General features: G+C 64.9%; 208 protein-coding genes, 4 tRNA genes, 6 pseudogenes and 1 riboswitch (2 of these 219 only partly in view). Of the genes and pseudogenes, 105 read left to right on the top strand and 113 right to left on the bottom strand.

Going from position 1 to position 225,069, the window contains the following annotated elements:
• The 4 genes and pseudogenes from mnmG to ABIG06_RS12490 all read left to right on the top strand — a co-directional run.
• Positions 1-1,717, top strand: a pseudogene (gene mnmG / locus ABIG06_RS12475) (tRNA uridine-5-carboxymethylaminomethyl(34) synthesis enzyme MnmG) (it extends 165 nt beyond the left edge of the window).
• A gap of 138 nt (positions 1,718-1,855) precedes the next feature.
• A complete protein-coding gene (rsmG, locus tag ABIG06_RS12480; protein ID WP_370140831.1) occupies positions 1,856-2,497 on the top strand; it encodes a 16S rRNA (guanine(527)-N(7))-methyltransferase RsmG in 642 nt (213 codons plus the stop codon).
• A gap of 28 nt (positions 2,498-2,525) precedes the next feature.
• Positions 2,526-3,401, top strand: a complete 876-nt coding sequence (locus ABIG06_RS12485) for a ParA family protein (protein ID WP_370136825.1) — start codon at positions 2,526-2,528, stop codon at positions 3,399-3,401.
• A gap of 173 nt (positions 3,402-3,574) precedes the next feature.
• Positions 3,575-4,459: a ParB/RepB/Spo0J family partition protein gene (locus ABIG06_RS12490; protein WP_370136826.1), complete on the top strand. Its 885-nt coding sequence runs from the start codon at positions 3,575-3,577 to the stop codon at positions 4,457-4,459.
• A 272-nt stretch (positions 4,460-4,731) separates the two neighbouring features.
• Here ABIG06_RS12490 and holA read toward each other — a convergent pair whose 3' ends face one another.
• From holA to leuS, 3 genes are all read right to left on the bottom strand, one after another.
• Positions 4,732-5,760, bottom strand: coding sequence for a DNA polymerase III subunit delta (gene holA, locus ABIG06_RS12495; protein WP_370140832.1), 1,029 nt, complete (start codon positions 5,758-5,760; stop codon positions 4,732-4,734).
• A gap of 122 nt (positions 5,761-5,882) precedes the next feature.
• Positions 5,883-6,434 (bottom strand): LPS assembly lipoprotein LptE, encoded by a 552-nt coding sequence (gene lptE / locus ABIG06_RS12500; protein ID WP_370136828.1) that lies wholly within the window; start codon positions 6,432-6,434, stop codon positions 5,883-5,885.
• Positions 6,421-9,057, bottom strand: a complete 2,637-nt coding sequence (gene leuS, locus ABIG06_RS12505; RefSeq protein WP_370136829.1) for a leucine--tRNA ligase — start codon at positions 9,055-9,057, stop codon at positions 6,421-6,423. The genes lptE and leuS overlap by 14 nt, the downstream gene beginning before the upstream one ends.
• Positions 9,058-9,249: 192 nt before the next feature.
• Between leuS and ABIG06_RS12510 the strand changes: the two genes are divergently transcribed.
• The gene (locus tag ABIG06_RS12510) at positions 9,250-10,296 is read left to right on the top strand and encodes a GGDEF domain-containing protein (protein WP_199751966.1); all 1,047 of its coding nucleotides are present in this window, start codon (positions 9,250-9,252) and stop codon (positions 10,294-10,296) included.
• Here the strand turns inward: ABIG06_RS12510 and ABIG06_RS12515 are convergent.
• Entirely contained in the window at positions 10,293-11,993 is a 1,701-nt protein-coding gene (locus ABIG06_RS12515) for a diguanylate cyclase domain-containing protein (RefSeq protein WP_424578286.1), read from the bottom strand. The genes ABIG06_RS12510 and ABIG06_RS12515 overlap by 4 nt on opposite strands.
• A gap of 109 nt (positions 11,994-12,102) precedes the next feature.
• Here ABIG06_RS12515 and ABIG06_RS12520 point away from each other — a divergent pair, with 109 nt between their 5' ends.
• Positions 12,103-12,792 carry a YggS family pyridoxal phosphate-dependent enzyme gene (locus tag ABIG06_RS12520; RefSeq protein WP_370136831.1) on the top strand — a complete coding sequence of 230 codons (690 nt, stop codon included), beginning with the start codon at positions 12,103-12,105 and terminating at the stop codon, positions 12,790-12,792.
• A 207-nt stretch (positions 12,793-12,999) separates the two neighbouring features.
• Here the strand turns inward: ABIG06_RS12520 and ABIG06_RS12525 are convergent, their stop codons facing one another.
• Positions 13,000-13,569, bottom strand: a complete 570-nt coding sequence (locus tag ABIG06_RS12525; RefSeq protein ID WP_370140833.1) for a L,D-transpeptidase family protein — start codon at positions 13,567-13,569, stop codon at positions 13,000-13,002.
• A 202-nt stretch (positions 13,570-13,771) separates the two neighbouring features.
• Between ABIG06_RS12525 and ABIG06_RS12530 the strand changes: the two genes are divergently transcribed.
• Entirely contained in the window at positions 13,772-14,458 is a 687-nt protein-coding gene (locus tag ABIG06_RS12530; RefSeq protein ID WP_024338712.1) for a response regulator transcription factor, read from the top strand.
• A 60-nt stretch (positions 14,459-14,518) separates the two neighbouring features.
• Positions 14,519-14,962 (top strand): Crp/Fnr family transcriptional regulator, encoded by a 444-nt coding sequence (locus ABIG06_RS12535; RefSeq protein ID WP_124161988.1) that lies wholly within the window; start codon positions 14,519-14,521, stop codon positions 14,960-14,962.
• Positions 14,963-15,085: 123 nt separating this feature from the next.
• Here ABIG06_RS12535 and ABIG06_RS12540 read toward each other — a convergent pair whose 3' ends face one another.
• The 8 genes from ABIG06_RS12540 to ABIG06_RS12575 form a co-directional block, all read right to left on the bottom strand.
• A complete protein-coding gene (locus ABIG06_RS12540; RefSeq protein WP_124161987.1) occupies positions 15,086-15,901 on the bottom strand; it encodes an exodeoxyribonuclease III in 816 nt (271 codons plus the stop codon).
• A 118-nt stretch (positions 15,902-16,019) separates the two neighbouring features.
• On the bottom strand, positions 16,020-16,772 hold the full coding sequence (locus tag ABIG06_RS12545) for an outer membrane lipoprotein carrier protein LolA (protein WP_124162059.1): 753 nt from the start codon (positions 16,770-16,772) through the stop codon (positions 16,020-16,022).
• Positions 16,773-16,924: 152 nt separating this feature from the next.
• Positions 16,925-19,402, bottom strand: a complete 2,478-nt coding sequence (locus ABIG06_RS12550) for a DNA translocase FtsK (RefSeq protein WP_424578287.1) — start codon at positions 19,400-19,402, stop codon at positions 16,925-16,927.
• A 9-nt stretch (positions 19,403-19,411) separates the two neighbouring features.
• Positions 19,412-20,626, bottom strand: a complete 1,215-nt coding sequence (locus ABIG06_RS12555; protein WP_124161985.1) for an aminotransferase class I/II-fold pyridoxal phosphate-dependent enzyme — start codon at positions 20,624-20,626, stop codon at positions 19,412-19,414.
• A gap of 312 nt (positions 20,627-20,938) precedes the next feature.
• Complete coding sequence (locus ABIG06_RS12560; protein ID WP_124161984.1) at positions 20,939-22,387, bottom strand: ammonium transporter; 1,449 nt, start codon at positions 22,385-22,387, stop codon at positions 20,939-20,941.
• Positions 22,388-22,424: 37 nt separating this feature from the next.
• On the bottom strand, positions 22,425-22,763 hold the full coding sequence (locus tag ABIG06_RS12565) for a P-II family nitrogen regulator (RefSeq protein ID WP_008142813.1): 339 nt from the start codon (positions 22,761-22,763) through the stop codon (positions 22,425-22,427).
• Between the two features lie 310 nt (positions 22,764-23,073).
• The gene (locus ABIG06_RS12570; RefSeq protein ID WP_370136835.1) at positions 23,074-24,375 is read right to left on the bottom strand and encodes an ammonium transporter; all 1,302 of its coding nucleotides are present in this window, start codon (positions 24,373-24,375) and stop codon (positions 23,074-23,076) included.
• Between the two features lie 128 nt (positions 24,376-24,503).
• Positions 24,504-24,842, bottom strand: a complete 339-nt coding sequence (locus tag ABIG06_RS12575; protein ID WP_124161982.1) for a P-II family nitrogen regulator — start codon at positions 24,840-24,842, stop codon at positions 24,504-24,506.
• A 236-nt stretch (positions 24,843-25,078) separates the two neighbouring features.
• On the opposite strand from ABIG06_RS12575, the gene ABIG06_RS12580 reads away from it, so the two are divergent.
• Positions 25,079-25,969 (top strand): GYF domain-containing protein, encoded by an 891-nt coding sequence (locus ABIG06_RS12580; RefSeq protein ID WP_370136837.1) that lies wholly within the window; start codon positions 25,079-25,081, stop codon positions 25,967-25,969.
• A 39-nt stretch (positions 25,970-26,008) separates the two neighbouring features.
• On the opposite strand, the gene tesB is transcribed toward ABIG06_RS12580, so the two are convergent.
• Complete coding sequence (tesB, locus tag ABIG06_RS12585; RefSeq protein ID WP_124161980.1) at positions 26,009-26,872, bottom strand: acyl-CoA thioesterase II; 864 nt, start codon at positions 26,870-26,872, stop codon at positions 26,009-26,011.
• A gap of 205 nt (positions 26,873-27,077) precedes the next feature.
• Here tesB and ABIG06_RS12590 point away from each other — a divergent pair, with 205 nt between their 5' ends.
• Positions 27,078-28,298, top strand: a complete 1,221-nt coding sequence (locus ABIG06_RS12590) for a ubiquinone biosynthesis hydroxylase (RefSeq protein WP_424578288.1) — start codon at positions 27,078-27,080, stop codon at positions 28,296-28,298.
• 67 nt (positions 28,299-28,365) lie between these two features.
• On the opposite strand, the gene ABIG06_RS12595 is transcribed toward ABIG06_RS12590, so the two are convergent.
• Positions 28,366-28,563: a Trm112 family protein gene (locus ABIG06_RS12595; RefSeq protein WP_370136838.1), complete on the bottom strand. Its 198-nt coding sequence runs from the start codon at positions 28,561-28,563 to the stop codon at positions 28,366-28,368.
• Positions 28,564-28,622: 59 nt separating this feature from the next.
• Entirely contained in the window at positions 28,623-29,153 is a 531-nt protein-coding gene (locus tag ABIG06_RS12600; RefSeq protein ID WP_370136840.1) for a TetR/AcrR family transcriptional regulator, read from the bottom strand.
• A gap of 95 nt (positions 29,154-29,248) precedes the next feature.
• Between ABIG06_RS12600 and ABIG06_RS12605 the strand changes: the two genes are divergently transcribed.
• The 3 genes from ABIG06_RS12605 to ABIG06_RS12615 all read left to right on the top strand — a co-directional run bounded on the left by ABIG06_RS12605 (position 29,249) and on the right by ABIG06_RS12615 (position 30,623).
• A complete protein-coding gene (locus ABIG06_RS12605) occupies positions 29,249-29,599 on the top strand; it encodes a hypothetical protein (protein ID WP_124161977.1) in 351 nt (116 codons plus the stop codon).
• 124 nt (positions 29,600-29,723) lie between these two features.
• Positions 29,724-30,002 carry a PepSY domain-containing protein gene (locus ABIG06_RS12610; protein WP_424578289.1) on the top strand — a complete coding sequence of 93 codons (279 nt, stop codon included), beginning with the start codon at positions 29,724-29,726 and terminating at the stop codon, positions 30,000-30,002.
• A 33-nt stretch (positions 30,003-30,035) separates the two neighbouring features.
• Entirely contained in the window at positions 30,036-30,623 is a 588-nt protein-coding gene (locus ABIG06_RS12615; protein WP_199751922.1) for a cytochrome b/b6 domain-containing protein, read from the top strand.
• 129 nt (positions 30,624-30,752) lie between these two features.
• Here ABIG06_RS12615 and ABIG06_RS12620 read toward each other — a convergent pair whose 3' ends face one another.
• Together ABIG06_RS12620 and trxA are read right to left on the bottom strand one after the other, a co-directional pair.
• Positions 30,753-31,430, bottom strand: coding sequence for an LON peptidase substrate-binding domain-containing protein (locus tag ABIG06_RS12620; protein ID WP_124161975.1), 678 nt, complete (start codon positions 31,428-31,430; stop codon positions 30,753-30,755).
• Between the two features lie 32 nt (positions 31,431-31,462).
• Complete coding sequence (gene trxA, locus ABIG06_RS12625) at positions 31,463-32,386, bottom strand: thioredoxin (RefSeq protein ID WP_028177007.1); 924 nt, start codon at positions 32,384-32,386, stop codon at positions 31,463-31,465.
• 272 nt (positions 32,387-32,658) lie between these two features.
• Between trxA and ABIG06_RS12630 the strand changes: the two genes are divergently transcribed.
• From ABIG06_RS12630 to ABIG06_RS12645, 4 genes are all read left to right on the top strand, one after another.
• Positions 32,659-32,733 (top strand) — tRNA-Gly (locus tag ABIG06_RS12630).
• 78 nt (positions 32,734-32,811) lie between these two features.
• Positions 32,812-33,798 carry an NAD-dependent epimerase/dehydratase family protein gene (locus tag ABIG06_RS12635; protein WP_370136842.1) on the top strand — a complete coding sequence of 329 codons (987 nt, stop codon included), beginning with the start codon at positions 32,812-32,814 and terminating at the stop codon, positions 33,796-33,798.
• 386 nt (positions 33,799-34,184) lie between these two features.
• A complete protein-coding gene (locus ABIG06_RS12640) occupies positions 34,185-35,465 on the top strand; it encodes a PQQ-dependent sugar dehydrogenase (RefSeq protein ID WP_370136844.1) in 1,281 nt (426 codons plus the stop codon).
• Between the two features lie 186 nt (positions 35,466-35,651).
• Entirely contained in the window at positions 35,652-36,230 is a 579-nt protein-coding gene (locus ABIG06_RS12645; protein ID WP_370136846.1) for a c-type cytochrome, read from the top strand.
• A gap of 85 nt (positions 36,231-36,315) precedes the next feature.
• Here the strand turns inward: ABIG06_RS12645 and panE are convergent, their stop codons facing one another.
• From panE to ABIG06_RS12665, 4 genes are all read right to left on the bottom strand, one after another.
• Entirely contained in the window at positions 36,316-37,239 is a 924-nt protein-coding gene (gene panE / locus ABIG06_RS12650; RefSeq protein WP_370136849.1) for a 2-dehydropantoate 2-reductase, read from the bottom strand.
• A 123-nt stretch (positions 37,240-37,362) separates the two neighbouring features.
• On the bottom strand, positions 37,363-37,977 hold the full coding sequence (locus tag ABIG06_RS12655; protein ID WP_370136850.1) for a 2-hydroxychromene-2-carboxylate isomerase: 615 nt from the start codon (positions 37,975-37,977) through the stop codon (positions 37,363-37,365).
• 102 nt (positions 37,978-38,079) lie between these two features.
• Positions 38,080-39,429 (bottom strand): MATE family efflux transporter, encoded by a 1,350-nt coding sequence (locus ABIG06_RS12660; protein ID WP_370136852.1) that lies wholly within the window; start codon positions 39,427-39,429, stop codon positions 38,080-38,082.
• Positions 39,430-39,517: 88 nt separating this feature from the next.
• Complete coding sequence (locus ABIG06_RS12665; protein ID WP_370136854.1) at positions 39,518-40,114, bottom strand: DUF2239 family protein; 597 nt, start codon at positions 40,112-40,114, stop codon at positions 39,518-39,520.
• A 150-nt stretch (positions 40,115-40,264) separates the two neighbouring features.
• On the opposite strand from ABIG06_RS12665, the gene ABIG06_RS12670 reads away from it, so the two are divergent.
• Positions 40,265-40,930, top strand: coding sequence for a glutathione S-transferase family protein (locus ABIG06_RS12670; protein WP_370136856.1), 666 nt, complete (start codon positions 40,265-40,267; stop codon positions 40,928-40,930).
• Between the two features lie 111 nt (positions 40,931-41,041).
• Here ABIG06_RS12670 and ABIG06_RS12675 read toward each other — a convergent pair whose 3' ends face one another.
• Together ABIG06_RS12675 and ggt are read right to left on the bottom strand one after the other, a co-directional pair.
• On the bottom strand, positions 41,042-42,337 hold the full coding sequence (locus tag ABIG06_RS12675; RefSeq protein WP_370136857.1) for an MFS transporter: 1,296 nt from the start codon (positions 42,335-42,337) through the stop codon (positions 41,042-41,044).
• Between the two features lie 96 nt (positions 42,338-42,433).
• The gene (gene ggt / locus ABIG06_RS12680; RefSeq protein WP_370136858.1) at positions 42,434-44,185 is read right to left on the bottom strand and encodes a gamma-glutamyltransferase; all 1,752 of its coding nucleotides are present in this window, start codon (positions 44,183-44,185) and stop codon (positions 42,434-42,436) included.
• Positions 44,186-44,286: 101 nt separating this feature from the next.
• Here ggt and ABIG06_RS12685 point away from each other — a divergent pair, with 101 nt between their 5' ends.
• Positions 44,287-45,672 (top strand): MFS transporter, encoded by a 1,386-nt coding sequence (locus tag ABIG06_RS12685; RefSeq protein WP_370136860.1) that lies wholly within the window; start codon positions 44,287-44,289, stop codon positions 45,670-45,672.
• Between the two features lie 56 nt (positions 45,673-45,728).
• Here the strand turns inward: ABIG06_RS12685 and purH are convergent, their stop codons facing one another.
• The 3 genes from purH to ABIG06_RS12700 all read right to left on the bottom strand — a co-directional run bounded on the left by purH (position 45,729) and on the right by ABIG06_RS12700 (position 50,707).
• On the bottom strand, positions 45,729-47,321 hold the full coding sequence (gene purH, locus ABIG06_RS12690; protein ID WP_370136861.1) for a bifunctional phosphoribosylaminoimidazolecarboxamide formyltransferase/IMP cyclohydrolase: 1,593 nt from the start codon (positions 47,319-47,321) through the stop codon (positions 45,729-45,731).
• Between the two features lie 24 nt (positions 47,322-47,345).
• A riboswitch (ZMP/ZTP riboswitch) is annotated at positions 47,346-47,427 on the bottom strand.
• Between the two features lie 57 nt (positions 47,428-47,484).
• Complete coding sequence (locus ABIG06_RS12695; RefSeq protein ID WP_370136863.1) at positions 47,485-49,203, bottom strand: heparinase II/III family protein; 1,719 nt, start codon at positions 49,201-49,203, stop codon at positions 47,485-47,487.
• Positions 49,204-49,360: 157 nt separating this feature from the next.
• Positions 49,361-50,707 carry an RsmB/NOP family class I SAM-dependent RNA methyltransferase gene (locus ABIG06_RS12700; RefSeq protein ID WP_370136864.1) on the bottom strand — a complete coding sequence of 449 codons (1,347 nt, stop codon included), beginning with the start codon at positions 50,705-50,707 and terminating at the stop codon, positions 49,361-49,363.
• A 188-nt stretch (positions 50,708-50,895) separates the two neighbouring features.
• On the opposite strand from ABIG06_RS12700, the gene ABIG06_RS12705 reads away from it, so the two are divergent.
• Positions 50,896-51,096, top strand: a complete 201-nt coding sequence (locus ABIG06_RS12705) for a DUF1674 domain-containing protein (RefSeq protein ID WP_124161960.1) — start codon at positions 50,896-50,898, stop codon at positions 51,094-51,096.
• A gap of 70 nt (positions 51,097-51,166) precedes the next feature.
• Entirely contained in the window at positions 51,167-51,757 is a 591-nt protein-coding gene (locus tag ABIG06_RS12710; protein ID WP_370136867.1) for a thermonuclease family protein, read from the top strand.
• Between the two features lie 51 nt (positions 51,758-51,808).
• Here ABIG06_RS12710 and ABIG06_RS12715 read toward each other — a convergent pair whose 3' ends face one another.
• Positions 51,809-52,324 (bottom strand): L,D-transpeptidase, encoded by a 516-nt coding sequence (locus ABIG06_RS12715; protein WP_370136868.1) that lies wholly within the window; start codon positions 52,322-52,324, stop codon positions 51,809-51,811.
• A gap of 438 nt (positions 52,325-52,762) precedes the next feature.
• Complete coding sequence (acs, locus tag ABIG06_RS12720; RefSeq protein WP_370136870.1) at positions 52,763-54,709, bottom strand: acetate--CoA ligase; 1,947 nt, start codon at positions 54,707-54,709, stop codon at positions 52,763-52,765.
• A 382-nt stretch (positions 54,710-55,091) separates the two neighbouring features.
• On the opposite strand from acs, the gene ABIG06_RS12725 reads away from it, so the two are divergent.
• Entirely contained in the window at positions 55,092-56,258 is a 1,167-nt protein-coding gene (locus ABIG06_RS12725) for a DNA topoisomerase IB (RefSeq protein WP_124161957.1), read from the top strand.
• Positions 56,259-56,269: 11 nt separating this feature from the next.
• Here ABIG06_RS12725 and ABIG06_RS12730 read toward each other — a convergent pair whose 3' ends face one another.
• Complete coding sequence (locus tag ABIG06_RS12730) at positions 56,270-56,725, bottom strand: SRPBCC family protein (RefSeq protein WP_370136872.1); 456 nt, start codon at positions 56,723-56,725, stop codon at positions 56,270-56,272.
• A gap of 101 nt (positions 56,726-56,826) precedes the next feature.
• On the opposite strand from ABIG06_RS12730, the pseudogene ABIG06_RS12735 reads away from it, so the two are divergent.
• A pseudogene (locus tag ABIG06_RS12735) lies at positions 56,827-57,931 on the top strand (adenylate/guanylate cyclase domain-containing protein).
• A 3-nt stretch (positions 57,932-57,934) separates the two neighbouring features.
• Here the strand turns inward: ABIG06_RS12735 and ABIG06_RS12740 are convergent.
• From ABIG06_RS12740 to tsaD, 3 genes are all read right to left on the bottom strand, one after another.
• Positions 57,935-58,348 carry an EVE domain-containing protein gene (locus ABIG06_RS12740; protein ID WP_124161954.1) on the bottom strand — a complete coding sequence of 138 codons (414 nt, stop codon included), beginning with the start codon at positions 58,346-58,348 and terminating at the stop codon, positions 57,935-57,937.
• Positions 58,349-58,466: 118 nt separating this feature from the next.
• A complete protein-coding gene (locus ABIG06_RS12745) occupies positions 58,467-59,447 on the bottom strand; it encodes an NAD(P)H-dependent glycerol-3-phosphate dehydrogenase (RefSeq protein ID WP_124161953.1) in 981 nt (326 codons plus the stop codon).
• Between the two features lie 2 nt (positions 59,448-59,449).
• Entirely contained in the window at positions 59,450-60,523 is a 1,074-nt protein-coding gene (tsaD, locus tag ABIG06_RS12750; protein ID WP_370140834.1) for a tRNA (adenosine(37)-N6)-threonylcarbamoyltransferase complex transferase subunit TsaD, read from the bottom strand.
• A gap of 152 nt (positions 60,524-60,675) precedes the next feature.
• Here tsaD and ABIG06_RS12755 point away from each other — a divergent pair, with 152 nt between their 5' ends.
• The 5 genes from ABIG06_RS12755 to ABIG06_RS12775 all read left to right on the top strand — a co-directional run bounded on the left by ABIG06_RS12755 (position 60,676) and on the right by ABIG06_RS12775 (position 65,253).
• Positions 60,676-61,422, top strand: a complete 747-nt coding sequence (locus ABIG06_RS12755) for a uroporphyrinogen-III synthase (RefSeq protein ID WP_370136874.1) — start codon at positions 60,676-60,678, stop codon at positions 61,420-61,422.
• A gap of 65 nt (positions 61,423-61,487) precedes the next feature.
• Positions 61,488-62,726, top strand: a complete 1,239-nt coding sequence (locus ABIG06_RS12760) for a COG4223 family protein (protein ID WP_370136877.1) — start codon at positions 61,488-61,490, stop codon at positions 62,724-62,726.
• Positions 62,727-62,776: 50 nt separating this feature from the next.
• Entirely contained in the window at positions 62,777-64,537 is a 1,761-nt protein-coding gene (locus ABIG06_RS12765) for a heme biosynthesis HemY N-terminal domain-containing protein (protein WP_370136879.1), read from the top strand.
• A gap of 99 nt (positions 64,538-64,636) precedes the next feature.
• A tRNA-Thr gene (locus ABIG06_RS12770) sits at positions 64,637-64,712 on the top strand.
• Between the two features lie 148 nt (positions 64,713-64,860).
• The gene (locus ABIG06_RS12775) at positions 64,861-65,253 is read left to right on the top strand and encodes a hypothetical protein (protein WP_370136881.1); all 393 of its coding nucleotides are present in this window, start codon (positions 64,861-64,863) and stop codon (positions 65,251-65,253) included.
• A 68-nt stretch (positions 65,254-65,321) separates the two neighbouring features.
• Here ABIG06_RS12775 and ABIG06_RS12780 read toward each other — a convergent pair whose 3' ends face one another.
• Positions 65,322-66,377 (bottom strand): polysaccharide deacetylase family protein, encoded by a 1,056-nt coding sequence (locus tag ABIG06_RS12780; protein ID WP_124161947.1) that lies wholly within the window; start codon positions 66,375-66,377, stop codon positions 65,322-65,324.
• Between the two features lie 253 nt (positions 66,378-66,630).
• On the opposite strand from ABIG06_RS12780, the gene ABIG06_RS12785 reads away from it, so the two are divergent.
• Positions 66,631-66,939: a hypothetical protein gene (locus ABIG06_RS12785; RefSeq protein ID WP_370136882.1), complete on the top strand. Its 309-nt coding sequence runs from the start codon at positions 66,631-66,633 to the stop codon at positions 66,937-66,939.
• Positions 66,940-67,111: 172 nt separating this feature from the next.
• The gene (locus tag ABIG06_RS12790) at positions 67,112-67,324 is read left to right on the top strand and encodes a cysteine rich repeat-containing protein (RefSeq protein WP_370136884.1); all 213 of its coding nucleotides are present in this window, start codon (positions 67,112-67,114) and stop codon (positions 67,322-67,324) included.
• A gap of 48 nt (positions 67,325-67,372) precedes the next feature.
• Here ABIG06_RS12790 and ABIG06_RS12795 read toward each other — a convergent pair whose 3' ends face one another.
• The gene (locus ABIG06_RS12795; RefSeq protein ID WP_370136886.1) at positions 67,373-69,061 is read right to left on the bottom strand and encodes an MFS transporter; all 1,689 of its coding nucleotides are present in this window, start codon (positions 69,059-69,061) and stop codon (positions 67,373-67,375) included.
• A gap of 138 nt (positions 69,062-69,199) precedes the next feature.
• Between ABIG06_RS12795 and ABIG06_RS12800 the strand changes: the two genes are divergently transcribed.
• The 7 genes from ABIG06_RS12800 (at position 69,200) to ABIG06_RS12830 (ending at position 76,946) form a co-directional block, all read left to right on the top strand.
• On the top strand, positions 69,200-70,573 hold the full coding sequence (locus tag ABIG06_RS12800) for a hydrolase (RefSeq protein ID WP_370136887.1): 1,374 nt from the start codon (positions 69,200-69,202) through the stop codon (positions 70,571-70,573).
• 35 nt (positions 70,574-70,608) lie between these two features.
• Positions 70,609-71,979: a cytochrome P450 gene (locus tag ABIG06_RS12805; protein WP_370136889.1), complete on the top strand. Its 1,371-nt coding sequence runs from the start codon at positions 70,609-70,611 to the stop codon at positions 71,977-71,979.
• A gap of 50 nt (positions 71,980-72,029) precedes the next feature.
• The gene (locus ABIG06_RS12810; RefSeq protein ID WP_124161942.1) at positions 72,030-73,439 is read left to right on the top strand and encodes an adenylate/guanylate cyclase domain-containing protein; all 1,410 of its coding nucleotides are present in this window, start codon (positions 72,030-72,032) and stop codon (positions 73,437-73,439) included.
• Between the two features lie 180 nt (positions 73,440-73,619).
• Complete coding sequence (locus ABIG06_RS12815) at positions 73,620-74,108, top strand: TerB family tellurite resistance protein (RefSeq protein ID WP_370136891.1); 489 nt, start codon at positions 73,620-73,622, stop codon at positions 74,106-74,108.
• 222 nt (positions 74,109-74,330) lie between these two features.
• Positions 74,331-75,110 (top strand): SDR family NAD(P)-dependent oxidoreductase, encoded by a 780-nt coding sequence (locus ABIG06_RS12820; protein ID WP_370136893.1) that lies wholly within the window; start codon positions 74,331-74,333, stop codon positions 75,108-75,110.
• Between the two features lie 130 nt (positions 75,111-75,240).
• Positions 75,241-76,035, top strand: coding sequence for a glutamine amidotransferase (locus ABIG06_RS12825; protein ID WP_124161939.1), 795 nt, complete (start codon positions 75,241-75,243; stop codon positions 76,033-76,035).
• A 98-nt stretch (positions 76,036-76,133) separates the two neighbouring features.
• Positions 76,134-76,946 carry an enoyl-CoA hydratase gene (locus ABIG06_RS12830; protein ID WP_370136894.1) on the top strand — a complete coding sequence of 271 codons (813 nt, stop codon included), beginning with the start codon at positions 76,134-76,136 and terminating at the stop codon, positions 76,944-76,946.
• Positions 76,947-77,019: 73 nt separating this feature from the next.
• Here ABIG06_RS12830 and ABIG06_RS12835 read toward each other — a convergent pair.
• Positions 77,020-77,095: transfer RNA gene (locus ABIG06_RS12835), tRNA-Ala, on the bottom strand.
• A 206-nt stretch (positions 77,096-77,301) separates the two neighbouring features.
• Between ABIG06_RS12835 and ABIG06_RS12840 the strand changes: the two genes are divergently transcribed.
• Genes ABIG06_RS12840 through folD form a run of 3 tightly spaced genes read left to right on the top strand, consistent with a single transcriptional unit; the run spans position 77,302 to position 78,847 of the window.
• Positions 77,302-77,592: a YggT family protein gene (locus ABIG06_RS12840; protein WP_018645113.1), complete on the top strand. Its 291-nt coding sequence runs from the start codon at positions 77,302-77,304 to the stop codon at positions 77,590-77,592.
• Between the two features lie 15 nt (positions 77,593-77,607).
• A complete protein-coding gene (locus ABIG06_RS12845) occupies positions 77,608-77,952 on the top strand; it encodes a DUF167 domain-containing protein (RefSeq protein WP_370136896.1) in 345 nt (114 codons plus the stop codon).
• Positions 77,953-77,962: 10 nt separating this feature from the next.
• Positions 77,963-78,847, top strand: coding sequence for a bifunctional methylenetetrahydrofolate dehydrogenase/methenyltetrahydrofolate cyclohydrolase FolD (gene folD / locus ABIG06_RS12850; RefSeq protein ID WP_370136897.1), 885 nt, complete (start codon positions 77,963-77,965; stop codon positions 78,845-78,847).
• Positions 78,848-78,981: 134 nt separating this feature from the next.
• On the opposite strand, the gene ppa is transcribed toward folD, so the two are convergent.
• Together ppa and ABIG06_RS12860 are read right to left on the bottom strand one after the other, a co-directional pair.
• A complete protein-coding gene (gene ppa, locus ABIG06_RS12855; protein ID WP_370136899.1) occupies positions 78,982-79,518 on the bottom strand; it encodes an inorganic diphosphatase in 537 nt (178 codons plus the stop codon).
• 178 nt (positions 79,519-79,696) lie between these two features.
• Positions 79,697-80,206 (bottom strand): GNAT family N-acetyltransferase, encoded by a 510-nt coding sequence (locus ABIG06_RS12860; RefSeq protein ID WP_024338772.1) that lies wholly within the window; start codon positions 80,204-80,206, stop codon positions 79,697-79,699.
• Positions 80,207-80,473: 267 nt separating this feature from the next.
• Here ABIG06_RS12860 and ABIG06_RS12865 point away from each other — a divergent pair, with 267 nt between their 5' ends.
• Together ABIG06_RS12865 and ABIG06_RS12870 are read left to right on the top strand one after the other, a co-directional pair.
• On the top strand, positions 80,474-81,379 hold the full coding sequence (locus ABIG06_RS12865; protein WP_424578290.1) for an alpha/beta hydrolase family protein: 906 nt from the start codon (positions 80,474-80,476) through the stop codon (positions 81,377-81,379).
• Positions 81,379-81,786, top strand: coding sequence for a thiol-disulfide oxidoreductase DCC family protein (locus ABIG06_RS12870; RefSeq protein ID WP_370136904.1), 408 nt, complete (start codon positions 81,379-81,381; stop codon positions 81,784-81,786). Before ABIG06_RS12865 ends, ABIG06_RS12870 begins: the two co-directional genes overlap by 1 nt.
• Before the next feature lie 92 nt (positions 81,787-81,878).
• Here ABIG06_RS12870 and ABIG06_RS12875 read toward each other — a convergent pair whose 3' ends face one another.
• Positions 81,879-83,126, bottom strand: coding sequence for a flavin monoamine oxidase family protein (locus ABIG06_RS12875; RefSeq protein ID WP_370136905.1), 1,248 nt, complete (start codon positions 83,124-83,126; stop codon positions 81,879-81,881).
• A gap of 108 nt (positions 83,127-83,234) precedes the next feature.
• On the opposite strand from ABIG06_RS12875, the gene ABIG06_RS12880 reads away from it, so the two are divergent.
• Together ABIG06_RS12880 and ABIG06_RS12885 are read left to right on the top strand one after the other, a co-directional pair.
• Positions 83,235-84,374, top strand: a complete 1,140-nt coding sequence (locus ABIG06_RS12880) for a hypothetical protein (protein WP_424578291.1) — start codon at positions 83,235-83,237, stop codon at positions 84,372-84,374.
• Positions 84,349-85,203, top strand: coding sequence for a hypothetical protein (locus ABIG06_RS12885; protein ID WP_424578292.1), 855 nt, complete (start codon positions 84,349-84,351; stop codon positions 85,201-85,203). Before ABIG06_RS12880 ends, ABIG06_RS12885 begins: the two co-directional genes overlap by 26 nt.
• Before the next feature lie 3 nt (positions 85,204-85,206).
• On the opposite strand, the gene typA is transcribed toward ABIG06_RS12885, so the two are convergent.
• The 5 genes and pseudogenes from typA to ABIG06_RS12910 all read right to left on the bottom strand — a co-directional run bounded on the left by typA (position 85,207) and on the right by ABIG06_RS12910 (position 90,567).
• On the bottom strand, positions 85,207-87,033 hold the full coding sequence (typA, locus tag ABIG06_RS12890; RefSeq protein WP_124161930.1) for a translational GTPase TypA: 1,827 nt from the start codon (positions 87,031-87,033) through the stop codon (positions 85,207-85,209).
• Between the two features lie 250 nt (positions 87,034-87,283).
• Positions 87,284-87,544: pseudogene (locus ABIG06_RS12895) on the bottom strand (hypothetical protein); the annotation flags it as partial.
• Complete coding sequence (locus tag ABIG06_RS12900; RefSeq protein ID WP_370136909.1) at positions 87,541-88,971, bottom strand: radical SAM protein; 1,431 nt, start codon at positions 88,969-88,971, stop codon at positions 87,541-87,543. The pseudogene ABIG06_RS12895 and the gene ABIG06_RS12900, both read right to left, overlap by 4 nt.
• A complete protein-coding gene (locus tag ABIG06_RS12905) occupies positions 88,952-89,668 on the bottom strand; it encodes a prolipoprotein diacylglyceryl transferase family protein (RefSeq protein ID WP_370136910.1) in 717 nt (238 codons plus the stop codon). Before ABIG06_RS12905 ends, ABIG06_RS12900 begins: the two co-directional genes overlap by 20 nt.
• A gap of 134 nt (positions 89,669-89,802) precedes the next feature.
• A complete protein-coding gene (locus ABIG06_RS12910) occupies positions 89,803-90,567 on the bottom strand; it encodes a Crp/Fnr family transcriptional regulator (protein ID WP_124161926.1) in 765 nt (254 codons plus the stop codon).
• Between the two features lie 179 nt (positions 90,568-90,746).
• On the opposite strand from ABIG06_RS12910, the gene ABIG06_RS12915 reads away from it, so the two are divergent.
• Positions 90,747-91,130 (top strand): response regulator, encoded by a 384-nt coding sequence (locus tag ABIG06_RS12915; RefSeq protein ID WP_124161925.1) that lies wholly within the window; start codon positions 90,747-90,749, stop codon positions 91,128-91,130.
• 8 nt (positions 91,131-91,138) lie between these two features.
• On the opposite strand, the gene ABIG06_RS12920 is transcribed toward ABIG06_RS12915, so the two are convergent.
• Both ABIG06_RS12920 and ABIG06_RS12925 read right to left on the bottom strand, forming a co-directional pair.
• Positions 91,139-92,680 carry an alkaline phosphatase D family protein gene (locus ABIG06_RS12920; protein ID WP_370136912.1) on the bottom strand — a complete coding sequence of 514 codons (1,542 nt, stop codon included), beginning with the start codon at positions 92,678-92,680 and terminating at the stop codon, positions 91,139-91,141.
• A gap of 186 nt (positions 92,681-92,866) precedes the next feature.
• Complete coding sequence (locus tag ABIG06_RS12925; protein WP_370136914.1) at positions 92,867-94,312, bottom strand: TAXI family TRAP transporter solute-binding subunit; 1,446 nt, start codon at positions 94,310-94,312, stop codon at positions 92,867-92,869.
• Between the two features lie 152 nt (positions 94,313-94,464).
• Between ABIG06_RS12925 and ABIG06_RS12930 the strand changes: the two are divergent.
• Positions 94,465-94,758, top strand: a pseudogene (locus tag ABIG06_RS12930) (4a-hydroxytetrahydrobiopterin dehydratase); the annotation flags it as partial.
• A gap of 98 nt (positions 94,759-94,856) precedes the next feature.
• Entirely contained in the window at positions 94,857-95,243 is a 387-nt protein-coding gene (locus ABIG06_RS12935; RefSeq protein WP_370136915.1) for a YkvA family protein, read from the top strand.
• A gap of 141 nt (positions 95,244-95,384) precedes the next feature.
• Here ABIG06_RS12935 and ABIG06_RS12940 read toward each other — a convergent pair whose 3' ends face one another.
• Positions 95,385-96,359, bottom strand: coding sequence for an NADPH:quinone oxidoreductase family protein (locus tag ABIG06_RS12940; RefSeq protein WP_370136917.1), 975 nt, complete (start codon positions 96,357-96,359; stop codon positions 95,385-95,387).
• 258 nt (positions 96,360-96,617) lie between these two features.
• On the opposite strand from ABIG06_RS12940, the gene ABIG06_RS12945 reads away from it, so the two are divergent.
• The 7 genes from ABIG06_RS12945 (at position 96,618) to ABIG06_RS12975 (ending at position 104,471) form a co-directional block, all read left to right on the top strand.
• Complete coding sequence (locus ABIG06_RS12945; protein ID WP_424578293.1) at positions 96,618-97,457, top strand: SDR family oxidoreductase; 840 nt, start codon at positions 96,618-96,620, stop codon at positions 97,455-97,457.
• A 117-nt stretch (positions 97,458-97,574) separates the two neighbouring features.
• Complete coding sequence (locus tag ABIG06_RS12950; RefSeq protein ID WP_370136920.1) at positions 97,575-98,252, top strand: invasion associated locus B family protein; 678 nt, start codon at positions 97,575-97,577, stop codon at positions 98,250-98,252.
• A gap of 182 nt (positions 98,253-98,434) precedes the next feature.
• Complete coding sequence (rlmN, locus tag ABIG06_RS12955; protein WP_370136922.1) at positions 98,435-99,637, top strand: 23S rRNA (adenine(2503)-C(2))-methyltransferase RlmN; 1,203 nt, start codon at positions 98,435-98,437, stop codon at positions 99,635-99,637.
• Between the two features lie 161 nt (positions 99,638-99,798).
• Complete coding sequence (locus ABIG06_RS12960) at positions 99,799-100,293, top strand: hypothetical protein (protein ID WP_370136923.1); 495 nt, start codon at positions 99,799-99,801, stop codon at positions 100,291-100,293.
• 95 nt (positions 100,294-100,388) lie between these two features.
• Positions 100,389-101,165: a phosphatase PAP2 family protein gene (locus ABIG06_RS12965; protein WP_124161915.1), complete on the top strand. Its 777-nt coding sequence runs from the start codon at positions 100,389-100,391 to the stop codon at positions 101,163-101,165.
• Positions 101,166-101,257: 92 nt separating this feature from the next.
• Complete coding sequence (gene argG / locus ABIG06_RS12970) at positions 101,258-102,595, top strand: argininosuccinate synthase (protein ID WP_061880131.1); 1,338 nt, start codon at positions 101,258-101,260, stop codon at positions 102,593-102,595.
• A gap of 118 nt (positions 102,596-102,713) precedes the next feature.
• The gene (locus ABIG06_RS12975) at positions 102,714-104,471 is read left to right on the top strand and encodes an alkaline phosphatase (RefSeq protein ID WP_370136925.1); all 1,758 of its coding nucleotides are present in this window, start codon (positions 102,714-102,716) and stop codon (positions 104,469-104,471) included.
• Positions 104,472-104,480: 9 nt separating this feature from the next.
• On the opposite strand, the gene ABIG06_RS12980 is transcribed toward ABIG06_RS12975, so the two are convergent.
• Positions 104,481-105,101 (bottom strand): TetR/AcrR family transcriptional regulator, encoded by a 621-nt coding sequence (locus tag ABIG06_RS12980; protein ID WP_370136926.1) that lies wholly within the window; start codon positions 105,099-105,101, stop codon positions 104,481-104,483.
• 228 nt (positions 105,102-105,329) lie between these two features.
• Between ABIG06_RS12980 and ABIG06_RS12985 the strand changes: the two genes are divergently transcribed.
• Positions 105,330-106,286, top strand: a complete 957-nt coding sequence (locus tag ABIG06_RS12985) for a homocysteine S-methyltransferase family protein (protein ID WP_370136928.1) — start codon at positions 105,330-105,332, stop codon at positions 106,284-106,286.
• Positions 106,287-106,340: 54 nt separating this feature from the next.
• On the opposite strand, the gene ABIG06_RS12990 is transcribed toward ABIG06_RS12985, so the two are convergent.
• From ABIG06_RS12990 to ABIG06_RS13020, 7 genes are all read right to left on the bottom strand, one after another.
• On the bottom strand, positions 106,341-108,515 hold the full coding sequence (locus tag ABIG06_RS12990) for an OmpA family protein (RefSeq protein WP_370136929.1): 2,175 nt from the start codon (positions 108,513-108,515) through the stop codon (positions 106,341-106,343).
• 186 nt (positions 108,516-108,701) lie between these two features.
• Complete coding sequence (locus tag ABIG06_RS12995; protein ID WP_124163799.1) at positions 108,702-108,941, bottom strand: hypothetical protein; 240 nt, start codon at positions 108,939-108,941, stop codon at positions 108,702-108,704.
• A complete protein-coding gene (locus ABIG06_RS13000) occupies positions 108,941-109,426 on the bottom strand; it encodes a pyridoxamine 5'-phosphate oxidase family protein (protein ID WP_124163798.1) in 486 nt (161 codons plus the stop codon). Before ABIG06_RS13000 ends, ABIG06_RS12995 begins: the two co-directional genes overlap by 1 nt.
• A gap of 65 nt (positions 109,427-109,491) precedes the next feature.
• A complete protein-coding gene (locus ABIG06_RS13005) occupies positions 109,492-109,878 on the bottom strand; it encodes a VOC family protein (RefSeq protein WP_370136931.1) in 387 nt (128 codons plus the stop codon).
• Positions 109,879-110,083: 205 nt separating this feature from the next.
• Positions 110,084-112,042, bottom strand: a complete 1,959-nt coding sequence (locus tag ABIG06_RS13010; protein ID WP_370136934.1) for an ABC transporter ATP-binding protein/permease — start codon at positions 112,040-112,042, stop codon at positions 110,084-110,086.
• A gap of 22 nt (positions 112,043-112,064) precedes the next feature.
• The gene (locus ABIG06_RS13015; RefSeq protein ID WP_370136936.1) at positions 112,065-114,251 is read right to left on the bottom strand and encodes a hybrid sensor histidine kinase/response regulator; all 2,187 of its coding nucleotides are present in this window, start codon (positions 114,249-114,251) and stop codon (positions 112,065-112,067) included.
• A gap of 201 nt (positions 114,252-114,452) precedes the next feature.
• The gene (locus ABIG06_RS13020; RefSeq protein WP_370136938.1) at positions 114,453-116,066 is read right to left on the bottom strand and encodes a GMC family oxidoreductase; all 1,614 of its coding nucleotides are present in this window, start codon (positions 116,064-116,066) and stop codon (positions 114,453-114,455) included.
• Positions 116,067-116,489: 423 nt separating this feature from the next.
• Here ABIG06_RS13020 and ABIG06_RS13025 point away from each other — a divergent pair, with 423 nt between their 5' ends.
• On the top strand, positions 116,490-117,653 hold the full coding sequence (locus ABIG06_RS13025; protein WP_370136939.1) for a GAF domain-containing protein: 1,164 nt from the start codon (positions 116,490-116,492) through the stop codon (positions 117,651-117,653).
• Between the two features lie 137 nt (positions 117,654-117,790).
• Here the strand turns inward: ABIG06_RS13025 and ABIG06_RS13030 are convergent, their stop codons facing one another.
• The 5 genes from ABIG06_RS13030 to ABIG06_RS13050 all read right to left on the bottom strand — a co-directional run bounded on the left by ABIG06_RS13030 (position 117,791) and on the right by ABIG06_RS13050 (position 123,020).
• The gene (locus ABIG06_RS13030; RefSeq protein WP_124163794.1) at positions 117,791-118,573 is read right to left on the bottom strand and encodes a succinate dehydrogenase iron-sulfur subunit; all 783 of its coding nucleotides are present in this window, start codon (positions 118,571-118,573) and stop codon (positions 117,791-117,793) included.
• A 137-nt stretch (positions 118,574-118,710) separates the two neighbouring features.
• Positions 118,711-120,561 (bottom strand): succinate dehydrogenase flavoprotein subunit, encoded by a 1,851-nt coding sequence (gene sdhA, locus ABIG06_RS13035; protein WP_124163793.1) that lies wholly within the window; start codon positions 120,559-120,561, stop codon positions 118,711-118,713.
• 3 nt (positions 120,562-120,564) lie between these two features.
• Entirely contained in the window at positions 120,565-120,939 is a 375-nt protein-coding gene (gene sdhD, locus ABIG06_RS13040) for a succinate dehydrogenase, hydrophobic membrane anchor protein (protein WP_199752446.1), read from the bottom strand.
• A gap of 38 nt (positions 120,940-120,977) precedes the next feature.
• Positions 120,978-121,376, bottom strand: coding sequence for a succinate dehydrogenase, cytochrome b556 subunit (sdhC, locus tag ABIG06_RS13045; protein ID WP_124163791.1), 399 nt, complete (start codon positions 121,374-121,376; stop codon positions 120,978-120,980).
• A gap of 405 nt (positions 121,377-121,781) precedes the next feature.
• Positions 121,782-123,020 (bottom strand): LysR family transcriptional regulator, encoded by a 1,239-nt coding sequence (locus tag ABIG06_RS13050; protein WP_424578294.1) that lies wholly within the window; start codon positions 123,018-123,020, stop codon positions 121,782-121,784.
• A 29-nt stretch (positions 123,021-123,049) separates the two neighbouring features.
• Here ABIG06_RS13050 and ABIG06_RS13055 point away from each other — a divergent pair, with 29 nt between their 5' ends.
• Positions 123,050-123,907, top strand: coding sequence for a sulfite exporter TauE/SafE family protein (locus tag ABIG06_RS13055; protein WP_370136944.1), 858 nt, complete (start codon positions 123,050-123,052; stop codon positions 123,905-123,907).
• Between the two features lie 152 nt (positions 123,908-124,059).
• Here ABIG06_RS13055 and ABIG06_RS13060 read toward each other — a convergent pair whose 3' ends face one another.
• On the bottom strand, positions 124,060-125,589 hold the full coding sequence (locus tag ABIG06_RS13060; protein ID WP_370136946.1) for a malonate--CoA ligase: 1,530 nt from the start codon (positions 125,587-125,589) through the stop codon (positions 124,060-124,062).
• A gap of 86 nt (positions 125,590-125,675) precedes the next feature.
• On the opposite strand from ABIG06_RS13060, the gene ABIG06_RS13065 reads away from it, so the two are divergent.
• From ABIG06_RS13065 to ABIG06_RS13080, 4 genes are all read left to right on the top strand, one after another.
• Positions 125,676-126,437 carry an SDR family oxidoreductase gene (locus ABIG06_RS13065; protein ID WP_370136947.1) on the top strand — a complete coding sequence of 254 codons (762 nt, stop codon included), beginning with the start codon at positions 125,676-125,678 and terminating at the stop codon, positions 126,435-126,437.
• A gap of 394 nt (positions 126,438-126,831) precedes the next feature.
• On the top strand, positions 126,832-127,386 hold the full coding sequence (locus ABIG06_RS13070; RefSeq protein ID WP_124163786.1) for a fasciclin domain-containing protein: 555 nt from the start codon (positions 126,832-126,834) through the stop codon (positions 127,384-127,386).
• A gap of 183 nt (positions 127,387-127,569) precedes the next feature.
• Complete coding sequence (locus ABIG06_RS13075) at positions 127,570-128,199, top strand: cytochrome b/b6 domain-containing protein (RefSeq protein ID WP_124163785.1); 630 nt, start codon at positions 127,570-127,572, stop codon at positions 128,197-128,199.
• Positions 128,200-128,209: 10 nt separating this feature from the next.
• Entirely contained in the window at positions 128,210-128,992 is a 783-nt protein-coding gene (locus ABIG06_RS13080; protein WP_124163784.1) for a molybdopterin-binding protein, read from the top strand.
• A gap of 47 nt (positions 128,993-129,039) precedes the next feature.
• Here the strand turns inward: ABIG06_RS13080 and ABIG06_RS13085 are convergent, their stop codons facing one another.
• Positions 129,040-130,239 carry a YbfB/YjiJ family MFS transporter gene (locus ABIG06_RS13085; protein ID WP_370136950.1) on the bottom strand — a complete coding sequence of 400 codons (1,200 nt, stop codon included), beginning with the start codon at positions 130,237-130,239 and terminating at the stop codon, positions 129,040-129,042.
• 218 nt (positions 130,240-130,457) lie between these two features.
• On the opposite strand from ABIG06_RS13085, the gene leuB reads away from it, so the two are divergent.
• A complete protein-coding gene (gene leuB, locus ABIG06_RS13090) occupies positions 130,458-131,570 on the top strand; it encodes a 3-isopropylmalate dehydrogenase (RefSeq protein ID WP_124163782.1) in 1,113 nt (370 codons plus the stop codon).
• A 112-nt stretch (positions 131,571-131,682) separates the two neighbouring features.
• Here the strand turns inward: leuB and ABIG06_RS13095 are convergent, their stop codons facing one another.
• Both ABIG06_RS13095 and ABIG06_RS13100 read right to left on the bottom strand, forming a co-directional pair.
• A complete protein-coding gene (locus ABIG06_RS13095) occupies positions 131,683-132,069 on the bottom strand; it encodes a hypothetical protein (RefSeq protein WP_370136952.1) in 387 nt (128 codons plus the stop codon).
• 156 nt (positions 132,070-132,225) lie between these two features.
• On the bottom strand, positions 132,226-133,020 hold the full coding sequence (locus ABIG06_RS13100; RefSeq protein ID WP_370136954.1) for a hypothetical protein: 795 nt from the start codon (positions 133,018-133,020) through the stop codon (positions 132,226-132,228).
• 116 nt (positions 133,021-133,136) lie between these two features.
• Here ABIG06_RS13100 and ABIG06_RS13105 point away from each other — a divergent pair, with 116 nt between their 5' ends.
• Positions 133,137-134,171 carry an aspartate-semialdehyde dehydrogenase gene (locus tag ABIG06_RS13105; RefSeq protein WP_370136956.1) on the top strand — a complete coding sequence of 345 codons (1,035 nt, stop codon included), beginning with the start codon at positions 133,137-133,139 and terminating at the stop codon, positions 134,169-134,171.
• Between the two features lie 62 nt (positions 134,172-134,233).
• On the opposite strand, the gene ABIG06_RS13110 is transcribed toward ABIG06_RS13105, so the two are convergent.
• Complete coding sequence (locus ABIG06_RS13110) at positions 134,234-134,875, bottom strand: carbonic anhydrase (RefSeq protein WP_124163778.1); 642 nt, start codon at positions 134,873-134,875, stop codon at positions 134,234-134,236.
• A gap of 103 nt (positions 134,876-134,978) precedes the next feature.
• On the opposite strand from ABIG06_RS13110, the pseudogene ABIG06_RS13115 reads away from it, so the two are divergent.
• A pseudogene (locus ABIG06_RS13115) lies at positions 134,979-135,859 on the top strand (HpcH/HpaI aldolase/citrate lyase family protein).
• A 179-nt stretch (positions 135,860-136,038) separates the two neighbouring features.
• Positions 136,039-137,520, top strand: coding sequence for a tetratricopeptide repeat protein (locus ABIG06_RS13120; protein WP_370136959.1), 1,482 nt, complete (start codon positions 136,039-136,041; stop codon positions 137,518-137,520).
• An 18-nt stretch (positions 137,521-137,538) separates the two neighbouring features.
• Here ABIG06_RS13120 and ABIG06_RS13125 read toward each other — a convergent pair whose 3' ends face one another.
• The 4 genes from ABIG06_RS13125 to ABIG06_RS13140 form a co-directional block, all read right to left on the bottom strand.
• Complete coding sequence (locus ABIG06_RS13125) at positions 137,539-137,958, bottom strand: DUF6455 family protein (RefSeq protein WP_370136961.1); 420 nt, start codon at positions 137,956-137,958, stop codon at positions 137,539-137,541.
• A 254-nt stretch (positions 137,959-138,212) separates the two neighbouring features.
• A complete protein-coding gene (locus ABIG06_RS13130) occupies positions 138,213-138,998 on the bottom strand; it encodes a hypothetical protein (protein WP_424578295.1) in 786 nt (261 codons plus the stop codon).
• A 141-nt stretch (positions 138,999-139,139) separates the two neighbouring features.
• Positions 139,140-139,745, bottom strand: a complete 606-nt coding sequence (gene leuD / locus ABIG06_RS13135) for a 3-isopropylmalate dehydratase small subunit (protein WP_061880161.1) — start codon at positions 139,743-139,745, stop codon at positions 139,140-139,142.
• A 75-nt stretch (positions 139,746-139,820) separates the two neighbouring features.
• Positions 139,821-140,219, bottom strand: a complete 399-nt coding sequence (locus ABIG06_RS13140) for a metallopeptidase family protein (protein WP_370136964.1) — start codon at positions 140,217-140,219, stop codon at positions 139,821-139,823.
• A gap of 253 nt (positions 140,220-140,472) precedes the next feature.
• On the opposite strand from ABIG06_RS13140, the gene ABIG06_RS13145 reads away from it, so the two are divergent.
• Together ABIG06_RS13145 and ABIG06_RS13150 are read left to right on the top strand one after the other, a co-directional pair.
• A complete protein-coding gene (locus tag ABIG06_RS13145) occupies positions 140,473-140,754 on the top strand; it encodes a hypothetical protein (protein WP_370140835.1) in 282 nt (93 codons plus the stop codon).
• 47 nt (positions 140,755-140,801) lie between these two features.
• Positions 140,802-141,062 (top strand): hypothetical protein, encoded by a 261-nt coding sequence (locus ABIG06_RS13150; RefSeq protein WP_370136965.1) that lies wholly within the window; start codon positions 140,802-140,804, stop codon positions 141,060-141,062.
• A gap of 4 nt (positions 141,063-141,066) precedes the next feature.
• Here ABIG06_RS13150 and ABIG06_RS13155 read toward each other — a convergent pair whose 3' ends face one another.
• Positions 141,067-141,366: a DUF1330 domain-containing protein gene (locus tag ABIG06_RS13155; RefSeq protein WP_370136966.1), complete on the bottom strand. Its 300-nt coding sequence runs from the start codon at positions 141,364-141,366 to the stop codon at positions 141,067-141,069.
• Positions 141,367-141,543: 177 nt separating this feature from the next.
• Here ABIG06_RS13155 and ABIG06_RS13160 point away from each other — a divergent pair, with 177 nt between their 5' ends.
• Both ABIG06_RS13160 and ABIG06_RS13165 read left to right on the top strand, forming a co-directional pair.
• Complete coding sequence (locus tag ABIG06_RS13160) at positions 141,544-142,110, top strand: hypothetical protein (RefSeq protein ID WP_370136968.1); 567 nt, start codon at positions 141,544-141,546, stop codon at positions 142,108-142,110.
• Positions 142,111-142,211: 101 nt separating this feature from the next.
• A protein-coding gene (locus ABIG06_RS13165) for an IS630 family transposase (protein WP_370134972.1) occupies positions 142,212-143,173 on the top strand; the annotation gives its coding sequence in 2 pieces (ribosomal slippage) (positions 142,212-142,548 and positions 142,548-143,173; 963 coding nt in all).
• Positions 143,174-143,278: 105 nt separating this feature from the next.
• On the opposite strand, the gene ABIG06_RS13170 is transcribed toward ABIG06_RS13165, so the two are convergent.
• From ABIG06_RS13170 to ffh, 7 genes are all read right to left on the bottom strand, one after another.
• Positions 143,279-143,488: a hypothetical protein gene (locus tag ABIG06_RS13170; RefSeq protein WP_124163768.1), complete on the bottom strand. Its 210-nt coding sequence runs from the start codon at positions 143,486-143,488 to the stop codon at positions 143,279-143,281.
• Between the two features lie 91 nt (positions 143,489-143,579).
• Entirely contained in the window at positions 143,580-144,986 is a 1,407-nt protein-coding gene (leuC, locus tag ABIG06_RS13175; RefSeq protein ID WP_370136969.1) for a 3-isopropylmalate dehydratase large subunit, read from the bottom strand.
• A gap of 325 nt (positions 144,987-145,311) precedes the next feature.
• Positions 145,312-145,692 carry a 50S ribosomal protein L19 gene (rplS, locus tag ABIG06_RS13180; protein ID WP_011083318.1) on the bottom strand — a complete coding sequence of 127 codons (381 nt, stop codon included), beginning with the start codon at positions 145,690-145,692 and terminating at the stop codon, positions 145,312-145,314.
• Between the two features lie 110 nt (positions 145,693-145,802).
• Positions 145,803-146,558, bottom strand: coding sequence for a tRNA (guanosine(37)-N1)-methyltransferase TrmD (gene trmD, locus ABIG06_RS13185; RefSeq protein ID WP_370136971.1), 756 nt, complete (start codon positions 146,556-146,558; stop codon positions 145,803-145,805).
• A 34-nt stretch (positions 146,559-146,592) separates the two neighbouring features.
• Complete coding sequence (rimM, locus tag ABIG06_RS13190; protein WP_370136973.1) at positions 146,593-147,153, bottom strand: ribosome maturation factor RimM; 561 nt, start codon at positions 147,151-147,153, stop codon at positions 146,593-146,595.
• Between the two features lie 9 nt (positions 147,154-147,162).
• Positions 147,163-147,495 (bottom strand): 30S ribosomal protein S16, encoded by a 333-nt coding sequence (gene rpsP / locus ABIG06_RS13195; RefSeq protein ID WP_035702960.1) that lies wholly within the window; start codon positions 147,493-147,495, stop codon positions 147,163-147,165.
• 86 nt (positions 147,496-147,581) lie between these two features.
• A complete protein-coding gene (ffh, locus tag ABIG06_RS13200; protein WP_370136975.1) occupies positions 147,582-149,129 on the bottom strand; it encodes a signal recognition particle protein in 1,548 nt (515 codons plus the stop codon).
• A 357-nt stretch (positions 149,130-149,486) separates the two neighbouring features.
• On the opposite strand from ffh, the gene ABIG06_RS13205 reads away from it, so the two are divergent.
• Positions 149,487-150,467 (top strand): MBL fold metallo-hydrolase, encoded by a 981-nt coding sequence (locus ABIG06_RS13205; RefSeq protein WP_370136977.1) that lies wholly within the window; start codon positions 149,487-149,489, stop codon positions 150,465-150,467.
• Between the two features lie 156 nt (positions 150,468-150,623).
• On the opposite strand, the gene ABIG06_RS13210 is transcribed toward ABIG06_RS13205, so the two are convergent.
• Both ABIG06_RS13210 and ABIG06_RS13215 read right to left on the bottom strand, forming a co-directional pair.
• The gene (locus ABIG06_RS13210) at positions 150,624-151,328 is read right to left on the bottom strand and encodes an SIMPL domain-containing protein (protein ID WP_199752436.1); all 705 of its coding nucleotides are present in this window, start codon (positions 151,326-151,328) and stop codon (positions 150,624-150,626) included.
• A gap of 5 nt (positions 151,329-151,333) precedes the next feature.
• Positions 151,334-152,065: a GyrI-like domain-containing protein gene (locus ABIG06_RS13215; RefSeq protein ID WP_370136978.1), complete on the bottom strand. Its 732-nt coding sequence runs from the start codon at positions 152,063-152,065 to the stop codon at positions 151,334-151,336.
• Between the two features lie 246 nt (positions 152,066-152,311).
• On the opposite strand from ABIG06_RS13215, the gene dapF reads away from it, so the two are divergent.
• Positions 152,312-153,187 carry a diaminopimelate epimerase gene (dapF, locus tag ABIG06_RS13220; protein ID WP_370136980.1) on the top strand — a complete coding sequence of 292 codons (876 nt, stop codon included), beginning with the start codon at positions 152,312-152,314 and terminating at the stop codon, positions 153,185-153,187.
• A complete protein-coding gene (gene mtaB, locus ABIG06_RS13225; RefSeq protein ID WP_370136982.1) occupies positions 153,187-154,440 on the top strand; it encodes a tRNA (N(6)-L-threonylcarbamoyladenosine(37)-C(2))-methylthiotransferase MtaB in 1,254 nt (417 codons plus the stop codon). The genes dapF and mtaB overlap by 1 nt, the downstream gene beginning before the upstream one ends.
• A 101-nt stretch (positions 154,441-154,541) precedes the next feature.
• On the opposite strand, the gene ABIG06_RS13230 is transcribed toward mtaB, so the two are convergent.
• Both ABIG06_RS13230 and ABIG06_RS13235 read right to left on the bottom strand, forming a co-directional pair.
• Positions 154,542-155,651, bottom strand: a complete 1,110-nt coding sequence (locus tag ABIG06_RS13230; RefSeq protein WP_370136984.1) for a DUF2336 domain-containing protein — start codon at positions 155,649-155,651, stop codon at positions 154,542-154,544.
• Positions 155,652-155,892: 241 nt separating this feature from the next.
• Entirely contained in the window at positions 155,893-156,594 is a 702-nt protein-coding gene (locus ABIG06_RS13235; RefSeq protein WP_199752349.1) for an RluA family pseudouridine synthase, read from the bottom strand.
• 58 nt (positions 156,595-156,652) lie between these two features.
• On the opposite strand from ABIG06_RS13235, the gene ftsY reads away from it, so the two are divergent.
• Both ftsY and ABIG06_RS13245 read left to right on the top strand, forming a co-directional pair.
• Positions 156,653-157,597, top strand: coding sequence for a signal recognition particle-docking protein FtsY (gene ftsY, locus ABIG06_RS13240; protein WP_124163522.1), 945 nt, complete (start codon positions 156,653-156,655; stop codon positions 157,595-157,597).
• A gap of 120 nt (positions 157,598-157,717) precedes the next feature.
• Positions 157,718-158,320, top strand: coding sequence for a septation protein A (locus tag ABIG06_RS13245; RefSeq protein ID WP_370136986.1), 603 nt, complete (start codon positions 157,718-157,720; stop codon positions 158,318-158,320).
• Between the two features lie 141 nt (positions 158,321-158,461).
• On the opposite strand, the gene ABIG06_RS13250 is transcribed toward ABIG06_RS13245, so the two are convergent.
• The 5 genes from ABIG06_RS13250 to ccmA form a co-directional block, all read right to left on the bottom strand.
• Entirely contained in the window at positions 158,462-159,055 is a 594-nt protein-coding gene (locus tag ABIG06_RS13250) for a DsbE family thiol:disulfide interchange protein (RefSeq protein ID WP_424578296.1), read from the bottom strand.
• On the bottom strand, positions 159,052-159,237 hold the full coding sequence (gene ccmD, locus ABIG06_RS13255; RefSeq protein ID WP_370136989.1) for a heme exporter protein CcmD: 186 nt from the start codon (positions 159,235-159,237) through the stop codon (positions 159,052-159,054). The genes ABIG06_RS13250 and ccmD overlap by 4 nt, the downstream gene beginning before the upstream one ends.
• Complete coding sequence (locus ABIG06_RS13260) at positions 159,234-160,025, bottom strand: heme ABC transporter permease (RefSeq protein ID WP_370136990.1); 792 nt, start codon at positions 160,023-160,025, stop codon at positions 159,234-159,236. The genes ccmD and ABIG06_RS13260 overlap by 4 nt, the downstream gene beginning before the upstream one ends.
• Positions 160,026-160,116: 91 nt before the next feature.
• The gene (gene ccmB, locus ABIG06_RS13265) at positions 160,117-160,785 is read right to left on the bottom strand and encodes a heme exporter protein CcmB (protein ID WP_028133288.1); all 669 of its coding nucleotides are present in this window, start codon (positions 160,783-160,785) and stop codon (positions 160,117-160,119) included.
• Positions 160,786-161,065: 280 nt separating this feature from the next.
• Positions 161,066-161,668: a heme ABC exporter ATP-binding protein CcmA gene (ccmA, locus tag ABIG06_RS13270; protein WP_370136992.1), complete on the bottom strand. Its 603-nt coding sequence runs from the start codon at positions 161,666-161,668 to the stop codon at positions 161,066-161,068.
• 241 nt (positions 161,669-161,909) lie between these two features.
• On the opposite strand from ccmA, the gene acnA reads away from it, so the two are divergent.
• The 3 genes from acnA to ABIG06_RS13285 all read left to right on the top strand — a co-directional run bounded on the left by acnA (position 161,910) and on the right by ABIG06_RS13285 (position 166,554).
• Positions 161,910-164,630, top strand: a complete 2,721-nt coding sequence (acnA, locus tag ABIG06_RS13275; protein WP_124163528.1) for an aconitate hydratase AcnA — start codon at positions 161,910-161,912, stop codon at positions 164,628-164,630.
• 233 nt (positions 164,631-164,863) lie between these two features.
• Positions 164,864-165,640 (top strand): DUF1223 domain-containing protein, encoded by a 777-nt coding sequence (locus tag ABIG06_RS13280; RefSeq protein ID WP_124163529.1) that lies wholly within the window; start codon positions 164,864-164,866, stop codon positions 165,638-165,640.
• Between the two features lie 542 nt (positions 165,641-166,182).
• On the top strand, positions 166,183-166,554 hold the full coding sequence (locus ABIG06_RS13285; protein ID WP_028177741.1) for a DUF2794 domain-containing protein: 372 nt from the start codon (positions 166,183-166,185) through the stop codon (positions 166,552-166,554).
• A 9-nt stretch (positions 166,555-166,563) separates the two neighbouring features.
• On the opposite strand, the gene ABIG06_RS13290 is transcribed toward ABIG06_RS13285, so the two are convergent.
• From ABIG06_RS13290 to ABIG06_RS13305, 4 genes are all read right to left on the bottom strand, one after another.
• Positions 166,564-167,094, bottom strand: a complete 531-nt coding sequence (locus ABIG06_RS13290) for a GNAT family N-acetyltransferase (RefSeq protein WP_370136995.1) — start codon at positions 167,092-167,094, stop codon at positions 166,564-166,566.
• A 215-nt stretch (positions 167,095-167,309) separates the two neighbouring features.
• Complete coding sequence (locus ABIG06_RS13295; protein WP_199752351.1) at positions 167,310-168,101, bottom strand: Bax inhibitor-1/YccA family protein; 792 nt, start codon at positions 168,099-168,101, stop codon at positions 167,310-167,312.
• A gap of 269 nt (positions 168,102-168,370) precedes the next feature.
• A complete protein-coding gene (locus ABIG06_RS13300; RefSeq protein ID WP_370136997.1) occupies positions 168,371-170,941 on the bottom strand; it encodes an ABC transporter permease in 2,571 nt (856 codons plus the stop codon).
• Positions 170,938-171,660: an ABC transporter ATP-binding protein gene (locus ABIG06_RS13305; protein WP_124163533.1), complete on the bottom strand. Its 723-nt coding sequence runs from the start codon at positions 171,658-171,660 to the stop codon at positions 170,938-170,940. The genes ABIG06_RS13300 and ABIG06_RS13305 overlap by 4 nt, the downstream gene beginning before the upstream one ends.
• 55 nt (positions 171,661-171,715) lie before the next feature.
• On the opposite strand from ABIG06_RS13305, the gene ABIG06_RS13310 reads away from it, so the two are divergent.
• The 12 genes from ABIG06_RS13310 to ABIG06_RS13365 all read left to right on the top strand — a co-directional run bounded on the left by ABIG06_RS13310 (position 171,716) and on the right by ABIG06_RS13365 (position 185,827).
• Entirely contained in the window at positions 171,716-172,351 is a 636-nt protein-coding gene (locus ABIG06_RS13310) for an arylesterase (RefSeq protein WP_370136999.1), read from the top strand.
• Positions 172,352-172,525: 174 nt separating this feature from the next.
• Positions 172,526-173,062: an RNA 2',3'-cyclic phosphodiesterase gene (gene thpR, locus ABIG06_RS13315; protein WP_370137001.1), complete on the top strand. Its 537-nt coding sequence runs from the start codon at positions 172,526-172,528 to the stop codon at positions 173,060-173,062.
• A gap of 179 nt (positions 173,063-173,241) precedes the next feature.
• Positions 173,242-174,429: a cell division protein ZapE gene (zapE, locus tag ABIG06_RS13320; RefSeq protein WP_370137003.1), complete on the top strand. Its 1,188-nt coding sequence runs from the start codon at positions 173,242-173,244 to the stop codon at positions 174,427-174,429.
• Positions 174,430-174,670: 241 nt separating this feature from the next.
• Complete coding sequence (gene mdh / locus ABIG06_RS13325; RefSeq protein WP_028177733.1) at positions 174,671-175,639, top strand: malate dehydrogenase; 969 nt, start codon at positions 174,671-174,673, stop codon at positions 175,637-175,639.
• Between the two features lie 219 nt (positions 175,640-175,858).
• A complete protein-coding gene (gene sucC / locus ABIG06_RS13330; RefSeq protein ID WP_124163537.1) occupies positions 175,859-177,055 on the top strand; it encodes an ADP-forming succinate--CoA ligase subunit beta in 1,197 nt (398 codons plus the stop codon).
• Between the two features lie 4 nt (positions 177,056-177,059).
• A complete protein-coding gene (locus ABIG06_RS13335; RefSeq protein WP_370137004.1) occupies positions 177,060-177,539 on the top strand; it encodes a DUF1579 family protein in 480 nt (159 codons plus the stop codon).
• Positions 177,540-177,573: 34 nt separating this feature from the next.
• The gene (gene sucD, locus ABIG06_RS13340) at positions 177,574-178,458 is read left to right on the top strand and encodes a succinate--CoA ligase subunit alpha (protein ID WP_370137006.1); all 885 of its coding nucleotides are present in this window, start codon (positions 177,574-177,576) and stop codon (positions 178,456-178,458) included.
• A gap of 137 nt (positions 178,459-178,595) precedes the next feature.
• Positions 178,596-181,565 carry a 2-oxoglutarate dehydrogenase E1 component gene (locus tag ABIG06_RS13345; RefSeq protein ID WP_124163539.1) on the top strand — a complete coding sequence of 990 codons (2,970 nt, stop codon included), beginning with the start codon at positions 178,596-178,598 and terminating at the stop codon, positions 181,563-181,565.
• Between the two features lie 177 nt (positions 181,566-181,742).
• Complete coding sequence (odhB, locus tag ABIG06_RS13350; protein WP_124163540.1) at positions 181,743-182,987, top strand: 2-oxoglutarate dehydrogenase complex dihydrolipoyllysine-residue succinyltransferase; 1,245 nt, start codon at positions 181,743-181,745, stop codon at positions 182,985-182,987.
• Positions 182,988-183,041: 54 nt separating this feature from the next.
• Positions 183,042-183,803, top strand: coding sequence for an SDR family oxidoreductase (locus ABIG06_RS13355; protein ID WP_370137008.1), 762 nt, complete (start codon positions 183,042-183,044; stop codon positions 183,801-183,803).
• Between the two features lie 58 nt (positions 183,804-183,861).
• Positions 183,862-185,262: a dihydrolipoyl dehydrogenase gene (gene lpdA / locus ABIG06_RS13360; protein WP_124163542.1), complete on the top strand. Its 1,401-nt coding sequence runs from the start codon at positions 183,862-183,864 to the stop codon at positions 185,260-185,262.
• Positions 185,263-185,296: 34 nt separating this feature from the next.
• Positions 185,297-185,827, top strand: a complete 531-nt coding sequence (locus tag ABIG06_RS13365; protein WP_370137010.1) for a hypothetical protein — start codon at positions 185,297-185,299, stop codon at positions 185,825-185,827.
• An 18-nt stretch (positions 185,828-185,845) separates the two neighbouring features.
• Here the strand turns inward: ABIG06_RS13365 and ABIG06_RS13370 are convergent, their stop codons facing one another.
• Together ABIG06_RS13370 and ABIG06_RS13375 are read right to left on the bottom strand one after the other, a co-directional pair.
• Positions 185,846-186,436 carry a DUF4337 domain-containing protein gene (locus ABIG06_RS13370; RefSeq protein ID WP_124163544.1) on the bottom strand — a complete coding sequence of 197 codons (591 nt, stop codon included), beginning with the start codon at positions 186,434-186,436 and terminating at the stop codon, positions 185,846-185,848.
• 85 nt (positions 186,437-186,521) lie between these two features.
• Entirely contained in the window at positions 186,522-187,487 is a 966-nt protein-coding gene (locus tag ABIG06_RS13375; RefSeq protein WP_370137012.1) for a tyrosine recombinase XerC, read from the bottom strand.
• A 111-nt stretch (positions 187,488-187,598) separates the two neighbouring features.
• Here ABIG06_RS13375 and ABIG06_RS13380 point away from each other — a divergent pair, with 111 nt between their 5' ends.
• Entirely contained in the window at positions 187,599-189,809 is a 2,211-nt protein-coding gene (locus tag ABIG06_RS13380) for a primosomal protein N' (protein WP_370137014.1), read from the top strand.
• A 220-nt stretch (positions 189,810-190,029) separates the two neighbouring features.
• Here ABIG06_RS13380 and ABIG06_RS13385 read toward each other — a convergent pair whose 3' ends face one another.
• Positions 190,030-190,530: a septal ring lytic transglycosylase RlpA family protein gene (locus tag ABIG06_RS13385; protein ID WP_370137015.1), complete on the bottom strand. Its 501-nt coding sequence runs from the start codon at positions 190,528-190,530 to the stop codon at positions 190,030-190,032.
• 662 nt (positions 190,531-191,192) lie between these two features.
• Here ABIG06_RS13385 and ABIG06_RS13390 point away from each other — a divergent pair.
• The 5 genes from ABIG06_RS13390 to ABIG06_RS13410 all read left to right on the top strand — a co-directional run bounded on the left by ABIG06_RS13390 (position 191,193) and on the right by ABIG06_RS13410 (position 196,340).
• Positions 191,193-191,753 (top strand): F0F1 ATP synthase subunit delta, encoded by a 561-nt coding sequence (locus tag ABIG06_RS13390; protein ID WP_124163549.1) that lies wholly within the window; start codon positions 191,193-191,195, stop codon positions 191,751-191,753.
• Complete coding sequence (gene atpA, locus ABIG06_RS13395; RefSeq protein WP_124163550.1) at positions 191,753-193,282, top strand: F0F1 ATP synthase subunit alpha; 1,530 nt, start codon at positions 191,753-191,755, stop codon at positions 193,280-193,282. Before ABIG06_RS13390 ends, atpA begins: the two co-directional genes overlap by 1 nt.
• A 149-nt stretch (positions 193,283-193,431) precedes the next feature.
• Complete coding sequence (locus ABIG06_RS13400; RefSeq protein ID WP_370137018.1) at positions 193,432-194,304, top strand: F0F1 ATP synthase subunit gamma; 873 nt, start codon at positions 193,432-193,434, stop codon at positions 194,302-194,304.
• 79 nt (positions 194,305-194,383) lie between these two features.
• Positions 194,384-195,817 (top strand): F0F1 ATP synthase subunit beta, encoded by a 1,434-nt coding sequence (atpD, locus tag ABIG06_RS13405; protein WP_124163552.1) that lies wholly within the window; start codon positions 194,384-194,386, stop codon positions 195,815-195,817.
• Positions 195,818-195,932: 115 nt separating this feature from the next.
• On the top strand, positions 195,933-196,340 hold the full coding sequence (locus tag ABIG06_RS13410; RefSeq protein WP_124163553.1) for a F0F1 ATP synthase subunit epsilon: 408 nt from the start codon (positions 195,933-195,935) through the stop codon (positions 196,338-196,340).
• A 172-nt stretch (positions 196,341-196,512) separates the two neighbouring features.
• On the opposite strand, the gene ABIG06_RS13415 is transcribed toward ABIG06_RS13410, so the two are convergent.
• From ABIG06_RS13415 to proB, 10 genes are all read right to left on the bottom strand, one after another.
• Positions 196,513-197,013: an RNA pyrophosphohydrolase gene (locus tag ABIG06_RS13415; RefSeq protein WP_124163554.1), complete on the bottom strand. Its 501-nt coding sequence runs from the start codon at positions 197,011-197,013 to the stop codon at positions 196,513-196,515.
• A gap of 124 nt (positions 197,014-197,137) precedes the next feature.
• A complete protein-coding gene (locus tag ABIG06_RS13420; RefSeq protein ID WP_124163555.1) occupies positions 197,138-197,644 on the bottom strand; it encodes an RNA pyrophosphohydrolase in 507 nt (168 codons plus the stop codon).
• Positions 197,645-197,720: 76 nt separating this feature from the next.
• Positions 197,721-198,941 (bottom strand): divergent polysaccharide deacetylase family protein, encoded by a 1,221-nt coding sequence (locus tag ABIG06_RS13425; RefSeq protein ID WP_370137021.1) that lies wholly within the window; start codon positions 198,939-198,941, stop codon positions 197,721-197,723.
• 145 nt (positions 198,942-199,086) lie between these two features.
• Positions 199,087-200,448 (bottom strand): S41 family peptidase, encoded by a 1,362-nt coding sequence (locus tag ABIG06_RS13430; RefSeq protein WP_370137022.1) that lies wholly within the window; start codon positions 200,446-200,448, stop codon positions 199,087-199,089.
• A complete protein-coding gene (locus ABIG06_RS13435; RefSeq protein ID WP_370137024.1) occupies positions 200,445-201,782 on the bottom strand; it encodes a murein hydrolase activator EnvC family protein in 1,338 nt (445 codons plus the stop codon). The genes ABIG06_RS13430 and ABIG06_RS13435 overlap by 4 nt, the downstream gene beginning before the upstream one ends.
• Positions 201,783-201,816: 34 nt before the next feature.
• Entirely contained in the window at positions 201,817-202,299 is a 483-nt protein-coding gene (gene rlmH / locus ABIG06_RS13440; RefSeq protein WP_370137025.1) for a 23S rRNA (pseudouridine(1915)-N(3))-methyltransferase RlmH, read from the bottom strand.
• A gap of 111 nt (positions 202,300-202,410) precedes the next feature.
• Positions 202,411-202,767 carry a ribosome silencing factor gene (gene rsfS / locus ABIG06_RS13445; protein ID WP_024338888.1) on the bottom strand — a complete coding sequence of 119 codons (357 nt, stop codon included), beginning with the start codon at positions 202,765-202,767 and terminating at the stop codon, positions 202,411-202,413.
• 226 nt (positions 202,768-202,993) lie between these two features.
• Positions 202,994-203,638 carry a nicotinate-nucleotide adenylyltransferase gene (locus ABIG06_RS13450; RefSeq protein ID WP_199752353.1) on the bottom strand — a complete coding sequence of 215 codons (645 nt, stop codon included), beginning with the start codon at positions 203,636-203,638 and terminating at the stop codon, positions 202,994-202,996.
• 23 nt (positions 203,639-203,661) lie between these two features.
• Positions 203,662-204,969: a glutamate-5-semialdehyde dehydrogenase gene (locus tag ABIG06_RS13455; protein WP_370137026.1), complete on the bottom strand. Its 1,308-nt coding sequence runs from the start codon at positions 204,967-204,969 to the stop codon at positions 203,662-203,664.
• A gap of 128 nt (positions 204,970-205,097) precedes the next feature.
• Positions 205,098-206,219 (bottom strand): glutamate 5-kinase, encoded by a 1,122-nt coding sequence (gene proB / locus ABIG06_RS13460; protein ID WP_124163561.1) that lies wholly within the window; start codon positions 206,217-206,219, stop codon positions 205,098-205,100.
• Positions 206,220-206,424: 205 nt separating this feature from the next.
• On the opposite strand from proB, the gene ABIG06_RS13465 reads away from it, so the two are divergent.
• Positions 206,425-207,390 (top strand): Bug family tripartite tricarboxylate transporter substrate binding protein, encoded by a 966-nt coding sequence (locus ABIG06_RS13465; RefSeq protein WP_370137028.1) that lies wholly within the window; start codon positions 206,425-206,427, stop codon positions 207,388-207,390.
• A gap of 143 nt (positions 207,391-207,533) precedes the next feature.
• Here ABIG06_RS13465 and ABIG06_RS13470 read toward each other — a convergent pair whose 3' ends face one another.
• From ABIG06_RS13470 to ABIG06_RS13480, 3 genes are all read right to left on the bottom strand, one after another.
• Positions 207,534-209,168 carry an alkaline phosphatase family protein gene (locus ABIG06_RS13470; protein WP_370137030.1) on the bottom strand — a complete coding sequence of 545 codons (1,635 nt, stop codon included), beginning with the start codon at positions 209,166-209,168 and terminating at the stop codon, positions 207,534-207,536.
• 235 nt (positions 209,169-209,403) lie between these two features.
• Positions 209,404-210,444 carry a GTPase ObgE gene (obgE, locus tag ABIG06_RS13475; RefSeq protein ID WP_194390835.1) on the bottom strand — a complete coding sequence of 347 codons (1,041 nt, stop codon included), beginning with the start codon at positions 210,442-210,444 and terminating at the stop codon, positions 209,404-209,406.
• An 84-nt stretch (positions 210,445-210,528) separates the two neighbouring features.
• Positions 210,529-211,011 carry a MaoC family dehydratase gene (locus tag ABIG06_RS13480; protein ID WP_124163566.1) on the bottom strand — a complete coding sequence of 161 codons (483 nt, stop codon included), beginning with the start codon at positions 211,009-211,011 and terminating at the stop codon, positions 210,529-210,531.
• 276 nt (positions 211,012-211,287) lie between these two features.
• Between ABIG06_RS13480 and ABIG06_RS13485 the strand changes: the two genes are divergently transcribed.
• Entirely contained in the window at positions 211,288-212,202 is a 915-nt protein-coding gene (locus ABIG06_RS13485; protein ID WP_370137032.1) for a DMT family transporter, read from the top strand.
• 202 nt (positions 212,203-212,404) lie between these two features.
• Here the strand turns inward: ABIG06_RS13485 and ABIG06_RS13490 are convergent, their stop codons facing one another.
• From ABIG06_RS13490 to rplU, 3 genes are all read right to left on the bottom strand, one after another.
• Positions 212,405-212,998: a GNAT family N-acetyltransferase gene (locus ABIG06_RS13490; protein WP_370137034.1), complete on the bottom strand. Its 594-nt coding sequence runs from the start codon at positions 212,996-212,998 to the stop codon at positions 212,405-212,407.
• A gap of 149 nt (positions 212,999-213,147) precedes the next feature.
• Entirely contained in the window at positions 213,148-213,417 is a 270-nt protein-coding gene (gene rpmA / locus ABIG06_RS13495; RefSeq protein WP_370137036.1) for a 50S ribosomal protein L27, read from the bottom strand.
• A 102-nt stretch (positions 213,418-213,519) separates the two neighbouring features.
• Positions 213,520-213,906, bottom strand: coding sequence for a 50S ribosomal protein L21 (gene rplU, locus ABIG06_RS13500; RefSeq protein ID WP_124163569.1), 387 nt, complete (start codon positions 213,904-213,906; stop codon positions 213,520-213,522).
• A 330-nt stretch (positions 213,907-214,236) separates the two neighbouring features.
• On the opposite strand from rplU, the gene ABIG06_RS13505 reads away from it, so the two are divergent.
• Positions 214,237-215,370, top strand: a complete 1,134-nt coding sequence (locus ABIG06_RS13505) for an ROK family protein (RefSeq protein ID WP_370137038.1) — start codon at positions 214,237-214,239, stop codon at positions 215,368-215,370.
• A gap of 299 nt (positions 215,371-215,669) precedes the next feature.
• Here the strand turns inward: ABIG06_RS13505 and ABIG06_RS13510 are convergent, their stop codons facing one another.
• Positions 215,670-216,533: an alpha/beta fold hydrolase gene (locus ABIG06_RS13510; RefSeq protein ID WP_124163571.1), complete on the bottom strand. Its 864-nt coding sequence runs from the start codon at positions 216,531-216,533 to the stop codon at positions 215,670-215,672.
• Positions 216,534-216,764: 231 nt separating this feature from the next.
• Here ABIG06_RS13510 and ABIG06_RS13515 point away from each other — a divergent pair.
• From ABIG06_RS13515 to ABIG06_RS13525, 3 genes and pseudogenes are all read left to right on the top strand, one after another.
• Positions 216,765-216,854: transfer RNA gene (locus ABIG06_RS13515), tRNA-Ser, on the top strand.
• Between the two features lie 18 nt (positions 216,855-216,872).
• Entirely contained in the window at positions 216,873-217,097 is a 225-nt protein-coding gene (locus ABIG06_RS13520; RefSeq protein ID WP_199752357.1) for a hypothetical protein, read from the top strand.
• 18 nt (positions 217,098-217,115) lie between these two features.
• Positions 217,116-217,358: pseudogene (locus ABIG06_RS13525) on the top strand (nuclear transport factor 2 family protein); the annotation flags it as partial.
• A 150-nt stretch (positions 217,359-217,508) separates the two neighbouring features.
• On the opposite strand, the gene ABIG06_RS13530 reads toward ABIG06_RS13525, so the two are convergent.
• On the bottom strand, positions 217,509-218,411 hold the full coding sequence (locus ABIG06_RS13530) for a LysR family transcriptional regulator (RefSeq protein ID WP_124163572.1): 903 nt from the start codon (positions 218,409-218,411) through the stop codon (positions 217,509-217,511).
• 92 nt (positions 218,412-218,503) lie between these two features.
• Here ABIG06_RS13530 and ABIG06_RS13535 point away from each other — a divergent pair, with 92 nt between their 5' ends.
• The 4 genes from ABIG06_RS13535 (at position 218,504) to ABIG06_RS13550 (ending at position 222,125) form a co-directional block, all read left to right on the top strand.
• Entirely contained in the window at positions 218,504-219,565 is a 1,062-nt protein-coding gene (locus ABIG06_RS13535) for an aldo/keto reductase (RefSeq protein WP_370137040.1), read from the top strand.
• A 69-nt stretch (positions 219,566-219,634) separates the two neighbouring features.
• The gene (locus ABIG06_RS13540; RefSeq protein WP_370137042.1) at positions 219,635-220,150 is read left to right on the top strand and encodes a nuclear transport factor 2 family protein; all 516 of its coding nucleotides are present in this window, start codon (positions 219,635-219,637) and stop codon (positions 220,148-220,150) included.
• 92 nt (positions 220,151-220,242) lie between these two features.
• Positions 220,243-221,514 (top strand): DUF2157 domain-containing protein, encoded by a 1,272-nt coding sequence (locus ABIG06_RS13545; RefSeq protein ID WP_370137043.1) that lies wholly within the window; start codon positions 220,243-220,245, stop codon positions 221,512-221,514.
• Positions 221,511-222,125 (top strand): GDYXXLXY domain-containing protein, encoded by a 615-nt coding sequence (locus tag ABIG06_RS13550; RefSeq protein WP_370137044.1) that lies wholly within the window; start codon positions 221,511-221,513, stop codon positions 222,123-222,125. The genes ABIG06_RS13545 and ABIG06_RS13550 overlap by 4 nt, the downstream gene beginning before the upstream one ends.
• A 264-nt stretch (positions 222,126-222,389) precedes the next feature.
• Here ABIG06_RS13550 and ABIG06_RS13555 read toward each other — a convergent pair whose 3' ends face one another.
• Both ABIG06_RS13555 and ABIG06_RS13560 read right to left on the bottom strand, forming a co-directional pair.
• Positions 222,390-223,358, bottom strand: a complete 969-nt coding sequence (locus ABIG06_RS13555; RefSeq protein WP_370137046.1) for a hypothetical protein — start codon at positions 223,356-223,358, stop codon at positions 222,390-222,392.
• On the bottom strand, positions 223,348-225,069 hold the 3' portion of the coding sequence (locus ABIG06_RS13560) for a hypothetical protein (protein WP_370137048.1). It continues 144 nt past the right edge of the window; only the last 1,722 of its 1,866 coding nucleotides appear in the window; its start codon lies beyond the right edge, outside the window — the gene reads right to left on this strand; the stop codon is at positions 223,348-223,350. Before ABIG06_RS13560 ends, ABIG06_RS13555 begins: the two co-directional genes overlap by 11 nt.

Here is a 225,069-nt window from a genome sequence, read left to right on the forward strand (position 1 = left end):
GGCAAGGGTCATCTCGTCCGAGAGATCGATGCCCTGGATGGCCTGATGGGTCGCGTGGGCGACGCCGGTGGCATCCAGTTTCGTGTTCTCAATCGGCGGAAGGGCCCCGCTGTTCGTGGCCCGCGAGCCCAGGCTGACCGGAAGCTTTATGCGGCTGCCATGCAGACCGCGATCCGGGAGACCGGGGGCCTTTCGGTCATCGAAGGCGAGGCTGACGAGCTGATCGTGGCCGAAGGGCGGGTCACAGGTCTTCGCCTGGCTGATGGCCGGGAGCTGCGCGCAGGTGCGGTTGTGGTTACCACCGGTACATTCCTCCGCGGTCTGATCCATCTCGGTGAGAAGAGTTGGCCCGCCGGCCGTGTCGGCGAGGCTCCTGCGATGGGCCTTTCAAGCTCCTTCGAGCGTGCCGGCCTCACCCTCGGGCGCCTCAAGACCGGCACGCCGCCCCGTCTGGATGGCACCACGATCGACTGGTCCGCCGTCGAGATGCAGCCCGGAGACGAGCCGCCGGAGCCGTTCTCGGTCCTGACCGAGCGGATCACGACCCCGCAGATCCAGTGCGGGATCACCAGGACCACGGCCGCCACCCATGAGGTGATCCGCGCCAATGTCCATCGCTCTCCGATGTACTCCGGCCAGATCAAGAGCTCCGGGCCGCGTTATTGCCCTTCGATCGAGGACAAGATCGTCCGCTTCGGCGACCGCGACGGTCATCAGATCTTTCTGGAGCCGGAAGGGCTCGACGATACGACGGTCTATCCCAATGGCATCTCGACCTCGCTGCCGGAGGAGGTCCAGCTTGCGATCCTCGCCAGCATCCCAGGCCTGGAGCGGGTGAAGATGGTGCGGCCGGGCTACGCGATCGAATACGACCACGTGGATCCTCGTGAGCTCGATCCGACCCTCCAGACCAAGCGCCTGCGCGGGCTGTTCCTGGCCGGGCAGATCAACGGCACCACCGGATACGAAGAAGCCGCAGGGCAGGGCGTCGTGGCCGGGCTGAATGCGGCAGTGTCCGCCAGTGGGGCTGCGCTGACGGTGTTCGATCGGGCGCACGGCTATCTTGGCGTCATGATCGACGACCTCGTCACTCGTGGAATTAGCGAGCCCTATCGGATGTTCACCCTCCAGGGCCGAGTATCGTTTGACGCTGCGGGCCGACAACGCGGACCAGCGCCTGACCGAAAAGGGTATCGCCCTGGGATGTGTCGGCAGTGCCCGTATCAGGCATCACCGCGCCAAGATGGAGGCTCTCAACGCGGCCCGGACACTGTCGAAGTCTCTGACCGTCACTCCGAACGAGGCGAGCAAGCACGGACTGTCCCTGAACCGCGATGGCCAGCGCCGGTCGGCCTTCGAACTAATGGCGTATCCAGAGATTGCCTGGAGCCAGGTTCGTGCGATCTGGCCCGAACTGGCGGCGATCGATCCTGTCATCGTCACCCATCTCGAGATCGACGCGAAGTACGACGTCTATCTGGAGCGCCAAACCGCCGACGTCGAAGCCTTCCGGCGCGACGAGGGGATGGTGCTGTCGGAGGTCAACTACCAGCTGGTCCCCGGTCTCTCCAATGAAGTCCGCGCAAAGCTTGAGAAGGCCCGGCCGTTCACGGTCGGTCAGGCCGGCCGCATCGATGGTATGACGCCGGCAGCACTTGGCATCCTTGCGGCCTATCTCCGCCGCGAGGCGCGGAAGACCTCGAAGGCGATCGCATAGGCGTTTCACGTGAAACAAACCGGGCCGGGCGGCCGCAGATCGTCATCGGGGAAGAGCGCGGAGGGTGAGGGCGCTAGGCGTCGAACCGAACCGCCGGCCAAACCGAGAATCGACAAGTCCAGCGCCAACGACCAGGCGCTGGACGCCATTATCGCAGCTGACAAGATCGCGGCGCTCAGGCTCGCTCCCGTTTCACGTGAAACCGAAGCTCAGCTCGATCGCTACATCGCGCTGCTGCGCGCGTGGCAGGCGAAGACCAATCTGGTCGCACCATCGACTTTGCCGCATCTCTGGACGCGGCACATCGCCGATTCGCTCCAGCTGGTCGATCTCGCGCCGACCGCAAAACGCTGGGCCGACCTCGGCAGCGGCGGCGGCTTCCCCGGTGTCGTCCTGGCCTGCGCCATGGCGGGGACGTCCGGCGCGAGCGTCCACCTTATCGAGCGAATCGCCAAGAAGGCGGCTTTCCTGCGAGAAGCTATTCGCGTCACCGCATCTCCGGGGGTCGTACATCTCGCTGAGATCGGGGATAATGTGGATAGAATCACCGGCCCCGTCGATTGCGTCACCGCGCGCGCATTGGCTCCGCTACATCAACTCATCGGCTTTGCGGAGCCGCTGATGCGCCAGGGCGCAAAGGCGCTGTTTCTGAAGGGTCAAGATGTAGAGGCTGAATTGACCGAAGCCGCTAAATATTGGAATATTCAACCTCAGCTCCACCAAAGCCGCACGGGTGACGGCTGGATCGTGGAGCTGACGTCCGTCGAACGACGCGGGTGAGGCGTTCAGGGGTGAGTGGGGAATTGCGATGAGCGTGATTGACGAACCGCAGCAAGAACAGGCGGCCCAAGGGTCCCCAGGGACCAGTGAGGTCCCGCATGGTCACCCGCGCATTCTGGCGCTGGCGAATCAGAAGGGCGGTGTCGGGAAGACAACCACAGCGATCAATCTCGGAACAGCACTCGCGGCGATCGGCGAGCGCGTTCTGATCGTCGATCTCGATCCCCAGGGCAACGCCTCGACCGGCCTTGGCATCGATCGCCGCAACCGCTCCTGCTCGATCTACGACGTGCTGGTCGGCGAAGCCGCCTTGCGCGAGGCGGTGGTCTCGACCGCGGTGCCGCGGCTGCACATCGCGCCCTCGACCATGGATCTCTCCGGCCTCGAGCTCGAGCTCGGCACCACGCCCGGCCGCGCCTTCAAGCTGCGCGACGCCATCGGCGCGCTCAACAACAACGTCTCCCCGGATGCCGACTACACCTATGTGCTGATCGACTGCCCACCTTCGCTCAACCTGCTCACGGTGAACGCGATGGCGGCCTCCGATGCGATCCTGGTGCCGCTGCAATGCGAGTTCTTCGCGCTCGAAGGTCTGTCGCAATTGCTGCAGACGGTGGAGCAGGTGCGCTCGACGCTCAATCCCAACCTGTCGATCCACGGCATCGTGCTGACCATGTTCGATTCCCGCAACAACCTCTCGAACCAGGTCGTCGCCGACGTCCGCCAGTTCATGGGCGAGAAGGTCTACAAGACCATGATCCCGCGCAACGTGCGCATCTCGGAAGCGCCGTCCTACGGCAAGCCGGTGCTGGTCTACGATCTCAAATGCGTCGGCAGCGAAGCTTACTTGCGCCTCGCCACCGAAGTGATCCAGCGCGAGCGCGAGCTGCGCACGACGCATTGAATCCGATTGAATCCGGGTGAGTCATTCCGGACAATTCGCAGCAGCCGAATTGATCCGGAATCCCGAGATCTGAAATGAACAATGTCGAGATTCTGGGTTCGCGCTTCGCGCGCCCCGGAATGACGGGGACCAAAAGTGCAGGAGCGTTCGAGTTGAATCCAAGGGAGCTGGCGATGGCCGACGAAGCGCGTTCGCGACTGGGCCGAGGTCTTGCGAGTCTGATCGGTGACGTCGGCGGCGAGGCTCAGCATGTCGATCGTCCGCGCGCGCAGCGCAAGGTGCCGATCGAATTCATCAAGGCCAATCCGCGCAATCCGCGCCGCACCTTTTCGGACGCGGAGCTGAGGGAGCTCTCCGACTCCATCAAGCAGCATGGCGTGATCCAGCCGATCGTGGTGCGTCCGGTCAAGGGCGCGCAGGATCGCTACGAGATCATTGCCGGCGAACGGCGCTGGCGCGCCTCGCAAATGGCCGGCCTGCACGAAGTACCGATCGTCCCGGTCGACATCAGCGACAGCGATGCGCTGGAGTTCGCGATCGTCGAGAACGTGCAGCGCGAGGACCTCAACCCGATGGAGGAGGCGCAAGGCTATCACGCGCTCGCCAACGAGTTCAAACGTAGCCAGGAGGACATCGCGAAAGTCGTCGGAAAGAGTCGCAGCCACGTCGCCAACATGATGCGGCTGACGAAGCTGCCGGCCGAGGTGCAGGCTTTCATCGCGACCGGTGAGTTGACGGCCGGCCACGCCCGCGCGCTGATCGGCGTTCCCGATCCGCTCGCCGCCGCCAAGCGCATCGTCGAGGAGGGCCTCAACGTCCGCCAGGCCGAGGCGCTGGCGCACGAGGAAGGCGTGCCGGAGCGCAAGCCGCAGAAGGCGCGCGCCGGCGCGAAGGAAAAGGATCCTGATACGATCGACCTCGAAAAGCGCGTCAGCGACGCGCTGGGTCTCAAGGTGACCGTCAATCATCGCGATCCCGGTGGCTCCGTGCAGATCAACTACCGCAACCTCGATCAGCTCGACGAGGTGATGAAGCGGCTGGCGAAGGGCGCGCTGTAGACAGCCCCTGTCATTCCGGGGCGCGCGTAGCGCGAACCCGGAATTCAGAGAGTGTGGCGCGAGATTTTCAGGCGCGATTACGCGCCGTAGTTCGGCTCTTCGAGCGCCCCGGATGACCCAGGTATTTGGCGCTCACTGACATCCTCCACGTCGTTGCGAGCGCAGCGAAGCAATCCAGAATCTTTCCGCGGAGAGACTCTGGATTGCTTCGTCGCTCACGCTCCTCGCAATGACGTGGAGAGAGTTGCGGCTGCGTGACGTTGGAGCGGAGCCTATCCCCGCCGCTTTGCATTGGCTGCGATCGCCATCAGCGTGCGCTGGGCGATGGCGGCGGCGAGCGTCGATTGCTTGCGGGTGTCGAGCGCGGCGGTTGCGAGCTGCTCGATGATGGCGGCAAGCCGTGCCGGGCTGAAATTGCGCAGCGCGGTTTCGACCGCGGGCTTTCGCGAAAAATGCAGGCGTGGAAAGCCGCCGTCGAGCACGGCGGAGGCCGGCGTACCGTCGGCGATGGCGAGCGCGGATTTGTGCAGCCATGCGGCCTGCCGCTGCGCGGCGGAGAGGATCACGCCGGGATAAGTGCCGGCGATCATGGCCTTTGCGAACTCGGTCTCGACAATGTCGGGCCGTCCGGCAAAGGCCCCGTCGACGATCGGGTCGAGCTTCAGCTCCGATGCATCGGCGACCACGGCCATGACGTCATCCAGCGTCACCTCGCCCTTGCCGTGGGCGTAGAGCGTCAGCTTGCGCAGCTCGTTGCGCGAGGCCTGGCGGTCACCGCCGAGAAATGACATCAGCGCGGCGCGGGCATCCTGCGCGATCCGCAAATTCGCGATGCGGAGCTCGTCCTCCATCAGCCTGGCTAGATCGCGCTCGGTGTCGGGATAGCAGCCGATCGCCACGGCCGTCTTGGCCTTCTCGCAAGCCTTGCGCAGCGGCGATTCCGGGCGTAGCTCGCCAGCCTCGATCACGATGCGGCAATCCTTCACGCTCATCTCGGCGAGCGTGTCGATGCCGCTGGCAAAGCTGCGCGAGCCGGCGCGAACGCGGATGGCGCGGCGGCCGCCGAACAGCGGCACCGTCATGGCTTCGTCGACGAGGCGCGAAGGCTCGGCGGAAAGCTCGTCGCCGTCGAGCTTGACCAGCGAGAACGGATCGTTGGGATCGTCGACGCTGGACGCGATCAGCGCATCGGCGCGCTCGCGCACGAGGCCGGCATCGGGACCGTAGAGCAGGATGATCGGACGGCCCGCATCAGGGCGGGCGAGGAAAGCGTCGATCTCTTTTCCGCGCAGCGCGACCATGGTCCAGATTGTCATTCCGGGGCGCGCGCAGCGCGAACCCGGAGGTTTGGGATCGAGATTCTCAGGTGCGCAATTGCGCACCGCAGTTCGCCCTTTGGGCGCCCCGGAATGACGGGAGCGAACTACGTCCCCGCGGTGAAGAACGAGGCGAGCCGGGTGGAGATGTTCTGGGCGATCTCGTTGGCGGCGCGATCCTCGGCATCGCGCACGGCGCGGGTGCGCGAGAAGCGCTGGTAGGAGCCGGGCATGTCGTAGGACACGCGCGAGAAGGTCGAGCCGGTCATGACCGACTTGCCGGTCGCGACATCGATCAGATTGTACTGGGCGTCGATGCCGAGATTTTCGTTCGTCGGCAGTCCCGTCGTGGGGCTGACGATCAGCGAGGAGCGGCTGGTCGTGAAGCGGATATCCAGCCGGTGGGTCGGCGGCATGCCCGTCGCGGTGCCGTACAGCTTGAAAGCCAGCGCGTTGCGGATTTCGACGCCGACGCGGGCCTCGCGGGACGCATTGGGTTTGTCGATCGGGGGCAGCTCGACGCCCATCAGCTTTTCGCGCAGGCCGGGGGTGCCGTCGGTGCGCTCGGCATACATCGGCTGGAAGCAGCCGGCCGTCAGCGCCGCCAATGCAGCGACTGCCAGCAAGCGGGCTGCGATACGGATCCTAGCCGACAACATTCACGATCCTCTTGGGAACGATGATCACCTTGCGGACGGGCTTGCCGTCCAGGGCCAGCTTTACCGCATCGAGGGCCAAAACGGCAGCCTCGATTTCCGGATTCTGGGCCGCTGTTGCAACTGTGACCTCACCCCGCTTCTTGCCGTTGACCTGGACCACCAGGGTCACGCTGTCTTCGACCAGCAAATCGCGTTCGATTTTGGGCCAATTGGCTTCCGAAACCAGCCCCTTCTGGCCCAGAACCCGCCAGCACTCCTCGGCCAGATGCGGCATCATCGGCGAGAACAGCTGCACGAGGATCTCGCTGGCCTCCCGGATCGCCCAAGCCAGATCTGGCGCCAGGTCGGCTGCGGGCTGGCCGGGGCGCTGGAGCACCTCCGAGAACGTATTGGTGAATTCGCGGATATGGGCGAGGCAGACATTGAAGTGCAGCCGCTCGATACCGGTGGTGACCTTGTCCAGCGCGCCGTGGGCGGCCTTGCGCAAGGTCGTCGCGTCCGGGCCGAAGCTGGCCGGCCGGGCCGCCGGTGCGGCGTTGCCGAGTTCGACGGAATCGTTCACCAGCCGCCACAGCCGCTGCACGAAGCGCGAGGCGCCCTGGACGCGCTCGTCGCTCCAGATCACGTCGCGGTCGGGCGGGGAGTCCGACAGCATGAACCAGCGGGCGACATCGGCGCCGTAGGTCTCGATGATGTCGTCGGGGTCGACCGTGTTTTTCTTCGACTTCGACATCTTCTCGATCGGGCCGATCTGGATGTCCTCGCCGGTGGCGAGCAACGTTGCGCGGCGCCCGTTGCCGCCGACCTCGATCTTCACCTCGGCCGGCTGCACATAGGTGCCGTCGGCCTTCTGATAGGTCTCGTGCACCACCATGCCCTGCGTGAACATGCCGGCGAACGGCTCGTCCAGCGCAACGTGCCCGGTCGCCTTCATCGCGCGGGTGAAGAAGCGGCTGTAGAGCAGATGCAGGATCGCGTGCTCGACGCCACCGATATACTGGTCTACCGGCAGCATCCGGTTGGCGACCGCAGGCGTCGTCGGCGCGTTCTCGTTCCAGGGATCGGTGAAGCGCGCAAAGTACCAGGACGAATCCACGAACGTATCCATGGTGTCGGTTTCGCGGCTAGCCTTGCCCCCGCATTTGGGGCAGGTGACGTGCTTCCAGGTCGGATGATGATCGAGCGCGTTGCCGGGCTTGTCGAATGTGGCGTCGTCCGGCAGCTTCACCGGCAGGTCGGCATCCGGTACCGGCACCACATCGCATTTCGGGCAATGGATGACGGGGATCGGGCAGCCCCAATAGCGCTGGCGCGAAATGCCCCAGTCGCGCAGGCGGAAATTGACCTGACGCTCGCCAACCGGTGCGTTGCCGCGCAGCTCCGTCTCGAGACGCTTCGCCACGTCTTCCTTGGCCTGCTCGATGGTCATGCCATCGAGGAAGCGCGAATTGATCATGCGGCCGTCACCGTCATAGGCGGTGTCGGTGATCACGAAGGTCTTGGGATCCTGGCCTTCCGGGCACACGACGGGCGTGTTGCCGAGATTGTACTTGTTGACGAAGTCGAGGTCGCGCTGATCGTGCGCCGGGCAGCCGAAGATAGCGCCGGTGCCATATTCCATCAGCACGAAGTTCGCGACATAGACCGGCAGCTTCCAGGACGGATCGAACGGGTGCACCGCGCGGATGCCGGTGTCGAAGCCCTGCTTCTCCGCGGTGTCGATGATCTCCTGCGCAGTGCCGATCTTCTTGATCTCCGCGATGAACTCCGCAAGCCTGGGGTTCTTCGCAGCTGCCGCCTGCGCCAGCGGATGATCCGCCGAGATCGCCATGAATTTCGCGCCGAACAGCGTGTCCGGGCGCGTCGTGAAGATCTTCAGCTCGCTCTCGCCGGCCGGCGTCGTCGCCGGATCGAGCGCGAAGCGGATCAAGAGGCCCTCCGAGCGGCCGATCCAGTTGCGCTGCATCAGCCGCACCTTGTCGGGCCAGCGGTCCAGCCCGTCCAGCGCGCTCAAGAGCTCCTGCGAGTACTTCGTGATCTTGAAGACCCACTGGTTCATTTCTCGCTGTTCGACCACAGCGCCCGAGCGCCAGCCGCGGCCGTCGATGACCTGCTCGTTGGCGAGCACGGTCATGTCGACGGGGTCCCAGTTCACCTTGCGCTTCTCGCGCTCGGCGAGACCTTCCCGCAGGAAGTCCAGAAACATCTTCTGCTGGTGCTTGTAATAGGAGGGATCGCAGGTTGCGATCTCGCGGCTCCAGTCCAGCGACAGCCCGATCGAGCGAAGCTGCTTCTTCATCGCGGCGATGTTGTCGTAGGTCCAGGCCTTCGGGGCGACCTTGCGCTCGATCGCGGCGTTCTCGGCCGGCAGGCCGAAGGCATCCCAGCCCATCGGATGCAGCACGTTGAAGCCCTTGGCGCGCATGAAGCGGGCCAGCACGTCGCCCAGTGTGTAATTCCGGACATGCCCGATATGGATGCGCCCGGAAGGGTAGGGGAACATCTCGAGCACGTAATATTTCGGCCGCGGATCGTCGTTCCTGGAGACGAAGATCGCCTGCTCGTCCCAGTGGCGTTGCCAGCGCGGTTCGGCGTCGCGGGCGTTGTAGCGTTCGGAGGTCATGGAATCGTTGGGTTTTCGTGGGTTCGGCCGTCTCAAGACGGCGGACTAGGCCATAGAAGACCTCAGGGGGTCAATGGGTTGCCGCGTTCTGGAACTTTGACTGAGCCTCCGCATAACTACGAGGGCCCGCGTTGGGGTGTGATTAAGGGGTCGATGCCAATTTGCGAGCCGACAAGACCCCCATGGCCCGCGATGGATTCCAGCTTCGACGATCCCGATTACGACTATGCCGCGTCCATCGCCGGACGGGCGATGCGGAGCATGGCCGAACAGCGGATTGCGCCGATGCCGGCCAATTTTGCGGTCTGGTTCCAGTATTTCGCAGGCAGCCATGACGATCTGCGCAACGCGATCGATCTGCTCATCGACCACAATCGTCCCTTCGATGCGCGAACCAATCAGGATCTGTTCGAGACCTACGTCGCGCCCCAGGTGAGTACCGTCGTGGTCGACACCTCCGAGCGGCTCCAGGCGGTCATGGGGGCCGCGAAGGAGTTTCTGGCGACTGCGATCGCCGACAATCATTCGCAGATGCAGGTCATCAGCCAGGTGGCCGACCAGGGCAGGGCCGGCGTCGATCCAAAATTGCTGGTCGCCCAGCTCATGAACGAGCTTGCGCGGGCCGCCACAAGGGCGACGCGGCTGGAGGCAGGCTTTGCGGAAAAGACCCGCGAGCTCGACGTGATCCGCGATTCGCTGTCGAGGTCCGAGCAGCGCGCCCGGACCGATACGCTGACCGGGCTGGCGAACCGCAGGGCGCTCGACGAATTCCTGCGCAAGGCGCAGGCGACTGCGGAATGGGGCGAGCCGCTCAGCGTGCTCTTGCTCGACATCGACCACTTCAAGGCCTTCAACGACAATTTTGGCCATGGCGTCGGCGACCAGGTGCTGCGCCTGATGGCGAAGGTGCTGCGCGAAAAGGTTCGCGAGCAGGATCTGCCGGCCCGCTATGGCGGCGAGGAGCTGATCGCGGTGCTGCCGGACGCGGATCTGGCCGCTTGCGCCGAGATCGCCGAGCGTATCAGGCGCGCGATCGCCGATTGCACGATCACGCGCCGCTCGACCGGCGAGACCCTGCCCGGCATCAGCGTGTCGATCGGTGTGGCGCAATACCGGGTCGGCGAGGCGATCACCGATCTGATCGAGCGCTGCGACCGCGCGCTCTATCTCGCCAAGAGCGGCGGCCGCAATCGCGTGGTCACGGAGTTCGAGCTCGAGCGGTCCGGGGCCGCGGGCTAGGCGCTTGCTACCATCATCATATCCGCGCCGGTCTCGATCGCCTGCACGCCATGCTCGACGACATTGTTGCGGCCGCGGTGCTTGGCGGCGTAGAGCGCGGCGTCGGCGGCTTCGATCAGGTCGCCGGGACGCAAGGACTCGTTCGGCTTTGTCGCGGCGACTCCGATCGAGACCGTAACGATCATGTGGTTCGAGGTGATGTGCGGCAGGCAGAGTTTCAGCACGGCCGCGCGCACCTGTTCGCCGATTTCGGCGGCGCGCATCACGTCGGTATTCGGCAGCAGGAGACAGAATTCCTCGCCGCCATAGCGTGCCGCAAAGCCCATCGTGTCGGCGGCGATGCCGGACAGCGACTCGCCGAGCCGGGTCAGGCAGGTGTCGCCTTCGAGATGGCCATAGGTGTCGTTGAACAGCTTGAAATGGTCGACGTCGATCATCAGAAGCGCGAGGTCGCTGCCATATTGCTGCGCGCGCATCCATTCGAAGTCGAGCCGGCTCTGGAAGCCGCGGCGGTTGGCGAGCCCCGACAGCATGTCGATCGAGGCCATCACCGTCAGCCGGTCGTTGCTCGCAATCAGCTCGCGTTCGCGCTGGCTCAGCTGCGCAGCCATCGCATTGAAGGCGCGGGCCAGCGGAACGAACTCGGCCGGCAGCCGATTGCGCGCCGCGCGGGCCGACAGGTCGCCCTCGCCGAGACGCTTGGCCATGTCGACGAGCATCTCGATCGGCTTGATGACGAGTTTTTCGGCGGCAATCAGCGCGCCGAACAGGACGAACACGACGACGAAAGCGAGCTGGAGATATGCGGTGCGGATATCACGGTTGACCGCCGCGGACACCTTGTCTTCGTCGATGCTGGCGATCAGGCGAGCATTGGTGCCGGCGATGCGGATGTAGCTGACCGCGCGGCGGGAGCCGTCGGCGGCGAGGAAAGACAGTGAACCCTCATCCTGGTCGGAACGCAGCGCCTTGTCGGCGATCGCGGACATCAGCGGCATGTTGTCGAGGGGCCGGCCGACTGCACTGTGCTGATCGGCCGGGGCCGCCAGCACGGTGCCCGCGCTGTCGACCAGCACCGCGGTAATGCCGGCGCGGCCGCCCAGATTGCTCATGACCTTCGACATCCAGTCGAGATTGACGGTGGCGAGCACGACGGCATCGGGTACGCCGCTGAAGGCGGAGACCGGATAAACCGCCATCACCGTCGGCGACAGTACCGGCCGCGACAGGATGAAATCGCTGAGAACGAAGCGGCCGGTTTCCTGCGCCTGCTGGAAGTAGGGCCGGTCACTGAGATCGAGGCCGACATACATGTTGTTGGTGGCGCATTGGATGCGTCCGTCCTGGCCGGCGATCAGCAGCGTGCGGATCCAGGGAAGGCTCGACGGCAGGCTTGCGCGCAGCACGTCGCAGCTCTTGCTGATTCCGCCGGCGGAGGCGCGGATGAAGGCTTCCGATTTCAGGATGGTCTCGACCGACGAGATCACCTCGCGCTGCGCATCGGCACTGTGCCTTGCCACCGTGGTGAACTCGGCCGCAGCCTGCGCGATCTGCCGCACACGCGTGTCTTCGAGCGAGCGGATCCGCTCGAGCATCAACGGCGTCACAAGAATGACCGCAAGCAACGCAAGCCGCGCCCGGATTCCCAGAACCTGCTTGAGTTTCGCTCGTTTGCGGTTGAGACTGACGCTTGCCATCTTCGCTACCCACCCCGTGGAGCAAGGTAAAGCGAAGGGTTCAAAAACTGTTTCTTGAACTCGGTAAAATTGGATTTAACCCGGGCTACGATCGCAGCCAAGAGACGTCATGACAGAAGCCAATGCCGCGCCGGTAACCGGCCATTCACCAAACGCGCTCGCCGCGGTCGAAGCCGAAATCGCCCGCGCCTGCAAGGACGCGCGGCGCGACCGCGCCTCGGTGACGCTGATCGCGGTGTCCAAGACTTTCGCCGCCGATGCAATTATCCCGGTCATCGCCGCCGGACAGCGCGTATTCGGCGAGAATCGGGTGCAGGAGGCCAAAAGCAAGTGGCCGGCATTAACGTCTGTTTACCCCGATATCGCGCTGCATCTGATCGGGCCGCTGCAATCCAACAAGGCGAAAGACGCGGTCGCGCTGTTCGACGCCATCCATTCGGTCGACCGCCCGAGCATTTGCCAAGCGTTAGCCAAGGAAATCGAATCCCAGAACAAGCACCCGCAACTCTTCGTCCAGATCAACACCGGCGAGGAGCCGCAGAAGGCCGGCATCGCGCCCGACGAGGCCGATGCCTTCCTCGCGAGCTGTCGCGACACCTATGGGCTCGCGATCTCCGGACTGATGTGCATCCCGCCGGTCGACGAACCGCCGGCGGCGCACTTTGCTCTCACCGCCAAGATCGCGGCGCGTAATGGGTTGAGGAATCTCTCGATGGGCATGAGCGCTGATTTCGCGACCGCGATCATGCTGGGCGCCACCCATGTGCGCGTGGGAAGTGCGATTTTCGGGCACCGGTAAGAGCCGCTTGCGGGATACGCGCTCAGCAAACCGCCATCGATTTCGTTGTTGCGAGCCAACGGGTCCGCGCAGAGCGCGGCCCGATGACAGGCTCCGCGAAGCAATCCAGAATCTTTCCGCGGAGGGACCCTGGATTGCTTCGTCGCAAGGGCTCCTTGCAAGGATGGCGGCGACTTAAACGATTCGGTCGTTGTCGAGCATGCACACTCATCCGATGATGATTCGTGTTCGCGGGCCCAGGCGCCGCAGCAATTGCAGCATCGCAGATTTCGTCATGGAGACGCAGCCCGCGGTCGGGCCGAAATTGTCGCGGGCGAGGTGCAGGAACACCGCGCTGCCGCGGCCGGCGATGCGTGGTCTGGTGTTGTGGTCGATCTCGATAATGAAGTCATAGAGGTGGTCGGCCCGCTTGAGCCGGTCACCGCCCTGCCCCTCTCCGAGCCGGATGCCCTGATTGTATCGGCGGTCCCGTGGATCCTCGCACCAGGCGTCTGCGCCGGTGATCATCCGGGTCGGCAACAACGTCGGGGGGCGGCTGTGCCGGTCGCCCCGCCACCACAGCCGTCTGGGACGGAAGCTGCCCCTGGGCGTGCCGCCATCGCCCTCGCGCTTGTTGGCCAGAATGCCGCCCCGCCCCAATGCAACCGGGATGGTCAGCGTCCCGGCCGTCAGCCAGCCCCGGCGCGGGTTTCCGGCCGCAGCCTTAACGCGGATCGCAGACAGCGGCCCCGCGCTTCGATTCCTGGCGTAACCAACTGAAGTTGCTTTATTTTTCATGTGAACGTGCAATGTCGAATTCATTACAGGACATTCATCAAATCGTCCTGCTATTCTGAGCTAGAGTGCTTTTGGCTTGTGAATCGGTAACAGCCCACTACTTCAACACGAACAACAAAAACAACGGCGACCCTAAACTTCCCCTCGCGGCTGGGTGCGGCATGGATGCGCGCCGAGCCGGACCCTAAAAGGATGACCTCCCATGCCCAACGCCCGCAAGATCCTCATCGTGGATGACGATACCGATCTGCGCGACACGCTGGTGGAGCAATTATCGCTGCACGAAGAATTCGAAGCCTCCGCCGTGGATACCGGCGCCAAGGGCGCGAGCGCCGCCAAGGCAAATTCTCCCGATCTCGTCCTGATGGATGTCGGCCTGCCCGATACTGACGGCCGCGAAGTTGTCCGTTCGTTGCGCAAGGGCGGATTCAAGGCCCCGATCATCATGTTGACCGGGCACGACACCGATTCCGATACGATCCTGGGGCTGGAATCCGGCGCCAACGACTATGTCGCAAAACCCTTCCGCTTCGCCGTTCTGCTCGCCCGCATCCGCGCCCAGCTCCGCCAGCACGAAGCCAGCGAGGACGCGGTGTTCTCGGTCGGCCCCTACTCCTTCCGTCCCGGCTCGAAGATGCTGACGGCGGCCAATGCGCGCAAGGTCCGCCTGACCGAGAAGGAAACGGCGATTCTCCGCTTCCTCTACCGGGCCGGCCAGATGCCGGTGTCGCGCGAGACCCTGCTCCAGGAGGTCTGGGGCTATAATTCCGGCGTCACCACCCACACGCTGGAAACCCACATCTATCGGCTTCGCCAGAAGATCGAGAAGGACGCCGCCAACCCCGAGATCCTGGTCACCGAAGCCGGTGGCTACAAGCTGGTGCCGTGATACGTTCCGGAAACGCGCGATTCGTCGTAAATTGGCGCGTTCCTCGAGCCACGGACCGGAATGTCAATCGACGACGACGTAGCGCTTCTCGAGCGTGTCCCGACACTGCGCCTGTTGGGAGACGCCTCGTTGCGCATGGTGGCGATCGGTTCCGAGCAGCGTGACTTCGTCCGCGGTGACGTCCTGTTCAATCTCGGCGACGACGCCGATGCCGGCTTCGTGGTCCAGCGCGGCGCCTTCAGGGTCGAGGACGGCGCCGGCGCCGAAATGATCGCCGGCCCCGGCGCGCTGATCGGCGAGCTCGCACTGGTGGTGCCGATGAAGCGGCCATCGCGCGCGATCGCGCTGGAGCATTCTTCCGTCATCCGCGTTGCACGCAGCCTGTTCCAGCGTGTGCTCGAAAGCGACCCCGCCGCCGCCGTTCGCCTCCGCGACGAATTCGCGGTGCGCTCCAGCCAGATCGCCAGCGATATCCTGATGGCCGGGGCGAAGCTGACGTCGTGAACCTCTCCGTCGTCATTCCGGGGCGCGACGAATTCGCGAGCCCGGAATCCATCGAGCCGCAGCGTTAACGGATGAATGGATTCCGGGCTCGCGCTGCGCGCGCCCCGGAATGATGGCAGGGGCTCACACCTCGATCGTCACCGTCACCGGCACGTGGTCCGACGGCCGCTCCCAGCTCCGCGCATCGCGCAGGATCTTGAAGTCGCTGACCGCGTCCTTCAGCGCACGCGAGACCCAGATGTGATCGAGCCTGCGGCCGCGGTCGCCGACGGTCCAGTCGGCGGAACGATAGCTCCACCACGTATAGACCTTCTCCGACATCGGGATGCGCTCGCGCGCGACGTCGATCCATTCGCCGGCGGCGAGTGCCGCCTTCAGCTTCTCGGTTTCGACAGGTGTGTGCGAGACAACTTTCAGAAGCTGCCTGTGCGACCACACGTCGTTCTCGTGCGGGGCGACGTTGAGATCGCCGACCAGGATGTGGCGGTCCTCACCGCGCGGATGCAGCGGCTCGCACGCCTTCATCTCGTCGAGGAAGCGAAGCTTGTGGTCGAACTTCTCGTTCAGCGCGGGATCGGGAATGTCGCCGCCGGCGGGCACGTAGAAATTATGCAGCACCAGCGGCTTTGCGATGCCCGCCTTGGTTCCGAAGGACACGGATATGTGGCGCGAATCCACCTTGTCGCAGAAGGTACGGATGTCCTTGGACTCGAAGGGAATCTTCGAGACGATGGCGACGCCGTGATAGCCCTTCTGCCCGTTCAGCGCGACGTGCTCGTAGCCGAGCCGCTTGAAGCGCTTCAGCGGAAAGGCATCGTCGATGCATTTGGTCTCCTGCAGGCACAGCACCTCCGGCCGCGCGCTCTTCAGGAATTTTGCGACCAGGTCGATGCGCAGCCGCACCGAATTGATGTTCCAGGTTGTCAGGGAAAGACGCATGGGGAATGCGTCTTAGCAAGCTCTCGTCGGGTGGGCAAAGGCGCAAAGCGCCGGTGCCCACTGTCTTTTGCCTATGAATGGCGGGTAAACTCTCTCGTTCCCCGGACACGAGACCGACCTATCCGGGCGACGGACCGTAATTGGTGAAGTCGATCTTGAACATGCCGGGGTCGAGCTTCTTGCTCGAATCCAGATTGTAGACCGCGATCGTGGTATCGTAGCCCTGCGGATCGGTGACGGTCCACTGCTTGAGCTGGCCGTCCTTGGCGCCGAACATCAGGAGCAGCCGGCTGGTGCCGACCAGCGCCTGCTTCTCCTCGATGGTGACGCTGACATAGACGTCGTCGGCCGAGACGCTGACGACGTTGGTGTCCTTCATCAGGTCGATGCGGTCGGACAGCAGGAAGCGCAGCGGTGTCTGCGACAGCGGATAGACGTCCTGGGTCGCGAGCTTGCGGTCGCGCACCACCAGCGAGGATCCGTCGGCGACGATGTCGATCGGGCTCGGCGCGTCATATTCGAAGCGCACCTTGCCCGGCTTCTGGATGTAGAAATCGCCCTGCGTCTTGCTGCCGTCGGGGCCGACCTGGACGAAATTCCCGACCAATGTCTGAAGCGACGACAGATAGGCGCTGACCTTGGCCGCCTGCGCCTTCTGGTTGGCATCGAAGGTCTGGAAGATGCTGCTCGGCACGTTGCGCCGCGGATCCGGGATGACCGGATTGGGCGGCGTCTGCGTCGCGCCGGTGACAGCGGGCCCGCCGGCAGGCGCGCCATCGCGGCCCTTCGGTGCAGGCTTCGGCACGGGCACGGTCTGCGCGAACGACGCCGTGGTCACCATCGCGGCGGTGACGAGAAGCACGCCGGCCACGCGCGCGCTTCGCGCGGCGATGGTGGCAGCGTATCGGATGTCCGGATGTCTGATCAACGCGTCGTCCTGTATGGCTGGGCGCCTTTCTAGCGTGATTTCGGGCAAAAGCAGATATCGATTTTGCGTGAAATGATGCCTCGATGCGGCTCGCCTCACATATGGCTGTCTTCTTCCTCGACCAGAATCTCGCGCTTGCCGGCGTGGTTGGCGGGACCGACGATGCCCTCCAGTTCCATGCGCTCCATCAGTGATGCGGCGCGGTTATAGCCGATTTGCAGGCGGCGCTGGATATAGCTGGTCGAGGCCTTGCGATCACGTTTGACGATGGCAACCGCCTGCTGGAATAGATCGCCGCCGCCATCCCCGCCCATGCCGGTCGCGTCGAACACGGCGCCGTCCTCGTCCTCGGTCGGCTCTTCGGCGGTGACCGCTTCGAGATATTCCGGCTGTCCCTGCGTCTTGAGGTGACGCACCACCTTCTCGACTTCCTCGTCCGAGGCGAAAGGTCCGTGCACGCGGCTGATGCGGCCGCCGCCGGCCATGTAGAGCATGTCGCCCTGGCCGAGCAGCTGCTCGGCGCCCATCTCGCCGAGGATGGTGCGGCTGTCGATCTTGGACGTGACCTGGAAGGCGATGCGGGTCGGGAAGTTCGCCTTGATGGTGCCGGTGATGACGTCGACCGACGGACGCTGCGTGGCAAGGATCACGTGCAGGCCTGCGGCGCGCGCCATCTGCGCGAGACGCTGCACCGCGCCTTCGATGTCCTTGCCGGCGACCATCATCAGGTCGGCCATTTCGTCGACGATGATGACGATATATGGCAGCGGGTCGAGCGAGAGCTTCTCTTCCTCGTAGATCGCCTTGCCGGTTTCTTTGTCGAAGCCGGTGTGCACCGTGCGCGTCGGCTCCTCACCCTTGGCCTTCAATTCGAGCAGGCGCGTATTGTAGCCGTCGATATTGCGCACACCGAGCTTGGCCATGTTCTTGTAGCGCTCTTCCATTTCGCGCACGGCCCATTTCAGCGCGACCACCGCCTTCTTCGGATCGGTCACGACGGGCGTGAGCAGATGGGGAATGCCGTCATAGACGGAGAGCTCGAGCATCTTCGGGTCGACCATGATCAGCCGGCACTGGTCCGGGCGCAGCCGGTAGACCAGGCTGAGAATCATGGTGTTGATCGCGACCGACTTGCCCGAGCCGGTGGTACCGGCGATCAGCATGTGCGGCGTGCGGGCGAGATCGATGATGACAGGTTCGCCGCCGATGGTCTTGCCGAGGCACAACGGCAGCTTTGCCACCGACTCGGTCGCTTCCTTCGCCACCAGCAATTCGCGCAAATAGACTTTCTCGCGATGGGCGTTCGGCAGCTCGATGCCGATCGCGTTGCGGCCGGGCACGACGGCGACGCGCGCCGACAGCGCGCTCATCGAGCGGGCGATGTCGTCAGCGAGCCCGATCACGCGCGAGGACTTGATGCCGGGCGCCGGCTCCAGCTCGTACAGCGTGACGACGGGACCCGGATTGGCCTTCACGATCTCGCCGCGCACGCCGAAATCCTGCAGCACGCCTTCGAGCGAACGGGAATTGGTCTCCAGCTCGGCCTTGCTGAGCGGCTGGCGATCGCCGGCCTTCGGGGCGGCCAGCATGGAGACGGACGGAAGGTCGAACTTCTCGGAGGACTTCTTCGCCGCGGCCTTCGGTGCAGCCTTCTTGCGTGGGGCGCGCGCGGCGGGCTGCTCCTCTTCCTCCTCCTCCTCGTCTTCCTCTTCTTCGTGCTCGTCCTCATGGTCCTCGTCTTCGGACTGCGGCGAGATCGAAGGCGCGGCGCGACCGCCGCCCAGATTCGGCTCCTGGCGGCTGAATGCAACCGCCTTGGTCTTCGGTCCACTCGAGACCAGCGAGCGGTACGCGGCGCCAAGCAGCCAGATCAGCCGCGCCTTGGTGCTCATCAGCGCGTGGAACAGCCAGCCCAGCGATACCGAGCCGCGATCGCTCTCCTCGTCTTCCTCGAGCGGCTTGTCGTCATCCTCGATCTCCGCGAACTCGTCCTGCTCGCGCGCGCCAAGGCCGCAGGCGATCAGGAAGGTCGCGGTCATCGCGGCGAACAGGATCGTGCCCAGCACGATGCGGTAGATCGTGCCGGCCGGCCCGAAAATCACCGCCGGCGCGCGCACCAGCGCGTCGCCGACCACGCCGCCGAGGCCGGTCGGCAGCGGCCATGCGCCGCCATGCGGCCAGCAGCTGACGAAGCCCGCCGCGATCACCGTGCAGAGAATCCAGGAGCCGAGCCGCAGCGCTTCGCGGTCGAACGGGCGATGCGTCATCATGCGCCAGCCCCACACCGCAACCGTCAGGACCAGCATGATGGCGCCGAGCCCGAGAATCTGCATCGCGAGGTCGGCGCCGATGGCGCCGGCATAGCCGAGAATGTTGCGGATCGGCCGCGAGGTGGCGTGGCTGAGGCTGGGGTCCTGCACCGACCACGTCATCAGCGCCGCCGAGGCGACGCCCGCCAGCGCGATCAGGCCGACGCCGGTGAGCTCGCGCATGCGCCGCGCCAGACCCTCGCGGATCGATGGCGGCAGATGGCCGACCAGCGGAATGACACGTTCGATTGCCGACATGCTCATGGGCCCCGCCTAACCCAGAGTCTCGACCAGGCGGTGCAGCGCCTGCGCCGTGGTCTCTCCATCCTGCACCAGTGCGAGCCGAATGTAGCCTGCACCGGGATTGAAGCCGTCGGGCTGGAGCCGGGCCAGATAGCTGCCGGGCACCACGCGCACGCCTGCCTCCTTGAAGAGTCTCAGCGTCACCGACACGTCGTCGCCGAGCGCGGACGTGTCGAGCCAGACGCAGAAGCCGGCATCGGGCCGGCGATAGCCGTAACGATTGCCGATGATCTGGTCGGCGAGGTCGAACTTGATCCGGTAGAGCCTGCGGTTCTCCTCGACATGCGCTTCGTCGCCATAGGCGACGGTCGCGACGTGCTGGAGCGGCACCGGCACCTGCGGCGCCGCAACGTTGCGCAGCTCCAGGAACATGCCGATGAACTTCTTGTCGCCGGCGGCGAAGCCGACGCGCATGCCCGGCAGGTTGGATCGCTTCGACAGCGACTGGAACGCAACCACGCGGGTGAAGTCGGGGCCGGCGCATTCCAGCGCGCTGCCCGGAGCCTGGCGGGTGTAGATCTCGGAATAGCACTCGTCGCTGAGGATCACGAAGCCGTAGCGGTCGGCGAGCTGCTTCAATCGCCTGAAATAATCGGGCGAGGCGACGGAGCCCTGCGGATTGGCCGGCGAAGCAAGATAGAACGCCACCGTGCGCGCCAGCGTAGCCTCGTCGATGGCATCGAGATCGGGCAGGAAGCCGTTCTCGACCGTGGTCGGCAGATAGACCGGCTCGCAGGCCGCGGCACGGGCGCCGGCGCCATAGACCGGATAGAACGGGTTCGGCATCAGGATCGCTGGCTTGCCGGGACGCGGCCCGACATAGCGCGCCGCGGTGATCGCAGCGAAGAACAGCCCTTCGCGACTGCCATTGAGGACGAGAATCTCGCTCTCGGGATCGAGCGGCCGCGGCAGCTTGAACCGCGACGACAGCCAGGCGCCGGCGGCTTTGCGGAACGGCTCGATACCCTTGCCGAGCGGGTAGCGGCCGAAATCGGCGATGTGCTTCGCCAGCACCGGGCCGACGAAGTCGGGCACGGGATGCTGGGGCTCGCCCACTGCAAGCGTGATCAAGGGCTTACCCGGCTGATGCGGCGCCAGCAGCTCGTTCAGCCGGATGAAGGGCGAGCGGTCGCTGTCGGGGCTTCCACCGGCCTGCGGCGCACGGGATGAAGCGATCATAGCCATTCTGGGCGCCAGCACTCTTGGAACAGCCGGTCGCGCGAAGGCACCGGCGGGAAGCGGTTCAGTTCACCATAGATAGGGCGAGGTTAAGACGCGATTAACCATCGGCCGCCGCCTGCGTCCAGAGCGGGAATATCGAGGCCGGATCACAATATGTTCGGGACGCTTCTGCCCTGACCTGCAAGCGGAACCGACCAAAAGAAAGGGGCTCCAGCTTGCGCTGGAGCCCCTCAACGGTCAGGGCATTGCCGGGTATGTGCCCGAACCGTAGTTGTGGACGCGGTCTTCCAGAGGGGACCGCGCCCGGGAGGAGACTTACATGTTGTAGGCGCGCTCGGTGTGCTCGGTGATGTCGAGGCCTTCACGCTCGCTCTCGACATTGGCGCGGAGGCCGACGATCACGTCGACGACCTTGTAGAGGATCGCCGAACCGACGCCCGACCACACCAGCGTGGTGCAGACGGCCTTGATCTGGGCGAGGATCTGCGTGGCGAAGTCGTAATCGGCAACCTTCGGCGGGATGGCCGTGTAGTCGACGATGCCGGCGCCGCCGAGAGCGGGGTTGACCAGGATGCCGGTGCCGATGGCACCGACGATGCCGCCGATGCAGTGCACGCCGAACACGTCCAGCGAGTCATCGTAGCCGAGCGCGTTCTTCACGACGGTGCAGAAGAACAGGCAGACCACGCCGACCACGAGGCCGAGGACGATCGCGCCCATCACACCGGAGAAGCCGGCTGCAGGCGTGACGGCCACGAGACCCGCGACGGCACCGGAAATGACGCCGAGCACCGAGGGGTGACCCTTGATGATCCATTCCGCGAACATCCATGACAGCGCGGCGGCCGCGGTGGCCACGAAGGAGTTGGTCATGGCGAGCGCAGCGCCGCCGCTGGCCTCGAGGTTGGAGCCGGCGTTGAAGCCGAACCAGCCGACCCAGAGCAGCGAGGCGCCGATCATCGACATGGTCAGCGAGTGTGGAGCCATCAGCTCCTTGCCATAGCCGACGCGCTTGCCGATCAGGAGAGCGCCGACGAGACCTGCGATGCCGGCGTTGATGTGCACCACGGTGCCGCCAGCGAAGTCGATCGCGCCCATCTTGAAGATCCAGCCGGCGTCGGCGTTGATCTCGTCGAGCTTGGCCTGTGCCGCGGTCTTCGCCGCCGCATCACCCGCCGCAGCCAGAGCCTTGGCCGCGTCCTGGATCAGGTCCGGACCGGGCCAGTACCAGACCATGTGCGCGATCGGGAAATAGATCAGCGTGACCCAGAGCGGAACGAACAGAGCGAGCGCCGAGAACTTCATGCGCTCGGCAAAGGCGCCGACGATGAGGGCGGGCGTGATCGCCGCGAAGGTCATCTGGAAGCACATATAGATGAGCTCCGAGATGTTGGCGTCGACCGAGAAGGTCGCGGCCTTCGAGTCGGTGGTGACGCCCATCATGAAGGCCTTGGAGAAGCCGCCGATGAAGTCGGAGCCGCCGGTGAAGGTGAGGCTGTAGCCGTACACGGCATAGATCACGGTGACGACGCAGACGGTGTAGAACACCTGCATCAGGACGGAGAGCATGTTCTTGGAACGGACGAGACCGCCGTAGAACAGCGCGAGGCCGGGGATCGTCATCAACAGCACCAGCACTGTCGATGTCATCATCCAGGCGTTGTCTCCCTTGTTGACCGTTGGCTCGGCGTAGGCTGCGGTCGCAGCGAACAGGCCGACTGCGAGAGCCGCCAGTCCCGCGCCATAGGGACGCTTGAACGTCATATTATTCACTCCTGATTGGATATGGTTGAGCGCGAAATCAGAGGGCCGCGGCATCGGCCTCGCCGGTGCGGATGCGCACGGCATGGTCGAGGTTGATGACGAAGATCTTGCCGTCGCCGATCTGTCCGGTTTTCGCCGCCGACGTGATGGCGTCGATGGTCTTGTCGACCTGGTCGGAAGCGACAGCGACCTCGATCTTGATCTTGGGCAGGAAGCTCACGGCATATTCGGCGCCGCGATAGATTTCCGTATGGCCCTTCTGGCGGCCATACCCCTTGACTTCCGTCACCGTGAGACCGTGAACGCCGATGGCGGTCAGGGCGTCACGGACTTCTTCCAGCTTGAATGGCTTGATAATCGCCATAACAATTTTCATGGGTCCTATCCCCGCTTGGGCCCGGTCCGGACGTGGCCGGGCGTTTCTCGACTGGTTCGCCACGAGGGAGAAGATTCACTACGCGGGCACAGCCGGACCCCTAGAATCAAATGCCGTGCCAGATCGGGCGTGTTGCCTAACGGACTATGAAAACGGGTGTTTTCGCGTTCGGCGGGTATCGTGGTGCGGTGCGCTATTACGTCGCGCTTAAAACGTGGTCATGCCTGCTCAAATCGACGGCATGACAGGCTGTCGACACAATGTTGCTCACGCGTCGGGCAGCAGGAAGGTAATTTCGTAGCGCAGTCGCCTATTGCAGGGCTTCACCGTGCTGCGAAATATCCAGCCCCTCGAGCTCCTGCTCACGGGATACGCGCAAGGGCACGAACAGGCCGACCAGCTTGAGCAGGATGAAGCTCACGCCCGCCGACCAGACGAAGGTGACGGCGACCCCGAAGAGCTGGATCAGGAGCTGCCGAGGATGGCCCTCCAGCAGGCCGGCGGTGCCGCCGATGGCGCTGGTTGCGAACACGCCGCCAAGCAGGGTGCCGGTCAGCCCGCCGATGCCATGGACGCCGAACACGTCGAGCGAATCGTCATAGTTGAAACGGTGCTTCAGCCAGGTACAGGCCCAGTAGCAGACCGCCCCGGCGACGATACCGATGACGATACCGTGCCAGGGGGCGACGAAGCCCGAGGCCGGCGTGATGGTGCCGAGCCCGGCCACCGCGCCGGAGATCATGCCGAGCACGGAGGGCTTGCGCCGCGTCGACCATTCGATGGCGCCCCATGTCAGCGCGCCGGCACAGGCGGCAAGATGGGTCGCGATGATCGCCATCACCGCGCGAGAGTTCGCCGCCAGCGCCGAGCCGCCGTTGAAGCCGAACCAGCCGACCCACAACAGGCCGGTGCCCATCACCGCGAGCGACAGATCGAACGGCGAGAGATTCTCGGTGCCGTAGCCGTGACGGCGCCCCATCACCTTGGCCGCAACGAGGCCGCCGGTGCCCGCCGACAGGTGCACCACGAGGCCGCCGGCGAAATCCAGCACGCCCATGCCGGCGAGGAAGCCGCCGCCCCACACCCAATGCGCCAGCGGAATGTAGACGAAGATGAACCAGGCGACCGAGAACAGGAGATAGGCGGAGAACCGCATGCGGTCGGCGACCGAGCCAGCGACCAGCGCCACCGTGATGATGGCGAACGTCATCTGGTACAGCATGAACAGCGATTCCGGGATGGTCTTGGCCGCAGGGTTGACGCTGTCCGTGGTCATGCCGGCAAGAAACCAGCGGTCGAGCGTGCCGATCCACGGCCCATCGCCGACGAAGCAGAGCGAATAGCCGAATGCCACCCAGAGAATGGAGATCAGTGTCACCGCGGCGAGGCTCTGCGCCATGGTGGCGAGCACGTTCTTCTTGCGCACCATGCCGGAATAGAACAGCGCGAGCCCCGGGATCGTCATCATCAGCACCAGCGCGGTGGCGACGATCATCCAGGCCGTGTCGGCGGCGTTGATCTCGGAGCCGGCGGCATGTGCCGGCAAAGCCATGATGGACACAAGCCCGATCGGCGCAGCCATACACGCTGCGCGGCGCAACCATCCCGCCATGTCGTTCCCCCCAGCATCAATTGGCGTCGCACGCTGTGGCGTCGTTGCCCGGTGCGATCGAAGATTTATCGAAGCGTTTTTGCGACGCGGATAGCGGTTCGCGTCGACAGAACGCGTCAAGCCGAAATCTAGAGCGCGTCGCTGTCGGTTTCGCCGGTGCGGATGCGCAGCGCATGGTCGATCGGCGTGACGAAGATCTTGCCGTCGCCGATCTGCCCGGTGCGCGCGGTCGCGGTGATCACGCTGACCGCCTTGTCGGCAACGTCGGAGGGGACCGCGATCTCGATGCGCAGCTTGGGCAGGAAGTTCACGACATATTCGGCGCCGCGATAGATCTCGGTGTGGCCCTTCTGCCGGCCGTAGCCCTTCACTTCGGTCACGGTCATGCCGTGGACGCCGATCGCGGTCAGGGCCTGACGGACCTCATCGAGCTTGAAGGGTTTGATGATGGCGACGACGAGTTTCATGGTCAGGCCTATTCCCCGGGATGCACCGCGCCGTATGTCCCCGACGCAGCGTCAATCTGGCATCTTTCCGGGCAAATGGCATAAAAAAGTTGCAGATTGAAGCGGAAAAACGTCTGACCGTGTGAACGGCCGCCTCTGTACAGGGCAACCGTTCATCTTTCACAATGCATCTTTGGCATGGATGCGGTGAACCCGCGGCGGTCGAGCGGTACAAAAGAGTTTTGGGGGGACGCTTCATGGCGAGTTGGTTCTACGCATCCGAGGGCAAGCAGCAGGGGCCCTTTCCGGAGGGGCAATTCCGCGATCTGATCGCCCAGGGCATCGTGCGCCCGGATACGCTGGTATGGACCGAGGGCATGGCCGGCTGGCAGAAGGCCGCCGAAATCCCCGGCCTGATCGGAGGTGGCGCCGCGCCGCCGATGATGCCGGCCGGCGGTCCGCCGATGATGGGTTCCGGCGGCTATGCCGGCGCGGGCAGCGGCGGCTCTCTGGCGGTCGATTTCGGCATCCTGGAATTCACCTGGCGCAGCATCGTCCTGCTGATCGGAATGATCCTCGTCATCCCGGCGCCGTGGGTGTTCGTCTGGTACACGAAATGGATCGTGTCCTGCGTCAAGGTCCCGGGCCGACCCAACCTCAGCTTCACCGGCGATGCGATGACGCTGGTGCCGTGGTATTTCGGCTTCATCGTTCTGGCGATCGCAATCGGCTACATCGGCAGCCAGTTGCTGAGCAACCTGCTGTTCATCGTTCAGCTCGTTCTCTACTGGCTCCTCATCAAATGGATAGTCGCCAACCTCGCCTCCAACGGGCAGCCGCTGGGCTTGAGCTTCACCGGCTCGATCTGGGCCTATATCGGCTGGAATCTGCTGTTTGCGATTTCCATCATCACCATCATCGGCTGGGCCTGGGTCGCCGCGGCCCAGATGCGCTGGTTCTGCCGCAGCGTCGAAGGCACGCGGCGCGAGGTCGTGTTCAGGGGGAGCGGTCTTGACATCCTCTGGCGCGGCATCGTCGCTGCGATCCTGTGCAGCCTGATCATCCCGATTCCGTGGGTCTATCGCTGGATCATGAACTGGTTCGCCTCGCAGACCGAGCTCGTTCCGCGCGGTTCGCTCGCAGCATGACCCGGACAGCCACCGGCGCGATTCATCGCGCCCGTGGCGCTATGCCTTCCGCTCGCGCACGGAGCCTTCCTGCGCGACGGAGGCGACCAGCGTGCCATCGGGCTTGAAGATCGAGCCGCGGGTCAGGCCGCGCCCGCCGCGCGCGCTCGGCGAATCCTGCGCGTAAAGCAGCCATTCGTCGGCGCGGAACGGGCGGTGAAACCACATCGCGTGGTCGAGGCTCGCCGGCATCATGCGCTTGTCGAACAGCGTGCGGCCATAGCGCGCCATGATCGCATCGAGCAGCGAGAAATCCGAAGCATAGGCGAGCGCGCACATATGCAGCGCCGGATCGTCGGCCAGCTTCGCGGCGGTCCTGATCCAAACGTGAATGCGGCCGTCGTCGATCTTCTGGCCGAAATAACGGCCGAGCTCGACCGGGCGCAGCTCGATCGGGCGATCGGATTCATAGTAGCGGCGGATGAAGTCCGGCATCTCCTTGAACATCGGTTGCTTCGCGACCTCCTCCGCCGTGAGCTTCTCCGGCGGCGGCACGTCGGGCATCTTGTCCTGATGGTCGAACGCGCTCTCCTCCTCGGCGTGGAACGACACCATGATCGAGAAGATCGCGTTGCCGTGCTGGATCGCGGTGACGCGGCGGGTCGAATAGCTCTTGCCGTCGCGCAGGCGCTCGACCTGGTAGATGATCGGGATCTGCGGATCGCCCGGCAGGATGAAATAGCAATGCAGGGAGTGCGGCAGCCGTCCCTCGACGGTGCGGCACGCGGCAACCATCGCCTGCCCGATCACCTGGCCGCCGAACACCCGCTGCCAGCTCGTCTTCGGGCTGTTGCCACGGAACAGGTTCACCTCGAGCTGCTCGAGGTCGAGGATCGAAATGAGGTCGATCAGGCTTTTGGACATGATGATGCTTTCGAAGATCTCGTCATTCCGGGGCGTCGCGATGGCGATGAACCGGGAATCCCGAGCTGACAACCTCTGGATTCCGGGTTCGCGCATTTGCGCGCCCCGGAATGACACATAGGGGCCATTCGGCCCTTGTTTCACTGCACTGTTTCGCCCAGCTCAAGTCTGCTAGCAAGACCGAGAATTGACCGGGAAACTTGGTATGTCGGTACAGGGTAGCATTGTCATCGGTGGCGGCGCGTTTGCAGGGCTTGCACTCGCCCTGGCGCTGCGCCAGGGGCTCGGGCCCGAGATCCCCGTCATCGTCGCCGATCCCGCGCTCGGCACGCGGCCGAGCCGCGATCCCCGCGCCACCGCGATCGTGGCCGCCTGCCGCCGCCTGTTCGAGACGATCGGCGCCTGGGACGCCGTCAGGAGCGAGGCGCAGCCGATCCTCGACATGGTCGTCACCGATTCGAAGCTCGAGGACGCCACCCGTCCGGTGTTCCTCAACTTTGCCGGCGATGTCGCCCCGGGCGAGCCCTTTGCGCATATGGTCGAGAACCGCCGCCTGATCGATGCGCTGGTGGTGCGTGCGGAAGCCGAGGGCATCGATCTGCGCGCCACTCCGGTTGCATCCTACGATGCGCGTTCCGACGGCATCGAGGTGACACTCGGCGACGGCAGCGTGATCGCGGCGAGCCTCTTGGTCGCCGCCGATGGCGCGCGGTCGAAATTGCGCGAGCGCGCCGGCATTGCCACCCATGGCTGGGAGTACGACCAGTCCGGCATCGTCGTCACCGTCGGCCACGAGCGCGATCATGGGGGCCGCGCCGAAGAGCATTTCCTGCCCGCAGGTCCGTTCGCGATCCTGCCGCTGTCGGGCAAGCGCTCGTCGCTGGTATGGACCGAGCGCCGCGCCGAGGCCGCGCGCATCATTGCGCTCAGTGACGAGGAATTTCACGGCGAGCTCGAGCGGCGCTTCGGTCTGCATCTCGGTGAGGTGAAGGCACTCGACAAGCCGCGCGCGTTTCCGTTGTCCTATTTCGTTGCGCGTTCCTTCATCGCCGAGCGCCTCGCGCTGGTCGGCGATGCCGCCCACGTCATCCACCCGATCGCGGGCCAGGGCCTCAACATGGGCCTGAAGGATGTCGCCGCGCTGGCGGAAGTGGTCGTCGATGCCGCGCGGCTCGGCATGGATATCGGCGGTGCCGATGTACTCGAACGCTATCAGCGCTGGCGCCGCTTCGACACCATGGCGATGGGCGTTGCCACCAACTCGCTGAACTTCCTGTTCTCCAACCAGTCGACGCTGTTGCGCACGGTGCGAGACATCGGCCTCGGCCTCGTCGACCGCGCCCCGCCGCTGAAGAACCTGTTCATCCGCCAGGCCGCGGGGCTCACGGGCGAGGTGCCGCGGCTGTTGAAGGGCGAGGCGTTGTAGCGGCGATGGTGAGTAGCGAATAGCGAGTGGTGTCCATTCGCTATTCGCCAGTCCCAACTCGCTAAGCTCAATCGATCTTGCGCGCCTCTTCCGGCAGCATAATCGGGATGCCGTCGCGGATCGGATAAGCCAGCTTGGCGCTGCGCGAGATCAGCTCCTGCTTTGCGGCATTGAACTCGAGGGGCCCCTTGGTCAGCGGGCAGACCAGAATCTCCAGCAATTTGGGATCGACGCTGGCTTCGGGACGTTCGGTGGGCGCGTTCATTGGGGTCTCCGGCAGTTGGTAGACTTTAGCACAGAAATTCGCGCCCGCCCATCGGAGGCCTAAGCCGAGACCATCGCCAGGAGCTCATCGAGCAGGGCCTGAAGCCGCGCGGCCGGCACCGGCGGGCCGGACAGGGCGAAACCGAGAAATGTCCAGTACAGGATCTGTGCGCGGGCCTGCGCCGTCGCCGGGGCAAGTCCCCGCTTGTCCAGCAGCTCTTCGATATAGTCGAGCCTGCGGCGGTCGATCGCGCGCACCGCCCCTTGCGCCGCCGCATCGAACGCCGCCCAGTTGCGCACCGCGCGTTCGAGGTCGAGCCGCGCCCCGAACGATCTCCGCAGCAGCGTCTTGAGCGGCTCGTCACTGGCGGCCTCGACATCGGCGATGATCTGCTCGGCCGCGATCTCGCGCCAGCGCTTCAGCACGGCGGCGTGGAACGCGGCCAGGTCGGCGAAATGCCAATAGAAGCTGCCGCGCGAGACGCCCATCTCCTTGGCGAGCGGATCGGCCTTCAGCGCCGTGAAGCCGCTCTTGGCGAGCACCTTCAGGCCCTCCTTGGTCCAGTCGTCGGCGGAAAGCTGTTCGGTCATGCCCGGCTCCAGATGGCGTCCATACACTAATGTATTGACAGCTTCCAGCAAACGGGTGCATATCCATACAGGACTGTACGGATGGAGCATGCCCCATGCGCGACCTTCTCCTGCAATGTTCCGGCCTCGCCGCGATCGTGCTGGCGCTCATCCACGGCGTGCTCGGCGAAACCAAGGTCTTCGCCCGCGCCAGCATCGAGCCGGCGCGCCTGCGCACGCTGATTCGACTGGTGTGGCAGGCCGGCACGGTGGCGTGGATCGGCGGCGGCGTGCTGCTGCTGGTTGCACCCCGGCTGGAATCGAGCCTCGCCCGGCACTGGATCGTCGCCACGCTCGCCATCGTGTTCGGCGCTGCGGCCCTCGCCAACGCCTACGCCATGCGCGGCCGCCATTTCGGCTGGGTCGGCATGGGTGCAGTGGTCGCGCTCGCGGTTGCCGGCTACTAGCCCGCGCCACGTTAGAACTTATCTAAAGCGAACCAGGCCCCTGCCCGATTGACTTCATCTCCTCCTTTGCTTCCTTCGCTGGGCCCCGCGGCTCTGCGGGCGCCCACGAGAGGAGGAAAGCTTCGTGAAGGTCATTCGTGTTGTTGCCATTGCACTGACGATCGGGATTGGCGCGGGATCGGCGGCCATGGCCGACGGTTTCAAGGATTGCACCAAGCTCGCCAAGGCGTCGTGGAAGCCGGCCAGCGAAGCCGAAGCCAAGGCCAAGGCGGCGGGCTATGAGGTGCGCCGCTCCAAGGTCGAGGGCTCGTGCTACGAGGTCTATGGCGTCAAGGAAGGCAAGCTGTACGAGCTGTTCTACAGCCCCGAAGATCTCAGCCTGAAGCACACCATCGCCAAGTAGATCGCACCTGAGCCCCGAAGCGAATTGGGCTTGATGAAACAAGTGCCGGAAGAGCGCGGGGTGTCCGACGGGACACCCGCGAATCGACTCGTCTCGCGGACGGTCGCGGTCTGGGACCTCCCGCTGCGCCTCTGGCACTGGGTTCTCGCGATCTCGGTCGTGATCGCGTGGTTCACGCCGACCGTGCATGACGGCGTTCACCGCATCGTCGGCTATGCGGTCATCGGCCTGATCGCTTTCCGCCTGCTCTGGGGCTTCGCGGGGAGCCGCTATTCGCGCTTCCGGATGCTCGGCGTCAGGCTTCGCGCGTCGCCTCGCTATCTCTGGAATCTGCGGCGCGGCATGACCGGCCGCTATATCGGGCTCAATCCCGCCGGAAGTTTGATGCTGGTCGCGCTGCTGGCTTCGCTCGCCGTCTCGACGATCACGGGCGCGATGTCGGTGACCGTCACCTTCTTCGGCGTCTGGTGGGTCGAAGACACCCACCACTATTCGTCGGACGCGGTCATCGTTCTGGTCGTGCTGCACGTGTTGGGCGTGCTGGTGATGGGAATTCTGCAGCGCGAGAACCTGATCCGCGCGATGGTCACCGGACGCAAGCGCATCCGGCATCATTCGTAGAATTTTGAAGGTTACACTTCCTTCTCGTCATGGCCGGGCTTGTCCCGGCCATCCACGTTCTTCTGTGTGGCAAAGACTTGGATGCCCGGGTCAAGCCCGGGCATGACGGCGCTTGTAGTACCTACCGTCTCACTGCAGCGGCGGATCGCCGCTGGTGCGCTTCTTGGCGAGGTCCATCTCAGTGACGGCGATCAGGATCTCGGCGCGGGTCTTCAGGTCGGGCGCCTCCAGCATCGCCTGCTTCTCCGCGGGGCCATAGGGCGACATCATCGCCAGCGCATTGACGAGCGCCTCGTTGGGCGCGCTCTCGACGCCTTCCCAGTCGACCTTGAGATTGTTGGCCTTCAGGAAGTCGGCCAGCACGGCCAGCAGCGCTTCCCGATCGACCTCCTCCTCGCCCATGCGCGCGGTGAAGTCGTCGACGAAGGCGAAGAAGTCCACCTTGCACTGCCGGTAGGCGGTCAGCACCTCGAGCTCCTCGACAACCTTGAAGCGCGCGACGCCGGTGAGCTCGAGGATGTAGCGGCCGTCGCCGGATTCGGCGAGCTGGGTGATGCGACCGACGCAGCCGACGCGGAACAGCGCCGGCTTGTCGGAATTCTTCGGCGAATGCGCCACGTCGGGCTGGATCATGCCGATCAGGCGATGCCCGTCGCGGAAGGAATCGTCAACCATCGCAAGGTAGCGCGGCTCGAAGATGTTGAGCGGCATCTGGCCGCGGGGTAGCAGCAGCGCGCCGGGCAGCGGAAACACCGGAATGATCTCCGGAAGGTCGGCGGGCCCGCGATATTCGATGTTGATCGGCATCTGCCCGGTCCCCTGGCGTCGCCAGCACGTCCCTATGAAAACAGGATCGTCGACAAACGTTTCCGCCCCTCGACGGTTGCATCATCCGTGCCGCCCCAGGCCTCGAAGAACTGCACCAGCTGCTTGCGGGCGCCGTCATCGTTCCACTTGCGGTCGCGCTTGATGATCTCGAGCAGCTGCTCGGTCGCCGCCGCGCGATTGCCCTGCGCATTGAGCGCGGTGGCGAGGTCGAAGCGGGCCTGATGATCGAGCGGGTTTGCGGCGACTTTCTGTTCCAGCTCGGCGACCGGCCCAAGGGATTTCGCCTGCTCGGCGAGATCGATCGCGGTCTGCACGGCCTTCACGGCCGGATCGTTGCGCTTGGATTCCGGGACCATGGCCAGCGTCTGCTTGGCCTGCTCCATCGCGCCGGAGACGGCGTAGCACTTCGCGAGGCCCGCAAGTGCCGCGATATTGGTAGAATCGTGCTGCAGCGCCTCGGCATAGATCTGCGCTGCCGCGGCCGTGTCGCCCTCGGCGAGCACCGCCTCGGCTTCCTGCACGATCTCGGCGACGTTGACCTCGCCCGGCGCGGTGACGCCCTTGGTCAGCCGCTCGATGAAGGCATTGATCTGGCTCTCGGGCACTGCGCCCATGAAGCCGTCGGCCGGCTGGCCGTTGACGAAGGCGATCACGGCCGGGATCGACTGAATGCCCATCTGGCCCGGGATCGCCGGATGCTGGTCGATGTTCATCTTGACCAGCTTGACCTTGCCCTTGGCCGCCTTCACGGCCTTCTCCAGCACGGGGGTAAGCTGCTTGCAGGGGCCGCACCACTCCGCCCAGAAATCGATCAGCACCGGCTGGCGCTTCGATTCCTCGATCACGTCCTTCACGAAGGTCTGGGTGGTGGTGTCCTTGATCAGGTCGGCCGCAGCCGGGCCCGCCGCTCCGTTACCCTGGTCGATGATCGTCACGGGATTCCCTCGTCATGTCTGGAATGGCGGCTCTTTAGCACGCCGCTACATCATATGCTTGTTGTCGGCACCTAAATTGGGCCGAATGGGCCGAATTTCAATCCAGGCGACCCGATTCGCCGGTTCCGGGACACTTTCGGGCGGTTTGGCCCCAATCGGGCTCCATATGGGGCCTCCGATTGCGAATTGATGCCGCCGGTAGTTGTTGCATTCCCCTCCCGCTTTTGGCATACGACAGCCGTTGCCGGCGCGTCACGCGACCGACACAGGATGCGGGTGTAGCTCAGTGGTAGAGCACGACCTTGCCAAGGTCGGGGTCGAGGGTTCGAGCCCCTTCGCCCGCTCCAATTTTCCCCAGAGCATCCAGCCGAACCGGGTCGGTCGTGGTTTTCCGCGCCGCTAACGGCTGTTTTGTTGGGACTCACATGACAATCCTGATCACCGGCAGTGCCGGCCACCTCGGCGAAGCCATTCTCCGGACGCTCCGCGGGTGCCGGTTGCCTGCGCGCGGGCTCGATCTGAAGCCTTCCCCCTTCACCGACGCGGTCGGCTCGATCGTCGATCCCGCCTTCGTGCGGCGCCAGATGGACGGCGTCACCGCCGTCATCCACACCGCGACGCTGCACAAGCCGCATGTGGCGACCCACTCCAAGCAGGACTTCGTCGACACCAACGTCACGGGCACGCTCAACCTGCTCGAGGCGGCCGCGGCGGCCGGCGTGGGGAGCTTCGTCTTCACCAGCACCACCAGCGCGTTCGGCTCGCAGCTGCGCCCCGAGGCGGGGCAGGCCGCGGTTTGGGTCACCGAGGATCTGCCGTCCATCCCGAAGAACATCTACGGCACCACCAAGCTGATGGCCGAGAGCCTCTGCGAGCTGTTCTTTCGCGAGCGCTGTTTGCCCGTCGTGGTCTTGCGGACCTCGCGCTTCTTTCCCGAGGACGACGACGATCCCTCGGTGCGGTCGGCCTACGCGCTCGAGAACGCGCAGGCCAACGAGCTGCTCTATCGCCGGCTGGATATCGCGGACGCCGTGAGCGCGCATCTGCTGGCCGTCGAACGCGCGGCCAGAATCGGCTTCGCCCGCTACATCGTCTCGGCCACCAGCCCGTTCGAGCAGCGTCATCTCGCCGCGCTCGCGCGCGACGCGGCGGGCATCGTGCGCGAGCTCTATCCGGAGTGCGCGCAGCTCTATGCGGCGCGCGGCTGGCGGCTCTTCCCCGCGATCGACCGCGTTTATGTCAACGACCGCGCGCGGCGCGAGCTGGGCTGGCGGCCCGAATTCGACTTCGCGCATGTGCTGCGCAGCCTGCAGGGCGACCGCGATTATCGCAGCATGCTGGCACGCGAGATCGGGTCGAAGGGCTATCATGACGCGGTGTTCGACGACGGCCCCTACCCCGTCGCCTCGTAAACGCCGCGATCGCTATTTTACTCGACGATTCAGATGTCTGCCCGGCGTCACCGGGAGCGGGCCAGCCTGAGCCGTTCTACTGTGCATGGGGTTGTTTTCGCGTTTTTGCATGAGCCACCCCTCGTGCCGCCGGCAAGACGATCCGCGCGCCAACTTGATTTCGCGCTGCAGCGAGAGCCGTTGTCGTCGCGGCGTTCGCTCCTTCATTGACATTCCGTCTCAATTTGTTCGGAGCGCGAAGTCGGTGGAGGCGGCGCGCTTCTCACCGTTCGCAGATGTGCTAACCTTTTTGGGTCTGTCGTTCTGACGGACCCAAAACTTCGCCTCTCGACTGGCAAAACCAAAATAACGCGCAGCCCTGACGGCTGCCTTAGGGGAGTGACGCGATGAAATTCCATCGATCCGTCTTTCAATCCGTTCTGGCGCTTGCAGCGGTTGCCCTTCTCGCGGGGACCAGCGCCGGCCATGCGCAACAGCAGGACAAGAGCAAGCCGCTGAAGAAATACGAATCCGGCACCAAGGAGTTCTGGACCCATCCGCCGGACGACTGGTTCCTCGGCGACGAGACCGAGGCGCAGAAGGGCCTCGCGCCGCCCTCGGGCCCGCCGACCGGCGCGTCCGACGCCGAGCTCGCCAACATCGTCAAGAAGGTCAAGCTGCCGCCGGGCTTCAAGATCGAGGTCTACGCCTCGGGCGTGCTGGCCGCGCGGCAGATGGCCTGGGGCGACAAGGGCACGCTGTTCGTCGGCTCCTTCGGCCTCGGCAACGTCTATGCCATCAAGGACAATGGCGGGAAGAAAGAGGTCAAGACCATCCTCAAGGGCTTGAACATGCCCACCGGCCTCGCCGTCAAGGACGGCGCGCTCTACGTCATCGCTGTCGACAAGCTGATCCGCTACGACGACATCGAGAACAAGCTCGACAATCCCGGCGAGGGCAAGGTCGTCTATGACGACATGCCGTCCTATGCCGCGCATGGTTGGAAATACATCGCGGTCGACAAGGAGGGCTGGTTCTTCCTGCCGTTCGGACCGCCCTTCAACATCGGCATCCCGCCGACCAGCGTCTCGCAGATCCGCCGCGTCGATCCAAAGACCGGCAACGCCGAAATCTGGGCGCTCGGCGTCCGCAACTCGGTCGGCGGCGACGTCGATCCGCGCACCGGCAAGCTCTGGTTCACCGAGAATGCCCGCGACTGGATCAGCGACGATCTGCCCTCGGACAAGCTGAACATGATCAACAGGATCGGCGAGCATTTCGGCTATCCCTATTGCCACCAGGGCAACCTGCCTGATGACAAGTTCGCGATGGGCCACAAGTGCTCCGAGTTCACGCCGCCGGTGCTGAATCTCGGCGCGCATGTCGCTCCGCTCGGCATGAAGTTCTATACCGGCGATCAATTCCCCGCCGAGTACAAGAACAACATCCTGATCGCCGAGCACGGCTCCTGGAATCGCCACAAGTACCAGGGCGCGCGCATCGTGCGCGTGATCGTCGGGCCCGACGGCAAAAACCCCAAGCAGGAGATCTTCGCCTCCGGCTGGCTCGAGGGCGACCAGGGCTATCTCGGCCGTCCCAACGACATCATCCTCGCCAAGGATGGGTCGATCCTCGTCGCCGACGACTGGGCCGGCGCGATCTACCGCATCAGCTACAGCAAGAAGTAGCGCGCGACACGATGTGAGGCTGCGACCGCGCGATGGCCGCAGCCTCTTTGCTTGATGCGGCGTGCTCGCCGCGGAACAGGTTCGTCATGCCCGGACTTGATCCGGGCATCCATCATACGAGAAACCCTCTGCAACAGGGATGGATTGACGGGTCAAGCCCGGCAATGACAGCTGGAGAAGGCATTCATGCGGACGGTTCGGTTCGGAATTCTATCTGCGACGCTACTATTCGTTCCGGCCCAGGCCGCCGACAATGCCGCGATCAAGGAGAAGGCCGCCGTCTGCTCAGGCTGCCACGGCGAGAACGGCATCTCGCAGACCGAGAACATCCCCTCGCTGGCCGGTCAGCCCGATCAATTCCTGCAATGGCAGCTGGTGTTCTTCCGCGCCGGCTCGCGCAAGAACGAGCAGATGCAGCCGATCGTCGAGGAGATGACCAACGAGGACATCCGCAATTTCGGCGCCTATTTTTCTTCGCTGACGCCGCCGAAGAGCGCCGAGGACGGAGATCCGGACCTGTCGAAGAAGGGTGCGCAGGTTGCCGTCGGCCGCCGCTGCGCTTCATGCCACACGGACAACTACGCCGGCACCAAGGCGGTCGCGCGGCTCGCGGGGCAACGCGAGGAATATCTCGTCAAGGCGTTGCATGACTACAAGGCCGGCCAGCGCGTCGGTGGCGGCGTCGCGGCAATGGCCGATGTCGCCTATCACATGAGCGACGAAGAGATCACGGCCGTCTCACACTATCTCGCGAATTTGAAATAGCACGGAGCTGTTTCGGCAAACTCCACTGTCGTCCCGGACAAGCGAAGCGCAGATCCGGGACGACAGCGGATTGTGTGGCTACGACCTACCCCGCGCGCTGCTTCTCATATGCCTTCAGATGCGTGTACGCGATGCGCAGCTTCGGCACCGGCACCTTGGCCGCATCGGCGCGCGCGATGAGATCGCCGATCACGTGATCGGCCTCGACCGGCAGGCCTGCCTTGATGTCGCGGAACATCGAGGCCGTCATCGGCGAGCCTTCGGCGGTGAGGTTGCCTTTCACCCGCTCGAAGAAAGGGCCACCCGGCGGATAACCCGACGCGGCGGCGACCGCACTGGTCTCGTCCAGCATGCCGAGCAGGAAATCCCGGCCGCCCGGAGCCGCAAGGATGTCACCTACCGAGGCACGCATCAGGCTGGTGGATGCCGCGAGCGAAGAGAGGAAAACCCACTTCTCCCACATGTCCTGCATGATGTTCTGGCTGGCGGTGGCGCCAGTGATGCCGCTCTTGAAGGCTTCGTCGATCGCCTTCACCCGGTCCGACATCTTGCCGTCGCGCTCGCCGTAATTGATCGACTGCATCGGCTGGAGCTGCACCACCTCGCGCTTCTCGTTCAAGGTCGCCGCGATGGCGCAGAGGCCGCCGAGCACGCGCTCGTTGCCGAACCTGGCATCCAGCGTGTCGAGATGCTTCATGCCGTTGAGCATCGGAATGATCGCGGTGTTCGGTCCGACCGCCGCGGCGAACGACTTGATGGCGTCGTCGAGGTCGAACGCCTTGCAGCTCAGGAGCACGACGTCGAACTTGTCCCTGAGCGCGTCCGCCTGCACGGTCGGCGGATTCTTCAAGGTCACGTCGCCGTTCGGGCTCTTGATGACAAGGCCGGCGCTCGCGAGCTCGCTGGCGCGCCGTGGCCGGACCAGGAAGGTGACGTCGCGGCCGGCCTGCAACAGCCTGCCACCAAAATAGCCGCCGATGGCGCCGGCGCCGACCACGAGGATACGCATGAGACAAACTCCGTCATTGTCGTTGTTCTTCAGAAAGAGGCGAATGGCGAACAGACAGTAGCGAATAGAATAGCACGCGACGAAACGCGAGTAACGCTTTCACTACTCGCCATTCGCCATTCGCTACTCGCCCCCTTCCAGCACCATCTCCTCGACCTCGCGCAGCTGCTCCTTGCCGAAGAACATCTCGTTGCCGACGAAGAAGGTCGGCGAGCCGAACGCGCCGCGGGCGACCGCCTCCTCGGTGTTCTTGATCAGCTTGCCCTTCACCTCGGGTTCCCCGGCGCGGGCGAACAGCCTTTGCGCGTCGAGGCCGGACGACGCCAGCGCCTTTGCCGCGATTTCAGGATCGTCCATCTTCTTCGGCTCGCGCCACATGTGGTGGAAGGCGGCCTCGACATACTTTTCGAACACACCCTCGAGCTGTGCCGCGATCGCCGCGCGCATCAGGCTCAGCGTGTTGACCGGGAAATGCGGATTCCAGACATAGGGCTGGACATGGAAGCGCTTGATGAAGCGCTCGGTCTCCACCGCCTGGAATTCGCGCTTGTTCTTGATGCCGGCCAGGGTCTCGGCCGGCGACTTGTTGTTGGTCGACTTGAAGATGCCGCCGAGCAGGATCGGCACATAGTCGAACTTGACGCCGATCCGCTGCTCGATCGCCGGAATCGCCAGATGGCTGAGATAGGCATTGGGGCTGCCGAAGTCGAACAGGAATTGCGGGGCGGTGCGGGTCAAAATCATTCTCCCTGACCTGGCTTTCTGAGTAGGCTTTTCCTCATTGTGGCGCAGGCCGCGCCACAGGTCCATCGTTTAATGACGGTCATAATACTTTGATGGTCAGATCAGGCGCCGGATTGCCCGCTTGCGCCACACCAAGTGGTAATAGCCCATCTGCAGAATCAACATGGCGCAGAACACGATGGGATAAGCGGCCCACACGCCGGTCAGGCCGACGGTGTGGCTGAGGATGATTGCAGCGGGCAGCTCGATTGCGGCGATCGCGAAGATCGACAGCAGCATCGGCGTCAACGCGACGCCGGCGCCGCGCATCGCGCCCGAGAACACCGTGGCGAGCCCGAACGGCACCGAGCTCCACAAGGCGATGTTGAGCAATCCCTTCGCCAGGTCCAGCACGGCGCCATCGGTGATGAAGATGCCGAGCACCGCGCGCGGCGCGAGGTAGATCAGCGCCACCAACCCGCCGGTCAGGACGATGTTGAACGCAAGGCCCATCCGCACGATGCCGTCGAGCCGGGCCCGGTCGCCGCCGCCGACGGCCTGGGCGCCGAGGATCGAGACCGCGATCGAGATCGACATCGCCGTGAACTGCGTGTAGCCCATCACCTGGTTGACCGCGCCATACGCGGCCGTGGCATCGGACCCATAGCCGTTGACGAGGCCGAGCAGCACCAGCTCGGCGATCGCCATCACCACCATGCCGATGGCGCTCGGCAGTCCGACGCCGAGGACCTTTCCGAGCACGGCGCCGTTCAGCCGCAGGTGACGCAGCAACGCCGCGTCCGGCGCGAGCGCATGTTTCTTCCGGAGCAAATAGACGGCGAGCACGATCAGCGTCAGCGCGTTGGCGATTGCCGCCGCCCATGCCGGACTGGTGATACCGGCCGCCGGCAGTCCGAACGTGCCGCGGATCAGGATCGGCGTCAAGATCAGGCCGATTGTCGTCGACAACGCCAACGCCAGCAGTGGCGTCAGCGTGTCGCCGACGCCGCGGATCATCGCGGTCATCAGCAGAAAGACGAAGCCGAGCGGCATCGTGAGCAGCACGATGCGCGCATAGGCACTGGCCTGGTCGAGAATGTCAGCAGGAGTCGCGAGCATCATCATCAATTGCCGGCTGAGGATCCCTCCGACCAGCGCAACGGAGACCGACAGCAAGAGACCGACTGCGAGCGTCGTGCCCACAACGATCTTGATGCTGCCGCGCTCGCCCGCGCCAAAAGCCTGGCCGATCAGCACGGTGGCGCCGGTGCTCAGGCCCATGACGAAGGCGAACAGGAAAAACATCACCGGGAAGAAGACCGAGACCGCGGCGAGCGCGTCGACGCCGATCATCTGGCCGAGATAGACATTGCTGACGGTGCCGAACAGCGATTGCAGCGCGTTGCTCAGCATCAGGGGTGCGAGGAAGCGGAGGAATGTGGTCCAGAGCGGTTTTGGGGCGGACATGGATCGGCCTTTCATCAGGGCGTGCGAAGCCGTTGCCGCGCAATGCGCGGCCCGGCCGTCGATGGGGTTGTGAGGAGCGGTGCGCGGTTTAAGCGCGGTCGCTGTAGGCGAGCTTGATGATGTGGTCGCGGATGTCGGTCGGCCAGTCCGCGATCAGTCCGGTGAAGCGCCGCCGGTCGTCCGCGAACAGCGCGCGCGAGGCCTCCTCGAACTGCGGCAGATTGCCGGCCATGGTCGACATGAAGTGATAGGCCGCATCGCGCGCCTGGCGCTCGCGGTCCTTGGCGCCGCTGACGCGCCTGGCCTCGTCGACGAGCTTGCGCAGCGCGACCGAGGCGCCGCCCGCCTGCGCATTGAGCCACTCCCAGTGCCGCGGCAGCAACGTCACTTCGCGCGCGACCACGCCGAGCTTCGGCCGGCCGCGACCGCGCGGTTCACTCGGAGGTGCGGTCTCCTCGACCAGGGGCGGGACAAGCTTGGTCAGCCGCGTCAGCACCTCGCGATCGCCGCCGCGCAGGTCGAAGTCGATCGGCCGGCCCGTTGCGTCCTCGAAGATGATGATCGGCTCGTCCGGCCGCGCCGCCACCCGCTTGACGACCAGTGCGACCTCTCCCGCCGCGCCGGACACCAGGCGACGCTGCCCTTGGAATGCGGTGAAAATCCTCTGCATTGGAATCATTGCCATATTGATCGCGTTGGGCGTTTAATACCCGGGTAAATTATGCCCGTCAATACACCCGGGTGAAAATATCCGCGCCGATGGCTCGACATTGTGTTCCCGGGCTGGCACGAACGGCGCGGCCGATCGACCGCGCCTAGCCCTGAGGACCCCGCGATGCTGACCGTTCACCACCTCAACAATTCCCGCTCGCAGCGCGTGCTGTGGCTGCTCGAGGAGTTGGGCGTTCCTTACGAGATCGTGCGCTATCAGCGCCAGCCGGACATGCGCGCGCCGAAGGAGCTGCACGCCATCCATCCGCTCGGCAAGTCGCCCGTCATCACCGACAACGGCAACACCATCGCCGAATCGGGCGCGATCATCGAATATCTCGTCACGACCTACGGCAACGGCCGGCTGATCCCGCCGGCGAACACGCCGGAGCGGCTGCGGTACACCTATTGGCTGCACTATGCGGAAGGATCCGCGATGCAGCCGCTGCTGCTCAAGCTGCTGTTCACGTTGATGCCGAAGCGCGCGCCGGCATTGCTGCGCCCGCTGGTGCGCAAGGTGTGCAACCAGGCGCTGACCGCGCTGGTCAATCCGCAGCTCAAGCAGCACATGGACTATTGGGAAGGCGAGCTTGCCAAGAGCGAGTGGTTCGCCGGCAGCGAGTTCACCGCGGCCGACATCCAGATGAGCTTTCCGCTGGAAGCAGCCCAAGCGCGCGGCGGGCTCGAACAGGGCCACCCCAAGGCGATGGCGTTCCTGGAGCGCATCCACGCCCGGCCGGCCTATGCGCGCGCGCTGGAAAAGGGCGGGCCATATCAGGTCGGGCGGTAGTTTCGTCACCGTCATTCCGGGCCGCCCGAAGGGCGAACCCGGAATCTGGAGATTTGTGGCGCGAGATCCCGGGTTCGATGCTTCGCATTGCCCCGGGATGACATTCGAATATCAATCGGCGTACAGCACGCGCCCGCGCGTCTCCGGCAGCGCGAAGGCGGCGATGAAGAAGACCGCGTAAGCCACCACCGCGAAGATCGCGATCGCATTCGCGAGCGACGTCGTCGCCGACAGCGCGCCGACGAGGAATGGAAACAGCGCGCCGATGCCGCGGCCGAAATTGTAGCAGAAGCCCTGGCCCGAGCCGCGCAGCCGTGTCGGGTAGAGCTCGGTCAGGAACGCGCCGATCCCGGAAAAATAGCCCGAGGCGAAGAAGCCGAGCGGGAAACCGAGTATCCAGAGGATCTCGTTGGTCAGCGGCAGCTGCGTGTAGAGAAGCACCACCGCCATGGCTCCGAGCGAGAAGATCAGGAACAGATTGCGCCTCCCGATCCGGTCGGCGAGCCACGCACCCACGAGATAACCGATGAAGGAGCCGATGATCAGGGTCGCAAGATAGCCGGTCGATCCGACGATCGACAGGTGCCGTTCCTTGGTCAGGAATTGCGGCACCCAGAAGGTGACGGCGTAGTAGCCGCCCTGGCAGCCTGTCGCCATCAGCGACGCAAGCACCGTGGTCTTCACGATCGGGAAGGTGAAGATCTCCCAGAGCTTCGGATGACTGCCCGTTTCCGCGTGCCTGGCGCGGGCCTCGGCTGCGATCTCCGGCTCGGTGACAGAGCGGCGGATGTAGAACACCAGAAGTGCCGGCAGCGCACCGATCACGAACATCCAGCGCCAGGCCGTCTCCGCCGGCAGAAGCGAGAACAGGATCGCCTGCGACAGCACCGCGAGGCCCCAGCCGACCGCCCAGCCCGACTGGACCGAGCCCACCGCGCGCCCACGATGCTGAGGCCGGATCGCCTCGCCCATCAGCACGGCGCCAGCCGCCCATTCACCGCCGAAGCCGAGACCGAGCACGGCACGTGCGATCAGGAGCTGATCGAAATTCTGCACGACGGCGCAGACCAGCGAGAAGAACGAGAACCAGATGATGGTGATCTGGAGCGTCCTGACACGCCCGATATGATCGGAGAGATAGCCGCCGAGCCAGCCGCCGATGGCGGAGGCGAGCAGCGTCACGGTGCCGGCAAGGCCGGCCGAGGCCGCATCGACCTTCCACAGGGCAATGATGGTGCCGATCACCAGTGGGTAGATCATGAAGTCCATGCCGTCGAGCGCCCAGCCTGCCGCGCAGGCCCAGAACGTCCGCCGCTCCGGCGCGTTCATGTCGCGATAGAAGGCGAGCAGGCTGGTGTCCTCGATCGCGGCGCGTTCGATGCGCTGGCTCGGATCGGCAGTGGTCATGTGCGTTTCCTTGGCAATTGCTTTGGCCGGGCGGTGGTAACACGCACGCCGGCCTGCGCAAGCCGGGGCGCGCTGCCGTGCCATGCAGAGAGCGGGCTACTGCCCCGCCGCTTCCGCACCGCGCGTCCGCAGATCGGCCGCGCCAAGCAATCCGTTCGGCGTCGCGAGAATCGAATTCGCCGATGTCTGCCCCATCGGCTCGACGACGGGGTGGCCCATGGCCTTCAGTGCGAGCAGCACGTCGTCGGGAAAGCCGCGCTCGACGCGCACCTCATCCGGTAGCCATTGGTGATGCAGCCGGGGCGCCGCGACGGCGGCCGCAACATCCATCTTGTAGTCGAGAACGTTCACGATCACCTGGAGCACCGTCGAGATGATGCGGCTGCCGCCGGGCGAGCCCGTCACCAGCACCGGCTTGCCGTCCTTCAGCACGATGGTCGGCGACATCGACGAGAGCGGCCGTTTGCCGGGACCAGGCAGGTTTGCTTCGAAACCGACGAGGCCATAGGCATTGGAGGCACCGACCGCCGCGGTGAAATCGTCGAGCTCGTTATTGAGCAGCACGCCGGTGCCGCCGGCGACGAGGCCGACGCCATAGCTGAAGTTCAGCGTATAAGTGTTGCTGACGGCGTTGCCGCGGGTATCGACGACGGAAAAATGCGTCGTGTTGCTGCCCTCACGCGGTACGGCAGAAGCGGACACGAGCTCCCTCGACGGCGTGGCGCGTTCGGCGGAAATGCCCGCGCGCAGCCTGGCGGCGTAATCCTTAGCGATCAGCGTCTCGATCGGGGCGTTGACGAAGGCGGGATCGCCGAGATAGCGCGCGCGATCGGCATAGGCGCGTTTCATGGCCTCGATCAGCAGATGCAGCGATGCCGGCGATCCCTGCTTCAGATCGGCAAGCTGAAAGCCTTCGAGGATGTTGAGCGTCTCGATCAGCACCACGCCGCCGGACGACGGCAGCGGCATCGAAACGATGTCATAGCCGCGATAGGTGCCGCGCACCGGCGCGCGGATGACCGGCTGATAGGCCTTGAGGTCGGCCGGCGTCATGATGCCGCCGGCAGCGGTCACGGCCTTGGCGAGTTTCTCAGCGACCTCCCCCTCGTAGAAGCCGCGCGGCCCCTGTGCGGCGACGGCCGACAGCGTTTCGGCGAGGTCGCCCTGCACCAGCCGGTCGCCTTCGCCCAGCGGCGCGCCATCAGGCCGCGAGAAGATCTTGGCCGAGGAGGGCCAGCGTGCCAGCCGCCTGTGCCAGCTCGGCAGCGTATCGGCGATGTCGTCGCTGACGATGAAGCCATCGCGTGCGAGCGCGATGGCGGGCGCGAGCAGTTGCGCCAGCGTGAACCGGCCGGAGCCGTATTTATCCAATGCCAGCGCGAGGCCCGCGACCGTGCCGGGAACGCCGACGCCGAGCGCGGAGTCCCGCGACTTCGCCGCGTCAGGCTTGCCGTCGGCGCCGAGGAAAATCTGTGGCGTGGTCGCAGCCGGTGCGGTCTCGCGATAGTCGATCGTGATGTCTTCGTTGCGATCGGCGGAATGGATCACCATGAAACCGCCGCCGCCGATATTGCCGGCGCGGGGATAGGTGACGGCCATCGCAAAGCCGGTCGCGACCGCAGCGTCCACCGCATTGCCGCCGCGCCGCAGAATCTCGGCGCCGACCTGCGCAGACAACTTCTCCTGCGCCACCACCATGCCGTGCTCGGCGGCGACGGCGCGCACGGTGTCGCGCGCGGGCGGCACATAGCCTCGCCGTGCATCCTGAGCGGTCGCGGGAGCGAGACTGAACGCCAGAGTGGCTATGAAGGCGAAGAATGCCCGCCGTGTCGAACATGATGACATCATCAAAACTTCCGCCGCGGCCTCGGGCCAGTTCACACACCTCGCTGCAATGCTATACGGTTTGCTCCAAGAGGGACAAAACTGTTCGTGATGAGGACCGCGGGATGACGACGATTGCCCCCGATGTGCGTATGGCCGGCGCGCAGCGGACCTATCCGCCGCGCGCCGCCGTCGTCAGCTGGATCTTCTTCGACTGGGCCGCGCAGCCTTATTTCACGCTGATCACGACCTTCGTGTTCGCCCCCTATTTCGCGACCAGCGTTGCGCCAAATCCCGCCACCGGCCAGTCGTTGTGGGGTTTTGCGATGGCCGCCGCAGGCCTTGCGATCGCGCTGCTGTCACCGGTGCTGGGGGCCATCGCCGACGCGGCTGGCCGCAGGAAACCATGGATTGCAGGATTCGGCGCGGTGCTGGTGGTGGCATCCTGCACGCTGTGGATCGGCAAGCCCGGCGATGACGCCATCATTCCGTTGCTGCTCACCGCGGTCGCGCTCGCCAGCGTCGGTGCGGAGTTCGCCACCCTCTTCAACAATGCGATGATGCCGACCCTGGTGCCGCCGGAGCGCATCGGCCGGCTCTCCGGCACCGGCTGGGCTACCGGCTACGTCGGCGGCATCGTCAGCCTGATCGTCGTGCTCGGTTTCCTCGCCGCCAATCCCGAGACCGGTCGCACGTTGCTCGGCTTCACGCCGTTGTTCGGGCTCGATCCCGTGACTCATCAGGGCGACCGCGCTGCCGGGCCGTTGACCGGGCTATGGTTCATCATCTTCGTCATGCCGATGTTCCTGTTCACGCCGGATTATCCGGCGAAGCGCCCGTTGCGCGAGGCGCTGCGCGAAGGGTTGTCCGAGCTGAAGCGATCGATCAACGGCCTGCCCAAGCAGAAGTCGCTCGCGGCATTCCTGCTCGCCAACATGATCTACACCGATGGTCTGGTGTCGCTGTTCGCGTTTGGCGGCATCTATGCCGCCGGTACGTTCGGCTGGCACACGATCCAGATCGGCACCTTCGGCATCATGCTCGCGATCGCCGGCGCGTTCGGCGCATGGCTCGGCGGCAAGCTCGACGATCGTCTCGGGCCGAAGCGCGTGATCGCCGGAAGTCTGCTGGTCCTGCTGCTGTCGGTTGCCGCGATCCTTCTGGTCGACAAGGACAGTGTCCTGTTCGTCAAGGTCGCACCGCCGCAAGCAGGCGCTCCCCTGTTCTGGAGCGCGGCGGAGCGCGCCTATCTCGTGCTGGGCTGCTTGATCGGCGCAGCCGGCGGTCCGCTCCAGGCCGCCTCCCGCACATTGCTGATCCGCCTCGCACCGAAGGATCGCATCGCGCAGTATTTCGGCCTGTTCGCATTGACCGGGAAGGTGACATCCTTCGTCGGCCCGCTCTTGATCGGCATGATCACCGCCGTGACCGCAAGCCAGAAGGCCGGCATGGCCGTGCTGGTGGTGTTCTTCGTTGCAGGACTGGGGCTGCTGGTGCGGGTGCGGCAATAGCTGCACCACGGTCATTCCGGGGCATCGCTCCGCGCGCCCCGGGAACGACAGCGACGTCAGTGCCGGAAGTGCCGCGTGCCCGTGAACACCATGGCGATGCCGTGCTCGTCTGCAGCCTTGATCACCTCGTCGTCGCGCATCGAGCCGCCGGGCTGCACCACGGCGGTAGCGCCGGCCTCGATACAGGCGAGCATGCCGTCGGCGAACGGGAAGAACGCATCCGACGCGACGACCGAACCCTTGGTCAGCGGCTCCGCGAGCTTCAGCTCGTTGGCTGCATCCTGCGCCTTGCGCGCCGCGATCCGCGCTGAATCCACCCGGCTCATCTGGCCCGCGCCGATGCCGACGGTGGCGAGATCCCTGGCGTAGATGATGGTGTTGGACTTGACGTGTTTTGCCACCCGGAACGCGAATTTCAGGTCTCGCATTTCGGCATCGGTCGGGGCACGCTTGGTCACGACCTTGAACGTCATGTCGTCGACCACGGCGTTGTCACGGCTCTGCACCAGCAGGCCGCCGGCCACCGTCTTGGCGGTGAGGCCCGGCGCACGCGGATCAGGCAGGCTGCCGGCGAGCAGCAGGCGCAGGTTCTTCTTGCCGCCGATGATGGCGATCGCCTCCTCGCTGGCGTCGGGCGCGATGATGACCTCGGTGAAGATCTTGGTGATCTCGCGCGCGGTGTCGGCATCGAGCGGACGGTTCATCGCAATGATGCCGCCGAACGCAGAGGTGGAATCGCAGGCCAGCGCCTTGCGATAAGCGTCGACGAGGCTGGAGCCTTCCGCGACGCCGCAGGGATTGGCGTGCTTGACGATGACGCAGGCCGCGGTGCGCCGGGCGTCGAACTCGCCGATGCATTCATAAGCAGCATCGGTGTCGTTGATGTTGTTGTAGGAGAGCTCCTTGCCCTGGAGCTGCCGTGCGGTGGAGACGCCCGGACGCTTGTCCGGCGTCGCGTAGAACGCCGCGGTCTGGTGCGGGTTCTCGCCATAGCGCAGCGACTGGATCAGCCGGCCGCCGAAGGCGCGGAAGTCGGGCGCGTCGATCTCGAGCTGACGGTTGAACCAGTTCGAGATCGCGGCGTCATACGCCGCGGTGCGGGCATAGGCCTTCGCGGCAAGGCGCCGGCGCAGCTTCAGCGTGGTCGCGCCGTTGTTGGCGGCGAGCTCGTCGAGCACGGCCTGATAGTCCTGCGCCTCGACCACGACGGCGACGTCGTCATGGTTCTTGGCGGCGGCGCGGATCATCGCGGGGCCGCCGATGTCGATGTTCTCGATGCAATCCTCGAAGCCGGCGCCCTTCTCGACGGTCGCCTCGAACGGATAGAGATTGACGACGAGGAGATCGATCGGCGCGATGCCATGCGCCTTCATCGCGTCGGCATGGTCCTTGTTGTCGCGGATCGCGAGCAGGCCGCCGTGCACCTTCGGATGCAGCGTCTTGACGCGGCCGTCCATCATCTCGGGGAAGCCGGTCAGCTCGGACACGTCCTTCACCTTGAGGCCGGCTGCGGCGATGGCCTTGGCGGTGCCACCGGTCGAGACCAGCTCGACATCGTGCGCGGCAAGCGCCTTCGCGAATTCGATCAGGCCGGTCTTGTCGGAGACGGAAAGGAGGGCGCGGGTGACGCGGCGGGGATGGTCAGTCATGAGCAAGATCCTCTGTTCAGGGAGTGTCTATGCCCAGGCGCGCGGCTTCTATGTCCCGCGCTTCCCGATGGTGCTCCATCCAAGGTCGCCAGTCGCGCGAGCGAGGGCTCGATAGCAGCTTTCGCCCGTTTTCACAACGAGGAGATACGCCGAATTCGCGCGTTTACAGCGGAAGTTCCGGCTCGCGGCGAGCGTTGCGGCGGGCGTTGGTGACGGCCGGCGAGGCGCTGGAACGGACAAAGCTCCAGCGGATCGAGGGCGCCTGCCGTGCGTCCTGCCGGATCACGATCTGCGCGGTGCGGCGCGGCCCGTCATTGCCGGCCAGGAACACGCTGTCCTCGAGGTCGACCTTGTCGTCGAGTGCTTCGAAGGTCCATACGTCGCGGTTCGGCAGCACCAGCATCACGCCGCGGGCGTCCGACAGCCGGCTCGCCTTCACGGCCGGATGCAGATGGAAGCGCAGCGCGAAATCGGCATTCGCGCCCTTGAAGCGTCCGCCCTGCGGCGGCGACAGCGTGTCCTCGCCGTCGATGCGCGCGCCGTCATTAGCGATCATCAGCACGCGACGGTGGATTGCCCCGAACTTGGCGAGATAGCCGTCATGCGATGTCGTGAGCAGCGTGCCGTTCTGCACGACCTCGCGATAGCTCTCGACCTCGACCGGGCCGCTGGTGATGGGCGCGCCGTGCAGGAGCCGCTTCATCGCCGACATCTCGACGAACTGGCAAGACGAGGTCTCGTGATAGGTCAGCGTCGAATGCGCCGCCGTGCTGCGTGCGAACGGTCGCCAATTGTCGCGGCCGGTGGTCGGCATGCCGCAATTGGTGACGATGCGGCTGATGCCCGAGGACAGTTCGAACGACAGGCAGCCGGCATGGGCGTCGTGGCTGACGCCGGCGGGCGGCGGCGGGCCGGTGTCGATGATCACTGTGGTCTGGCCGGCATCGAGGCGCTGGAAGCCGGTATGCGGCATGTTCGCCATCGGCGTGCCGTGGGTGTCGTCATAGGCGAGCAGCGTTGCGAGCAGGTCCGAAGATGTTGCGCTCATGCCGTTGAACAGGGCGAAATTGCCGTCCCCGTGCCGGAAGAAGCGCAGCATCGGCATCATGCGGTCGATCGCATTGAGCAGCGCCGGCGGCGGCGCGATGTTGCGCGCGGCAAAGGTCTGCCGCAACGGCAGCAGGTCGATCAAGAGTTCGATCAGCGCGCCCGGGTTGCGGGAGATGTGTCCACCGTCGGGCAGGATCTGCCGCTGCAATTCATCGGAGAGCTTCTTCGAGGCGCTGCGGATGTGACGCGCCTGGTTGGCGAGACACAGGGCCGCATAGCACAGTGCGATCAGCACCTGGAGCTTCGGCACCCCGTCCGGAATGTCGACCATGGTGTAGCGCAGGAAGCGGATCTCGCGCGCCAGGGCGCGCAGGTAACGGCGGTAGAACTTGTTGTCGGTCTCGCCCAGCACCAGCGGCGCCTGCGACAGCAGCGAGATCACGCGCCGGGCCAGCACGTCGGCGCGGCGCGCGACGGGGCGGCGCTTGTTGGCGGGGTTGGCGATCCAGTCCTCGATGAGCGCGCGCGCATTCGCCCGCGTCAGCGCAGTATCGGCGGCGCGCAGATGACGCAACCAGCCGAAGCCGAGCAGCGCAACCTCCCAATCCTCCGACGGCGGCTCGAGATCGAAGATCGAACGGCCGTGGCAATTGACGATCTTGCCGGCGAAGACGAAGCGGCCGGCATAGATTTCGGCGGCGCGGGTCGCGTCCGCGGTGCGCAAATCGTGCGGTGCGATGATCAGCCGGTCGGTGCGGCCGGGCCAGACCCGCGACAGCGCAACGGAACCGCCGCTCGCGCGCGCGAGCATGTTCCGCGCGAAGCGGTTCATGACCAGCGTCGAGATATGTCTGCGTTGAGCGACCGACACGCCTTGCCTTGAAGGGGGAGAGGATTAACGACGAATCCTTATTAATCCCAAAATCGGACGTCTGACACCACCTTGAACGGTGCGAATCAGCGTCGTGATCGCAAAATCCAGTGCAAAATCAGGATTTAACGAGCCGGGCGGCGAAAAATCCGTCGAGGCCGCCGAGCTTGGGATCGGCGTTCGGCAGATGGCAGGGCAGGGTGCGAAGGTCGCCGTCAGCGGTCACGATTTCGTCGAGCCCCGCTACCTCCGACGCCTCGATCGGAACGCGGTGAAGCGCAGGCTCGGCGGCGAGCAGCGCGGCCACGGCCTGCTCGCCTTCCTCGGGTTCCAGCGAACAGGTGCAATAGACCAGCGTTCCGCCAAGCTTGAGCAGCGACACCGATTTTTGCAGCAGCCGCTGCTGGAGCGCCGCCAGCGCAGCGATATCGGATTCCTGCCGCAGCCATGCCACGTCGGGATGACGGCGGATCGTACCTGTCGAGGTGCAGGGCGCGTCGATGAGAATACCGTCGAAGGCCTCGGCCGGGCCAGCCCATTCCACGGCGTCAGCAACGACGGTCTCGGCCTGGAGCGACAGTCGCGCCAGGTTTTCGCGCAGCCGCGCCACCCGCGCCGGCGAGCGGTCGATGGCCGTGACACGCGCGCCTGATAGCGCCAGCTGCGCGGTCTTGCCACCGGGAGCGGCGCAGAGATCCGCAATGGATTTGCCTTTGACGTCGCCGAACAGCCGGGCGGGCAATGCGGCGGCGGCGTCCTGCACCCACCATTGTCCTTCGGCGAAGCCGGGCAGCATGGTCACTGAACCGTGCAGCAGCATCCGCACCGTTCCCGTCGGCAGTGTCTCGCCATGCAGGCGGCTCGCCCATTGTGCGGGGTCCGACTTCACCGTCAGATCGAGCGAGGGCTCGTGGCCGAGCGCCAGCGCCATGTCGCGTGCGGTCGCCTCGCCATAATGCGCGCTCCAGCGCGCAAGCAGCCATGGTGGCAGGTCGAGCGATTGCGACGCGACCTCCTCGATCAACCCCTTGCCCTCGCGCGCGCAGCGGCGCAGCACGGCGTTGACGAGGCCGGCATAGCGCGCGGCGCGGCGGTCGGATTGCACGAGGCGAACGGAGAGGTCGACCGCGGCGTGATCCGGAACGTCCATCCAGAGGATCTGCGCGGCGCCGATCAGGAGTGCGCTCTGCGCGCGCGGTGCGTCGGATGGAATGCCCTTGTCGAGCAGGCGGGACAGCACATGGCCCAGCGTGCCGAGCCGGCGCAGCACCGTGGCGACGAGGCGGCGCATCAGCGCGCGGTCGCGATCGGCCAGCGTCTTCAGTCCGGGATGCGCGCCGCTGCCGTCGAGCTGGTCGTCGAGCGTGCGGTGCTTGTGCAGCACGCCGTCGACGATGTCGGCGGCAATCCGCCGTGCCGCAAGACCGGGCACTTCGGATGGAGGGACGAAACGTTGAGATGGCATGCGGAAGCAAGGTTCTGAGCGAGCGGCAGTTCCGCCGCAATGGCGCATGCCTCGAGAAACTGATCTCTGGCACGCGAATATGCCAAATGTAAGAATGGACCCTCGCGATTGCAGCCCGCAATGACCATTTCAGCAATGCGTTATTGGACCTCGCACTTCCCGTGATCCTGCGTTAGGAACCCGCCGAGATGAGTGACCAGCCCTCCCTTCCCGATCGCAAGCCGCTGTCGCCGGCCGCTCAGCGGGCGTTGGCCGAAGCCGAGGCGCGCCGGCAGGCTGCGGCGGCCGCGCAGGCTGAAGCTGCGCCGAAGGAGGTGCAGGGGCCAAAGGGGCCGGAGCCGACTCGTTATGGCGATTGGGAGCGCAACGGCATCGCTTCGGACTTTTGAGGCGCCGCTTTACGCGCGCTCTTCCTAAGCCATCTTGCCGGTTCAGCCGACTCAGCCCTAGCGTGCGTGGATGTCGCGCTTCGATCCCAGCCGTCCATACCGGCCTTCATACAGCGGCTCGCCGTTCGGCCGTCGCTTCTCCGGACTGTTGCCGTGGATGTTCGTGGTCGGCGTTGTGACGGCCGTCGTGCTCGGCTTCCGCCAGGGAACGATCTGGCCCATCCCGCATGTGGATGACGAACAATCGCGCGATGCCGAAATCATTCTGCAGCAGCCCGGCAATTCCGATGTGAGGCAACCGGTCGAGGTCGTCCGCACCATCGACGGTGATACCTTCCTCGCGCGCGTGCATCTGCGCGACGGCCGCGATCTCGTCGCACGCGTCCGTCTGCGCGGCATCGATGCGCCCGAGATAAAGGCATCCTGCCGGGACGAGCTGGACAAGGCCGAGGCCGCCAGCGATGCGTTGCGCAACCTGCTCGGCCAGGGCGGCGTGATGGTCTACAATCTTGGTCAGGACAAATACGGCCGCGTTCTCGCCGATGTTGCCACCAAGCGCACCGCCAACGTCTCGGCGACGCTGCTCGCGAGCGGTCATGTGCGCAGCTACAATGGCGGCCATCGCAACGGCTGGTGCGCGCGGGGCTGGCGCTTGTGGTAACAAGAAAGCCGCGTCGCAACACGCAGCTTTCATCTCGGCTGATTCAGGCGATCAGCGCGTCACCACCACCGTCGTGCCGACGGAGACGCGGCCGTAGAGATCGGTGATGTCGTCGTTGAGCATGCGGATGCAGCCATAGGAGACGAAGCCGCCGATCGAGCCCGGCACGTTGGTGCCGTGGATGGCGTATTCGCCGCCGGCCAGCGTCATCGCCGCGACGCCCATCGGATTGCGCGGCGAGCCGCCGGGAATGACATCGGGGATATCAGGCTTGTCGCGCTTCACCTCGGCGGGCGGCGCCCAGGCCGGATTGAGATACTTGCCCTCGATCTTCGTCGTGCCGGCCCATTGCTTGCCGGCCTTGCCGACGCCGACCGGATAGCGCACGGCGTGGCCGTTATCGAGGATGAGATAGAGCCGCCGCTCGCTGGTTTTGACCACGATGGTGCCCGGTGAATAGTCGGCCAGGTGCGTGCCGACCAGCTCCGGCCGCGCCTCTGCCGCCGTCGAAATCAAGAGCGCAACCCCGATGGTGGCGGCCAGCGCCGCCGCAATCCTCATCGACATCGATGCTTCCCCTTGCCCCAAATGGTTTGTCCAAAAAATTACGCAAAACCCGGCAATCGTCGCCGCGCCCGGCCCTCGTTGGCGCTCATTCTTAACCGCGCCTGTTAACCGGATGGTTTCCACGCGCGGCCGCCAGGGGCCGGCCAGCGGCCGGAACAAAGGAAATGTTCGCAATAAAGTAAATGATCTGAAAACAACACTTTCCAGGAAAGATGCCGGTCGCGCGGGTGTGCGCGCTGACAAGAGCGTGAGGGATATGAACGGCCGCTGGCTGCTAGGGGGCGCGACACGCGCACTCGTGTCCCGGACAAGGCGCGGCGCGTAGCGCCGCGACGCAGAGCCGGGACCCAGCTCTTGAGTTGCGCGGAACGATGCGCCCCGGCTCTGCAGCGCACCGCTGGAGTAGCGCTGCGCTGCGTCCGGGGCACGAGAGCGTCCTTACGCCGACTTCCGGTTCTGCCGGTTCTTGACGAGGTCGTCGACCACGGCGGGATCGGCCAGGGTCGAGGTGTCGCCCAGGCTGCCGGGCTCGTCCTCGGCGATCTTGCGCAGGATGCGGCGCATGATCTTGCCGGAGCGGGTCTTGGGCAGGCCCGGCGCGAACTGGATCTGGTCGGGCGAAGCGATCGGACCGATCTCCTTGCGCACCCAGGTGACGAGCTCCTTGCGCAGATCCTCGGTCGGCTGGATGCCGGCCATCAGGGTGACATAGGCGTAGATGCCCTGGCCCTTGATGTCGTGCGGGAAGCCGACCACTGCCGCTTCCGACACCTTCTCGTGCGCGACCAATGCGCTCTCGACTTCGGCGGTGCCCATGCGATGGCCGGAGACGTTGATGACGTCGTCGACGCGGCCGGTGATCCAGTAATAGCCGTCGGCATCGCGCCGGCAGCCGTCGCCGGTGAAGTACTTGCCCTTGTAGGTCGAGAAATAGGTCTGCTCGAAGCGGGCGTGATCGCCATAGACCGTGCGCATCTGGCCGGGCCAGGACCGCGTCAGGCATAGATTGCCGGTGGTTTCGCCTTCCAGCACCTTGCCGTCGGCATCGACGATCTCAGGCACCACGCCGAAGAACGGCTGCGTTGCCGAGCCCGGCTTGAGCTTGGTCGCACCTGGCAGTGGCGTGATCAGGATGCCGCCGGTCTCGGTCTGCCACCAGGTGTCGACGATCGGGCAGCGGTCGTCGCCGACGACGCGGTGATACCACTCCCAGGCCTCGGGATTGATGGGCTCGCCGACCGAGCCGAGCAGGCGCAGGCTCGCGCGCGAGGTCTTCTTCACGGGCTCGTCGCCCGATTGCATCAGCGCGCGGATCGCGGTCGGCGCGGTGTAGAAGATGTTGACCTTGTGCTTGTCGATGACGTTCCAGAACCTGGAATTGTCCGGGTAATTCGGCACGCCTTCGAACATCAGCGTGGTCGCCCCGTTGGCCAGCGGGCCGTACAGGATGTAGCTGTGGCCGGTGACCCAGCCGACGTCGGCGGTGCACCAGTAGATGTCGCCGTCGTGATAGTCGAAGACGTATTGATGCGTCATCGAGGCGAACACGAGATAGCCGCCCGAGGTGTGCAGCACGCCCTTGGGCTGGCCGGTCGAACCCGAGGTGTAGAGGATGAACAGCGGATCCTCGGCGTGCATGTGCTCGACCGGGCATTCCGTCGTCACCATCGCAGCCGCCTCGTGGTACCAGAGGTCGCGCGTCGGGTTCATGTCGACCTTGCCGCCGGTGCGCTTGACCACCACGACCCAGTCGACGCCGTCGGCCTTGGCGAGCGCCGCGTCGACATTGGCCTTCAGCGGCACCTTCTTGCCGCCGCGCAGGCCTTCGTCCGCAGTGATGATCACCTTGGACTGGCAGTCGTTGATGCGCTGGGCGAGGCTGTCGGGCGAGAAGCCCGCGAACACGACCGAGTGGATCGCGCCGATGCGTGCGCAGGCGAGCATCGCATAGGCGGCTTCGGGTATCATCGGCAGGTAGATGGTGACGCGGTCGCCCTTTCCGACGTTGCGGGTGCGCAGGATGTTGGCCATCCGGCAGACCTCGTCGTGCAGCTCCTGATAGGTGATGTGCCTGGACTGCGAGGGATCGTCGCCTTCCCAGATGATCGCGGTCTGGTTGGCGCGCTTGGCGAGATGCCGGTCGATGCAATTGTAGGCGACGTTGAGGATTCCGTCCTCGAACCATTTGATCGAGATGTTGCCGGGCGCGAACGAGACGTTCTCGATTCTAGTCGGCGCCTTCATCCAGTCGATGCGCTTGGCATGCTCCGCCCAGAAGCCGTTCGGGTCCGAGATCGAGCGAGCGTACATCTCCTTGTACTTGGCCTGGTCGACCCAGGCGCGCTTCGCCCACTCCGCGGGGACGTCGTAGATCTTCTCGGACATGCTTCCCTCCACATACGGCAGGCCGAACGCCAGCGATCGGCGAGCCGACTTGATCATTGGCTGATTATGCGTCGGGCTAACCGGACCCGACAAGGAGCACAAGCTGGACCTTCGGTGGGCCACCGGCCATGCGGAGGATCAAGGCGACCTGCCGCGACTGTCGCAGATCTGAAACAGGCCTTTTACCCGGATGCGCGGGCCAGGGCGGTGCAGAGCTCTCATGCACCAGCGGAGGTATTTAGAAACCTCATCTCACTGATTCGGGACTCGCAATACGGTTCGGAACACCCTAAATGGCCAACCCGGGTCCAGAGAGACCCCAAGGAACAAAATTCAGAACAGCGGCATTGAACGGTAACAGACAGGGTCAAGGCTTAACATTATGATGGATCAGCAGAATCTCGGGACGATGCGGCCCGCTTCAGCCGATCCAGCGGCAATTGCCCTCGCCAAGGCCCTCGGACAATGGCCGAAACCGTCCGGTTTCAGGCGTCCCAGCCCCAAAAAAACCTTCGATACGGCGCCGGCGACGGTCGAGGCGCTCGCCAAGGAACTGGGCTTGCGGCTTGGCGACCAGAACGAGCTGACCATCCGCCGCATCAAACGCGGCAAGGGCTATTCATTCGTCCGCCCCAACGGTGCGCATATCCGCGACGCTCGCACCATCCGCCGGCTGCACGCCATGGCGGTGCCGCCGGCCTATCGCGAGGTGCGCTACTCCGCCGATCCGAACTCGCATCTGCAGGCCGTGGGCCGCGACGCCGCCGGCCGGCTGCAATATCGCTATCACGCCGACTGGGAGAAGGTCCGCGAGCAGCGCAAGGCGCATCGTCTGGAAAAGCTCGTCGGCGCGCTGCCGAAGATCCGGCGCAAGGTTTCGGCGTTCCTGTCCGGTGACGAGCCGACGCGCGAGTTCGCACTCTCGGCCGTGATCGAATTGATCGCGCGCACCGCGATCCGCCCCGGCAACGAATCCTATGCCCGCCTCAACGGTACCCGCGGCGCCACCACGCTGCTGAAGTCCAACGTCACGCTGGAAGACGATTGCTTCGTGCTGACCTTCAAGGCCAAGGGCGGCAAGGCGGTGCGCAAGGAATGCGACGCGGCCAAGCTGGTGCGCGCCATCGGTATCCTGCAAGGCGTTCCCGGCAAGCGCATGTTCCAGTATCGCGACGCCTACGGCATCGTGCGCGCGGTCAACACCACGCAGGTGAACGCGTTTCTGCGCGAGATCGCCGGCATCAAGATCTCGCTGAAGGATTTTCGTACCCTGATGGCGTCGGCCGTCGTCGTGGAATCGCTGTCGCGGATCACGCCGGCGACGAGCCAGCGCGGCCGCAAGAAGCAGGTGCTGGACGCGATCCGCGCCGCCGCGGACAAGCTCTCCAACACGCCGGCGATCTGCCGCAAGAGCTACGTCCACGATACCATCGTCACCGCATTCGAGGAGGGCATCCTCGAGCGTTTCGCCGCGACCATGAAGGGCCAACGCTCCCAGGCCAGACGCGAGCAGCTGCTGGCGCAGGTGGTGGCGACCGCGGCGGTCTGACCTGCCCGTTGCTAGGTCTTGTTGGAAACGCCTCTGTCAAGACCAGGATCGCCACCTGCGGCTGCGGTGGTGAGTCGTTCCAGATAATGCGCCCAGCCTGTTGCATGCGCGGCTGCCTGCGCCTCGGTCGGCAGGCCGCTATGGGTCATGCGTAGCAGCGTGCCGCCGTCGTGCTCGATCAGGTCGATCTCGATCAGACTCGAGCCGGGCGGCACCTCCTGGCCATCCTCCCAGCCGAACGTGTAGGCGAGACGATGCACCGGCACGACCTCGCGGAAAGCTCCGCGGGCGACGCGGCCGCGCGGGCCGACCCCTTTGAGCAGGTAGAGTCCGCCGGGATGCGGCTCCGTGGTGGCGTCGGACCCCATCCAGCTCAAGATCTTCTCGGGGTCGGTCAGGTAGGCGAAAACGGTGGCGCGCGGTGCCGCGATCTGGGTCTCGCGCCGCACGATGAACGGTTCGATCATTGGCGATCATCCCTTCCCTCTCACTGGCACATGGCCGCGCCAAGGCGGCCCGGCAAGGATTGCCCGTGACAAACCCGGAGGGCGTTCGCCATGATCGAGCCATGCAGCTCGCGCCGACGCTCGCCTGGCCTTGTCGATGTCGCCTCGGATAGTGCCGGGGCGGACTGTCTGCTTGCGGAACTCGGCGCTCATCTCCTCGCCGACGGCGTGCCGCTCGCGGCGGGTGCCCTGACACTGGAGGTGCCGCATCCGTTAATCGCGAAGCGTACCTGGCTGTGGCGTGCCGACGGTGGCCAGGTAATCGAAGCGCTCGGCTTTGCGCCGGGCGGGCTCGCACCGGATCCGCCCAACGACGCCGGCCGCCGCTGGTTGCGCGACATCGCGCTGGGCGAGGTGCACGAAGACGTGGTCGGACGGCCCGATGGGCCGCTGCTCGGCTGGATCGGGCCGCGTCCGTTCACCGCGGATGAAATCAAGCAATTGCGCCAGGCGGCGCGTTTTGCCGCGACGCCCCTCGCCGTGCTCGCCGCGCGCGCCACGTTGCGCGAAACCCTGGATGCTTATCTCGGCAAGCGCAGCGCGGAGCGGGTGCTGGCGGCACCTCTACGGCGCGATCCCGGCGAGACCATTCGGGCCGCGCGGCTCGATGCGGATTTGCGCAATTTCACGATTCTGTCGGACACTTCCCCGCCTGGCGAGGTCATCGCTGCGCTCGACGCTTGGTTCGATCGCATCGCCGGGGCCGTCCACGCCTTCGGCGGCGAAGTGCTGAAATTTATCGGCGACGGTGTGCTCGCGATCTTTCCCGTGCTCGAGTCATCGCCGCGCCGCGCCTGTGACGCTGCTCTGCGCGCCGCAAGTGCAGCCGAAGCAGGTATGACCTATCTCAACAAGGAGCGCCGCGCGCAAGCGCTGCCGCCACTGTCCTTTGGTGCCGCGCTCCATCTCGGCGAGATGCTGTGGGGCAATATCGGCGCCGCCAACCGGCTCGATTTCACCGCGATCGGTCCCGCCGTCAATCTTGCCAGCCGGCTCGAAGGATTGTGCAAGCCGCTGGGCAGGACCGTGTTGGTGTCGGGCGCACTCGCTGCCGAGACGGATATGCCGCTGGTCGCGCTCGGATCGCACTCGCTGCGCGGCATTGCCACGCCTTGCGAGGTGTTCACGCTGCCGGAGCCGCAAGCGCCGATATCGCAGATGGGATAACTCCTAAACCCCGCCCATCTTGCAGACGAGCTTCCACTCCTCCGCCGTCACCGGCTGCACCGACAGGCGCGAATATTTCACCAGCGCCATGTCGGCGAGCTTCTTCTCGGCCTTGACCGCGGCCATCGTCACCGGCGTCTTCAACGGCTTGTCGGCCTTGATGTCGACGCAGACGAATTTTCCGGTCTTGTCGGTCGGGTCGGGATAGGCTTCCTTGATGATCTCGGCGATCCCGACGATCTCCTTGCCCTCATTGGAATGATAGAAGAAGGCCTTGTCGCCCTTCTTCATGTTCACGAGGTTCTGGCGCGCGGTGAAATTGCGCACGCCGGTCCAGGCCTCGCCCTTGGCGCCCTTCGCGACCTGCTGGTCCCAGGACCACACCGACGGTTCGGACTTCACGAGCCAGTAGTTCATGACAACGCGCCCCATCCATTCGTCATGGCCGGGCTTGTCCCGGCCATCCACGTCTTTGCCACCAGTTCAATATCAAGACGTGGATGCCCGCGACAAGCGCGGGCATGACGAGAAGACGTCATTCCTCTGCCTTGAAGGGGCGCGTCATCAATCCCGAGATCGCGGCATCGATCGTGCTTCGGCCGCTCAGGATCGCCGCGACCGCTTCTGATACCGGCAACTCGATGTCTTGCGAAGCTGCGAGTTCGATCAAGACAGGTGCCGTGAACTCTCCCTCGGCGAGCTTGCCGGCGGGAGGCTGCTCGCCGCGCCCGAGCGCGAGTCCGAGCGCGAAGTTGCGCGATTGCGGGCTCGCGCAGGTCAGGATCAAATCGCCGAGACCGGACAAGCCGGTGAGTGTCTCACTACGCGCGCCGAGCGCGCGGCCAAGGCGCGTCAGCTCGGCAAAGCCGCGGGTCGTGAGCGCAGCCTGGGCCGAGGCGCCGAGCCTGCGCCCGACCGCAATGCCGACTGCGATCGCCAGCACGTTCTTGGCCGCACCGCCGATCTCGACACCCCGGATATCCGTGGAGTGATAGGGGCGGAACGTCGGCGAGCCCAGCGCCTGCACGAGCGCGCGCGCCAGCGCCTCATCGCTTGCCGCCAGGGTCACTGCCGTCGGCAGGCCGCGCGCGACGTCGTCGGCAAAGCTCGGGCCCGACAGGATCGCCGGCTGCGTATGCGGCGCGGCCTCGGCGATCACGTCGGTCATGAACTTGTGGGTGCCGTGCTCGATGCCCTTGGCGCAGGCGACGATCGGTACCGGCCTTGCAAGGTGCGAGGCCAGCATGTTGACCGCGCCGCGCAGATGCTGCGCAGGCGTTGCGATCAGCAGCATGTCGGCGCGCGCGGCGAGCGCCAACTCGCCCGTGACAACAATCTCCGGAGCAAGCCGCACGCCGGGCAGCCGGGGATTGTCGCGGCTCGATGCAATCCGCGTGGCATGCTCCGCATTGCGTGCCCACAGCGTGACGCTCCGCCCGGCTCGCGCTGCCACCGTTGCCAGCGCCGTGCCCCAGGCGCCCGCGCCGATCACCGCGACGGATTGCAGCGCGGCCATCGCTAATATCCCGCCCGGGTATTGCTGTAACCTGCCGGTGCCGTCGCGTTGGCGTCGAGCAGCCACCGTGCGCGCGGCTGCGCCTCCATCGTGTCGGTCAGGCCGAGCGCGAGGCGCTCGGCGCCGGCCCAGGCGATCATCGCGCCGTTATCGGTGCAGAGCGCCGGCGGCGGCATGATCAGTTGCGTCCCGGCCTGCCTTGCAACGTCATGCAGAGCGCCGCGGATCGCTTGATTGGCGGCGACACCGCCGGCGGCCACGAGCGCGTGCGGCGCGCCGAACTGCTCGCGGAAAAGTCTCAAGCCGACGCTCAGTCGGTCGGCGGTCGAGTCGAGCACGGCGGCCTGAAAGCTCGCGCAGAGATCGCTGACGTCCTGCGGCGTGAGCTCAGCCAGCCGGCTCGCTTCGGTGCGCACCGCCGTTTTCAATCCCGACAGCGAGAAATTTGCATCGGGGCGTCCCTGCATCGGCCGCGGAAACGCAAAGCGCGTGGCATCGCCGCCTGCCGCCGCGCGCTCGACCTGCGGTCCGCCCGGATAGGGCAGTCCCAGCATCTTCGCGACCTTGTCGAAGGCCTCGCCGATCGCGTCGTCGACCGTGGTGCCGAGCCGTACATATTGTCCGACGCCGGTGACCGCGACGATCTGGGTGTGGCCGCCGGAGGCGAGGAACAGGCAATAGGGAAACTCGATTCCATCGGTGAGGCGTGGCGTCAGCGCATGCGCTTCGAGATGGTTCACCGCGACCAGCGGCGTGTCGTGCACCATCGCGATCGCCTTCGCAGTGGTCAGCCCGACGATGACGCCGCCGATCAGGCCCGGCCCCGCGGCGGCCGCGACGCCATCGAGCTGGGCGAAGCCGATGCCGGCCTCGCGCATGGCCCGGTCGATGATGCCGTCGAGCAGATCGACATGCGCGCGCGCGGCGATCTCCGGCACCACGCCGCCGAAGCGGGCGTGTTCCTCGATCTGCGATCGCACGATGTTGGACAGGATCCTGCCGCTGCCGTCGCCCGCGCGCTCGATCACGGCCGCGGCGGTCTCGTCGCAGGTGGTTTCTATGCCCAGCACCAGCATTGGCGAATTGTTATCCAATTTGCGCCCTTGCGCCCATCCGTAAAGCAGCGTTCTGGTACGTCCGGTAGCATCCCGGGGCCAGATTGCGCAATCGTCACGCTCTAGCCGTCCAGGTCAATGCGTCACCGCCAAATGGTTCGGGAACACCAGCGATGTCCATTCTTGTCACACGGCCGCATCCCGACAATGAGGCGACGGCGGAGAATCTGCGCGCACGCGGGCATGCGGTGCTGCTTGCGCCGGCGCTCAGGTTCGAGCCCGTCGCCTTCCATGACGAGAGTGAAGCCACCTACGGTGCCGTTCTCGTCACGTCGGCCAACGCGATCCGCGCCATCGCGCCGCAATTGCCGGAGCTCGGTCTGTTGAAGCTGCCGTTGTTTGCGGTCGGCGAGCATACGGCTGCTGCGGCGCGCGAGGCCGGCTTTGCCGAGGTGATCGTCGCCGGCGGCGATGCTGCGTCCTTGCGCGACAAGGTGGTGCAGAGCGCGCGCGACAAGGTGCTGAAGAAAAAGAGCACGCTGCTGTATCTCGCGGGCGCCGATCTGTCGCGCGATCTCGGCGGCGAACTCGGTGCGGAGGGCTTCCGCGTGGTCTCGCAGACCACTTATCGCATGGCGCCGGTCAATCATCTGCCGCGCGAGGTCTGCGAGGGCTTTGCCGCGCATGGCGTCGAGGCGGTGCTGCACTACTCCCGGCGCAGCGCACGCGCATTCCTGGATGCGGCGCGTGACGAAGGCGTCGAAATCTCGGCGCTGGCGATCCCGCATTGTTGCCTGTCCGAGGCGGTCGCGAGCGTGCTGCGCGAGGCCGGCGCGTCACAGGTTCTGGTGGCCGCAGCGCCGAACGAAAGTGCCTTGTTCGACACCTTGGAGCGTGCTTTGCGCACCCGTTTGGCGTAAGAGGTCAGGCCGAATCCGACGCAATCTAGTTCACCCGGGTAATGGAAGTGTGAGGAACCGTCACGATGGCCGACGACAAGCCTGAAGACGCTGGATTGGCGCCCGACGCGGGTCGTACCAAGCGCACCCCGCCCACCATCGACCTCCAGGCGACGGAAGTTTCGACGCAGCCGCAGCAGGTCGCGGGCGAGCCTGAGGCGTCCGAACATGCCGCGCAGGAGCAGGCCAGGTTCGAGGAACCCGGATCGGATGAGGTCAAGGCCGAGCCGCAGTCCGGGCCTGCAGAGGAGCAGGTTTCCGTGGCGGGCGCACCCGTGTCGGCGCCGATTTCCCCCTGGGTCATCGCGCCGTTCTCCGGCGCTGTCGCAGCCGCGGTCGTGATCGCGGTCGGCTGGATGCTGGGCTGGCCCGCGGTGCAGGCGCCGCCGGCCGCGCCTGAGGTCACCAGTGCGACAATCGATGCGCTGAGCGCACGCGTTGCCGCGGTCGAAGCCAGGGCGGGCAGGCCCGCAGCCGATCCGGCCATGGCGGCGCGGATCGACGCGCTGGAGAAATCCGCAAGCAGCCTGCGCAGCGACATTGCCGGTCTGCGTGCGCAGTCCGACAAGACTGCGAGCGCCCTGAACGACGTAAAGGTGGCGTCGCCCGCTGCAGCGCCTGATCTTGCCGCTGTCATCGACCGCATCGCCCAGCTCGAGCGCGCCAGCAAGACGGAGCGCGCCGAACTCGCGCAGCAGGGCCAGAAGATCGCCGCCGCCATGACGGTGGACGACAAGCCGCTGCGCAACGTGGTGGCGGCGGCCCTGCTCGACGTCGCCGTTCGCCACGGCGATCCCTATCAATCGCAATTGGCCGCGGCGCGGTCGCTGGCGGCCAAGCCCGATATGCTGAAGCCGCTCGACGCGTTTGCGTCGTCCGGCATTCCGACGCCGGTCGCATTGAGCCGCGAGCTCCTCAACATCGTGCCGAAGCTGTCGCCGCCGGCTGAAGCTCCGGCGAGCAATGCCGGCATTGTCGAGCGTCTCCAGGCCGGCGCGTCAAAACTCGTCCGCATCGAGCGTACCGATGGGGTCGGCAACGATCGTGGCGCCATCGTTGCGCGGATGACGGCGGCTGCGCTTCGCAACGACTTCGCAGAAGCGCGGCGCGAGCTCAAGGGTCTGCCTGAGGCCGATCGTGCCCCGGCTCAGGCTTGGCTCGACAAAGCCGATGCCCGCGACGCCGCGCTCGCCGCGTCCCGCAAATTCGCCGACGATGCCATGGCGGATCTCGCCAAATCCGATCCGGTCAAGCCTCTTCAGTAAAGGTTCGTCAGTAAAGGTTCGCGCAACAATCGGCGCGTATAGGGATCGCCATGCTTCGCATCGTCCTCTTTCTCGTCCTGATCGCACTGGCAGCAGCCGGCGCGGCCTGGGTTGCCGACCAGCCCGGCGATCTCGTCCTGACCGCGGGTGGTTTCAGAATCTCGACGACGCTGCCCCGGTTCGTGTTCTTGCTTGGCCTGTTTGCCGTGGCCGTCGTGCTGGTCTGGAGCATCCTGACGATGATCTGGCGCACGCCGGGGCGTCTGCGCCGCCGTCGCCACGAAAAGCGTCAGGCTCGCGGCCGCCACGCCATTACCCACGGCCTGCTCGCGATCGGCCATGGCGATTCCGCGCTGGCCCGCCGTCACGCCGACGCGGCACGGCGGGATGCACCGAACGATCCGCTCGCGCTGCTGCTGCACGCGCAGTCGGCACAGCTCGAAGGCAATCGCGACGAAGCGCAGCGCGTCTTCCGCGTGATGGCCGAACGCGAGGACACGCGGCTGCTCGGCCTGCGCGGCCTGTTCATCGAGGCGCAGCGCGCCGACGATGCGGTCGGCGCGGTGATGATCGCGGAGGAGGCGATCAAGCTGTCGCCGTCGTCGACCTGGGCCTCGCATGCGGTGCTCGGCTTCCGCTGCGCGCGCGGCGACTGGAGCGGCGCACTCGCGATTCTCGATTCGAATCGGTCCGCAGGCCTGCTCGACAAGCAGGCCTACCGCCGGCAGCGCGGCGTGCTTCTCACCGCGCGCGCGCTGGAGCTGGAAACGATGGATCGCGACGTCGCGCGCGAGAGCGTGATGGAGGCGATCAAGCTCGCGCCGACCCTGGTGCCGGCGGCGGTGCTCGCGGCAAAATTCGAGAGCGAGGCGCATCAGGTGCGCCGCGCCATGAAGCTTGTGGAAGCGGCCTGGCTCGCCAATCCGCATCCCGATCTCGCGGATGCCTATGCGCATGTGAAGCTCGGCGATACCGCCCGGCACCGCTTGCAGCGGGTCGAGACCCTCGCCGCGAAGACGCCAGCCGACAAGCCCGGTCATATCGAAGGGCAGCTCGCGATCGCACGCGCTGCGATCGACGCCTCGGAGTTCGCCCGCGCGCGCGAGGTGCTCGCGCCTTATCTCAAGGATCCGACCCAGCGCGTCGCGCTCCTGATGGCCGAGATCGAGCGCACCGAGCATGGCGACGGCGGCCGCGCCCGCGCCTGGACCTTGCGCGCGGTGCGCGCCCGCCTCGATCCCGCCTGGACGGCGGACGGCTATGTCAGCGACCGCTGGCGCCCGGTCTCCCCGGTCACCGGCCGCCTCGATGCGTTCCTGTGGCAGACACCGGTCGCGAGCCTGCCTTCGGACAGGGGCGCCACCATCGAATCCTCGGCCTTCGAGGAGGCCATGCTGGCCGCTCCGCCGCCGAAGCGGGTGACGGCGGCTCCCAGCGACGGCCCGGTGGAACCTCCGATGACGGCCCCGGTGCCGGCGCCGGCCGCCCAGGACAATTCACCCCCCCAGGCCCAAGAGCTTGCCAGGGAATCCGCCAAGGAGGAGCCGGTGGTTACGCCGCCCGAGCCGGTGAATCCGGCGTCGGCACCGGCCGAATCATCGCAGCAAGCCGAAACGCCGGTATTCCGAACCCGGGCCGACCTCGGCAAGCCGGCATCGGCGCCTTTCCAGACGGTCATCCCGATCGTCCGCGCACCGGATGACCCCGGAATCGACGACGACGGCCCGAGCGACGAATTTACGGAACAAATCGGCACACCGAAGGCCCAGGCCGGCGGCTGGCGCGGCTTCTGGTCCCGCTGGGGCGCGTGAAGCGCATTTCGCCTCCCGCTTGTCCTTGCCAATTCGGGCCATGCCCGATATCAGGAGCGCGCGTATCGGGGCCGGCATCGCCCAGGTCCCGGCAGGGTCGCCGCAATAGCTCAGTCGGTAGAGCACGTCATTCGTAATGACGGGGTCGGGGGTTCGAATCCCTCTTGCGGCACCAGCGCTCAAATTTCACCGGATCCCCCGAGCGCTCCGATTGACCAGCGCATGAGCCTGTATCAGGGCTCGCTCGGTTGAGTGATCGCGATCACATAATCTCGGACATAACCCCCTAACATCCCTGTCACGCCAACACGGGGAGATTTCACATGCGAAAGTTCATTCTGGTTGCCACCATGCTGCTGGCTTCTGCCTCCGCCCAGGCCGGCGGCTCCCGCGGTCTATCCTTGGCCGCTGCCGGCGAACAGAGCTCCGCGTCGCAAACCACGACCTCGTCAACGACCAGTGTGACGACGCGGGTCAGCGAAGCCGCGCCGGCGACCGAGGCTCCGAAATATTCCGATCGTCCGCCGGCATTGTCGCTCTCCGCGCCGGCTGCGGCGACCGCTCCGACGGTGACCACACCCGCGACCTCTGCGCCGGTCACGACGGCCAAGCCAGCATCCAAGAGCGCGGCAAGTTCAGACAAGCCGAAGCCCAAGCGCAGCTGGACCGAGCGCCGCATCATCAGCGAGCTGCATCGCCACGGCATCTATTGGTAAGCCGCTCGCTCAAAGCAAACGGCCGGGCGAAAAGCCCGGCCGTGGCGTTCTTGAGGTGGTGATCGCGCTTACTGCGAGACCGTCTGCACCACGCTCGCGATCGGGCGCGTGTTCGTGCCTGCGGTCGGCACCTTCATGTCCTTCATCAGCGCCTCGTCATATTCCGGCAGCGTCTGGAGGCTCGCCTTGGCCTTCATCTGCACGACCTTGTAGCCGCCCGCCTTCAGCCGCGCGAGCAGCGTCGGCAGGGCGAGGCCCGTGTTCTTCTGGAAATCGTGCATCAGGATGATGCCCTTGCCGAGCTTGTCCAGCCTCGTCATCACGGTCTCGACGATCTTCTCCGGCGTCGCGCCCTTCCTGAAGTCGAAGGAGTCGATCTCGGTCGAGAACATCGCGACGTTGCGGGTGCCGAAATAGCTCACCATCGCCGGGTTGTGCTGAAGCTGCGGGAAGCGGAAGAACGGTGCCGGATTGGTGCCGAGCGCGAACCGCACTGCGCTAAAACCCTTCTCCACCTCGTCCTTGACCTGCTGCTCCGTCAACTTCTTGCTGTTGAGGTTGACATGCGACCAGGTGTGCGTGCCGACCGTGTGGCCCTGGGCCAGCACCTGCTTCAGGATTTCCGGATGGTAGGTCGCGTGCTTGCCGACCGAGAAGAACAGGCCCTTGGTGCATTCGTCCGCAAGTGCCTTCAGCACCGCGGGCGTGTTGACCGGCCACGGACCGTCGTCGAAGGTCAACACGACCTCCTTGTCGGTCAGGAAGTCGAATTGCTTGAAGTGCTCGAAGCCGAAGCCGGGGCCGCCCGTCGTGTCGATCTCGACCACGCGGGACACGCCCAACGCGTTCGGATTGGCGCAGGCCTGCTTCGGCTGCATCGGCATGGCCGGGGCGGGCGCAGGTGCCGGAGCGGCTGCCGCCGGCTTGGCAGCGATCGTCGCAGTGGTCTCGACGTCGTCCTTGGCGGCGAGCTTCGCCTGTGCCGGCAATTGGTCGGCGGCACGGGCGGCAACTGTCTTGGGAGCGCCCTGGTCGGCGCGCGCGGAATAATAAAACCAACCGCCGGCGGCGATCACGACCGCCGCAACTACACTGGCCAGCATCAGGCCCAACGCATTACGCATCGCTACTCTTTCCAATTACGCAACCAAACTGGCGGAATTTTCCGCGCGACCAGCCATTAATGCGAACTAAGAGTTAACGTGACACCAACACGACAGCGGCTGTGGAGGAATTTCAGCGGGGTACGCCAAAGTGACCGGGATCACAGAGGATGGGTCTCCCGTGAGCGTCATCACAGTGGAAACGGTTTTGCCGGAGCATCGTGGCTCCCATCGACAACCGGCCCGCTTTGCGCGGTGCCAATGGGAGCTTCAAATGACCAGGTCTGTGAACACCAAGTCGTTTACCAGCAGGATCCGCGACACCAGCCTGGCTCTGGGCTTTGCCGCCATCGTCTCGATCGCGTCGACGAGCGCGAGCTTCCCCTTCTCGGCCGAGGCGCAGCAGATGTGCACCGGCGATGCCTTCCGCCTGTGCTCGGCGGAGATCCCCAACATCCCGAAGATCACGGCATGCATGATCAAGCATCGCTCTGACTTAAGCGCCGGCTGCCGCGCGGTGATGGACAAGAACCTAGCCAAGGGCGCCTCGCGCAAGGTCGCTGACGCCCAGGACAAGCAGTAGAAGACAAGCAGTAAGAGCCCCGAGATCGTCAGCTCCCCTCGCGATGTGCCCCGGCGTCAAGTCGGGAGCCCCCGCGGCGGCGCTCGTTCCGCCCGGCCACAAAGCCGTTGCAGCCCCGGGATCGCCGCACTAGCTTCGCCCGCATATCTTTCCGGGTAAGAGGCATTACGCGATGACCAGGTTTCTTTTCATCATCCCTTTGCTCATGTTCGTATCCGGCGCGTCGGCGCAGCAGCCGGGCCAAGACGCTTGCGCGCGCGACGTCTCGCGCTTCTGCCGCGTCGTCATGAACAATGGCGATGGCGCCGTGCTCGCTTGCCTGAAGCAGCACCGCGCCCGCCTCAGCAAGGCCTGCGACAAGGTGCTGACGGAACACGGGCAGTGATCGTCATTTCGGGGCGCGCCGTCGGGCGCGAACCCGGAACGACAGTCCCTACGTGCTGCTGCCCGCGGCGGTCGCAACCACCGGCAGCACCTCGCCATCGGCGCGGTCCGGCGTCTCGTCCTTCCAGCGCACCGAACCGAACGGGCGCTCGAGCATGCGGCGGATCCGCACCGGCTCGGGGCCGATATGGAAGTCGATCGCCTGCTGATGCAGCGCGCGTTCGGACTGGGTCGAGCGGTTGCGCTGGCGCAGGTAATCGAACCAGGTGGGACAATGGTAGCGCTCGGTCCACAGCTCGGGATCGGCAATGTCGCGCGCGATCGACCAGCCATAGGCGCCGTTGCGCTGGCGCGAGAGCTGCACGTCCTGCATCACGTTGTGGAACGCGCGCGCGCTTTCTTGTGAGACCCGGTATTCGATCTCGACCACGAGCGGCCCACTGCGCCCGGTGAGTGACAGCTTCACCTCGGGATCGGCCAGCACATCGGCGTCCTCGTTACGGGCGCCGACGCGCGGCATCGCGAGCCAGATGCCGAGCAGCGGCGAGATCAGCATCAGGCCGGCCGCCGTCAGCAGCGCGACCTCGACGCCCGCATAGTCGGTGAGATGGCCCCAGCCCCAGGCGCCGATCGCGATCCCGCCGGAGATCGAGGCCTGGAACGCCGCGAGCGAGCGGCCCGCGACCCAGCGCGGCGCCGACAGCTGCACGCCGATGTTGAACAGCGCGATCGCAGCCATCCAGACCGCGCCGGCCAGCACCAGCGCGGCCGCCGTCAACACCGGCTCGGTGCTCACCGCGAGGGCCGCCATCGCGAAGGCCATCGAGATGGTGCAGGCGCGGATCGCGGCCTCGCCGCTCATGCGCTTGCGCAATTCGTGGATGTTGAGCGCGCCGATCACCGCGCCCATGCCGAAGGCGCCCAGCATGATGCCGTAGGTCTGCGCGCCGCCATGCAGGAGGTCGCGTGCGACCAGCGGCATCAGCGCCATCACGGCGCCTCCGATCAGACCCATCACCAGCGTGCGCAACAGCACGATCTTGATCGACGGCGAATTGGTGATGTAGCGAACGCCCGAGACCATGGCGCGGTTGAGCTTTTCCCGCGGCAGGCGCGAGGGCTCGGTGCTGCGGCGCCAGAGCAGCAGCACCACCAGCAGCGGCAGATAGAGAATCGCATTGCAGGCGAACGCGGCGACGGCACCGAGCGCAGCGACGATGACGCCGCCGACCGCAGGACCGAAGCTGCGGGCGATGTTGTAGCTGATGCCGTTCAGCGCGACGGCGGAAGGTAGAGCATCGGGCGGCACCTGTTCGCTGACCGAGGATTGCCAGGCCGGACCGAACAGCGCGTTGCCGCTGCCGACGACGAAGCAGAAGACGAGCAGCAATTCGGGGGTGATCAGGTTGAGGCCGGCCAGAACGGTGAGCGCCGTCGCGCCGATCAGTGCGATCGAGAGTGAGACCAGGGTGACGATGCGGCGGTCATACATGTCGGCGATGGCGCCGGCCGGCATCGAGATCAGCATGATCGGCAGCATCAAGGCGGTCTGCACCAGCGCCACCTGGTCGGCCGACGCCGCCATCTGCGTCATCGCCCAGGCTGCGCCGACGCCCTGGATCAGGAGGCCGAGATTGGAGAGCAGGCTGGCGAGCCAGATGCGCCGGAACAATGTGTACCGCAGGGGCGCAGTGATGCCGTCGGCGGCCATTCTCTGGCGGTTCGGCTGCTCGGTCATATCCCCTTCCATATGGGCCGGTAGAAGTGGTCCCGGCGATTCCGGCAAATTCAGTGATGCCCGCGAAAGTCCTTCGCTGTCCAGTGGTTGCGCCGCTATAAGCAGTGCAAAGAGCCAGGTCCTGCCGGGGAGTAACAGATGAAGCTGTCGCGACGGACGATCCTGCGGGGCGTTGGCAGCTTGCCTTTCGCGGTTGCGAGCATGCGGGCCGGCGCGATGGCCCAGACCGCGCCTTTGGCGGCGCCCAATGCGGAGGTGCCGCCGATCCTGTTCGTTCACGGCAATGGCGACTATGACGCGCTCTGGATGACGACCCTGTGGCGGATGGAATCCAACGGCATCGCCCGCGAGCGCATGATGGCGATCAATTTCACCGATCCCCTGGCGCGCAGCGACGACAAGGTGGAACAAGCGAACCGCTCCTCGACCGAGGACCAGCGCCGCGAGCTCGCCGCCGCCATCACTGAATTGAAGCGCCGGACCGGGGCGGCGCGCGTGGCCCTGGTCGGCAACTCGCGCGGCGGCTATGCGATCCGCAACGTCATCAGGAACGGCGGTGCGGGCGATGTCAGCCACGCCGTGCTGTGTGGCACGCCCAATCACGGCGTGTTCGCGACCGACGACCAGCCGAACAACGAATTCAACGGCCGCGGCACATTCCTGCGCGGCTTGAACGAGGGCGAGAGCGAGGTGACGCCCGGTGTGGCCTTCCTCACCCTGCGCAGCGACGGCATGGACAAATATGCGCAAGCCGACGGCCGCTTCATCGGCAAGCCCGGCACGCCGACCAATGTCACGGCCGAGGGGCCTGAGCTGAAGGGCGCCACCAATCTCGTGCTCGGCGCGCTCGACCATCGCGAGGTGGCGTTTCACCCGCGCGCGTTCCGCGAGATCTACAAGTTCATCGCCGGGCGCGAGCCCACGCGCATCGCGATCGTGCCGGAGACCAACGTGAAACTGAGCGGCCTGGTTACGGGCACGCCTTGCGGCGTGCCGACCAATCGTCCGGTCGCGGGCGCAACCGTCGATGTCTTCCGTGTCGATCCTGATACCGGAGAGCGCAAGGGTGGTGCGCTGCACAGCGCAAAGACCGCTGCCGACGGCCGCTGGGGACCGGCGCAGGTCGATCCTGCCTGGTCGCTCGAATTCGTCCTGACCTCGCCGGATGCGCCGACGACGCACATCTATCGCTCGCCCTTCCCACGCTCGTCCGACCTGGTGCATCTGCGGCCTGCGCGCCCGCTCGGACCGGCCGACAAGGACGCCGACGCCATCGTGATCATGTCGCGGCCGCGGGGCTATTTCGGCCTGCCGCGGGACGTGGTGCTGTTCGACGGCAAGGAGCCGGCCGACGTCAAGCCGGGCGTGCCCACGGATGCGACAGCAACCCTGCGGCTTCCGACCGGCGAGGTCGGGCGTAACATCGTGGCCCAATTTGGCGAAGAACGGATCGTGGCACGCGCCTGGCCTGCCGCCGAGAACAGGATTGCGATCGCCGAGCTGACTTATTAGCTATTTGCCTGCGCCACATCTCTCGGGAGGGAGCCATGAATATCGCCAGTGTGCGTCGGCCCATCATCCCTCCGGCTCCCCCGCGTGCGCCCGACGACATGTCGTTCTTCGGCCGTCTCGCGGTTGTCAGGCAAAATATGATCGCGACCTGGGGGCAGCGCGCCTATGAGGAAGAGGTCATCCCGGGCCGTTTCTTCTTCCGCAACAGTTTCATCCTGAACCAGCCGGACGCGATCCGGCACGTCCTGCTCAGCAATTACGAGAACTATACGCGCACGCCGGCCGGCATCCGCATGCTGCGCCCCGTGCTCGGCGATGGTCTCCTGATCGCGGAAGGTCATTCCTGGACATTTCAGCGCCGCACCCTGGCGCCGGCCTTCACGCCGCGCGCCACGGCCAATCTGGTCCCGCACATGACGGCGGTGCTCGACGAGACCATCGCCAAGCTGGATAGCCGCACCGGTGAAGGGATCGACCTGCGCGAGATCATGCAGCGCATGACGCTCGAGATCGCCGGGCGCACGATGTTCTCGTTCGGCATGGATCGCCACGGCGCGACCTTGCGCAACTTCATCATGGAATATGCCGCGCGGCTGGGACGGCCTTACTTCCTCGACATGCTGCTGCCTGTGTCATGGCCGAGCCCGATGGATTTCGCCCGCGCCCGTTTCCGCAAGCGCTGGACCGCGTTCGTCGCGATGCTGATCGCCGAGCGGCGCGCGATGGGCAAGAAGGAAGGTGCGCCGCCGCGCGACCTGTTCGATCTCATGGACGAGGCGCGCGATCCCGAGACCGGCAAGGGCTTTTCCGACGAGCAGCTCGTCGACGAGGTCGCGACCATGATCCTCGCGGGCCACGAGACCACGGCAACCGCGCTGTTCTGGGCGCTCTATCTGCTGGCGCTCGATCCCGATGCGCAGGAGGAGGTGGCGTCCGAGACAAGCGGCGAGCATCTCGACAGCATGGCCGATATCGATCGCCAGAAATTCACCCGCGCCGTGATCGACGAGACCATGCGGCTCTATCCGCCGGCCTTCCTTGTCGCGCGTGCTGCGCGCGACAAGGACAACGCGGCGGGCGTCGAGATCGGGAAGGGCGACATCATCATGATCGCGCCCTGGCTGCTGCACCGGCACGAGAAGCTGTGGGATCAGCCGAACGCGTTCATTCCAAAACGGTTCATGTCGAAAGAGGCGCCGGACCGGTTTGCTTACCTGCCGTTCGGCGCAGGTCCGCGCGTCTGCATCGGTGCGCCGTTTGCCCAGGCCGAATCCGTGCTGGCTCTGGCCCGGCTGATCGGCGCATTCCGTGTCGAGCTTGCCGACCCGGCGAATCCCGTGATCCCGCTCGGTGTCGTCACGACCCAGCCGGACCATTCACCCATGTTCCGCATCACGCGTCGGTGACAGGCGCTCGTCTGGCCGATGGCGTGATCCACCCTAGATAGAGACCCGCCATGAGCGACGTCCAGGCCCAGTTTTCCGTTCTGAAGCAGACCGCCGATCCCGATGTCGTGGAGGCCCTGGCGCAACTGATCGCCAACGGTCACGACCGTGACCTCAACCGGATCAATGCGCTGGATTTTGCCAACCGTACCGGGCTCGACCAGGAGAAGGTCATTTCCGGATTCCTGCACGCCTCGCGGCTCGGCCTGTTCGACATGAGCTGGAACGTGCTGTGTCCCGGCTGCGGAGGCGTGTTGGGCGCGCATGCCACGTTGAAGTCGTTGAAGCACGACGACTACAATTGCGCGCTCTGCGCCGCCGGATACGAGGCCTCCGTCGACGAGATGGTCGAGGTGGCCTTCACCGTCAGCCCCCGGGTCCGCCGCATCGGTGCCCATGATCCCGAGACGTTGCCGATCTGGGAGTATGTGCGGCAGATGTTCTGGAGCTCGGGCGTCGACATCAACGACGAATCCTTTTCCCGCCTGATCAACGAAGTGACGCTCGAAGCGCTCGAATTGCCCGCTGGCGAGAAGGCGATCCTCTCGCTCAATCTGCCCAGCCAGTTCATCATCGTGTTCGAGCCGGTCACCCATTCCGCCCATTTCCTGGACGTTCAGGGCGAGCCGACCAGCGAGCGTCAGCAGCTTTCGATCATGTTCAACAAGCTGGAGGCGCCGACGGGGACGACCGTGATGCGCCCTGGACCGTTGCGTCTCACGCTCGAGAACCAATCGGGCAATCGCGTGTTGCCTTCGGTCTGGATTGCCGCCGACGCTCTGCATGAGATGATCGGCAAGCGCAAGCCGATCCTGACCGCCAAGCGCATGCTGTCCAACCAGACGTTCCGTGACGTTTTCAAGGCCGACAACCTCAATGTCGACCAGCGGCTGAAGATCACGTCCCTGACGTTCCTGTTCACCGACCTGAAGGGCTCGACCGCGCTGTATGAGCGGGTCGGCGATCTCAATGCCTTCGATCTCGTGCGGGCGCACTTTCGTGCCCTGCTGGAGATCATCGCCGCCGAGAAGGGTGCGGTCGTGAAGACGATCGGCGATGCCGTGATGGCGACCTTCGTCAGGCCCGAGCACGCCATCGTCGCGGGACTGCACATGCGCGCGGCGATGGAGGAATTGAACAAGCAGCGCGGCGCCAACGACCTCATTCTCAAGATCGGTATCCATGAAGGTCCCTGCCTCGCGGTCATGCTCAACGAGCGGCAGGATTATTTCGGCCAGACCGTCAACATCGCCGCCCGCGTGCAAAGCCTGTCGACCGCGCAGGAGATCCACATCACCGGGCCGGTGGCGGACGCGCCGGCGGTGGCCGAACTCCTCCAGCGGCGCGAGATCAAGCCGATCCAGAAACAGGCCGCGCTCCGTGGCATCGCCGACAAGATGGTGGTCTACGAGATCCCGTGAGGCATCATTCGTCATTCCGGATTCGATGCTGGCGCATCGCCCCGGAATGACGGTGAACAGATTGCCGAAACGTAATGCAGTGTGCGGAACTGACGCCGTTGCGCCGGTTGAGATTCCCGCTCATATAATGCTGGTCACGGCCGCGCTCCTCGCGGCCGTCATCGATCTCGGTAGGACCTTATGCTCGACGGCTTACGTCAATTCATCGCCGACATTGTCGGTCCTCAAGCCTCGGACCGCGCATTCGGCGACAGCGATTATCGGCTGGCGGCCACTGCACTGCTGGTCCATGTGGTCTCGCTGGACGGCGAGCCGAGCGCGGCCGAGCAGCGCAAGCTGCACAGCCTGATCGAAAGCCATTTCGGGCTCGATCGCGGCACTGCGGATCGTCTGATCGCGGACGCCACCCAGGTCGAGGGCGAGGCGGTGGACCTTTATCACTTCACCAGCGTCATCATGCGCTCACTCGACGAAGAGGGCCGCAAGCGCATCGTCCGGATGATGTGGGAGCTGGTCTACGCCGACGGCCAGGTCAGCGAGTTCGAGGACAATGTCGTCTGGCGTGCGTCCGACCTGCTCGGGATTTCCCAGCGCGACCGGATCGAGCTGAAGCACGCGGTCGCGGAGCGTGCCGGTGGTCAGGTCAAGGATAGCGCCGTCGGCGGCTGACGGCGCTGGCCTCGGCGAATCGCGGCCTGCACGGACACATGACGAAAGTTTAATATCTCCGTCGCCGGCGCCGAATACGCCTGCAAATCAACGGTTTTTCACCACTGTCCGTCGTTCCGATCAAGCGTCCATGCTGCCGGTGCCGCTTGCCTGTTGCGCACGGCCTATGCTCTCGTTCCGCCATTGCGGGGCGAAAAAGCTTGGATTCAAGAGACTTCCATCGTGGCTGAGCGGGTGACGTTGATTACTGGTGCTTCGGCGGGCATCGGGATGGAGCTGGCGCGTGTGTTTGCCGCCAATGGACACCGCCTCGCGTTGACCGCGAGACGGGCGGATCGGCTCGAAGCGCTCGCGAGCGAGCTCGCTGCCAAGGGCGGCAAGAAGCCGATCGTGATCGCCTGCGATCTCGAGAAGGCGGATGCCGGCGAGACGATCGCGGCAGCACTTGCCGCCGCAGGTGTCGAGCTCGACAATCTCGTCAACAATGCCGGCTTCGGCGTGTTTGGCGACGCGATCGAGCGTGATCGCGTCGAGCAGCTCGGCATCATCGATGTCAACGTCCGTGCCTTGACGGATCTGTCGCTGCGCTTTGCTGATCAGCTCATCAGGAACAAGGGCGGTCTTCTCAATGTAGGGTCGGTCGCCGGTTTCCTGCCCGGCCCCGGCATGGCTGTCTACTACGCGTCCAAGGCCTATGTGATCTCCTTGACCGAAGCGTTGCGGGCGGAGCTTGCACCGCGCGGCGTCCGCGTCACCGTGCTTTGCCCGGGTCCGGTGCCGACCGAATTCCAGGCCCGCGCCGGCGTTGGATCGCAACATGATACGGCCGTTCTCAACGTCTCTGCTGCCGAAGTTGCGCGGGAGGCGTATCGCGGCCTGATGGCCAACAAACGGGCAGTCCTGCCGGGTCTCGGCATCAAGATTGTGCCGCTCGCGCTGCGTTTCTTCCCGCGCGGGTTCATTCTTGCTGCCACCAGCCGGTTCCAAAGGCAGAGGCGCTGAAGAACGCCCCGGCGCATCCGTAGTGGCCCGGAGCTTGCTTCGGGATCGGGGCGTGTGTGCGCAAACTCACACGATGTTAACCATCGCTTAGTTATGCTGGCGGTCTGAACCGATAGCACTCGCAGAGGCCATGTCGTTGCGGACGGACAGGTTTGGTGGCGCAGAGGTGGTGCCCTTCCCACGGAGGGCGCCAAGCGCCGCCGCCTCCCAAACCCGGCTGCCGGTTCTGATCGTCCTGCATCAGGAATGCTCGACACCGGGCCGCGTCGGCAATGCGCTGCGCGCGCTCGGCCACCGCCTCGACATCCGCCGTCCCCGCTTCGGCGATCCCCTGCCCGAGACGCTCGATCAGCATGCCGGCGCCGTGATCTTCGGCGGCCCGATGAGCGCCAACGATCGCGATGACTACATACGCCGCGAGATCGATTGGATCGAAATTCCGCTCCGCGAGCAGCGGCCGTTCCTCGGCATCTGCTTGGGTGCGCAGATGCTGGCGATGCAGCTGGGGGCCCGCGTCGCGCCGCATGCGGAGGCGCTGACCCAGATCGGGTACTACCCGATCAGGCCGACCGCCGCAGGCCATGCGCTCTGCCCGCACTGGCCGGCGCAGGTCTATCACTGGCATCGCGAGGGATTTGAGCTGCCTGTCGGCACCGAGCTGCTCGCCGAGGGCGATGATTTTCCGGTGCAGGCGTTCCGGGCCGGCAATGCCTTCGGCGTGCAGTTTCACCCCGACGTGACCTACGCGATGATGCATCGCTGGACCACGCGCGGCTATGATGGTTTCAGCGCGCCCGGTGCGCGGCAGCGGCATCATCACTTCGCGGATCGTGCCGTCTACGACGTCGCCGAACGCGCCTGGCTCGATCACTTCATCAATGGCTGGCTGGCGCGTCGGCCGGTGCTGGCGCAAGCCGCCGAGTGATCGCGCCTTCACGCAAGTCCTTGCCTCTGCCCTCGATATGCTAGGCTCTCTGCAAACGAGCGCGCACCAATGCGTGCCGGCAAGCAAGGGAGAGCGCCGTGGCCTACGAACACATTCTCTATGAAGTGAGCGACAAGATCGCGACCATCACGCTCAACCGCCCCGACCGCATGAATGCGTGGACGCCGATCATGGAACGCGACGTGCGTCACGCGATGGAAGCATCAAGTGCCGATGACAATGTCCGCGTCATCGTGCTCACCGGCGCCGGCCGCGCCTTCTGTGCCGGCGCCGATATGGATGCACTGAAGGGGCTCGACCCCGATGACGTCAGGCGTGCCTCGAACCTGCCGCCGTTCGACATGAATCGTCGGCCGGATTGGCAAACGCGCTACGGTTATTACCCTTCGATCAGGAAGCCTGTGATCGCCATGCTCAACGGCGCCACGGCCGGCATCGGGCTGGTGCACGCACTGTATTGCGACCTGCGCTTTGCTGCCGACAACACCGTGTTCACGACGGCGTTCGCGCGGCGCGGTCTGATCGCCGAGCATGGCATCAGCTGGATGCTGCCGCGAATCGTCGGCCACGCCAATGCGCTGGATCTGTTGCTCTCGGCGCGGCGCGTGTCGAGCGCGGAGGCGCTGCGGATCGGGCTGGTCAACCGGCTCTCTCCGCCCGACAAGCTGCGCGAGGAGACCCTTGCCTATGCGCGCGATCTCGCCGATTTCGTCTCGCCGAGCGCCATGGCTGTGATCAAGCGTCAGCTCTATGAGGTGCCGTTCCAGACGCTTGCCGAGGCGACGATCGAAGCCAACCGGGAGATGATGGTGGCGCTGAACGGGAGTGATTTCCGGGAGGGCGTGGCGAGCTTCATGGAGAAGCGGCCGCCGAGGTTTACGGGCAGGTAGGGGAGGAGACAGTCCGTCTTCGCCCTTTAGGCTCCGGCGTGGCTGCGCCACGCGTAGCCCGAAGGGCGAAGCGTGGTGGAGCCAGGCGGGATCGAACCGCCGACCTCGTCATTGCGAACGACGCGCTCTCCCAGCTGAGCTATGGCCCCTTTGCTGGCCGCTCTGGTGAATGCGGCCGACAACCGGGCGCCATTTAAGTCCCCGCCAAGGTCAAGTCAAGGACGGGCGTAACCCGGTTTTAGCCATTCCGGTGCCCGAACTTCCCTTGTTTGGGCCTGACGGAACCGATATCTAGCAAACGGGGCGTCAATCCCGACCGAGCCAGAGTTTTCAAAAGCCAGAGGCCTCATAAGCCATGCGTGCCGTTCTCGACATCGTCATCATCGTGCTCGACCTCTACGTCTGGCTGCTGATCGCCTCCGCGATCCTGTCCTGGCTCATCGCGTTCAACGTGGTGAACACCCGCAATCAGTTCGTGTCGGCGGTGGCGGAGTTCCTGTACCGGATCACCGAGCCGCTGCTGGCGCCGATTCGCAATTTCCTGCCCAGTCTCGGCGGCCTCGACATCTCGCCGATCATCCTGATTCTGATCATCATGTTCATCGAGCGGGTGATCCTGTACTACATCTACCCCAACGTGATCTGAGCAGGCTGGAGCGCCTTGGTTGCGAAAGAAGCTTCTAGGGAACCCTGGCGTTACTCGGCCTCAGGAATCAGCCTCGCGTTGCGGGTGACGCCGCGCGGCGGGCGCGACGACATCGACGGCATCGAGCAACTCTCGGATGGCCGCAGCGTGCTCAAGGTGCGGGTACGCGCCATTGCCGATGGCGGCGAGGCCAACAAGGCCGTTCTGGTGCTCCTGGCGAAATCGCTCGGCGTTCCCAAGAGCAGTGTAAAGCTGCTATCCGGAGCCACCTCGCGGCTGAAGCAGATCGCGGTCGACGGCGATCCGGCGCGGCTCGGCGAAGCCCTGCGCCAGCTTGTGTCGGCCAAATCGAACGACTGAGGGAACTGACATGACGGCCAAGATCATCGAGGGAAAAGTCATTGCCGCGGAGTTGCGCGCCCGGGTCGCTGAGGAAGTCGCCCGTGTCAGACGCGAGCACAATCTGATCCCCGGCCTTGCTGTGGTCCTGGTCGGCAACGACCCCGCCAGTGAGGTCTATGTCCGCTCAAAACACACACAGACCCAGGCCGCCGGCATGGCCTCGTTCGAGCACAAGCTGCCGGCCGACGTCTCGCAGCACGATCTGCTGGCGCTGGTCGCAAAGCTCAACCGCGATCCGGCCGTGCACGGCATTCTGGTGCAATTGCCGCTGCCGAAGGGGCTGAACACCGAAGCCGTCATCAACGCCATCGACCCCGCCAAGGACGTCGATGGCTTGCATCCGAACAATGCCGGCCGGCTCGCCGGCGGCTTCGAGGCGCTGTCGCCCTGCACGCCGCTCGGCTGCATCATCCTGACTAGAAGCGTGCACGCTTCGCTCGAGGGCATGAACGCCATCGTCATCGGCCGCTCCAACCTGGTCGGCCGCCCGCTGGTGCAACTGCTGTTGAACGAGAACGCCACGGTCACGATCGCTCATTCGCGCTCGCGCGATCTGCCGGGTCTCGTAAGGCGCGCCGACCTCGTCTATGCCGCGGTCGGTCGGCCCGAGATGGTGCGTGGCGACTGGCTGAAGCCGGGCGCGACCGTGATCGACGTCGGCATCAACCGCATCCCGAAGGAAGACGGCAAGACCCGTCTCGTCGGTGACGTCGCCTATCAGGAAGCGCTTGCCGTTGCCGGCGCGATCACCCCGGTGCCGGGCGGCGTCGGTCAGATGACGGTGGCGTGCCTGCTGGTGAACACGCTGCGGGCAGCCTGCGCGATCGCAGGGCTGCCGAAACCGGCGGTGTAGGTAAACTCTCGTGTCCCGGACGCGGCGCGGCATGAAATGACGCGACGCTGAGCCGGGACCCATGGCGCCACTGTACTGGGCCCCGGCTCAGCAGCGCATCGTTTCACGCTGCGCTGCGTCCGGGGCACGGAAACCTAGCCCTTCTTTTTCTTCTCGCGCTCGATGCCTTCGAGGATCAGCTTGTGCGCCTCCTCTGCGCCGCCCCAGCGCAGGATCTTCACCCATTTGCCCTTCTCGAGATCCTTGTAGTGCTCGAAGAAGTGCTGGATCTGCTGCAGCGTAATGTCCGGCAAGTCGGAATAGCTCTTCACCTTGTCATAGCGCTGCGTGAGCTTGGACGACGGCACCGCCAGAATCTTCTCGTCGCCGCCGGCTTCGTCCTCCATGAACAGCACGCCGACCGGACGCACGCTCATGACGGCGCCGGGAATGATGGCGCGGGTGTTGATGATCAGCACGTCGCAGGGATCGCCGTCATCCGACAGCGTGTGCGGGATGAAGCCGTAGTTACCCGGGTAACGCATCGGCGTGTAGAGGAAGCGGTCGACCACCAGCGTGCCGGCCTCCTTGTCCATCTCGTACTTGATCGGTTCGCCGCCCACGGGGACCTCGATGATGACATTGACGTCGTGTGGTACGCTTTTCCCGATCGAGACCGCATCGATACGCATTCAAGGCTCCGTTGTTGCCGAGGTGAAATCGCGCCCGGCAGCGATTTTGGCGCTGTCATACGCGGGCTTGGCCCGCTGATCCATCGCGTTTTTGTGAAATAATGAATCCTGCGATCACCGGCCCAAAAGGCAACGGCATCGACCGACGGAAAACGCTGCCGAATCAGGTTTCAGCAGCTCAATTGGTCCAGGCGAAGGCAACCTTGTCGAGCGCCTTCGGCCCGAACCGCTCCGACGAGCGCGCCACCATGCGGCCGCCCAGGGCCCGGTAGAACTCGGTCGCCGGGTCGTTGTCCGAGAGCGCCCACACCACCATGCTCTTCAGCCCGCTCTGCATCAGGTCGCGGCGGGCGGCCGCGAACAGGCGGCGGCCGAAGCCGAGCCCCTGGAATTCCGGGCGCAGGTAAAGCTCGTAGATCTCGCCGTCGAAATGCAGGCTGCGGGCGCGGTTGCGGCCGTAATTGGCATAGCCCGCGATCTTGTCACCGAACACGAGCACGCTGACGCGGCTGCCCTTGCGGATCGCGCTGTCCCACCATTGCGGACCGCGACGGTTGATCAACTTCTCCAGCTCGGCGCCGGGAATGATGCCCTGATAGGCCGAGCGCCAGGCTTCGTCATGAGTGGACGCCACCGCAGTTGCATCTGCAGCTTTGGCCGGCCGGACCTCGATCAGGGTTGTGCTCATGGACACGATCAAACCAAGTCGCCGCGCCGGCGGCAAGAGCTATCGTTAATTATCGGTTAACCTGTGGACTTTCTGCATCAGTATTATGGCCATGTTGTACCGAAAGAGGACAAGCCGCCGTTCTAAACGGTATCCTCCGGCCATATGTCGGTGCAAAAACTAGGCTGCGGGAACGGGAAACGGCAATGGCAACGCAGAAAGTCCGCCGACAATGATTCGTTCCTACTAGTCTGGCTGTCGCAGTTCGCGTTCGCCCCTCGGCAATTCATGCGGCTCGTCAACACCATCGCGCTTCTGCCTCTGCTGGCCTTGCTGACTGCGGCGCCGCTACGCGCACAAGTCGCGTTTGGCCCATCCGAAGAGGAGGGCGAACCGCTTCGCCGACAAGCGTGGCGGGTGCCGTCGTCGGATGGCGACCTTGCCGCGCGTGCGCTCCTGTTTCGTCCCCCTGGCCCAGGTCCATTCCGGCTCGCGGTGATCGCGCACGCCTCGACGCAGAACGCTCTGCGTCGTGCGCAAATGCCGCCGCCGGAATACCGCCCGCTCGCCGCCTATCTCGTCGCGCGTGGATTTGCCGTGCTGGTGCCGGAACGGCTCGGCCATGGTGGGACCGGCGGCCGCTATGTCGAGGACCAGGGCGGCTGTGACGAGGCCGACTATGCACGCTCGGGCCGCGCCACGGCCGATGCAATCTCCCTCGCGCTGGGCTATTTGCGAGAACAGGATTTCGTTCGCAAGGATGCCGCGATCGTGATCGGCCATTCGGCCGGCGGATGGGGGGCGCTGGCGCTCTCCAATGCCGATCCGAAGGCAATCTCCGCGATCACAGTGTTTGCGCCGGGGCGCGGCGGCCATGCCAACGATGAGCCGAACCAGGTCTGCGCGCCGCATACGCTGCTTGCCGCGGCGGCGGAGTTCGGCAAGGCGGCGCGCATTCCCGTCACATGGCTCGTTGCTGACAGCTATTTCGCGCCGGCATTTTCGCAGAAACTCGCTGATGCGTTTCGCGGCAGTGGCGGCAAGGCCGAGTTTCGCTCGCTGCCGGCCGTCGGCAGCGAGGGCCACTGGATGATCGAAAGCGAAGCCGGCGTCAAAGCCGCAGGCAGCGAACTCGCGCGGGCACTGAACGAGAATAGGCCAGCGGCCGTCAAGAAGCCTCGGGACAATCGCTGATGGGAATATGGCCCGACGACGACGTGATCCTGTTCGACGGCGTCTGCATCTTCTGCTCGCGCTGGGTCCGGTTCGTTGCGAAGCGCGACATCGGAAAGAGGTTTCGCTTCACGGCCATCCAGTCGGAATATGGGGCGCGGCTGGCGCGCACATTCGGCATCGATCCGGCTGATCCCGACACCAACGCGATGATCCATGGTGGCGAGGTCTTCATGAAGTCGGATGCCGCGCTGACCGTGCTGTCGCTTTTGCCGGGATGGGGTTGGGTGCGCGCACTATTCGCGATGCCGAAGCCGCTGCGGGACGCCGTCTACAGCCTCGTCGCGCGCAACCGCTATCGCATCTTCGGAAAGTATGACGCCTGTTTCGTGCCTGATGCGGATTTGCGGGCGAGAGTGATCGAGTAGCCCGTTATTGCGAGCGCAGCGAAGCAATCCAGGATCTCTCCGCGGCGGCAGTCCGGATTGATTCGCTGCGCTTGCATTGACGGAGTTCGTGACTACGGCTTAACCAGCGCCGCCAGCACTTCCTTCGCCGCCCGCTCGCCACTGTCCCTTGCGCCATGTGCCGTCGTGAAGAAGGTCGGCGATGTCGCTTCGCCCGCGAAGAACAGCCGCCCATCCACCGGGGCAGCCAGCACGGCGCGATCCCCCGCATGCCCAGGCAGCGCGTGAGAGTAAGACCCTCGTGCAAGCGGGTCATGTGCCCAGCGCGACTCGTACAGCGGCTTCAGCTTACGGCGGATGTCGTTGCCGAGGAAGCCAGCGATCTCGTCGATGCTGTGCGCGGCGATAGCACCGTCGCCGGCGTCTTCCAGCGCGCGGGCAAAGCTGCCGCCGAAGAAGCCTTCGATGCAGGGCTGGCCGAACGGGCGGATGTGGTAAGTGCCCATCTCGGTGCGCATGGTGGCGCCGCGCAGATTGCCCTCCTTCGGAAAGGCCTCGGCGTCGTCGAGCGCCAGCGTCACCTTGTCGTTGACGCCGAGCGGCAGGCCGGCCGCGGCATCGATCTTGGCCGGGAGCTGCGGCGAGAAGCGGACCGCTTCCTCGGCGATCAGATTGGTCGGTACGGTGACGATCACCTTGTCCGCGGTCAGCGTGCCCTGCGATGTCTCGATGCGGATACGCCTGCCCGAATGGTCGATCAGCGTGGCGTTGCAGTTCAGCGCCACCGGGCAGGGTGCACCATACGCTGCAACCAGCGCGCCATAGCCACGGCGGACGCGCCAGTTGAGGCCAGTGTCCTCATAGGCGTCCCAGTCCAGCGTGGACATGTCCTTGAGTTCGCAGCCGTTGATGTACGTCGAGATCGCGTCGATCATCGGATTCCAGCGATTGCCGGCCTCGAGGCTCAGTCTCGCGGGTTCGTCCTGACCCTTCTGCGCGGCTTCCCACAGGCGCTCGTAGAACGCGTCCATCGCGCGCATGAAGTCGTCGCGCTCGGTCTGGGGGAAGGCGTTGCCGAAGGCGCGCTCGCGCCAGGGCGGCAGGTCCTTGTTGACCTCGAAATCGAGCTGTCGGGCGATCGGCACGAAGGAGTTCTTGTCCGCGGAGTGAAGCCAGCCGCAGCCGACGTCGAACGTCACCTCGGGCGAGGCCTGTACGGTCCAGGCCCGGCCGCCGAGCCTGTCACGCGCCTCCAGCACGATGACGGCGAGGCCACGGCCCGCCAGCGCGTGTGCCGCGCCGAGGCCGGCGGCACCGGCGCCGATGATCGCGACGTCGACGGAGAAGGGGAGGGAGGTCATGGGCGGGCTCTAGCACGTTCGCGAAGAGTGCTGAAGCCGGGCCGGCGCAAACCTTCCGCAGCGCACGCGGATTCCGGATGCCACCTTGTCTCCGGTTGCGCGACATTCGTGAAGAAGATCGATGTGGCATCGGATCCGAACCGACTTGTTTTTCGTGCCAAGGTTGTATTCAATTTCGCATTCTCTTTGATCCATTCTTCGAGGAATTTCCCCATGCTGAGCATCGACCCGGGTGTAGAGCACAAGCGAACCGCAATTCTGGTGGTTCACGGTATCGGCAGCCAGCGCGCGCTGGAAACTGTACGCGGAGTCATCCGCGGCGTTTGGCGCAACAAAGGCAATCCCGACGACAAAGGCAACAAACTCTGGACGCATCCGGAGAAGAGCGGCGTCGACATCGATCTGACGGTGATGACGACCAGCGAAGTGCCGGGATCGGCGGACAAGCGCGTGGTCGATTTTCACGAGCTCTACTGGGCTCATCTCATGAGCGAGACCAAGGCGGTCGCCGTGCTGCTCTGGCTCTACGAGTTGTGCCGCAAGGGGCCGGTCATGAGAACCGGACTCAACGGGCTCTGGTGGGCCGCGTCCATCTTTCTGTGCCTGATGAACCTCTCGTTTGCCGTGCTGGCAATCAGAGGCGTGTTGCTGTTCTCGGAAACCAGCGCGCAAAATATCCTGATTGCGCCCTTGCTTCTAATTTTGTGCAGCCTTGTGTTCGGCCTTTACGTCGCACTCAAATGGCAGGCACTTCGTCTCGTCTTGTGGCTGGCTGCCTTCTGCGTTGCGGGTTTCGCCGCCGGCCTCGGCTATCTGTGGCTTGAGGGTACTTTCCCCGGCGGAAACGGATTCCTCGATGGCGCCGAGATCTTGACGCTGATTGGTCTTCCGACCTTGGATGCGTTGCTGGCGACGTACCTTGTGATGGGACAGCAGGGATTGCGCGCGTTCTGGCGCACACTCGCGGTCTCGCTGCTCGTGTCCCTTGCCTTCATCTGGGCCCGATCAGCACTGGTACGACAGATCGCTGGCCGAAACGGTGCTCAAGGCTTGGCCCTGGGGATTGAATTCGCCTTGGAGCGCCCCGATCGCATTTGGTGTGATCGGCATCTATCTCGCCGCCAACGGTGCGTTCCTCCAGCCCTATCTCGGCGATGCCGCGCGTTATTTCCGCGGCTCACCGGCCAATGTCGCCGTTCGTCGGGCCATCCGGAAGGAGGCCGTGGACACGCTGGCGCGCCTGCATGAAAGCGGCCGATACGACCGTATTGTCGTCGTCGCCCACAGCCTAGGCACTGTCGTCGCCTACGATATGCTGCGAGCCTATTTCAGCAGGATTTGCGACGAGTTGCCGCCGGTCACGTTGCTCGGCCAGGAGTTTTTGGACGTCGACGGTGCGCCGTGGCAGCCCGAGAAAGTGGCCACCCATGAGGAGAAAGTGGAGCTTCGCCGCAAGGCACGGCAGTTGATCGCAAACATCGCTGACGTGACCGTCAGGCGGCCTGTCGAACAGCGGGATTTCAAGAGCTGGCTGGTGACCGACTTCGTCACGCTCGGAAGCGCACTATCCCACGCTTATTTCCTGATGTGCGAAGAGGCAAAGGACCCCGATGCCGCCGAGAAGAATGGACACGAGAGATTGCGCGCGGATTTCAGGCGTCGTGTCGAGGAGCGCGAGTTTCCGACCTGTCCGCCGAAGCGGCTCCAGCAGGATGGCTTGTTGGCCTTCGACAATCCGAGGAAGAAGATCCGGCAGATCCACCATGGTGCGCTGTTCGGGTTGACGCGCTGGACCAATATCTACTTTCCGATCGAGCAGATCTTCTGGGGCGACGCGATCGGCGGACCGTTAGCCCCGACCTTCGGCCGGCACATCGTCGACCTCCCGGTCTCGACGAGATTGGCCGGCGGTGCAGACTTCTTCACCCACACCGCCTATTGGAATGTCGACCGGAAACCCGATACCTGGAAGGCACCGCATCTTGCGGCTCTGCGGGACGCGATCAATCTCTCCGACAAGACACCGACGATCGACTTCGTCAGTCGCGGCGAGGATGCGCCGGGCGAAGCCGGGTAACTCTTACGCCACCGCTTCCTTGGCCTTTTCCGCGCGCTTGCGCTCGTTCGGGTCGAGGTGCTTCTTGCGCAGCCGGATCGACTTCGGGGTGACCTCGACGAGCTCGTCGTCCTCGATATAGGCGAGCGCCTTTTCCAGCGTCATGCGGATCGGCGGGGTCAGCCGCACCGCTTCGTCCTTCGAGGTCGTGCGGATGTTGGTGAGCTGCTTGCCCTTGAGCACGTTGATCTCGAGATCGTTGTCGCGGGTGTGCTCGCCGACAATCATGCCCTTGTAGACCTTCCAGCCCGGCTCGATCATCATCGGGCCGCGATCTTCCAGCTTGAACATGGCGTAAGCCACCGCCTCGCCCTGGTCGTTCGAGATCAGGACGCCGTTGCGACGGCCCTGGATCTCGCCCTTGTAGGGGGCGTAGCCGTGGAACAGGCGGTTCATGATCGCGGTGCCGCGTGTGTCGGTGAGCAGTTCGCCCTGATAACCGATCAGGCCGCGGGTCGGCGCGTAGAACACCAGGCGCTGGCGGTTGCCGCCCGAGGGCTTCATCTCGATCAGCTCGGATTTGCGCTCGCTCATCTTCTGCACGACGACGCCGGAATGCTCTTCGTCGACGTCGATCACGACCTCCTCGATCGGCTCCATGGTGGCGCCGGTGGCCTCGTCCTTCTGGAACACCACGCGCGGGCGCGACACCGAGAGCTCGAAGCCTTCGCGGCGCATGGTCTCGATCAGGATCGCGAGCTGGAGTTCGCCGCGGCCCGACACTTCCATCGCGTCCTTGTCGGCGGATTCGACCACGCGCAGCGCGACGTTGCCCTCGGCCTCGCGGAGCAGACGGTCGCGGATCATGCGGCTCGTCACCTTGTCGCCTTCGGTGCCGGCGAGCGGAGAGTTGTTGACGATGAACGACATCGACACGGTCGGCGGATCGATCGGCTGCGCCGGTAGCGGCACCTCCACGGTCGGATCGCAGAAGGTGTCGGCGACGGTGCCCTTGGTGAGGCCTGCGATGGCGACGATGTCGCCGGCTTCGGCTTCCTCGAGCGGTGTGCGCTCGAGGCCGCGGAACGCCAGGATCTTGGTGATGCGCCCGGACTCGACCAGCTTGCCGTCGGCGTTCAGCACCTTGACCTGCTGGTTCGGCTTGAGCGTGCCGGAGGAGATGCGGCCGGTGATGATGCGGCCGAGATAGGGGTTGGCTTCGAGGATGGTGCCGATCATCCGGAACGGACCCTCTTCGACCTTCGGCGGCGCGACGTGGCGCAGGATCAGGTCGAACAGCGGCTCCATGCCCTTGTCCTGCGGACCTTCGGGGCTATCCGCCATCCAGCCCTGCTTGGCCGATCCGTAGAGGATCGGGAAGTCGAGCTGCTCCTCGCTGGCGTCGAGCGCCGCGAACAGGTCGAACACCTCGTTGATGACTTCGGTCGGGCGCGCGTCGGGGCGGTCGACCTTGTTGATGACGACGATCGGCTTCAGGCCGACCTTGAGCGCCTTGGAGACCACGAACTTCGTCTGCGGCAGCGGGCCTTCGGCGGCGTCGACCAGCACCAGGGCGCCGTCCACCATGTTGAGGATGCGCTCGACCTCGCCGCCGAAATCGGCGTGGCCGGGGGTATCGACGATGTTGACCCGGGTGTCCTTCCATTGCACCGAGGCCGCCTTGGCCAGGATGGTGATGCCGCGCTCGCGCTCCAGATCGTTGGAGTCCATGGCGCGCTCGGTCACCTTCTGGTTCTCGCGGAACGTGCCGGACTGCTGGAGGAGACGGTCGACCAGGGTCGTCTTGCCGTGGTCGACGTGGGCGATGATGGCGACGTTACGAAGGTTCATGAGTGAGCTTCTTTGCGGTCGAACAATGGGTTAAGCGCGATCTCGCCGGTCAGACCGGGACCTCTTCTCGAAACAACGCTGGAAGACTGGAAACAGGGCGCTCTGCGCCCAAAAAGGAAGCCCGGCCATGTCAGACCGGGCGCCCTGCGCGTTGCGGCGCAATATATGCAAAAACGGCCAAAAAACAATGTGTTCTTTGGCCGTTGGTTGATTGAATTTTGTCCGGGAATCTCCCGTTCCGGGCTCGTGGGGCCTTTCGCCCCTTGATGGCCGCCCAGATCAAGACGACGCCTCCGATGCCGATGACTAGTCCCAAAACGACCAGCGACGCGATGTCGGAGGGGATCTGGCCACCCTCGACCACCAACATTCCGCCGAACAGGAGCGCGCAGAGCCCCGGCAGCAGCATGAAGATTCCGGCGACCGCCATCAGCGCGGTCAGGCAGCCGCTGCGCTTTTCCGTCGGAGGAGACGGCGGTCCCGGGGGCGGTGGTCGGTCGCTGATGCTCATGCCTGCATGACTCCCCCGGTCGCCTGCACAGCCAGCGCGGCGCGGATGCCGTCGATCTTGCCGTTGCGGTAGAACAGATTGTAGGTGTCGAACGGAATGATCGCTCCCTGCTCCGTCACGAAATGGATGCAGCTGCGCTTGACGTTGCCGACGCAGAAATTGAAGCGATCGAGGAATTGCACGATGGTGACGCGGAAGACGTTCTCGTAAGTGAGGCCCTGCGGCACCTCGAAGCTCGGCAGGCAGCACAAGAGCTCGCAGACGCGCTCGGACGTGTTGAGCGGGCTCGACGACAGTGAGAACAGATCGACGAATTTCTCCCGCAGCATCGGGTATTTTTCCGGGCTGATGGTGTTGGGCATCACTGCGACGAGCTGCTCCTGTTGTAGCAGCGAGGTCAGCGGCAATACCTTCTCGCCGTTGCGCAGGCCGTAGCCGATCGAGATGCTCTCAGGGTTGCAGGGCAGCGGGATCATGTCCTTGTCGCCGAACACGCCGGTCTCGACCACGCGCCTGCGAATCTCCGATAGCATGATGCGGTCGGTCGTCTTGTCGAAATTCTCGTTGCGGCCGGCATCCTGCACCGGCTGCAGCGTGACGCCGCGAACGCATTTCCAGGTCAGCGCGTGGCGGACGATGTCGCCGATCTCGGCGTCATTGACGCCGCGCTTGACGGTCGCGACCAGCGTGGTCGAGATGCCATAGTGCTCGAGATTTTCCAGCGCCTGCTGGCGGATCTTTCGCAAATCCGCGCCGCGCAGATTGATCAGCGCGTCGCGCTGCAGCGAATCGAACTGGAGATAAACCTCCAGCCCGCGCTTGTTCTCGGCGAGCCGCGCCACGAAGTCCTTTTCGCGAGCGATGCGCAGGCCGTTGGTGTTGATCATGACGTGGCGGATCGGGCGGTCGCGCACGGCGTCCAGGATCTCGAAGAAATCCGGATGCAGCGTCGGCTCGCCGCCGGATATCTGCACGAGATCCGGCTCGCCTTCGCTCGCGACCAGCGCGTCGAGCATCTTCTCCACAGTCGCGAGCGGAGTGAATCTCGTTCGTGCCGGCGAGGATTCGGCGAAGCAGACCGGGCAGGTGAGGTTGCAGTGCTCGGTGATCTCGATCAGCGCCAGGCAGGAATGCTGCTCGTGGTCGGGACAGAGGCCGCAATCATAGGGGCAGCCGAATTCCGTGCGTTGCTGGAATTGCAGCGGCCGGTCGCCCGGCTTGATGAAATCCTTGCACAGCCGCCAATAGGCAGCGTCTGTCGACACCAGCGTCGACTGAACGCCATGCTCCCTGCAGCGCTTTTCGTACCAGACCTCGTTGCCACAAATCTCGATCTTGGTCGGCACCAGCTTCAGGCAGGTCTCGCAAAGGGATTGGGTCTGGCCCCAGAAGATGTAGGGACGCGACTTACGCAACGGCGCGTTCATGCATGGGTCTCGCTTCGGGCGCGGTGGCCAGCATGACGCCGGCGTAGAGCAGGATGGACAGCGACAGCAGGTGAAACAGCGTGAAAGGACCGATCAGCGTGCCGTAGGGCTTGAGGAATTCCCACAGGAAGCGCTGCGCTCCATAGTAGACGAGAACCAGGTAGAAACCATTGGTGATCACAAAGGCGTTCCGGTTCATGACGGTCAGCACATAGACAATCGCGAATACGGCCATGGCCGCGCTTTCGTACAGCTGCACGGGATGGCGTGGAATGCCGTCGCCGAAATCATGGGCCCAGGGGAGCGCCGTCGGCGTGCCGCAAGTGAAATCGTCGAGACCCGCGCAGTAGCAGCCGATCCGGCCAATCGCGATGCCGATCGCCAGCGGCAGCGCAAACCGCGCTCCGGTTCGCATGGTGATCCCTGCGGACCATTTGTAGAGCTCGATCGCCACGATGCCGCCGGCCAGCGCGCCCTCGACCGAGCGCGCGATGCCGCTCTGCCCGGACAGCCACAGATTGGCGGAGCCAAACAGATAGGCGCCGATGCCCGCGCCGAACACCAGCGCGGCGATATAGGGCAGCGCGAAGGATTGCGCCGGAAACTGCAGGCGCTGTCGCGACAGCCAGTAGACGGCCGCCGCGGCCGCCAGCCACGCCAGGATGTCGAAGAGAGTGTGAAGCAAAGCCCCGCCCATGCGGGGGATACTATAGCATGGCAGACGTTGAGAAGCGCGCGGCACATATTTGTGCCCTCCCTCCTTACGTCTCCTGCCTCAAAAGCCAGTAGCGCAACAGGCCCCTTGCGGGAGAAGGAAGAAAGCAAGTGGAGCTATCCCGCCTCCCGCTCCTCGGTCGGGTAAACCCCGCGCAGCACCTCCTCGAAATGCATTTTCACGGCATCGTTGCACAGGCAGGCGCGAAGCTTCAGGCCATCGCGGCTGCGAACCAGGATCGAGCCTCGCCGCGTGTCGAGAATCCGTTCCGCCTTGAACGACTGAAGAACGCGGCTGGCATAGCTGCGCCCGACCCCGAGCAGCGTCGCGAGCTGTTCGTGGGTCAGCGGTACGCTGGTCTCGTCGCCGGTCCGCTCCATCGCCGCCAGAATCCATTTGGCGGTACGCTGTTCTATCGAATGGATCGCGTTGCAGGCGGTCGACTGGAAGATCTGGGCCAGCATGCAATCGGCATAGCGCGCAAAGATGTTGCGCAGTGACGCCGAGCGCAGCTTGGCCGCTTCCAGCTTGGCAACGTGAATGCGCGCAAACGGCCCGCCGAATTTGACGCAGATCCTGGTATAGGCCGGCAGAAACCCCTCGCTGACGATGCCACCCACAGCGCCCTCGCGGCCGACCAGAATGGTTTCGACATCGCGACCGTCCTCGTTGGGGACGAGGAAGGTCGCGAGCGACGGCCCGCAGGGGAAGTGGACGACCTGCACGTCGTCGCCGGGATTGTAAAGCAATTGGCCTGCCGGGGAGTCTTCAACGGTCGCGTGCGGCGCAAGTAGCGCGTAGTCGGCCGGGCTCAAACGCCGCAGCAGATTGTTGGCCGGCCGGCTCTCGACCTCGGTGATCTTGCCGATACGCGCATCCATCGTGAAACTCCTGTCCTTCCCCCACCCTAGCGAGTTCCGTGCATCCCCTGTGTGCACAAGTGGACAGACTGAAGAACGATGATGTGGTGAGTTTCGTTCCGGGAACCTTTCGATGCGCTACGAGCAGGCATCGTGTCGCGGCAGTCCTGATCCTAAAACCCCCAACGAAAGACGCGATCATGGCACCCGCATTTTCCAACGGCTCAGGCTGGCCGGCCGATGTTCTGATCGTCGAGGACGATCCGATCATCGCAATCGATTTCGAGGACCGCCTGCTCGGATTTGGTGTGAGCGGTGTGCGGACCGTCGGATCGGTGACGCAGGCGCTGGAGGCCATTGCGAAGCGTACGCCCGACTTCGCGCTGCTCGATGTCGAGCTGATCCGCGAGACCAGCTTTGCGATCGCCGAGCGGTTGACCGCGCTGGAGGTTCCGTTCGTCTTCGTCACCGGCTATGGCGCCGAGGCGCGCATTCCGTCCGAATTGGCGGGCCGGCCGCGGTTGCAGAAACCGTGCTCGAGCGATGCGCTGGAAGCGGCGCTCAAGCTACGCGCCGCCGATTAAATCAGCGGTCAGCTTTGCTTCGGTTCGAGCGTGGTCGACCACAGCGCCACGTCAGCGCGGTCGCGCAGGGTCACCGTCATTTGCCCCGAGGCGCCGTCGATCTTGACGTGACCGAAGAACTGCATGCCCGCGGCCGGCGGCAGGTTCTGGCTGTCCTTGCCCGGCGCCTTGACGAAGCGAATCTCGGGGCCAAAGGTGTTGTCGAGCGCGTTCGGACCGAACGTACCGGCATGCAGCGGACCCGACACGAATTCCCAGAACGGCTCGAACTCCTGGAACTGCGCCTTGTTCGGATCGTAATAATGCGCGGCGGCGTAATGCACGTCCGCGGTCAGCCACACCGTGTTGGTGATCGGCGCCATCTTGATGAAGCGGAGGATGTCGGCGATCTCGAACTCGCGGCCACGCACCGGGCCGTCACCCTGCGCAATGGCTTCCGATCCGCCCTTCGGCGTGTCCGAGACGATCAGGCCGATCGGCATGTCTGACGCGATCACCTTCCATGTCGCGCGCGAATTGAGGAGACCGCGCTTGAGCCAGGCGATCTGGTCCGGACCGAGGAAGTAGCTGGCGGGACCGTAGGCAGTCTCGAGATTGGCGCCGTTCGGGCCGCGATAGCTGCGCTCGTCGAGCACGAACACCTCGAGATGCGGCCCGTAGGCGATCTGGCGATAGACGCGGCCGGGCTCGATGACGCTCTCGCGCATCGGGTACATCTCGTGGAAGGCGCGCCCCGCGCGGGCCGCGAGCAGCGAGATGTCCCGCACCTTGTAGGCGGCCGGCAGCTCTTTCGACAGCGACCAGTTGTTGGTCACCTCGTGGTCGTCCCACTGCACGAAGATCGGCACCTCGGCATTGAAGGCTCGGAGGTTGTCGTCGGTGAGATTGTATTTGTGCGCGGCGCGGTACTCGTCCAGCGTCTCCGCGACCTTGGCCTTCTCCGGGATGGTCAGATTCTTCCAGATCTTGCCATCGGCGAGCCTCACCTCGGATTGGATGGGACCGTCGGCATAGATCGTGTCGCCGGAATGCAGGAAGAAATCCGGCCGGTGCTTGCGCATCGCCGAAAAGGTGAACATGCCGCCGTCATCGGGATTGATGCCCCAGCCCTGGCCGGCGACATCGCCGCCCCAGACGAAGCTGACGTCGCGGCGGTCGGCCGGCGCGGTGCGGAAGCGGCCGACCACCGGCTCGCCCTCGACCGCGCTGTGCGAGAGATCGCGGAAGCGGACGCGGTAAAAGATGTCCTGGCCGCCCGGCAGGTTCTCCAGCAGCATTTTTGCCGTGAAGTCGCTCTCGGGGAGCGCCGCGATCGGCGGCAGCGCGCGGGCATCCCTGAACGTATCAGTCGTCGCCAGCTCGACCAGCATCTGTGCCGGCCGGTCGGTACGCGCCCACACCACGCCGCCATCGACGGTCACGTCACCGGACTGCACGCCATGAGTGACCGCCGGCCGATCGGCCGCGCGCGAAAGATACGGCATTGCGATCGTGCCGAGCGCACCGGCGCTGGTGGCGAGGAAGCGGCGGCGGGAGAATTTGATGTTCATGAAGGATGGCTCCGAAGGCGAGCTTGCATCAAGGCACGTCATTCCGGGGCGCAATTGCGCACCCGAGAATCCCTTTCTCCTCGCGAATGCAGCTCGATGGATTTCGGGCTCGCGCGTTGCGCGCCCCGGAATGACGGCGGAAGCTATATTGAGACAATGTGACGCGGCCATTACGCCGGCAAGCGCCTACGCGTTGCCGGCGGCCCTGAACTGCGCGCCGGCGCGCTGCAGGTTCTGCGGCAGGCTCATCAGCAACGCCTTGCGGTCGGCGACCGCAGAGTGGAACTGGTCGAGTGCGATGTTGAAGGCGGTGAGTGCGCCTTCCTCGATCGCGCCGTGATCGTAGCAGCGCAGCGTATCGCGCAGGATGTCGTCGGCCTCGGTCTGCATCTGGTCGAGCTCTTCGGCCGTCTCGCACTTGCGTGCAGCGGCGATCATGTCGAGCAGGCGTTCGCGCTGATGATTGTTGCTGTCGCGCTCGTCTCTCTTGAGGTAACCCGCAAACCATGCGCCGATCGAGCCCATGGCGGACAACGCCATCAGGCTCCACCAGATGTAATCGCTGTACTTGTCGAGGAAGGTCTTTTCCTCGCCGTCGACGAAGGCGGCCGCACCCGGATGTACCGGGATGACCGCATCCTTGTCGGTATCAGGCGTTTCGATCTTCGCCGCGAGCGGGAATTGGCTCACCAATTGCTGGCGCACGGCGAAGAGCTGGCGCGTGAACGCCGCAATGGTGGTTTCGGCCACGCCTTTGCGCGCCACGATGTGATGCGAAAAGCTGATGGTCTTGACCTCGTCCTCCGGGCGGGCAGGCGAGCCGCCATAGGTGCCGGCGGGAATCTCGGACGCTTCGTAGACCGGATGGTTTTGCGCGATCGCATCCGCCGAATCGATCGCGAGGAAGGTGGGCGCGCCGAAATCCTTGGTCGAGGCGGCGATCGCATCCGACGTGATCTTGCTGTTGACGGGCCCGGCCGCGAGATAGACGTCGGCCTTCTGCGCCTTGATCGCCTCGGCGGCTTCGTTCGCCGGGAATTGCACGATCTCGACCTTGGCGGGATCGATGCCGTATTGCTGGAGGATCACCTTGAGCAAATTGACGTTGGCCTGGGTGCGGCCGACCACGCCGACGCGATGGCCGGCGAGCTGTGCGATCTTGGTGATCTTCGGGCCCCGCTTCTTGCCTTTGCCCGGCACGGACCACAGCACCACGACGTTCTTGCGCAGGGTCGCGACCGCTTGCGCATTCTTGGGCACGTCGACGTCGCCGCGCACGATGGCGAGATCGACCTTGCCTTCCGCGAGCGCCTCGGCGCTGGCGGTGGCCCCGTCGGTCTGGATCGGCCGCAACCGCACCTGGCCCTTGCTCTGCGAGAAGGCCTGCGTCAGCGCCTGCACGACCTTGACGTCATCGCTGTTGGCGGGGCCGACCGCGATCTTGAGCGTCACCGGACGCATCGCGAAGTAATAGCCGCTGGCGAGCGCGCCGACGATCGCAAGCACGAGAGCCAGGGACACGAGCGCCGTCTTCCGCGCCGCGGATCGCGGCGAAGGCGGAGGGGGCGCTTCGGCCAGGTCCAATCCCCCGGTCATCGATCTCCCAAACAGGCGCTTGAGGCTCAGTTTCATCTTGGCCGGCGATCTACCGTTGCAATTGTAGCAAATTTCCTTGTCCGGCGGGGTTACATCTCCGTCATGGTTAGCGGGCGCGGGAAATCCGTATGAACCCGGGCGTCGGCGCGGTGTTAGAGTAAAGTTCCCCCCCAAAAGGCAAGGAGACGACCATGGCAGAACGGCTCTCGGCGGAGGCGCTCAGGCAGGCGCTCGGCGGACTACCGGGCTGGACCGAGGTCCAGGGCCGCGACGCCATCGGGAAAACCTTTGTCTTCAGGGATTTCAACGAGGCGTTCGGCTTCATGACCCGTGCCGCGCTGGTCGCCGAGAAGATGGATCATCACCCCGAATGGCGCAACGTCTACAAGACGGTGGAGGTGGTGCTGTCGACCCATGACGCCGGCGGCGTCACCCCGCGCGATATCGCGTTGGCCAAGGCGATGAACGCCATCGCAGGCTGATACCAGGCGGCGTCTTGCAGGGATGTGCTGCATCCCCATCTTGTGATCAGCCGGGACCGGGATGACCTCCGCCTCCGGCAGAACGGGGAGTTTTGAGCATGGCTGCCAAGCACAGCGTCGGCTTTGAGCCGGCCGATCGGCTCGCGGAAGATCGCGAGAGCGTGCGCCGCCGCTTCTGGCGCAAGCTGAAGCGCGTCGCCGCACACGTACCGTTCGCGGAAGACCTGCTTGCCGCCTATTACTGCGCGTTCGACCGGCAGACGCCGCGCCACGTCCAGGCGTCGCTGCTCGGGGCGATCGCCTACTTCATCCTGCCGTTCGACTTCGTCACGGACGTGATGCCGATGCCCGGCTTCGCCGATGACGCTGCCGTGCTCGCCACCGCCATCCGCATGGTCGCCGGCCACATCACGAACGAGCATCGCGAGGCCGCACGCGCCGCGCTGAAGCGTGGGGTGGGTGAGGCGGAGGAAGAAGCAGCGTAGCAGACGCGGCCTCTCGGTTCAGTCACTGACGTCACGGAGTACTGGATCGCCCGCCCCTGTGCGCAATTGCGCACTAGGCGGGCGATGACAGTGAGTGTGTGGCGTGCAGGTCGCGACAAACGCGCTTCCGCCACAACATCCTCAAGGATGCAGGATCACCTTGCCCATCGCCTGACGTCCCGCCAGCACCTTCAGCGCATCCGCCGTCTGCGCCAGCGGGAAGGTGCGGTCGACATGCGATGAGATCTTGCCTTCCGCGGTCCACTTCACGAGCTTTTCCAGATTGGCGCGGTTCTTGGCCGGGTTGAGCCGGGTCCAGGCGCCCCAGAACACGCCGCGGATGTCGCAGCCCTTCAGCAACGCGAGGTTCAGCGGCATCTTCGGAATGTCGCCGGCGGCAAAGCCGATGACGAGGAAGCGGCCCTCCCAGGCGATCGAGCGCAGCGCCTGCTCCGCATAGGCACCGCCCACGGGATCGAAGATGATGTCGACGCCCATGCCGCCGGTGAGCTTGCGCAGGCCTTCCTTCAGATCTTCCTTGGCGTAGTTCAGCGTCAGTTCGGCACCATGCGCTTTCGCGAATTCGAGCTTCTCGTCCGACGATGCGCAGGCGATCACTTTCAGGCCCATCAGCTTGCCGAGTTCGCAAGCGGCGAGGCCGGTGCCGCCGGCCGCGCCGAGCACCGCGAGCGTCTCGCCGGGCTTCGGGCTCGCGCGATCTTCCAGCGCATGCAGCGCGGTGCCGTAGATGATGATGATGCCGGCCGCGCGGTCGTAGTCGAGATTGTCAGGGATTTTCACGATCGACGCCGCCGGCAGCGCGATCTTCTCGCGCGCGCCGTTGTGACCGCAGGAGGCGACCACGCGATCGCCGACCTTCAGGTCGGTGACGCCGGCTCCGATGCTCTCGATCACGCCCGCGACTTCCGCCGCCGGCGAGAACGGGAACGGCGGCTTGATCTGGTACTTGCCCTGGATCATCAGGATGTCGAAGAAGTTCAGCGCCGCCGCCTTGATCGCGATCACGGCCTCGCCGGGGCCTGCCACCGGATCAGGTACATCGGCGAGCACGAGATCGTCGGGCTGGCAATATTGCGAGCAGAGGATGGCTTTCATGGCAGCACCTGAGGCGTTTCGAGTGGAATTATAGTTGGCCCGTTTCTGCCGGATTTAGTGCGGCCCGACAATCCGGATTCTTTGTCTCGGGTCACGCGACGGCCTATATCCTCCCGTCATTGCGAGCCAACGGGTCCGCGCGAAGCGCGGCCCGATGACAGGCTCCGCGAAGCAATCCAGAATCCGTCCTGCGGAAATAGTCTGGATGGCCTCGCGCTCGCAATGACCGCGTGTATGGCAACAGCGAGGATTCGAACGATGTTTGAAACGGGCCTGCTCAAGAACAAGCGCATCCTCGTCACCGGCGGCGGCTCGGGCCTTGGCGCCGCGATGGGCCGTCGCTTCCTCGCGCTCGGCGCCGAGCTCGTGATCTGCGGCCGCAAGCTCGACCGGCTGGAAGCGGCGGCGCGCGAAATGCGCGAGCAGACAGGCGGCAAGGTCACGACGATCATCTGCGATATTCGCGACGGCGTAGCCGTCGACAGCATGATGGATCAGATCTGGCGCGAGGCGCCGCTCGACATCCTCGTCAACAATGCCGCCGCGACGTTCATCGCTCAGAGCGAGCATCTCTCCTTCCGCGCCGCGGATGCGATCCTGGCGCCGACGCTGCATGGTGCGATGTATTGCACGCTCGCCGCCGGCAGGCGCTGGATCGAGGACAAGCATGGCGGCGTCGTGCTGTCGATTCTCTCGACCTCCACCATCACCGGCCGCGCCTTCACGGTTCCGTCGGCGATGGCGAAGTCGGCGGTGCTGGCGATGACCAAGAGCCTTGCCGTGGAGTGGGGCCCGAAGGGCATCCGCACTGTCGCGATCGCGCCGGGTCCGTTTCCGACCGCGGGGGCCACAGGGCAGCTCCGTCCCGAAGGCCGAGACGCAGGCTGGACGTCGCGCAACCCGCTTGGACGCACCGGCGAGCATAGCGAGCTTGCCGATCTCGCCAGCTTCCTGGTCTCCGACCGCGCCGGTTACATCAACGGCGAGATGGTGGTGATCGACGGTGGCGCTCATCTGCGCAGTTCCGGCGCCGAGGATCTGCTCGGCTGGACCGAGGCGCAATGGGCCGAGCAACGCGCCGCACGATCCAGGGCCTAGCCGTCACTGATACCGCTAACTGCCTTCCCAAATTGGACTTTCCCGGCTATCCCTGCCCGGGGGCAAAGCGCGGTCGGGCCATCTTCCAGTCACAATATTGAGGGAACCACTCCAGGCATGTGGCGGGTGCTGATTCTAGCTTTGATGACTGGCGTGATGGCCGGCGGAATTGTCGATTCCGCGCGGGCGCAGACGGCCCAACCGGCGGCCAAGTCCGTTCCAAAAGATTCTGCTCCAAAAGAGGCGACACCGAAGCCGGCGGCGCCGCCGGCCCATACGACTGCAAAGGCGGCTTCAAAGCCCGAGAGCAAACCGGCGGCATCACCCGCGGCAGTTGCGGGTGGCGCTGAGCCGACTTTGATCGGGCAGTTCGGCACCTGGGGTGCCTATTCGGCGACGCCCAACGGCAAGAAGGTCTGTTTCGCCCTGGCCAAGCCTTCGTCGTCGAAGACCAATCCGCCGAACCGGCCGCGTGATCCCGCCTACGCCTTCGTCTCGACCCGGCCGGCGGAGAAGGTCAACAACGAAGTCTCGGTCATGATCGGTTACGCGCTGAAACCGGGCTCGGAATCAACCGTCGAGGTCGGCGGCGCCTCCTTCGCGATGTATACACAAGGAGACGGCCTCTGGATCAAGAACGCGGCCGAGGAGGAGCGGATGGTCGAGGCCATGCGCAAATCCGCCGACCTCGTGGTCAAGGGCATCTCGGCGAAGGGCACAGAGACGACCGACACCTTCTCGCTGAAGGGCCTTGCCCAGGCGCTCGACAAGATCGCCCACGACTGCAAGCGGTAAGGCTGTCGGCGTTAAGGCTGCAGGCGATAAGGTCGCAATCGGTGGTTCCGGTTGCTATATAAGGGCCGTTCCAGATTTCCTCCGTCATTCCGGGGCGCGCCAAGCGCGAACCCGGAATCTCGAGGTTCCGGGTTCAGCTCTTCGAGCTGCCCCGGAACGACCAAAGCCATTAGGTCCATTCAATGCAACCGACGACCGAGCCGCACAACGCAACCCTGGTGGAGAAGACTCCGCTCGAAACCTATGTGCCGCCGGCAAAACCGTCGCTGATCGGCCTGTCGCGCACCGAGCTTGCCGACCGCCTCGGCGAGATCGGCGTCGCTCCGGCGCAGCGCAAGATGCGCGTGCAGCAGCTGTGGCACTGGCTTTATTTCCGGGGTGCCCAGAGTTTTGACGACATGACTTCGATCTCGAAGGGCATTCGCGCCGAGCTCGCGCAGCATTTTACGGTCGACCGGCCCGAAGTCGTGGCCGAGCAGATCTCCAACGACGGCACCCGCAAATGGCTGCTGCGGCTGCCGAGCGGCGATTCCGTTCAGAAGGCGCATGAAGTCGAGTGCGTCTACATCCCCGAGACCGACCGCGGAACGCTTTGCGTCTCCTCGCAGGTCGGCTGCACGCTGAACTGCGCCTTCTGCCATACCGGCACCCAGCGCCTGGTGCGCAACCTCACCGCCGGCGAGATCGTCGGACAGATCATGGTCGCGCGCGATCGTCTGAACGATTGGGCCGATCGCGAGGACGGCACGCGCCGCGTCACCAATATCGTGATGATGGGCATGGGCGAGCCGCTCTACAATTTCGATGCGGTGCGCGATGCGCTACTGATCGTCGGCGACAACGAAGGCATCGGCATCTCCCGCCGCCGCATCACGCTGTCGACCTCGGGCGTGGTGCCCAACATCGTGCGCGCCGGCGAGGAGATCGGCGTCATGCTCGCGATCTCGCTGCATGCGGTGCGCGACGAGCTGCGCAACGAGCTCGTGCCGCTCAACCGCAAATATCCGATCAAGGAGCTCTTGCAGGCCTGCCGCGATTATCCCGGCGCCTCGAACGCGCGCCGCATCACCTTCGAATATGTGATGCTCAAGGGCGTCAACGATTCGCTCGACGATGCAAAGCTGCTGGTGAAGCTGCTCAAGGGCATTCACGCCAAGATCAATCTGATCCCGTTCAATCCCTGGCCCGGCACCGCCTACGAATGCTCGGACTGGGACCAGATCGAAAAATTCTCCGAATACATCTTCAACGCCGGCTATTCCTCGCCGGTGCGCACCCCGCGCGGCCGCGACATCCTCGCCGCCTGCGGCCAGCTCAAGTCGGAGACGGAAAAGCTCAGCGCACGCGAGCGCCAGGCGCTGCGTGCCATGGCGATGACGGATTGAGTTGTTCATGTTTGGCTCTCGCCACCTCGTCATCGCGAGCGAAGCGAAGCAATCCAGAATGTCACCGCGGAAGCAGTCTGGATTGCTTCGTCGCATCAGCGCAAAATTGCTGCGCAATTTTGTCGCGAGCTTCTCGCAATGACGGGTGAGTGTGGCTTACCATGTCCCTGATCGGCCGCCTCGTCGTCATCTTCATCGGCTTCCTTGCTGCCTGCTTCGTCGGCGGCATGATCGTCGTCGTCGCGCTGCTGTTTCCGGAGTTCGCCGATCTCGGTGCCGGTCCTGTCGATCAGGGCACGATCGACATCCTGCTCGGCTTCGGCTTCATCTTCGTCTCCGGCTTTGCGCTGGTGCCGGCAGCGGTGATCGTCGCGATCACCGAGGCGCTCCATATCCGTAGCGCGCTCGCCTACGCCGTCGGCGGCGGCGTCGTGGGACTCGCCTGTTATCTCGGTCTCGTTCCCTTCCACGCTGAAACCTTCCAGTTCGAGGGCATCGTCCGGCGTCACCTGGAAATCATGACCGGCGCCGGCATCGTTGCTGGCGTGGTCTATTGGCTGATCGCCGGCCGCAACGCCGGCGCCTGGCGCAATCCGCCGCCCCCGCGCAAACCGCCGCCGCCACTGCCGTCGAATTCGCGGCCGGATGCGCGGTGAGTCCCGCTGTCATTCCGGGTTCGGTGCTGCGCACCGCCGCGGAATGATGACGGCAAGGGTTTCCATCCCCTTCCCACTCCGCTAAACCGCGCGCCATGAACCGGACTGGACTCTTCATCGCCCTTGCGCTGTGGCTCGTGATCGGCGTCGTCTTCGGGATCTACCCCGAGCTCGACCTCAAGCTTGCATCGCTGTTCTTCGATCCCGCGACCAGGACATTCCCGCTCAAGCTGAACGGCTGGGCTGGCTTCGCGCGCGACGCGGCGATGTGGATCGCCTGGGCATTCGCGCTGCCCTCGATCGTCGCGCTCGTGGTCAAGATGATCCGGCCCGACCGGCCGCTGATGGTGCCGGGGCGCACCGTCATCTTCCTGCTGGTGACGCTGACGATGTCGGCCGGCATTTTGACCAACCTGACGTTCAAGAATTACTGGGGCCGTCCGCGTCCGGTGGTGGTGACCGAGTTTGCCGGCGATCAGCAATTCGTGCCGTGGTGGGATCCCCGCGGCGGCTGCGGACGCAACTGCTCGTTCTTCTCCGGCGAGGGGGCGACGGCATTCTGGACGCTCGCGCCGGCCGCGCTGGCCCCGCCGGCGTGGCGGCCGCTCGCCTATGCCGCCGCCGTGGTGTTCGGCGCCTTGACCAGCGCCCTGCGCATGGCGTTCGGCGGCCACTTCTTCACCGACGTGTCCATCGCCGGCCTCGTCACCTTCGTCGTGATCTGGTTCGCCTACGCGCTGATTTACCGGTGGCCGCGGACGCGGTTTTCGGACGAGGCGGTCGATGCCGCCCTGACCCGGCTGAGCATGCCCGGCTACCGGCTCCGCCAGCGCCTGTTCGGCCGCAAGACCGGTCCCGAGCCGTCGGTTTGAGCCATTAAATGGGTGCCGAGCCCTGCGAAATTTGATATTCGCGCGGTCAAGTTCGCACCTTCACCAGCCCTTGAGACCCGATTGGAAGCCCCATGACCACGATCCTGAAAAGCCTGCCCAAGGGTGAGAAAGTCGGCATCGCGTTTTCGGGCGGCCTCGACACCAGCGCGGCGCTGCTCTGGATGAAGCAGAAGGGCGCGCGCTGCTACGCCTACACCGCCAATCTGGGCCAGCCGGATGAGGCCGACTACAATGAGATTCCGCGCAAGGCGATGGAGTTCGGCGCCGAGAAGGCGCGGCTGGTCGATTGCCGCACGCAGCTCGTCCACGAGGGCATCGCCGCGATCCAGTCCGGCGCCTTCCACATCTCGACCGGCGGCATCACCTATTTCAACACCACCCCTCTGGGGCGCGCCGTCACCGGCACCATGCTCGTCGCGGCGATGAAGGAAGACGGCGTCAACATCTGGGGCGACGGTTCGACCTTCAAGGGCAACGACATCGAGCGCTTCTACCGCTACGGCCTGCTCACCAATCCCGGCCTGAAGATCTACAAGCCGTGGCTCGACCAGCAGTTCATCGACGAGCTCGGCGGCCGCGCCGAGATGTCGGCGTTCATGACCGCGCAAGGCTTCGCCTACAAGATGAGCGCGGAGAAGGCGTATTCGACCGACAGCAATCTGCTCGGCGCCACGCACGAGGCCAAGGATCTCGAGAGCCTCGACAGCGGCATCAAGATCGTCAATCCGATCATGGGCGTGCCGTTCTGGCGCGACGACTGCAACGTCAAGGCCGAGAAGGTCGTGGTGCGTTTCGAGGAAGGCCAGCCCACGGCGCTCAACGGCCAGACCTTCTCCGATCCCGTCGCGCTGTTCCTCGAAGCCAATGCGATCGGCGGCCGCCACGGTCTCGGCATGAGCGATCAGATCGAGAACCGCATCATCGAGGCCAAGAGCCGCGGCATCTACGAAGCGCCCGGCATGGCGCTGTTGCACATTGCCTATGAGCGTCTCGTCACCGGCATCCACAACGAGGACACCATCGAGCAGTACCGCATCAGCGGCATGCGCCTCGGCCGTTTGCTGTATCAGGGCCGCTGGTTCGACTCGCAGGCCCTGATGCTGCGCGAGACCGCGCAGCGCTGGGTCGCGCGCGCCGTCACCGGCGAGGTCACGCTCGAGCTCCGCCGCGGCAACGACTATTCGATCCTCAACACCGAAAGCCCGAACCTCACCTATGCGCCGGAAAGGCTCAGCATGGAGAAGGTGGAGGATGCGGCCTTCACGCCGGCCGACCGCATCGGCCAGCTCACCATGCGCAACCTCGACATCGCCGACACCCGCACCAAGCTGAAGCTCTACAGCGACACCGGCCTGCTCTCGGGCAGCGAAGGCTCGCAGATCTTCCGCCTCGAGAGCGACAAGGGTTGAGCCTTTCGTAGCCCGGATCGCGCTTTCGCTCGATCCGGGCTGCGAATTTAATGACGGTGTCATTCTCGATCGCTACGCTTCCTGATCCTGTCGGAAACCGGATTGCGGAGCATCGAGCATGGTCAGGGGATCGGCACTCGCCTCTCTCATTGTCCTCTGTTGGACATCGTCACTGTCGGCGCAGACGATCTATCCGATCGACCGTGCCGAGATCCTGGCCGGAGCCAAATTCGACTTCAAGGTCGAGCTCCCCGGGCCGGTCGATCCCGCCAGGCTGAAGGTGACGGTGAACGGCGCGGATTATGCGACCGCGTTCGGCAGTGCCGGCACCTTCATCGACCGCGAGGACGGCAAGGAGCAGTCGGCCCTGATCCTGCGCGACGTCACGCTGACCAGGCCGGGCAGCATTGCCGTGGACGTGAGCGACGGCACGCACCAGCGCAGCGTCACCTGGACGGTCTACGACACGGGCCCGCGCAAGGCGAAGAACGTCATCCTGTTCATCGGTGACGGCATGTCGCCGGCGCATCGGGTCGCGGCGCGGATTCTGTCCAAGGGGATTTCGGAGGGCAAGAGCCGCGGCAAGCTCGCGATCGACGACATGCCCCATATGGCGCTGGTGGCGACCGCGGGTTCGGATTCGATCATCACCGATTCCGCAAACTCGGCCAGCGCCTATGCGACCGGGCACAAGAGCGCCGTCAACGCCCTCGGCGTCTATGCGGACCGCACCGCAAGCCCGCTCGACGATCCCAAGGTCGAGACCATCACGAGCCTCGCCAAAAGGCGGCTCGGCATGGCGATCGGCGTCGTCACCAATACCGAGATCGAAGACGCGACGCCGGCGGCGATGGTTGCGCACACCCGCCGCCGTGCCGCCTATGACGACATCGTCGAGCAGTTCTTTGCGGCGAAGCCGGATATCCTGATGGGCGGCGGCAGCGCGAATTTTCTGGCGAAGTCGGCCGCCGGCTCGAAACGCAAGGACGAGACCGACTTCATCGCGAAGTTTCGCGATGCAGGCTATCAGGTGGCGACCACCGCCAGCGAGCTCAGCGCCTCTGCCGCAAAGCAGGAGACGAGCAAGCTGCTCGGCCTGTTCGCCACCGGCAACATGGACGGAGTGCTCGACCGCAAATTCCTGAAGGGCGGCGGCGTCAAGAAATTCCCTGAGCAGCCCGATCTGACCGAGCAGGTGCAGGCAGCTTTGAACATTCTCTCGAAGAACGAGGCCGGCTTTTTCCTGATGGTCGAGTCCGGACTGATCGACAAATATGCGCATGCCCTCGACATGGAGCGCGCCGTCTACGACACGATCATGCTCGACAACGCGGTGCGCCAGGCGCGTGAATGGGCGCGGGCACGTGGTGACGACACCCTCATCCTGGTCGCGGCGGACCACAATCATCCCAACAGCCTCGTCGGCACGATAAACGACGACATGGCCACCACGCCCAACGTGCCGCTGCGCGAGCGCGTCGGCGTCTACGATCGGGCTGGATTTCCCAATTATCCGGCCCCCGACGCGGAAGGCTATCCGGCGCGGATCGACGTGAGCCGGCGGCTCGCCATCTTCTCGGCCAGCCTGCCGGACCACTACGAGACGTTCCGTCCGAAGCTGGACAATCCCAACGAGCCAACCGTCAAGGCTGGCGACGACGGTACTTTCAAGGCCAATGACAAATACAGGGACGTTCCGGGCGCGGTGCTGCGCCCCGGCAATCTTTCGGCGCTGATCGGCGCCAGCGTGCATTCGGGCGAGGACGTCATCCTGACCGCGACCGGGCCGGGCAGCGAGCGCGTGCACGGGTCGATGGACAATACCGAAGTGTTTCGTGTCATGGCCGACGCGTTGGGATTGGCTGCGGGGCAATGACGCAGCGGTTCACGAGGAGGAAGGCGGCGTGAAGACCAGCTTCACGCAGCTGCGGAAGAGCAGGATCTGCCGCTCCAGCCGCTTCGGGTCGTTGAGCGTCTTCGACATGATGATCGCGCCGTCGACCACGCACGAGATCATCTCCGCGAGGTCGTCGAGGTCGATCGCTTCACGCGGCGGATAGACCGCAGCGATGCCGTCGAGGATCGCGCGGAAATGCGCATTCCAGCTCTGGACAGATTGCGCGGTCAGGTCGCGAACCTCGCGGTCGAACAGGCGCTCCTGATAGCAGATGCTGGCGATTAGGCAGCCGGGATGGCCGTTCGGCAGATCGGCCATCACCTCGGCGAGCAGTTTCAGCGAGATCAGGAACGACTGCAGCGGGTCGTCCGATAGCTCGCGCCCCCGCCTGAAGATCTCCTCGAACAGGCGATCGTTCGTCTCCACGTAGCGGCGCAGCATCTCCCGTGCGAGGGCGTTCTTGTCCTTGAAGTGATAGAAGAAGCCGCTCTTGGTCAGTCCGGCCTCGGCGATGACCTCGTCGATCGAGGTCGCTCCGAAGCCCTTTGCGAGCACCGCCGCTTCCGCGATCTCGAGAATGCGCTCGCGCGTCGCTTCGCCCTTTCCCATCGATGCCTCCAAAACCGTACCAACGGTGCGGAATTTGCCGCGCAGGCCAGCGCGCCGATCCGATTGCCTCACGCAAGTCTTTGATTTGTCTCTGCTTGCGGGAGGAAGTTCAGCCGCACCACGGGGCTTCTAGAGCGACGCGACATTATGCGGCACCACATGCCGGGACCGAAGACGGTCATGGCGCGACCGAATAAAGAGCGGTCCGTGCAAATGATGGAGCGATCAATGGCGAGATACAGAAACGATCTGCCGCAGCACCGCGGCGGCATCTTCCTGACCGATGGCGGCATGGAAACCACCCTGATCTTCCACCAAGGGCTGGAGCTGCCGCACTTCGCGGCATTCGTGCTGCTGAACAGCGCCGATGGTCGCGCGCATCTGAAGCGGTACTACGAAGCCTATCTCCGCATCGCGCGGCAGCATGGACTCGGCTTCGTGCTCGACAGTCCAACCTGGCGCGCCAATCCTGACTGGGGCGCCAGGCTCGGCTACGAGGCGGCCGGTCTCGAGTCCATCAACATGCGGTCCATCGGCTTCCTCGAGGAATTGCGCGGCGCCTGGGAGTCCCCCGGCATGCCTTGCGTCATCAGCGGCGCGATCGGTCCGCGAGGCGACGGCTACAAGGCCGGCAACATGGACGCGGCGGAGGCGGAAGCCTATCACGCGGCTCAGATCGCAGCCTTCGCCCTGGCCGGCGCCGACATGGTGACCGCGTTCACGTTGAACAGCATCAACGAGGCCGTCGGCGTGGTACGTGCAGCCAAGAGGCAGGAAATTCCGGTCGCGATCTCCTTTACGGTCGAGACCGATGGTCGCCTGATCAGGGGCGAGTCCCTGCGCGAGGCGATTAAAGCGGTCGACGATGCGACGGAGCATGCCTGCGAATATTTCCTGATCAATTGCGCGCACCCAATTCACTTCGAGGGTGCGCTCGCGGCCGGCGAGGCGTGGGTTCAGCGCATCCACGGCATCAGGGCCAATGCGTCCATCAAGAGCCATGCCGAGCTCGACGAGTCGGAGACGCTCGACAGCGGCGATCCCGTCGATCTCGGCCGCCGTTACCTCTCGCTCAGGCGCGCGTTTCCGCAGATGCGGATTCTCGGGGGCTGTTGCGGTACCGATCACCGGCACGTCGCGGCCGTTTGCGATGCCTGCCTGCCGCCAGAGACGATGTCCGCGTGATACGAATGAAATGGCCGGGAGCAATCCCGGCCATTTGTGCTTCTGGTTCGTGTTTCAGCGCGGCGGGGCCGTGCCGGGCGGGGGCGGCGGCAGCGAGGCCGTCCCGCCATTGAGCAGCGGCGTGATGCGGCGGACGGTGACGCGCCGGTTGATCACGCTCGGCCCTTGCGTCTGCTCCTTCAGATACTGCTCGCCATAGCCTTGCGACGTCAGGTTCTCCGCCGGGACACCGAACTGCTGCGTCAGCAATTCGGCTGCAGACTGCGCGCGACGGTCCGACAATGACAGATTGTCGACCTCGTTGCCGACCGCGTCGGTGTGCCCCTCGATCAGGAACACCTCGCGCGGGTTGCGCTGGATCGCACGGTTGAGGCCGTCGGCGATCACCTGCAGCCGGGCCGCCTGGTCCGGTGGGATGGTCCACGATCCCGTCTCGAAGTTGATCGTGTTGACGTCGATGCTTGGCATCTGCATGCGAACATTGGGGCTGTAGCGGATCTCGTCGAGCGAGTAGCGCCGATCGATCCGCTGCACCGGCGGTGCCTCCATGGTCTCGTAGATCACGTCCGGCGATGCCTCCTGAGCATCGACGATGTAGCGATCGTAGGGAATGCTCACGACCGGCGGCGGCACGTCGACATAGAAGCCGCCGACCGCGCGCGGATCGCGATAGCTGTTGTCGATGATGACGAGCTCCTGCCCGCGCGTGTCCCTGCGGATGCGGCGCAGCAGCCGGCCATCGGAGCCGACCACGGTGATGATCTCGCTGCCGTCGGGACGAATCACGATGGTGCGAGTCTCGCCGCCGACGGTGTCGGTGCGGATATCTCGGGCCCCATAGCGGAAGCGATAGAGATCGTTGCCGCGGACATAGGCCTGCCCGCCCGGATCGCGGACGATGATGCGATCCGGCTCGGTATAGATGGTGCGGCCGCCTTCGATGGTCTCGCGGCGCTGGTTGTGGAGATCGGCGATGGTGGCGCCGATCACGGCGCCGGCCACGACGCCCGCGCCGATCGCGAGCGGCGTGAGGTCACGCTGCGGCGGACGCGGCGGCGGCGGCAGCGGTGCTGCAACTGTGGGCGCGGCCCGGAACGCCGGCGCGACCGTCGGCGGCGCGTATTGCGCCCTGTCCGGCGGCGGCGCAGCGGCGGGCGTGCCAGGGACGACTGTCGGCGCCGCGGCGCCGGCAGGAGGCGCCGGCGGCCGGGCCGGGGCACCAGCCTGCGGGGGCACAGGCGGAGCTCCGGTCGCAGGCGCTCCCGCAGGCGGCGTGCCGCCCTGACGGCCGGGAGTCGGCGTAGCGGTCGGAGCCGGGGTTGCGCCAGGTGTGGGCGACGGGGCCGCGCCTGGACGCCCGGGTGGCGGCGTCGGGGCGACGGCGCCAGGTGCCGGTGGGGTCGTCGGTGTGGTCGTCGGAGCGGGCGTGGCACCCGGGCGACCAGCCGGCGGCGCGCCAGGCGTGCTGCCCGGAGCGGGCGTTGCCGTTGGAGCAGGCGTGGCTGTCGGAGCAGGTGTGGCGGTCGGAGCAGGTGCTCCCGGTCGTGCCGCCGGTGCGGCGGGCGCAGGAGTCGGCGTCGCGGTGGGCGCCGGCGCAGGCCGGCCCTGAGGAGCTGCTGCGGGCGGCGGGGCCGGTGGCGTCGGAGCCGGGCGGGCACCTGATGGTGCCGGAGGCGGCGTGTGCGGCTGTGCGGCGGGAGGCGGCGTCGGCGCGCGTGGCTGCGGAGTCGCCGCGGGAGGCGGTGCTGGCGGCGTGGGAGCCGGGCGCGCGGCAGGCGGCGCCGGAGGAGGCGGTGTCGGGGCGTGCTGCTGCGGCGCCGCAGCTGGCGGCGGCGAAGGCTGCTTCTGGGCGGGCGGGGGCGGCGAGGGTTGTTTCGGAGCGGCCGGCGGCGGTGGGGGCGGCGGAGGCGCCGGACGGGCCGCAGGAGGAGGCGGTGGTGGTGGCGGCGCTGCCGGCCGTGCCGGTGCGGCTGCCGGCGGGGGCGCTGCGGGCGGGTGGGGCGGTGCTGCCGCGGGCGGCGGCGCCGCCGGACGCGCGGGTGCTGCAGGCGGAGCGGCCGCAGGCGGTCCCTTCGGCGGCTGCTTCGGTTTTCCGTCAGGACCCGTCTCTTGAGGCTGGGCCTGAGCGACCACGAGCGGCGAAGCGCCTTGCGCATGCGATGCGGTGTTTGCCAATTGCATCGCGGTCAGAGCCGTCGTCGCAAGCAGCACGAAACGAAGGTTGGTCATGGTGGTGAACTTCCCCGGAAGGTTCTTTGACGAAGTGTTGTGATCAACAGCTACGCGTTAGGCCGCATTGTGGCGGCATATGCGATCGCAGCTCGATTTATTTCTGCACGCAGATCATCTCATTATGGCGATGTTCATTGCGCATTCAGATGCTGGTTGCAATCGCCTTACATGTGATTGGAGAGATCATGCGTGATCCCGCGGCATTGCATCTGTCGCAGGATTCGGAGTGAGTGGCCCATTCGGTCCGCGCGATGGAATCTCTTCGGGCATGCGGCCCGGCAATTCGTCGGGGCGCGGTGATTCGCCTGGCTCACGAACCGGCGGTGTGATCTCAGGTTGCGGATTGCCAGGGGGAATTCCGGGCGGCGGCTCTGTTGGCGTCCCTGGTGTCGACGGCGGAATCTCGGGCGGTTCAATCGGCATCACATCGAGACCTTGCGGTTCTCACCGATATCGGGACGTGTGTTCGTGACGGCTGCGGCTGCCATCTTCACGTAGGAGATCACCGTCCCCGGCGAGTCCCAGAATTCGGCGTCGTCAGGCGTAACCTTGAGCACGCGGATGTTGGGATCTTCCGCAGAGTCCCACCACGCTTTGGCCGGCGTCGAGAACAGCTCCTTGATCTTGGCACGGTCGTTGGAGACGACGGCAGTGCCGGTCAGCGACACATATTTCTGGCTGCCGGCATCCGCGAACGACAGGTTGATGGACGGGTTGCGCGCGATTTCCTCATCCTTGTGACGCCGAGCATCGGTGAGGAAAAAAATCGTGTTCGCTTCGCGGTCGAGACAGGCGCTCATCGGCCGCGCGCGGAGCTTGTCACCGTCGCGCGTGACCAGCATCGCGAAGCCGATTTTCTGCATCAGACCCCAGACGCGATCGACGTCGCCGGCATTGTCGTTGGCCATGTCGTGCTCCTTTTCGCAAGGAACGATAACGGCCTGCCCGGAACGATGTTCCTGTCGAATCTTTCCTATTCCGGCTCGTGGCAAACGGCCTCGATATTGTGACCGTCAGGGTCGAGCACGAACGCGCCGTAGTAGTTCGGGTGGTAATGCGGGCGAATGCCGGGCGAACCGTTGTCGCAACCGCCGGCCGCGATTGCGGCCTTGTAGAAGGCGTCGACCGTGGCACGGTCCTTAGCGCGAATGGCGACATGCACCGGCTTGTTCATGGCGCCTTCGCCGCCGATCCAGAAATCGGGCTTGCCCTCGGCGCCGAAGCCTGCGGCGGAAGCGTGCCCGGTCTGCTCTGCCGTGACCTCCATGATCAGGCTGTAGCCGAGCGGCGCCAGCGCCGTCGCGTAGAACGCTTTCGCGCGTTCATAGTCGGAGACCGAGATACCCAGATGGTCGATCATCGCAACCTCCCTTGTTCGTCCCTGTCAGCATGACAGCAGTGTATTGCTTCGGGTCATGCCAAGCCAAAGGCTTCATTGCCAGCGGCGCATGCATAACCGGTTTTGATGAGGGCTCCAACGCTCGATGCGGGCAACAGATCTCCCGGTCGCCCCGGATCGGTGCGCGTTTAGGCGTGCCTGTCCGGGACGACGAAGAGAGAAAACCTTACGCCGCCTTTTTCGGCGGCGCCTTGCGCTGGCGCAGGAAGCGGCCGAGCAGCTTGCGCTTGCCCTTGCGCGGAATCAGATCGATGTCGCTGACGAGCTTGGCGCCGCCCTTGCGCCGCTCCAGCACGATTTTGCGGCTGTGGAAGGCCTCCAGCTCGGCGCGATGTGCGACGCTGACGATCGTCGCCTTCGGCAGCTCGTCGGTGATCATCTTCATCATCTTGTCCTGGCTCTTCTCGTCGAGCGCCGAGGTCGCCTCATCGAGCACGACGATGTCGGGATTGTGCAGCAGCAGCCGCGCGAAGGCGAGGCGCTGCTTCTCGCCGCCGGACAGCGTCTGGTCCCAAGGTCCTTCCTCCTCGATCTTCTCCTTGAGATGATCGAGGCCGACCTTGTGCAGGGCGTTGCCGATCTCATCCACCGTCCAGTGGTCGGCGGCGCCGGGATAGGCGACAGCGCGGCGCAGAGACCCCGAAGGCACGTAAGGCCGCTGCGGCAGCATGAACAGGCGGCGGTCGGCATGGAAGTTGACGCCGCCCCCGCCCCATGGCCACAGGCCTGCGATGGCGCGCACCAGCGTGCTCTTGCCGGTGCCGGATTCGCCGGCGACCAGCAGCCGCTCGCCGGGCTCGATCACGACCTCGGTCTCGCCGACCACGGCGGTGCCGTCGTCGAGCGTGACGGAGAGGTCCCTCAGCTCCAGCATGGCGTCATTGCGCGTCTCGCCGCGCTTGATGCGGCCAAGGCCATCGCCCTGCTCGGCGCGTTCGAGACCGTCGAGCGACATCATCAGCGAGGCGATGCGGCGCGCACAGGCGTTCCAGTCGGCCAGCCGCGGATAATTGTCGACCAGCCAGCCGAACGCGCTCTGCACGATGGTGAAGGCGGAGGCCGCCTGCATCACCTGTCCGAGCGTCATGCTGCCGTCGAGGAATTTTGGCGCGCACAGCAGCAGCGGCACCACCGGCGCAACCAGGCTCGATCCCTGCGACACCAGCGTGGTGCGCATGTGCTGGCCGGCGAGTCGCGCCCATTGCCGCAGCACGCGGGTCAAATTGCGGTCGATTCCGTCGCGCTCTTCCTGTTCCCCGCCGAGCAGCGCGATGCTCTCGCCGTTCTCACGCACGCGCGTCAGCGTGTAGCGGAAATCGGCTTCGGCCCGGTTCTTGTCCTCGGAGACCTGGACGAAGCGCCGACCGATCACCAGGATCGAGCTCGACGCAATCGCTGCGTACAGGATCGCGGCGATCACGAGGAAGCCGGGGATGGTGATGGCCGAGCCGCCAAGCGTGACGGTGAGCGCGCCGCCGATGGTCCAGAGCACGACGATGAAAGTTATGGCCGACAGCAGCGCGGACGTCACGCCGGCGAGGAAATCGACCGGAGAGTCGGTCGCAATCCGCAGATCCTCGGCGATCCGGTATTCGGGATTGTCGTGGTCTCCGCCGACGAGGTTGAGCTGGTAGTAACGGCCGTTCTTGAGCCAACGGGTCAGCACGCTCGCCGTGAGCCAGGCCCGCCAGCGCCGCTGGATGCCCATGCGCGCGAACACCTGCGCCACTGCGAGCACGATGCTGCCGATCGCGAGAGGGAAGAACACGGCCGTGAGATAGAAGACACTCGCCGCATCGCGCTTCTCGATAGCGTCGAAGATCGCGCGATTCCAGACATTGATGCCGTATTGGAAGCCGACCGTCAGTACGATCAGCAGGCCGAGACCGATCGAAAGCGGCCAGGCGAGGCGGTCGCCCTTGCGGCCCCAAAAGCCGCGGGCGCTGATCCAGAACCGCGTCAGCAGATAATCCTTGCGGGCCTGCTCGGCTTCCTCGGGGGAGAGTTCGGGGTCGGGTTCGAGCAGCTCGGGCGGGGGCGGTGCCACGTCATCGCCGTTCTCGCCTTTGATCTCCACAATGGGCGGCTTCTTGCCTTGTTCGCGCGTTGTGGCCGGCTTGTGCATGGGCGGACAACGCACAAGGAAATCAGTCGGTTCCCTTCGGTTCCGGCCGCCGGTTTCGCTCCGCGGCGCCGTCGTGGACGTGCCGCAGTTGCGCGGCCCGGTGCAGAACGCGCGACAATTCCTCGATCGAATAGGGCTTTTGCACGAGATCGCAGCCGGCCGCGCCCTGTTGTGACAGGGCCTGGCTGTAGCCCGTGGTCAGCACGACAGGCACGGCGATGCCGCGCTCGCGGATCGCCTGTACCAGATCGAGCCCGGTCATCCCTGGCATCACCACGTCCGAGAACACGACGTCGAAGCGATCCGCGCCCACGACGAGCTCGGCAAGTGCATCGGCGGCGTTATCGACCAGCGTGATGCCGTAGCCGAGCTCGGTGAGGCCATCGGCGGCGAAATTGGCAAGCTCGATATTGTCCTCGACCACCAGCACCGAAATGCCGGTGCCGGCCGCCGCCGGCGCAGTCGTGGGCGCCTCGCGCTGCGGCAGCAGCTCCGGCGGCACCCGCGGCAGATAGAGCGAGAAGGTGCTGCCGTGCCCCACCTCGCTCGTAACAGTCACTTCGCCGCCGGACTGCCGGGCGAAGCCGAACACCTGGGACAGGCCGAGACCGGTGCCATGGCCGATCTGCTTGGTGGTGAAGAACGGCTCGAAGATGCGCCCGAGCCGTGCGGCGGGAATGCCGACACCGGTGTCGCTGACGGTGACGCGGACGAAGCCATGGCTTGCCATGGTCTGGTTGGCCGAATGCTGCGCCGGCGCGTCCGGAGCGGTCGTTGCGGCCTCGACCTCGAAGACGATTTTTCCTTTGCCCTGCATGGCATCGCGCGCGTTGGTCGCCATGTTGATCAGAGCGGTCTCGAACTGGCCGGCATCGGCATTGACGAGACACAGCTCCGCCGGCAGCTGCATGACGATCTCGATCCCGGGGCCCAGCAGCGTGGCGAGCATGTCGTGCAGCGACTGCACCCGCGCACCGACGTCGAACAGTTCGGGCTTCAGGGTCTGGCGCCGCGCGAAGGCGAGCAGCTGCGAGGTCAGCTTGGCCGCGCGCGCCACCGAATCCGCAATTGCCGTGATGTAGCGCTGTCGGCGCTCCTCCGTCAGTTGCGGCCGGTTCAAGAGGTCGACCGAGGCGCGGATCACGGTCAGGAGGTTGTTGAAGTCGTGCGCGACGCCGCCGGTGAGCTGCCCGAGCGCCTCCAGGCGCTGGCTGTGCTTGAGCGCCTCCTCGGCCTCGCGCCGCTTCGCAGCTTCTGCCTGAAGGTGCCGGGTGCGCCGCAATGCGAGCGTCAGCAACAGAAACAGAAGCGCGGTGGCGGGAACGCCGAACACCAGATGCTGGCCCATAGTAGCGAACCAGCGCGCGCGGATCGCCGAGGTCTCGAGCCCGGCGCTGACATAGATCGGATATTCGGCGACACGTCGGTAGGCGATGCGCCGCTCGATCCCGTCCGAGGGCCAGGCGACGGTGATGAGGCCGTGCTCGGGTTGAGCCGAGATCTTCTGGCCCAGCGGTCCGGCCGGATCGAGCCGAAGCTCGCGGTCGAGCCGGGGAAAATGGGCGAGCATCGCGCCGTCGGTGCGTCCCATCGCGAAGAAGCTGCCGGGATCGGATCCGATCCTGGCGTAGAAACTCTCGAAATATTCCGGCAGCACGGAAGCCTGGATCACGCCGATGAAGCGGCCGTCGTCGGATTCGCGTCGGCGGCTGACGCCAAAGAAGCGGGCGCCCTGATAGGGCGGGCGCGGCGTCAGCGCCGCGCCGATGAAACGGCCGATGCTCTGGTCGACGTGGGCATAAAAATAATCGCGATCGGCAAAACCGAGGTCCGGCGGCGGCGACGCAAGGCTGTTGACCAGCGCTTTTCCGTCCGCGTCGAAGATCCAGGCCGATTTGAGCTGGGGCAGCGCATTGGTCAGCCGCTTGAGGCGGCGATGCAGCTCCGGCTCCCGCGCGCGGATGACGTCGTCGGAAAGCCCGCGAACGACCTCGTTGAGCTCGGCAAGGCTGCGGTCGATGGTCTCGAACACCTTGAGCGCGTGCTCATGCGCGATGGCGACCGTGCGCTCGATCTCGCGGTCGGCGATATCGTTGGTCGATCTGTAGGAGATCGCGGCGGCAACGACAAATAGCGCAATCGGCAGCGCCAGGGATGCCGCCATCATCCACTGCAACAGCCTCAGCGAATTGCGTTGCGCCCTTTGCACGGCTCCTGTCCCTGATCGCCAGCTTAACTGAGTTTCGCGCAAGGAAGGAAGCCGATTATCTATATAATCTATGGTTGCAGTCCCATGAATCACGCGGCGGGATGGTCCCGCCGGACCGGCGCGATAGCCCCCTCGCAGCTCTGTCGAGGGGGGCACGTCAGGTGAGGCGGCTTACAAGCCGCCGTTCGGGGAGACTGGCGGTCAGATATCGTGCTCGTCGCGCAGCGCGCGTGCCGCCTTCTCTCCGATGATGACGCAGGGCGCCATCGTGTTCCCGGTGGTGATCCGCGGCATCACCGAACCGTCGGCGATGCGAAGCCGGTCGATGCCGTAGACCTTGAGCTTGCCATCGACCACGGACATCGCGTCACGCCCCATCTTCGCCGAGCATGTCTGATGCCAGTAGGTCACCGCGGAGTCGCGCACGAAGCGTTCCATCTCGGCGCCACCGAGAGGGCCGGGCATCGACTCGCGCGCCACCAGCGGCTCGAAGGCGCGGGTATTGCCGAGCGCACGGCAGATATCGACGCAGGCGATCGCCGTCTTCACATCGTCAGGATGCGACAGCATGTTGGCTTCGATCCGCGGCGTCGCAAGCGGCTCGGCGTTTCGGAGCCTGACCCTGCCTCGGCTCTTCGGCAAAGCGAGGCCGGCGAACATCGTCCAGCCGTGGGCAGGCGCCCGGCTGGCCGTCTCGGGGCTCGGCACCGGAAACTCGACCTGGCAGAACAGCAGGTCGGGAGACTTGAGCGCGGAATCGGATTTCCAGTAGAGCGTCGCCCCATTGCCGGTGTTGCGCGGCGCGATCGGCTCGCGATATTCCCAGATGCATCCGAACGATACGTGATCCTGCAGGTTCTGCCCGACACCGGGCAGGTGCTGGACCACGGGTATACCAAACGTTCGTAGCTCGTTCTCGTCGCCGATGCCGGAGCGCATCAGCACGGACGGTGTCTGTATTGCACCGAGCGCGAGCACCACCTCCCTGGACGCGTTGATCCGCAATGTCCTGCCGTCACGCACCGCCTCGACGCCGACGGCCCTCCCGCATTCGAGCAGGACGCGGCAGACCTGCGTGCCGGTCAGCAGGGTGAGATTGGGCCGATCGAGATAGGGATAGGTATAGGCGCGGAAGATGGAATGGCGTTTGCCGTTCCGGACCAGGATATCTGTAACGGCGCAGCCGCCTTCGCCCTCCATCATCTCACCATTGGCGCTTTCGAAAGTCGGAATACCGATCTCCTCCGCTGCATCGAGCATGGCCAGGGCGGCTGGACCGGGAGCCGGTGACGGCTGGACGAAGACGGGGCCCCCGGTACCGCGATGGCGTGGATCGGGCTTGCCTTGCCAGTTCTCGATCTGCCGGAAGATCTTCGAGACTGCCTCGTAATTCCAGGATTGATCGCCGGTTTCCGCGGCGAAGAAATCCCAATCACTGCGGTGACCCCGCGCCCACAGCATCACATTGATGCTGGAGCCGCCGCCGAGAACCTTGCCCATCGACATCGGAAGCGCACGGCCGTTCAAATGCGGATTGGGCTCTGCGACAAAGCCCCAATCGGTCGCGCTCCCGAGGTTGCCCGGCCATGCCGCCGGCTCCATGACGGTCGGCACCTCGTCGCTTCCCCCTGCTTCGATCAGCAGAACAGTGACAGAGGGATTTTCGGCAAGGCGGCGCGCAACGACCGACCCGGAGCTGCCAGCGCCGCAAACGACGAAGTCGTAACTGCCGCTGGAATTTTCGTTGAGACGACGCTGATTGGCAGCAGCGCGGTCAGCAAACTCCGGCAGATCGGAAGGCAGAAAGTCACTCATGGGATGCTCCAGACAAGTCGGCGATGCGGGGGACGCAGCGCGCCGGGGAAGACGGCGGTGAGGGAGATGAAGAGGGGGGCGTCGCCGGGACGAAGCTCGGTCGGGAGGCGTCACGGATCGCGACATTCCCGTGATTGAGGGTGTGTGGAGTGGCCAGCTACGCCCCGGTCCGGCCTGCGCGAGGACGATTCGCAGGATGGAACAGGGCCAGAGCCCGGCTTCTTCCAGAGGAAGACGTGGGTCTCGGCAGCTCGCATCCGCCATGCAGTGCGAAGCCAGCCTATCAGATTTATCAAATCTATCGTTATCATCAAATCTATCAAAATAGCAGCCATCTACACTTGTCAACACAAGTGGGAGCACGACATTGTGAGGTCTGGGACGAGGACGGTTGGCGCGCGGTCGGGGGTAAAGATGGATGGTATGGCCAAGGACATTCTGACGACGGCGGAGGCTGCCAAGATACTGGGCGTCTCCGTCCGCACGGCGCAGCTTCTGATCGAAGGCGGCTCGATCCCGTCTTGGAAAACCCCGGGGGGCCACCGCCGCGTCTACCGCCGCGACGTTCTCGGGCTGATCGCCGGCTCCGGCGAGCCGCCGATGCTTGCTTCCGCCCGGGTGATCCTCATTGCGCGGCAAGAACGCATGGCCGATTACAAAGCGGCCTTGGCGAAGGTGGATTTCTGTGTCGTCGAGAGTTACTCGGACATCTACGCAGCGCTGCTTGCGATCGGCACGCGGTTGCCGGCCGCCGTTGTGATCGAAGCCGAAACATCGGACGCCAGCAGACTCGCCATGTTGGAGAGCCTGCGCGCCGATCCATCACTCGGCAGTACCGGGATCCTTGTCGTCGGGCGCTCGGCTGAAATCCGGCGATCAGGCGGGGGCGGGCCCGGCTCCAGAATGACGGTGTTCGTCGACGAATTGCCGGCGTTGCCTGCGGCAATCGAAACCGTTTTCAAAGCCGCCGTCGGATACCCCCTTCCGTTCGAGACGCCGCCTTCCTTTCCCTTCCCGGACAATGAGGGCCAGCGGCTTCTCGCACTCGAACGCTCTGGTCTCGTCGACACGCCGCCTGAAGATTCTTTCGATCGCCTGACCTGGCTGGCGGCGCGCAGCCTTGATGCTCCCGTGGCACTGCTGACGATGCTGACCCCGACCCGACAATGGTTCAAGTCGCGTTATGGGCTCGACATGGTCGATACGCCGCGCGGCTGGGCGTTCTGCAACTACACCATTCTGCAGAAGGGTATCATGGTCGCCGAGAACCTCGCGACCGACTTGCGTTTTGCGGAGAATCCGGCGGTGAAGGGTGAGCTGGGGTTTCGGTTCTACGCTGGCTGCCCAGTGAGCGATCCCGACGGCTTTACCCTGGGGTCGCTCTGCGTGATCGACACTCGGCCACGCGTGCTGGACGAAACGCAGAAGCAGATCCTTGCCAATCTCGCCGCGCTCGCCTCGGACGAGATCAAGTTGCGCGCCACGGATCGCCAACTGCGCTGGGCAATCGAACGCGCGAATTCAAAACCTGGCGCGGCGGCAGCGTCGCCCCTGCCTGGCACCAAGCGTGTAGTGGAGCATCAATAAAGCGCGACGGGGATCGGGTGATCGACGTCGCGCTTGGATCGTTGTTCGAGAATAATTTTAAGCCTCGGTTCTGATTCGATCAGAACCGACAACGCTCGGGGCCGCAGACAGACGCGTCGTCGCTCACACAGGGCCAATCAGATCTGGCGCTCGACCATCTTGAGCTTGAGCTCGGCGATGGCTTCCGCCGGGTTCAGTCCCTTCGGGCACGCCTTGGCGCAGTTCATGATGGTGTGGCAGCGGTAGAGGCGGAACGGATCCTCGAGATTGTCGAGCCGCTCGCCGGTGGCCTCGTCGCGGGAATCGGAGACCCAGCGGTTGGCCTGGAGCAGCGCGGCGGGCCCGAGATAGCGCTCGCTGTTCCACCAATAGCTCGGGCACGAGGTCGAGCAGCAGGCGCACAGGATGCACTCGTAGAGGCCATCGAGCTTCTCGCGGTCCTGGTGGCTCTGGCGCCATTCCTTCTGCGGCGTCGGCGAGGTCGTCTTCAGCCAGGGCTCGACCGAAGCATACTGGGCGTAGAAATTGGTGAGATCCGGGACGAGGTCCTTCACCACGGGCTGGTGCGGCAGCGGATTGATCTTCACCGCGCCGTCCTTCACGTCGTGCATCGAGCGGGTGCAGGCCAGCGTGTTCTGGCCGTCGATGTTCATCGCGCAGGAGCCGCAGACGCCTTCACGGCAGGAGCGGCGGAAGGTCAGCGACGGGTCGATGTGGTTCTTGATCCAGATCAGGCCGTCCAGCACCATCGGACCGCAATCATTGGTGTCGACGTAATAGGTGTCGACGCTCGGATTCTTGCCGTCATCCGGATTCCAGCGATAGACCTTGAACTCGCGGAGCTCGGTCGCCCCCGCGGGCTTCGGCCAGGTCTTGCCACCGGAAATCTTCGAGTTCTTCGGAAGTGCGAATTCAACCATAAGTCCTGCCTCTGGTTTTCCGCGTCATTGCCGGGCTTCACCCGGCAATCCATCCCTCTTTTCGAAAGATGGATGCGCGGGGCATCAGGTTTGAAGACGTCGCTTCGCGCCTTTTGCCCGCGCATGACGAGTCCTGATCAATACACGCGCGCCTTCGGCGGGATGTACTGCACGTCGTTGGTCATGGTGTAGTCGTGAACCGGGCGATACTCGATCCTGACCTTGCCGGCATCGTCCAGCCAGGCCAGCGTGTGCTTCATCCAGTTCTTGTCGTCGCGCTCGGAGAAGTCCTCGCGGGCATGGGCGCCGCGGCTCTCGGTGCGGTTGGCGGCCGAGTTCATCGTCACCACCGCCTGAGAGATCAGATTGTCGAATTCGAGCGTCTCGACGAGGTCCGAATTCCACACCAGCGAGCGGTCGGACACGGCGATGTCGGTAATGCCGCTGTGGACCTTCGCGATCAGGTTCTGGCCCTCGCTCAAGACTTCGCCGGTGCGGAACACCGCGCAATTGTTCTGCATCACATGCTGCATGCCTTCGCGCAGCTTCGCGGTCGGCGTGCCGCCGGAGGCGTAGCGGTAATGGTCGAGGCGGCCGAGCGCCATCTCGGCCGAGTTCGCCGGCAGCTCGGGCTGCTTGCCATTCGGCGTCAGCTTCTCGGCGAGGCGGAGCGCTGCGGCGCGGCCGAACACGACGAGGTCGATCAGCGAGTTGGACCCGAGGCGGTTGGCGCCGTGCACGGAGACGCAGGCGGCTTCGCCGATCGCCATCAGGCCGGGGATCACCGCGTTGTCGTCGCCATCCTTCTTGGTCAGGACTTCGCCGTGATAGTTCGTGGGAATGCCGCCCATGTTGTAGTGCACCGTCGGCACGATCGGGATCGGCTCGCGCGTCACGTCGACATTGGCGAAGATCTTTGCGGATTCGGAGATGCCCGGCAGGCGCTCGGCCAGCACGGCGGGATCGAGATGGTCGAGATGCAGGAAGATGTGATCCTTCTTCTTGCCGACGCCGCGTCCCTCGCGGATCTCGATCGTCATCGCGCGCGAGACCACGTCGCGCGAGGCAAGGTCCTTCGCCGACGGCGCATAGCGCTCCATGAAGCGCTCGCCCTCGGAGTTGACGAGATAGCCGCCCTCGCCGCGCGCGCCTTCGGTGACGAGGCAGCCCGAGCCGTAGATGCCGGTCGGGTGGAACTGCACGAATTCCATGTCCTGCAGCGGCAGGCCGGCGCGCAGCACCATGCCGCCGCCGTCCCCGGTGCAGGTGTGCGCCGAGGTGCAGGAGGCGTAGGCGCGGCCGTAGCCGCCGGTCGCGAGGATCACGGTCTGGGCGCGGAAGCGGTGCAGCGTGCCGTCGTCGAGCTTGAGCGCGATGACGCCGCGGCAGGTGCCCTGGTCGTCCATGATCAGGTCGATGGCGAAGAATTCGATGAAGAACTCGGCCGCGTGGCGCAGCGACTGGCCGTACATCGTGTGCAGCATCGCGTGGCCGGTGCGGTCGGCGGCGGCGCAGGTGCGCTGCGCCTGGCCTTTGCCGTAGTCCATGGTCATGCCGCCGAACGGGCGCTGGTAGATCTTGCCGTCCTCGGTGCGCGAGAACGGCACGCCCCAATGCTCGAGCTCGTAGACCGCCTCGGGCGCGTTGCGCACCATGTATTCGATCGCGTCCTGGTCGCCCAGCCAGTCCGACCCCTTCACGGTGTCGTACATGTGCCAGCGCCAGTCGTCCTTGTGCATGTTGCCGAGCGAGGCGGAGATGCCGCCCTGCGCCGCAACCGTGTGCGAGCGGGTCGGAAACACTTTTGTGATGCAGGCGGTGCGCAGTCCGGCCTCGCTGCAGCCGACCACCGCGCGCAGGCCGGCGCCGCCGGCACCGACCACGACGACGTCATAGGTGTGGTCTTCGATCGGATAGGCTTTGCCGTTGGTGGCGGGAGCGCCGTTGCCCGTGCCATTCGTTGTGGCGGCCGATGTTCCGGTAACCATGGGTTACACTCCGGAGGAAAGTTTCAGGATCGCGTAGGTCGAGGCGAGTGCCACGGCGATCGAGAAGAAGTTGTTGAGCATGATCGCGGTGAGCTTCAGCTTCTCGTTATGGACGTAGTCCTCGATCACCACCTGCATCCCGATCTTCATGTGCCAGGCGCTGGCGGCGATGAAGAGCAGGAGAATCACCGCGATGGGCAGCGAGCCGAGGATCTGCGCGGCGCCGGCCTGGTTGCGGCCGAGCAGCATCATCACGATGACCACGACCGGAATCATCAGCAGCGTCATGGCAACGCCGGTGATGCGCTGGCGCCAGAAATCGGAGGTGCCTGAATGCGCCGCACCGAGATTGCGGACGCGGCCGAGCGGGGTGCGCATGGATGGCGGCTTCGGAGAGCCGTGGGATTCGGTGTAGCTCATCGTCCGCCTCCGATTGCATAGGCGATGATCCAGATCAGCACCGTCAGCACGATGCCGCCGATCAGCGCGCCCCAGGTCAGGGCTTCGCGCTCGTTGGCCTTGAAGCCGTAGCCGAGGTCCCACACGAAATGCCGGATGCCGCTCAGCATATGGTGCATCAGCGCCCAGGTGTAGCCGAACACGATCAGGCGGCCGATGATGCTGCCGGTGAAGGCCTGGACGTGGGCGTAGGCGGCTGGACCGGAGGCGGCTGCGATCAGCCACCAGGCCAGCAGCAGCGTTCCGGCGTAAAGTGCGATGCCGGTGGCACGGTGAACGATGGACAGCGCCATCGTCAGGGTCCAGCGATAGGTTTGGATGTGCGGCGAAAGCGGTCGTTCGATCCGTGCGGTCATGGGCGGCTTTTGATGTTTGTTGCGGCCCAGCATGGGGCGCGCGGGGATCGCGAAAGGTCGGCTCTATTTACGGAGTCGATTTGGCCTGCGCAATCACCAAATCGCCATAAATCGAACCTCGGTTCATCTCTACAGCCTTGATGAAACAAGTCCAATCAGCAGCTTGGTATACCAGGACCTCGCTCCGCCAACGAAGAAACGAATATTACTTCATAATATTGGCTGGAGCCGCGGCGCGTTGAAATTGCTATTGGAACACCTCTAAACGGACCATGCCATCCAAACCGGGCAGAGATCGGCCAAAGACGTCGCCAGCCCTGTTCTCGCGACCGCCAACCGTCCTTCTCACCGTCCGATTTGATCCCGCCCGGATATGCGCCCCCTGCATTCCACCCGCCACAGAGATCACCGGCTGAGCGGATCGCTTCTGCGCCACCGCGCGACCAGGAAATCGATGAAGGCGCGAATCTTCGTCGAGCCTAGGCGCGACGGCTGATACAGCGCGTGCAGCGGCGCCGGCGCCGGCTCGTGCGCGCCCAACAGACGTCGCAGCCGTCCTTCCGCCAGCTGCCTCTCCACCTGCCATGACGGTACGCGGATGATTCCTGCGCCGTTCTCGGCGGCGGCGGCGAGCGCATCGAGACTGTTGATCCAGAGCCGTCCCGAGATGCGGACTCGCGTTCCGCCATTCGCCTCGCGGCCGAATCGCCAGGTTGCCGCACCCGGCGCGTCGGAAAACACCAGGCAATCATGTTGCGCCAGGTCCGCCGGCGTCTCCGGTTCGCCGCGGCGTGCGAGGTAATCTGGCGAGGCGCAGTGAATCATCTGCACCTCCGCGAGCTTTCGCATCACCAGTTGCGAATCCGGCATGCGCCCGACGCGAAGCGCCAGGTGGACGTCCTCCTCGATCAAATCGACGTTGCGATCGACCAACAGCAGGTCCACGGAGAGGGATGGATAGGCGCGCAGGAAGTCGCCGAGCAGCGGCGCGATCAGCAGACGTCCCATCAATGTCGGCGCGCTGACCCGAAGCCGTCCCGACGGCTCGCGGCGATTTCCGGCCAGCCCCTCCTCGATCTCCCTGAGCTCGCCCAGGATCGATTTGGCGCGCTCGTAGAGCATGCGCCCATCCTCCGTGAGCGCGAGCTGTCGCGTCGTCCGCATCAAGAGGCGCGTGCCGAAATGCCGCTCGAGCGCGGAAATCTGCCGGTACGTCAGCGAGCTCGGTAATGATCGCGCCGCCGCCGACAGGCTGCCGGCGTCCACGGCCCGCACAAAGGTCGCCATCGCCGCAATCTGGTCCATCGCCATCCTTCCGCATTTCGCAAGGAAGTATCCCGGTTGCGAGAGATATCGCCGCAAAACGGGAGAGTCTAATTTTGCCAGATACCAAGCAGTTGGGGACCAACCATGCCCACCCATGTCAGTCTGACGTCCATCCCCCATCGGCGCACCGCGCGCGGCCTCCATACCGTCCTGCCCGGCGACCTGTTTCCGTTGCTGGTGTTCTCGCTGGTCGGCGTCGCCATCGACGGTCTCGCGGCGCTTGGTACTTATGATCCGCAAGGCCCAGGCTTCGCGGGCCTCCTTCTGGTCATCGCCGCGCCCGTCCTCGGCGCTGCCGCAGCCGTCTGTGCCACCCATCCGCGAGAACTGCCGACGGATCGCTGCCGATGAACGGCCTCGAGGTCTTCGACGTCGTCGAGCTCGTGCTGCTGCTGATCGCAACCGGCGCGCTCTCGGGATTTCTGGCCGGTGTGTTCGGCATCGGCGGCGGCGCGATTCTGGTGCCGGTGTTCTACGAGTGCTTCCGCATCGCCGGCGTGCCGCTCGAGGTGCGCATGCCGCTGTGCGTCGGCACCTCGCTGGCGGTGATCATCCCGACCTCGATCCGCTCGTTCCAGGCGCATTACAGGCGCGGCGCGGTCGACATGAGCATCCTGCGCGTCTGGTGGCTGCCGATCCTGATCGGCGTTATCGCCGGCAGCGTAATCGCGCGCTTCGCACCGGAGCGGCTGTTCAAGATCGTGTTCGTCGCGGTCGCCTGGTCAGCCGCGGTCCGGCTGATCTTCGCGCGTGAGACCTGGAAGCTCGGCGATGATCTGCCGAAGGGCCCGTTGATGCGCGTCTACGGCTTCTGCGTCGGCATTCTCTCGACCCTAATGGGCATCGGAGGCGGCCTGTTCTCGAACCTCTTGATGACCTTCTATAGCCGTCCGATCCATCAGGCCGTTGCGACCTCGTCCGCGCTCGCGGTGCTGATCTCGATCCCCGGCGCGCTCGGCTACATCTATGCCGGCTGGCCCGCCGCGGCGAACTATCCGGGCGTCGCAGCGCTGCAAGTGCCATTCGCGCTCGGCTACGTCTCGCTGATCGGCGCCGTGCTGGTGATGCCGATGAGTCTCGTCACCGCACCGCTCGGCGTGAAAGCCGCGCATGCGATGTCGAAGCGCACGCTGGAAGTGGCGTTCGGGTGTTATCTGTTGATCGTGGGCAGCCGGTTTGTGCTGAGCTTGGTAGGCGGGCTGTAGCCGTTGCACCCTCCGTCATTGCGAGCGCAGCGACTTGTCCGCCGAAGCCTTTCGGCGAAGGCGGAAGCAATCCAGAATCTTTCCGCGGAGGCAGTCTGGATTGTTTCGTCGCAAGGGCTCCTCGCAATGACGAAGGCGAGAGCGTGCGCGCCTCACTTCTTCGCGTAGATGTCCTTGTACGTCTCGCGCAAGATGTTCTTCTGCACCTTGCCCATGGTGTTGCGCGGCAGCTCGTCGACGACGAAGACGCGCTTCGGCATCTTGAATTTCGCAAGGCGTCCGTCCAGGCCCTTCAGCACGGTCGCTTCATCGATGCTCGCGCCGGGCTGGCGCACCAGCACCGCCGTCACACCCTCGCCGAAATCGGCATGCGGCACCCCGATCACGGCGGACTCCACCACGCCGGGCATGGCGTCGATCTCGCTTTCGATCTCCTTCGGGTACACGTTGAAGCCGCCGGAGATCACCAGATCCTTGCCGCGGCCGAGGATGTGCACGTAGCCCTTGGCGTCGATCTTGCCGAGGTCGCCGGTGATGAAGAAGCCGTCGGGCCGGAATTCGGACTTGGTCTTCTCCGGCATGCGCCAATAGCCCTTGAACACGTTCGGGCCTTTCACCTCGATCATGCCGATCTCCTCGCGCGGCAATTCCTTGCCGGTCTCGGGATCGGTCACGCGCACCGAAACGCCGGGGAGCGGAAAGCCGACTGCGCCGGGCACGCGCTCGCCGTCGTAGGGGTTGGACGTGTTCATGTTGGTTTCGGTCATGCCGTAGCGCTCGAGCACCGCATGGCCCGTGCGCGCCGACCATTCGCGATGGGTGTCGGCGAGCAGCGGCGCCGAGCCCGAGATGAACAGCCTCATGTGGCTGGTGGTCTCCTTCGACAGCGCGGGATTCTGCAGCAGGCGCGTGTAAAAGGTCGGCACGCCCATCAGCACCGTCGCGCGCGCCATCAGCTTGATGATCAGATCAGGATCGAGCTTCGGCAGGAAGACCATCGAGGCGCGGGCGAACAGCGTCACGTTGGTCGCCACGAACAGGCCATGGGTATGGTAGATCGGCAGCGCATGGATCAGCACGTCCTTGTCGGTGAAGCGCCAGTAGTCCACCAGGCTCAGCGAGTTCGACGCGAGATTGTCGTGCGTCAGCATCGCTCCCTTGGAGCGGCCGGTGGTGCCCGACGTGTAGAGGATCGCGGCGAGATCGTCGCTCGCACGCGGAACGGTCGTGAACTCGGGGCTCGCCTTGTCGGCGGCCTCCGTCAGCGAGCCCTTGCCGTCGGGCCCGAGCGTCTCGACCGTGGCCTTCACCTTCGCCGCAATGGGGGCGAGGCCTTCCGCCTTGGAGGGAGCGCAGACCACGAGCGACGGCTCGGCATCGCTGATGAAGTAATCGAGCTCATTCAGCGTATAGGCCGTATTAAGCGGCAGATAGACCGCGCCGGCCCGCACCGTCCCGAGATAGAGCACGATATTGGCGACGGACTTTTCCACCTGCACCGCGACGCGGTCTCCGGGCTTCACGCCGCGGGCGACCAGCACGTTCGCCATCTGGCCCGCGCGTGCGATCAGATCGCCATAGCTGATATGGGCGCCGTCATGCGTCTCGATCGCGAGCCGTTTCGGATCGTCCAGGCCGTCGAACAGGCGGGAAAACAGGTTGGCGTTGGCAGCTTGGTTCATGCAACATTCCTCGCCGGCAGAGGCCGGTCAAAACCGAGGGCTGGATTAGCAAGAACCGCCCCGCAGAAGCAACGGAGACAGTTTGCATGTCAAAAAACGGGAAACGCGTGGCCTGGGTCACGGGCGGCGGCAGCGGGATCGGGGAAGCCGGCGCCGAGGCGTTGGCGGCCGAGGGCTGGACGGTGGTGGTCTCGGGCCGCCGCAAGGATGCCCTGGATACCGTGGTTGCCAGGATCACCGGGGCGGGCGGAGCGGCTGAGGCCATCGCGCTCGACGTCTCCAATGCGGCCGAGGCTCAGAAGGCGGCCGATCAGATCGTCGCCAGGCACGGCCGCATCGACCTCCTCGTCAACAATGCCGGCGTCAATGTCCCCAACCGGAGCTGGAACGACATGGAACTGGAGGGCTGGGACAAGCTGGTCCAGATCAATCTCAATGGCGTGCTCTATTGCATGCGCGCCGTGCTGCCGACGATGCGCAAGCAGCAGGACGGCTCGATCATCAACGTCTCGTCCTGGGCCGGTCGCCATGTCTCGAAGATGCCGGGCCCGGCCTACACCACGACCAAGCACGCGGTGCTGGCGCTGACCCATTCCTTCAACATGGACGAATGCGTGAACGGCCTGCGCGCCTGTTGCCTGATGCCGGGCGAGGTGGCGACTCCGATCCTGAAGTTGCGCCCGGTGGTGCCGAGCGAGGAAGAGCAGGCGAAGATGCTGCAACCCGAGGATCTCGGCCGCACCATCGCCTTCATCGCCAGCATGCCGCCGCGTGTCTGCATCAATGAGCTCTTGATCAGCCCGACGCATAATCGCGGCTTCATCCAGACGCCGAACAACAGGGATTGAAGCGCGCCCATCGCGCCACATTCTCCGCCGTCGTCCCGGGGCGCGACGTAGTCGCGAACCCGGGACCCATAACCACAGGGAGAAATTGTCGTGCGCGACGGGTAACTCCGAGTCTTCGCCAAACCACTCCCTGCGGCTATGGATCCCGGATCTGCGCTTCGCTTCGCTGCGCTTGTCCGGGACCACGGCGGAGAGTGTGGCGCACACTCACCCCACGGACATCCCCCCACATAGTTTCAACCATCACAAAGAATTTTCCTTCGAAACCGCATCGCAAACCCTCCCGTAGTTCGGTCCAACGACGGCGCTGCTGCTTCACGCCAAGAGGTCGCAAGCACCGTTGTTGCCAACTCAACGCCGGCCACGCCGGTTACAATCCAATCGGGAGATCTCCATGTCGAAGCGCATTGCCTATCTCGCTGCTGCCGCCTTCAGCGCCCTGGCCATCACCGCGACCGCGGTCGCCCCTGTCCGCGCCGGGGATAAGACGGTCATGGTCGGGGGCGCCGCGATGTTCCCGTCGAAGAACATCGTCCAGAATGCGGTCAACTCCAAGGATCACACCACCCTGGTGGCGGCGGTGAAGGCGGCGGGCCTGGTGCCGACGCTGGAAAGCAAGGGTCCGTTCACGGTGTTCGCGCCGACCAACGCCGCCTTCGGCAAACTGCCGGCCGGCACCGTCGATAATCTGGTCAAGCCCGAGAACAAGGCGACGCTGACCAAGATTCTCACCTATCACGTCGTGCCGGGCAAGCTCGAAGCCTCCGATCTCACCGACGGCAAGAAGCTGAAGACCGCCGAGGGCGAGGAACTGACCGTGAAGAAGCAGGCCGGCAAGGTCTGGATCGTCGATGCCAAGGGCGGCACCTCGATGGTGACGATCTCCAACGTCAACCAGTCGAACGGTGTGATCCATGTGGTCGACACCGTGCTGATGCCGGCGACGTAACACCGCGCGATCCTGTTTCTTCCCCCGAACAGGGTGCTTTGAGGACGGCGAGCCGGGGGTGCCCGGCTCGCTTTTTTGTGACCGCGATAAGCTCGCGGTATCGATTCGATGCCGGACAGGGCGTAACGAAAGCGGAAACTTCGGCGTATAATTGCTGTCAGAGATATTCAGGACGGAACCAGCATGGCGAGCCTCACAGTCACCGACGCGCACGTCAGGGTTACCAAGGCCAAAGTGATCCAGCCCGCCTGGGTGCGGATCATGCACTGGGTCAACGCGCTTGCCATGATCCTGATGATTCTGTCGGGCTGGCAGATCTACAATGCCTCGCCGCTGTTCGGCTTCAGCTTCCCGCGCGAATATACGCTCGGCGGCTGGCTCGGCGGCGGTCTGCTCTGGCACTTCGCGGCGATGTGGTTGTTGATGATCAACGGTCTCGCCTATCTCGTCACCGGCTTCGTCACCGGCCGCTTCCGCAGGAAGCTGCTGCCGATCACGCCGTCCGGCGTGTTGCACGACGTCAGGGCGGTGCTGACCTTCAAGCTCGGCCATGACGACCTCACCGTCTACAATTACGTGCAGCGGCTGCTCTATGCCGGCATCATCGTGGTCGGCGTGCTGATCGTGCTCTCCGGACTTGGCATGTGGAAGCCGGTGCAGCTCTATTATCTGGTGATGCTGTTCGGCGACTATCCGACCGCGCGCTACGTGCACTTCTTCTGCATGGCCGCGATCTGCGCGTTCCTCGTCATTCACGTTCTGCTCGCGCTGCTGGTGCCGAAGAGCCTGCGCGCCATGATCATCGGTCGCTGAGGAGGAGACTATGGCAAAGCGCTCGTTCCTGATTCCCGGTGTCGACAAGCGGCTGCTGATCAAGGACTCCCTCAAGACGATGCCCGATGTCACCCGCCGCCGCTTCATCGCGGGCGGTGCCAGTCTCGGGGCGCTGACGCTGCTCACCGGCTGCGACGTCGTCGACTCGTCCTCGGCCGAAACCATGCTCGCCAAAGTCTCGAAGTTCAACGATGCCGTGCAGGCCTGGATGTTCAATCCGGACGCGCTGGCGCCGACCTTTCCCGAGAGCGCGATCACGAAGCCGTTTCCGTTCAACGCCTATTACGATCTCGACGACGCGCCCGATATCGACGGCGCCGACTGGAAGCTCGAGGTGCGCGGTCTCGTCGACAACAAGAAGTCCTGGACGCTGGACGAGCTCTACAAGCTGCCGCAGGTCACGCAGATCACCCGCCACATTTGCGTCGAGGGCTGGAGCGCGATCGGCAGCTGGACCGGTACGCCATTGCGGGATTTCCTCAGGCTGATCGGCGCCGACACCCGCGCCAAATATGTCTGGTTCCAGTGCGCTGACAAGGACGGCTACAACTCGCCGCTCGACATGCGCTCCGCGCTGCACCCGCAGACGCAGATGACGTTCAAATATGCGAGCGAGATTCTGCCGCGCGCCTACGGTTTCCCGATGAAGATCCGCGTGCCGACGAAGCTCGGCTTCAAGAACCCGAAATACGTGGTCTCGATGGAAGTCACCAACGACTACAAGGGCGGCTATTGGGAAGACCAGGGATACAATTCGTTCAGCGGGAGTTGACGCGAGCTCCGCTCCCGTAGGGTGGGTTACGCTGACGCTAACCCACCCTACGGCACCGATTGTTTGGCCGGCCCCACCTTCCGTTGGCACAACGCCGCCACGGCCCCGAGCGCCAATAGCGCCGCCGAGACATTCAGCGCGTAGCTCAAGCTCCCCAGCGCATCCGTGATTGCGCCGACCACGATCGGCCCGAGCGTCTGGCCGACGCCGAACGAGATCGTCATCGCGGCGATCGCGGTCGGCCACACCTCGGGTGGATAGTTGAAGCGCACGAACGCAGTGGTCGAGCCGACCACGGCGAAGAAGGCGACGCCGAACACGACGGCTGAGACCGCGAGCCAGGCCGGCGAATGTCCGAGCATCGGCAAGGCTGCGCCCAGCGCATTGGTGCCGAGGATGATGGCGGTGGCGAGCCCGCCGCGATCGAGCGCCAGCACGCCGCGCCAGGCCCAGGGCGTGACGAAAGCGGACAGACCGATCAGGCCCCAGAACGACGCTTGCGCCGCGGCCCCGCCGCCGCCGTCGCGAACATAGGCGATCATGAAGGTCATGTAGGCGATGTAGCCGGCACCGAACAGGAAGTAGCCGGCGAGATAGACCAGCACCGGCAGGATCGCGAACGAGCCGGGACCGCCTTCCGAGAAGCGGACGCTGCTCTCGATGCGGATCAGGAACAGCGGGATCGTCATCGCGACCGATAGCAGCGTCAGCGCCCACCACACGATCCACCACGAGCCCAGCCCGAAATATTGCAGCGTGAACGGGGCGATCAGCCCGGAGGAGAGAATGCCGATGCCGGGCCCGGCGTAGAACAGGCTGAGCAGGAAATTGGCTCGCGCGGGCTGCGACTGCGCGATGGTGGCGGCCAGTGCGCCGCCGGCGACGAAGCCGGCTGCGGCACCAAGACCCAGCACGAGACGCGCGAGACTCAGCGCGACGAAATTTCCCGTCAGGGCGCAAGTGGCGAGCGCGGCGACGCAGGCGAAGGTTCCGCCGCGGATGGCCGCCGCCCAGCCGACGCGCCGAATCAGGCGGGACGCGAGAAGCGCGCCGACGAGATAGCCGACCGCATTGATGGTATTCATGAATCCGGCCGCCGAGTATGACCAGCCGAGGTCCTCCCGCATGTCGGGCAGCACCAGCGCATAGGCAAAGCGGCCGATGCCGAGCCCGACCGTCGCCGCAAGCGACAGGGTCAGGATCAGCCGCGCGGGATGCGGGTTCGGGGGACGGTCAGGCGCGTGCAAGGGGTCACTCCGGCGCGCGCAGTGTGGCAGGCCCCGCCCGCCTTGCACAGCCGCACCCCGGCAATGGTGTCTTGCCAAGCGCGCAACGCCGCTCTAGCACTCCGGCCGAAATTCATCCCCGCTTGTCATGCCCGGGCCTGATCCGGGCATCCATCTTTCAAGAAAGCTGGATTGCCGGGTCAAGCCCGGCAATGACGAGATAAACTGAGGACACGACCATGGCGACCCACAAACTGCTGCTGCTTCCCGGCGACGGTATCGGCCCGGAGGTGATGGGCGAGGTGAAGCGGCTGATCGACTGGCTCAATGCGGCCGGGATCGCCAAGTTCGAAACCGACACCGGCCTCGTCGGCGGCTCCGCCTATGACGCCCACAAGGTGTCGATCTCCGAGGGCGACATGGCCAAGGCGAAAGACGCCGACGCCGTGATCTTCGGCGCGGTCGGCGGCCCGAAATGGGATGCGGTTCCGTACGAGGTGCGCCCCGAAGCCGGTCTGCTCCGCCTGCGCAAGGATCTCGCCCTGTTCGCCAACCTGCGTCCCGCCGTGTGCTACCCGGCGCTGGCGGATGCTTCGAGCCTGAAGCGCGAGGCGGTCGAGGGGCTCGACATCATGATCGTGCGCGAGCTCACCGGCGGCGTCTATTTCGGCGAGCCCAAGACCATCACCGATCTCGGCAACGGCCAGAAGCGCGCCATCGATACCCAGATCTACGACACCTATGAGATCGAGCGCATCGGACGCGTCGCCTTCGAGCTTGCCAGGAAGCGCAAGAACAAGGTGACCTCGATGGAGAAGCGCAACGTCATGAAGTCGGGCGTGCTCTGGAACGAGGTCATGACGGAGGTCCACAAGCGCGAATATCCCGACGTCACGCTCGAGCATCAGCTCGCCGATTCCGGCGGCATGATGCTGGTGAAGTGGCCGAAGCAGTTCGACGTCATCGTGACCGACAATCTGTTCGGCGACATGCTCTCCGACATCGCGGCGATGCTGACCGGATCGCTCGGCATGCTGCCGTCTGCTTCGCTCGGCGAGGTCGACGTCAAGACCAGGAAGCGCAAGGCGCTGTACGAGCCCGTGCACGGCTCGGCCCCTGATATCGCAGGCAAGGGCCTCGCCAATCCGATCGCGATGATCTCGTCCTTCGGCATGGCGCTGCGCTATTCCTTCGACATGGGCGATCTCGCCGACAAGGTCGACCAGGCCATCGCCGCCGTGCTCGCCAGCGGTCTGCGCACCGCCGACATCAAGTCGGAAGGCACCACGGCGGCCTCCACCACGCAGATGGGCGAAGCGATCCTGAAGGAATTGCAGAAGCTGCACGCGTAATCATAAGCCGTCATTCCGGGTTCGATGCTGCGCATCGCCCCGGAATGACGGTGCGAGAGAAACAAAAAAGGCCGGGCTCTCGCCCGGCCTTTTGATTCGTCGAGACGTCCGCTCAATACAGCGGGAAATTCTGCGGATAGCCGCCGACGTCCTGCGGCGGCGAGAGCGGCTGCCGGTCGATCGGGCGGTTGAGGTTCTCGCGGGCGAACGACGGATAGCCCACGGCCGGCGGGAAGGCGTAGTCGGTGAACTTGCGGTCGCCCGGATTGACCTCGGTGCCGCCGTCCAGCCAGGAGCGCTTGCTTACATAGATGCGGGTGCGGCCCTGCTGATAGACCGCGTTGGGGCCGCTCGGGCCGTAGATGGGCCGGCCGCGATCGTCATAGCGCTGCTTGGTCCTGGTGTCGGCCGAGGCCGGGGTCGCGAACGCGATGGCAATTGCGGCGCCCGCCGCAAGCAATGTCGCCAGTTTGTTCGCGGCAGAAAATTTCGAGTTCATCACGTCCCCTTCAGGCGGCAGGCCGCCAGTCGATTTCACCGCATACTAGCCCGGCGGGGGTGATCGCAACTAGGTCAATTGGGTCACACCAGCGGGGAATAATCGTGCGCATCGGCAAAAGTTGCATGCAAACCAGCCACTTGAGCTTGATGCCGATCAAAGCGCTCCGCGCAATTGCGCGTTCGCGGCGCCGAGCAGCCAGTCCACCGAGCCCGCGGGATCGCAGCCGCCGCGCTTCAGCTCGGCATGGGCGAACAATTCCGCCAGCCTAGGCTCGTTGCCCGAGGCCAGCAGCGTCAGTCGGTTCAGCGTGCAGGCGATCGCCGCGCGCCCGGCGGGCAGGCTGTCGCCCCGGCAGGAAAAGCCGGAGATCTGGAGCGCCGGCTCCTCACTGCGCTTGAGGTAGCCGAGGCACCCCTGCGCGCCTTCCGCTGTGCCGGTTGGCCGGAACAGGGCGACCGGGCCGAATTTGGTACCGATCAGGCCGGCCTGCTCGAGCGCGGTGGCCGCGCCCAAACCCATCTGGGCGGCGAGGTCCGCGGTCGCCGGACGTGTCACGTCGAATTCGGCGCCTTGGCGGTAGATTTCGAGCTCGGCCACGGGCTTGCCCGCGTCATCGGTCCAGCGCAGCACGTCCCTGCGGCCGCCTTCGGGGTGCCGGAGGATGGTGTAAGAGGCTGTTTTCTCGGAGGAATCGGGTCGGCTGACGGCGAAGGCCGGGTGCGAACGGCCGGCCACGCTCCAGCCCGGTTTCCCGGCCGGCTCGTTGTTGCGCAGGTCGGGCAGCTGGCCCAGCGCCGCGAGGGCGAGCATGGCAAACAGCGCGAGCGTCCCCACATAGGCGATCAGGCGCGCCAGCGTGCCGACGACCTCGTCGGCGAAGGCCAGCAGCGCCAGCTGGATGGCGGTCCGGGTAGGGCTAACGGCCGTGCTGGCCTCAGGCGACTGCATCCACGGCCTTCAGGCATGGTCCAACGTTGTCTTGAGGCCGGTTCTCGCATAGAAGCGCTGCTCTTCCTGTTTAAGCGTCAGCTTCAGGAACGGGCTTTTTCATCGGAGAGTGAACGATGGGTTACAAAGTCGCAGTCGTCGGCGCGACCGGCAATGTCGGACGGGAAATGCTCAACATCCTGGATGAGCGCAAATTTCCCGCGGACGAGGTCGTAGCCCTGGCCTCGCGCCGCAGCGTCGGCGTCGAGGTGTCCTATGGCGACCGCACCCTGAAGGTCAAAGCGCTTGAGCACTACGACTTCTCCGACGTCGACATTTGCCTGATGTCGGCCGGCGGTTCGGTATCGAAGGAATGGTCGCCGCAGATCGGCGCCGCCGGCGCGGTCGTGATCGACAATTCCTCGGCCTGGCGCATGGATCCCGATGTGCCGCTGATCGTGCCCGAAGTGAACGCGGCCGCGACCGAAGGCTTCAAGAAGAAGAACATCATCGCCAATCCGAACTGCTCGACCGCGCAACTCGTGGTCGCGCTCAAGCCGCTGCACGACAAGGCTAAGATCAAGCGCGTTGTCGTCTCGACCTATCAATCGGTGTCGGGCGCCGGCAAGGACGCGATGGACGAACTGTTCTCGCAGACCAAGGCCGTCTACACCAATGACGAGCTGGTCGCGAAGAAATTCCCCAAGCGCATCGCCTTCAACGTCATCCCCCACATCGACGTCTTCATGGAGGACGGCTACACCAAGGAAGAGTGGAAGATGATGGCGGAGACCAAGAAGATCCTTGATCCCAAGATCAAGCTCTCCGCCACCTGCGTGCGCGTACCCGTGTTCGTCGGCCACTCTGAGGCCGTCAACATCGAGTTCGAGAACCCGATCAGCGCGGACGAAGCCCGCGAAATCCTGCGCAAGGCGCCCGGCTGTCTCGTCATCGACAAGCAGGAGCCCGGCGGCTACGCCACTCCTTACGAAGCGGCCGGCGAGGACGCGACTTACATCAGCCGCATCCGCGAGGACGCGACGGTGGAGAACGGCCTCGTGCTGTGGTGCGTGTCGGATAACCTGCGCAAGGGCGCCGCGCTCAACGCGATCCAGATCGCCGAAGTGCTGATCAACCGCAAGCTGATCAGCGCGAAGAAGAAGGCGGCGTGAAAGGTGGCGAATAGGGAGTAGCGAATGGCGAATGGCGTTTCCCATTCGCTACTCGCCATTTGCTATTCGCCATTTGCCTTCTTGAATTCCTTCGTCGCCTTATCCAGCACGAACAGCGATCCCTCCGCGACGCCGAAATAGGCGCCGTGCGTCTGCATCTGGCCGCTCTCCACAGCCTTGCGCACGAACGGGAAGGTCATCAGGTTTTCCAGGCTGCGGAACACGGCGGCCTTCTCGATCCGCTCGACGAACTGCGCCATGCTCTCGTGCTGGCGCTGCTCGACCACTTCGCCCGGCTTGATGAACATCTGCATCCATTTGCCGATGAAGTCGCCGGGCGTGAGCGGCTCGATCTTGTCGACGAAGGCGCGTATGCCGCCGCATTGCGCGTGGCCGAGGATGACGATGTGCTTCACCTTCAGCACCGTCACGGCATATTCCAGCGCGGCCGAGACGCCATGGGCGGCGCCGTCGGGCTGATACACCGGCACGAGGTTGGCGATGTTGCGGACCACGAACAATTCGCCGGGGCCGACGTCGAAGATCACCTCCGGCGAGACGCGGCTGTCGCAGCAGCCGATCACCATCACTTCCGGCGACTGCCCCTTCACCGACAGATCGCGATAGCGGGTCTGCTCGGTTGGCAGCCGCTGGGTGGCGAAGGCTTTGTAGCCTTCCAGCAAATGCTTCGGGAATGTCATCATACCTATGCCTAATCATAGACCGCAGGAGCGAACAAGCCTTTCGAATGGGCAGGCCAGGTGCTATCGGCTGATGTCGGACGACAGACGAGGAAGGAACGCCAGCATGACCCGCCCGCGCCGCAGCCACCTGTTCATGCCCGGCTCCAATCCCCGCGCGCTGGAGAAGGCGCGCAATCTTGCCGCGGACGGCCTGATCCTCGATCTGGAAGACTCGGTCGCCCCCGAGGCCAAGGCGGCGGCGCGTGACGGCATTGCCGCGGCGATCGCGGCCAAGGGTTTTGGCAAGCGCGAGATTTTGATCCGGACCAACGGCCTCGACAGCCAATGGTGGGCCGACGACATCGCGATGGCCGCCAAGGCATCGCCCGACGGCATCCTGGTTCCAAAAGTTTCAAGCATCGAGGATCTCGACGCCATCGGCGCCGCCTCGCCGAGCTCGGCGCCGCGCCGACCGTGAAGGTCTGGGCCATGATCGAGACCGCGCGCGCGGTGCTGCATGCCGAGGAACTCGCCGCCGCCGGGCGCGATCCGTCGCGGCGCCTCTCCGGCTTCGTGTTCGGCCCGAACGACATCTCGCGCGAGACGCGGATCCGGATGCTGCCGGGACGCGCCGCGATGATCCCGATGATCACTCACTGCATCCTGGCGACGCGCGCCCACGGCCTCGAAATCCTCGACGGCCCCTACAGCGACATCGCCAATTCCGACGGCTTTGCCACCGAATGCGCGCAAGGCCGCGATCTCGGCTTCGACGGCAAGACGCTGATCCACCCCGCGCAGATCGACGCCTGCAACGCGATCTTCACGCCGCCCGAAGAGGAAGTCGCGCGCGCCCGCAAGATCATCGCCGCGTTCGAGCTGCCCGAGAACGCCTCGCGCGGCGCGATCCGCCTCGACGGCGCCATGGTGGAGCGCCTGCACGCCGACATGGCCCGCCGCACCATCGAGATCGCGGACGCGATCGCCGCGCTGGGGAAGGGCTGAAGAGAGGTCCGGGCGGCGGATGTCCGCCTGGGGCGGATTTCCCGTCAGTAACGATAAGCCGCTCGCCTGGTGCGCCAGGATTCCTGTAACTTAGATCACACAGTCCGGCTGATTGCTCCGATAAATTTGCGTTGTTTGAATAGTGCTTCCCGTCCTTGATATGGCGAGTGGGCTTTCGTATGCTGCGCAAATTATTCTACTGCCTCGCACTTCTTATCCTTGCTGCCCCGGCTGCCGCCAACGACCGCCCCAAAGGCGAGGCGAGCGCTGCCATTGCCGCCGCATCGGAGGCCATACGGCGAGATCCCAAGGACGCGAATGCGTACTACAACCGGGGCAATGCCTATGCGGCCAACGGCGACAATGACCGCGCCATAGCCGACTACAGCGCGGCGATCCGGCTTGATCCGGCTTATGCGAACGCCCACTACAACCGGGGCAACGCCTACAGCAACAAGGGCGACACGGACCGGGCCATCGCGGACTACACGGCGACGATTCGGCACGATCCCGCGTATGCGAATGCCTACTACAACCGAGGCAACGCCTACAGCAACAAGGGCAACACCGATCGGGCCATTGCCGATTATACCGAAGCGGTGCGCCTACAGCCCGCGAATGCGAACGCGTATTTCAATCGTGGCAACGCCTACGGTATTAAAGGCGACACCGACCGCGCCATCGCCGACTACACTGAAACGATACGCGTTGATCCCACCTATGCGAATGCCTATGTCAATCGCGGGCTCGCCTACGAGAAGCGCGGCGATTTCGTCAAAGCAAGGGCCGACTTCAACGCCACGCTCGGACTGACCCAGAGCGCCACAAGATGGGCTCTGGACAAGGCGCGTGAGCGGCTCTCCGCCCTGCCTTCACCGCAGCCAGCTACGATCCTGGTCGAGAAAGCCGGCGTCCCTCCGGCTGTCGTGGCGCCCGGGGTTGCGAACGGTGATCGCCGTATCGCCCTCGTCATCGGCAACTCGGCTTATGAGAACGTGGCCGCACTGCCGAACCCCGTCCGCGATGCAAGCCTCGTCGCCGATGTGCTGAGGCTCACCGGGTTCGAAGCCGTCACTCTGCGGACCGATCTTCGCAAGGATGCGCTGGTGAATGCCTTGCGCGAGTTTGCAGCACGCGCGGAGACGGCGGATTGGGCGGTCGTGTATTATGCCGGACACGGCATAGAGGTCGGCGGAGTCAATTATCTCATTCCGACCGATGCGAGGATCGCGGCGGATCGCGAGATCGGATTCGAAGCCGTGCCGGTCGATCAGGTTCTCAATGCGGCGGAGCGCGCCAGGAAGCTGCGTCTCGTCATTCTCGATGCCTGCCGCGACAATCCGTTCGCGGCCCAAATGAAGCGCACGATGACGGTGGCGTCGCGTTCCGTGTCGCGAGGTCTCGCCCCGGTCGAGCCGGAGGCTGGCACGCTGGTGGTCTATGCCGCCAAGGACGGCGAGACCGCGCTCGACGGCGACGGGATCAACAGTCCGTTCGCGACCGCCTTCGTCAAGAATCTCCCGACGCCGGGTCTCGAGGTCCGCAGGCTGTTCGATTTCGTTCGTGACGACGTCATGGAGGCGACTGGCCGCAGGCAAAAGCCGTTCAGCTACGGCTCGATCTCCGGACGGCAGGATTTTTATTTCGTGGCCGGCAGGTGACCTCGCGCGAGGTGCAACTCAGCGCGGCGCGAGGTCGGCGCGATCGAGCGACTCCAGCGTCGAGGCGTTGGCGCAATAGCCGTGATAGTTCTCCGCGGCGGTGCCTTCAGTGAGATCGCGGTCGCATTCTCCCTTGTGTTTGCAGAGCGAACAGGTCCGCTCCATGTCGCGCAGCAGCAGGGGCTGCGCCCGCCCGAGCCGCTCGGCGCTGATGCCGAGCTGCTCCAGCATCTTCGGGAGTTCGTCGGCGGCGTGCCGGCCGTGACGGACCAGCTCTTCGAGATCATCTGGCGCGATCCTGAGATCATTCGCGATCCGGTCGAAATCGGCGCGATCGAGCTGCCGCATCTCGTTCATCTCGCGGCGATGCTTCAGCCAGCTCGCAAAGGACTCGATGAGGTCCTGAACGATGGGATATGGCTTGCTTGCGGTGCGCATGGAAAGCTCCATTCGGACGTCGGAAACTGGAGTGAATTAAGCACAATGGTGCAGGAGCGCGTTGCGCTGGATCAAACTGGGAGAAGCCCCCGGAGATCGATCTCGTGTCCCGGACGCGCTGCAGCGTTCCCGGCGATGCGAAGCATCGTCCGGTACGCTGCTGCGCAGAGCCGGACCCATCTCGCCGCATCTCTGGGTCCGGCTCTGCGGCGCACCGCTACGCGCTGTACCGCGTCCGGGACATGGGCGCACGCTTAGCCGAATCGCTCCGCCGCCCAGGCATACAGGCTGCCCGGAAGCGGCTTTTCGCCGCCGCGGCCCTTGGGCGAGATGTGCAGGCCGATGATCTCGGGGCTGGTGACGAGGCCGAGATAGCTCGAAGGATCGAAGAAAAGTTTCGGCTCGGCATGCACGGCGTAGAACGACTGCTTCGGGAGTGCGTTCTGCAACTCGCCGGTGCGGCGCGCGAGCGCGGTCAGCGCGGCAGGGCCGTAGATCGCGACGCGAATATCCGAGAGGCGGCTCGATCCGCCGCGCAGGCGGCGCATGATGAAGGTGATGCGGTGGCGCAGCGACAGCCAGTTCGGCGTCAGCTCCTCCTGCTCCATCAGTTCCTCGAATGCGCGCACGATGCCGTGCCCGGGCGGAAGATAGATCACGGAGTTGCCGAGCTGGCGCCGCCGCTCCCAGGCGAAGTAGGGCTTTGCCGGATCGATCTCGACGGGCTTCAGGAGCAGCACGTCGGCATCGAGCCAGAGGCCGAGATTCTTCGCCATCAGTTTCATGCGGAAGAAGTCGCTGAACTGCAGCGTGGTCCAGTCGCGCCAGCTGCCGTCCGGCTGCGGCGGTCGCAAGCGTTCGGAGAACGCGTGCGGCAGGATTGCCTCGGCCTCGGCATTCTCGATGCCAGCCGGCAGGCCGGGAATGGGATCAAAGCTGTAGACCGTGACCTTGTGGCCCGCAGCGAGCTGTGAGCGAAGACAGGTCCGGCGCAGCGCGTCCATCGGGCCATGCCAGAAGGTGACGATCTCGGGCAGCATGAGGAAAAGCTATACGGGATAACCGGAGCAAAGAAAAAGCCCCGGCGCGGATGACGCACCAGGGCTCGAACGAAAACCAGAGCATGATCCGGAAAAGTGTGCGGCGGTTTTCCGGAAAGGTCATGCTCAGGAAATATGAGATCAGGCCCAGGCGCGCTCGCGCTTGAGCTTCTCCTCGTAGCTGTCGATCGAGGCCTTCTTCTCCATGGTGAGGCCGATATCGTCGAGGCCGTTGATCAGGCAGTGCTTGCGGAACGGATCGATCTCGAACTTGACCTTGCCGCCGTCGGGGCCGCGGATCTCCTGGTTCGGCAGGTCGATCGTCAGCGTAGCATTGGCGCCGCGCTCGGCATCGTCGAACAGCTTGTCGAGGTCTTCCTGCGAGACGCGGATCGGCAGAATGCCGTTCTTGAAGCAGTTGTTGTAGAAGATGTCGCCGAACGAGGTCGAGATCACGCAGCGGATGCCGAAGTCGAGCAGTGCCCAGGGCGCGTGCTCGCGGCTCGAGCCGCAGCCGAAATTGTCGCCGGCCACCAGCACCTTCGCATTGCGATAGGCGGGCTGGTTGAGGACGAAATCGGGGTTCTCGCTGCCGTCGTCCTTGTAGCGCTGCTCGGAGAAGAGCCCCTTGCCAAGGCCAGTGCGCTTGATGGTCTTGAGGTACTGCTTCGGAATGATCATGTCGGTGTCGACATTGATGATCTTCAGCGGCGCCGCGACGCCTTCCAGCGTGGTGAACTTGTCCATGGTTGCGCTTTCTGGTTCAGGGAAGCCGGTATTTATCGCGATCGGAGGCCAAATCCTAGGCCAAATTCGGCAGATCTACTCCGCCTTGGCCTCAATGGCCTCCATATCGTCGTCCGACAGGCCAAAATGGTGGCCGATCTCGTGGATCAGAACGTGGCGGACGATGTGGCCGAGGCTTTCGTCGTGCTCGGCCCAGTAATCCAGGATCGGACGGCGGTAGAGCCAGACCATGTTGGGCAGCCGCGCCACGTCGCCGAGGCTCTGTTGCGGCAGGCCGACGCCCTGGAACAGCCCGAGCAGGTCGAACTCGCTCTCGCATTCCATCTCGTTCAGGACCTCCTCGGTGGGGAAGTCGTCGACGCGGATGATGACGCCCTCGCACAGCCCGCGAAATTCCGCCGGCAGCCCCTCGAAGATGTCGTGCGCCGTTGCTTCCATCTCGGCCAGCGAGGGCGCTTTCAATTCCGTCCACATGGGCTTCTTCTAAAGCGTTTTGGAGCGAAGTGGATACTGGTTCGCGTGAAGAAAATGCGTCGGAGCAAGAAATCCGGAGCTCGTTTCAATTCCATCGAAACGGGGGCCGGCGCGGGTTCCTTGGCGATGCGTGTGGCTTTATAAGCGGGTGAGGTTGACGGCCGCCGCCAAAACGGGGAGCGTGGGCCTTGAATGGGACGTTTCAGGTGGGCGAAAAAAAATGCGAGCAAAAACAGCGCTGACGCTACTGTGCATGGGGTTGTTTTCGCAGTTTTGTGTCGGCGCGGAGGCCCAGACGGTGGCCCCCGGGGTGAGGCTCGCGCAGACGGCCGCGCCTGATGACATCCCCCCGCCGCGCAAGCGCCACCCCGCCCGCCTGCGTGTCACGCCCTATTACAGCCCCGACGGCGTCTATCCGCGCTACAATCCGGGTCCGAATGCGGTCCGCGTGTGCAACGCGACCTATGTGCAGGAATACCGGCCGAGCGGCACCGTGATCGTGCCGCGCGTGAGTTGCTACTGGCGCCCGGGCTAACGCCGGTTCAACACGAGCGCGCAGCGCGGAAGCCTCACGGGGTCATCATGGCGAGATGGGTTATATGCGCCGTTGCCGTCGCGCTTGCTGCGGGCCTGCCCCGCGCTTCCGCGGCGCACAGGGCGACGAAGCCGGAGGCCTCGGCGGGAATCGCGGTTTTCGATGCACGACGGCCGGCGCGCACGCATGACATCGTGCGGCCTGCCGTACGCCGTGATCCGCGCTACTACGCGCGGCCCGTCTACTACCGTCCCTATCCCTATGGCGTGCCCGCGCCCTTCGTGTTCGGCTACGGGCCGTTCTGGTGAACCGCTAGCCCGCGGGCGCAAATCCCTTGACCAGCAGCACGGTCGCCTTTGCGCCGGCCTTGCGATCACGCGAGATGTCCTCGTACTCCGGCGAGTTCGAGAAGGCGAGGAACGAGGCCTCGTCGGGAAACGACATCATGACGAGCTTGTCATGCGGCCATGCGCCTTCGAGCACGCGCGGATGTTCGTCGGCGGCGAGCAGCCGTCCGTTGTACTTCCTGAACACGTCGAAGAACCGCGCCTGATAGCGGTCATAGGCCGCGCGGTCGGTCATCTTCAATTGCGCAATGGCGTAGACAGTCATCTGCAAAATTCCTCCCGTCGCGGCACTGCGTCGCATCGCGGAGCGCAGTGTCGTTCATTCATGGCGCGTTCACCTCGCTCTCCTCAGTTTACCCGAGGGTGCGACCGTTATTGAACAGCAATGGCGCGGCCGAGACGTCGCGCCGCAGCTCTGCTGTCCAGATTCAGGGAGGATTCCATGCTGAGAATATTCGGCCTCGGGACGAGCCCGATGCGCCTGCTCGGACTTGCGGCCGCCGCGACGCTGATGCTGTCGGCCGGCACCGCGCGTCGCGCTGATGCGCTCACCTTGATCAATCCGGCGACGTCACCCGCAACGAAGGCCGCGGCCGGCGATCTCGTCACGCAGATTCGCCACGGCGGCGGGCATGGTGGACATGGCTTTCACGGCGGAGGTTTCCGCGGAGGCGGCTTCCATGGCGGCGGGCGACATATCGGCGGTTTCCACGGCGGTGGATTTCGTGGTGGCCATATCGGCGGCTTCCGTGCCGCGCCGGCCTTTCATCACCGTCATGTCGGAGCCTATCGCTACGGCGGCTTTCGGCATGGCGGATATGGCTACCACCGTCACTGGGGCCATCATCGCCCGCACTACGGTTATCGTCACTTCCACCGGCGCTATTATGTTGGCGGGTACTATCCCTATTACCACTACCCGCGCCGCTGCCGGATCGTCTGGACTTACTACGGCCCGCGCCGCGTCTGCCACTGGCCGCGCTGGCAGTATCCGTATCGGTATTGGTGACGTGAGCTAGAGCGGTAGCCTACCTGACTGAATCGTTTGGGATTCCCAAATCAGCGGTTTAATGATTCAAACTGTCTGCCGGGGACTGGAGGCCGGCGGGCATGGCGAAACCGTTGTCGATGGATCTTCGTGAACGCGTTCTCGGCTGTATTGAAGGGGGCGTTTCAGGCCGGCAGGCTGCCGAGCGATTTGGCGTCAGTCCGGCGAGCGTAAGCCGCTGGCGAACGCGTGAGCGCAAGCAAGGCGATGCCCTGCCGAGGGCTCAAGGGGGCGATCGCAAGTCTCACCGCATTGATGCCCATCAGGCGACGATCATGGCTCTGCTCGAGGCTTCGCCCGATATTACCATCGAGGAATTGCGGCATAGCTTGAGCAAACAAGGCCTATCCTTCGGCTATGGCACGATCCGCCGCTTCTTCGCGCGTCACAAGATCACGCGCAAAAAAAGACTGCCCATGCCGCAGAGCAGGACCGTCCGGATGTCTTGAAGGGGCGCGAGGCTTGGCGCGAGCGTCAGGACAAGCTCGACCGGGATCGCCTCGTCTTCATTGACGAGACCTGGGCATCGACCAACATGGCGCGGACACATGGCCGCTGCCGGCGCGGCGAACGCCTGCGCGCCGCCATTCCGCACGGCCATTGGAAAACGACAACCTGCGTAGCTGCTCTCACCACGCACGGCATCATCGCTCCCTGGGTGCTCGACGGTCCCATCAACCGCGACGCCTTTGAGACCTATGTCGAAAAAGTGCTCGTCCCCGAGCTGCCCGAGCACGCCATCGTCATCATGGACAATCTGTCCAGCCACAAAGGGCCACGCATACGCGAGATGATCGAGGCGGCCGGCGCCACGCTCCTCTATCTCCCGCCGTACAGCCCCGACCTCAATCCCATCGAGAACGCCTTCGCCAAGCTCAAGGCGCACTTGCGAAAGGCCGCCGAACGTACCGTCGGCGGCCTTTGGGACGCGATCGGGCGCATCGTCGACACCTACACGCCCACTGAATCCAAAAACTACTTCGCCGCCGCCGGCTATTTGCAACCTGATCGGCTAACGCTCTAGAGTCGTCATTCCGGGATGGCGCGCAAGCGCCAGATCTCAGGTGCGCAATTGCGCACCGCAATTCGCCCTTCGGGCGCTCCGGAATGACGGCGGATAATGGCGCTCTCAGAGCCAGTCCTTCAGCTTCCATGACGCTGACTTCCACCGCATCAAATTCTCGACCTTCCACTGCTTGAACATCGCAGGTGGCCAGCGGCTGAGCTTCGAGGTCTCCTCGACCTCAGGCTTGGCGACGATGCGCAGCGGCGCTGCGCGCCGCCGGTGCTGGCGCGTGGCCTCGCTGATCAGATCGACATATTCCGGCTTGTTGGCCATGAGGCGTGTCCTCGCGAACGGTCGCGAGGACACTGTCGTCGCCGCCGATTAAGGGCGGTTTGCCGCGATCGCTACAATTGCAGGAACTGGCTTACCGCCAGTCCCTGACATCGACGAAGTGACCGGCAATCGCCGCCGCCGCCGCCATCGCAGGCGACACCAGATGCGTGCGGCCCTTGAAACCCTGGCGGCCCTCGAAGTTGCGGTTCGAGGTCGAGGCGCAGCGCTCTTCCGGCTTCAGCTTGTCCGGATTCATGGCAAGGCACATCGAGCAGCCCGGCTCGCGCCATTCGAAGCCGGCCTTGATGAAGATCTTGTCCAGACCCTCGGCTTCCGCCTGCTCCTTCACGATGCCCGAACCCGGCACGACCATGGCGTTGACGTTCGCCGAAACGGTCTTGCCTTCGGCGATCTTCGCTGCCGCGCGCAAATCCTCGATGCGACCGTTGGTGCAGGAGCCGATGAAGACGCGGTCGAGCTTGATGTCTGTGATCTTCGTCCCGGCGGTCAGGCCCATATATTTCAGCGCGCGATGCTTGGAGATGCGCTTGGCCTCGTCCGCGATCTTGTCGGGATCGGGCACGATGCCGGTGACCGAGATCACGTCTTCGGGAGAAGTGCCCCAGGTCACGATCGGCGGGAGCTTTGCCGCATCGAGGCGCAGCTCGTGGTCGAAATGCGCGCCCTCGTCGGAGCGCAGCGTCTCCCAATAGCGCATCGCAGCATCCCAGGCCGCGCCCTTCGGCGCCTTCGGCCGGTCGCGCAGGAAGTCGTAGGCCTTCTGGTCGGGCGCGACCAGGCCGGCGCGCGCGCCGCCTTCGATCGACATGTTGCAGACCGTCATGCGGCCTTCCATCGAGAGCGCGCGGATCGCCTCGCCGGCATATTCCAGCACGTAGCCGGTGCCGCCTGCGGTGCCGATCTCGCCGATGATGGCGAGGATGATGTCCTTGCCGGTCACGCCGTCCGGCAATTTGCCGTCGACGGTGACCCGCATGTTCTTCGCCTTCTTCTGGATCAGCGTCTGCGTCGCCAGCACGTGCTCGACCTCGGAGGTGCCGATGCCGTGCGCGAGCGCGCCGAACGCGCCATGCGTCGAGGTGTGGCTGTCACCGCAGACGATGGTGGTGCCGGGCAGCGTAAAACCCTGCTCGGGGCCGATGACGTGGACGATGCCCTGGCGCCTGTCGAACTCGTTGTAATATTCGACGCCGAATTCCTTGGCGTTCTCGGCCAGCGCCTTGATCTGCTCGATGCTCTCGGGGTCGGGATTCGGCTTGGTGCGGTCGGTGGTCGGCACGTTGTGGTCGACGACGGCGAGCGTCTTCTCGGGCGCGTGGACCTTGCGTCCCGTGGCGCGCAGGCCTTCGAACGCCTGCGGCGAGGTCACCTCGTGCACCAGGTGACGGTCGATGTAGAGCAGGCAGGTGCCGTCCTCGGCTTCGTGCACAAGATGGTCGTTCCAGATCTTGTCGTACAATGTGGTCGGCTTGGACATGAGCTTAAGCTCCGGAGAATGTGTATCAGCGATGAGCGCGGATGGCGCGCGGGCAACAAAATCGTCGGCGCAGCTTTTAGGCTGCGCGCGTAAGCTCTGACGTTGCCGAGGTCGCGAAGCGTCCGAAGAACCGGCCAGGCAGCCGCGAGCGATCGTCGATGACGATGCGCTTGACGGGCGAGGGTCTGGTCAGATCTGGAAACATTCTAGAGATATATAGCAGGCCGAATTGGAAGCGCGAGAGCTTTGACGCGCACGGCTGACGCAACAAAAAAGCGCGGAGCCGAGCCCCGCGCTTTTGAAAACTTGCCTGGTGGGGCGAAGCTTACTCGCCGACGGCGGCCTGGCGGTCCTGCTTCTCGACGATGCGGGCTGACTTGCCGCGGAGATTGCGGAGGTAATAGAGCTTGGCGCGACGCACCTTGCCGCGGCGCACCACCTTGATCGAGTCGATCATCGGCGACATCACCGGGAACACGCGCTCGACGCCCTCGCCATAGGAGATCTTACGGACGGTGAAGCTCTCGTTGAGGCCGCCGCCCGAACGGCCGATGCACACGCCCTCATAGGCCTGCACGCGGGTGCGGTCGCCTTCGACGACCTTCACGTTGACGATCACGGTGTCACCGGGGCCGAATTCCGGGATGTCCTTGCCGGCGGACAGCTTGTCGAATTGCTCTTGCTCGAGCTGCTTGATCAGGTTCATGGGTAAATCTCCATCGGCGCGCCCAGCCTTTTCAAACGGGGGCTGCGCGAAATTCGTCTATCCAGCCATTGCGGATGTGGCCGCTCCTATAAGGCAAGCCGGAGCGTTTGTCACCCGTCTGTCTTGCTTTTTGGCGTTTTTTGGCGCCCGGCCCGATTCGGGACGGGGGTCGGCACTTGCGCCCACAAATCCGGCCGCCGGGCCGCCGTCAGAGCCTCCGATTGCGCCCGCCGCCAGCCTGCAACCTTGGCATGGTCGCCCGAGGTCAGGATTTCCGGGATCGGGACCCCCTCGAACAGCTGCGGGCGGGTGTATTGGGGGTATTCGAGCAGCCCGTCCGAAAAGCTTTCTTCGGTTCCCGAGGCCTCCTTGCCCATCACCCCCGGCAGGAGCCGGACACAGGCGTCGATCAGGGCCAAGGCCGCGATTTCACCCCCGGACAGGACGTAGTCGCCGATCGAGATCTCCTCGAGGCCCCGTCCGTCGATCACCCGCTGGTCCACCCCCTCGAATCGCCCGCAGACGATCAGGGGGCCGGGGCCCTTGGCGAGTTCGACGACACGGGCCTGAGTCAGTGGCCGACCCCGCGGGCTCATGAGCAGGCGGGGTCGCTCAGGGCCGCTCGCGGCCGCGTCGATGGCGGCAGCCAGAACGTCCGCGCGCAGCACCATGCCCGGGCCGCCGCCGGCCGGGGTGTCGTCGACGCTGCGGTGGCGGTCGGTGGCGGAGGCGCGGATGTCGCGCGCCTCGAGCTGCCAGAGCCCGGAGGCCAGCGCGCGTCCGGCCAGGCTCACGCCGAGCGGCCCCGGAAACATCTCCGGAAACAGCGTCAGCACGGTCGCGCGCCAGGGTGAGGGGTTGGTCATTGCAGTCAGCTTAGCCAAAAACCACAGCCTGTGGTTATGGATCCCCGCTTTCGCGGGGGCGACCTGGCGAGAATGCCTCGTCGTCGCTCTCCTCGCCCTCGATCTCCTGCGGCAGCGCGATCACCACGCGCCCGCTGGCGAGATCGACCTCCGGCACCACCGCGTTGGAGAACGGCAGCAGCAGCGTCGGGCCCTCGGGCGGCGCGATCTCGATGATGTCGCCGGCGCCGAAGTTCTGGACGGCCACGACGCGGCCGAGCGCGTCGCCGTCGGTGGTGACGGCGGCGAGCCCGATCAGGTCGGTGTGGTAATATTCGTCCGCGTCGGTCGCGGGCAGCTTGTCCCGCGCGACATAGAGCTCGATGCCATTGAGGCGCTCGGCGTCATCGCGGGTCGTGACGCCCTTGAACGTCGCGACCAGATGATCTTTCGCCTCGCGCGCCGTTGCGACCTCGAACTGACGCTTGCCGTCCTTGGACAGCAGCGGGCCGTAGCGCCTGATGGCAAAGGGATCTTCGGTGAAGGTCCACAATTTGACCGCACCGCGCACACCATGCGCGGCGCCGATCCGCGCGACGCAGACCAGCGCCGACATGATCCAGCCTTACGCCTTCGCGGCGGCTTCGGCCTGCGCCTTGCGCTCCTTGCGCGGCACGGCCTTCTGCGGGTTGTTGCGCGCTTCGCGCTTCTTGACGCCGGCAGCGTCGAGGAAACGCGCCACGCGGTCCGACGGCTGCGCGCCCTTGGCGACCCAGGCCTTCACCTTCTCCATGTCGAGCTTGAGGCGCGCCTCGTTGTCCTTCGGCAGCAGCGGATTGAAGTAGCCGAGCCGCTCGATGAAGCGGCCATCGCGCGGAAAGCGCGAGTCGGCGACGACGACGTGATAGACGGGACGCTTCTTGGTGCCTGCGCGGGCGAGGCGGATAACGACGGACATTCAGTTCTCCTTCAAAGTACGTTTTTGTTCGGTTGATTGGTATTTTCGCGCCGCGCGGGCCAGTTACGGCCCTCGCGACGAATTCCTCATTTCTTCTTGCCTGGGAAGCCGCCGAGACCCGGCAGTGTCGGCTTGCCGCTCAGCCCGGTCAGTCCCGGAAGGTTCGGCAGGCCCTGGCGAAGCCCGGCCGGCAGATCCTTCGGCAGGTTGGGCAGACCTTGTCCGCCGCCACTCTGCATCTTTTCCTGCAGCGCCTTCATTTCTTCGGGCGAGGGCATCTTCATGCCGCCGCCAAAGCCCATAGCCTGGGCGATGCCGGCGAGCGGGCCGCGCTTGCCCGAGCCCATGGCCTTCATCACGTCGGCCATGTTCCGGTGCATCTTGAGCAGCTTGTTGACGTGCTCGACGCTCTGGCCGCTGCCTGCGGCGATGCGCTTCTTGCGGCTCGCTTTCAAGAGATCCGGATGCCGGCGCTCCTCGCGCGTCATGGAATCGATGATCGCGACCTGGCGCTTCAGGATCTTGTCGTCGATGCCGGCCGCTGCGATCTGGCTCTTCATCTTGGAGATGCCGGGCATCATGCCCATCAGCCCGCTGATGCCGCCCATGCTGGACATCTGCAGCAGCTGCTCGCGCATGTCGTTGAGGTCGAACTGGCCCTTGCGCATGCGCTCGGCGGTGCGCGCGGCCTTCTCGGCGTCGATGTTGGCGGCGGCGCGCTCGACCAGCGACACCACGTCGCCCATGCCGAGGATGCGCCCGGCGATACGGTCGGGATGGAAATCCTCCAGCGCGTCGGTCTTTTCACCGGTGCCGATCAGCTTGATCGGCTTGCCGGTGACCGCGCGCATCGACAGCGCAGCGCCGCCGCGGCCGTCGCCGTCGACGCGGGTCAGCACGATGCCGGTGAGGCCGACGCGCTCATCGAACGAGCGCGCCAGATTTACGGCGTCCTGGCCGGTGAGGCTGTCCGCGACCAGCAGCACTTCATGCGGGTTCGCCGCGGCTTTGATCGCGGCCGCCTCGGCCATCATCTCTTCGTCGAGCGTGGTGCGGCCGGCGGTGTCGAGCAGCACGACGTCGTAGCCGCCGAGCTTGCCGGCTTCCAGCGCGCGCTTGGCGATCTGCGGCGGCTGCTGGCCGGCGACGATTGGCAGGGTCGGAATGTCGAGATCGCGGCCGAGCACGGCCAGCTGCTCCATCGCCGCCGGGCGATAGACGTCGAGCGAGGCCATCAGCACCTTGCGCTTGTCGCGCTGGACCAGGCGGCGGGCGAGCTTTGCGGTGGTGGTGGTCTTGCCGGAGCCTTGCAGGCCGACCATCATGATCGGCACCGGCGGCACGGAATTGACGTCGATGGTCTGGCCTTCGGCGCCGAGCGTATTGATCAACTCGTCATGGACGATCTTGACCACCATCTGGCCCGGCGTGACCGACTTGACGACGGTGGCGCCGATCGCCTGCTCCCGGACGCGTTCGGTGAAGCTGCGCACCACCTCGAGCGCGACGTCGGCCTCCAGCAGCGCGCGGCGCACCTCGCGCATCGCGGCGTCGACGTCCTTTTCGGTCAGCGCACCGCGCCCCGTCAGACGATCGAGAATGCCGCCAAGCCGTTCCGACAGATTGTCGAACAATGCCGTTGTCCTTTGTCCTGCTCGCCAAAAAGCGATCTTCCAAACACCTTTGCGCCCGAGGGCGCACAGCGCTGTCGGGCGTTGACCTCTGGCCTCCAGGGCCAGTCGGCGGGTCGAAAAGAAAGCCTTTCCGAGAAAGTGGCGGGGTTAAACGCCGCTCCCGCCCAAAAGTCAAGGAAAGTTAGGGTGCCGGGGCGCCCTCGATAAGGCCATGGGTTCCTTTTCTGCCAGCCCGGCCCATATAGCCGGTAATGTCTTGCCGCCCGACTATCCCCTACGAGCCTGCCGGTCACCCGACTTTTGGGGCCGCTCGCCGGCGCCGGTGCCCTGGTCGGCGTCCTCGCGCTGGATCTCCGCATGAAAACCTATGACGGCCCCGCCTCCGACCATTTCAACGGCCGGCACTTCTTCGACCCCGACGGCGCGTCGCCGAAATCGCTTCGCGAGGTGCTGCGCTGGCAGTTCGGCGGCAAGCGGCAGCGCGCGAAATGGCCGGAGTGGGCGCCGAGCCCGCATGCCGACATTCCGCCGGAGCGCATCGAGGGCGACAAAGTGCGGCTCTCCTTCGTCGGCCACGCCAGCTGGCTGATCCAGGCCGGCGGTCTCAACATCCTGGTCGATCCGGTCTGGTCGATGCGGGTCTCGCCCGTCGCCTGGGCCGGACCGAAGCGGCACAACGATCCCGGCATCGCCTTCGAGAAGCTGCCGAATATCGATGTCGTGCTGGTCTCGCACGGGCACTACGATCATCTGGACATCGCGACGCTGTCGCGGCTCACCAAGAATTTCGCTCCGCGCGTGGTCACTCCGCTCGGCAACGACATGACGATGCGCAGCCGCGATTCCACGATCAAGGTCGAGGCCTTCGACTGGCACGACCGCGTCGAGCTTGGCGGCGGCATCGCCGTGCATCTGGTGCCAACGAGGCACTGGACGGCGCGCGGCATGTTCGATCGCAACAAGGCGCTGTGGGCGAGCTTCGTGCTGGAGACGCCGGCCGGCAAGATCTACGTCGTCTGCGATTCCGGCTATGGCGACGGCAGGCATTTCCGCCGCGTCGCCGATAAGCACGGGCCGTTGCGCCTCGCGATCCTCCCGATCGGCGCCTACGAGCCGCGCTGGTTCATGCGCGACCAGCACATGAACCCGGAAGATGCCGTGAAGGCGCTGCTCGATTGCGGCGCGCAGGAAGCGCTCGGGCATCATCACGGCACGTTCCAGTTGACCGATGAAGCGATCGACGCGCCGGCGAAAGCCTTGGTGGAAGCGCTCGATGCCGCGAAGATTCCGCAGGAGCGGTTCGTGGCGATGAAGCCTGGACAGGTGGTGGAGATTTAGCTCTCCACACGCACAGCTCGTGCCCGGGACGCAGCGCAGCACGTCAGTGATGCGCTGCTGAGCCGGGGCCCATGTCGCTGCATTGTATCGTGTTGCTGCTGGGTCCCGGCTCTGCGCAGCGTCACTGCGTGGCGCAGCGCGTCCGGGACACGAGACCTACTGTCCCGGCTTGATCGCCCAGCTCACATTCACCGTCACCGACAGCGTCTCCTCGCCGGGTGCCACCGCGGCCTGCGGTGCTGCAGCCATGGGCGCCGCCATGCGGCCCTTGAACAGCGGCACCGGGCCGCCTCCCTCGGTGACGCTGAGCGGCGCGCCCAGCGTCACGCCGGTGGCCCTGGCATAGACCTCCGCCTTGCGTCGCGCATCGGCGATCGCCTGCTCGCGGGCATCGTCGAGCAGCTTCGACGCCTGCGTCACCTCGAAGGAGATGTTGCCGATATCGTTGGCGCCGGCGTTGACCAGCGTGTCGATGACGCCGGCAACCTTGGTCACGTCGCGAATCTTCACGGTGACGCGGTTGCTCGCGCGGAATCCGACCACGGGCGAGGCGCCGGTGGATTTGTTCTGGCCGTATTGCGGCTGCAGCGACAAGCGCGATGTCTGGTAGTCCTTCTCGGCGATCCCTGCGCCCTTCAGCGCCAGCAGCACCTTGCCCATCGCGGCGTTGTTGGCGTCAGCAGCTTCCTTCGCCGTCTTGGCATCGTTGGCGACGCCGGCATCGATCTGCGCGAGATCGGGGGCTGCGGAAATCGTGGCTTCGCCGCTCACCGAAATGGCGGACGGAAAATCATCGGCGCGCGCGGGCGCCGTCAGCAGTGCGGTGGCGAAAACGGCGGCGAGCAGGGCAGGCTTTTTCATGGGTCTCACTTCAGCGGCACGAAAACATTGATCACGAGCTTGTCCTCGGCCGTCTTCAGGGGATCGGTGAGGTACTCCTCGATGAAGGTGTCCTTGGCTTCCAGCTTCTTGTCGTCGAGGTGATTGGTGATCGCCTCATAGGTGTTGTCCATGTTGTCGTAGGAGCCGCGATGGACGAATTTCAGGGCTTTGCCCTCCGGCGATTTGCCGATGCTCATGTCCTTGGACAAGTTCTTCGGATCCTGGTCGACCGGGATCTCGGCAAGGAAGGTGAAGCCGGTGTCGTCGGTCGAGGTGTAGACGATCATCGCATTGCCGGCCGGCTTGATGCCCTGCTTGTCCAGCAGCGTGTTCAAGGCCTTGAAGGCGTCGATCAGCGTGTCGAAGGCGGACTCCCAATTCGCGGTGCCCTTGACCATGACGACCTTCCTGGCCTCGAGCGTGGTCTCGAGGCCGAACGGATCGGCGGTCTGCACCGGGGCGGGCGTCGCAGCGGCCGCCGGGGGTGGGGCCGTCGGGGCGGGGGACGGTGAAGCGCTGGCCGCCGGCGCCGGGCTTGCCGCCGGGGCTGGCGAAGCGCTTGCGGCTGGGGCAGGTGCTGCCGACGGCGGCGGCGCGGGGCTTGCCGACGCGGCCGGTGCCGGGCTGGATGTCTGTGCCGGAGCCCCGGACAGGCCGATCGACATGGCCGCTGCCGGGATCAGCGCGGCCAGAGCGAGACGACGAAAACTGGTCATTCTATTCTCCCCAAGGCCTGGATTCGCCAAGCCCAAATTCATCAAGGCCTTACCCACCAAGGCCTCAACCTGGCCGCGCGTCCCGGTTCGCGCGAACCGCGCCGTTCTAACACGCGACCGCCGAATTCGTCCCATGACAGATGCGTCATGGCAGGCACCTTGGCCTATGTCCCGGTCCGCGGCCGCAAATCACTGGCCAAGCCGGCAAGGATTGCCATATAAGGCGGGCGAAATTCGGGAATTTTCATGAGCGCGCTGGCCAACCACGCATTTGCCAAGATGAACGGCATCGGCAACGAGATCGTCGTTGTCGACATGCGCGATTCCGCGGGCCGGGTGACGCCGGACGATGCACGGGCGGTGGCGTCTGCGCAAGGCGGCATCGCCTATGACCAGCTCATGGTGCTGCAGAAGCCGCGGCTGGACGGCACCGAGGCCTTCATCCGCATCTACAATCATGACGGCTCGGAGGCCGGGGCCTGTGGCAACGGCATGCGCTGCGTCGTGCGCCGCATCTTCGAGAAGACCGGGCAGACCACCGCGACCTTCGAGACGGCCGCCGGCCTGCTCAATGCCTGGCAGGGTCCAGCGGCCGACCTCTACACCGTGGATATGGGCGTACCAAAATTCGGCTGGCAGGACATCCCACTGGCGGAAGAGTTTCGCGACACCCGCTACATCGAGTTGCAGATCGGGCCGATCGACAATCCGATCCTGCATTCGCCCTCCGTGGTGAGCATGGGCAATCCGCATGCGGTGTTCTGGGTCGAGGACGTCAACGCCTATGATCTCGGCCGCTTCGGTCCACTCTTGGAAAACCATCCGATCTTTCCGGAACGCGCCAACATCACGCTCGCCCATGTCGTCGATCGCGAGCACATCACGATCCGCACCTGGGAACGCGGTGCGGGCCTGACCAGGGCCTGCGGGTCGGCGGCCTGCGCGACGGCGGTCGCGGCGGCGCGGCTGAAGCGCGCGGAGCGCAAGGTCGAGATCACGCTGCCCGGCGGCAAGCTCGGCATCGAATGGCGCGAGCGCGACGATCACGTGCTGATGACCGGCACGGCGACCTTCGAATATGAGGGCACCTTCGATCCGGCGCTGTTTGCGCCGGCCACGTGATGGGCGTCGAGGTCGTCACCTTCGGCTGCCGCCTCAATGCGTTCGAGGCCGAGGTGATCCGCAGCAAAGCCGAGGACGCTGGCCTTTCCGACACCATCGTCATCAACAGCTGCGCCGTCACCAACGAGGCGGTGGCGCAGGCGCGCCAGTCGATCCGCAAATTGAAGCGCGACCGGCCCGGTGCGCGCATCGTCGTCACCGGCTGTGCCGCGCAGACGCAAGCTGCGATGTTCGCCGACATGGCCGAGGTCGACCGTGTCGTCGGCAATGACGACAAGATACGCGGTGAAGCGTGGCGCGAGACGCACGCGGCATTCGACGTCGGCGCCAGCGAGAAGATCGCCGTCAGCGACATCATGACGGTGAAGGAGATGGCGCCGCATCTCGTCGACGGCTATGCGAGCGGCCTGCCGCGGGTGTTCGTGCAGGTGCAGAACGGCTGCGATCATCGCTGCACCTTCTGCATCATCCCGTTTGGCCGCGGCAATTCGCGCTCGGTGCCGATGGGCGCGGTGGTCGGGCAGGTGCGCGCGCTGGTCGAACGTGGCCATGCCGAGATCGTGCTGACCGGCGTCGACCTCACCAGCTACGGCACCGACCTGCCGGGCGCGCCGAAGCTCGGCATGCTGACCAGGCAGATCTTGCGGCACGTGCCGGAGTTGAAGCGCCTGCGCATCTCCTCGATCGATACGATCGAGGCGGATGACGATCTGCTCGATGCCATCGCCGGCGATTCGCGGCTGATGCCGCATCTGCATCTGTCGCTGCAATCAGGCGACGACATGGTCCTGAAGCGCATGAAGCGGCGGCATTCGCGCAATGACGCGATCGCGTTCTGCGACCGGGTCCGCCGCCTGCGCCCGGACGTCGCCTTCGGCGCCGACATCATCGCAGGCTTTCCGACCGAGACGGAGGAGATGTTCTCGCATTCGCTCGACCTCGTCGAGGAGTGCGGCCTGACCTTCCTCCACGTCTTTCCCTATTCGCCGCGTCCCGGCACGCCGGCCGCGCGAATGCCGCAGGTTGCGGGATCGGTCATCAAGGAACGCGCGAAGCGGTTGCGTGCGGCCGGTGAAGCCGCACTGCGGAAGCGGCTGCAGGCCGAGGTCGGCGCAACGCGCAATGTGCTGATCGAGAGCGAGGGGCAGGGCCGCACGGAGCATTATCTGCCGGTGGCGATTGCAGGCGAGCGGGTGGGCAGCGTGGTGCGGCTGACGATTGCCGGCAGCGATGGCGAGCGGCTGACTGTATAGTTGGTCTGCGGAGTTGTGCCGCGCTCTATCGTCAATGTCGTCCCTGCGCACGCAGGGACGATACCGAGGGTTTGGATACGCGGTGACTGGAACGCGCGCTCCTACGACGCCCGCACCTGCCAGAACCGCAGCGTGCGCCGCGCGTCCTCCGTCGTCATTCTCGCAAAATGATCCTGCGCCCTGGCGAGATCGGCCGGCTTCATCGCACCCGTCGCGAAGCGGCTTTCGAGCACGGCGGCCGTCGTCTCCCAGCTGAGCTGCGCGGCCTTGCAGGGCACCAGCAGACCGTCCTCGCGCAAGCTCTGCATCAGTGGGCGAATCACGTCGACCGTCGACCCGGACAAAGCCGCAAGGCTCGCCACGGTCTCCTCATAGCGCCGCTGTCTGGCGAAGCCGGACAGCGCCGCCTCATCAAGCTGGCCGGTCGCCTTGAGACCGGCGATGGCGCGCTTGGCGCCTTCGAAATCACGGACACCGGACATTTCGCGCTCGACGCCGACCGTGACGGCTGCGATCGCGCTCTGGATTTCCTCGAACAGATGCGGCGGCGCGCGCGACAACAGGCGGGTGCGCACGGCATCCGTCGCCGAGCGCAGCAATTGGTAGCGCAGATCCGATGGCAGATCGATGCGAACGCCGACGCTCACCGCGAGCTCCGGATCGCTCTCGGCCTGTCCGACGATGATGGCAAATCCGCCTCCGGAGAGGCGCGCGCCGGGATTGGCGGCGAGCCGCCGGCTGACCCTCGGATAGCGGCGCGCCAGCAGCGCGTCGGTGACGATCTCCTTCAGCCACCAGCGTCCGGCGACCGCGAGCAGATGCGGCTCGTCCTTGCTGGAGACGATCTTCACCAGCTCACCGTCATCGAGCCGCGCGGATTCCTGCAGCACGGGACCGGCGATCCGGATTTCGTCATTGTTGGCGAGGCGGCGGATCACGGACGGCGGCGCCTGCGCGATCGGCGCGAGCTGTGCGCTGATCTCGGCGAGTGCGACGCGTGCGCCCATGTCGGCGATGGCGCGCAGCTCGATCGTGCCGATCAGGCGCTCGAGCACGTCGTCGAACAGGGCGATCTGCTCGTCGTCAAAGCTGCCGGCGGAAGACAGGAACAGGTCGGTGACGCGCCGGGCCGTCTCCAGCCCCTTTTCCGGCGAGCCTGCCAGAATCGCGGATTCGACCTCCTCGATGATCGATTGCTGGGCCTTCGACATCACGCGCTGCTCGTCCCGAGCGGTTAACGGAAGCTTATTCTAAGCAACCGCTATCATTAGAGAGGAGCGCTGAAGGTTTGGTAAACCATGCACCGGCGAGAACAGGTCGACCGCTGCCACGGATGCGATAATCCCCAAGCGGAGAAAGCCCCCACCCGGCGCTCGGCGCCGACCTCTCCCCCAAGCGGGAGAGGTGAGAGAGCTCGTGGCGCGATTTGTGTAACCCAAACCCGGCTGGCACCTATGCCCCATTCCACCCGCAAGCCCTGAGCTTTTCGTGCATATGCGGCGGGGCCGGCGCCACGACGCGGACCGGCTCCTTGTTCCGGGAGATCGGCACCACGATCTCGCGGGAATGCAGGTGCAGGCGCGGCTCGCCGAAGCGCGGGCCGTTGCCGTAAATGTTATCGCCGAAGATCGGCCAGCCGGTCGCGGCCGAGTGTACCCGCAATTGATGGGTCCGGCCGGTGACGGGTTCCATGGCGAGCCAGGTCACGCCTTCGCCCCGGCCCATCACCTTCCAATTGGTGACGGCCTTCTGCCCCTCAGGGTCCGGCTTCTGCCACCAGCCGCGCTCGGCATTGAGCCGGCCGAGCGGCATGTCGATCGTGCCTTCGTCCTCAGTGGGCCCGCCCTCGACCACGGTCCAGTAGGTCTTGCCGATCTTGCCGTGCTTGAACAGCAGGCCCAGCGATGCGGTCGCCTTGCGATGGCGTCCGAGCACGAGGCAGCCGGAGGTGTCCTTGTCGAGCCGGTGGGCCAGCACCGGCGGCCGCGGCAGGCCGAAGCGGAGCGCGTCGAACGAGGCTTCCAGGTTCGCGCCGCCCTTGGGGCCGCGATGCACCGGCAGGCCGGCCGGCTTGTCGATGACCAGCATCAGCCCGTCGCGATGGAGCACGCGCGACAAAATCTCCTCAGCGGTCAATTCGGGAACATCGAGCAAGGATAACGACTTTCGGTCAAGACTTTCGTTTACAGGCCGGAACGGCTAACACGCCACCATGAACGATACCACCTCCGACACCCCCAAACTGAGCTGGTGGCGCCGCCTGTCCAACGGGCTGAAGCGCACGTCGTCCTCGCTCGGGACCGCGGTCGCCGACCTCGTCATCAAGCGCAAGCTCGACCGCGCCATGCTCGACGACATCGAGGACGTGCTCTTGCGCGCCGATCTCGGCACCTCGGTCGCGGTCCGGATCGCGGACGCGGTCGGCGCCGGGCGCTATGACAAGGCGATCTCGGCCGACGAAGTGAAGGACGTCGTCGCGACAGAGGTCGAGAAGGTGCTGGCGCCGGTGGCGAAGCCACTCGAGATCGACACGGCCAGGAAGCCGTTCGTCATTCTCGTCGTCGGCGTCAACGGCTCGGGCAAGACCACCACGATCGGAAAGCTCTCGCAGAAATTCGCGTCCGAGGGCCGCAAGGTGATGCTGGCCGCCGGCGACACGTTTCGCGCAGCGGCGATCGAGCAGCTCAAGGTCTGGGGTGAGCGGACGAAGACGCCCGTCATATCAGGTGCGCAGGGCTCGGATTCGGCAAGCCTCGCCTTCAGCGCGCTGACGGCGGCGAAGGAGCAGAACATCGACGTGCTCCTGATCGACACCGCCGGCCGCCTTCAAAACAAGGCCGAGCTGATGAACGAGCTCGAAAAGGTCGTGCGCGTCATCCGCAAGGTGGACGCCACCGCGCCGCATGCGGTCCTGCTGGTGCTGGACGCCACCGTCGGCCAGAACGCGCTGTCGCAGGTCGAGGCCTTCCATCGCACCGCAGGCGTCACCGGCCTTGTGATGACCAAGCTCGACGGCACCGCGCGCGGCGGCATCCTGGTGGCGCTCGCGGAGAAATTCAAACTGCCGGTGCATTTCATCGGCGTCGGCGAAGGCGTCGACGATCTCGCGCCGTTCACCGCGCGCGACTTCGCCCGCGCGATCGCCGGAATCGAATAGCGTCATCCTTCGAGACGCCGCTTGCGCGGCTCCTCGGGATGAGGTCGTGCCACACATGAGGTCCTCATCCTGAGGAGACCGCGAAGCGGTCGTCTAAGGATGGGAGAGACGGAAGAGAGAATGGACAAGACCCAGCCGCATCCACTGTTCAAGCTCGCGACCGAGCTCGGTCCGCTGCTCGTGTTCTTCTTCGTGAATGCGAAGTTCAATCTGTTCGCCGCGACCGGAGCCTTCATGGTCGCGATCGTTGCAGCGATGGTCGCCTCCTATGTGGTGACGCGCCACATCCCGATCATGGCGATCGTGACCGGCGTGGTCGTGCTGGTGTTCGGCACGCTGACCCTGGTGCTGCACGACGAGACCTTCATCAAGGTCAAGCCGACCATCATCTACGGCCTGTTCGCCGCGATCCTCGGCGGCGGCCTGCTGTTCGGCCGGTCCTTCATCGCCGTGATGTTCGACCAGGTGTTCAATCTGACGCCGCAGGGCTGGCGGATCCTCACGCTGCGCTGGGCGCTGTTCTTCGCCGGCATGGCGGTGCTGAACGAGATCGTCTGGCGCACCCAGAGCACGGACTTCTGGGTGAACTTCAAGGTGTTCGGCGTGACGCCCATCACGATGATCTTCGCCATCGCCCAGATGCCGCTGACCAAGCGCTACCACCTCGCGCCGGTATCGCTGGAGACCAGCGAGGCGGAGGCGGGGGATGTGAGCAAGGGGTGACGGTCTCGTGTCCCGGACGCGCGAAGCGCGAGCCGGGACCCAGGCTCGCCCCAGCAGCGCAGTCGTGGTGGCATGGGCCCCGGCTCTGCAGCGCACCGTTCGAAGAAGCGCTGCGCTGCGTCCGGGGGCACGAGCGCGGCGTCAGCTTCCTGCCTTCAACGCCTTCTCCATCTGCGGCATCAACACCGTCCGCAGATTATCCGGCGTGATCGGCCCCACCAGCTTGTAGACGATGGTGCCCTCGCGCCCGACGACGAAGGTTTCCGGCACGCCATAGACGCCCCATTCGATCGAGGCGCGGCCGTTCGCGTCGACGCCGACGCGGCCGAACGGATTGCCGTAGCGGCCGAGGAAGCGGCGCGCGTTGTCGGAGGCATCCTTGTAGTTGATGCCGACCAGCTGGAAGCGCTTGTCCTTGGCGAGCTCGGTCAGGAGCGGCGCCTCGTCATGGCACGGCACGCACCAGGACGCCCAGACATTGACGAGGCTGACCTTGCCCTTGAACGCGGCGGGATCGAGCCCCGGCACCTGGCTGCCGTTGTCCTGCAATCCCTCCAGCGGCGGCAGCGCCGTCTGCGGCGCCGGCCGACCGATCAGCGCCGAGGGAATCCGGGAAGGATCGCCGCTGCCGAGCCGGAACCAGAACAGCAGCGCAAGTCCGATGAAGGCGATCAGCGGCAGCACCATCAGGAAGGTGCGGCGCTGCGGGGGAGCGGAGGTGGACTGGTCGCTCATCGCTGCTCCGTCGCGCTGCGGCCCGAGCGGCGGGTGATGCCGCGCTCCTCAAGCTCGCGCAGGCGCTGCGTCTGGCTGCGATAGTCGAGCATGACCCAGCCGATGAGGATTGCGACCACGAGGGCGGCAGCCGCATACGACATCACGATGAAGGACGCGTAGGGACCAAGCGACATCGTCATGCGGCCCCCACTTCTTTTGACGCGTTTTCTTGACGCGAGCCGGCGGCCACGTCGCTCGAGAACGCTATGCGGCTCGCCTGCATCATCTGCAGCGAGCGGACGCGGCGGCGCAGGATTTCGTTGCGCATCGCAGCCAGGTGCAGCGTGACGAACAGCAGCGTGAATCCGATCGCCATCACAAGCAGCGGAATCAGGAACGACTTGTCGAGGGCCGAGCCGCCCATGCGCATCACCGAGGCCGGCTGGTGCAGCGTGTTCCACCAGTCGACCGAGAACTTGATGATCGGCAGGTTGATGGCGCCGACCAGGGTCAGCACCGCCGCGGCGCGCGCCGCGCGCGAGGGATCGTCCACCGCGCGCCACAGCGCCATCAGGCCGAGATACATCAGGAACAGAATCAGCACCGAGGTCAGCCGCGCATCCCATTCCCAATAGGTGCCCCACATCGGCCGGCCCCATAGCGAGCCCGTGAGCAGCGCGAGGAAGGTGAAACTGGCGCCGATCGGAGCTGCCGCTTTGGCGGCGACGTCGGCCAGCGGATGCCGCCACACCAGCGTGCCCAATGATGCGATGCTCATCACGCCCCAGACGAACATCGACAGCCAGGCATTGGGTACGTGGATGAACATGATCTTCACGGTCGCGCCCTGCTGATAGTCGTCGGGCGCGAGCGCAGCTTGATAGAGACCGATCGTGAGCAGGATGATTGTCGCGGCCGCCAGCCACGGCAACACCCGCGCTGTCAGCGCGAGGAACCGCGTGGGGTTGGCGAGGTCGATCAGCGTCATGGTATCCTGATAATCACCGGGGGCCGCTCAGGCAATCAGCACGAAAGCCCGTCGCGAAAGTTGATCGGGGTCAAGATCCGTCGAGCCCATCTCAGTCGAGGCCATGCCGCAGGCTTGCTGCGGCCGCGAACGGGCCGATCACGAGGCTAACCAGCGACAGCGCGCAGAGAATCGAAAACGGCGCGCCGAAGGTCATCGGCCCGACGATCACCGCCTGCGAGGCCGCAACCCCGAAAATCAGCACTGGAATCGACAGCGGCAGCACCAGCACGGCCATCAACAGCCCGCCGCGATGCAGCGTCACCGCAAGCGCCGCGCCGATCATGCCGGTGAAGGTCAGCGCCGGCGTGCCCGCCAGCAGCGTCAGCGCCACCGCGCCGGTTGCAACCATGTCGAGGTTGAGCAGCAGGCCGAGCACGGGGGTTGCGACAATCAGCGGCAGGCCGGCGGCCAGCCAATGCGCCAGCGCCTTGGCGGCACAGGCGAGTTCCAGCGGCGTCCGGCTCATCGTGATCAGGTCGAGCGAGCCGTCCTCGTGGTCGGCCATGAACAGCCGGTCCAGGGTGAGCAGGCTCGCCAAGAGCGCGCCGAGCCACAGGATCGCCGGCCCGAGCCGCGATAGCAGCGCCAGGTCCGGCCCGACCGCGAACGGCATCAGCACCACCACGGTCAGGAAGAACAGCACCCCGATCAGCGCCCCGCCGCCGACGCGCAGCGCGATCCTGATGTCCCGGCGGATGAGGGCGGCAAGGGCGGTCATGGGGTGGCCCTTTGGCCAGTGAAGTCGTCTTGTGAGCCCAGCTCCCGCCTTCGGCAAACTGCGCTCCCTCCCCCCTTGTGGGGGAGGGCGGGGGAGAGGGGTACCCCCGGGCGAGGTGCTTGCTCGGGGCTATCTTCCAGCAACAGAACGCCCACTTTTCCAACGCAAGAATCGAGAGAGCGCGTCGTGTGGCACCCCCCTCCCTGACCCTCCCCCACAACGGGGGAGGGAACGGAGAGAGCGGAGCTTGGGCATTCGGAAAGCTGAGGGTGCATCGAAATCACGCCACACCCCCGATCCGCAGCTCCCGCGCTTCGATCCCGAGCGGGGCGTGGGTCGCCGCGATGATCATGCCACCGCCAGCGAGATGATCGCGCATCAGGCCGCCGAACATGTCCTGGCCGGCCACATCAAGCGCGTTGGTCGGCTCGTCCAGCAGCCAGACCGGCCGGCGGACCGTCAGCAGCCGGGCCAGCGAGAGCCGGCGGCGCTGGCCGGCCGACAGGAATCCGGCAGGCAGATGGGTGGCGTGGTCGAGGCCGACAGTGGCGAGGGTCGCGGCGGCGTCGCCGCGCTCGCCGCCCAGGAAAGCGGCCCAGAACGCCAGGTTTTCGGCCACGGTAAGGGCCGGCTTCAGGGCATCGCGATGGCCGAGATAGTGGCACTGCTCCGGCACCGTCAGCTCGGCATCGCCCCCGTCCAGCGCGATCGTTCCGCCGGCGGGAACGAGCAGGCCCGCGATCAGCCGCAGCAGCGAGGTCTTGCCCGATCCGTTGCGACCCATCACCGCGACGGCTTCGCCCGAGGCGGCCGTGAAACCGAGGCCGGCGAACACCTCGCGTCCGCCCCGCACGCATCTGAGCTCGTGACCGGAAAGCCGCATCTCGCCTCGTTTCAACCCGCTCAAAGCCAGGCCTCAGGAAATCTTGGGGTAGCGCATGGGAATTTTTGGCTCGCGGATTGCTGCGGCACGATTGTGGCTGTGGCGGCGCCGTTAGAAAGCTTCTATAAGCCCGGAACTACTCGATGCAGCAACTCAACCTGCCCCTGCAAGCGGCCCAGCCTGATACGCTGACGGTGTTAAAATACCCTGCCGGGTATAGCTAACAATTGGGATCTCCTACATGACCTCGCTCGACAGCTTCAAATGCAAAAAGACCCTCAAGGTCGGCGCCAAGACCTATGTGTATTACAGCCTGCCCACGGCCGAGAAGAATGGTCTGAAGGGAATTTCGAAACTTCCCTATTCGATGAAGGTCCTGCTCGAGAACCTGCTGCGCAACGAGGACGGCCGCTCGGTCAAGAAGGAGGACATCGTCGCGGTATCGAAATGGCTGCGCAAGAAGTCGCTGGAGCATGAGATCGCCTTCCGCCCCGCGCGGGTCCTGATGCAGGACTTCACCGGCGTGCCCGCGGTGGTCGACCTCGCCGCGATGCGCAACGCGATGCAGAAGCTCGGCGGCGACGCAGAGAAGATCAATCCGCTGGTTCCGGTCGATCTGGTCATCGACCACTCCGTGATCGTGAACTTCTTCGGCGACAACAAGGCCTTCGGCAAGAACGTCACCGAGGAATACAAGCAGAACCAGGAGCGCTACGAGTTCCTGAAATGGGGCCAGAAGGCGTTCTCGAACTTCTCCGTCGTGCCGCCCGGCACCGGCATCTGCCACCAGGTCAACCTCGAATATCTGGCTCAGACGGTCTGGACCAAGAAGGAGAAGATGACGGTCGGAAGGAAGACCGGCACCTTCGAGGTCGCCTATCCCGACTCGCTCGTCGGCACTGATTCGCACACCACCATGGTCAACGGTCTCGCCGTGCTCGGCTGGGGCGTCGGCGGCATCGAGGCGGAAGCCTGCATGCTCGGCCAGCCGCTGTCGATGCTGCTGCCCAACGTCGTCGGCTTCAAGCTGAAGGGTTCGCTGAAGGAAGGCGTCACCGCGACCGACCTCGTGCTGACCGTGACGCAGATGCTGCGCAAGCTCGGCGTGGTCGGCAAGTTCGTCGAGTTCTTTGGCCCGGGCCTTGACCACCTCTCGGTCGCCGACAAGGCCACCATCGCCAACATGGCGCCCGAATATGGCGCGACCTGCGGCTTCTTCCCGGTCGATGCCGCCGCGCTCGACTATCTCAAGACCTCCGGCCGCTCTTCCGCGCGCGTTGCGCTGGTCCAGGCCTATGCCAAGGCCCAGGGCCTGTTCCGCACCGCCAAGTCGCCGGATCCGGTGTTCACGGAAACGCTGACGCTCGACCTCGGCGACGTCGTGCCGTCATTGGCCGGCCCGAAGCGGCCCGAAGGCCGCATCGCGCTGCCCACCGTCGCGGACGGCTTCTCGCTCGCGCTCGCCAGCGAGTACAAGAAGGCCGAGGAGCCGGCGAAGCGCTTCGCCGTCGAAGGCAAGAACTTCGATCTCGGTCACGGCGACGTCGTGATCGCCGCGATCACCTCCTGCACCAACACCTCGAACCCGAGCGTCTTGATCGGTGCCGGCCTGCTCGCGCGTAACGCCGCTGCGAAGGGCCTCAAGGCCAAGCCGTGGGTGAAGACCTCGCTCGCTCCCGGCAGCCAGGTGGTCGCGGAATATCTCGCCAATTCCGGTCTCCAGCCCTATCTCGACAAGGTCGGCTTCAACCTGGTCGGCTTCGGCTGCACCACCTGCATCGGCAATTCCGGTCCGCTGCCGGAGGAGATCTCGAAGTCGATCAACGACAACGGCATCGTCGCGGCCGCCGTGCTCTCAGGCAACCGCAACTTCGAAGGCCGCGTCTCGCCGGACGTGCAGGCGAACTATCTGGCTTCGCCGCCGCTGGTCGTCGCCTATGCGCTCGCCGGCAGCGTCACCAAGAACCTCGCCACCGAGCCGCTCGGCGAAGGCAAGGACGGCAAGCCGGTGTATCTGAAGGACATCTGGCCGACGACGAAGGAAATCAACGCCTTCATGAAGAAGTTCGTGACCGCGTCGATCTTCAAGAAGAAGTATGCCGACGTGTTCAAGGGCGACACCAACTGGCGCAAGATCAAGACGGTCGAGAGCGAGACCTATCGCTGGAACATGTCTTCGACCTATGTGCAGAACCCGCCCTATTTCGAAGGCATGCAGAAGGAGCCGGAGCCGGTCACCGACATCGTCGAGGCGCGCATCCTCGCCATGTTCGGCGACAAGATCACCACCGACCATATCTCGCCGGCCGGCTCGATCAAGCTCACCTCGCCCGCTGGCAAATATCTCAGCGAGCACCAGGTGCGTCCGGCCGACTTCAATCAGTACGGCACGCGCCGCGGCAACCATGAAGTGATGATGCGCGGCACCTTCGCCAACATCCGCATCAAGAACTTCATGCTGAAGGGCGCCGACGGCAACATTCCGGAAGGCGGCCTCACCAAGCACTGGCCCGACGGCGAGCAGATGTCGATCTACGACGCCGCGATGAAGTACCAGGAAGAGAAGGTGCCGCTGGTGGTATTTGCCGGCGCCGAATACGGCAACGGCTCCTCGCGCGACTGGGCCGCGAAGGGCACGCGCCTGCTCGGCGTGCGCGCCGTGATCTGCCAGAGCTTCGAGCGCATCCACCGTTCCAACCTGGTCGGCATGGGCGTGCTGCCGCTGACTTTCGAGGAAGGCACCTCCTGGTCGTCTCTGGGCCTGAAGGGCGACGAGAAGGTGACGCTGCGCGGCCTCGTCGGCGACCTCAAGCCGCGCCAGAAGCTGACCGCGGAGATCGTCTCCGGCGACGGTTCGCTGCAGCGCGTTTCGCTGCTCTGCCGCATCGATACGCTGGACGAGCTCGACTACTACCGCAACGGCGGCATCCTGCATTACGTGCTGCGCAAGCTCGCGGCGTAAGCGCGGATTTGTGAACGATGGCTCACTGCGAAGTGAGTAGAAGCCTAAACGAAGGCGGCCTATCAAAGGCCGCCTTCGCGCGTTTGCGGTACGCTTCAGATGGGCCCGCCCGGCGGAAGACCGTCCCTTGGACGGTTGCCTGGACGGATGAACGTACCGCGCCCCGTAAGACTACGGTGACCATCCGGCGATAAGATTCCCCTTCCCACGAGCAATGGTGTGCGGCGTTCGACATGACGACAATGACGGCTTCTCATCTGATTTCGCGCTGGTCCAGTGCCCTCTGGTCGGGAGCTTTCGGCATCTGCGCGATCATCGCCGTCATGCGTCCCGCTCACGCTGATCCCCGCGCCGTTGTTGAATTGTTTACCTCGCAGGGCTGCTCGTCCTGCCCGCCCGCCGACCAGATTATCGGCGATCTCTCGAAAGACCCGTCGATCATCGCGTTGAGCATGCCGATCGATTATTGGGACTATCTCGGCTGGAAAGACACGCTGGCGGACTCGCGCTTCTCGGCACGGCAGCGTGCCTATTCGCGCATGCGCGGCGATCGCGAGGTCTACACGCCGCAGGCCGTCGTCAACGGCTCCACGCATGTCATCGGCAGCGATCGCGCCGGCATCGAGAATGCGATCGGCAAGACCGACAAGGGCAGTGGCGTGATGACCGTGCCGGTGACGATGTCTCTGTCGGGCAAGCACATCAACGTCTCGGTGGCCGCAAGCAAGGAGCCTGCGGTCTCGCACGGCGAGGTCTGGATCTGCTCGATCGCCAAGTCGGTGCCGATCGCGATCACCCGCGGCGAGAATCGCGGACAGCAGGTCACCTATCACAACGTGGTGCGCAACCTGCTCAAGGTCGGCGATTGGACCGGCCGTCCGGAAAGCTGGTCGGTGCCGATCGAGAACCTCACGCGCGATGGCGTCGACGGCGCGGTGGTCTATGTCCAGGATGGCAGCCGGGAGAAGCCCGGCCCGATGCTGGGCGCGGCTTATACGTCGCTGCATTGATTTTCTAGCGTCGCACTCTGCTGTTCCGGGGCGCGCCTGTTGGCGCGAACCCGGAATCCATTTCTCAGCTTGTGTGATGGTAGATGGGATTCTCAGGTGCGCAATTGCGGACCAAAGTTCGCGCTTCGCGTGCCCCGGAATGACAACGTGCCGGACACATCCCGACACAAACAAAAAAGGACCAACTTGCGTTGGCCCTCCTTGCCGTGCGTACAGACCCGATCCTGTTCGACCCCGGGGGGCTGGGGGCTGAGGAATCCGGAACCGAAAGGACCGGGTCAACGCACAGGATTCTTTATCGCAGTGCAGGGCGGCAGGCGGTGGGCGGAAAAGCGGCGATACTATGATTCCTGCTAACGATCCCGTGACGGTTTGCCGCGACAGAGTTCCACCCTTGCGTGTGTCCCGCCTCGCAGCCGATTCGATGGGTTGAGCCCCTTGCGGCGCGGAACGGTTGGCGCAATCATGCAATTGTCATGAGCGCGGCTCCGCGGACGGTCTTCGCCGACGCGTTCATGTCTTGCGATGAGGAGGCGCTTCCCATGAGCCTGATGTCGGAGGATGCCGATCCGAGCGAGCAGCGCGCGGCGGCGCGCCCCGCCGCTGCGAATGCGCAGCCGAACCGGGTGACGTTCAACCGGCTCGAGCTGCACCGGATCCTCAATCTCTACGGCCGCATGGTCGCCGACGGCGAGTGGCGCGACTACGCCATCGACTTCCTGAAGGACCGCGCCGTGTTCTCGGTCTATCGCCGCGCCTCGGAAGTGCCGATCTATCGCATCGAGAAGGACCCGCGGCTCGCGCGCAAGCAGGGCATGTACAGCGTGATCTCGGCGACCGGGCTGATCCTGCGCCGCGGCCACGAGCTGGAACGGGTGTTGCTGGTGATCGATCGGAAGCTGGCGGTGGTGTGACGACCTGCCCTACTTCTCCGGCACCGTGCTTGCACCCTCGCCGAGGTCGCGCTGCATCATCACCGTGTCCAGCCAGCGGCCGAATTTCAGCCCGACATTGGGATGTGTGCCGATCATCTTGAAGCCGGCCCTGGTGTGCACGCCGATCGATCCGGCATTGGCGGAGTCGCCGATCACGGCGATCATCTGGCGGAAGCCGCGCGCCTCGCATTCGGTGATCAGCCGTTCCAGCAGCTTTGAGCCGACACCGCGGCGGTGGAAGGAGGGATCGAGATAGATCGAGTTCTCCACCGTGAAGCGATAGGCCGGCCGCGGCCGGTAGGCGCCGGCATAGGCATAGCCGGCGATCCTGCCGTCGAGCATGGCGACGAGATAGGGATAGCCGCCGTCGATCAGCGTGCGGTAGCGACGCGTCATCTCGGCGAGGTCGGGCGGCTCCAGCTCGAACGTCGCCGTGCCCTCGCGGACGGCCTGCTGGTAGATGGCGGTGATGGCGGGAAGGTCGGCCTCTGTGGTGGGCCTGATTTCGGGTGCGGACATGGGGGAAGATTAAAGCCTTCCCGCGGCTGCCGGAAGGGGCTCCGCCGCCTCCACCCCCGTCATTGCGAGCGCAGCGAAGCAATCCAGAAATGCATCCGCGGAGGGACTCTGGATTGCTTCGCTGCGCTCGCAATGACGGGGAGGGGATCACGGACCCAAACAAAAACCCCGGCCTTTCGGCCGGGGTTCGTGTCCGTTCTCTCTCGTCGTTGCGCTTACTCGCGCTGGCCGAGCAGCTGCAGCAGCAGCGTGAACAGGTTGATGAAGTTCAGGTACAGCGACAGCGCGCCCGTGATGGCCGCACGCTCTGCGATGTCACCGCCGGCCGAGGCGTAGCCGTAGATGTAGTCGTTCTTCAGCCGCTGGGTGTCCCAGGCGGTGAGGCCCGAGAACACCAGCACGCCGACCACCGACACGATGAACTGCAGCATCGAGCTGGCCAGGAACAGGTTCACCAGGCTGGCGAGGACGATGCCGATCAGGCCCATGAACAGGAACGAGCCCATCCCGGTCAGGTCACGCTTGGTGGTGTAGCCGTAGAGGCTCAGCGCACCGAAGGTCGCCGCGGTGATGAAGAACACCCGCACGATCGAGGTGTGCGTGAACACCAGGAAGATCGACGACAGCGAGATGCCCATCAGCGCCGAGAACACCCAGAACAGGATCTGGGCGGTCGAGGGGGCGAGACGGTTGATGCCCGCCGAGATCACGAACACCATCGCGAGCGGCGCGAGCATGAACAGCCACTTCAGGGGGCTGACGAACATGGCGTAGCCGAACGGCGTCAGGAACAGCTTGCCGACGCGGACCGCTTCCGGGGTCGGAACGTCGGTCACGGCGGCCATGTAGACGCCGAGGGCGGCAAGGCCAGTGATGGCCAGGCCAATGGTCATGTAGTTGTAGATGCGCAGCATGTAGGCGCGCAGGCCGGCATCGACCGTCGCGGCGTCAACGCGCCCGGCGGCCCTGCCGAAAGGAGAAGCGTAGTTACGGTCTAGGTCCGACATGGTCGAAATCCCGCTGGTTGGCCGGTCCGGCATGAGGGTCGCCATGCCGCCGGTTCGTCAAATTCTATCTCGGATACCGATGCCAGCCGACTAAATTTTGGCTAACAATCGGGACTCCGAACCCATTCGATATGTGGGAAACTAACACATTCGCTGCAACCGTCCACGCGCGGCCGAATGTCGCCCTCACCCACAATCCAGACGAGCAGTCGTGGTTAATAGCAGGAATCGTGCAATTCCGCTCCCGTGCGGCGACCCGCTACATTTTGTCACAAATTCCGCAACACCGTCGCGGGCTTTTTGTTCAGCGCCAGCAGCGTGCCGGCGAGGCCGAGCCCGACCGTGACGACCAGCGCGGCCGCGACCACGCCGGCTGCGCTGCCGGCCTGCCAGACGAAGCTGAGCGTCATCAGCCGCGTCACGATCATCCAGGCCGCGATGCTGCCGGCGATCACGCCGAACACCGCGGTCGCGAGCCCGATCAGCAGGTATTCGAGGGCATAGGCGCCCAGCAGCCGCAGCCGCGTCGCGCCCAGGGTCTTCAGGATCACCGCATCATAGACCCGGTGGCGGTGGCCGGCTGCGAGCGCCCCGCCGAGCACCAGGATCGCCGAGATCAGGGTGACGGCACTGGCGCCGCGGATCGCCAGCGCCAGGTTGGTCACCACGGAGCCGACCGTCTCCATCACCTCGCGCACGCGTACGCTCGTCACCATCGGATAGGCGTCGGCCACCTGCTTGATGATCTTGCCGTCGCCCGCGGCATTGCCGCCGGCCTCGGTCAGCGTTGCGATATGGGTATGCGGGGCGCCCTTGAAGGCGTTCGGCGAGAAGACCAGGACGAAGTTGATGCCGAGCCCTTGCCAGTCGATGGTGCGCAGATTGCCGATTCTCGCCGGGATGTCGCGGCCGAGCACGTTGACCACGATCTCGTCGCCGAGCTTGAGGCCGAGCCCTTCGGCGATCTTCTTCTCCATCGAGACCAGCGGCGGTCCGGAATAATCGGGGCTCCACCATTCGCCCTCGACCACCTTGGAACCTTTCGGCAGCTCGCCGGTGTAGGTCAGGCCGCGGTCGCTCTGCAGCACCCATTCGGAATCGGTCGTCGGCTTGAGTTCCTCGGCGCGAACGCCGCGCGCGGCGACGATGCGCCCGCGCAGCATCGGCACGTCCTCGACCTTCGCGCCGGGAGCGATCTGGCGCAGATAGAGGTCGAACTGCTCGGCTTGCGCGCTCGGGATGTCGATGAAGAAAAAGGATGGCGCCTGATCGGGCAGAGCTGCGAGGAACTGCCGGCGCAAATTGCCGTCGATCTGGGTGATGGTGACGAGCACGGCCAGCCCGAGCCCCAGCGACAGCACGACCGAGGGCGTCAGCGCGCCCGGCCGGTGGATGTTGGCGATCGCCAGCCGCAGCATCGGCAGCCGCGTCCGCGGCAGCCGCCGCGCGCCTGCCATCAGCAGGGCGGCGATGCCGCGCAGCAAAACGAACACGACGACCGAGGAGGCGACGAACACCGCGGCGATGCGCTTGTCGAAGGCGAGGCCGATCACGACCGCGATGAGCAGGGCGATCACGAGCCCCATGAACAGGAGATAGCCCGCGCGCGGCCGGTGCCATTCCGAGCTGATGGTGTCGCGGAACAGCGCGGCCACCGGCACGTCGTGCACGCGGCCGAGCGGCCACAGGCCGAAAGCCAGCGCGGTCAAGAGGCCGTAGACGAAGGACAGCGCGAGCTCGTCGGCATGCACGGCCGGCACCACCGGCAGCGGGAGCAGCTTGCCGAACAGCCCAACGATCGCGAAGGGCATCGCGGCGCCGAGCACGAGGCCGATCACCGAGCCGATGCCCGCGAGCAGAATGACCTGCGCAAGATAGATGCCGAAGACGTCGCGCCCGGTCGCGCCGACGGCCTTGAGAGCCGCGATCACCTCGAGCCGGCGGTCGATATGGCTCTTCACGGCATTGGCGACGCCGACGCCGCCGACCAGCAGCGCCGCGAGGCCGACCAGGGTCAGGAACTGCGTGAAGCGGTTGATGTTGCGCTCGAGCTGCGGCGAGGCATTGGAGCGGCTGCGGATCTCCCAGCCGGCCTGCGGCGCGGCGTTGCGGGCGTCCGCGATGAAGGCTTCGGTGGCGCGCTCGTTGTTTGCGGTATCGGGCAGCTTGACCCGGTAGACCCAGCGCACCAGGCTGCCGGGCTGGATCAGGCCGGTGGCGCGCAAGGCCGTCTCGCTGATCAGGAAGCGTGGCCCGAAGCCGATGCCGCCGGCGAGCTTGTCGGGCTCGGCTTCGACCGTAGAGCGGATCTGGAAGGTCGCCGCGCCGATGGTGACGCGGTCGCCGGTCCTCAACGAGAGCCGCGCCAGCAACGTCGGATCGGCAGCGGCGCCGAACGCGCCGTCACGCTCGGCGAGCAGGTCGGACATCGGCAGGGGCGGCGCCAGCGTCAGCCGTCCCAGCATCGGATAGGTGTCGTCGACCGCCTTCATCTCGACCAGCGCCAGCTTGCCGTCAGCCGCGCGCGCCATGCCGCGCAACGTCGCCGCCGTCGACAGCGTGCCGCGCGAGCGCAGGAAGGCGACCTCTTCAGGCTTGGCCTCGCGCTGGAACAGCACGAAGGAGACGTCGCCGCCGAGCAGCGTGCGGCCCTCGCGCGCGAGCCCATCGCTCAGGCTCGCGGACACCGAGCCGACGCCGGCGATCGCCATCACGCCGAGCGCGATGCAGGCGATGAAGACATAGAAGCCGCGCAGGCCCCCGCGCAATTCGCGCAGGGCGTAGCGCAGCGACAACGCGATGCCATTGGGCTTCGCGAACGGTTCGACGGTCGCGCTCATGCCGGCGCAGACTGCGTGTCGATGCGCCCCGAGCGCAGGCGGATGACGCGATCGCAGCGATGCGCGAGCGAGGAATCGTGCGTGACCAGCACCAGGGTCATGCCGCGCTCGGCGTGCTTGCTGAACAGGAGATCGACGATCTGTTTTCCGGTTGTCTCGTCGAGATTGCCGGTCGGCTCGTCGGCGACGAGGATCGCGGGATCCGGCGCCAGCGCGCGCGCGAGCGCAACGCGCTGCTGCTCGCCGCCGGAGAGCTGCGCCGGATAGTGATGCTGGCGGTCGCCGAGCCCGACCGATTGCAGCTCCTGCGCCGCGCGCCGCGCAGCATCGGGATTGCCGGCAAGCTCGAGCGGCACGGCGACGTTCTCCAACGCCGTCATGGTCGGAATCAGATGGAAGGACTGGAAGACGATGCCGACCTGGCGGCCGCGGAAGCGGGCCAGCGCGTCCTCGTCAAGGGCATTGAAAGGCGTGCCTGAAACCACCACCTCTCCGCTATCAGGACGCTCCAGCCCCGCCATGACCATCAGCAGCGTGGATTTGCCCGAGCCTGACGGGCCGATCAGGCCGATCGTCTCGCCCGAGGCGACCCGCATGCTGATATCCTTGAGGATGTGAACGCGTGCCGCGCCCGTGCCCAATGAGAGATTGACGTTGGAAATGGCGATGGTGTCCGCGGCGGTAGCGGCGAGCGATGAGGGTTCGATGCGAGTATCCATGGTCCGGTCATATGGCAACTCCGACAGCGCGGTCGAGAGGCGTTACGGATTGTTCATGCACATAGCCGTGTTGATGCTCGCTTTGATGACGATCGCGCCCCCCGCTTGGGCACAGGCGACAAGGCCGATCAAGCTTGTCGTTCTCGGCGATTCCCTCAGCGCCGGCCTCGGCCTCCCGGCCCAGGAGGCGTTTCCCCAAAAGCTCAAAAAAGTCTTGCAAGCCAAAGGCATAGGGGTCGACATGATCAATGCGGGGGTGTCCGGCGACACCTCCTCCGGCGGCCGCGACCGGCTCGATTGGTCGGTGCCCGATGGAACTGACGGCGTCATCGTCGAGCTCGGCGCCAATGACGCGTTGCGCGGCATCGATCCCGACCTGACGCGCGCCGCGCTGACCGACATCGTCCAGCGGCTCAAGGCGCGCAACATCGCGGTGATGCTCTGCGGCATGCTGGCGCCGCCGAATTACGGCGCCGACTATGCCGCGCGCTTCAATTCGATTTATCCGGATCTGGCGAAAAAGATGAATGTGCCCCTCTACCCGTTCTTCCTCGAGGGCGTTGCGGCCGACGCCAAGCTCAATCAGGCCGACGGCATTCATCCGACTGCGGCCGGCATCGACATCGTCGTCGCCAACATCCTGCCCACAGTGGAGGCATTCCTTGGCACGATAGCTGAGCAACAGCGTTGAAATGCAGGCAGCGCTAACCCTAATTCCCAGGGTTTTCCCGGGGTGGCCCGCGCGATGCTTCGCAGAGTCACACAACTGCGATAGGAATCAGGGTACCGGTGATTCGTCACCGGCTCTAAAATTTGGATATGGTCTTTCCCAAGGATCATACCCAAGCATCGGGAGTGCGAAACGATGCCGCGTTTGTTCACGGGTCTGGAAATTCCGGCCGAGATCAGCCACTCGCTTTCCAACTTGAGGGGTGGCCTCCCCGGCGCCCGCTGGATTGATCCCGAAAATTATCACGTCACCTTGCGCTTCATCGGCGACATCGACGGCGTTTCCGCCAACGAGATCGCCTCGATGCTGTTTCGCGTCGACCGCAAGCCGTTCGAGGTCAAGGTGCAGGGGCTCACCAGCTTCGGCGGCCGCAAGCCGCGCGCGGTGGTCGCCACCATCGCGCCGAGCAAGCCGCTGATGGAGTTGCAGGCCGAGCTCGAACGGTTGATGCAGCGGATCGGTCTCGACCCGGAGGGACGCAAATTCATCCCGCACGTCACGCTGGCCCGGCTGCACGACGCCTCCGACCGCGACGTTGCCGATTATCTCTCGCTGCGTGGCTACTTCCCGAGCAAGGCATTCATGGCGGAGCGCTTCGTGCTGTTCTCGTCGCGGGCGTCGACCGGCGGCGGTCCGTATGTCGTCGAGGATGCCTACGAGCTGTGTGCGTAGCTCGCTCTCGCGCCCCGGCCGTGGAGCCGGGGCCCAGCGCTCCGAGATGAACAAAGTGGTGGGTCCCGACTCTGCGCAGCAGCGCAAGCCCGCTGCAGCGCGTCCGGGCTACGAAAGCGCATACCCCTGACCTCAATTCACGGCTTGCAATTTCCGCCGGTCTCTGGCGGTAAAGGGCCATGCTCTCGACCCCCGGTTCCCCCTTCAGCGAAGCCTACCAGGCCCAGATCGCCTCCGGCGCGATCGAGCCCGATGCCGCGCAGGCCGAGGTCGCCGAGGCCTATACGGCGCTCGACCAGCGACTCGCCACTTACAAGCCGCAGCGCAAGCAGGGCCTGCTCGCCCGCCTGTTCAGCAGCAATGACAAGGACGAGGCGCCGCGCGGGCTCTACATCCATGGCGAGGTCGGCCGCGGCAAGACCATGCTGATGGATCTGTTCTTTCAGCACTCTGCCGTCGAGCATAAGCGCCGCGCGCATTTCCACGAGTTCATGGCGGATGTGCACGAGCGCATCTACGACTATCGCCAGAGCATCGCGCGCGGCGAGATCGCGGACGGCGACGTCATCGCGCTGACCGCGAACGCGATCTTCGAGGAGAGCTGGCTGCTCTGCTTCGACGAATTCCACGTCACCGACATCGCGGACGCGATGATCCTGGGACGCCTGTTCGCCAAGCTGTTCGAGCTCGGCACCGTGGTGGTCGCGACCTCCAACGTCGCGCCCGAGGATCTCTACAAGAGTGGCCTGAATCGCTCGCTGTTCCTGCCCTTCATCAAGCAGATCACCGACCACATGGACGTCGCGCGGCTCGACGCGCGCACCGACTTCCGGCTGGAGAAACTTCAGGGCGTGCCGATGTGGCTGACGCCGGCGGATGGCGATGCGGACGCCGCGCTCGACCGCGCCTGGAAGCGGATGTCGGGCGGCGCCAAAGGCCGCTCGCGCGACATCTCGATCAAGGGACGCATCCTGCACGTGCCGTGCTCGGCCCATGGCGTGGCGCGGTTCGCGTTCGCCGACCTCTGCGAGAAGCCGCTCGGCGCATCCGACTATCTCAGGCTGGCGCACGACTATCACACCATCCTGGTCGACCATATTCCAGTGATGGACATCTCCCAGCGCAACGCCGCCAAGCGTTTCATCACGCTGATCGACGCGCTCTATGACAACGCCGTGAAGCTGATGGCCTCGGCCGACGCCAATCCGATCTCGCTCTACCTCGCTACCGAGGGCACCGAGGCCATGGAGTTCAAGCGAACCGCCTCGCGCCTGATCGAAATGGGCTCGGAAACCTATCTGGCGTTGCCTCACGGCCGCAAGGATTCCACCGCGAGCGGCTCGACCAAGGGCCTGGTGGAGACTTAAGTCCTATCCCCGCCGTCATTCCGGGGCGCGACGAAAGTCGCGAGCTACCCATCGCGCCACGAACTCTGCCGCCCGATGGATTCCGGGCCCGTGCTTCGCACGCCCCGGAATGACGGACCTGTATGGCTGCTATCGCGCCAAGCCCGACAATTGGGCATTCGGCGACTTGAACGGGGGAGGCGAAAGGGATAACCACCCGTCTCAGTTTTCCCCTCCTTACGTGTCTAAAGGACAGGTTCACATGGCGCGCGACAAGATTGCTTTGATTGGCTCCGGCCAGATCGGCGGAACGCTGGCTCATCTCATCGGCCTGAAAGAGCTGGGCGACGTGGTGATGTTCGACATCGCCGAGGGCGTGCCGCAGGGCAAGGCGCTCGACATCGCGCAGTCCTCGCCGGTCGACGGCTTCGACGCGCACTACAGCGGCGCGAACTCCTACGAGGCGCTCGACAACGCCAAGGTCTGCATCGTCACCGCCGGCGTGCCGCGCAAGCCCGGCATGAGCCGTGACGACCTCCTCTCGATCAACCTCAAGGTCATGGAGCAGGTCGGCGCCGGCATCAAGAAATACGCGCCCGACGCCTTCGTCATCTGCATCACCAACCCGCTCGACGCCATGGTCTGGGCGCTGCAGAAGGCGAGCGGCCTGCCGCACAAGAAGGTCGTCGGCATGGCCGGCGTGCTGGATTCGGCCCGCTTCCGCTACTTCCTGGCCGACGAGTTCAACGTCTCGGTCGAGGACGTCACCGCCTTCGTGCTCGGCGGCCATGGCGACACCATGGTGCCGCTGGTGAAGTACTCCACCGTCGCCGGCATCCCGCTGCCCGACCTCGTCAAGATGGGCTGGACCTCGCAGGCGCGCCTCGACGAGATCGTCGACCGTACCCGCAACGGCGGCGCCGAGATCGTCAACCTGCTCAAGACCGGCTCGGCCTTCTATGCCCCGGCCGCGTCCGCGATCGCGATGGCCGAGAGCTATTTGAAGGACAAGAAGCGCGTGCTGCCCTGCGCCGCCTATCTCAACGGCGAGTACAGCGTGAAGGACATGTATGTCGGCGTGCCCGTGGTGATCGGCTCCAAGGGTGTCGAGCGCGTGGTCGAGATCGAGCTCGCCGGCAAGGACCGTGAGGCCTTCGACAAGTCGGTCGGCGCGGTGCAGGGCCTGGTCGACGCCTGCAAGAAGATCGCACCCGATCTTCTCGGCCGCTAAGGCGCAAGCAATACCCCGCCGAAGATCGAAACCTGGTCTTCGGCGGTTTCACTTCCGGAGCCCGGCTGACTGACTTGTCTAAGGCTTGGCGGGTTCCGGCGCAGTCCAGATCTCGATGTCATAGAATCCGGGTTGCAGTTCCTGTGGTATATGGTATGCCAGCCACAAGACTGAGGTGGGCCCATGGGGTCACCGCCCGCGGGTTCAGGGAGCGACCATATGAATATCCATGAATATCAGGCCAAAGCGCTGCTGGGTGAGTTCGGCGTGCCGATCTCCAAGGGCGTCCCGGTCCTCAAGCCCGCCGACGCGGAAGCCGCCGCCAAGGCGCTCCCTGGTCCGGTCTGGGTGGTGAAGAGCCAGATCCATGCCGGCGGCCGCGGCAAGGGCAAGTTCAAGGAAGCCTCTGCCGGCGACAAGGGCGGCGTCCGCATCGCCAAGTCGGCCGCCGAAGTCGCCGAATTCGCCAAGCAGATGCTGGGTGCGACGCTGGTGACCGTGCAGACGGGCCCGGCCGGCAAGCAGGTCAACCGCCTCTACATCGAGGACGGCTCCGACATCGACAAGGAGTTCTATCTCTCGATCCTGGTCGACCGCGAGACCTCGCGCGTCTCCTTCGTCGTCTCGACCGAGGGCGGCGTCAACATCGAGGACGTCGCGCACAACACGCCCGAGAAGATCGTGACCTTCTCGGTCGATCCCGCCACCGGCGTCATGGGTCATCATGGCCGCACGGTTGCGAAGGCGCTGAACCTCTCCGGCGACCTCGCCAAGCAGGCCGAGAAACTCACTGCGCAGCTCTACGCCGCCTTCGTCGCCAAGGACATGTCGATGCTGGAGATCAACCCGCTGGTCGTGACCAAGCAGGGCCAGCTCCGCGTGCTCGACGCCAAGGTCTCGTTCGACGACAACGCGCTGTTCCGTCATCCCGAAGTGGTCGCGCTGCGCGACGAGACGGAGGAAGACGCCAAGGAGATCGAGGCGTCGAAGTACGACCTCAACTACGTCACGCTGGACGGCAATATCGGCTGCATGGTCAACGGCGCCGGCCTCGCCATGGCGACGATGGACATCATCAAGCTCTACGGCATGGCGCCGGCCAACTTCCTCGACGTCGGCGGCAGCGCCAGCAAGGAGAAGGTCGCGGCCGCCTTCAAGATCATCACCGCCGATCCCAACGTGAAGGGCATCCTGGTCAACATCTTCGGCGGCATCATGAAGTGCGACGTGATCGCCGAGGGCGTCACCGCCGCCGTTCGCGAGGTCGGTCTGAGCGTGCCGCTGGTGGTCCGCCTCGAAGGCACCAATGTCGAGCTCGGCAAGAAGATCATCCGTGAATCCGGACTGAACGTGGTGCCGGCCGACAATCTCGACGACGCCGCGCAGAAGATCGTGAAGGCCGTCAAGGGAGGCTAAGGCCATGGCCCAGGACCATCTCGCCGCATCATCCCCGCTTGCCGAGCACGCGCGTCTCGCCGCGTTCGCCGGCGAATGGAATGGCGAAGAGATGGTCTTCCCGTCGCGCTGGACTGCAGGCGGGCCGGCCACTTCGCGCGTCGTCGCGCGCATGGATCTGAACGGGTTCTACCTGATCCAGGACTCGGTTCAGATGCGCGACGGCAAGCAGGTCTTCGCCACCCACGGCGTCTTCACCTACGATCGTGACGACCGTACCTACAAATTGTTCTGGTACGATTCGCTCGGCTACACGCCGCCCTCGCCCGCTTCGGGCGGGTGGGTCGGCAAGACCCTGACGCTGGTGCGCGGCTCGCTCCGCGGCAATGCGCGCCACGTCTACGAGATCATCGACGACGATTCCTACGCGTTGAAGATCCAGTTCTCGCCGGACGCGGAGGGCTGGGCCGACGTGCTCACCGGCGTCTACCGCCGCATCCACTGACCTCTCACTCGTTAGTTTCGCGAAAGCAGACCTCATGTCCATCCTGATCGACAAGAACACCAAGGTCATCTGCCAGGGCTTCACCGGCAAGAACGGCACCTTCCATTCCGAGGCCGCGATCGCCTACGGCACCGAGATGGTCGGCGGCACTTCGCCGGGCAAAGGCGGCTCGACGCATCTGGGCCTGCCGGTGTTCGATACCGTGCGCGAGGCGCGTGAGAAGACCGGCGCGGACGCGTCGGTAATCTACGTGCCGCCGCCGGGCGCGGCCGATGCGATCTGCGAAGCCATCGATGCCGAGATCCCGCTGATCGTCTGCATCACCGAGGGCATCCCGGTGCTCGACATGGTGCGGGTGAAACGCTCGCTGATCGGCTCCAAGTCGCGCCTGATCGGGCCGAACTGCCCGGGCGTCATGACTGCAGGCGAGTGCAAGATCGGCATCATGCCGGCCAACATCTTCAAGACCGGCTCGGTCGGCATCGTCTCCCGCTCCGGCACGCTGACCTATGAGGCCGTGTTCCAGACCTCCCAGGAAGGCCTCGGCCAGACCACCGCGGTCGGCATCGGCGGCGACCCGGTCAAGGGCACCGAGTTCATCGACGTGCTGGAAATGCTGCTCGCCGACCCCAAGACCGAATCCATCATCATGATCGGCGAGATCGGCGGTTCCGCCGAGGAGGACGCCGCCCAGTTCCTCAAGGACGAGGCCAAGCGCGGCCGCAAGAAGCCGATGGTCGGCTTCATCGCCGGTGTCACCGCCCCTCCCGGCCGCCGCATGGGCCATGCCGGCGCGATCATATCGGGCGGCAAGGGCGACGCCGGTTCCAAGACCGAAGCGATGAAATCGGCAGGGATTACAGTGTCCCCGTCGCCTGCACGCCTCGGTCATACGCTTGCCGAAAAGTTGAAGGGCTAGTTCACTTCTTCGTGCTTTTCCGGGCGAAGTTTCGCAGCAAATAGGGTAAAGGGTGCCTGTCGCGCCGAGCCTCTGCCGGGGAGCTCGGCGCCAGCGCCGTTTGTTATGCGCGAACCGAAATCGCCAGGAACTCCAGTATGTCTCGCCAGGACGCGAACGCAGCCTTTGCCTTGTCTTCCTTTTTGCAGGGCACCAACGCCACCTACATCGACGAAATCTACGCCCGCTATGAAAAGGACCCGTCCTCGGTCGACGCCGAGTGGCAGGAGTTCTTCAAGAGCCTGAAGGACCAGCCGGACGACGTCCGCAAGAATGCTCAAGGCCCGTCCTGGGAGCGCGCCAATTGGCCGCTGACGCCGCAAGACGATCTGACCTCGGCGCTCGACGGTAACTGGGCCGAAGTCGAGAAGACGGTCGGTGCCAAGATCGCTGCCAGGGCGCAGGCCAAGGGAGGCGACAAGGGCGCCGATATCTCCTCCGCCGATCTGCTCCAGGCCACGCGCGACTCCGTCCGCGCCCTGATGCTGATCCGCTCCTACCGCATGCGCGGCCATTTCCACGCCAAGCTCGACCCGCTCGGCATCGAAGCCCCGCGCAACCGCGAGGAACTCGACCCGCGCACCTACGGCTTCAGCGAAGCCGATTTCGACCGCAAGATATTCCTCGATCACGTGCTCGGTCTCGAATACGGCACGCTCCGTGAGATCACCGCGATCTGCGAGCGCACCTACTGCCAGACGCTCGGCGTCGAGTTCATGCATATCAGCAATGCCGCGCAGAAGGCCTGGATCCAGGAGCGCATCGAGGGACCCGACAAGGAGATCTCGTTCACCCGCGAGGGCCGCCGCGCCATCCTGATGAAGCTGGTCGAAGCCGAGGGCTTCGAGAAGTTCTGCGACACCAAGTTCACCGGTACCAAGCGCTTCGGCCTCGACGGCGGCGAGTCCCTGATTCCCGCGCTCGAGCAGATCATCAAGCGCGGCGGCAATCTCGGCGTGAAGGAGATCGTGCTCGGCATGCCGCATCGCGGCCGCCTCAACGTGCTGACCCAGGTGATGGGCAAGGCGCATCGCGCGCTGTTCCACGAGTTCAAGGGCGGCTCGGCCAACCCCGACGCGGTCGAAGGCTCCGGCGACGTCAAATATCACCTCGGCGCCTCCTCGGACCGCGAGTTCGACGGCAACCGGATCCATCTGTCGCTGACCGCAAACCCCTCGCATCTCGAGATCGTCGATCCCGTCGTGCTCGGCAAGGTGCGTGCGAAGCAGGACCAGCACGGCGATCCGCCGGATATGCGCATCTCCGTCATGCCGCTCCTGATGCATGGCGACGCCGCGTTCGCCGGCCAGGGCGTGGTCGCGGAATGCTTCGGCCTGTCGGACCTGAAGGGCTACCGCACCGGCGGCTCCGTGCACTTCATCGTCAACAACCAGATCGGCTTCACGACGTATCCGCGCTACTCGCGTTCCTCGCCCTATCCGTCCGATGTGGCGAAGATGATCGACGCGCCGATCTTCCACGTCAACGGCGACGACCCGGAAGCCGTGGTGTTCGCGGCCAAGGTCGCGACCGAGTTCCGGCAGAAATTCCACAAGCCCGTCGTCATCGACATGTTCTGCTACCGCAGGCATGGCCATAACGAGGGCGACGAGCCGGCTTTCACCCAGCCGGTGATGTACAAGCGGATCGCGGCGCATCCCTCCACGCTGGAGCTCTACTCGCGGCGCCTGATCAGCGAGGGCGTGATCACCGAGGGCGAGGTGGAGAAGGCCAAGGCCGACTGGCGCGCCCGGCTCGATGCCGAGTTCGAGGCCGGCACCTCCTACAAGCCGAACAAGGCCGACTGGCTCGACGGCAAATGGGCGGGCTTCAAGATCGCCGACCAGGAAGAGGACGCCCGCCGCGGCGTCACCGGCGTCGATTTGCCTGTTTTGAAGGACATCGGCCGCAAGATCACCAAGGTGCCGGACGGCTTCCGCGTCCACCGCACCATCCAGCGCTTCTTGGAAAACCGCGCCAAGGCGATCGAGAACGGCGTCGGCATCGACTGGGCGACCGGCGAGGCGCTGGCGTTCTGCACGTTGCTGCACGAGAATCATCATGTGCGGCTGTCCGGACAGGATTCGGAGCGCGGCACCTTCTCGCAACGCCACTCGGTCCTGATCGACCAGGAGGACGAGAGCCGCTACACGCCGTTCAACCATCTCGGCAGCGAGCAGGGCCATTACGAGGTCATCAATTCGCTGCTGTCGGAAGAAGCCGTGCTCGGCTTCGAATACGGCTATTCGCTCGCCGAGCCGAACACGCTGACGCTGTGGGAAGCCCAGTTCGGCGACTTCGCCAACGGCGCGCAGGTCGTGTTCGACCAGTTCATCTCCTCGGGCGAGCGCAAATGGCTGCGCATGTCCGGTCTCGTCTGCCTGCTGCCGCACGGCTATGAGGGCCAGGGGCCGGAGCACTCCTCGGCGCGCCTCGAGCGTTTCCTGCAGATGTGCGCGGAAGACAACATGCAGGTGGTCTATCCGACCACGCCGGCGAACTACTTCCACGTGCTGCGCCGCCAGCTGCATCGCGAGATCCGCAAGCCACTGATCATGATGACGCCGAAGTCGCTGCTGCGCCACAAGCGGGCCGTGTCGCGTCTGGAAGAGCTCGCGAAAGGCACGACCTTCCACCGCATCCTGTACGATGACGCCCAGATGCTGCCGAACGAGGCGATCAAGCTCGTTCCGGACGAGAAGATCCGCCGCATCGTGCTCTGCTCCGGCAAGGTCTACTACGACCTCTACGAGGAGCGCGAGAAGCGCGGCATTGACGACATCTATCTGATGCGCGTCGAGCAGCTCTATCCCGTGCCGCTCAAGGCGCTGGTGGCCGAGCTGTCGCGCTTCAAGAAGGCCGAAGTGGTGTGGTGCCAGGAAGAGCCCCGCAACATGGGTGCCTGGCACTTCATCGAGCCGTATCTGGAATGGGTGCTGAACCAGGTGAACGGTGCGAGCCGGCGTCCGCGTTATGTCGGTCGCGCCGCTTCCGCCGCGACAGCGACCGGTCTGATGTCGAAGCATCAGGCGCAGTTGAAGGCGTTCCTGGACGAAGCACTGAGCTGAATTTTCTGAACTGCGTCATGCCCCGCCTCGTGCGCAATCGCGCTCTGGAGCGGGGCATCCAGTACGCTGTGGCGTCCGTGCAGAGTACGAACGTCCGGTTTGCTGGATGGCTTGCTTTTCGCAGGCGATGACACCCGCACTTATGACCGCATTGGCGATCTCCTTAAGGAAAAGACCATGACTGAAATTCGTGTGCCGACGCTCGGCGAATCCGTCACCGAGGCCACCATCGGCCGCTGGTTCAAGAAGGCCGGCGACCCGGTCGCCGTCGACGAGCCCTTGGTGGAGCTCGAGACCGACAAGGTCACCATCGAAGTCCCGGCGCCCTCCGCGGGCACGCTGAGCGAGATCATCGCCGCCGATGGTACGACCGTCGCCGTCGGTGCGCTGCTCGGCCAGATCACCGACGGTGCCGGTGCTGCCAAGCCCGCCGCCGCGCCCGCCAAGCCTGCCGCTGCTCCGGCTGCGGCCGCTGCGGCTCCGGCTGCTGCCGCCGCTTCGTCCAAGGCGCCGCCCGCCGATGCGCCGCTCGCCCCGTCCGTGCGCAAGCTGTCGGCCGAGACCGGCATCGACGCCTCGACCGTTCCCGGCTCCGGCAAGGACGGCCGCGTCACCAAGGGCGACATGTTAGCCGCGATCGAGCGCGCGGCCTCCGCGCCCACGCCGGTCAACCAGCCCGCCGCCGCCGTTCAGGTCCGCGCGCCGTCGCCGGCCGATGACGCCGCCCGCGAGGAGCGCGTCAAGATGACCCGCCTGCGCCAGACCATCGCGCGCCGCCTCAAGGACGTGCAGAACACCGCGGCCATGCTCACGACCTTCAACGAGGTCGACATGACCAACGTCATGGCGCTGCGCGCGCACTACAAGGACGCGTTCGAGAAGAAGCACGGCGCCAAGCTCGGCTTCATGGGCTTCTTCACCAAGGCGGTCGTGCAGGCCCTCAAGGACATTCCGGCCGTCAACGCCGAGATCGACGGCAGCGATCTGATCTACAAGAACTACTATCACATCGGCGTCGCCGTCGGCACCGACAAGGGCCTCGTCGTGCCCGTGGTGCGCGACTGCGACCACAAGTCGATCTCCGACATCGAGAAGAGCATCGCCGATTTCGGCCGCCGCGCCCGTGACGGCCAGCTCAAGATCGACGAGATGCAGGGCGGCACCTTCACCATCACCAACGGCGGCATCTACGGCTCGCTGATGTCGACCCCGATCCTGAACGCGCCGCAGTCCGGCATTCTCGGCATGCACAAGATCCAGGAGCGGCCGATGGTCGTCGGCGGCAAGATCGAGGTCCGCCCGATGATGTACCTGGCCCTGTCCTACGATCACCGTGTGATCGACGGCAAGGAAGCCGTCACCTTCCTGGTCCGCGTCAAGGAGAGCCTGGAAGATCCGGCGCGCCTGGTGCTCGATCTCTGATCCCTGTCGCTTTGCGAGCGCCGTCGCGATCAACGCGGCGGCGCGTGTCGAACCATGGAGGTGCGCGTGACCGATAAAGTCGTTGTCATCACCGGCGGCAGCCGCGGCATTGGGCGGGCAACCGCGATCGCGGCGGCTGCCCGCGGCTTTCGCGTCGTGGTCGGCTATGCCAGCAACAAGACCGCCGCTGACGAGGTGGTCGCGCAGATCGAGGCCGCCAACGGCAAGGCCATCGCGGTGAAATGCGATGTCGCCGAGGAAAGCGACATCCTCAATTTGTTCAAGGAAGCCGACGAGTTCGGCACGCTCGGGGCGCTCGTCAACAACGGCGGCATCGTCGGCAAGAGCGGCGTGCGCGTCGACGAGATGTCGGCCGAGCGCATCCAGCGCGTGATGGCGGTCAACGTCACCGGCTCCATCCTCTGCGCGCGCGAAGCCATCAAGCGAATGTCGACCAGGCATGGCGGCAAGGGCGGTGTCATCGTCAACCTCTCGTCCGTTGCTGCCAGGCTCGGCGCCCCCAACACCTATGTCGATTACGCCGCGTCCAAGGGCGCGGTGGATTCCTTCACCGTCGGCCTCGGCTACGAGGTTGCGGGCGAAGGCATCCGCGTTGCCGCAATCCGTCCCGGCCTGATCGACACCGAAATCCACGCCGCCGGCGGCGAGCCCGACCGCGCCCACCGTCTGGCGCATCTGGTGCCGATGAAGCGCGTCGGCACCGCCGAGGAAATCGCCAATGCCATCGTCTGGCTGATGTCCGACGAGGCCTCCTACGTCACCTCAGCCATTCTCGATGTGACCGGCGGACGCTGACGCGCTGCGCGGACGCTGACACATCTTCATCACGCCTAACCTTACGGGACTTTCTCTCATGGCTACCTACGATCTCGTCGTCATCGGCACCGGACCGGGCGGTTACGTCTGCGCGGTGCGCGCAGCCCAGCTCGGCATGAAAGTCGCCGTGGTCGAAAAGAACGCCACCCTCGGCGGCACCTGCCTCAATGTCGGCTGCATGCCCTCGAAGGCGCTGCTGCACGCCTCCGAGATGTTCGAGGAAGCCGGTCATTCCTTCGCCAAGATGGGTGTGAGCGTTTCCGCGCCGAAGCTCGATCTGCCCGCGATGATGAACTTCAAGCAGCAGGGCATCGACGGCAACGTCAAGGGCGTCGAGTTCCTGATGAAGAAGAACAAGATCGACGTGCTCAAGGGCACCGGCAAGATCTTGGGGACGGGCAAGGTCGAGATCTCCGCCGACGGCAAGTCGCAGGTGGTCGAGACCAGGAACATCGTGATCGCCACCGGCTCGGACATCGCGCGGCTCAAGGGCATCGACATCGACGAGAAGCGCATCGTGTCCTCGACCGGCGCGCTGTCGCTGGAGAAGGTGCCAGGCAGATTGCTGGTCATTGGCGCCGGCGTGATCGGGCTCGAACTCGGCTCTGTGTGGCGCCGGCTCGGATCCGAAGTCATGGTGGTTGAATTCCTCGATCGCATTCTGCCCGGCATGGACGGCGAGATCGCCAAGCAATTCCAGCGCATCCTCGAGAAGCAGGGATTTGCATTCAAGCTGGGCTCGAAGGTCACCGGCGTCGAAGCGAACAGCAAGGCATTGCTCGCGAAAATCGAACCGGCTGCCGGCGGTGCCGCCGAGACCATCGAGGCCGACGTCGTGCTCGTCTGCATCGGCCGCGTGCCCTACACCGACGGTCTCGGCCTGAAGGAAGCCGGCGTCGCGCTCGATTCGCGCGGCCGCGTGCAGATCGATCCGCATTTCGCCACCAGCCTGAAGGGCGTCTATGCCATCGGCGACGTCGTCGCCGGCCCGATGCTCGCGCACAAGGCCGAGGACGAAGGCGTTGCAGTCGCGGAGATCATCGCCGGACAAGCCGGCCACGTGAACTACGACGTCATCCCCGGCGTCGTGTATACCACTCCGGAAGTGTCCTCCGTCGGCAAGACCGAGGAGGAACTGAAGCAGGCGGGCGTCGGTTACACCGTCGGAAAGTTTCCGTTTACCGCCAACGGCCGCTCCAAGGTCAACCAGACCACTGACGGCTTTGTGAAGATTCTCGCAGATGCGAAGACCGATCGCGTGCTCGGCGTGCACATTATCGGCCGCGAAGCCGGCGAAATGATCCATGAAGCGTGTGTTCTCATGGAATTTGGCGGCAGTGCGGAGGATCTCGCGCGCACCTGCCACGCCCATCCGACCCGCTCGGAGGCCGTCAAGGAAGCCGCGCTTGCAGTCGGCAAGCGAGCCATCCATATGTAATCACGCGCCCAGCACCGAATCGGGCGGGAAACAAATGCTGCGCCGCCTCCTTCAACCGGTCTGGGTCCTGCTTGCGATCGTCTTCCTGATCGAAGCCTGGCTGTGGGATCATCTCGAGCCGATCGTTGCCAAGGTCGTCGCGGCCATCCCGCTGGCGCGCTTCAAGCATTGGCTGACGGAGCGTGTCGATGCGCTCTCGCCGGCCATGACGCTGCTCGTGTTCGCGATCCCCGTCGTCCCGCTGTTTCCGCTCAAGCTGGTCGGCCTGTGGCTGCTCGCGCATGAATACTGGACCGGCGCGTTGTTCACGATCGTGTTCGGAAAGCTGGTCGGCGTCGGCGTCACCGCCTTCGTGTTCGACGTGACGCGCGCCAAGCTTCTGGAGATGCGCTGGTTCGAGCGGATCTACGAGCTCGTGCTGAGGCTGCGCGCCAAGGCCGCCGAGCTGGTCGACCCGATCAAGCGACGCATCCGCGAGCTGATCGCCGGCGACGGCGAGGGGTGGTCCAACCGCACGCTGCGCATGATCCAGCGTTTCCGCAGGAGCGTGCACCAGGCGCGGTGAGCTTCCGGGCTCAGGCCCTCAATGCAAATGCAACAGATGCGGCCACCATAGGCCGAGCGCGGTCATGAACAGGCCGGCGACCGTCAGCGCGCCGCTGACATAGGCCAGCGCGAGCATGCCGGTGATGATGGTGGCCGACGCCAGCACGATGCCGATCTGGAACGCGGCCGAGGCCAGCTCGAAATGGTGGTATTTCGCGGTCGCCTCGTCGCGCGCGTGCTCGGCGTGCTTGGCCTTCTCGGCGAGCTGCTCGGTGCCTTCGCCGGTCTCGGGCTCGGAGCGGTAGCGCTGCGCAGTCTTGGTCCAGTCGTCGACCTGCTTCTGCACCGCCGCCTTCATGGCATCGTCGGTCGTGCCGCCCAGCGTCAGCTTGCCCTGTTCTGCGGCAGTCAGCACCACGGTGCGGCGGATGCTCTTGGCCTGGAAGAATGCCCAGAGATTGGCGGCCTCGACGTTCTTGCTGATCGATTCCGTCTGCGCACCCTTGCCGAGCGTCTCGGAGATCGCCAGGAACAGCGCCAGCACGGCGATCAGGAGCGCGATCTTCTTGTTCGAGCCGGACGCGTGTTCGGCGTGCTCGGCGTGCTCCATGCTTTCATGTGCGCCCATCATGTCTCTCCCTGTCTCGGTTCCCCACGATTTGACCGAACCGTGGACGCCGCGCAAGAGGCACGCGAGCTATGACGAGAGTGTGTCAGCGTCGCGGATGCGCGCTGGCATACACTTCGAGCAACCGCTCGGAATCGATGCCGGTATAGACCTGCGTCGTCGACAGCGAGGAATGGCCGAGCAATTCCTGGATCGCGCGCAAGTCGCCGCCGCGCGAGAGCAGGTGCGTGGCGAAGGAATGCCGGAGCGCGTGCGGCGTGGCGCTGTCGGGGAGTCCCAGCGCGCCGCGCAGCCGCTCCATCGCGAGCTGGATGATGCGCGGGCTCAAGGGCCCGCCGCGCGCGCCGACGAAGATCGGCCCCTCCGCGGGCAGCGGATAGGGGCACATCGCAACGTACTCTTGAATCAGCGCGAGCACGTTCTGCAGCACCGGCACCATGCGGGTCTTGTTGCCTTTGCCTGTCACAACCAGCACGTCGCCTTCGCCGGGACGCGGCACCTCGCGGCGTTTCAGGCCGAGCGCTTCGGAGATGCGCAGGCCCGAGCCGTACAGCAGCGCCATCACCGCGGCGTCGCGTGCAAGGATCCACGTCTCGCGCTCCTCGCCGGCGCGCTCGTCGGCATCGGCGAGACGCTTTGCGGATGCCATCGGCAGCGGCTTCGGCAGGCTCTTTGCAACTTTGGGCGCACGGATCGCTGAGAGCGCGCCGACCTTGCCCTTGCCTTCGCGTTCGAGGAAGCGCCCGAACGAGCGCAGCCCCGCCAGCGCGCGCATCAGGGAGCGGCCGGCAATGTCGTCGGCCCTGCGCATCGCCATGAACGCGCGGACGTCGGTGGCCTCCAGCGCCGCGAAGCGCGCCAGCGTGACGCGCTCGCCCCAATGATTGCTGAGGAAATCCAGGCACTGCCGCAAGTCGCGGCCATAGGCCTCCAGCGTCTTCGGCGACAGCCGCCGTTCGGCGCCGAGATGCGACAGCCAGCGTGCCATCTCCTGCGCGATCGAGGGATCGGCGCTGGCGAGCTCGATTCTTGGGGCGGCCGCTTTGCTCATGCGCTCTGGACGTGGTGATTCCACTCAGTATATCGCATCACACTCGTTTATCGTTCGCTAAGGCCGCCCCGTGGCGCTAGCCTCGAGGACCCCGGTTCCGATTCTCCCCTCATGGATCATTCTTCGCGCAGCCCGACCGCCCCCGCCAACGCGACCCGCATGGTCGACGTGCTGGTGCCGGTCGCGCTCGACCAGACCTATTCCTACAAGGTGCCGCGCGGAATGGAGCTGAAGGCGGGCGATCTCGTCGGCGTGCCGCTCGGCCCGCGCGAGGTGCTCGCCGTGGTGTGGGGCGAGAATGCCAATCCCGATCCGCGCCTGCATAACCGTCTCAAGGAAGTCAGCGAGAAGCTCGACATCCCACCGCTGAAGCCCGAGCTGCGCCAGGTGGTCGACTGGGTCGCCAATTACACGCTGAGCCCGCGCGGCATGGTGCTGCGCATGTGCCTGCGGATGGGCGAGAATCTCGGCCCGGAGCGGGGGCGCGCCGGCGTGCGCCTGGTCGGCGATCCGCCGAAGCGCCTGACGCCGGCGCGGCAGCGTGTGATCGCGGTGCTGTCCGACCGGCTGCTGCACGGCAAGTCCGAGGCGGCCAAGGAAGCCGGCGTCTCCGCAGGCGTGATCGACGGCCTCGTCGACGAAGGCACGCTCACGGTCGAGCCGATGCCGCCGCCCCCGCCGCCGCCCGCGCCCGATCCGGATTTCGGCCGGCCGGATTTCACGCCGCTCCAGCGCGCCGCCGTCGACACCATGCGCGCGCTCGCGGCCAACGGCACTTTCCATGTCGCGCTGCTCGACGGTGTCACCGGCTCGGGCAAGACCGAGGTCTATTTCGAAGCCGTGGCCGAGGCGATCCGTCGCGGAAAGCAGTCGCTGATTCTGATGCCGGAGATCGCGCTGACCGGCCAGTTCCTCGATCGCTTCGCACAGCGTTTCGGCGTGCGGCCGATCGAATGGCATTCCGAGCTGACGCCGCGGACCCGCGCGCGCAATTGGGCGGCGATCTCCGAAGGTTCGGCGCCGGTCGTGGTCGGCGCGCGCTCGGCGCTGTTTCTTCCTTATGCCAATCTCGGCCTCATCGTCGTCGATGAAGAGCACGACCAGGCCTACAAGCAGGACGAGGGCGTGCATTACCACGCCCGCGACATGGCGGTGGTGCGCGCGCATATCGCCAAGATTCCGGTCGTGCTGGCCTCCGCGACGCCGTCGGTCGAATCCGAAGTCAATGCGCGCAAGAACCGCTATCAGCGCATCGCGCTGCCCTCGCGCTTCGGCGGCCAGCACATGCCGCATATCGAGGCGATCGACCTGCGCCGCGAGCCGCCCGCGCGCGGCCGCTTCATCTCGCCGCGGCTTGCCGGCGAGATGAGAATCGCGATCGAGCGGCGCGAGCAGGCGCTGCTGTTCCTCAACCGCCGCGGCTACGCGCCGCTGACCTTGTGCCGCGCCTGCGGCCATCGCTTCGCCTGCACCATCTGCGATGCGTGGCTGGTCGATCACCGCTTTCGCCAGCGCCTCGTCTGTCACCATTGCGGTTTCTCGATGCCGCGGCCGCATGTCTGCCCGAACTGTTCGGCCGAGGAATCGCTGGTCGCGGTAGGGCCCGGCGTCGAGCGCCTGCAGGAGGAGGCGGCCGCGCTGTTCCCGGAAGCGCGCACCATGGTGCTGTCCAGCGATCTCATCACCTCGATCGAGACGATGCGCACAGAGCTCGCCGAGATTGCGGAGGGCCGCGTCGACATCATCATCGGCACCCAGCTCGTGGCTAAAGGTCACAATTTTCCGCGGCTCAACCTGGTCGGCGTGGTGGATGCGGACCTTGGCCTCTCGAATGGCGATCCGCGCGCCGCGGAACGAACCTGGCAATTGCTCAACCAGGTGATCGGCCGCGCCGGGCGCGAGCAGGGCCGCGGCGTCGGCTACCTCCAGACCCACCAGCCCGATCATCCCGTGATGAAGGCGCTGATCGCCTGCGACCGCGAGGCCTTCTACGACAGCGAGATCGAGCTGCGCGAGAGGACGCTCTATCCGCCGTTCGGCCGGCTCGCGAGCCTGATCATCTCGGCCGGCGACCGCCCGAGCGCGGAAGGTTTCGGCCGCAAGCTCGTTGCGCTCGCGCCGCGCGACGAGCGCGTGGTGGTGCTCGGCCCGGCGGAAGCGCCGCTCGCCGTCATCAAGGGCCGCTACCGCTTCCGCATCCTGGTGAAGTCGGCGCGCGGTTTCGATCTGTCGGATTACCTGCGCAACTGGCTCGCGGTCTGCCCGAAGCCATCAGGCAATCTCAAGCTCGAAGTGGACGTCGATCCCCAGAGCTTTTTGTAAGATTTGCGCCGTCATTCCGGGGCGATGCGCAGCATCGAACCCGGAATCCATCGGGCGGCGGCGTTGGTGGATGAACGGATTCCGGGTTCGCGCTGCGCGCGCCCCGGGATGACGATGGCCGACAAAAAAGCCCGCGGTCCCCCAAGACCGCGGGCTTGTCTCACGCGCGCTGCAAACTGATGAAAACTGCGCGTGTGAGGAGAGGCGCTGAAGCGCCCCTTTAGGAAACGACTTCCGCGGTGACGCGGCCGACGCCGGCACCGGTGAGGCCGATGGCGCGGGCAGCGCCAGTGGAGAGGTCGAGGACACGGCCGCGAATGAACGGACCGCGGTCGTTGATGGTGACGACCACGCTCTGGCCGCGGTGGGTGACGCGCAGCTTGGTGCCGAACGGCAGCGAACGGTGCGCCGCGGTCATGGCGTTCTGGTTGAAGCGCTGGCCCGACGCGGTCCGGCTGCCGGACTCGTTGCCGTAAAAGGAAGCCATGCCGGAGAAGCTGTGGCCCGTGCCGGAAGTCGGCGTCATCGACGCATTGGCGTTGCGCCAATCGGACGTCGCGTTGGCGGTCTGGGCGTGGTGGCGGTGATGATGATGGTGCCGGTGATGCCGGGATTTGGCGGAAGCTTCGGTGGCAGTTCCACCGATAAGGATTGTTGCGGCGACGAAAGCGATCGTCGTACGCGGCCGGGTCAGAGAGCCCAGCGTCTTCAAAGACAGCATTTAGTGGTCCCTAAGCTAGTATTGCCACATATGTGGCTAGTGGAGCCCCCATCAGTTTGTGAGCGGTTTGGCGTTTCGTTTCTCAATGAGGCGTGAATTGGGCAGTAAATCCGCTATGTGTCATCTCGAAACATCTTGTTACCGTCGCACGATATTCGACAGAAGATCCGTAATCTTCGGCTTTAACGATTTGTTAACCTCATGTTTACTTGCTAATACTGTAAAACGAAGTCATCGCCTCGGTTGTTTAGAATTGGGTAAGTATTCGACGAGTGGAACTCGCGAGCCCGAAATCACGACTCAGCGATCTGTGTTCATGGCCGCTATGCGCTTTTGACGGGAACCAATGGCGGGGCAGACGACGGCAAGGCTTCGCGGCAATTCCGTGGTGCGGGAGGTCCTCGGTCCGAACGCATCACCGAGCCCTCGAGGCGTCGGACCGCTGCGACGAACTGGCGACAGAACCTCGTGCCTTTAATTTGGCGTCATGTTGCACCTGCGCGCCTGCTATGTTAGCAAAGCCGCGATTTTAACGAGCCCGGCACCTCCCGTGCTGGTCGAAAATCGAAGTCCCGCTTGAATTCCAAGGGCTTGGATCGCTAGGCGCCGCTTCGTGGCGACGGTTTTTCCCTTGCGAGTTTGACAGCAAAAAGAGCGCGTCTGTGGCTGCAGAAGATACGTCCGTTTCAGGTGTGTCCGGCCGTTATGCAACGGCCTTGTTTGAACTGGCCCGCGACCAGAAAGTGGTCGACGAGGTCAAAGCCGATCTCGACAAATTCGAGGCCTTGCTGAACGAGAGCGCCGATCTCAAGCGCCTCGTCCGCAGTCCGGTGTTCGCGGCCGACGCCCAGTCCCGGGCCCTTTCGGCCGTGCTGGCCCAGGCCGGCATCGCCGGCATCTCCGCCAATTTCCTCAAAGTGCTGACCGCCAACCGCCGCCTGTTCGCGGTGGCCGACGTCATCCGCGCCTATCGCGCCCTCGTGGCCAAGTTCAAGGGCGAGGCCACGGCCGATGTCACCGTGGCGGAAGCGCTCTCGGACAAGAATCTCGATGCCCTCAAGGTTGCCCTGAAGTCGGTGACCGGCAAGGACGTCGCGCTGAACGTGAAAGTCGATCCCTCGATCATCGGTGGCCTCGTCGTCAAGCTGGGCAGCCGCATGGTGGATGGTTCGCTTCGCACCAAACTCAATTCGATCAAGCACGCGATGAAAGAGGCAGGCTGATGGACATCCGCGCCGCGGAAATTTCCGCGATCCTCAAGGACCAGATCAAGAATTTCGGCCAGGAAGCTGAAGTCTCCGAAGTCGGACAGGTGCTGTCCGTCGGCGACGGTATCGCCCGCGTCTACGGTCTGGACAACGTCCAGGCCGGTGAAATGGTCGAGTTCGAGAACGGCACCCGCGGCATGGCGCTGAACCTCGAGACCGACAACGTCGGTGTCGTTATTTTCGGTGCCGACCGCGAGATCAAGGAAGGCCAGACCGTCAAGCGCACCCGCGCCATCGTGGACGCGCCGGTCGGCAAGGGCCTGCTCGGTCGCGTCGTCGACGCGCTCGGCAACCCGATCGACGGCAAGGGTCCGATCCAGGCCGAGAAGCGCATGCGCGTCGACGTCAAGGCGCCCGGCATCATTCCGCGCAAGTCGGTGAGCGAGCCGATGGCGACCGGCCTCAAGGCGATCGACGCTCTGATCCCGATCGGCCGCGGCCAGCGCGAGCTGATCATCGGCGACCGCCAGACCGGCAAGACCGCGATCGCGCTCGACACGATCCTGAATCAGAAGCCGCTCAACGCACAGCCCGACGAGAACATCAAGCTGTACTGCGTCTACGTCGCGGTCGGCCAGAAGCGTTCGACCGTTGCCCAGTTCGTGAAGGTGCTGGAGGAGCAGGGCGCGCTCGAATATTCGATCGTCGTCGCCGCCACCGCGTCGGATCCGGCGCCGATGCAGTACATCGCGCCGTTCACCGGCTGCACCATGGGCGAGTACTTCCGCGACAACGGCATGCACGCGGTCATCATCTACGACGACTTGTCCAAGCAGGCCGTCGCCTACCGCCAGATGTCGCTGCTGCTGCGCCGCCCGCCGGGCCGCGAAGCTTATCCGGGCGACGTGTTCTATCTGCACTCCCGCCTGCTCGAGCGCGCGGCGAAGCTGAACAAGGACCAGGGCTCGGGCTCGCTGACGGCGCTGCCGGTCATCGAAACCCAGGCCAACGACGTGTCGGCCTACATCCCGACCAACGTCATCTCGATCACCGACGGCCAGATCTTCCTGGAAACCGACCTGTTCTTCCAGGGCATCCGCCCTGCCGTGAACGTTGGTCTGTCGGTGTCGCGCGTCGGCTCGTCGGCGCAGACCAAGGCCACCAAGAAGGTCGCCGGCAAGATCAAGGGCGAGCTCGCGCAGTACCGCGAAATGGCGGCGTTCGCGCAATTCGGCTCCGACCTCGACGCCTCGACCCAGCGCCTGCTCAACCGCGGCTCGCGCCTGACCGAGCTGTTGAAGCAGCCGCAGTTCGCGCCGCTGAAGATGGAAGAGCAGGTCTGCGTGATCTGGGCCGGCACCAACGGCTATCTCGATCCGCTCCCGCTCAACAAGGTGCGCGCGTTCGAGGACGGCCTGCTCTCGCTGCTGCGCGGCAAGAACGTCGAGATCCTCAACGCGATCCGCGACTCCCGCGACCTCTCCGACGACGTGGCTGCCAAGCTGAAGTCGGTGGTCGAAGGTTTTGCGAAGAGCTTCGCGTAATTGAAGAACCGTCGTGGCCGGGCCTCCGCCCGGCCTTCCACGTGCTTTGCGTGGAGACGAAGACGTGGATGCTCGGGACGAGCCCGGGCATGACGACAGAGATAGGCTAGCGGCTTGATCCGGGGGGATCGAACCGTCGGGGACGAAGAATGGCGTCACTTAAAGACATGCGCGTCCGCATCGCCTCCACCAAGGCGACGCAAAAGATCACCAAGGCCATGCAGATGGTCGCAGCCTCCAAGCTGCGCCGGGCGCAGACTGCCGCGGAAGCGGCGCGTCCCTATGCCGACAAGATGAGCGCGGTGATCTCGAACATTGCCGGCGCCGCGGCGGGTTCGCCCGGCGCGCCGGTGCTGCTGGCCGGCACCGGCAGGGACCAGGTCCACCTGCTGCTGGTCTGCACCGGCGAGCGTGGCCTGTCCGGCGCCTTCAACTCCTCGATCGTGCGTCTCGCCCGCGAGCGCGCCCTGGCGCTGATGGCGCAGGGCAAGGACGTGAAGTTCTTCTGCGTCGGCCGCAAGGGCTACGAGCAACTCCGCCGCCAGTTCGACAAGCAGATCGTCGAGCACATGGACCTGCGCAGCGTCCGCCAGCTCGGCTTCGTCAATGCCGAGGAGATCGCCAGGAAGGTCCTGGCGCGCTTCGAAAACGGCGAGTTCGACGTCTGCACGCTGTTCTATTCGCGCTTCAAGTCGGTGATCGCGCAGATCCCGACCGCCCAGCAGATCATTCCGCTGGTGGTCGAGGAAGGCGGTGCCGCCAACACGACGTCCTACGAATACGAGCCGGAAGAGGACGAGATTCTCACCCGTCTTTTGCCGCGCAACCTCGCGGTCCAGATCTTCCGCGCGCTGCTCGAGAACAACGCCTCGTTCTACGGCGCGCAGATGAGCGCGATGGACAACGCGACGCGCAACGCCGGCGAAATGATCCGCAAGCAGACGCTGGTCTATAACCGCACGCGTCAGGCGCAGATCACCAAGGAACTGATCGAAATCATCTCGGGCGCCGAGGCCGTCTAAAGACGCCCCGGCACCCACTATACGCAAACATCCCGGTCACTGACCGTGGTCTAGAAGTTCGGATCGAAGGAGACATTCAATGGCAGCCCAGGTCGGTCGCGTCACCCAGGTCATCGGCGCCGTCGTCGACGTGCAGTTCGAAGGCCACCTCCCGGCCATTCTCAATTCGCTCGAGACCAAGAACGGCGGCAACCGCCTGGTGCTCGAAGTCGCCCAGCATCTCGGCGAATCCACCGTGCGCACGATCGCGATGGACACCACCGAAGGTCTGGTCCGCGGCCAGGAAGTGACCGACACCGGCGCGCCGATCCGCGTTCCCGTCGGCGAAGGCACGCTCGGCCGTATCATCAACGTCATCGGCGAACCGATCGACGAGGCCGGTCCCGTCAAGTCGGAAGGCCTGCGCCCCATCCACCAGGAGGCGCCGACCTACACCGACCAGTCGACCGAAGCTGAAATCCTCGTCACCGGCATCAAGGTCGTCGACCTGCTCGCTCCGTACGCCAAGGGCGGCAAGATCGGCCTGTTCGGCGGCGCCGGCGTCGGCAAGACCGTGCTGATTCAGGAGCTGATCAACAACGTCGCCAAGGCGCACGGCGGTTACTCGGTGTTCGCCGGCGTCGGCGAGCGCACCCGCGAGGGCAACGACCTCTATCACGAGTTCATCGAGTCCAAGGTCAACGCCGATCCGAAGAACCCGGATCCGAGCGTGAAGTCGAAATGCGCGCTGGTGTTCGGCCAGATGAACGAGCCCCCGGGCGCCCGCGCCCGCGTCGCGCTCACCGGTCTGACCATCGCGGAAGACTTCCGCGACAAGGGCCAGGACGTGCTGTTCTTCGTCGACAACATCTTCCGCTTCACCCAGGCCGGCTCGGAAGTGTCGGCGCTTCTCGGCCGCATTCCTTCGGCGGTGGGCTATCAGCCGACGCTCGCCACCGACATGGGCGCGCTGCAGGAGCGCATCACCACCACGCAGAAGGGCTCGATCACCTCGGTGCAGGCCATCTACGTCCCGGCCGACGACTTGACCGACCCGGCGCCGGCGACCTCGTTCGCGCATCTTGACGCGACCACGACGCTGTCGCGCTCGATCGCCGAAAAGGGCATCTATCCGGCGGTGGACCCGCTCGATTCGACCTCGCGCATGCTCTCCCCGCTGGTCGTCGGCGAGGAGCACTACGCGGTCGCCCGTCAGGTCCAGCAGGTGCTGCAGCGCTACAAGGCGCTTCAGGACATCATCGCCATTCTCGGCATGGACGAGCTTTCGGAAGAGGACAAGCTGACCGTGGCCCGCGCCCGCAAGGTCGAGCGCTTCATGTCGCAGCCGTTCCACGTCGCCGAAATCTTCACGGGCTCGCCGGGCAAGTTCGTCGACCTCGCCGACACCATCAAGGGCTTCAAGGGCCTGGTCGAAGGCAAGTACGATCACCTGCCCGAAGCCGCCTTCTACATGGTCGGCACCATCGAAGAAGCGGTCGAGAAGGGCAAGAAGCTGGCGGCGGAAGCGGCCTAAGCTTTGTCATCTCGTCATCGCCGGACTTGATCCTGCGATCCATCGAAAGAAGGTCTTGATGGATGGACCCGCGGGTCAAACCCGCGGGTGACAAGTGAAGAGAACGGAAACAACCATGGCCACCTTTCACTTCGATCTCGTCTCTCCGGAAAAGCTCGCCTTCTCGGGCGAGGTCGATCAGGTCGACATCCCCGGGGTCGAGGGTGATTTCGGCGTGCTGGCCGGACATGCGCCGGTCGTGGCCGCGATCCGGCCCGGCATTCTCACCATCACCACCGCTGGCAAGCACGAGAAGATCATCGTGCTCGGCGGTCTCGCCGAAGTCTCCGACAAGGGCCTGACCGTGCTGGCCGACGTCGCGACGTCGCTGGCCGAGCTCGACCGTGCGCAATTCGCCGAGACCATCGCCGAGATGGAAGAAGGCCTGAAGGAGCATGAAGGCGGCGAGCTCGATCACGCCATCGAGCGGCTCGACCACTTCAAGAGCATCCAGCAGCAGCTCAGCTCCACGGCTATGCACTAAGCCCCGGGGCACCGCTCCGGGGCTCAAGCTCCAGATTCCTGAACAGGTTCAGCGCTCGTCACGAAAGTGGCGGGCGCTGAAACTTTGTTGCGCGATCGATGAAGCTGCCGCGCATTTTATCTCGAAGTGTCAAACACTTCGCTACTGTGCATGGGGTTGTTTTCGCAGTTTCTCAGCTTGCGAAGCCAGCGAACTGCTGCGCCACCGCGCGATAGACGTCCCGGCGAAACGGCACCACGAGGTCGACGACGCGGTCGAGGCGCTCCCAGCGCCAGGCGTCGAACTCCGCGGGCTGGCCGTTGCGCGGCGTCAGCGGATCGATCTCCTCGTCGCGGCCGGTGAAGCGCAGCGCGAACCATTTTTGCCGCTGGCCTCGGAATCTCGCCAGCCGGTGCGTCTCCGGCCCGTCGTAAGGCGGGAACTCGTAGGCCAACCAGTCGGTCTCGCCGAGATAGTCGGCGCTGACGACATTGGTCTCCTCCCAGAGTTCGCGCATCGCCGCATCGCGCAGATCCTCGCCCTCGTCGACGCCGCCCTGCGGCATCTGCCAGTCGAGCCCCGGCAAGATGATCTCTGGGCCGTCGCCCTTGAAGCGGTGGCCGATCAGCACACGGCCGTCGGCATTGAACAGCGCGATGCCCACGTTGGGCCGGTAGGGCTTTTCATTGGTCACGCGCGGATCCCTTGTCGTCATTCCGGGACGATGCGAAGCATCGAACCCGGAATCTCGAGGCTCTCAGGTGCGCAATTGCGCACCGGGGGTTCGATACTTCGTATCGCCCCGGAGCGACAGTGGATCATTCCTCCGCCAGCGCGGAAAATTCCTTCACCACGCGCTCATAGACCGGGCGCTTGAATGGAATGATCAGCCCGGTGAGATTCTGCATCGGCTCCCAGCGCCAGCTCACGAATTCGGCCTTGTGGCTGCCACCGCCGGGCTTTTCGACGTTGATCTCGCTGTCCTTGCCGGTGAAGCGCACCGCGTACCATTTCTGGCGCTGGCCGCGGTAGCGGCCCTTCCAGGCGCGTCCCGCAACCGTGCGGGGAATGTCGTAAGTGAGCCAGTCCGGGACTTCGCCGAGCCGCTCGACCGAGCGTACGCTGGTCTCCTCGTAGAGCTCGCGCTTCGCGGCTTCCCAGGTGTCCTCGCCGGGGTCGACGCCGCCTTGCGGCATCTGCCAGACATGGGTGTCGTCGACATGCTCGATGCCGCCGGCGCGGCGGCCGATGAACACCAGTCCCTTTGGATTGAGCAGCATCACACCGACGCAGGTCCGGTAGGGCAGATCCTCGTAACGCGCCATTCCGCCAGACCTCTCGCATGCCTCAGGTCCGGCTTGATGCGGCCCCGCGGGAGCCGTGCCGTACCAATTCGTTGATTTAGCTGGATTTTGATTTCAGCATCGCAGTTGTCAATGGCACCAGAAGGATTCCCCGGTCGCCCAATGTCTTGGTCCAGGCGCCAATGCGCTCGATCGAGACGGGCAGGGCGGACGCCGTGCCGACAGCGATGCCGCGCTCGCGCGCGGTCGATTCGAGCTTGTTCAGCGCGCGATCGATCTCGGTCGGGGTCGGCACCACGTCGATCGCAATATCGCCCTTGCCGAACGGCATGGCCTGGTTGGCCGCGGCCTGGGACGCGATGCTGCGCGGCGAGGAGCCGTCGTCGAAGAAGCCGAGACCGCGCCTGGCCGCCTCGCGGATGATCGGCTGCATCGCCGGCTCAGTCGCGATGAACCGCGCGCCCATGAAATTGGTGAGGCCGGCATAACCCTGCATCCGGCTCAGGTGCCAATAGAGACGGTCCATGTTCTGATCGGCGCTGAGCGAGGTCAGCAGCGTCTGCGGTCCCGGATCGTTGTCGGGGAAATCGTAGGGCTCCATGGGGATCTGGAGGAAGATTTCGTGGCGCTGCGCCCGCGCCCGCTCGGCGAGCTTGCCGGGGTCGGCGCCATAGGGCGTGAAGGCCAGCGTCACGGCCGGCGGCAGCTTCATGATCGCGTCGGTTGTCTTGGCGGCGCCGACACCGAGGCCGCCGATCACGATCGCCACCACGGGCATCTTGGCGGCCTTGGCGCGGTCGGCGTCCGCCGCATAGACGTTGAACGGCTTCAGCCCGTCAGCGACCACCGGGATCATGCCGTAGCGTGATTTCTCCAGCAGCTTCGGATTGATCCCGGCCATGACGGACGGCGGGGCCGAGGCCGCTTCGTTCTTGTCGGCGGTATCGCCGCCGCCGATCACCACGTCGTGGCGGGCGCCGGTCGAGCCGTCGATCATGGTGATGGTCTTCTGCTCGCCGGGGACGGCCTGCTTCGGCGCTTCCTTGGTGTCGGGCCTGCTGTCCTGCCCGTGCCCGGCCGCGGGCTTCTCATCGGTGGCCTTGTCCGTGGCACTGGGCGTGCGGATCGCAAGCCGGGTCATCGGCTCGCCGCCGATCGGATCCTTGTTGAAGACGGCGAAGCCGGCAAAGGTGACGAGGAACAGGCCGAGCAGGACGGCAAGCAGCTGCATGGCCGTGAACGGCAGCCGCAGCCGCCGTTTCCGGCGCGGCTTGTCCTGTCCGAGCGGGGCGCTCAGATCATCGGCCGTTTCAGTCATGCAAGGTCCCGAATCACTCCAGCCGACGATACCACGCCGAGGTCAAGCGGCGGCAGGCCGGGATAGGCCGGGGAGGTCGGGAGCTTCACGCAAAAAGGGCAGCTCCAGGAGCCGCCCTTTTCGTCAGATCGCAGAATGCGGGGACTTAGTTCGCCGCCTTGGGCTTGTCGGCCGTGGCCTTGCTGTCGCCGCCCGGCGTCGGCGCAGCCGAGGCGCTGTTCTTGATGCCGTGGAGCAGGTCGCCGGCGAGCTTGAGCGCCTTGTCGTCCTTGGCGTCCGGCGGGACATAGGATTGCGAGCCGGTCTTCTCGTCGCCGTCGTTCTTGAGATGGCCGCGCAGCGAGGCCTCGCCCTTGGTGTCGGTGCGCGACTTCAATTCGTCCGGCACGTCCTGCAGCACCTCGATGTCGGGCACGATGCCCTTGGCCTGGATCGACTTGCCCGACGGCGTGTAGTAGCGGGCCGTGGTCAGCCGCAGCGCGCCGTTGCCGCTTCCGAGCGGGATGATGGTCTGCACCGAGCCCTTGCCGAACGAGCGCGTGCCGACGATGGTCGCGCGCTTGTGGTCCTGCAGCGCGCCGGCGACGATTTCCGACGCCGAGGCCGAGCCGCCGTTGACCAGCACGATGACCGGCCTGCCCTTGGTGAGGTCGCCCGCGTGCGCGGTGCGGCGCTGAGTCTCCTCGGCATTGCGGCCGCGGGTCGAGACGATCTCGCCCTTCTCGAGGAATGAGTCGGAGACGGTGACCGCTTCCTCGAGCAGGCCGCCCGGATTGTTGCGCAGGTCGATGATGAAGCCCTTGAGCTTGTCGCCGCCGATCTGGTTCGTGAGATTACCGATCTCGCGCTTCAGGCCTTCGGTGGTCTGCTCGTTGAAGGTGGTGATGCGGATGTAGCCGATATCGTCCTGCTCGACGCGCGCGCGCACCGAGCGGACACGGATGTTGTCGCGCACGAGCGTGACGTCGATCGGATTGTCCTGGCCCTTGCGGATGATCTTGAGCTTGATCTTGGTGTTGACCGGGCCGCGCATCTTCTCGACCGCCTGGTTCAGCGTCAGGCCCTGAACCGCCTCGTCGTCGAGGTTGGTGATGATGTCGTTGGCCATGACGCCGGCGCGCGAGGCGGGCGTGTCGTCGATCGGCGAGACCACCTTGATCAGGCCGTCTTCCATCGTGACCTCGATGCCGAGACCGCCGAACTCACCGCGGGTCTGCACCTGCATGTCGCGGAAGCTCTTGGCGTCCATGTAGCTCGAATGCGGATCGAGGCCGGTGAGCATGCCGCTGATGGCGGATTCGATCAGCTTGGTGTCGTCGGGCTTCTCGACATAGTCGGAGCGCACGCGCTCGAAGACATCGCCGAACAGATTGAGCTGGCGATAGGTGTCCGCGGTGGCGGCTCGCGCGCTGGAGCCCATGAACACCGCGCGCGGCTGGGTCACGAACAGCGTCAGCGCTGCACCGGTGGCGGCGCTGAGGAGGATTACTGAAGTCTTGCGCATCATCCGCGAACCTTCTCGCCTTCATTTGCGGCCCACCATGGGCCTGGATCGATTGGAGTGCCGTCCTTACGGAACTCGACATACAGCACAGGTTGACTCGCGTTCGTGGCGAGAATGGAGGCGACTTGAGAGGTCGACCCCATGGTCGCGACCGGCTCCCCCGTGAGCACAAACTGGCCAATGTTGACCGAAATGCGCTCCATCCCGGCGATCAGGACATGATACCCGCCACCGGCATTGAGGATCAAGAGTTGTCCATAGCTGCGGAAGGGGCCGGCATAGACCACCCAGCCGTCACACGGCGTCGTGACCTGGGAGCCGGGCCTGGTGGCCAGCGAAATTCCCTTCTGGACCCCGCCGACCCCGTCGGAACCGCCAAAGTCCCTGATCTTGTTACCGTTAACAGGGAGAGGCAAAAGGCCCTTGGCCGAGGCGAAGGCGATCGCCGGGGTGGTGCGGGACTTGTCCTTGAAAGCGCCCGGGCCCGACTTGGCGTTGACGTTGGCGCTGGCGGCCGCCTTGGCCTCGGCCTGCCTTGCAGCCTCGGCCGCCTTCTCGGCCGCCTTGGCCGCGCTTTGCAGGTCCTGCTCCATCTTGGCGATCAGCCCCTGGAGATCGCCGACCTGCCGTGAAAGCGCGATGGCGCGCGAATTCTCAGCGTCCAAATCCTTCTCGCGTGCCGCCTGCTGGCGCTGCCGCTCGTCGACCAGGGCGGTGAGCCGGGTCTGGTCGCTCCTGACCTTGTCGCGGTCGGAGGCGAGCTGGTCGCGCTCGGCGGCGATCGTCTTGCGCAAGGCCACGAGCTCGCCGAGCTCGCTCGCGATCTTCTCGGCGCGGCCGCGCAATTCCGGCACGACGGCGCCGAGCAGCATCGCCGTGCGCAGTGATTGCAGCGCATCCTCGGGCCGCACCAGCAGCGCCGGCGGCGTGCGCCGGCCGGCACGCTGCAAGGCCGCCAAGACCTCGACGATGTCGGCACGACGCGAATCGAGCGAGATGCGCATCTGCTGCTCGCGGCCGTTCAGCGCGCGCAGGCGCGCTTCTGCCTCGTCGATCTTGGTCTCCACAGTGCGTACATTGGCGGCGGTCTCGATCAGCTGCTGATTGAGCTGGGTGCGATCCTGGCCGAGCGCGGTGATCTCGGCCTTGAGCTTGGCCTGTGCTTCTTCCGCGTTCTTCTGCCTGGCGCGCGCGGCTTCCAGCTCCTGCTCACGCTGCTTGATCGCGTCGGGCGAGATGGCTGCGGTCTGCGGCGCCGGTGTTGTCGTCTGGGCTTGCGCGAGGCTTGCGCCGGTGACGTTGGCGATCAGAAGTAGGTTGAGAATCGGCGCTCGCATCGCTTCTCAGCAAAAGTGCTCGTTGTGGCGCGCATCATGCGCGGTGATAGGGGTGGCCCGCCAGAATCGTGGCGGCCCGATAAAGCTGTTCCAGAAGCATGACGCGGACCATTTGATGCGGCCAGGTCGCAGAGCCGAACGCGATCGCGAGCTTGGCCTTACGGCGCAATTCGGGCGAAAGTCCGTCCGCCCCTCCGATCACGAAAATAGTATGTCCGATGCCTTCGTCGCGCCAGCGCCCGAGATGCCGTGCGAATACGGTGGACTCGAGATTCTGGCCGCGTTCGTCCAGCGCCACCAGGACGGATCTTTCCGGAACATGCGCCGAGATCGCCGCGGCCTCTTCGGCCATCCGTGTCGCGGTATCGCGCGCGCGGCTCTCGGGAATTTCGTGGATGCTGAGCTCGCGGAATCCAAGCTTGCGGCCGGCCTCGTCGAACCGCTCGAAATAGCGATCGGCAAGCTCCCGTTCGGGGCCCTGCTTCAGCCGGCCCACCGCAATGACAGCAACACGCATGATATCTTCGGGGCCTGATATCTTCAGGGTCGCGTTTTCAAGACCGCGCGCAACAAGCGCGCGCACGACGCTAGCATGCGCGTCAGCCGATTCGAAATCGGCTCGATGAGCCTAGATCGCCTTCGCCGCCCCTGGTCCCTGCGTGTACAATCTCTCGAGATTGTAGAACTCGCGGACCTCGGGTCTGAACACGTGCACGATCACATCGCCGGAATCGATCAGCACCCAGTCGCAATTGGGCAAGCCCTCGACATGGATGTTCTTGATGCCGTTTTCCTTGAGGCTCTTGGTGACGTTTTCCGCGATCGCGCCGACGTGCCGGTTCACCCGGCCGGTGGTCACGATCATGTAGTCGGAGTACGCCGATTTGCCGCGAAGGTCGATGGTGACCGTCTCTTCCGCCTTCATGTCCTCGAGGCGGGAGAGGATCAGGCTCAGCGTCTTGTCGGCGTCGGGTTGCGCCTTCAAGGCCGCAGCTTTGGTCGATGTTTTACGCGCAGGCTTGGCAACCTTGGGTAAAACAGACTTTGTCGAAGCTGACTTGGTCGAAGCTGATTTGGACAATACAGATGTGGTCAGGGACCATTCCTTTCACTGTATCGCGAACGCCGAATCCGACGCTCGCTGGCTACACTACATCATGTGGGGTTAAGGGTTTCAATATGCCAGAGAGCCTCCAGCCGCACAGTTCGTCTCACTTCGTACCTTTCCAGCTCCCGTCCGGGTTCCGCAGGCCCGTCGAGGAGAGGTTCAGCTTCAATCCGGTCAGGAAGACCCAGGCCGGCGCCGGCCGATCCGCGAGCAGCGCAGCCTTGTTCTCGGGTAGGCGGTAACGCGCTAGGGCCTTGGCGGCTGGCGAGGCGAGGGCGCGAAAACTCTGCGGCGGGCGATCGATGACGGCGATCGGCACCTGGCCGGCGATGCGCCGCCAGTCCTGCCAACGGTGGAATTGAGCGAGGTTGTCGGCGCCCATGATCCAGACAAAGCGCAGGCCGCGAAGGCGGCGGCGCAACGTGTTGATCGTGTCGATAGTGTAGCGCGTGCGAATGACGGATTCGAGACAGCTCACCTCGATCCTGGGATCGTTGGCGACGTCGCGCGCGGCCTGCATGCGCTCGCCGAGCTCATGCAGCGCGCCGTTCTCCTTCAGCGGGTTGCCGGGCGTGACCAGCCACCAGACGCGATCGAGCTGCAATCGCTTCAGCGCGAATTGACTGATCGCGCGATGGGCCTGATGCGGCGGATTGAAGGAGCCGCCGAGCAGGCCGACGCGCATGCCCGGTGTCGAGGGCGGGATCGCTTGCGCCACGAAACGCGGCACGACGAAATTGTTGCTCAATTGCCCGCGCCTCGCGACGTTACCTACGGCCGCGTCTGCCCGGTGCCGTGGACGCGATATTTGAAGCTCGTCAACTGCTCGGCGCCGACCGGGCCGCGGGCGTGGAACCGGCCGGTGGCAATTCCGATCTCGGCGCCGAAACCGAACTCGCCGCCATCGGCGAACTGCGTCGAGGCGTTGTGCAGCACGATTGCGGAATCGACCTCGCTCAGGAATTTCTTCGCGGCAGCCTCATCCGCGCTCACGATCGCGTCGGTGTGATGCGACCCGTGATTCTGGATGTGCGCGATCGCGCCGTCGACACCGTCGACCACCTTCGCCGCGATGATGGCGTCGAGATATTCGGTGTCCCAATCGTCCTCGCCGGCAGGCTTGACTCGTGCATCGGTCTTCTGCACGGCGTCGTCGCCGCGCACCTCGCAGCCGGCATCGAGCAGCATCTCGACCAGCGGCTTCAGGCTCGATGCAACAGCGGCGCGATCGACCAGCAGCGTCTCGGCCGCGCCGCAGACGCCGGTGCGCCGCATCTTGGCATTGAGCACGATCGACTTCGCCATTGCGAGGTCGGCGCTGCCGTCGACATAGACGTGGTTGACGCCTTCGAGATGCGCGAAGACCGGCACGCGCGCCTCCTGCTCGACACGTGCGACGAGGCTCTTGCCCCCGCGCGGCACGATCACGTCGATGGCGCCGTTCAGGCCTGAGAGCATCATGCCGACCGCGGCCCGGTCGCGCGTCGGGACCAGCGTGATCGCAGCTTCAGGCAGGCCCGCTTCGCGGAGGCCCTGCACCAGGCACTCATGGATGGCACGGCAGGATCGAAAGCTGTCGGAGCCGCCGCGCAGGATCACGGCATTGCCCGACTTCAGGCACAGCACGCCGGCATCGGCCGCGACGTTCGGGCGGCTCTCGAAGATCACGCCGACGACGCCGAGCGGCACGCGCACGCGCTCGATGGTCATGCCGTTCGGCCGCTGCCAGCTCTCGGTGACGACCCCGATGGGATCGGCGATGCCGCGCACGATACCGATACCCTCGGCCATGCCCTCGACCCGCGCCGGCGTCAGCGTCAGGCGGTCGATGAAGGACGAGGTGGCATTGCCGGAGGCCCGCGCCTCGGCGACGTCCTCGGCATTGGCGGCGAGAATCGCAGCGGCATTGCTGCGGATCGCCCGTTCCATGGCCTCCAGTGCGCGGTTCTTCTGCTCCGGCGGCGCCAGCGCCAGCACGCGCGCGGCAGCGCGGGCACGGGTCCCGAGATCGGACATCAGCGCCAAGAGATCGCTAGTCCGATCGGCATTGCCGTCGACGGCTTTGAGGGAGGCGGCCATTGGAGTTTCAACCTTCTGCTAAGGCAGTGTCCTAGCACGGAAATCCCGCTTTTGCGAAGGGCGGGCAGGGTATGGCAGGTCTCCCCGGTGGGTTGGCATTGGCTCACCCCGGCCATGACGGCAGGGGCCTACCCGCCCACCACCAGATCGTCCCGGTGGATCATCTCCGATCGCCCGCTGATGCCGAGGATCATCATCACATCGGGCGAGGAGCGGCCCTTGATCCGCTCGGCATCCTCGGCGTCGTAGGCGACGAGACCGCGGCCGATCTCGCTGGTGTCGGGCCCGCGCACGATCACGGCGTCGCCGCGGGCGAACTGGCCGTCGACCCGGATCACGCCGGCCGGCAGCAGGCTCGCGCCCGCACGAAGGGCGGCGACGGCGCCGGCATCGATGGTCAGCGTGCCCTTCGGCTCCAGCGAGCCCGCGATCCACCGCTTTCGCGAGGTGATGGGGTTGGCCGGCGTCAGGAACCAGGTGCAGCGGCCGCCATTGGCGATCGCCTGCAGCGGGTGCTCGATCTTGCCGGAGGCGATCAGCATGTGCGTGCCGCCCGTCGTGGCGATCTTGGCCGCCTCGACCTTGGTGCGCATGCCGCCGCGCGACAGCTCGGACTCGGCATCTCCCGCCACCGCCTCGATCTCCGAGGAGATGCTCTCGACCACCGGAATGAGCTTGGCGTTCGGGTTGTTCTTCGGCGGCGCGTCGTAGAGCCCGTCGATGTCGGACAGCAGCACCAGGAGGTCGGCGCTCGCCATGGTGGCGACGCGCGCGGCGAGGCGGTCATTGTCGCCGTAGCGGATCTCGTTGGTGGCCACCGTGTCGTTCTCGTTGATCACGGGGATCGCGCGCCATTCCAGCAGCTTGCCGATGGTGGAGCGGGCATTGAGATAGCGGCGGCGCTCCTCGGTATCCTGGAGCGTCACCAGGATCTGGCCGGCGCCGATGCCGTGCGCCCCCAGCACCTCGGACCAGATCCGCGCCAGCGCGATCTGGCCAACCGCGGCGGCAGCCTGGCTTTCCTCCAGCTTCAGTGGGCCGCGCGGCAGCTTGAGGCGGCTGCGGCCGAGTGCGATCGAGCCGGAGGAGACGACGAGGACGTCGCGCCCTTCGTTGTGCAGCTTGGCCATGTCGTCGGCGAGCGCGGCGAGCCAGGACGCCCGCACCTCGCCCTTGTCGGAATCAACCAGCAGCGCGGAGCCGACCTTGACGACGATACGGCGGAATTGACTGAGTTCGGGGCTGGCCATGTGTTTTACGTGCTGGCGCGTGTGACGAATTGCTCTGCATCGGAAGCGGCGGAGCGAAAGCGCGGCGCCGGTGAGGCCTGCTTTTGCAGCAGGACGATGGCCGGCGCAAGGCGGGCGAGATGGTAAACGGCCAGCGTCGGCCTTGTCCTGGACGCCGTTCCGGTTCTAATGCCGGCAACCAAGAACAGGGCTGGAGAGGAAACGTATGGACCGCCGCAAATTCGTGACCGGATGCCTCGGCCTGCCGCTACTGGCGCAAGCGGGTGGGGCGCAAGCGCAGGCCGGGCTGAGCAAGATCATCTTCCCCTTCGCGGCCGGAGCCGGCGGCGATACGCTGTGCCGCCTGATCGCGCAGGAGATGGCGCCGGTGCTGCAACGGACCATCGTGGTCGAGAACCGTACCGGCGGCGACGGCCTGATCGGCATCAAGGCGGTGAAAGGCGCAAGCTCCGACGGCAGCATGGTGCTGGTGACGACAGGGCCGACCATGTACCTGCTGCCGATGGTGGAGACGACACCGAGCTTCGACACGGCCAAGGACTTCATGCCGGTGTCGCTGCTGGCGCGGTTCGAATTCGCGGTCGTGATCGGTCCGGGAGTCGACGCCCCGGATTTCAAGAGTTTTGTCGCCTGGCTGAAGGCGCATCCCGACAAGGCGTCGTTTGGCGTGCCGAGCAACGGCACCATCCCTCATTTCACGGGCTCCAAGCTCGAGAAGGATCTCGGCATGTCCCTGACCCGCGTGCCCTATCGCGGCAGCGCGCCGATCCTCAACGACCTCGTCGGCGGCCACATTTCGTTCGGCATCGTGACATTGGCCGATGCGCTGCCGCAGCACCGCGCCAAAGGCGTGAAGATCATCGCGGTCGCGAGTGCCGAACGTTCGCCCTTCGCGCCCGACGTTCCGACGCTAAAGGAGAGCGGCATCGATCTCGTTGCGGATGCCTGGTACGGCATGTGGCTTCCCGCCGGTAGCCCGCCGGAGTTTGCGAGCAGGCTCGGCGCGGCCGCGAGTGCGGCGCTGGCAAAGCCCGACGTGAAAGAGAAGCTCACCGCGATCGGACTCATTCCGGTCGGCTCGACGCCCGAGGGGCTGACCAAGGAGCTCGCAGCCAACATCGCGCTGTGGCGGCCGATCGTGAAAGCGACCGGATACAAGATCGAGAATTGAGTCTCTCCTGCCGTCATTGCGAGGAGCGGAGCGACGAAGCAATCCAGAATCTCTCCGGAGAAAGAACTGGCTTGCTTCGTTGCGCTCGCAATGACGGCGTGGACGGTGTTCGATCGTATCGGCGTTCGAACGCGCGGAGCAGCTCACATCTTCGCGCGCTGTGCGATGCCGTCCTTAATGGACGCGAGCTCGTTCTCGTCCCAGATCCCGATCAAAATCCCGCCCTTCACCTGGAGCTGGTTGTCCGCATAGGCCGCGATCTTCTCACGCGGTGTCGTGATGTGGCCGTTCGGATGCAGGGCCCAGTCGAACAGCTCGGCCTGCAGCCGCGCGATGATGACGGCGCAATCGGGATCGTCGCCGCGATCCAAAAACTCTTCCGGATCGGTTTCGAGGTCGTACAGCATCGGGCGAAAGCCGGACGCGTGGATGTATTTCCAGCGGCCGTCGAACACCATGAACAGGCGGCAGCGTTCGATCGGCTGGTTCAGCTTCAGCCTGACGTCCTGCATCGCGTAGTCGTATTCGGAGAACGCGACCTTGCGCCAGTCCGCCGGCGTAGGCCCGCGCAGCAACGGCAGCAGGGATCGACCTTCGAGGATGTGGCCCGGCACCTTGCCGCCGAAATAATCGACGAAGGTCGGCGCGAGATCGATCGCCTCGACCAGCGCATCGCTGCGCGTGCCGCGTGTGGCGTCGGCCTCCTTCGAAGGGTCGATGATGATGAGCGGGATCTTCGCCGACTGCTCGTGGAACAGGTCCTTCTCGCCCATCCAGTGATCGCCGAGATAGTCGCCATGATCGGACGTGAAAACGATCATGGTCGTGTTCAGGAGGTCGCGTTCCTCCAGGAACTTCATCAGCACGCCCATCTGGTCGTCGATCTGGGTGATCAGGCCCATATAGGTCGGGATTACCTTCTCGCGGGCCTCATCGCGCGCCATGTTGCGGGAGTAGCGCATGTCCATATAGGCGCCGAACACCGGATGCGGATTCTGCCGCTCGCGCATCGAACGGATCGCCGGAATCATGTCGTCGGTCGAATACATGCTCGCATAGGGCTCCGGCGCGATATAGGGCCAGTGCGGCTTGATGTAGGACAGATGCAGGCACCACGGCCGGCCGTCGGTCTCGGCCTCGCTGATGAAATCCATCGCGCGCCGCGTCATATAGGGCGTCTCGGAATGCTCGTCCGGCAGGCGCGCAGCCTTGTCGGCATGCACCAGCAGCCAGCCGTTCTGCAAGGAGCCATCGTCGGCCGCGCCTGAATTGGCCCAGTGCTCCCAGGGGTTGGTCGCTTCAAAGCCCTGCTGGCGCAGATATTCGTCGTATTTCGGCCGCGGACGTCCGGTCGGATGCAGGCCGTCGTCGCGCTCATAGGGCTCGAAGCCGCATTCGGCGACGTGCACGCCGATGATCGATTCCGGCGGGATGCCGAGCGACTTCATGCCTTCGAGGTCGGGCGCCATGTGGGTCTTGCCGACCAGCACGTTGCGGACGCCGATCTTCTTGAGGTGATCGCCCAGCGTGGGCTCGCCGACGCGCAGCGGCCAGCCGTTCCAGTGCGAGCCGTGCGAGCGCATGTAGCGTCCGGTGTAGAACGACATCCGCGACGGCCCGCAGATCGGCGATTGTACATAGGCCTTGCTGAACAGCACGCCGCGCTTCGCCATGGCGTCGATGTTCGGTGTCTTCAGCGTGGGATGGCCGGTGCAGCCGAGATAATCATAGCGAAGCTGGTCGCACATGATCCAGAGAACGTTCTTCGCGCGCGCCATGCGTCATCCCTGTTTTTTTGATTTTGGATGCTGCGCTATCGCGCTGGCATTGACAAGCCAGTGATGCGCGTGCCTCCAGCCATACACGCCACTGTCGTCCCTGCGAAAGCAGGGACCCATAACCACATGGAGAGCTTTGGCGAAGACTCGTCGTTCGGTACGACAACCGTCCCCCAACCGATAGATCACGCGGTATGGGTCCCCGCTTTCGCGGGGACGACGGCGGAGTGGGAGTTCAGGCCGACCACGGCTCCGCCTCAGCCGCGCTCTTCGCCTTTGCGGAGACCGGACTCTCGCCGATCACCTCGGCAAGCGCGCGCAACGCTTCCTTGACACCTTGGCCGGTCGCGCCTGACAGCAGCAGCGGCGTCTTCTTGGCGGCGCGCTTCAGACGGTCCTTCTGCTTCTTGAGCTCGTCCGGCTCGACCGCGTCGATCTTGTTCAACGCGACGATCTCGATCTTGTCGGTGAGCTGTCCGCCATAGGCATCGAGCTCCTTGCGCACGGTCTTGTAGGCCTTGCCGGCGTGCTCGCAGGTTGCGTCGACGAGATGCAGCAGCACCCGGCAGCGTTCGACATGGCCGAGGAAGCGATCGCCGAGGCCCGCGCCTTCATGCGCGCCCTCGATCAGACCGGGAATATCCGCCAGCACGAACTCGCGGCCGTCGGCGTTCACGACGCCGAGCTGCGGATGCAGCGTGGTGAAGGGATAGTCGGCGATCTTCGGCTTCGCCGCGCTGACCTTGGAGAGGAAGGTCGACTTGCCGGCATTGGGCAGGCCGACGAGGCCGGCATCGGCGATCAGCTTCAGCCGCAGCCAGATCCAGCGCTCCTCGCCGGGCTGGCCGGGATTGGCGTTGCGCGGCGCGCGGTTGGTCGACGACTTGAAATGCGCGTTGCCGAAGCCGCCATTGCCGCCCTCGGCCAGCACGAACTTCTCGCCGACCTTGGTGAAGTCGTGGATCAGCGTCTCGCGATCCTCGTCGAAGATCTGGGTGCCGACCGGCACCTTGAGCACGATGTTCTTGCCGTTGGCGCCGTGGCGGTCCGAGCCCGAGCCGTTCTCACCCTTCTGGGCCTTGAAGTGCTGCTGGTAGCGGTAGTCGATCAGCGTGTTGAGGCCATCGGCGACCTCGATGATGACGTTGCCGCCGCGGCCGCCATTGCCGCCGGAGGGGCCACCGAATTCGATAAACTTCTCGCGGCGGAACGCCACGCAGCCGTTCCCGCCGTCACCGGAGCGGATATAGACCTTTGCTTCGTCGAGGAATTTCATGGGCCATAGGTAGGCCAGCCGGCCCCCTCCGGCAACCCGAATTGACCGAGTAGCGGCGGAATCTCCGCGATTCTGGAGCCGTGATTAGCCAGCCGGCCGGCGCCGGATCAGGAATTTCTGCGTGCCCTCGAGTACCAGCTCCTTGCGCTGGTTGAACACGGTGCTCCGAAGCGTCACCACGCCGGTGTTGCGCCCCGGCACCAGCTCGGCGACTTCCAGCGCCGGATAGATCGTGTCGTCGGCAAACACAGGTTTCAGGAATCGGCTCGATTGCTCGAGAAAGCCGACTAGGGAGTCCTCGACCATGAACGGAAACAGGCCAGCACCGGGCGCGGTGTGGATCAATGTCTGGAAACCGTGGGCGAGCAGATGCGGCATGCCGCGGCTGCGGCAATATTCGACGTCGTAGTGGACCGGATGGGTGTCGCCGCTCGCGGTCTGGAATGCGGCGAACACCGCCGAGGTCTGGGTTCGGCTCGGCAGCACGAAACGTTCACCGACGACGAAATCCTCAAACCAGCGTTGCGCGGGGATCATGCGATGCCGGGTGGGATCGAAGTCGGTCATGCGCTGCACCATCGGAACGGGAGAACGGACTTGGAGAATGATCCGTATCGCGCCGCGCGCAGTGCGACAATGCGTTCAATTGATCGAACGCGGACTTGTTTGGTGTCTTGTCGCCATTAAAAGGACCTTCCGACGCCCTATCGATCGCGCTGCTGCCCTGTCCTCCGTCATTGCGAGGCGCGCAGCGACGAAGCAATCCAGGCTGCCGCCGCGGTGACAGCCTGGATTGCTTCGCTTCGCTCGCAATGACGCGTTTCCCCGAAGCGAACCCTGTCGATGCCCCTGTTCAGAAACCTCTCAGCCTATGACGACCGCTCCGCGCGCCTGGCCGGCATCGCGCTGATGGTGCTGTCGATCTTCATGTTCTCGTTCGGCGACGCCATGGGCAAGTTCCTGGTCGGCACCTATTCGGTGGGACAGCTCTTGTTCCTGCGCGCCTGCGCGGCGCTGCTCCTGCTGTCGCCGATGATCTGGACGCAGCGTCATCAGTTCCTGCATCTGGAGCGGCCCGGCTTGCAGCTGATTCGCGTCGTGCTGTCGACGCTGGAGGTGGCAGCCTTCTTCCTCGCGACCGTTTATCTGCCGCTTGCCGACGTCATCACCTATTATCTCGCCGGTCCGATCTTCGTCACTGCGATGTCGGCGATCTTCTTAGGGGAGAAGGTCGGCTGGCGGCGCTGGACCGCCATCCTGATCGGCTTCTGCGGCGTCTTGATCGCGCTACGCCCCTCCGCGCAGACCGTCAGCCTGCCGGCGCTGATCGCGCTCGGCGGCAGCCTGTCGTTTGCGACGCTGATGCTGATCACGCGCAGCCTGCGCAAGACGCCCGACATCGTGATGGCGTCATCGCAATTCGTCGGCACGTTTTCGCTCGGCGCGGTGCTGTCGGCGTTCAACTGGGTGCCGCCGACACCAGGCAGCCTCGTGATCTTCGCGGCCGCCGGTCTGATTTCGGTGACGGCGCTGTTCTGCGTCAACCGTTCGCTCAAGCTCGCGCCGGCCAGCGTCGTGGTGCCCTACCAATATTCGATGATCGTCTGGGCCGTGATCTTCGGCTTCGTCGTGTTCGGTGACGTCCCGTCGATCGCAACCCTGGTCGGTGCCGCGATCATCATCGGCGCCGGGTTCTACATCTATCTGCGCGAGCGCGATCTGGGGCGGCAGAACGCGGAAGTGAACCCGCCGGCTTGAATGCAGCCGAACGATTCCGCTGTCGTCCCGGACAAGCGCAGCGAAGCGGAGCGCAGATCCGGGACCCATACCCACAGGAAGTGGTTTGACGAAGACTCGAAGTGGGAGCTCTGCCCCACACCGATGCCTGTGATTATGGGTCCCGGATCTGCGCTTACGCTTGTCCGGGACGACGAGCGGAGTTTATGGCTGCGTCCTCGCCCTACCTCATCCGACGCGCACTGCTCCAGCTCTTCAGCGATGCCCATACGCCGCGCGACAGGCGGAAGCAGTCGACGGGGGTCGAGGAGCCCAGCGCCAGGAAGCGGTGCAGCTGCACGCCGCTCCACTGGAAGCCGCACTTCTCCAGCACCTTGCGCGAGGCCGGGTTGGTGACGCGGGCGCCGGCGTACAGGTGCTCGTCCTCGAACTCCTCGAAGAAGAAGTCGATCGCAGCGCGCGCGGCCTCGGTGGCAAAACCCTGGCCCCAGTGATCGACGCCCAGCCAGTAGCCGAGCTCGGCATTGTCGGGTTTCGAGCAGTCGATCCCGACCATGCCGATCGGCCCGGTATCGTGCTCGATCAGGAACACGGTCTCGCTGCCGAGCCCGGCGGTGGCGCGGATGAACTCGACGGCGTCGTCCTGCGAATAGGGGTGCGGCAGGCGCCGCGTGTTCTCAGCGACACGGCGGTCATTGGCGAGCCGGGCGATGGTCCTGACGTCGGCGAGGGTGGGGCGCCGCAAAGTCAGCCGCTCGGTGGCGACGACGCTGGGTCTCGCCTCCTGCAAGGTCACGCTCGAGAAATCCTGCAACATGTCCGGCTCCGTGAAAGTCACTAATTCAAAGTGAGCAAGTCAAAGAAAAGGGGAGGCCGGTTTCCCGCCTCCCCTGGAGCCTTCGATCTCTCGATCTCTAGGACTCCGCCGGTTCAGTCGGGACCGGCGGACTCCATTTGATCCACCGTCTATTCAGCCGCCTCGGCGAGCGGGAGCACCGATACGAAGGTGCGGCCGTTGGCTTTGGCCTGGAACGCAACACGGCCCTCGATCTTGGCGAACAGAGTGTGGTCCGTGCCCATGCCGACATTAAGGCCCGGATGCCAGGTCGTGCCGCGCTGACGCGCAATGATGTTGCCGGGAGTGACGAGCTCCCCGCCGAACGCCTTGATACCGAGGCGCTTGCCCTTGGAATCGCGTCCGTTGCGCGATGAACCGCCTGCTTTTTTGTGAGCCATGGCTCGTCTCCGAAATCCTGCGTATGTCTAGGTCAATTCCTTGACGGAATCATTTCAAAACGTCTCACGCCTCAATTCGTGAATTGGCGTGATCGGTTCTATTTATTCGGCGGCTTCGGCTGCCGGCTCCTTGGCCACCTTCTCCCGCTTCGGGCGCGGGCCCTTGGTGGGCTTGGCGCCGTCCGTCAGGATCTCGCTGACGCGCAGCACGGTGATCTCGTCGCGGTAGCCGCGCTTGCGGCGCGAATTCTTGCGGCGGCGCTTCTTGAACGCGATGACCTTGGGGCCGCGCTTGTGGTCGAGCACCTCGACCGCGACGGACGCACCCGCGACCGTCGGAACGCCCAGCACCGGCGTGTCGCCGCCGACCACCAGAACTTCATTCAACTGCACGATCGAGCCGACTTCGCCTTCGATCTTGCCTACTTCCAGGACATCATCCGGCACGACGCGGTATTGCTTGCCGCCGGTTTTGATGACTGCGAACATCGTTTTTTTCCTTCGTGTTCAATCCCGGCCTCGCGACAGTTCGTCCGGGCCGGCTTTTTGTCAGTCGCTACGGGTTTATGCGTGTCTGCGCGGGCGGGAGTTATCCCTTTGAAAACCCGGGCAAAAACAAGCGGCGCGAGAAACGCCCCGCGCCGGCTGTGGGACTTATAGCCGCCGGCAGCGGAGAGTCAAGGAAAACCGCCAAAAAGGGCCCGGATTTGAAGGATTTGGCTGGGGCGCTGGCCTTCAGCCAAATCTTCTCCGGCTTTGCAACAAACCGGTTCCCCCGCCGTTAGTCCGGCCGGAACATTTAAGCGGGCAAGGGCTCTCATGGCAACGGACGAACTGGTCAAGACGACGACGGGCATCGCCCATCACGGCGCCGAGCGGCTGCCGTCGGTGGACATCGACAGCTTCAACATCGAGATGAAGGACGAGGACGGCTTCCTTGGCGACCGCGCCAGCAAGGGTGCGTTCCGCGACATCCTGGACCGCTGGCGCAAGCCGCTGCGCAAGACCGGCGAGGACCCGTTCGGCAAGGAGCCGTCGGAGAACATCAGCAAGAAGACGCTGGACGCGATCTTGGTCGGCGACGACACCGAGGCCTCCGCCGTGGTGCACAGCGCCATTGAGGACTTCGCCCAGGAGCTCGCTTACGTCACCCGGCGCTTCCTGAAGACAAAAGCCTGGGCCAAGACCGAGCGCATCGTGGTCGGCGGCGGTTTTCGCGATTCCCGGCTCGGCGAGCTCGCGATCGCGCGCACCGAGATCATCCTGAAATCCGAGGATTTCAAGATCGACCTGATGCCGATCCGCCATCACCCCGATGAAGCGGGCCTGATCGGCGCGCTGCATCTGGCGCCGTCCTGGATCTTCGAAGCCCATGACAGCATCCTCGCGGTCGACATCGGCGGCACCAACATCCGCTGCGGCCTCGTGGAAACCAGCTGGAAAAAGGCCAAAGATCTGTCGAAGGCCAAGGTGGTGCATTCCGAGCTGTGGCGTCATGCCGACGACGAGCCGACGCGCGAAGCCGCGGTGAAGCGGCTCACCAAGATGCTGAAGGGGCTGATCACGGAAGCCGAGAACGAAGGCTACAAGCTCGCGCCGTTCATCGGCATCGCCTGTCCCGGCGTGATCAACGCGGACGGTTCGATCGAGAAGGGCGCGCAGAATCTCCCCGGCAATTGGGAGAGCAGCAAGTTCAACCTGCCGGCGAGCCTCGTCGAGGCGATCCCCGTCATCGGCGAGCACGATACTGCGATCCTGATGCACAATGACGGCGTCGTTCAGGGCCTGTCGGAAGTGCCGTTCATGCAGGATGTCGAGCGCTGGGGCGTGCTCACCATCGGCACCGGGCTCGGCAATGCGCGCTTCACCAACCGCCGCAAGGAGAACGGCAACGGCAAAGACCGGGATTCTACGGAGAACGGGAAGAAAAAGGGCAAGACAGACAAGGAGTAACCTTGACCGGTTAGGTTAAGGGACGGATTGCGTTGCGTCATGCGGACTACACGCTACGGTCGAAATCGCCGCTTTCACTCGGCCAGCGAAGCCGCCCTTCCTGGCCAGTATTTCAATGAGCGGCACCGGGACCGCCAGTGTTTACCGCGTCTGGCGGTCCCACCCCGTTTTTTCCGAACACGCGATGACCCCCGAAGACGGTGCGTTCCCTCCTGCCTTGTGGGGGGAGGGCCAGGGAGGGGGTAGCCCAGCAACCGGTGCCGATGGTGTGCCCGCTCTGACAGGCCTCGCCCCGCACTTCAACTCCACCCCACACGCTCAAAGAACGCCGCGATCTCCGCGGCCGCGCGATCCGGATCCTCCCGGTGCGGGAAGTGGCCGACATCGGGAAACATCGCCAGATCGAGTTCGCTGAAGGTCTCGCCCAGCCGATCGGTCCACGCATACGGAAACAGCGGATCGTGCTCGGCCCAGCGCACGCATGTCGGCACATCGATCGGCGGCAGGCGCGGCGCCTCGCCCTTCATCATTGCGATCCGTCCCGCATGGGAGGCGCGATAATGTGCAAAGCCGCCGGCGAGATTGCCGTCTTTGAAGAAATTGTCGGCGAAGGCGTCGAGGACGTCGTCGAAGGCGTCTTTCCGGTGCGCCCAGCCTTGCAGGAAATGGCTGATATAGAGCCGGCAACTTTCGCGGCTCGCGCCGACCAGTTGCGGCGCCATCTCCATCTGGTGAAAGGACTGGTACCAGATGTGGTTGAGCCTGTCGGGGGCCGCCATCCGCGCCCCGATGCCGGGATAGACGAAATCGAAGAAGAACAGCCCGGCGAGCCGCTCGCCTGCCTTCCGGGCCAACGGCTGCATCACGGCGCCGCCGACATCGTGGCCGACCACTGCGAATCGGCCGATGCCGAGCCCGTCCATCAGCGCAAGCATGTCCGCCGCGTGGCCCTCCGGCCCGTAAGGCCCATCCGGCTTGTCGCTATCGCCGAAGCCGCGGAGATCGGGCGCTACAAGCGTGAAGCGGTCCGCAAGACGTGCCATCACCGGTTCCCAGGTCAGCCAGAATTCCGGCCAGCCATGCAGCAGGAGCAGCGGTTTGCCCCGACCGGCGCGGACCAGGTGGACATCGGCGCCATTGGCCGAGATTGTCAGATGCTCCATGGCGGTTCCTTTCGGGCAGACGCGTTTTCGAGCGAAGTGGCCACCGGTTCGCGACCGAGAAAACGCGTCAAAACGAGAATCCAGGGCTCCGTTGCGATTCATCAGCGGTGCCCCCGGGACAAGGGCTGAAAGAGGCTGCGGATTTTCCCCTTTCGCGCCTTGTCTGGCCCGCCGTCCTCGCCTATTAACGCCCCCAACCACAGGGGCAGCAACCCCTCCATGGCGCCTTCAGGAGAGGTGGCAGAGTGGTTGAATGCACCGCACTCGAAATGCGGCATAGGTGCAAGCCTATCGGGGGTTCGAATCCCTCCCTCTCCGCCATTTGTCGCCGATTGCGCGATGTTCTTGCGAAACAGCTACCCGATCGCTGCACCGTTGACCCGCATCAATGCGGATCAGTCATTGCCGCTTGAACTGATCGTTGTGACATTGGATCGTTTCTCCGAAGATCAGCACGGACTCTGGGCGCGAGTAGAGGCGCTCTGGAAAATGTCGGTTGCCCAAGATACGGCCTCCGTGGCCGATGCCCTCCACCCGAATTATGTTGGATGGGTAACAGGGTAGCCTCAGCCTCACAGTCGCGATGCCGCAATCGCGTCCGTAGGGCCTTCATCCCCGCGCGTTCTGACGTACAAGCTACAGCCGCTGAGCGTTGTCGTGTTCGACGGCAAGGTTGGCGTCGTTCATTACACCTATGTGGCTGAAGTCGAATCCAGCACGAACGCTTCAAAGACCGTTTCCGGACGCTGGAGTGAAATGTACCTCCGGAAGGATGGCCAATGGTCAATGATCTCTGTCAGCGGCGGGCCGGACGGCGAGCGATAGTCGGGATCAGGCAAGCCTCTCAGGCTACCGCCTCTCGTAGCTCCGCGCCCGAGCCGGTTTGCCGACGTCGCCACAGATGACCGAGAGCCATGGAGGGCTATGGCGTAGACGTACTTCTTCGTTTCGTCGTTCTCGGCCCGCCAGCAGTTTCTAACTCTTTCTGGCCGGCCGATAACGCACGTGATCGATGAGGCTGCGCAGCTTCGACGGAAGATTCCGCCGGTCCGGAAAATAGAGGAAGAAGCCTGGGAAGAACGGGCAGTACTCCTTCAGCACGGGCACCAGCTCACCTCGTGCGATATAGGGCCGAAACGTCTCCTCCATGCCGAACGTCAGGCCGCCGCCCGCGCAGGCGGTCCGCACCATGACCCACATGTCGTTCGTCGTGATCCGCGGCTCCACCGCGACGTCGAACTCGCGCCCTCCTTCCGCAAATTCCCAGCGGTAAGGCGCGACGTGCGGCGACGGCCGCCACCCGATGCAGCAATGCTGCGAAAGCTCGCGCGGGTGAGAGGGGATGCCGAACCGCTCCAGATAGGCCGGAGCTGCCACGACCAGCTGGCGCTGATCGCCTGAGACCGGCACCGCGATCATGTCCTGCTCGATGACTTCGCCGAGCCGGACGCCAGCATCAAAGCCCTCGGCCACGATGTCGAATTCCTCATCGGTCACGGTCACGTCGACCTGCACGCCGGGATTGGCGTGCGTGAATTCGGCCAGCAACGGGCCGCGAATGAATCGCTCCGCGATGGACGACACGGCAAGACGCAGCTGCCCCGTTGGCTGCGCGTCACGATCCCGCGCGCCATCGATCGCCTGCTCGACTTCGGCCACCGCCGGCGCCACGCGCTCGTGCAGGCGCATGCCTGCTTCGGTGAGACTGACGCTGCGGGTCGTTCGCTGCACGAGCGCCACGCCCAAGCGGTCCTCCATGCGCCGGATGGCCTGGCTGACGGCGGATCGCGTCACGCCGAGCCGGTCGGCGGCCCCACGGAAACTCTTGGCTTCCGCGACGGCGATGAAGACGGCAACGAGGTTCAGGTCGGCGATCATTGGTTAGATGATCTTACCACCTTGGTCATCATTGGCCAACTTGCCTCACCTTTCGCCAGGAACTACGTCTCCGCCATACGATGGAGGCACTGATGACGTCACTGGATCAATACCGCCTGTTGGGTCGCTCCGGCTTGCGCGTATCTCCCCTCGTGCTTGGCACGATGACCTTCGGGACCGAGTGGGGATGGGGAGCCGACGCCGGCGAAGCCCGTCGGATATTCGACCTGTATGTCGACCGCGGCGGCAATTTCATCGACACCTCGGTGAACTACACCAATGGCGCTTCCGAGCGCTTGGTTGGCCAGTTCGCGCGCGACAAGCGCGACCGCCTCGTGCTTGCGACCAAATTCACCATGGCCCGCGACCCCGGCAACCCGAATTCCGGCGGTAACCACCGGCTCAACATGGTTCGTTCGGTGGAGCAGAGCCTGAGGCAGCTCGACACCGATCGCATCGACCTGCTCTACCTCCACGCTTGGGATGCGACGACGCGGCCGGATGAGGTGATGCGCGGTCTGGACGATCTCGTGCGCAGCGGCAAGGTCCAGTATGTCGGCATTTGCAACACGCCGGCCTGGCGCATTTCACAGCTGCAGACGATCGCAGATCTGCGCGGCTGGTCGCCCTTCGTCGCCCTGCAGATCGAATATAATCTGGTCGAGCGAACGGTCGAACACGAGCTCATTCCGCTGGCGGCGAGCCTCGGCCTGGGCGTGCTGCCCTGGTCGCCGCTTGGCGGCGGCGTGCTCACCGGGAAGTACTCCCGGGCCGATCTCAGGGATTCCCAGGAGCGCGCCGTCGGAACGACGCGCGCCTCGATCATCGCGTCGTCCGGCCTTCTCAACGAGCGATCGCTGGATGCGGCCGAGACGGTGCGAGCCGTCGCCTGGGAGCTCGGCGCGACCTCCTCGCAGGTCGCCATCGCATGGACGCTGGCGAATCCCGCGGTCACCGCGCCGGTGATCGGGGCCCGGACCTTGGAGCAGGCCGAAGACAATCTTGGCGCGGTCGGGATCACGCTGTCACCTGAACAGATGGCGCGCCTCGACCAGGCGACCGCGCCCGATCCCATCTTTCCGCGCCGCTTCCTGCGCCGCCCGATGGTCGAGCAGCTGATCTTCGGCGGCGCCACCGTCGCGCGGCGCGGTTAGCTCGCAAAGCCGACCACGCGTGCATCACTTCGGGGCAGACGACATGTTGCACCAGAAAGGGAGACACCAATGGCAACCGTGCTCAATCGCGCACTCGCGGCGTGCGTCACTGCGGTCGTTTTCACCGCATCCAGCCTGACGACGGCCGCGCCTTGCGGACAGGCCAGCTCGACGCAGGACGACAACAAGCGGACCGTCACCGATGCGTTCGATCGCTGGGCGCAAGGAGGCACCACCTTCTTCACCGACCTGCTGCATGACGACGTGGTCTGGCGCATCAAGGGGTCCGGCCCGAGCGCCGGCGAATTCCGCGGCCGCGATGTGTTCGTGGATCGCGCCGTCCGCCCGTTCGCGAGCCGGTTGTCGACACCGGTCCGCCCGACAAGTGTGAGGATCTTCGCCGACGGCGACCACGTCATCGCGCATTGGGAAGGCAGCGGCGTGGCGCGCGACGGCAAGCCTTACGCGAACAGCTACGCCTGGATCATGCGCATGCAGGACGGCAAGGCCGCGGAGGTGACGGCCTATCTCGACCTCGCGCCCTATGACGACGTCCTGCGGCGTATTCCTTCGCCAGCTCGATAGCCCTGCTGCGAGGAGGGGGTTGAACCCACCGCCCGCACGATCCGACCTAGCAAGGTCCCGCCATCCGGCGGGAGCCAGGTAATCCCAGGACGATGTTCGACAAATCCTACCGGCAGCGCCTCGAAGCCGATCTTGCGCAATGGGAGGCGGATGGCGTGATTGCGCCGGCGGCGGCCGCCTCCATCCGCAATGCGCTGCCGCCGCTCTCGCCCGGCATCAACATCGCCGTGGTCGTCGCCATCGTCGGCGGCCTCTTGATCGCAGCCGCGTTCCTCGCCTTCGTGGCGGCGCACTGGACGGAGATCGCGCGGCTGTTGCGGTTTGCGATCCTGCTCGCCGGCATGGTCGTCGCAGGCAGCCTCGGCGCCTGGTTCGCTGCGACCGGCCGCACCGTTCTCGCCGATCTCTGCGCCAGCATCGGGGCGATCATTTTCGGTGCGGGCATCGCACTGGTCGGGCAGATGTACCATCTCGGCGAGGATTTTGCCGGCGGCATGCTGTTATGGTCGATCGGCGCGTTTGCCGCGGCCCTGCTGACCGGCTCGCGCGGTGCGCTCGCGGTCGGCCTCGCCGCCGCCGGCATCTGGACCTGCATGCGGACTTACGATGCGCCCGATGTCCTGCATCTTCCGTTCGTGGCGGTCTGGCTGGTCGCAGCAAGCGTCGCCTTCGCCTGGAATTCGCGCGCGGCGGCTCATCTCGTCGCTCTGGCCGTGCTGCCGTGGTGGATTGCCACATCGCTCCGCTTTGATTTCGCTGGAGCCCAACCGTCATTCGTGCTCGCAAACGGTGCGGCCCTGTTGTTCGGCGCCGGGCTCGCCATCGCCGCCGCACCCTCGCCGAGGGCGCTTGGCCTCGGAACAGTTCTGTCGATCTACGGCGCGTTGTCGCTGGCCGGCGCCGCCGTGCTGGAGGTGACGACCGTCGACGACATCATCCGCCTCCGGACCGCCAGGGTGCCGGCCCAGCCGCTTTGGGCGATCCTGTGCGGCGTTGCCGGCGTGATCCTTGCGCTCGTGTCCGCCGCAATCACCAGGCGCCCGGGCGAAGTCCTGGCAGGATGCGCGATCGCCCTCGTGCTGGTCGCGGCGCCGCTCTGGCCCGCATCCACGGCCGGCGAGCCCTGGCTCGCCTATGCCGCGCTGCTCTGCGCCATGCTGTGCCTCGTCGTCTCAGGCATGCTCGACGATGTGCGCCCGCGCATCGTCGCCGGCTGGCTCGGCATCGCCGGTGTGGTCGCGGGCATCACCTGGGCCGTGAAGGGCTCGCTGCTGCGCCGCTCGGCCTTCCTTGCCGCCGCGGGCGTGGTGGCCGTCCTGTTCGCAACCGCGCTCAATCGCATGCTGCCGAGGGCCGGGCGATGAGCGAGATGATCGCGTCCGTCACCGGGCTCTGGCAGCGCATCCCGAAAGCCGCGCTGTTCGCCGCCGCCATCCTGATTCAATGTGCGCTGCTGGTCCTGATGGTCGCCGACCGCATGCAGATCCTGCGCGAAGGCACGGAGGTCACCCTGCAGACCCAGCCGGTCGATCCCCGCGATCTCCTGCGCGGCGACTATGTCGTGCTCCGCTACGACATCTCGCAAGTGCCGGCCGGCGCGCTCGCCGGCAAGGTAGCCGACGCACGCAATCCGGTCGTGTTCGTCAAGCTCGCGCCCGCTGACGGCGGCGTCTATCAGGCCGTCTCGGTGCATGCCGAGCCCGTCGCGGTCACCAGGCCCGAAGTGCTGATCCGCGGCCGCGTCGCCAATTACGGCGGGTCCTGCGGCGACGACCGGCGAAGGTTCTGCGACAAGCTGCCGATCAAGTATGGCCTCGAAAGCTATTTCGTGCCTGAAGGCGAGGGCAGGAAGCTCGAGCAGGCGCGCAACCAGCAGAAGCTGCGGGTCGTCGCCGCCGTGCTGCCCTCGGGACGTGCGGCGATCAAGCGGCTGCTGCTCGACGGCGAGCCGGTGTACGAGGAGCCGTTGTATTAGGGAGAAGGGCTTTAGGATAGATCGATGGCCGGCGCGTTCGTGCACCTCTGGCGCTTGCGGAAGGGCCGCAGCCTCTCAATGGCGCCTTCAGGTCAGATGGCAGAGTGGTTGAATGCACAGCACTCGAAATGCGGCGTAGGTGCAAGCCAAACGGGGGGTCGAATCCTCCCTCTCCGCCATCAAGACCGACAAAGCTAGCAAATCTCGATGGAACAATGGCTTCCGTGGATACGCGGAGTATGACCTATTATCTCACCCTTCTTCCTAACCTACGCGGAGTTCTGCTTCTCGTTCGAAGATTACCTTGACTGCCAACGTTTCTCCTGACGCCACCCGGTGAAAGAGAGGCTCAAGCGGGCCGCTGCTCATCCGCCAAACAGACACGTCGGGATATAGGTCGAGGGCGACGAGAAAGGTCATCAGTGCACAAAGCTTTGGTCCGGACGGTATAAAAACGAGCCGGTGCATAGTCCGAAGACCCAGCGCCAATGTACGGATTTTTTCGTATAGGAAGACCGGATTATATATGTCGTAGTTCAGACAGTTGATCTTCTCTGAAAGGGTTAATAGCTCGCGGTTGCTTGCCTTAACAGCATCATTGTAGCGAGGATCTCGGTTGACCGGCATGAGCATCCAAGCCTCGTCGGCTTCCATTTGGCTGTATGCCGAGATTGCGCGCCCCGCTTCATAGCCCAATCCTAGGATTAGAGCAGTTGGCTTGTTCGCTCCACGAGGCGCTCCTCCAAATACGTTTGAGACAGCTCCAAACTCGATGAGAGGTGGATACTCTCGCGGAGGCGGTTCAAATGCTGCTACCGCATACGTGAAGACGACCTCAACACGCCTTTTCCTTGATCCCATTATAGCAGCGAAGATGCCCGCCATCGTTTTTCGCGACATCGAGGATATGTCGACCACTAGTCGCGGTGAGTTATCTGCTATCCTAGCTATTTCGGTCTGGATGACTTCCTCAGCATCCAACGCTTCACTGTCTGGTCGTAGGTTCGAGGCGAGAAAGCCGAGGTCCTTTAATTCCAGATCGTTTCGACCATAGCTGCGAACCGAATTTGACATATAACGAAGTGCGATATTGCGCTTCGCTCTTTTAGAGAACTTCGTCGGGCAGTAAGGAGCCCGCGCCTCGTAGCCTATAATACCAACCCCAAGATCAAATGATTCCAGTAGAGCTTGATCAAACCCTATTGGCTCCACCAAGAGCATTCTATTCTTCATCGTTCTCGTCCTGGAAGAAATCTTGCTGGGCGCCCTGCGATTTTGGTCGCCTGGTATTGACGAGCCCGTCTAAATTGCGAGGCCTCCCAAGGATTAAGGGCAACAAATATTCAGGCGCGAAGAGATAGGCTAATCGAACACGCTTATCTGAGAGACCGTTAAGAAGGTAGCTACCTACGTAATCTCCCTCAAGCAACATTGCGCCTTCTCTAATTGCGAATCCCACCGCCTTTATCAATGCTTCGGGTGCAGCCTTGCTTATTGTGAACGACAAAACCGGATCTGGATTGAAGGCTCCTCCATGAACCTCCTGTCGAAAGAAACGCCCGAGGCGTTGGACCAAATCCGCGACGGATTTCATCTGGTAGCTCGCAGGATAGATAGCTTCGCCCTTGAGCACGGCCATGACCTGGTTTGAGACTTGGGTGATCGCTTCCAGCTGTAGCTCGGGTTTGACCCTCGCCGTTGTACGCGTGTACTCAGTTACAAGGGGGTCCAGAACGGCGAGTAGAAAGCGTGGATTATTATCACACATGTCGATGATATCTTGAGCTCCCGAATACACGGAGCCTCGTGTCTGCCGGCGGCGCGCGCGGGAGCCGGACTTCGCTATGTTTGAAGGTCGCGACTTTGGCAGGAAGGTACTCCGCAGAACCACGACACTCTGAATTTTACGAAAGATCGCGGCGCGGCGGTTTTCACTCATTTTGTAGAAGTCGTGGATGCCGATCTTCCTGTCGGAAAGAAACCGACGGAAGCTCGGATCTTGGTCAGCTAACGAAAGGAAATGTTCGAAAAATCTAGATCCTTCAGAATATCGTCCTGCCGCCTCGCCCCTGCTTCTGACATCCAAGGAGTCGCCCAGAACTTGCTCTAAGGAAACCCCCATAATATTTCGCCGCTCCAACAATGATTGAGCTAGCTGCCGCATAAAATCGGAACCTTGCTCCTTTTTCACGTTCCACAGTTCAACCACGGAGAAATCGTGCTGCATAATCGGCGCGTTAAAGGAGCGAAATGCCGAGATATCTTCGATAAACGGCACAGTCGCCAATTTGAAATAGAAGCTGGGATTTGAACCTCTCAGGTACGAAAACAGGAGGTTTCGAACGTCCTGGTGGGCCAACTCGAGCTCATCAAAGCAAAGACACCAAGGCGGGTCAGATAGGCCGGTCACTTCTCTGAAAATCGTGATCGCCTTTTCTATGGGGGTCAAAAACTCTGAGAAGATCCAGCGATGCCTTTTTGAAACCTCTTGTTCACTTTCGCCGGTGAAGCGCATCGCATTGGCGTCTTCGACTAGCCGGTCGATCCGACTGGCCAGAGAATGCTGAATGTCGACCACGCTTAGCGCTCTCCGAGCCGCTGAGATGGACTCAGAAAATTGTCTTGCGAAAGCGACCTCCGCTGACAAGGCATCGTCTAATCGAAACTCGCCCAACAGTGGGATTGATGCGAAAGATTGATCAAACAACTCAGCGATAGATCGGAGCACCGCTCGCAGCGTTTGGTTAGAGACTAGGGCGAGACGCGCGCGCGTTTGAAGTTCTTCACTTTGGAACTGCAGAGCAAAATCGTTTATCCGGGAACTCCAGTTGCGATCGTTAGACACGAAGGCGCTTACATAGTTGAGACTGAAATTTGATTTGGCCGCGCTTTCCCACCTTTCGAAAGCGGGCAACTTCAGCATTTTGAGGAGGGTGGTCTTGCC

The organism is Bradyrhizobium sp. USDA 326 (assembly GCF_049739485.1).
Classification (GTDB): Bacteria; Pseudomonadota; Alphaproteobacteria; order Rhizobiales; family Xanthobacteraceae; genus Bradyrhizobium.

Bases quoted from the DNA above. Each gene is read 5' to 3' on its own strand.
- ABIG06_RS12485 (WP_370136825.1), top strand. From the start codon at position 2,526: ATGAGCGTGATTGACGAACCGCAGCAAGAACAGGCGGCCCAAGGGTCC.
- ABIG06_RS12490 (WP_370136826.1), top strand. From the start codon at position 3,575: ATGGCCGACGAAGCGCGTTCGCGACTGGGCCGAGGTCTTGCGAGTCTG.
- holA (WP_370140832.1), bottom strand. From the start codon at position 5,760: ATGGTCGCGCTGCGCGGAAAAGAGATCGACGCTTTCCTCGCCCGCCCT.
- lptE (WP_370136828.1), bottom strand. From the start codon at position 6,434: ATGTTGTCGGCTAGGATCCGTATCGCAGCCCGCTTGCTGGCAGTCGCT.
- leuS (WP_370136829.1), bottom strand. From the start codon at position 9,057: ATGACCTCCGAACGCTACAACGCCCGCGACGCCGAACCGCGCTGGCAA.
- ABIG06_RS12510 (WP_199751966.1), top strand. From the start codon at position 9,250: ATGGATTCCAGCTTCGACGATCCCGATTACGACTATGCCGCGTCCATC.
- ABIG06_RS12515 (WP_424578286.1), bottom strand. From the start codon at position 11,993: ATGGCAAGCGTCAGTCTCAACCGCAAACGAGCGAAACTCAAGCAGGTT.
- ABIG06_RS12520 (WP_370136831.1), top strand. From the start codon at position 12,103: ATGACAGAAGCCAATGCCGCGCCGGTAACCGGCCATTCACCAAACGCG.
- ABIG06_RS12525 (WP_370140833.1), bottom strand. From the start codon at position 13,569: ATGAAAAATAAAGCAACTTCAGTTGGTTACGCCAGGAATCGAAGCGCG.
- ABIG06_RS12530 (WP_024338712.1), top strand. From the start codon at position 13,772: ATGCCCAACGCCCGCAAGATCCTCATCGTGGATGACGATACCGATCTG.
- ABIG06_RS12535 (WP_124161988.1), top strand. From the start codon at position 14,519: ATGTCAATCGACGACGACGTAGCGCTTCTCGAGCGTGTCCCGACACTG.
- ABIG06_RS12540 (WP_124161987.1), bottom strand. From the start codon at position 15,901: ATGCGTCTTTCCCTGACAACCTGGAACATCAATTCGGTGCGGCTGCGC.
- ABIG06_RS12550 (WP_424578287.1), bottom strand. From the start codon at position 19,402: ATGAGCATGTCGGCAATCGAACGTGTCATTCCGCTGGTCGGCCATCTG.
- ABIG06_RS12555 (WP_124161985.1), bottom strand. From the start codon at position 20,626: ATGGCTATGATCGCTTCATCCCGTGCGCCGCAGGCCGGTGGAAGCCCC.
- ABIG06_RS12560 (WP_124161984.1), bottom strand. From the start codon at position 22,387: ATGACGTTCAAGCGTCCCTATGGCGCGGGACTGGCGGCTCTCGCAGTC.
- ABIG06_RS12565 (WP_008142813.1), bottom strand. From the start codon at position 22,763: ATGAAAATTGTTATGGCGATTATCAAGCCATTCAAGCTGGAAGAAGTC.
- ABIG06_RS12570 (WP_370136835.1), bottom strand. From the start codon at position 24,375: ATGGCGGGATGGTTGCGCCGCGCAGCGTGTATGGCTGCGCCGATCGGG.
- ABIG06_RS12575 (WP_124161982.1), bottom strand. From the start codon at position 24,842: ATGAAACTCGTCGTCGCCATCATCAAACCCTTCAAGCTCGATGAGGTC.
- ABIG06_RS12580 (WP_370136837.1), top strand. From the start codon at position 25,079: ATGGCGAGTTGGTTCTACGCATCCGAGGGCAAGCAGCAGGGGCCCTTT.
- tesB (WP_124161980.1), bottom strand. From the start codon at position 26,872: ATGTCCAAAAGCCTGATCGACCTCATTTCGATCCTCGACCTCGAGCAG.
- ABIG06_RS12590 (WP_424578288.1), top strand. From the start codon at position 27,078: ATGTCGGTACAGGGTAGCATTGTCATCGGTGGCGGCGCGTTTGCAGGG.
- ABIG06_RS12595 (WP_370136838.1), bottom strand. From the start codon at position 28,563: ATGAACGCGCCCACCGAACGTCCCGAAGCCAGCGTCGATCCCAAATTG.
- ABIG06_RS12600 (WP_370136840.1), bottom strand. From the start codon at position 29,153: ATGACCGAACAGCTTTCCGCCGACGACTGGACCAAGGAGGGCCTGAAG.
- ABIG06_RS12605 (WP_124161977.1), top strand. From the start codon at position 29,249: ATGCGCGACCTTCTCCTGCAATGTTCCGGCCTCGCCGCGATCGTGCTG.
- ABIG06_RS12615 (WP_199751922.1), top strand. From the start codon at position 30,036: ATGAAACAAGTGCCGGAAGAGCGCGGGGTGTCCGACGGGACACCCGCG.
- ABIG06_RS12620 (WP_124161975.1), bottom strand. From the start codon at position 31,430: ATGCCGATCAACATCGAATATCGCGGGCCCGCCGACCTTCCGGAGATC.
- ABIG06_RS12635 (WP_370136842.1), top strand. From the start codon at position 32,812: ATGACAATCCTGATCACCGGCAGTGCCGGCCACCTCGGCGAAGCCATT.
- ABIG06_RS12640 (WP_370136844.1), top strand. From the start codon at position 34,185: ATGAAATTCCATCGATCCGTCTTTCAATCCGTTCTGGCGCTTGCAGCG.
- ABIG06_RS12645 (WP_370136846.1), top strand. From the start codon at position 35,652: ATGCGGACGGTTCGGTTCGGAATTCTATCTGCGACGCTACTATTCGTT.
- panE (WP_370136849.1), bottom strand. From the start codon at position 37,239: ATGCGTATCCTCGTGGTCGGCGCCGGCGCCATCGGCGGCTATTTTGGT.
- ABIG06_RS12660 (WP_370136852.1), bottom strand. From the start codon at position 39,429: ATGTCCGCCCCAAAACCGCTCTGGACCACATTCCTCCGCTTCCTCGCA.
- ABIG06_RS12665 (WP_370136854.1), bottom strand. From the start codon at position 40,114: ATGGCAATGATTCCAATGCAGAGGATTTTCACCGCATTCCAAGGGCAG.
- ABIG06_RS12670 (WP_370136856.1), top strand. From the start codon at position 40,265: ATGCTGACCGTTCACCACCTCAACAATTCCCGCTCGCAGCGCGTGCTG.
- ABIG06_RS12675 (WP_370136857.1), bottom strand. From the start codon at position 42,337: ATGACCACTGCCGATCCGAGCCAGCGCATCGAACGCGCCGCGATCGAG.
- ggt (WP_370136858.1), bottom strand. From the start codon at position 44,185: ATGATGTCATCATGTTCGACACGGCGGGCATTCTTCGCCTTCATAGCC.
- ABIG06_RS12685 (WP_370136860.1), top strand. From the start codon at position 44,287: ATGACGACGATTGCCCCCGATGTGCGTATGGCCGGCGCGCAGCGGACC.
- purH (WP_370136861.1), bottom strand. From the start codon at position 47,321: ATGACTGACCATCCCCGCCGCGTCACCCGCGCCCTCCTTTCCGTCTCC.
- ABIG06_RS12695 (WP_370136863.1), bottom strand. From the start codon at position 49,203: ATGAACCGCTTCGCGCGGAACATGCTCGCGCGCGCGAGCGGCGGTTCC.
- ABIG06_RS12700 (WP_370136864.1), bottom strand. From the start codon at position 50,707: ATGCCATCTCAACGTTTCGTCCCTCCATCCGAAGTGCCCGGTCTTGCG.
- ABIG06_RS12705 (WP_124161960.1), top strand. From the start codon at position 50,896: ATGAGTGACCAGCCCTCCCTTCCCGATCGCAAGCCGCTGTCGCCGGCC.
- ABIG06_RS12710 (WP_370136867.1), top strand. From the start codon at position 51,167: ATGTCGCGCTTCGATCCCAGCCGTCCATACCGGCCTTCATACAGCGGC.
- ABIG06_RS12715 (WP_370136868.1), bottom strand. From the start codon at position 52,324: ATGTCGATGAGGATTGCGGCGGCGCTGGCCGCCACCATCGGGGTTGCG.
- acs (WP_370136870.1), bottom strand. From the start codon at position 54,709: ATGTCCGAGAAGATCTACGACGTCCCCGCGGAGTGGGCGAAGCGCGCC.
- ABIG06_RS12725 (WP_124161957.1), top strand. From the start codon at position 55,092: ATGATGGATCAGCAGAATCTCGGGACGATGCGGCCCGCTTCAGCCGAT.
- ABIG06_RS12730 (WP_370136872.1), bottom strand. From the start codon at position 56,725: ATGATCGAACCGTTCATCGTGCGGCGCGAGACCCAGATCGCGGCACCG.
- ABIG06_RS12740 (WP_124161954.1), bottom strand. From the start codon at position 58,348: ATGAACTACTGGCTCGTGAAGTCCGAACCGTCGGTGTGGTCCTGGGAC.
- ABIG06_RS12745 (WP_124161953.1), bottom strand. From the start codon at position 59,447: ATGGCCGCGCTGCAATCCGTCGCGGTGATCGGCGCGGGCGCCTGGGGC.
- tsaD (WP_370140834.1), bottom strand. From the start codon at position 60,523: ATGCTGGTGCTGGGCATAGAAACCACCTGCGACGAGACCGCCGCGGCC.
- ABIG06_RS12755 (WP_370136874.1), top strand. From the start codon at position 60,676: ATGTCCATTCTTGTCACACGGCCGCATCCCGACAATGAGGCGACGGCG.
- ABIG06_RS12760 (WP_370136877.1), top strand. From the start codon at position 61,488: ATGGCCGACGACAAGCCTGAAGACGCTGGATTGGCGCCCGACGCGGGT.
- ABIG06_RS12765 (WP_370136879.1), top strand. From the start codon at position 62,777: ATGCTTCGCATCGTCCTCTTTCTCGTCCTGATCGCACTGGCAGCAGCC.
- ABIG06_RS12775 (WP_370136881.1), top strand. From the start codon at position 64,861: ATGCGAAAGTTCATTCTGGTTGCCACCATGCTGCTGGCTTCTGCCTCC.
- ABIG06_RS12780 (WP_124161947.1), bottom strand. From the start codon at position 66,377: ATGCGTAATGCGTTGGGCCTGATGCTGGCCAGTGTAGTTGCGGCGGTC.
- ABIG06_RS12785 (WP_370136882.1), top strand. From the start codon at position 66,631: ATGACCAGGTCTGTGAACACCAAGTCGTTTACCAGCAGGATCCGCGAC.
- ABIG06_RS12790 (WP_370136884.1), top strand. From the start codon at position 67,112: ATGACCAGGTTTCTTTTCATCATCCCTTTGCTCATGTTCGTATCCGGC.
- ABIG06_RS12795 (WP_370136886.1), bottom strand. From the start codon at position 69,061: ATGACCGAGCAGCCGAACCGCCAGAGAATGGCCGCCGACGGCATCACT.
- ABIG06_RS12800 (WP_370136887.1), top strand. From the start codon at position 69,200: ATGAAGCTGTCGCGACGGACGATCCTGCGGGGCGTTGGCAGCTTGCCT.
- ABIG06_RS12805 (WP_370136889.1), top strand. From the start codon at position 70,609: ATGAATATCGCCAGTGTGCGTCGGCCCATCATCCCTCCGGCTCCCCCG.
- ABIG06_RS12810 (WP_124161942.1), top strand. From the start codon at position 72,030: ATGAGCGACGTCCAGGCCCAGTTTTCCGTTCTGAAGCAGACCGCCGAT.
- ABIG06_RS12815 (WP_370136891.1), top strand. From the start codon at position 73,620: ATGCTCGACGGCTTACGTCAATTCATCGCCGACATTGTCGGTCCTCAA.
- ABIG06_RS12825 (WP_124161939.1), top strand. From the start codon at position 75,241: ATGTCGTTGCGGACGGACAGGTTTGGTGGCGCAGAGGTGGTGCCCTTC.
- ABIG06_RS12840 (WP_018645113.1), top strand. From the start codon at position 77,302: ATGCGTGCCGTTCTCGACATCGTCATCATCGTGCTCGACCTCTACGTC.
- folD (WP_370136897.1), top strand. From the start codon at position 77,963: ATGACGGCCAAGATCATCGAGGGAAAAGTCATTGCCGCGGAGTTGCGC.
- ppa (WP_370136899.1), bottom strand. From the start codon at position 79,518: ATGCGTATCGATGCGGTCTCGATCGGGAAAAGCGTACCACACGACGTC.
- ABIG06_RS12860 (WP_024338772.1), bottom strand. From the start codon at position 80,206: ATGAGCACAACCCTGATCGAGGTCCGGCCGGCCAAAGCTGCAGATGCA.
- ABIG06_RS12865 (WP_424578290.1), top strand. From the start codon at position 80,474: ATGCGGCTCGTCAACACCATCGCGCTTCTGCCTCTGCTGGCCTTGCTG.
- ABIG06_RS12870 (WP_370136904.1), top strand. From the start codon at position 81,379: ATGGGAATATGGCCCGACGACGACGTGATCCTGTTCGACGGCGTCTGC.
- ABIG06_RS12875 (WP_370136905.1), bottom strand. From the start codon at position 83,126: ATGACCTCCCTCCCCTTCTCCGTCGACGTCGCGATCATCGGCGCCGGT.
- typA (WP_124161930.1), bottom strand. From the start codon at position 87,033: ATGAACCTTCGTAACGTCGCCATCATCGCCCACGTCGACCACGGCAAG.
- ABIG06_RS12900 (WP_370136909.1), bottom strand. From the start codon at position 88,971: ATGAACGCGCCGTTGCGTAAGTCGCGTCCCTACATCTTCTGGGGCCAG.
- ABIG06_RS12905 (WP_370136910.1), bottom strand. From the start codon at position 89,668: ATGGGCGGGGCTTTGCTTCACACTCTCTTCGACATCCTGGCGTGGCTG.
- ABIG06_RS12910 (WP_124161926.1), bottom strand. From the start codon at position 90,567: ATGGATGCGCGTATCGGCAAGATCACCGAGGTCGAGAGCCGGCCGGCC.
- ABIG06_RS12915 (WP_124161925.1), top strand. From the start codon at position 90,747: ATGGCACCCGCATTTTCCAACGGCTCAGGCTGGCCGGCCGATGTTCTG.
- ABIG06_RS12920 (WP_370136912.1), bottom strand. From the start codon at position 92,680: ATGAACATCAAATTCTCCCGCCGCCGCTTCCTCGCCACCAGCGCCGGT.
- ABIG06_RS12925 (WP_370136914.1), bottom strand. From the start codon at position 94,312: ATGAAACTGAGCCTCAAGCGCCTGTTTGGGAGATCGATGACCGGGGGA.
- ABIG06_RS12935 (WP_370136915.1), top strand. From the start codon at position 94,857: ATGGCTGCCAAGCACAGCGTCGGCTTTGAGCCGGCCGATCGGCTCGCG.
- ABIG06_RS12940 (WP_370136917.1), bottom strand. From the start codon at position 96,359: ATGAAAGCCATCCTCTGCTCGCAATATTGCCAGCCCGACGATCTCGTG.
- ABIG06_RS12945 (WP_424578293.1), top strand. From the start codon at position 96,618: ATGTTTGAAACGGGCCTGCTCAAGAACAAGCGCATCCTCGTCACCGGC.
- ABIG06_RS12950 (WP_370136920.1), top strand. From the start codon at position 97,575: ATGTGGCGGGTGCTGATTCTAGCTTTGATGACTGGCGTGATGGCCGGC.
- rlmN (WP_370136922.1), top strand. From the start codon at position 98,435: ATGCAACCGACGACCGAGCCGCACAACGCAACCCTGGTGGAGAAGACT.
- ABIG06_RS12960 (WP_370136923.1), top strand. From the start codon at position 99,799: ATGTCCCTGATCGGCCGCCTCGTCGTCATCTTCATCGGCTTCCTTGCT.
- ABIG06_RS12965 (WP_124161915.1), top strand. From the start codon at position 100,389: ATGAACCGGACTGGACTCTTCATCGCCCTTGCGCTGTGGCTCGTGATC.
- argG (WP_061880131.1), top strand. From the start codon at position 101,258: ATGACCACGATCCTGAAAAGCCTGCCCAAGGGTGAGAAAGTCGGCATC.
- ABIG06_RS12975 (WP_370136925.1), top strand. From the start codon at position 102,714: ATGGTCAGGGGATCGGCACTCGCCTCTCTCATTGTCCTCTGTTGGACA.
- ABIG06_RS12980 (WP_370136926.1), bottom strand. From the start codon at position 105,101: ATGGGAAAGGGCGAAGCGACGCGCGAGCGCATTCTCGAGATCGCGGAA.
- ABIG06_RS12985 (WP_370136928.1), top strand. From the start codon at position 105,330: ATGGCGAGATACAGAAACGATCTGCCGCAGCACCGCGGCGGCATCTTC.
- ABIG06_RS12990 (WP_370136929.1), bottom strand. From the start codon at position 108,515: ATGACCAACCTTCGTTTCGTGCTGCTTGCGACGACGGCTCTGACCGCG.
- ABIG06_RS12995 (WP_124163799.1), bottom strand. From the start codon at position 108,941: ATGCCGATTGAACCGCCCGAGATTCCGCCGTCGACACCAGGGACGCCA.
- ABIG06_RS13000 (WP_124163798.1), bottom strand. From the start codon at position 109,426: ATGGCCAACGACAATGCCGGCGACGTCGATCGCGTCTGGGGTCTGATG.
- ABIG06_RS13005 (WP_370136931.1), bottom strand. From the start codon at position 109,878: ATGATCGACCATCTGGGTATCTCGGTCTCCGACTATGAACGCGCGAAA.
- ABIG06_RS13010 (WP_370136934.1), bottom strand. From the start codon at position 112,042: ATGCACAAGCCGGCCACAACGCGCGAACAAGGCAAGAAGCCGCCCATT.
- ABIG06_RS13020 (WP_370136938.1), bottom strand. From the start codon at position 116,066: ATGAGTGACTTTCTGCCTTCCGATCTGCCGGAGTTTGCTGACCGCGCT.
- ABIG06_RS13025 (WP_370136939.1), top strand. From the start codon at position 116,490: ATGGCCAAGGACATTCTGACGACGGCGGAGGCTGCCAAGATACTGGGC.
- ABIG06_RS13030 (WP_124163794.1), bottom strand. From the start codon at position 118,573: ATGGTTGAATTCGCACTTCCGAAGAACTCGAAGATTTCCGGTGGCAAG.
- sdhA (WP_124163793.1), bottom strand. From the start codon at position 120,561: ATGGTTACCGGAACATCGGCCGCCACAACGAATGGCACGGGCAACGGC.
- sdhD (WP_199752446.1), bottom strand. From the start codon at position 120,939: ATGCGCACCCCGCTCGGCCGCGTCCGCAATCTCGGTGCGGCGCATTCA.
- sdhC (WP_124163791.1), bottom strand. From the start codon at position 121,376: ATGACCGCACGGATCGAACGACCGCTTTCGCCGCACATCCAAACCTAT.
- ABIG06_RS13050 (WP_424578294.1), bottom strand. From the start codon at position 123,020: ATGGGTGGCACAGACGGCTGCGGCAGCGCCGAGGACGGGCGCGGCGAT.
- ABIG06_RS13055 (WP_370136944.1), top strand. From the start codon at position 123,050: ATGAACGGCCTCGAGGTCTTCGACGTCGTCGAGCTCGTGCTGCTGCTG.
- ABIG06_RS13060 (WP_370136946.1), bottom strand. From the start codon at position 125,589: ATGAACCAAGCTGCCAACGCCAACCTGTTTTCCCGCCTGTTCGACGGC.
- ABIG06_RS13065 (WP_370136947.1), top strand. From the start codon at position 125,676: ATGTCAAAAAACGGGAAACGCGTGGCCTGGGTCACGGGCGGCGGCAGC.
- ABIG06_RS13070 (WP_124163786.1), top strand. From the start codon at position 126,832: ATGTCGAAGCGCATTGCCTATCTCGCTGCTGCCGCCTTCAGCGCCCTG.
- ABIG06_RS13075 (WP_124163785.1), top strand. From the start codon at position 127,570: ATGGCGAGCCTCACAGTCACCGACGCGCACGTCAGGGTTACCAAGGCC.
- ABIG06_RS13080 (WP_124163784.1), top strand. From the start codon at position 128,210: ATGGCAAAGCGCTCGTTCCTGATTCCCGGTGTCGACAAGCGGCTGCTG.
- leuB (WP_124163782.1), top strand. From the start codon at position 130,458: ATGGCGACCCACAAACTGCTGCTGCTTCCCGGCGACGGTATCGGCCCG.
- ABIG06_RS13095 (WP_370136952.1), bottom strand. From the start codon at position 132,069: ATGAACTCGAAATTTTCTGCCGCGAACAAACTGGCGACATTGCTTGCG.
- ABIG06_RS13100 (WP_370136954.1), bottom strand. From the start codon at position 133,020: ATGCAGTCGCCTGAGGCCAGCACGGCCGTTAGCCCTACCCGGACCGCC.
- ABIG06_RS13105 (WP_370136956.1), top strand. From the start codon at position 133,137: ATGGGTTACAAAGTCGCAGTCGTCGGCGCGACCGGCAATGTCGGACGG.
- ABIG06_RS13110 (WP_124163778.1), bottom strand. From the start codon at position 134,875: ATGATGACATTCCCGAAGCATTTGCTGGAAGGCTACAAAGCCTTCGCC.
- ABIG06_RS13120 (WP_370136959.1), top strand. From the start codon at position 136,039: ATGCTGCGCAAATTATTCTACTGCCTCGCACTTCTTATCCTTGCTGCC.
- ABIG06_RS13125 (WP_370136961.1), bottom strand. From the start codon at position 137,958: ATGCGCACCGCAAGCAAGCCATATCCCATCGTTCAGGACCTCATCGAG.
- ABIG06_RS13130 (WP_424578295.1), bottom strand. From the start codon at position 138,998: ATGCTGCCCGAGATCGTCACCTTCTGGCATGGCCCGATGGACGCGCTG.
- leuD (WP_061880161.1), bottom strand. From the start codon at position 139,745: ATGGACAAGTTCACCACGCTGGAAGGCGTCGCGGCGCCGCTGAAGATC.
- ABIG06_RS13140 (WP_370136964.1), bottom strand. From the start codon at position 140,219: ATGTGGACGGAATTGAAAGCGCCCTCGCTGGCCGAGATGGAAGCAACG.
- ABIG06_RS13145 (WP_370140835.1), top strand. From the start codon at position 140,473: ATGGGGTTGTTTTCGCAGTTTTGTGTCGGCGCGGAGGCCCAGACGGTG.
- ABIG06_RS13150 (WP_370136965.1), top strand. From the start codon at position 140,802: ATGGCGAGATGGGTTATATGCGCCGTTGCCGTCGCGCTTGCTGCGGGC.
- ABIG06_RS13155 (WP_370136966.1), bottom strand. From the start codon at position 141,366: ATGACTGTCTACGCCATTGCGCAATTGAAGATGACCGACCGCGCGGCC.
- ABIG06_RS13160 (WP_370136968.1), top strand. From the start codon at position 141,544: ATGCTGAGAATATTCGGCCTCGGGACGAGCCCGATGCGCCTGCTCGGA.
- ABIG06_RS13170 (WP_124163768.1), bottom strand. From the start codon at position 143,488: ATGGCCAACAAGCCGGAATATGTCGATCTGATCAGCGAGGCCACGCGC.
- leuC (WP_370136969.1), bottom strand. From the start codon at position 144,986: ATGTCCAAGCCGACCACATTGTACGACAAGATCTGGAACGACCATCTT.
- rplS (WP_011083318.1), bottom strand. From the start codon at position 145,692: ATGAACCTGATCAAGCAGCTCGAGCAAGAGCAATTCGACAAGCTGTCC.
- trmD (WP_370136971.1), bottom strand. From the start codon at position 146,558: ATGACCAACCCCTCACCCTGGCGCGCGACCGTGCTGACGCTGTTTCCG.
- rimM (WP_370136973.1), bottom strand. From the start codon at position 147,153: ATGTCGGCGCTGGTCTGCGTCGCGCGGATCGGCGCCGCGCATGGTGTG.
- rpsP (WP_035702960.1), bottom strand. From the start codon at position 147,495: ATGTCCGTCGTTATCCGCCTCGCCCGCGCAGGCACCAAGAAGCGTCCC.
- ABIG06_RS13205 (WP_370136977.1), top strand. From the start codon at position 149,487: ATGAAAACCTATGACGGCCCCGCCTCCGACCATTTCAACGGCCGGCAC.
- ABIG06_RS13210 (WP_199752436.1), bottom strand. From the start codon at position 151,328: ATGAAAAAGCCTGCCCTGCTCGCCGCCGTTTTCGCCACCGCACTGCTG.
- ABIG06_RS13215 (WP_370136978.1), bottom strand. From the start codon at position 152,065: ATGACCAGTTTTCGTCGTCTCGCTCTGGCCGCGCTGATCCCGGCAGCG.
- dapF (WP_370136980.1), top strand. From the start codon at position 152,312: ATGAGCGCGCTGGCCAACCACGCATTTGCCAAGATGAACGGCATCGGC.
- mtaB (WP_370136982.1), top strand. From the start codon at position 153,187: ATGGGCGTCGAGGTCGTCACCTTCGGCTGCCGCCTCAATGCGTTCGAG.
- ABIG06_RS13230 (WP_370136984.1), bottom strand. From the start codon at position 155,651: ATGTCGAAGGCCCAGCAATCGATCATCGAGGAGGTCGAATCCGCGATT.
- ftsY (WP_124163522.1), top strand. From the start codon at position 156,653: ATGAACGATACCACCTCCGACACCCCCAAACTGAGCTGGTGGCGCCGC.
- ABIG06_RS13245 (WP_370136986.1), top strand. From the start codon at position 157,718: ATGGACAAGACCCAGCCGCATCCACTGTTCAAGCTCGCGACCGAGCTC.
- ABIG06_RS13250 (WP_424578296.1), bottom strand. From the start codon at position 159,055: ATGAGCGACCAGTCCACCTCCGCTCCCCCGCAGCGCCGCACCTTCCTG.
- ccmD (WP_370136989.1), bottom strand. From the start codon at position 159,237: ATGACGATGTCGCTTGGTCCCTACGCGTCCTTCATCGTGATGTCGTAT.
- ABIG06_RS13260 (WP_370136990.1), bottom strand. From the start codon at position 160,025: ATGACGCTGATCGACCTCGCCAACCCCACGCGGTTCCTCGCGCTGACA.
- ccmB (WP_028133288.1), bottom strand. From the start codon at position 160,785: ATGACCGCCCTTGCCGCCCTCATCCGCCGGGACATCAGGATCGCGCTG.
- ccmA (WP_370136992.1), bottom strand. From the start codon at position 161,668: ATGCGGCTTTCCGGTCACGAGCTCAGATGCGTGCGGGGCGGACGCGAG.
- acnA (WP_124163528.1), top strand. From the start codon at position 161,910: ATGACCTCGCTCGACAGCTTCAAATGCAAAAAGACCCTCAAGGTCGGC.
- ABIG06_RS13280 (WP_124163529.1), top strand. From the start codon at position 164,864: ATGACGACAATGACGGCTTCTCATCTGATTTCGCGCTGGTCCAGTGCC.
- ABIG06_RS13285 (WP_028177741.1), top strand. From the start codon at position 166,183: ATGAGCCTGATGTCGGAGGATGCCGATCCGAGCGAGCAGCGCGCGGCG.
- ABIG06_RS13290 (WP_370136995.1), bottom strand. From the start codon at position 167,094: ATGTCCGCACCCGAAATCAGGCCCACCACAGAGGCCGACCTTCCCGCC.
- ABIG06_RS13295 (WP_199752351.1), bottom strand. From the start codon at position 168,101: ATGTCGGACCTAGACCGTAACTACGCTTCTCCTTTCGGCAGGGCCGCC.
- ABIG06_RS13300 (WP_370136997.1), bottom strand. From the start codon at position 170,941: ATGAGCGCGACCGTCGAACCGTTCGCGAAGCCCAATGGCATCGCGTTG.
- ABIG06_RS13305 (WP_124163533.1), bottom strand. From the start codon at position 171,660: ATGGATACTCGCATCGAACCCTCATCGCTCGCCGCTACCGCCGCGGAC.
- ABIG06_RS13310 (WP_370136999.1), top strand. From the start codon at position 171,716: ATGCACATAGCCGTGTTGATGCTCGCTTTGATGACGATCGCGCCCCCC.
- thpR (WP_370137001.1), top strand. From the start codon at position 172,526: ATGCCGCGTTTGTTCACGGGTCTGGAAATTCCGGCCGAGATCAGCCAC.
- zapE (WP_370137003.1), top strand. From the start codon at position 173,242: ATGCTCTCGACCCCCGGTTCCCCCTTCAGCGAAGCCTACCAGGCCCAG.
- mdh (WP_028177733.1), top strand. From the start codon at position 174,671: ATGGCGCGCGACAAGATTGCTTTGATTGGCTCCGGCCAGATCGGCGGA.
- sucC (WP_124163537.1), top strand. From the start codon at position 175,859: ATGAATATCCATGAATATCAGGCCAAAGCGCTGCTGGGTGAGTTCGGC.
- ABIG06_RS13335 (WP_370137004.1), top strand. From the start codon at position 177,060: ATGGCCCAGGACCATCTCGCCGCATCATCCCCGCTTGCCGAGCACGCG.
- sucD (WP_370137006.1), top strand. From the start codon at position 177,574: ATGTCCATCCTGATCGACAAGAACACCAAGGTCATCTGCCAGGGCTTC.
- ABIG06_RS13345 (WP_124163539.1), top strand. From the start codon at position 178,596: ATGTCTCGCCAGGACGCGAACGCAGCCTTTGCCTTGTCTTCCTTTTTG.
- odhB (WP_124163540.1), top strand. From the start codon at position 181,743: ATGACTGAAATTCGTGTGCCGACGCTCGGCGAATCCGTCACCGAGGCC.
- ABIG06_RS13355 (WP_370137008.1), top strand. From the start codon at position 183,042: ATGGAGGTGCGCGTGACCGATAAAGTCGTTGTCATCACCGGCGGCAGC.
- lpdA (WP_124163542.1), top strand. From the start codon at position 183,862: ATGGCTACCTACGATCTCGTCGTCATCGGCACCGGACCGGGCGGTTAC.
- ABIG06_RS13365 (WP_370137010.1), top strand. From the start codon at position 185,297: ATGCTGCGCCGCCTCCTTCAACCGGTCTGGGTCCTGCTTGCGATCGTC.
- ABIG06_RS13370 (WP_124163544.1), bottom strand. From the start codon at position 186,436: ATGGGCGCACATGAAAGCATGGAGCACGCCGAGCACGCCGAACACGCG.
- ABIG06_RS13375 (WP_370137012.1), bottom strand. From the start codon at position 187,487: ATGAGCAAAGCGGCCGCCCCAAGAATCGAGCTCGCCAGCGCCGATCCC.
- ABIG06_RS13380 (WP_370137014.1), top strand. From the start codon at position 187,599: ATGGATCATTCTTCGCGCAGCCCGACCGCCCCCGCCAACGCGACCCGC.
- ABIG06_RS13385 (WP_370137015.1), bottom strand. From the start codon at position 190,530: ATGCTGTCTTTGAAGACGCTGGGCTCTCTGACCCGGCCGCGTACGACG.
- atpA (WP_124163550.1), top strand. From the start codon at position 191,753: ATGGACATCCGCGCCGCGGAAATTTCCGCGATCCTCAAGGACCAGATC.
- ABIG06_RS13400 (WP_370137018.1), top strand. From the start codon at position 193,432: ATGGCGTCACTTAAAGACATGCGCGTCCGCATCGCCTCCACCAAGGCG.
- atpD (WP_124163552.1), top strand. From the start codon at position 194,384: ATGGCAGCCCAGGTCGGTCGCGTCACCCAGGTCATCGGCGCCGTCGTC.
- ABIG06_RS13410 (WP_124163553.1), top strand. From the start codon at position 195,933: ATGGCCACCTTTCACTTCGATCTCGTCTCTCCGGAAAAGCTCGCCTTC.
- ABIG06_RS13420 (WP_124163555.1), bottom strand. From the start codon at position 197,644: ATGGCGCGTTACGAGGATCTGCCCTACCGGACCTGCGTCGGTGTGATG.
- ABIG06_RS13425 (WP_370137021.1), bottom strand. From the start codon at position 198,941: ATGACTGAAACGGCCGATGATCTGAGCGCCCCGCTCGGACAGGACAAG.
- ABIG06_RS13430 (WP_370137022.1), bottom strand. From the start codon at position 200,448: ATGATGCGCAAGACTTCAGTAATCCTCCTCAGCGCCGCCACCGGTGCA.
- ABIG06_RS13435 (WP_370137024.1), bottom strand. From the start codon at position 201,782: ATGCGAGCGCCGATTCTCAACCTACTTCTGATCGCCAACGTCACCGGC.
- rlmH (WP_370137025.1), bottom strand. From the start codon at position 202,299: ATGCGTGTTGCTGTCATTGCGGTGGGCCGGCTGAAGCAGGGCCCCGAA.
- ABIG06_RS13455 (WP_370137026.1), bottom strand. From the start codon at position 204,969: ATGGCCGCCTCCCTCAAAGCCGTCGACGGCAATGCCGATCGGACTAGC.
- proB (WP_124163561.1), bottom strand. From the start codon at position 206,219: ATGGCCAGCCCCGAACTCAGTCAATTCCGCCGTATCGTCGTCAAGGTC.
- ABIG06_RS13465 (WP_370137028.1), top strand. From the start codon at position 206,425: ATGGACCGCCGCAAATTCGTGACCGGATGCCTCGGCCTGCCGCTACTG.
- ABIG06_RS13470 (WP_370137030.1), bottom strand. From the start codon at position 209,168: ATGGCGCGCGCGAAGAACGTTCTCTGGATCATGTGCGACCAGCTTCGC.
- obgE (WP_194390835.1), bottom strand. From the start codon at position 210,444: ATGAAATTCCTCGACGAAGCAAAGGTCTATATCCGCTCCGGTGACGGC.
- ABIG06_RS13480 (WP_124163566.1), bottom strand. From the start codon at position 211,011: ATGACCGACTTCGATCCCACCCGGCATCGCATGATCCCCGCGCAACGC.
- ABIG06_RS13485 (WP_370137032.1), top strand. From the start codon at position 211,288: ATGCCCCTGTTCAGAAACCTCTCAGCCTATGACGACCGCTCCGCGCGC.
- ABIG06_RS13490 (WP_370137034.1), bottom strand. From the start codon at position 212,998: ATGTTGCAGGATTTCTCGAGCGTGACCTTGCAGGAGGCGAGACCCAGC.
- rpmA (WP_370137036.1), bottom strand. From the start codon at position 213,417: ATGGCTCACAAAAAAGCAGGCGGTTCATCGCGCAACGGACGCGATTCC.
- rplU (WP_124163569.1), bottom strand. From the start codon at position 213,906: ATGTTCGCAGTCATCAAAACCGGCGGCAAGCAATACCGCGTCGTGCCG.
- ABIG06_RS13505 (WP_370137038.1), top strand. From the start codon at position 214,237: ATGGCAACGGACGAACTGGTCAAGACGACGACGGGCATCGCCCATCAC.
- ABIG06_RS13510 (WP_124163571.1), bottom strand. From the start codon at position 216,533: ATGGAGCATCTGACAATCTCGGCCAATGGCGCCGATGTCCACCTGGTC.
- ABIG06_RS13520 (WP_199752357.1), top strand. From the start codon at position 216,873: ATGTTCTTGCGAAACAGCTACCCGATCGCTGCACCGTTGACCCGCATC.
- ABIG06_RS13530 (WP_124163572.1), bottom strand. From the start codon at position 218,411: ATGATCGCCGACCTGAACCTCGTTGCCGTCTTCATCGCCGTCGCGGAA.
- ABIG06_RS13535 (WP_370137040.1), top strand. From the start codon at position 218,504: ATGACGTCACTGGATCAATACCGCCTGTTGGGTCGCTCCGGCTTGCGC.
- ABIG06_RS13540 (WP_370137042.1), top strand. From the start codon at position 219,635: ATGGCAACCGTGCTCAATCGCGCACTCGCGGCGTGCGTCACTGCGGTC.
- ABIG06_RS13545 (WP_370137043.1), top strand. From the start codon at position 220,243: ATGTTCGACAAATCCTACCGGCAGCGCCTCGAAGCCGATCTTGCGCAA.
- ABIG06_RS13550 (WP_370137044.1), top strand. From the start codon at position 221,511: ATGAGCGAGATGATCGCGTCCGTCACCGGGCTCTGGCAGCGCATCCCG.
- ABIG06_RS13555 (WP_370137046.1), bottom strand. From the start codon at position 223,358: ATGAAGAATAGAATGCTCTTGGTGGAGCCAATAGGGTTTGATCAAGCT.